Source organism: Xanthomonas sp. WHRI 8393 (assembly GCF_040203315.1).
Taxonomy (GTDB): Bacteria; Pseudomonadota; Gammaproteobacteria; order Xanthomonadales; family Xanthomonadaceae; genus Xanthomonas; species Xanthomonas arboricola.
Genome location: NZ_JBEGGL010000006.1, coordinates 1 through 194,767 on the forward strand (window position 1 = coordinate 1; position 194,767 = coordinate 194,767).

Genomic DNA, 194,767 nt, shown 5'->3' on the forward strand with positions numbered 1-194,767 from the left:
GTAGGAGCGCACCTGGGCGCGACGGGCTGTGCCGGTAAAGCCTGTCGCGCCCAGGTGCGCTCCTACCGTGGTGTCGGCGTCTGCGGTGTGTTGTCGGATTGCCTGGCCTGTCGTAGGAGCGCACCCGGGCGCGACGGGATGTGCCGGTAAAGCCAATCGCGCCCAGGTGCGCTCCTACCGTGGTGTCGGCGTCCGCGGTGTGTTCCCGGATTGCCCGGCCTGTCGTAGGAGCGCACCCGGGCACGACGGGGTGTGCCGGTAAAGCCTGTCGCGCCAGGGTGCGCCCCCACAGGGTGCGTTGGTCGGCGGGCGGTCTCAGCTGATCGTGCCGACCAGCTTCAGGCGCTTGTCTTCGGGCACTTCGCTGTAGGCCAGCACCGACAGGGACGGGACGCTGTGGCGGACCAGGCGGGCCAGGGCGGCGCGGACCTGGCCGGGCACCAGCACCACTGCCGGTTCGTTGCGCGCTTCCTGCTTGCCGACGCAGTCGGCCAGGCTCTGGTGCAGGCGCTCGGCCAGGCCGGGCTCCAGCGCCACGCCGTTGCCGTGGGTGGATTCCTGCAGCACGCGCTCCAGCTGCGGGGCCAGCGTGTAGACCGGCAGCTCGGCCGACATGCCGGCGATTTCCTGCACGATGAAGCGGCCCAGCGAGGTGCGTACCGCGGCGGTGAGGGTGGTCGGGTCCTGGCTGTGCGGGGCGTGTTCGACCAGCGCTTCGACGATCTTGCGCAGCTGGCGCACCGGGATGCGCTCGATCAGCAGGTTCTGCAGCACGCGCACCACCACCGACAGCGGCAGCGCCTTCGGGGTGAGGTCTTCGACCATCTTCGGCGCGGTCTTGGCCAGGGTCGCCAGCAGCTGCTGCACTTCCTCGTGGCCGAGCAGTTCCGGGGCGTGTTCGCGGATCAGGTGCGACAGATGGGTGGCGACCACGGTGGCCGGGTCGACCACGGTGTAGCCCATCGATTCGGCATAGGCGCGTTGGTGTGGCTGGATCCAGGTGGCGTCCAGGCCGAACGCCGGGTCCTTGCCGGGGATGCCGTCGAGCTGGCCGAGCGCGCCGCCCGGGTCCAGCGCCAGTTCGCGATCGGGATAGATTTCCGCGGTGGCCACCGGCACCCCGTGCACCAGCAAGCGGTAGGCGTTGGCCGACAGCTCCAGGTTGTCGCGGATATGCACCGGCGGCACCAGGAAGCCGATGTCCTGGGTGAGCTTGCGGCGCACGCCCTTGATGCGCGCCATCAGTTCGCCGCCCTGGTTCTTGTCCACCAGCGGAATCAGCCGGTAGCCCACTTCCAGGCCCAGCGGGTCGATCGGGCGCAGCTCGTCCCAGCTCAGCTCCGAGCTGGCCTGGGCGGCAGTGGCCGCGGCGGCGGCCTTGGGATCGGTGGCCGGGTCGCCGGTCGGCGGGATGATCAGGCTGCGCTTGTACATCTTCCAGGCGATCACGCCCAGGATCAGGCCCAGCGTCAAAAACGCGACGTTGGGCATGCCCGGCACCAGGCCGACCAGGCCCAGGATGGCCGCAGCCACCGCGAGGGCGCGGTGCTGGCCGAACACCTGGCTGATCATGGCGCCGCGCATGTCCTGCGCACGCGAGGCGCGGGTCACCAGCAAGGCGACCGAAGACGACACCAGCAGGGCCGGCAGCTGCGCCACCAAACCGTCGCCGATCGACAGCAGGGTGTAGGTGGAGGCGGCATCCACAAAGCTCATGCCGTGCTGGAACATGCCCACCGCCATGCCGCCGACCAGGTTGATGAACAGGATCAGGATGGCGGCGATGGCGTCGCCGCGGATGAACTTGTTGGCACCGTCCATCGCACCGTAGAAGTCGGCTTCCTCGCGGACTTCCTCGCGGCGGGCCTTGGCTTCCTCGCGCGTCAGCAAACCGGCGTTGAGGTCGGCGTCGATGGCCATCTGCTTGCCGGGCATGGCGTCCAGGATGAAGCGCGCGGTCACTTCCGACACGCGTCCGGCACCCTTGGTGATGACCACGAAGTTGATGATGGTCAGGATCGCGAACACCACGATACCCACGGCGTAGTTGCCGCCGATCACGAACTGGCCGAATGCCTCGATCACCTTGCCGGCCGCGGCATGGCCGTCCTGGCCGTTGATCAGGATCACGCGGCTGGAGGCGACGTTCAGCGCCAGCCGCAGCATCGTGGTCATCAGCAGCACGATCGGGAAAATGGTGAATTCCAGCGGGCGCTGCACGTAGACGACCGCCAGCAGCACCATCAGCGAGATGGCGATGTTGAAGGTGAACAGCGCATCCAGCACCGGTGCGGCCAGCGGCACCATCAGCATGGCCAGCATGGCCATCAGCGCCAGCGGCGCGCCCAGGCCGTTGCGCAGCAACTCCATGATGCGCCGGGCATTCATCGGGGCGGGTTGGGCGCTCATGCACTGGCTCCCTTGCCGAACTCATCCACGTCCAGCGACGGCAATTCCGGCATCGGGCCGCCGTTCCAGCCACGCAGCTGGTAGACGTAGGACAGCACCTGGGCCACGACCGAATAGAGTCTCACGGGAATTTCCTTGCCGATTTGCGCTTCTCTATACAAGGCGCGTGCCAAAGGCGGGGCGGTGACGATCGCCACGCGGTGCTGTTCGCAGGCTTCGCGGATGCGGAAGGCCATTTCGTCCACGCCCTTGGCCACCACGATCGGGGCGCGCATCTTGCCGCCTTCGTACTTGAGCGCCACCGCGTAGTGGGTCGGATTCATCAGCACCACGTCGGCCTTGGGCACCGCTTCCATCATCTGGCGCTGCGACATCTGCATCTGCATCTGGCGGATGCGGCCCTTGACCTCCGGGCTGCCCTCGCTTTCCTTCATCTCGCGCTTGATCTCTTCGCGCGTCATCTTCAGCTTCCGCAGCCAGTTCCACTTCTGGTAGGGCGCGTCGATGGCGGCTAGCAGCACCAGCGCGCCGGCGGTGTAGAACAGCAGGCTCTTGGTGAAGTCCAGGCCGTTGCCTACCGCCTGTTCCAGCGGCTGGTTCACCAGCGAGCGTAGGCCGTGCAGGCCCTTGGAGATGCACAGGCTGGCGGCCAGGCCGACGAACAGCAGCCGCAGCACCGACTTGATCAACTCGGCCAGGCTGTTGCTGCCCCACATGCGCTTGATCCCGTTCATCGGGTTGAGCTTGGTGAGGTCGGGCATGATCGCCTTGCCGGAAAAGCGCAGCCCGCTCATCAACAGCGGGCCGGCCAGGCCGGCGGCCAGGCAGATGCCGATCAGCGGCAGCATCACCCACAGCAGCTGCAGCAGCAGGTCGCCGAAATGGCCGAACAGCGCCATCGGGTTTTCACGCATCTTCGGGTCCGGGCTGAGCGCGGTCTTCATCCAGACGCTGGCGCCATCGCCGATGCCGCGGGCCAGGGCCATCAGCGCGAACACGCCGGCACCGAACACCGCGGCGGTGGACAACTCGCGCGATTGCGGGATGTTGCCCTGCTCGCGGGCTTCGCGCAGGCGTTTTTCGGTGGGAAGCTCTGTGCGTTCGCCGCCGTCTTCGGACTCGGACATGGAGGTGCCGGTGACTGGTCAGCCCTGTGTCATGCAAGTGGCGTTCCAGTCGGTGAGGCCGGGGGTGGGGAGTCGGGGTCGGGGGAGAGCTGGCCGAGAGGGGGCCGGCCTGAAAAAGTGGCTGATCGGTGCAGGCGGCGCTGTGGAGCCGCTGCGTTGTATGCGCCTGGCCTGCGCCCGGGGCGCGGCTGCTCATGCCACCGAGGATTCGGGCTCTTCCGGTTCGATGCGATTGCGGCCATGCCGCTTGGCGCGGTACAGCGCCTCGTCGGCACGCGCCAGCAGCGTGGCGGCGTTGTCGCCGCTCCGGAACCAGGCCACGCCGACCGAACAGGTCACCTGCAGCGGCCGGGCGGCACCCACCTCGTACGGTGCCAGGCTGAGCTTTTCGTGGATGGCGCGCAGCCGGTGCTGGCTATGCCGCGACATGCCCGGCAGCAGTAACAGCAGTTCCTCGCCGCCGTAACGGCCCACCTTGTCCGAGTCGCGCAGGCAGGCGGTCAGGCGTGCGCCGACCTTGGCCAGCACCGCATCGCCGACCAGATGCCCGTGTTCGTCGTTGACCAGTTTGAAGTGGTCCAGGTCGATCAGCACCACCGCCAGCGGATGCCCGCCGTGCGCGCAGGCCTGCAGTTCTTCGGCCATGGCTTCGAGCACACCGGAGCGGTTGAGCAGGCCGGTGAGGGCATCGTGGCTGGCCTTCAGGGCCAGCGCCGCACGCGCGCTTTCCAGATCGCGTTTTTCGTGTTCCAGCTGATAGGTGCGCTCGGCCACCAGTTCGGCCAGCATGCGTTCGCGCGCAACCAGGTGGCGGTGCCGCCAGCGCCACAGGCCGGCCAGCAGCGCGCTGCCGATCAGCACATACAACGCGATCGCCGGCGGGCTGCGCCACCACAGCGGGGCCACCGCAAACGGCAGGTCGGCGATCGGCGAGGCGGTGCGGCGGTAGCGGTCCAGCACCTGCACCTGCAGCCGGAAATGCCCGGAGGGCAGCGGCGCCTGGTCGATCGACAGGTTGTCGCTCTGGATCCATTCGTTGTGCAGGCCGAGCAGGCGGTAACGCACGGTCAGGCGACTCGGGTCGTCGTACACCTCCATCGTGGACAGCTCGATATGCAGCGGCTGGTCGCTCCAGCCCAGCAACTGGCCGCGCTGCACCGGCACGCCGCCACGGCTGACGCTGTCGATGCGCACGCTGGGCTGGCGCGCATCGAACAGCCGCGCCGGGTCCAGCAGATGGCTCACCCCGCGCGAGGTACCGATCCAGATCGACCCATCCGGATCCTCGGCGAAGGCGGCTTCGGAGATGTCGTCCCACAGCAGGCCCTGCGATTGCGACAGATGCGCCCAACGCTCGCCGTCGTAGACCTCCACGCCGCGCGCATGGCCCACCCAGACCCGGCCGAGGCTGTCGCCGCGCATCAGGTAGACGCCGACATCGCGCAGCGCCTCGTCGCTGATCGCCTGCAGATCCAGCCGCTCGCCCAGCAACATGCCGTGCCAGAGACCGGGCCGATAGAACGCCAGCCACACCTCGCCGCTGTCGCTGATGTGGAACTTGCTGATCCACGGGTCCGAGGCGCCGCCATTGACCAGCACCTCGACCCTGGACCAGCGCGCGCCCTGCAGCCGGAACAAGCCGTTGGCGGTGGACACCCACAACGTGCCGTTGGCGGTCTGCTGGATGTCGGTATAGGCGATGGTGGGCATCTCCGGGACCGCTTCCATCGTGCCGCCCTCCAGCGGATGCCGGATCACGAACAGGCCGCCCGCGCTGAGCATCCACATCCGTCCCTGCCGATCGATCAGCAGGCGGCGTGCGGTGCGCGGCAGTTTGGCGATCTGCGCGCTGCGGCCATCGGGCCAGGTGCGGCGCAGTGAACCGGCCGAATTGAGCGTCCACAGGCTGCCATCGGCGCTGCGTTGCATGCCCACGATCTGGATCCCGGAGGCCTGCAGGGCCGGGACGAACCGGCCGCCCGGATCGACCTGGCGGCCGGTGCCGTGTTCGTTGCCGACCAGCAACGCGCCCTGCGCGTCGCGGGCGATCGACCAGGTAGGCGCGGCCGGCATGCCCTGCGAGGCGTCCCAGTTCTCGATCCATTCGTAGCCGGCCCAGCGCACCAGGCCTTCGCCATCGACGGTCATCCAGACATCGCCATCGCGGTCCACCAGGATCGCATCGCTGCTGCCGGGCGGCAGCCCGTTGTCGGCGCCGAAACTGCGCCAGCGGCCGTTCTCCCAGCGCGCCAGCCCGTCGTTGCGACGTACCAGCACGCGTCCTTCGCGGTCCAGCACCAACGGCGCCTGTCGCCCGATGGTTCTGCCATCGAGCAAGGGCAGCGGCCGCACGCTGAATTTGCTGGCGCCCGGCGCGCGATAGAGCAGGTTGCCGGTGCCGCGGACCCACAGTGCGCCGTCGTGATCCCGCAATACGCTGTACCAGCGATCTTCCGGCACGCCTTGGTCCGGCCCGTACACCTGCACCTTGCGTTGCGCATCGATGGCGCACAGCCGCTTGGCGCAGCCGGCCCACAAGGTGTCGCCGTCCACCGACAGGCTCAGCACCTTGGACAGCTCGGGCACGCGCACCCGGGTGGCGGTGTCCAGCAGCGGCTCGCTATGCCAGTGGCCGTTGCCGCGTGCGCTCAATCGTTCCAGCGTGCCGCCATTGGCCAGCACCGTGCCCCAGGAGGGACTGGCCAGCAGCATGTCTTCCTGCAGGTGTTCGGCCTCGTCGGGGGCCAGTTTGCGGAAGCCGTGCTCGTCGCCGACGAACAGGGCCTGGAAGCCGGCCACCCACAGCCGCCCGTCGGCGGCTTCGGCCATCGAGGTGATCGGTTCGTTGCGCAGGCCATCCAGCATCACCTGCTGGAAGCTGCGCCCGTTGTAGCGATACAGGCCGCTTTCGGTACACACCCACAGCAGCGTGGCGCGGGTCTGCAGCAGGCAGGTGCCGGCCAGCCCGAGCAAGCCCTGGTCGTGGGCGTAGCGACGAATGCTCGCGCTCTGCGCGCCGGCCAGATCGGCCAGCGACAGCAAGGCCAGCAGCAGCACCGCCAAGAACGGTGCACGCCGGCCTGACGACCTGCATTGACGGTACTCAACCCCCACGAGCGTTGCACTCTCCCACGCATCGGCGCGTGTGGTCCGCGCCCCTCGCGCGGGTGTCTCACGCTTGCCATGGGCGGCCCCCATAGCAGGCCGCAGTAAACCGACTAGCGGCTGTTCACGCGTGTTTCTTTAATGCTTAAGCAGGCATGGCGGCGTGAGTGCGCAGCGCGCACGGCCATTGCCGGGCGCGTGTTGTTCCCTGGGCCGGACCCTGTCGCTGCAGGCGCGATCACGCCGATGGCTTGATGCCGGTCGCGCAACGGCTGCATGGCTGCCCGCACGCAGGCGTCGCAGCGGACACGTCTTTCCCGGCAAGGCGTCCGTGGGAGGCTACGTGCCCGGCCGGTCGACACATCGCAGCATTGGCACTGCCTTTCGACCTGCGTCCAGGCGCAGGCTCAGCCGCTGGCCGCGGCGTCGTAGCGCACATGGTCGTAATCGATGCGGTTGCGTCCATTGCGCTTGGCGCGATAGAGCGCGGCATCGGCGCGCGCCAGCAGCTGTTCCAGGGTTTCGCCCGGCTGGAACCAGGCCACCCCGACCGAGCAGGTCACCGGCAGCACGCCACCATCGATCGGGTAGTTGCCGCAGATCCCGCGATGCAACGCCTGCAGGCGATGGGTGGACTGGGCACTGAGCCCCGGCAGCAGCGCCAGCAATTCCTCGCCGCCGTAGCGACCGATGCGGTCGTCGCCGCGCACCAGCGTATCCAGGCGCCGGCCGACTTCGGCCAGCACCGCGTCCCCGGCCAGGTGGCCGTGCTGATCGTTGACCAGCTTGAAGTGGTCCAGGTCGATCAACACCACCGCCAGCGGCCACGCGCTGGTGTCGGCACGCGCCAGCATGCCGCGCAGCGCGTGCAGGATGCCGGCGCGATTGAGCAGCCCGGTCAGCTCATCGTGGGTGGCCTTGAGCGCGAGCTCGGCGCGTGCCGCCTCCAGCTCGCGCTTGTCCTGTTCCAGCTCGGCAGTGCGCTCGGCCACCAGTTGCTCCAGTTCGCGTTTGCGCCGCAGCAGCTTGCGCGTGCGCCAGCGCAGCAGCGCGATCACCGCGGCAATGCCCAGCAGCACGTACCCGGCCACTGCCGGCACGCCGCGCCACCACGGCGGGCGCAGCACGAAACGCAGCCGCGCGACCGGGCTGGCGCTGCGCTGGTAGGCATCCAGCGCCTGGACTTCCAGCGTGTAGGTGCCGGGCGGCAACAGCGGGTAGGTGAGGTGACTGAGCGAGGTCTGGGTCCAGCGTGCCTGGTGGCCCTCCACCCGGTAGCGGAAGCTGATGCGGTCCGGGCCGCCTTCGGCGCCGGGCGCGCTGATGTCCACATCCAGCGGCACCTGCGACCAGTCGACCTGCGCCCCCGGCGTGATCGCCTGGTTGCCACGCCGCACGCGCAGGATGTCCACGCGCAAGGGCGGTGCGGCGAACACGCGCAACGGATCGATCAGATGGGTGGCACCGCGGCTGCTGCCGAGCCAGATGCTGCCATCCCCGTCCTCGAAGAACGCATTGGCCGACATGTCGTCCCACAACAGGCCCTCGGTGCGCGTGGCCCGCGACCAATGGCCGTTTTGCAGCATGTCCAGGCCCTGGCTGCTGCCCAACCACAGCCGGCCCTCGCGGTCGTGGCGCAGGATGAACGGCATCACCCGCGCCACCAGCGGATCGTCGACCGCGCGCAGCGCCAGCACGCCATCGGCCTGCAGGCGGCCATGCCACAGCCCGGTGTCGCGCAGCGAGATCCACAGCTCGCCATCGGGAGCAAAATCGATCAGAAAGAAATCCTGGCTGGGCAGCGCGCCACGCACCTGCACACGTTGCCAGGCGCCATCTGCCTGCCGCTTGTAGAGCCCCTCGCGGGTGCTGGCCCAGAGCCGGCCCTGGGGATCGAGATCGACATCGCCCACGAACGCGGCCGGCACGCCCGGATCGCGGATGGCCTGGTATGGCGCGCCCGGCGGCATGCGATACAGGCCGCGCGGGGTGGTGATCCACAAGGTGCCGGCGGCGTCGAACAACAGCTTGTTGATCGGCAGGCCCAGCTGCAGCACATCGACGGTCCGGCCGCTGCGCGGATCGCGCCGCGCCAATGCGCCGGACGAGCGTGCCACCCAGGCGGCGCCGTCTGTCGGCGAGAGCGCCAGGGAGATCGACTGCAGCAGCGGCTGGCCGTCGTCCAGCGTCCAGGGCTGCATGCGCCCGCTGCGCGGATCCAGCACATTGGAGCCGGCATCGCCGCCGACCAGCAGCTCGCCGCTAGGCAGGCGCTGGATCATCCAGGTCGGCGCTTCCGCCAGGCCCTGGCTCTCGTCCCAGTGTTCGATGTTGCCGTAGCCCAGCCAGCGCTGCACGCCCAGGCCACGGGTACCGATCCACAGCTGGCCGCTGCGCTGCATCAGCAACGGGCCGACCATCGGGCTGATCGGCAGCCCCTGGTCGTGGCCGAAGTAGCGCCAGTGATCGCCTTCCCAGCGCACCAGGCCGCGATCGGAGCGGGTCAGCAGGCGGCCCTGTACATCTTCGGACAGGGTGGTGGCGGCCGAGAGCGTGTCGAAGCTGGTGCCTGCCGGCGCCGCATGGTTGCGGAATACACGCTCTCCCGGCGCGCGCGACAGCACCAGGCCGCCGCCGCGCAGCCACAGGGTGTTCTGGTGGTCGCGAAAGATCGCCCGCCACTGCCGCTCCGGCACTCCGTCGGCTTCGCCGAGCAACTCGGTGCGTCCGTTCTCGTCGATCCGGCAGACGTGCGGCCCGCAGCTGCTCCAGAGTGCCGTGCCATCGGCAAGTAACGCCTTGCCGGCGGGCAGGCTGGTGCCATCGGCCAGCTGCAACGGCAGCGGGTGCACCGACCAGCCGCCCGTGTGATCCGGCGACAGGCGCAGCAAGGCGTTCTCGCTGACCACCACCATGCCGCCGGCATAGGCAGCCAGCACATTGCCGCTGTCGGCGCGGATCGGTTTGCCGTCACGCAGCAGCTGCACGAACGCACCGCCGTCGCGCACGAACACGCCGTTGGCGCTGGCAACCCATAACCGTCCTGCAGCATCCAGCGCCAGGGCGCGGATATAGCGCGCATCCAGGCCACTCTCTTGGCCAACCGGGATGAAGCTCTCGCGCTCGAAGCGGTGCAGGGCCAGCTCGGTGCCCACCCAGACCACGCCCTGGCGGTCTTCGAGCAGGCTGTTGACGGTCATGCCCTGCAGGCCATCGGCCTGGGCGTAGTCGCGGAAGCTGTAGGTCTGCGCCCGCGCGTTGCCGCACGCCAGCAGCACGGCAATCCAAAGACAGCCCCAGGCCCACCAGTGGCCGCGTCGTGACGCAATCGGAGCGAACAGCGCAGACACGTTGGGCATCGGTTCCCGCCGACTTTGGCGTGGGTGAGTGATGGCGATTGGCGGTATCAATCGTCCTGTGGCGTTGACGGCTGACCAGCGAAAAACTTGAGGCAGTTCACAGTTATGGATGTGTCCGCTAGGCAGTCAAATCCCTGGCGGCGTCGAAGGCGGTATCGAACATGCGTTGCACGGGCGGTGCGAATTCGCTGGCGAAGCTGGACAGCAGGAACAGCCCCAGCAACACCGTCAGCGGCAGGCCCAGCTGCATCGGATTCAGCGCCGGCGCGGCCTTGGCCAGCGCGCCGAAGGCCAGGTTGACCGCCAGCATCGCCACCATCATCGGCAGTGCCAGCGTGAGCCCGCCGCGCAGGATCTGCAGGAACAGGGTCGGCGCCACCTCGGCGAAGGCAGCGGCGTCGGGAAGCGCGGTGCCGATCGGCAGGGCCTTGTAGCTGTCCACCAGCAATGCGATCACTGCCAGGTGTCCGTTGGCCGCGAAGAACAGCAAGCCGAACCCGAGATAGAACCACTGCGCGATCACCCCCGAGGTGACCCCGCGCAGCGGGTCGGACATCTGCGCAAACGACAGGCCGGTGGACTGCGACACCAGTTCGCCGGCCATCGCGCCGGCCTCGAAGATCAGCTTGAGCATGAAGCCCATGCTGGCGCCCACCGCCAGCTCGCGGGCGACGCTGAGCACCGCCTGCGCGGTGAAACCGTCCCAATCCGGCACCGGCGGCAGCAGCGGCGCCAGCACCATCGACAAGGTCCCGGCCAGCATCACCCGCACCCGTCCCGGCACCGCGCGGGTGCCGATCAACGGCATCGCGGTCAGCAACGCACCGGTGCGCAGCATGGTCCACATGATCGCCCCGACCATCGCAAACGCGCGCTGGCCGTCGATCACCATCTGGGTGGCAGCATCCATCCGGCCGGGTCCGCTAGCCGATCAGATGCGGTATGCGCTGGAACAGCGCAATGGTGAACTCCACCAGATGCCCCAGCAGCATGCTGCCGGTGGCAAACAAGGTGGCCGTCAACGCCACCGCCTTGGCCACGAAGGCGATGGTCGGTTCGTTCAACTGGGTGGCAGCCTGCACCACGCCGATCACGACACCGACGACCAGCACCGCCAGCAACATCGGGCCGGCAATCCACAGGACGGTGACCAGGCCACCACGCAATTCGGTCAGGGCGATTTCAGGGCTCATGGGTGTGGTGATGCAAGTGGGGTGCCAAAGGACGGGATTGGGGAATCGGGAATCGGGAAGCGGGGGATGAGGTCTGAAGCTAGTGCGATGGTGTGTGGGCTGACCGAGGTGCGGTCTGCAGAGGCTCGCCCCTCTCCAGCGGGAGAGAGGGGTTGGGTGAGGGTGCGAGGCGAAGCCATGCGTCTTGGAGCGTCGCTCAGCTGGGTGCTTCGGCCGCTATCGGCTGCACTGGCTGGCGCGCTTACTGTGTGCCCTGCGTTTGCTGCGCGACTTCGGGACCCCATGCCGAAGCGGCAGGCCGGGTCGACACGCCGGCAGGGCGGCACGCATGCAGACCTTGCGGCTACGACGCGTTGAAGCTCGCGGCCAGTGTGCCCACCACCAGCACCCAGCCATCCACCAGGATGAACAGCAGGATCTTGAACGGCGCCGAGATCAACATCGGCGACAGCATCATCATGCCCATCGACATCAGCACGCTGGCGACCACCAGATCGATGATCACGAACGGGATGAAGATCAGAAAGCCGATCTCGAACGCCGTCTTCAGCTCGCTGGTCACGAACGAGGCCACCAGCACCGGGAACGGCACCGCGTCCGGGCCGGCGTACTTGCCGTCGCCGGCCATGCCGGCGAAGGTCATCAGGTCGGTCTCGCGGATCTGCGCCAGCATGAAGGCACGCAGCGGCTGGGTGGTCAGCGTCCAGGCGGTCTGGAAATCGATCTGGTTGTTGAGGTACGGCGACAGGCCCGCACCCCACATCTTCTGCCACACCGGCATCATCACCAGCGCGGTCAGAAACATCGACAGCCCCAGCAGTACCTGGTTGGACGGGGTCTGGCCGGTGCCCAGCGCCTGGCGCAGCAGGCCCAGCACGATGGTGATGCGGGTGAAGGCGGTCAGCACCAGCAGCATCGACGGCAGCAGGGTGATCGCCGTCATCAGTAGCAAGGTCTGCAGCGGCAGGCTCACCGGCTGGTCGCCGATGCGGCCGACGCTGACATTAGGCAACGACGGCAGCTGATTGGCGCCGGCCGGAGCGGCCGCCGGCGCGGCGGCCTGGGCCATGGCCGGCAATGCGGCGGGCGTGGCAGCGGCCAACAGCGGGCAGCTCATCACCAGCAGGATCAGCACCAGGCGGAGGCTGCGCCCCCAGCGATTCCAACGACTCAACATGTCACGGGTCCTTGCGCAGCTTCTGTGCCAGCAGCTGGGCGAAATTGGGAAGTTGCTTGAAGTTGGGCAGGGTGGGGGCGGGCGCGGACGGCAGCGGTTCGGACAGGGTGTGCAAGGTGTTGATGCCGCCGGCGGTGACGCCGAGCAACAACTGCTGGCCGTTGACCTCCACCACCACCACGCGTTCCTTGGCACCCACCGCCAGGCTGGTCACCACCCGCAGACCCTCGCTGCTGCGGAAACCGCTGCCGGGCATGCGCTTGAGCAACCAGCCCAGGCCGACGATCAGCGCCAGCACCAGCAGCAATGCAAACACCGCGCCAAACAGGCTGGGCGAGGACGGCGCCTGCGCGCCGACCTGGGTGGCCTTGGCCGCGACCGGCGCGGCAGCGGCCAGCAGGCCGATCACCGCAGCCTCCGGATCCGTTCGCTGGGGCTGACCACGTCGGTCAGGCGGATGCCGAAGCGGTCGTTGATGACGACGACTTCGCCATGCGCGATCAAGGTGCCGTTGACGTACACGTCCAGCGGCTCGCCGGCGCCGCGCTCCAGTTCCACCACCGAGCCCTGGTTGAGCTGCAGCAGGTTACGGATCGGGATGCGCGCGCGGCCCACTTCCAGCGACAGCGTCACCGGCACGTCCAGGATGACGTCCAGGTTGAGGTCGGTGGCATTCTGGTCGTGCTCGGCCTGCAGGCTGTCGAAGGTGGCAGGCGCGGCGTCGAGGATGTCGGAGTTGATCATTTGCTGGAGTCCTGGGAGGGAACGGCGCGTGGGGCTTGCACGCCGGGCGGGCGTACGGCGGTGATCTTGACGGCGTTGTTGCCATTGGAAACGCCGAATTCGCCGGTGAACAACGGAATGTCTTCCACGCACAGCGGCACCTGTGCGGGCAGGTCGATCGGCAGGATGTCGCCGATCTTCAGGCCGGTGAGCTGGCGCAGGCTCATGCGCTTGCTGGCCAGCACGCTGGACAGGGTCACCTCGGCGGTATCCAGCTGCTCGCGCAGCATCACGTTCCAGGAGTCGTCGCGGTCGTTGCGGTCGCTTTGGATGCCGGCATCGAGCAGTTCGCGGATCGGCTCCAGCATCGAATACGGCAGGGTGATGTGGATCTCGCCGCCGCCGCCTTCCAGTTCGACATGGAAGCGGCACACCACCACGTACTCGCGCGGGGTGACGATGTTGGCGAAGTGCGGGTTGATCTCCGAGTTGATGTACTCGAAATCCACTTCCATCACCGGCGCCCAGGCTTCCTTGAGGTCGGCGAAGGTCTGCTTGAGCATCAGCTGCACCACGCGCATCTCGGTGGCGGTGAATTCGCGACCTTCGATACGGGTGTGGTAACGGCCGTCGCCACCGAAGAAGTTGTCCACCACGGTGAACACCAGCGTGGGTTCGAACACGATCAGGCCGGTGCCGCGCAGCGGCTTGAAGCGGATCAGGTTGAGGTTGGTGGGCACATACAGCGAATGCATGTACTCGTTGAACTTGACCAGGTCGATGCCGCGCACCGACAGGTCGGCCGAACGCCGGATCAGGTTGAACAGGCCGATGCGCCACAGCCGCGCGAAGCGCTCGTTGACCATCTCCAGGGTCGGCATGCGGCCGCGGATGATGCGGTCCTGGCTGGACAGGTCGTACTGGCGCGCCTCGCCGGGCAGCGGCTCCGGCTCGGTGTTGACCGCACCCGAATCCACGCCATGCAGCAGGGCATCGATTTCGTCCTGGGAAAGCAGATCGCTGACGCTCATGGGGCAGGCCTTACTGGGTGACGAAACTGGTGAACAGCAGTTCTTCGACGCACTTCTTGCCGGTCTCGCTGGTCATGACCTTCTGCGCTTCGGCCAGGGCGGCCTTCTGCAGCTTCTGCTTGCCGACCAGGTCGGCCACATCGGTGGCCTTGACCTGCGACAGCAGCATCAGCAGATGCGCGCGGATGGCCGGGGCGTTTTCGGTGATCAGCTTGAGGTCTTCCGGGTCGCGGGTGACCAGCTGCACTTCGACCTGCAGGTACTGCGGGCCGTCGCCGGGATCGGCCAGGTTGACCACGATTGCCGGATCCATCGGGAAGTACTGCGCCGGCTTGGGCACCTCGGCCACCTTGGGCGCGGCGTGCTTGCCGTCTTTCTCCTCGCCCTTGTGGCCGAAGAAGAACCAGGCGCCGCCGCCGGCAGCGGCCAGCACCACGACCCCGACGGCGATCAGCAGAAGTTTCTTGCCGCCCTTCTTCTTGTCGCCCTTGTCGTCTTTGTCTTCGGTCTTCTTGGGTTTTTCCGCGGCTGCCACAGTCTGCTCCAGGGGGAATGCTCACCCAGTGGATGCAATTGGCATGCCAATCCGGCGACGGTTTCCTGGCGCGCGTGCAGCTTCAACGGCAAAACCCCCGCAGGCCTTGCGCTGCGAGGGTCGTGGGGGTGCTGTCCGAGCTTGCCGGCACCCAGGTTCCAGCCGCGCCGGGGCGTGCCCGGCGCGCGTGCTCAGGCGTAGGCGTCCAGCAATCCACGCTGGCGTAACACCACCGACGGAATTCCGACGGGCGGGCTATCGTCCAGGCTGAGGCCATTGCCATCGCTGCCGCCGCCATTGCGGTTGCCGGACTGGCTCTTCTGTTGCTGGCCGACATCGGCCTGACCGAGCTGGAAGCCGTTCTGGCTGAGCATGTCGCGCAGGCGCGGCAGGCTCTGCTCCAGCGCCTGGCGCACGTCGGCATTGGCGGAGCTGAAGCTGGCATTGACCTTGTCGCCGTCCAGATGCAGCCGCACCTCGACCGGGCCCATCTCGTTCGGGGTTACCTTGATGTGGGCATGGCCGATCTTCTGGTCGGCCAGCCAGCTCAGGCGCGCGCCGATGGCGTCGTCGAAGGTGTCGCTGCCCATCTCCGGGGTCGGCGTGGGCGAGGCGCTGAACACCGGCGCCGGGTCCTGCAAGCGGCCGAGTGCGGCCGCCGTGGTGGTCGGCAGCACGAACGCCGGGGCGTCCGGCGCGGCCGGGCCGGCGCTGTCGTCGGTGCCCGGGTCCAGCGCCTTGGTCGCCATGCTCATTAGCGCAGCTGCCTGGGCGTCGCCGCTCAAGGCGGTGACGGAGGTGGGCTTGGCGCCTGTGGCGGCAGCCGGTGCCAGCGCGCCCAACGAGGGCAGGGCGGTGCCGGCGGTCGCGGGTGCGGTGGGTGCGGCCGCGTCGATCGGCAGCGCGGTTGCAGCCGGCGTGGCGCCGGCACTGGCGGTCACCCCGGCCGCCAGTGCCGCAGCCGCGGCCTCCAGCACATCGCTGCCGGGCAGTGCCTGCGCCAGCAGACCCATGCCGAAGCCGCCCAGGCCCGGCGGTGGCCAGCCGGCGTCGGTGGCGGTGGCTGCGTCGGCCGGCGCGTCTTCGCCGTTGCTCGCGGTCTTGCCGCCCTTGCCGGCCTTTGCGGTGGTGGCAGCACTACTACCGTCGGCGGCAGACGACTCCTTGGCGGTGCCGGACTTGGCAGCCTTGGCATCGCCGTCCTGCGCGCGCGGGCGTGCGGTGGCGTCGCCCGGCGCGTCGTCGCCGTGGTCGTCGTCGCTGCGCTGCCTGTCGGACTGGTTGGGCTTGGGCGCAGCCTGCTTGGCCGGCACGCGCTCGGGCGCCTGCGGCGGGGCCTGGTTCGGCGTGTTGGCCGGGTTGAGCATGCGCGCGAACTGATCCTGGCCAGCGTCCGGCTCGGACGAGGGATCGCTGTAGCTGGATTTCTTGCCGGTGCCGGCGAGTGCGCCGAGGCCGGCGGCAAAAGCGGACAAGGGGTTCATGCGGATTCTCCGTGGGTATCTTCGCTGCGGGCCAGGCGCGAACGACGCGCGCCGAGGTCGTCCATCTCACGCTGGTCGCGGCGTTCGATCACCTTGTTCTCCTGCGCGCGGTAGCTGGCGGCCAGTTGCTCCAGTACCTGTTTCTCGCGGCTGGCCAGCAGCAGCCGGGTGCGCTCGGCTTCCACCTTGTTGCGGTTGGTTTCCACGGTCTGGGCCTGTTGCAGCACGGCGCTGTCGAGCCGGTCCAGGAAGGCGCGGCGGTTGCTCAGCGCCACGGCGCTGGTGCCGGCCATGTGGCTGTTGGCGTATTCCTCGGCGTAGCGGCGCAGTTCGTCCAGGCGTGACTGGTGGGTGTCCAGGACGCGCTGGCGCTCGGCCAGGTCGCGCGCGACCTTGTCTTCCTGTTCCTGGGCGCGGCGCAGCAGGGGGTCGATCCGTTTGGATTGCATCATGGATTAATTCTCCGGTTCCACCAGCTGCTGCAGCGCGGACAGGCTGTCGCTCAGAACCGACGCCTTGTGCACATCCTGGCCAAGGAATTCGACGATCTCAGGCCAGCGCGCCAGGGCTTCGTCGGTGGCCGGGTCGCTGCCGCGCTGGTAGGCGCCGATGGCGATCAGGTCGCGGTTGGCGGTGTAGGCCGACAGCAGGCGCTTGAGCTTGCGGATGCGCAGGCGCCAGGTGTCGTCGGCGATATCCTGCACCACGCGGCTGACCGAGGATTCCAGGTCGATGGCCGGGTACAGGCCGCTGTCGGCAACCCGACGCGACAGCAGGATATGGCCGTCCAGGATGGCGCGCGCGGCGTCGGCGATGGGGTCCTGCGGGTCGTCGCCCTCGGTCAGCACGGTGTAGAAGGCGGTGATCGAGCCGCGCCCCTTGGCGCCGTTGCCGGCGCGTTCCACCAGCGCCGGCAATTTGGCGAACACCGACGGCGGGTAGCCGCGGGTGGTCGGAGGCTCGCCGACCGACAGGCCGATCTCGCGCTGCGCCTGGGCGAAACGGGTCAGCGAATCCATCAGCAACAACACGTTCAGGCCCTGGTCGCGGAACCATTCGGCGATGGCGGTGGCGCGGTAGGCGCCATGCAGGCGCGCCAACGGCGGCCGGTCGGCCGGGGCGGCCACCACCACGGCGCGACGCAGGCCTTCCTCGCCCAGCGTGGTTTCGACGAAGTCGCGCACTTCGCGGCCACGTTCGCCGATCAGCCCGACCACGATGACGTCGGCCGAGGTGAAGCGGGTCATCATGCCGAGCAGCGTCGATTTACCGACGCCGGAGCCGGCGAACAGGCCCACACGCTGGCCGCGGCCGATCGGCAGCATGGCGTTGATGGCGCGCACGCCCACGTCCAGCGAGGTGGTGATGGGCTCGCGCGCCAGCGGGTTGATCGACACGCCGGCCATGCTGACGCTGCCTTCGCCGCGGATCGGGCCCTTGCCGTCCAGCGGGGTACCGTCGCTGTCGATGACGCGGCCGAGCAGGCCTTCGCCCACTTCCACGCCGCCGCGGCGCCGCGAGGGCACCACGCGGGCGTTCGGCAGCAGGCCATGCAGTTCGGCGCTGGGCATCAGGTAGGTGCGTTCGCCGGCGAAGCCGACCACTTCGGCATCGACCCAGCCGCCGTCGACTTCGACCTTGCAGGTGGCGCCCATCGGTGCCTCGCAGCCGGTGGCTTCCAGGGTCAGGCCGACTGCCCGGCGCAGGATGCCTTCGCGGATCAGGGTGCGGCCTGCGCTCGGTTCCAGCCCGAGCCCGCTCAGGCGGGTGGCCAGGCGCAGGTTGCGCGCGTCCAGCCAGTCGGCCGGGGTGGCGCCCAGCAGGGCGCTCACAGGCCCGCTCCGGATTTGCGCATGACTGTCTCCAGCGCGGCCCGCAGGCGCGCGTCCAAGGTGCCGTCCACGCGCACGCTCTCGGCATGCACGCGCAGGTCGCCGCGGCTCAGGCTCAGGTCCGGGGCCACGCGGGTGGTGCTGCTGGGCGCCAGATGCGGCAGCAGCGCGGTGATGTCGTCCGGGTGCAGGCGCACTTCCACCTCGCGGCCGGCGCCGCCGACCGCATCGATGGCCTCCTGCACCAGCTCGGCCAGCAGCTGCGGGTCGGCCTGGTAGGCACGCCCGACCAGCGAGCCGGCGATGCGCACGGCCAGCTCGCCGAGCGCGCCGACCACTTCGTTCTCCAGCCGCGCCAGCGGGCGGGTGAAGTTGTCCAGGATGCCGTCGATCTGCGCGGTCAGGCGGCGCACTTCGGACTGGCCCTGGGCAAAGCCTTCGGCATGGCCGCGGGCGAAGCCTTCCTGCTGGGCGGCGTCCTCGATCGCCTGGATCTCTTCCAGGGTCGGCGGACGCAGCACCGGCTCGAGCACGGCCGGCTCGTCGTACTCCGGCGCCGGCGGGGCCGGCTCCAGGTGCAGGTCGGGGGCCAGCCAGCGGGTGACGATGTCGTTCATACCATCGCCTCCGCACCGGCGCCGCCGAGGCTGATGGCGCCTTCGTCAGCCAGGCGGCGGACGATGGTGAGGATTTCCTTCTGCGCCGCTTCCACGTCGGCCAGGCGCACCGGGCCGCGCGCTTCCATGTCCTCGAGCAGGATCTCGGCGGCGCGCTGGGACATGTTGCGGGTGATCTTCTCGCGCACCTTGACGTCGGCACCGCGCAGGGCCAGGCCCAGGCGCTCGCCGGAGACCTCGCGCAGCAGCGTCTGCAGGCCGCGGTCGTCCAGGTCCACCAGGTTGTCGAACACGAACATCAGGTCCTGGATCTTGCCGGCCAGGTCGGCGTCGATCTTGCCGATCTCGCCCAGCACGCCCTGGTCGGCGCCGGTGTCCAGGAAGTTGAGGATGTTGGCGGCCACCTTGATGCCACCCACATTGGACGACTTGAGGTTCTGATTGCCGGAAAACTGGCGCTCCATGATGTCGTTGAGCTCGCTCAGCGCATTGGGCGGGATGCCGTCCAGGGTGGCGATGCGCAGCAGCACGTCGGCGCGGGTGCGCTCGGGCAGCAGCTTCAGGGCCTCGGCGGCCTGGTCGCTGTCCAGATGCGCCATGACGATGGCGATGATCTGCGGGTGCTCGTTGCGCACCAGGTCGGCCACCGCGCGCGGGTCCATCCACTTCAGGGTGTCCAGGCCGGTGGTGTTGCGGCCGAGCAGGATGCGGTCGATCAGGCCACCGGCCTTGTCGGCGCCCAGCGCCTGGATCAGCACGTTGCGGATGTAGTCGTCGGCGCCCACGCCCAGCGAGGTCTTGCCGGCCAGTTCGCCGTTGAAGTCGTCCATCACCTTCTCGACCTGATCGCGCGAGATGCCGGTCATGGTGGCCATGGCGATGCCGATCTTCTGCACCTCCTTGGGGTCCATGTGCTTGAGCACTTCGGCGGCGTCGCTTTCCCCAAGCGACAGCAACAGCACGGCGGCGCGCTGTACGCCGGTCATCGGTGGTGTATCAGGCTTCACTGGCGACCCATCCCTTCACGACTTGTGCGACACGTTTTGAATCGGCTTTGACTGCTTCGCGTGCAAGACGCATGCGTTCTTCGTAGGCGTCCGGCAGCGCGATCGGGTTCTTGCGGTCCTGACCGAGCTGGGCGGTGTCCTCTTCCAGGCGCGGCATCAGGTCGTCATCGTCGACCATCCGCACGTCGGCGCTCTGCGGAGTGCCATCGTTGCCGCCCTTGGCCTGCTTTTCCTTGATTGCGGTCACGCCGGTGAGCTGGCGCAGTGTGGGGCGCACCACGCCGAACAGCAGCGCCAGCACCACAACCGCACCGACCAGCAGGCGCAGACCGTTCTGCACACGCGGGTCTTCCCACCACTTCGGACCTTCCTCGCCGGCCACCGCTTCGCGCACGAACGGGGCATTCATCACCGACACCGTGTCGCCACGGGCCGCGTCGAAGCCCACCGCCTGCTTGACCAGGCCCTCGATGCGGGTGAGCTCGGCGGCCGTCAGCGGCTGCTCGACCATCTTGCCCTTGGCACCGGGGCGCGGGACGTTGTCCAGCAGCACCGCCACCGACACCCGCTTGATGCGGCCGGCCGGCTGGCGGGTGTGTTGCAAGGTCCGGTCCAATTCGTAATTGCGGGTGGCGCTCTTGGAACTTTCGGTCGGCGCGGCCGGTGCGGCGGCCTGGCCGTTGGCAGCGGCCGGGGTGCCCGGTGCGCCGGCAGTGGCGTTTGCGGCTGGCGCCGGCGGCTGGCCGGGGCTGTTGCTGGTGGCGCCCGGGGGGCCCTGCGGGCCGGTGGCGCTGGTGCTGGTGTCGCTGACCTGTTCGCTGCGCAGCTTGGCCGGTTCGCCGTTGTAGAGCTCGCGGGCTTCCTCGACCACCGAGAAGTCCATGTCCACGCTGACTTCCGGGTTGACCCGGCCCGGGCCGGTCATCGGCTCGAGCAGCTCGCGGATACGCTGGTTGTAGGAGCTTTCCTGGCGACGCACCTGTTCGAACTGGGCGGCATGCTGGGCGGCGTCGCTGTTGGGGTCGGCGATGGAGAGCATGCGGCCGCTCTGGTCGACCACGGTGACGCGCTCGGGGGTCATGTCCGGGATGCTGGAGGCGACCAGGTTGACGATGGCATCGACCTGGTTGCGCTCCAGGCCCTGGCCGCCGCGCAGCTCCAGCACCACCGAGGCGCTGGCCACGTCACGCTGGCGGGTGAAGGCGCTGGGCTTGGGAATGGCCAGATGCACACGGGCCTCGCGCACCGGGCGCAGGGTGCCGATGGTGCGCGACAACTCGGTTTCCAGGGCGTGCTGGTAGCGGGCGTTTTCGACGAACTGGCTGACGCCGAAGCCGGGATCCTTTTCCATCAGCTCGAAGCCGCCGCCGGTTTCCTTGCCGGTCAGGCCGGAGCCGGCCAGCTTCAGGCGGGCGTCGTACAGACGGTCCTGCGGCACCGAGATGGCGCCGGTGTCCTGGTCGATCTTGAACGGGATCTGCGCGGTGCGCAGCAGGTCGGCCGCTTCGGCATTGCCCTTGTCGTCCAGGCCGGTGTACAGCGACTGGTAACCGGGCTTCTGCGACCAGAAGAACACTGCCAGACCCGCCGCCACCGCCACGGCGATCATCGCCATCATGGTCAGCTTGCGGGTGATCTGCAGGCTGCGGACACGGTCGAACCATTGCCCCGCCTTTTCGGCGTTCTGGTTCATGTTTTCTTTGGTGATCGCGAGAGCCATGTGTCGTCAACCCTTACAGCGGCATGTTCATGACGTCCTGATAAGCCTGGACGAGACGGTTGCGGACTTCCACGGTGGCACGGAAGGCCACCTGGGACTGCTGGGAGGCGACCATGACCCGTGCCAGATCGGCACTGGGGTCGCCCATTTCAAAGGCCTTGGCCAAGGCGCCGGACTTCTGCTGGGCCTCGTTGACGCCGCCGATGGCGCCGCGCAAGGTCTCGCTGAAGCTCGGTGCCTGGGTGGCCGGTGTTCCCTGCGTGCCGGCCAGCCCCTGGATCTGATTGCCGCGCGCCGCATCGCCCACCGCGCCCATCGGGCCTTGGCCCATCTGCGTCTGGTAGCTGCGGATCTGCGAGAGGATGGAGGTAACGGAGTCGCTCATGGGTGCGGTCAGCCAGGGAGGCATCCACACCAATGCAAGCGGCGTGCCGAAACTGCGCCGGGATTCCGGCGCCGGGGGCGAGGAGGGGCTTTAAGTCAGCCGCGGATGGGTCCGGCGCTGGGCAATGGCCCAGGAGTATTGGGTGCAGAGCGTCGGATCTGCGGCTTGGCTGCAGGGCCCTTGCCCGCCCACCCTCGCAGGACACGCCGCAAGTACGTCCGTGTAGGCGCTTACGCGGCATCCCTGCTGCGTAAGGTCCCGCGACGGTGGGGCGGACAAGGACCACGCGAGACGGCAGTGCATGCACCCGCGGTCTCGATCGACTAATCCGGCAACCACGCCTCACGCCAGCGATCAAGATTGCGTCCGGTGAGCATCCAGTCGCGGCGCACCACGTCACGCAAGGCCGCGCCCTTTGCCGCTGAAGCGGCCGGGTCGGCCAGATGCTCGCGGATCGCGCCGATCCAGTCGCGGTAGCGGTTTTTCACCAGGGTCACCGGCAGGTTGCCCTGGTAACAGCGCACATCGCTGGCGATCACCGGGTAGCCGCAGGCGCCGTATTCGAGCAGGCGCAGATTGCTCTTGCACTCGTTGAACAGGTTCTGTTCCACCGGCGCCAGCGCCAGGTCCAGATCCAGCGCCGCCAGTGCGGCCGGGTAATGATCGATCGGCACGCCAGGCTGGAACTGATGGATGTGCTGGCGCAGCGCAAACGGGTACATCCCCATGAACACCCATTCGACCTCGTCGGCCAGCTCGCGCACCACATCGGCGATCAGTTCCAGGTCGCCGGTGTGACTGACGCCGCCGGCCCAGCCGATGCGTGGCTTGCCACCCTGGCGTTGCTTGCGTTCGCTGCGTGCGGGCAGGTGCTCCCACCAATGCGGTGGCAGGCGGTTTTCGGCCACGCGGATGTCGCCATGCAACCCGGCGAACGCCTCGGCCAGGGCAGGGGTGGACACCACGAAGCGGTCCACCATGCCCAGCCCGCGCCGCACGGTCTTGAGGATGTCCTTGGGCATGTGCTCGCGATGCGCGTTCTTCAGCGGCAGGTTGGGCAGGTAGTCGTCCAGCTCGTAGACCTTGAACGCGCGCGACAGCGCCTGCATGCGCCGCATCGCTTCCAGTCGCGGCTCGCCGACCTGGCGTTGCAGGATCACAACGTCGGGATCCTGGCGTGCCAGCTCGCTGATCTCCAGATAGCCGTTGAACAGCACGCCTTCGACCATGCCGGCCTCGCGCAGGGCGCGCAGCGGCTGGATTACCCGGTAGTGGCCGCAGCCTTCGATATCGGCGGGGAGGGCGATCATCGTCGGCAGCGGTCGCCACGACTGCAGCGGCCGCCAACTGGCGCGCGGGTCGGCCAGCTGGAAGCCGGCGCCGGGGTCCAACGAGAAGCCCGGGTTGTAGGCCGGGTCGTTGGCCATCACCGGCAGCCAACGCGCATACATCGCTTCTTCGTCGAGTGCAGTGGCGGGTGGCGCGTCGGGCGGGTCGATCAGCAGCTGCGCGCGTGCGGCGTAGACATTGAGATAACCGGCCTGCTGCAGGCGCAGACACAGGTCGACGTCGCTCCATTGCGCCAATGCCGGTTCCTGCGCAAAGCCGCCGGCGTCCAGGAACAGCTGGCGCGGCAGCATCAGGCATTCGCCACTGAGCGCGCTGTAGTTCTGATCCAGTTGCAGGCGCTGCAGATAGCCCGATTCGTCGAACGCCGCACCTGCGAAGGCGCGCGCCGCTGGTGCCCCCAGGCCCAGCAGCAGGCCGGCGTGATGCACCGTGCCGTCGCCGCGCAGCAGCTTGCCGGCCACCGCGCCGACCTCCGGACGCAGCGCGTGGTTGAGCAGCTGCGCCAGCCAATCGGCCTTGATCGCTGCGGCACCGGCCGCCAACCACAGCAACACCTCCCCACGTGCCTGCTCGGCTGCCGCATTGCAGGCCGCTTCGCGCGAGGGCACACCGTCGAAGCGCAGCACGCGGATCTGCTGCAGGCCGAGGTTGTCGATGCCCGCCAGCCAGTCGCACAGCGCCGGCTCGGCGCTGTCGCCGCGATCCAGCAACAGCAGCTCGTAGTGCGGGTAGCCGGTGTTGGCGAGCACGCTTTCCAGGCAGCGCTGCACCTGCGCCAGGCGTCCATCCACCAGCACCAGGATGCTGACCAATGGTTGCTGTGCATGACGGTAGTCCACCGCGTGCCGGCCGGGGCCGTTGCTGCTCACCACCGCGTCCACGTACCCGCGCGCGGCAAGATGGCGGCTGATGGCGCGCTGCTCGTCTTCGTCGCCATGCCGCGTGGTGGCCGATGCCACCAGCAAGGGTTCGGCGATGTGCTGGATGCAGGCCAGGCCGTAGCGTTCGACCAGCCCAAGCTGGTAATCCAGTTCGAAGGCGTCGCTCGTTTCGGTTGCAAAGCCGCCATCGGCCACTAATGTCTGGTGCCGGAACAGCCAATGCCGCGACATCGTCGACGGTGAACTGAGCAACATGTCGAGATACAGCGCCGGCCGCATCGCCAGCCCCAGCTGACCGCCGTCCAGCGCGACCACTTCATCGGCGTAGATGGCCTGACACGTGTCCGGCAGCGCGAGCATCTCCAGCGCCAGCATCAGCAGGCCGCTGGCGGTGAACAGGCTGCCGGCCTGGACCAGCAGCACCCAGTCGATGGACTGTTGTGCGGCGATGGCTTGGTTGAGTGTCGCTGCCAGGCCTTGCGGGCCGATCAACACGCCGCGCTCGCCGTGGTTGGCAGCTTGCTCCGGCGAGCTGCTGATCACCCAAGTCTGCTGGTTCCGATAACACGCCACCGCCGCCAGGCTGGCCTGGGTTGCGGCCACCGCCGCCGCATCGCCGTCGCTGTCGACCACCATCACTGCGATCCGCGGGCCGCCCGCATGCGCCTGCAAACGTGCATCGATCAAGGCGCGCTGCACGGTGCTGGGATGACGCACCCCCAACCACGTGGCCGGCGACACGCGCTCGGCCATTCCTGCGCTCTGCATCAAGGCGTTGACCAGATCCACCGACTTGAACACCCGCGCCTTGTGCGGGCTGAGCGGGGCGACACGCACCTGGCGGTTGTCGCCGCCCTCGCGTCGCCAGCCGAGTTGGCGGATGCCCTGGCGCAGGTCCTCATGGCCCTGGTCGCCGATGCCGGGCTGATCGCGGCCGGCCTGACTGAACTGCGCACTGGACACGCGAAAATGCGTGAGCGGGCTGGACAGCAAGGCTAGGTTGCCGTGACGCAGCAGCTTGACGTAGATCGCTAGGTCGCCAACCCAGTGGATGGCCTTGCCGTTCAACATCATCAGCTCGCCACCCAGCGCCACCAGGTCGTCGCGCCGTGCAAGCACGCAACTCGGCTCGCCGATGAAGTTGATGGCGTGGTCGGCCAGGAACGACACCAGCTCCGGCCCGTCGATCAGCACGTCCTCGGCAAACGGGAAGCTGGTGGCCAGGATGTCCGGCAACGGCGCACCGTCATCGTCGATCCGCAGCCGGCGCGAGGACGCCAGCGCGGTGCCGGGGTTGCGCTCCATTGCGCCCACCAGCTGCGCGACGCAGTCCGGCTCCAGCACGTCGTCGTCGTGCAGGAATTTGACGTACTCGCCCTGCGCCAGGCCGATCCCCTTGACCGTGCTGCCGAGTTCGCCGAGGCGGGGGGTATTGCGGTGGTAGCGGATCGGAAATGGGGCGTCAGCCAGCCTCGACGCCAGCACGGCCTCGATGGCGCCATCGGCGTTGTCGTCGCAGATCACCAGCTCCAGCGCCGTGTAAGTCTGCGCCAGCACGCTGTCCAGCGCCTGCGCGAAATAGCGTGGCTTGTAGGTCGGCATGACGATGCTGACCAGGGCGTTGGACGTCATCGGCGATCGATTGTCTTGAACAGTCAAAGGTGCATCCACGGCGCAGCAGCGGGGGGAGGGAAGAGGGCCTCACAGTGCACCGGAAGACGGCGAACCTGGGCGCGCTCAGCCTAGCCGAAGATGCAACAAGCGTGCCGTGGTGCGTGAAGTGGGACGAGCCGGTTGGGGCGTGCCGCCGCACCCTGGACTGCGAGGAAGGTCGCAGCTAGGCGGCGTCCTTGCGGTACACCACCTCGATCCAGTCGGTGCGCAGGCTCCTGGGGTTCTTGGACAGCTTGGCGATGTCCCATAGCGAAAAGCCGGCTGCCTGCATCAAGTTGACCACGTCGACGAAGCTGGTGGTCTTGCCGTAGAAGTCGTACAAACCGATTTCGATCACTGCGCAGTCGGTGTGCTGCAGGATCGCTTTCGCGCCCTCCAGGACCTGACGCTCGAAGCCCTGCACATCGATCTTGAGAATATGCGCATGGGAAATCCCTAGTTCCGCGCACGCGTTGTCTAGGGTGGTCTTGCGGACTGCAATCTGCTCGTTCGACGCCTGGCGCGCATATCCAAGAGAATCGATGGAATCCGCATTGATCGGCAGCAATCCACCCAGGTGCGAGATGCCTTGCCGGTAGTACTGACTGACCTCTTCCTTCTCGCCCAGCGCCAAGCACACGGCTTTGCCGCCGAACTGCGCGGCTACTTCTTCCAGCGCGGCGAAATTCTGCGGATCCGGCTCGAACGAATAAAGCTGGCAGTCCGGATAGATCGATTTGAAATACCGGATCGACTCACCGCGATGCGCGCCAACATCCAGCACAACCGGTGCATCCGTCGTCAGCAACTGGTCGAAGAACCTGCGAGGCGAGTACGCCTGAGCATGTTCCTCGTTTCTGAGATCGGACGCGCCACAGATTGGCGAGTGCATGCCGGGCTGTGCGTTGGCTGTCTTGTCCTGGTTCATGGGGAGTTCTGCTCACCATGCTGTAGCGCACGCAGCGCTGCTTCCACCCGCACGACATCAGCCGGCGTATCCACCGCGATCGATTGGTTGCTCATCTGCACCATACGCACTTCAAAGCCAAGTTCCAGAAAACGCAGGATCTCGATGTCCTCAATGTCTTCCAACGTGGTCTTGCAAGATACCGACGCAAACGCCTGCAAGGCCTGTTTGGGAAACGCGTACGCACACACCTGCCGCCAGGCACGCCGGAACTCGCCTTGCTTGGTGACCGGGATCGCCGCGCGCGACATGTACAGCAGACGCCCATCCGGGCGAATCACCACCTTGGGCACGCTCGGGTTACGGAACTCGTCGATGTTGGCGACAGGGCAGTAACCGTTGATGACATCATTCGGTGAAGCTGCCGCAGCGTCGATCAGCAGACGCACGTCCTGCGGATTGAATAGCGGATCGTCACCTTGCACATTGATATAGGTGTCCACATTGAGCTGCTGCGCGACCTCGGCAACACGATCGGTGCCGGTCAGGCAGTCGCTGGAGGTCATCAAGGTGCGGATGCCGGCCTGCTCGCAGGTACGTTTAATCACGTCGCAATCGGTGGCGACGAGAATGCGCTCGGCTGGCGCCGCCTTGGCGCATTGCTGATAGGTGCGCACGATCATGGGCACGCCGCCCAACTCGATCAGCGGTTTTCCGGGCAGGCGCGAAGAGTCGCGCCGCGCGGGGATGATGATGGCGTAAGTCATGGAAGCCTCCTGGCAACCGATGGCGTTGAGTGGCGAGGGCGGCTCAGCCGACTCTGCCTTGCCAGAAATCAGTAGAGTTGAGCTTCAGCTGGCTGACTGCCTCGGCAGCCTCAAGTACTGCATCGGTGTCGGTGAATAGACGGTTCCACGAGTCCATCGAGAAGCCGTAGCTGTTGTCGCGAGCCACATTGAACAACGATACAAGCTTCAACGACGTCCAGCTCATATGCGGCTCCAGTGCCAGCAGACGAGACTTTGCAAAACGGTAGCTATCGACCAGCGTCTCGGCCGGGAATCCAAGCTGGCGTGCGTAGTTTTTCCACAATGACGACTCGAAGGCGTATTGGCTGAGTTCTTGAAAATGCCGATCGGGCGCAAGTTCGTTCATGGGAGAAAATTCGTCGTCCGCATGATTTGCCGGTCGCGGATCTTCTGGCATCGACCACAATGCCAGCATGTCCTGCGTCCTACCAAGCATGGCTTTCTCGGTGAAAAGGAACGGAATGTTGCGAAACCCTGCTCCCAAAGAAATTGCGATCTTTCCTTGATTGCGTTTGCCTCTAAAGTGGATATTGATGGCGTCGTGCGTTGAGCCAGTCAGCACGTTGTCGCTACGGCAACGCACCGCAAACTCGATACCTTGCTCGGCCAGATGCTCCACTCCCAGGCGTGCGGAGCGCAGCACCGCGTTGCGGTAGTGCAGGCCCAGGTTGTCCGGCTGAGGCACCAAAATCAGCTTGTCCAGCCAGGGCCTGCAGCGGTCCAGTAGTGCACTTGGTTGGTGGTCCCAGGTCACCATGCACTGGTAAGCCCAGGGGAAACGCAGGCGATTCCAGGCCAGCACCAAGGGCGTAAAGTCGAACGCGAGCCCCTGCACGAAAATGCCGGTGTCCGCCTTGGTCAGTTGGCGCGACAATTGCAGCTGGGGTAACAAACGCGAGAAATCCTGCAATTCTTGCAGCAGTGCAATGCTGCCCTGGTCGTATTCGACGGCACGCACCGTGCGGAAAGGGCCATGTGCCCTTGCAATCTGGTTCATCACCTCTGCCGCGTGATTGGAGAAGATGACGATCAGCACATCATCGGCTGATTCGTCCTCCAGCGCCGAAGGTGATTTGACCGGCAGGCCATGGACAGTCGTGCCTTGATTCTCTGGCCGTGGGCAGATGGTGTACTGCAAGTTCAATTGCCGAGCGATGGCTGGATAGAAATCGCGGAAAAACTGTCCCGCGCCCCAGCCGATCAACTTGGTGTTGCGCGGATTCAGTCCTGGATATTTGATGCTGGCTCGCTCGATCGAGCCGATTGCTAACGCCATGACAGGGCTTCCTTGTGTGCTCTACTAGTCTTACTGTGTCATTGAATTCGGAGATGCGGTTGCTTTTTTCGTCGAGCAGCTTCGCGCCGATTGCGATGGCAATTATCCAGCGCAAGGCCGCGATCGAGTCGGCGATATGGCGCTGGGCGGCTATCAGAAACCCATAAGCCGCGATACAGAGCGTGGAGTGATAGTGAGGGCTCGCCAACCACGCCCCTCGTCGTGGTCCAGCGCAACTCCTGCTTCAACTTTTGGTAATCGCGTGCGATCCGCCTGCGAGACTTGACCGTCTTCACCAAACTCTTGCACCACCTGTCTGCGGGAAGATTGGACAAGAAGTGGGAAGAAGAATTTTGCAGCCGTCAGTCATTACTTTATCTCTCCAAGCCGTGAATTTCCCTGGGCTTACTCCGCCCAGGGTGGTGGTGCGGCACCGGCGACGGGCGATGCATACAAAACGAGGTCGTAGTAGTGGCCGGGAGAGTGCTGGCGTAGGCGGAAGTGATAGCCATCGACCAATTTGTCCAGTTGTTCCACGATATCCAGTAGATCCTGGGCATAGTGATATACACAGATAGCCATACGGGGGCGCTGGGTACGGATGAGGTGAGATGCGCCTTCTAGTGCCCTGGCTTCAAACCCTTCGATGTCCAACTTCAGTAGCGTCAGCTTTTCCAACTCGTCGTCCAGGCGTGTAGTAGCCACGGAGATTCCGCCATCCGGCGATACATGGCTGGAAACAGTGCCGGTCTCCTCGAAGCGCAGCGTCGTATGTTCGTTGGAGATGGCCTTTTTTATGGCCTTGAAGTTATGCGGGGGAAGGGGGAGGGCGCTAGCGATTCCCTCCAGTTTCTGGAAGTTGATGCTATCGGGTTCGAAGGCGGTGATGCTTTCGTAGCGATAGCGGGATGCTTCTAGAAACTTGTGGACGATGGGGCCCTGAAAGGCACCGCCATCGCAGAAATGTTCACGCTGGCCCAGCTGGAACGTGCTGCTATCGGCGTATGTTGAAAAGTACTCGTTGATCGGCGTAGCCCAGCAGTCCAACAGGAGGCTGGAATCATAGGTCAGGCGGAACAGCAGGTTGCTGTAGAGCGTAAAAACGCTGAAATCGTCGTCCAGTCGATCCGCAAAGCGCAGAAATTCGTCCAGGCGCGCAAGCGTGCGCTGACGGTATACCCGGGCAGGCTCGTATACGGCGGGCAGCCCACAGTGAGCAACGGCCAGGCAGGCATCTACCCTTTCAATGCCTGCTTGCTCACATAGCTTGCGGGCCAGGCCGGATTCTCCCGGGCTGTAAGAAAAATCGATGGCCAATGCCTGGGAATGCTGGGCCGCTTGTTCGATGAACTGGTGCGAACTCCAACGCGGTACCCCATGAATGGTATCGCTGTCGCTTGGCTGGTCATCGACGGCGGCAATTACATGGCTGGAGCGCTGGACGATCTTTGGGCCATAAATGTCTCCAATGCCCGAGCGCGGTTGGAGCAAAAAGAGGGGGCGCTGCTCGAAATGCGGGATCAGCGGATCCAAGCAAGGCGCAACGCTTAGTTGCTCGATGCCCGCATTGGTGCAGAGGTCATTTGCAAACGCCCGTCCGCGCGGACTGCAAGAGAAATCGATAGCGATCGCATCAGCATACTGCCCCGCCTTGGCAAGAAACTCCTGACTGCTCCAGCGCGGCGCGCCATGAATGCGGTCCAGGCGGATGCTCTGGTCATCAATTGCGGCAACAACATGATGCAGGTCGGCAACCACCCTGGGACCGTGCACCATGCCTGCATAGGACTCGGGAGCGACGAGGAAGACAGGGCGGTTGGCAATCGCGGGTAGGCGCGCAATGACATCCTCGAGTACAGGGCGCTCCTGCTCCGCAATACGGAGAATCTGTTGGCGAAGCTGCTCATTTCTTGAGTTCATGAACGTCATCTCTCATAGGTATGAATAGGGGCGTCGTAGCGGGCGTCGAAATAGGTCTTGGCGGGCACGTCCTCGCAGTAGACACGCGGCCAGCCAAGTTCGCAGCTCCGTCCCACCTTGACGCCCCCACGCACGATGGCGCCGGTGCGCAGGATGCTGTTGCCGCCGATCTCGACGCCTGCGCCGATTTGCACACCGTTCTCTATCCAACATGACGATTTGACGCGGCATGCCGGCCCGAGGTGTGCGCCGGCGTGGATGACGGTGTTGTAGTCGATCCTGCACCCGTGCCCGACGACAGCATGGGCACCCACGAATGCGTTGAGCCCGATGGCCGTGTCAGAGCCGATGGCTGCGCTGGAGTGGATGAAGGGCTCCAGCTTGAAGCCACGTTCCATTGCCGCCTGCATCAGTTCCATGCGCTTGAAGTTGCCGAAGCGTTCGTCGAAAGCCACGAACATGGCGCTGTCGGTCGGATTCAGCACATCCAGCACGGCCAGATCGAATTCGTGTCCCGCGTCTTGCGGCACGTCGATTCTGATGACTGCCTCGTCCTGACGCGCCTGCTTCCAGGCGTGAAAGGCCAGGTCGAGGTACTCGCTGCTGCCGATGATCCACCTAGATTTCATGTTCGGTCTCCATCAGCATCGTGTACCAGCGTTCGACCAGGCGATTCATGGATTCATAGGCTCCCTGGGTAGGCAGCGGCGCGTCTGTGTGCAATGCGGACTGCACTCGTTCCATGATGTCGACGTCTTCGCCTACCACCACCTTGCTGCCGTGCATCTGTGCCAGTAGCACCTGGCTGGAAGAACCGTAAGGCTGTTTCCTGCGCGCGCTAAACCAATAGATTTCCAGGTCCGTCCGGTCCGGTGCGACGGGGATATGGTGTTCCAGCGTGAAGGAATAGCCCCCGTTGGAACTGGCGATGTGCATGTTCGGGAAGGCAAGCCAGTTAAAGTAGGCGTCCTGCTTGCCCCAGCGTTCCACTTTATCGTGCCAGCCGAAATGCTGAAGCTTAGGGATGGGTGCTTCCGGGCCGCCGAAACTGAAGCGGCGCATTTCGCGCCTCAGGGCTGTGGGCGATGTGTCCTGCAACGCATCCATGGACTCCTTGGCTTGTTCCTCGTTTACCTGGGGAGTGAAGTTGACGCTTTTGGCCAGGGTCTTGGGGTGGACAAAGCGCGGATGGTTGGCGTCCCGCAGATTCTCGTAGGCCAGCTTCCAGTTGTACCGGCCATGCCATGTGGTCACCATAACCTCGGTGTCATAGGCGTTGGAACTACTTTCCAGCAAGGCGATGAAGTCTGCCGAAAACTGCTCCTCGATTGGCATCGGGTCGGGGTCGAGGTTGACGAACAGCAGGCTTCCCACCTCACGCAAGGCGAACTCCCGCAATTTCAAACCGCGTCTTTCTTCTTCGTCGAAGCCATAGACAGCCGCGCACTCGGGGATGTTCTCAACCCGGCCATCGGCGTCGTACTTCCAGGCATGGTAAGGGCAGACCAGCGGGCGCTTTCCCACCGCTGCGGTCTGCAGCAGCGCGCTGCGGTGCAGGCAGACGTTCTCGAACGCGCGCAGGCGGCCCTGGAAGTTCTGGATTAGCACTGGAATGCCGGCGAGCCTGCGAGTGATGAAGCAGTTGTTGTCGGGCAGCAGCGTCTTCAGGCCGGCAAACAGCCAGACCTTGCGGAATATCTTGCGCTGTTCGCGGGCGAAGATGTCCGTCGACAGGTAGTAGCTGGGGTGCATTCGCGATCGCATCGGCGCGGCTTCCTCAGGAATCCTTGTGGTAGATGATCCGGGCCGGGTTGCCGAACACGCTGGCGCCGGCCGGCACGTCCTTGACCACGACCGCACCGGCGCCGACGACGGCGCTGTCGCCGATGTGGATGCCGGGCAGGATGGTGGCGTGCGGGTGCACGATGGCGTGCTCACCGATCCGTGCGCCGCCGCCGACGAAGGTCATTGCCCCGATTTGCGCATAGTCCCCGACACGGACATCGTGCCCAAGCATGGTGTTGGCTTGCACGTTGACGAAGTCGCCCAGCCATACGTCGGGGCTGAGCTGCACGCGGTGGCACAGGAAGCAGCCAGTGCCGATATGTACGCGCGGGCTCACGAACGCGCCGGTGAGAATGCTGATGAACTGCGCGCCTTGCGCCAGCAATGGCTGCGCATAGCGCTGGCGCGAATGCGGATCGCCGATCGCGCAGACGAAGCGTTCTTCATCTTGCGGCTGGTACGCGAGCGGGCAGCCGACGATGGTCAGATCGCAGCCTAGACCGTCCAGCATCTGCGGGCGCGTGTCGAGAAAGCCCACCGGACGCCACTGCGTTCCGCACGCCGGATCGCCCTGCATCTGCGCCAGGACCTCGCGCCCCCATCCGCCAGCGCCGATGATCAATACGGGATGGGTCATAGGATCGAGCCGCCGTCCATGACCAGACTGGTTCCGGTGACCCAGCGGCTGGCGTCGGCCAGCAGGTAGATCGCGGCATTGGCTACGTCCTGCGGTTCGCCCAGGCCCAGCGGATGCCGCGCCTTCTGCGCCTCAAGCTGGTCGGCGCCCCACATCGGCGTGGCCACGGCCGACGGGGAAATACCGTTGACCCTGATCCTGCGCTTTGCCTGTTCCAGCGCCAGGCACTTGATGATGCCGATGAGGCCGGCTTTCATCGCCGAATACGGCCCTACGCCGCGTGTGCCGAGGTGCGCGGCAGTGGATAGCATGAACACGATCGAGCCCTGCGGGGCGATGGCATTTGCCTGCAGCAGGCGCTGCGTCAGCATCACCGGAGCGAGAAAATTGACCGTGTACATCTCGGTCATCGCCGCCTCGCTCAGCTGCCGGATCGGGCAGTGCTTCTGCATGCCCGCGCAGTGCACCACGCCATGTACCGTCATACCCGCCGCGGCAGCCAATGCCTCGCGATCGGCGGCGCTGGTCAGGTCGCCGAGCACGCCAACGTGGCCCGTGCCCTGCAGCTGCGCCTGGGTCTGGGCGAGGCGGTCTCTGTCGCGGCCGGCGAGAACCATCTGAGCACCTCGCTGCGCGCAGGCGATAGCGATCTGCCGGCCTAGCCCCGACGACGCTCCCGTCACCAGGATCGTCTTGCCGCCGAGCGAAAACGCCGTGCGTGCTGGCGTGTTCATGCGTAGATGTCCATCGGCACAGTGAGGCCGCCGTCCACGACGAAATAGTTACGCGTGATCCAGCGGCTCGCATCGGCCAGCAGGAACGTGGTGGCGTAGGCGACGTCCTCCGGCTCGCCCATGCCAAGTGGCGTCAGTTCGAACAGCCCTTCCATGTTGCCGCCGCTGCCCTGCAGGCCATCTAGCAGTGGCGTGCGCACGTAACCCGGGGCGATACAGTTGGCGCGGATGCCGTTTTTGGCAACTTCCTGCGCCAGCGATCTCACCATGCCGAGCAGGGCGCTCTTGCTGGCCGCGTACGCGCTGCTTGCCATCGGTCCGATGTGCGAGGCAACCGAAGCGACGAACACCAGCGAGCCGTTCGCGGCAATGCGCTTCTTCGCCAGCAGGCCCCGGGTCAGCAGCATCGGTGCGAATGTGTTGCTGGAGAAGATCTCGTTCAAATGGGCTCGATTGACCAGGCGCAGCGGAACCAGCCGGGAGATCCCGGCCGCGTGCGCCATCCCGTTCAAGACGCCGACGTCGGCGACCAGGCGATCGATGTCCTCCTGCTGGTCAAGGTCTGCCGCTATTGTCACGTGCCCATCGCCCGGCAACACCTCCAAGGTCGAGGCCAGTCGCGCGCGGTCGCGCCCGCTGATCACCAGCTGGGCACCAAGCTCGGCACAGGAAATGGCGATCTGGCGGCCAATACCCGAGGAGGCGCCGGTGACGAGGATGCGTTTGCCGGCAAGCGAGAAAGGGTCGGCGGCAATACTCACGATTCGATCAGATCCGGAAAAACGGCCCCTTCGATGTCGAGCAGGCAGCTGCCCCACGACAGCCCGATGCCGAAGCCGCACAGCAGCACGCGCTTGCGGCCGGCTTCCAGTTCCTTGTTGATGCGGGCGGTCATGGTCACCGGTAACGAGGCGCCGCTGGAGTTGCCGAAGTCGCGCAGCGTGGAGGGCACCTTTTCCAACGGCAGGCCGAGCTTTTTGCGAATGGTCTCGTTGATCATGCGGTTGGCCTGGTGAAACACGAAGTAATCGATGTCTTCCTTGGCCACGCCGGTGTACTCAAGCAGTTTCTGCACGGCAGGTGGAATGCGCTGGGTAGAGAAGCTCAGCACTGCCACGCCGTCCAGGATCAGGTCCACGCCACGCTTCCAGGCACCATCCGCCTCGTCGCGATACGGCACCAAGTGCTGGATGCCGACCGGTTCGCGGTGACCACCCACCGGCAGGATGATGGCTTTGTAGCCGCTGCCATCGCTGTTGAGGTCGAAATACATCGGCGGCGCGTCGGCGCTGAATTCCAGCGCCGTGGCGGTGCCGGAATCGGAAAAGATCGGGTCTTCCAGATTGGCGCTGCGGTCGCCGACCAGCAGCAGCCCTTTTTTGACGCCGCCGGCGGCGATCATCGAGCCGAGCAGGTTGATGCCGAACGGGTAGGCCGAGCAGCCCAGGTTGACGTCGAAGGCGACCGTGGCATGCGATAGCCCCAGTCGGTCCTGCAGGATGATCGCGGTGGCCGGGATCGGGTAATCCGGCGATTGGGTCACCACGATCAATGCATCGATCTCCTCACGCTTCCACTGCAGACGCTCCAGCAGCACTTCGGTCGCATCGAAGGCCAGGTCGGAAAAGCACTGCCAATCCGAGGCCATGCGGCGTGTCTCGATGCCGATGTTGCGCACCAGGCGCTCGCGTTCGGAGCGGATCTGCGGCCGGCAGTCGGTGAGATTGGACACCACCCGCTTCGGCACGCAGGTCGCCATGCCGGCAAAGCGGACGTTGTGCAGCGTGGAGGTCGGCATGTTACGCCTCGGTCAGTTTGTAGAGATCGCCCACGGTAGTTGCGGCGGTGAGATCTTCGCCGGTAATGGTCTTGCCGTACTCCATGTCGAACATGACGATCACACCCAGCGCGGCCAGCGAATCCCACTCCGGCAATTCCAGCAGCACGGTGTCCAGCGTGACCTCCACCGGTTCCTGGAAGTCGGTGGCGGAGAGGAAGTTCTCGATAAATGTTGCCTGGGTCATGCGAGCTCGCCTGGTTGCCTGTTGAAGAGATGGGAGTCTGAAATGCAGCTGCAGCTGCAGCGTGTTGCGATCATGTTGCCTGTGCGCCGGCGATCAGATCGGCAATGGTATCCACCTGGTCGCGGGTCAGGCCAGGAAAGATCGGCAGACACAATACCTGTGCGGCCACCGAGCGCGCGACCGGCAGCCATGCCGGCGCCGAGGAGGGCAGGGCGCGATACATCGGGAAATCGCTGATCAACGGATAGAAGTACCGCCGCACCAGGATGCCGTGCTCGCGCATCACTTGGTACAGCGCATCGCGCGACAGCGGGTAGTCGTCCTGCACCAGGATCGGAAAGTACGCGTAGTTGGCGCTGGCGTGATCGGGCCGCGCCACGCAGCGCACGCCGCGAACATCGCTCAGACGCTGCCGATACTGCGCATCGATGGCGCTGCGCTGGGCGATGGCGTGATCGATGTGCTTGAGCTGCAGCAGGCCGAAGGCTGCGCTGATCTCATTCATCTTGCCGTTGATGCCCGGTGCCACCACCGTGGTCTCATCGACAAAGCCGAAATTCTTCAGATGCCCGATGCGCTGATAGGTTCTTTCGTCCGGGCAGACGATGGCGCCACCTTCGAAGGTGTTGAACACCTTGGTGGCATGGAAGCTCAACACGCTCAGGTCGCCATGACGCAGGATCGAGCCACCCTCATCGCGCACGCCGAAGGCATGCGCCGCGTCGTAGATCACCTTGAGGTTGTAGATGTCGGCGATGCGCGTGATCGCAGCGGTATCGCAGGCTGTGCCGTAGCAGTGCACCGGCATGATGGCGGTGGTCTGCGGGGTGATGGCCGCCTCGATCTTGGACGGATCCATGTTGAGCGTCACCGGGTCGATATCCACAAACACCGGGGTGATGCTTTTCCACAGCAGCGAATGCGCAGTGGCCACGAACGAGTAGGGCGTGGTGATGACTTCCCCAGTGATGCGCAGCGCCTGCAGCGCGGTGATCAACGCGGTGGTGCCGTTGGTGAGCAAGGCCAGGTGCGGCACGCCCAGATACTCGCACAACGCGCGTTCGAACGCGTGATGCATGTCACCGCCATTGCTGAGAATGCGGCTGGACCAGATCTGCTCCAGATAGGGCAGAAATTCTTCCAGCGGCGGCAGCAGCGGACTGGTGACAGGGATGGGCATCAATGCCTCGGCAGGTGCTGGTGAATGTCGGGATTCCGCCGCAGGCACGGCTGCGGACGGGGCAATCCTGCTGAAGCAAGCGCTATGCCAGCGAGCCGGGCGGGGAGGCCGGCCCGCTCAGTTCGCCAGCTCGGTCTGCTCGCGATCGATGCCGTACTTGCGCAGCTTTTCCACCAGCGTGGTGCGGCGCAGGCCCAGCAGTTGCGCCGCATGCGCCACCACGCCCTGGGTACGTTCCAGCGCCTCGTTAATCAGCGCCAGCTCGATGTTGGCCATGTGGCCGCGCAGGTCGATGCCATCGTCGGGCAGGCTGGAGCTGGTCGCCGGCTCGGCATCGGCTGACGTGGATGGCAGGGTCACCACGTTGCCCGGCAGCGCGATGTCCTCGACGGGGGCGGCAACCAGCGCCGGTTCGGGCGCAAGCTCGACCGGCACGGCCGCGGCAAAATCACCGCGGTAGCGCGCCGGCAGGTCCTGCACGCGTACCAGTCCGCCCGGATGCAGCACCGCCAGGCGCTCCACCAGGTTGGTCAGCTCGCGCACATTGCCCGGCCAGTCGTAGCTGCGCAGCGCCTGCAGTGCTTCGTCGGCGAAGCGCACTTCGCCGCGTCCGGTGCGTGCCAGTTGCCCGGCGATGGTCTGCACCAGCATGGCCAGGTCGTCGACGCGTTCGCGCAGCGCCGGCATCTCGATCGGGAACACGTTGAGGCGATAGAACAGGTCCTCGCGGAACTGGCCGTCGCTGATGCGGGTTTCCAGGTTGCGGTGGGTCGCGGCGATCACGCGCACGTTGCAACGGATGGTCTGGCCACCACCGACACGCTCGAAGCTGCGCTCCTGCAGCACGCGCAGCAGCTTGACCTGCATCGGCAGGCTCATGTCGCCGATCTCGTCCAGCAGCAGGGTGCCGCCCTCGGCCATTTCGAAGCGGCCCTTGCGGGTGCTCAGCGCGCCGGTGAAGGCGCCTTTTTCGTGACCGAACAGCTCGCTTTCCAGCAGATCCGGCGGAATCGCGCCGCAGTTGATCGCCACGAACGGCCCGTCGCGCCGTGGCGAATGCTGATGGATGGCACGTGCGACGACTTCCTTGCCGGTGCCCGATTCGCCCAGCACCAGCACCGTGGTGTCGAAGGCAGCCACCTGGTCGATCAAGCGACGCAGGCGGGTCACCGCCTCGCTGTTGCCGGTCGGGCCAGTGTCCTGCTGCACGCCGGCCTGGTGCTCGGCGTCCAGGCGCTTGAGGCTGGCACGGCGCAGCAAGGCTTCCAGCTGCGTATGCCGCAGCGGCGTGTCCAGCGTCCAGACATTGGCTTCGTGCAGGCCATGGGCCTGTGCGAACGCGCTCGGGCTGCCCTCCATCAGCAGCACCGGTGGCGGCAGCTTGGCATCGGCCAGCCAGTCGAAGAACTTGTCGGCCTGTGCAGCGTCCTGCGCCGAGCCCACCATCACCGCCATCCATTCGTCGTGGCGATGGCGGCCGGGATTGATGTCGGCGCCGTCGGTGACCCAGCGGGGATTGAAGTCCATGAACTCGAGCAGCGAGACCGTGCGCTCGGCGCGCACGGCATCGCTGTCGATCAACAGAATGCGGGACTCACTCATTCCTGGCTCCTTCCGTCAGGCCCTCCAGGATTGGCATGACTTCCTGGATATAGGACAGCTTGCTAACAAAATTGTCAGCACCCGCGCGAAGAGCATGTTCACGATGCTCTGCATCGTCAAAGTGGCTCGCGATGACAATATACGGCGGATCGTCCTGCGTCTTGATCAGACGCGTTGCCTGCAGCCCGCCCATCTCCGGCATGGCCAGGTCCATCAGCACGACATTGGGGCGCAGCGACTCAGAGCGCTCGATCGCTTCCAGTCCATTGGCGGCACTGCCCACGATATCGAGCCACTCCACTTTGCGAAAATGACGCATCGCAGCGTTGATGAAGCCCTCGTGGTCGTCGACCAGCAGCACGGTGAGTTTGCTCATAGTAGTCCTTATCCTGCCCGGGCAAGCAGCGGTTTGTTGGTGCGGCGGCGCTCGCGTGCCGGGGCGATGTCGAGTTGTTCGCGGTACTTGGCCACAGTGCGACGGGCAATATTAACGCCCTGGCGCGACAACAGCCCGGCGATGGCTTCGTCGGCCAGCGGCCGCCCGGCCGGCTCGCTTTCGATCAGTCGCCGCACCATCGCCTTGACCGCCTGGCCGGAGACGCTGGCGCCTTCCAGGCGCACCGCAAAGAAGTGCTTGAGCTCGAAGGTGCCGCGCGGGGTCTGGATGTATTTGCCGGTGGTAATGCGCGAAATCGTCGACTCGTGCATGCCGATCTCATCGGCGATTTCCTTCAGCGTCAGCGGTGCCATCGCTTCTTCGCCGCGCACCAGAAAGGCGGCCTGGCGTTCGACGATGGCGCGGGTGGCGCGCAGCAGGGTCTCGTAGCGCATCGACAGGCCGCGGGTCAGCCAGCGCGCTTCCTGCAGCATGTCACGCAGCGGCTGGGCGGCATCGCCGGCCTCGGCCAGTGCGCGCTCATGCACGGGGTTGATGCTCACCCGATGCGTGGTGGCCGGGTTCAAGGCCACCCGCCAGCTGCCATCGGCATGCCAGGCGAGCACGTCCGGAATCACGTTGGCGTTGCTTTCCTGCGACAGGTCATCGCCGGGGCGTGGCTGCAACGACAGGATCAGCCGTACCGCTTCGCGCACATCGTCCAGCTCGGCATCGTGTGCGCGCGCCAGCACCGGATAGTCGTGGCTGGCCAGCAGGTCCAGGTCGCCGGCAAGGATGCGCGCGGCCAGATGGCGCGCCGGCACGCGGCCGGGCAGGGCGCCCAGCTGGGCCTGCAGGCACTCGCGCAGGTCGCAGGCGGCCAGGCCGGCCGGGTCGCCGTGCAGCAGGCGCTGACGGACCGCTTCCACTGCCTGCACGGTCATACCAAGACGGGTGGCACCGAGCTGCTGCAGCGTCGCCAGGGCCTCGCTCAGATAGCCGGCGTCGTCGGTCTGCTCCAGCCAGAACGCGGCGGCCCCCAACGCAGCCTCGTCCAGGTCCAGCGCCAGATCGCGCAGGATGCGCACGTGCGGGTCGGTGGATTCGCCAGCTGCCACGCGCTGCATGCGGTCGTCGTCGTCGCCGTTCCAGCTGCTGCTCTGCACGTCCCACATCGTGCTTTCCGGCAGTTCGTCGAAGGCGGCGACATCGGACGCGCCATCGTCACTGGTCGCGACGGCGTCGCTGTCGGCCAGTTCTTCCAGTTCCAGCAGCGGGTTGGTTTCCAGCGCGCGACGGATTTCCAGTTCCAACTGCATGCCGTCCAATTGCAACAGACGGATCGACTGCAGCAACTGCGGGGTCAGGTGCAGTTGCTGGCCAAGCTGGGCGGAAATGGTCGTCTTCATCGAAGCGCTTCCGGAAGGCGCCGCACGTGGCAGCGATGGAACGCATCTTGCAGGACAAGGCGACGGGTTTCTAATCAGGGAATCGCGTGAGGCAATTCGTGATTTTCCTGACAGCGCGTGGGGAATTCCCTGACGTTCAATACGGACTCAAGCGTGCCCGCCGGAATCCCGTCACTGTTTTCGTCGCTGGCGGCCATTTTCGGTCGGCGCAGCGGTTTGCTCAGACCAGTTCGTTGTGATGCTTGGCGGCCAGCAACACCAGGTCGTTGGCACGCCGGCAACCGAGCGATTCCATCATGCGCGCGCGATGGGTCTCCACCGTCTTGACGCTGATGCCGAGATCGGCAGCGATTTCCTTGTTGCTCTGGCCGCGGCCGATCTCGCGCAGGATCTCGCGCTGGCGCGGCGACAAGGCGGCGATACCGACCGGTTTTTCCCGGCCCAGCATCGGCGCGATCATCTTGGACGAAATCTGCGGGCTCAGGAACACCTGGCCGGCTGCCGCTGCACGCAAGGCCAATTCCAGCTCGAGCGGCGCCGCATCCTTGACCACGAAGCCCACCGCGCCGCGATCGAGCGCATCGCGCACGTGCACCGGGTCGTCGTGCATCGACATCATCACCACATGCGTGCGCGGCGCGGCGCGCAACACATCGGTCATGGCATCCAGGCCGCTGCGGCCAGGCAGGGACAGATCCATCAACACCAGATCAGGCCGGTGCAGGGATGTCATGTCCAGGGCTTGCTGTGCGTTGCTGGCCTCACCCACGACATCGATGCCGGCGAAGGTTTGCAGCAGCCTGGACAGGCCGGCACGGACAAGGGTGTGATCGTCGACGATGATGACTCGCACGGCGCAGAAGAGACCTTTTTTCAGTAAAGGGCACCTTAGCCGACCCGGCGCCCCGCGCCAACAGGCGCTATCAGCGCTGGCGGCGGGCGTCGGCGATCTGACGGCGATGCAGACGGAACAGATGACGTTCCAGCGCCTCCTGCAAGCCTGGGGAAAGCGGCGCAAACCGCAGCCATAGCCAGTGATCGTGGCCATCGCTTGCGCTTGCCAGGACCTCGGCAGGAAGCTGTACCAGTTCAGGAAGCCAGTCGGAGGGTTGCAGGCAAACGCTGCCCAGGGTGCCCGGCGGGTGGCTGCTTGCGCAGCTCAGGCGGATTCCGCGCACCGACCAGTGCACGTTCGCCTGGATCAGTCCGGTGTCGCCCTGTTGCACCAGGCGGCCGATCAGGGCCAGCATCAGGTCGAGCTTGGCGTCCATGCGCTGCACCAGCAGGGGCAGCTCGCCACGGTCTTCGCTGCTGTCTTCGCTGCGCAGGTCTTCCACCTGGCCCAGGCTGCGCAGCAGGGTTTCTGCGGCACTGTGCGAGCCGGCGTCGCTGCCGGCACGGAAGCCGGCCGGCAGGCGCACTTCGCAGCTGAGCGTGTCGGCGAACAGCGCGGCATCGGCCGATGGCGCGAGTGTGCCGAGCGCGGACATCAGATCCGTCCGACCCGTGCGTAGGCGCGGCTGGCCGTAGAGGACGTGCGCTGCGCGCGGATCAGATCCAGCAGCTTGCGTCGACGCTCGAGCATCATCCGCATCAGGTCCTGCTGCATCACCTGCAACGTCTGCAACGCGTCGCGGTCCTGACTCAGGTCCGCCTGCTGCGCGTACTCGCGCAGGTGCAGATCGTGGGCATCCAGCATGAACGGCATCACCTCGAATTCCTCCTGCGCCATGGCCAGGCGGATGTCGGCAATTTCGGCTTGAAGGCTCTGCGCGCTATGCATGGTATGACTCACGAAGCGGCGGAAAGGCCGCGTTGGTCCAGGGGGATGGAATTCCACGCCGAATCGATTTCGCTGAGCAGATCCAGCGCTTCGGTCAACGCGGTTTCGTCGTTGTGCAGGTTGGCGGCAGTCAGCCGCTGCATCACGTAGTCGTAGAGCGCCGACAGGTTACCAGCGATCTCGCCACCGGCTTCGTGATCGAGCGATCCGTTCAAGTGGCCGACGATCGCGCAGGCTTCGCCGATGGCCTTGCCCTTGCGCGCCTGGTCGCCCTGCGCCAGGCAGGCCTGGGCCAGACGGATGCGCTGGCAGGCGCCGGCGAACAGCAGCGACACCAGCTTGTGCGGGTCGGCTTCGGTCACGCTGGTGGACACGCCGACCTTGCGGTATTGCTCGGCATACTGACGATTGGAACCGTACATGGATGACTCCTCAATGGGCTGACCTTCGTTGGTCCCGGAGCGCTGCGCTCCTGCGACGACGCTCCTGCCGGAAGGCAAGGCCGAAATCACGATAGGCCCTTCTTGTATCGGCAAGACCATTGCGGGACTTGAGGATCCTCATCACGGAAATCAGCTCGTCAGCAGGCTGCTGAGCGAACTGGTGCTGCTCTGCAGCTTGCTGATCATGGTTTCCATCGCGGTGAACTGCGCGGTGTAGCGATCGCTGAGCTTGGTCATGCGCGCGTCGAGGTCATCCAGGTCATCCTCGTAGCCCTTGATCTGCTTGTTCAAGCTGTCCGAACGCAGGGTCAGGGTGCCGTTGTTGGCGTTGACGTTGCTGTCGAGCAGCTTGGTCATGGCCGAGCCGAACTTGCTGTCCTTGCCGAGCACCTCGGCGGCGGCACCGCCGTCGGCGGCGATGGTGGTGTCGAACTTGCCGCCATCGAAGCTCATCACCCCATCCTTGTCGATGGTCAGGCCGAGCGACTTGAGTTCGGTGAGGTTGCCGCTGACCTGGCCGCGCAACTGCTGCTGCAGGCCGCGCACCAGCGAGTCGCCGGTCAACGCCGCGGCGGTCTTGGTGGTGGGGTCGTAGGCGCTGCTCTTGGCCAGCAGGGTGTTGGCGGTGTTGTAGGCGGCCGCGTACGCGGTCAGATTGGCCTTGAGGCCGCTGGTGTCGGCCGCAACGCCCAACGTGACCTTGGTGCCTTCGGCGGCCTTGGTGAGGTTGAGCACCACGCCCGGCACGATATCGGTGACGGTGTTGGAACTGGAGGTGCGTTCGAAGCCGTCCACGCGCACCAGCGCATCGGTCGCGGCCACGGACTGGGTCAGGCCGCCGCTGACGCCGGGGCCATAGGTGAGGCTGCTCAGGCTGGGGTCGCTGGCGCTGACGGTCAGCGCGCCCTTGGTACCGGTGTCGACCGCGTTGAACACCAGGTGCTGGCCGTCGTTGGCGGTCACCACGCTGGCGGTGACGCCCTTGCCACCGGCCGCCTTGTTGATGGCGGCGGCGATGTCGGTGAGCTTGTCGGTGCCGCTGATGTCCACGGTGATTTTTTTCTCGCCATACCCGATCGTCAGCGTGCCGCTGCCGACAGTGGCATCGGCGACGAACGCGCCGGAGGCGAGCTTTTGCGCGCTGGCCAGCGAGACCACTTCCACCGAATAGTTGCCCGGCGCGGCCGAGCTGGTGGTGGTGGCGGTGAAGCCGGCATCGGTCGGCACTGTCGCCTTGTAGGCGTTGGTGTCGGCGCTGCTGATGACCTTGTCCAGCGCAGACTTGAGCGTGGTCATGCTGCTCTTGATCTGGCTGATCGCCGACAGCTGCGTGGTCGCGGCGGTCCCGGCCTTGTTGATGCGCGCCTGCTCCGGGTCTTTCTGCCGGGAAACCAGGGTGGACACCACAGTTGGGATGTCCAGACCGGAGCCGGAAGTGCTGATCACCGATGCCATGTTGCATTCCTCGTCTGGGCGTCCAAGCAAGGATGGACGCATGGGATTACGAGACGGGTATCGGCCGCATCCGCCAGGACTTTAGCGGCAGCGACCCCGTTTCGCTCACGAGTGTGGGTAGTGCAAGTTCCATGCCGGCGGGATGCGTCAAAAAACCTGCGCCAGCAAACCGTGCTGCGCATTCGCCCTCAAATCTCGGGCGAAGCAATCTGCGGCCACAAAAAAAGCCCCTCCGAAGAGGGGCTCTTGACTTGGTGCGAAGCGCTGCCGATTACTGCAGCAGGCTCAGCACGTTCTGCGGAACCGACTTGGCCTGGGCCAGCATCGCGGTACCGGCCTGCTGCAGGATCTGCGTGCGGGTCAGCTCGGCGGTTTCCTTGGCGTAGTCGGTGTCGCGGATACGGCTACGCGAGGCCGACAGGTTTTCCGAGGTTGCGCTCAGGTTGGCGATGGTGGAGGTGAAGCGGTTCTGCACCGCACCCATGTCGGCGCGCGAGGAGTTGACCGCGGTCAGCGCCTTGTCGACGATTTCCAGGGCCTTCTGTGCGCCGGAGAACGTGGAGATGTCCAGGGTGCTCAGGGTCGAGGCGGTGGAGCCGGAAGCGGCCGAGGCGGTGGTGATGCCGGCGCCGACGGTGATGCCTGCGGCGCTGGAAGTACCGGCGGTCAGCGAGGTGAAGTCCTGGCCAGCCTTCAGCGATTCGATCTGCACCGTACCGTCGGTCTTGATCGAGGCGTACATGCCGGTCTGGTCGAGCTTGTCGTTGATCGCCGCAGCCACCTTCTTGTTGACGTCGGCAGCGCTCTCGCCGACGCCGATCTTGACGTCCGCGATGGTGACGCTCTTGGCTGCACCGCTGGCGTCCTTGAACGACAGGCTCATGCCGCTGATCGAGCCCGATGCGGTGGAGGTGCCGGTCACGCCAGCGCCGGAAACGGCGGCAGCGAAGTTGGCCTTGCCCAGCGAATCGACGTTGGCGTCGACGATGCTGTTGATGCCGATGGTCTGGCCGGCGTCGGCGCCGACCTGGAACAGCGCGCCGGAGAAGTCGCCGTTCAGCAGCTTGGTGCCGTTGAAGTTGGTCTGGTTGGCGACGCGGTCGATTTCGGCGGTGAGCTGCTTGACTTCGGAGTTCAGCGCGTCACGGTCGGTCGGCGAGTTGGTGGCGTTGGACGACTGCACCGACAGCTCGCGGATACGCTGCAGGTTGCTGCCGATTTCGACCATCGCGCCTTCGGCGGTCTGGGCCAGCGAGATACCGTCGTTGGCGTTGCGCGAGGCAACGTCCAGGCCGCGGATCTGCGTGGTGAAGCGCTCGGAGATCGCCAGACCTGCGGCGTCGTCCTTGGCGCTGTTGATGCGCAGACCCGAGGACAGACGCTGGATGCTCGTCGACATGCTCGCGCTGCTGGTGTTGAGGTTCCGCTGAGCGTTCAGCGACATTACGTTGGTGTTGATTACCTGTGCCATTTTGATTTCTCCTAAGCGATTTTTCCGGCAAGGGGGACTTGCCCGGAGCCTCCGCAGGGGGGCCATCAAGTTGGCCGTTGCCGCTGCTGAGATGAATAACGGCGTTGCGTCGGGAACCTTTAGCGAAATCCAGTGTTTTTTTACTGTCTTTCTGCTGCGGGACGAAATACGGAAGCGTTGTGTATCAAGGGGTTTGGTTTATTCGGCAGCACCCCGTAGATCTTTAGCGTTGGTATAACTTTCGACGAATAAACTCCGTCGGCCTGCGCAAGTGCTCGCGCGCAGGAGTGCAGAAAACGCGGGTTTTCTGCTGCAAATCAGCGGATCAGGTTGAACAACGACGACGACTGCATCTGCTGAAAAATCGTTTGAGCGGCCTGCAACGAGGCCCTCTCCAGTTCGTACTGACCAAGCGCCGAGGCGTAGTCCAGATCGCGGATCGACGACAGCGTGGTCTTGAGGGTGACCTCATTGGACTCGAGCAATGAGTTGGCGTTGTCGATCGCCGACAGCTGCGCGCCGCCGGAGGCGCGCGCATCGATCATCTTCGACGAGGCCTGTGCGATATCTCGCATCGACGACTGCAGCGTGTTGATCATCGCCGCCTTCTGCGGCTGGGTCAGCGTGTCGGAGTTGAGCGCGCCGACCAGGTCGTCGATGGTGGAGAACACGTCCTTGGTGGTGGAGGCGCCGATCTGGAAACTGTCGCCCACCGCCGGTGCGCCGCTGATGCGCATGCGCACGCCGGCCGCGTTGATGTCCTCGCCATCCTTGTAGGTGCCGGTACCGACCACCGTATTGGTGCTGTCGCGCACCTCGTAGGTGTCGGCGGCGGTGAACTGCACGCTGTAGCTGCCGCCGTTCCAGCTGCCGGTGCTGGAGTCGCGGCTGAAGTCCAGCAGCAATCCGGTGCCGGTGTTGGCAGTGTTGGGGTGCGCATCCACGGTGCCGTCGCCGGTGCGGATACGCATGAAGATTTCGCTGCCGGGCAGGGTGTCGCTGACGAAGGTGTCCGGCGCCACTTCGACCTGTTTCTGGGTCTGGTCGCCGTTGTAGGTGACGCCGCCGCTGCTCTTGATGAACGGTGCGCTGCCATCGGCGGTGCCGCCGAACAGATAGCGCCCGGTGCCGTCGGTGCTGTTGGCCAGGCTGACCATGCTGTCGCGCAGGGCGGTCAGTTCCGAGGCGATCGCCTTGCGGTCGTCGGGGCTGAGCGAGGAGTTGTTGGCCTGCACCGCCAATTCGGTGACGCGCGCCATTTTGTCGCCGGCCTGCGACAGGGCGTTTTCCTGCAGGCCAAGGCGGTTCTGCACGTTGTTGGCGTTCTCGCCAAAGCGGGTGATCGCGGCCAGTGCGCGATCCAGGCCGACCGCAGTGCCGGCGGCGACCGGATCGTCCTTGGCGGTGACCAGACGCTGCCCGCTGGCGAGCTGGGACTGGATCTGGTTCAGCCGGGACTGCTTGGCCGTCATCGACGACACCGACTGGCTGTACATCATGCTGGTGGAGATACGGTCGGTCATCAGCGTACGGCACCCAGGATGGCTTGGAAGATGGTGTCGGCGGTGGAGATCATCTGTGCGGCGGCCTGGTAGGCCTGCTGCAGCTTCAGCATGTTGGCGGCTTCCTCATCGAGGTTGACGCCGGAAATCGAGTCGCGGCTGGCCTGCGCCTGGTCGTTGATGACCTTCTGCGCGTCCGAGGCATAACTGGCCGCACGCGCGGCCGAGCCGACCGAGGTGGTCAGACCCGACAGCGCGCCGTTGAGCGTGACGGTGCCGCCGCTGAGCGCCTTGGCATCGTCGAGATTGGCCAGCAACTTGGCGTTGCCGTTGTCGCTGGAGCCGGCACCGGTGGGGCCGACGCCGAAGGTGTCGCCGGCCTTGGGCGCGCCGTCCAGCGCAAAGCTCCAGCCGTTGGCGCTGATGGTCTGACCGGCGGTGTAGGCGAACGGGCCGGTACCGTCGATGGTGTACTGGTTGGCGTCGATGAACTCCACCGACGCCGGGGTCAGCAGCGCCGGGTTCTGCGCATTGGTGACCTTGACGTCGCTGATCTTGCCGGTGCCCAGGTTGGCGACCGTGGCGGTGGCCTTGACCGGGGTGGCCGCGGCAATCCGCGAAGGGTCGGTGATGGCCACCGACAGGGTGCCGGCCAGCCCGGCGGTGGGCTGCAGCAGGAACTTGTCGCCGTTGGCCGGCGTGCCGCCGACCACCAGGCTGACGCCGTTGAGCACCAGCGGATTGGCCGGGGTGCCGTTGCCGCTGAGCGGCACCGCCGAGCCGGTGCTGGCATTGGTGGCCTTCCACGTAGTGCCGTCGAAGCTGAGCGTGACGTTCTGCCCATCCACCGCCGCCATGTTGCTGAAGCTGGCGCTCAGCGACGCGCTGCCGGTGTTGCCGGGGTTGGCGGCGGTGGTGGGCGAGCCGATGTTGAAGAAGTTGCCGCCCATCGCGCCGTACAGGTCCATGCCTTGCGCGTGACCGGCGTTGAAGGTGCTGGCCATGCCCACGGCCAGGCGACCGAGTTCGGCCTGGGTCGGTTCCAGCACGCTGGTGCGGAATTCCAGCAGCCCGCCGATCTGCCCGCCCAGCGAGCTGGCGCTGAGGCTGACATTCTGGCCCTGGGTCTGCATTGCCACCTGCAGTTTGCTCGGCTGATACGGGTCGGCGACGGTGGTCAGCTTGGACGAGGTGGTTCCCACCACCAGGGCCTGGCCGCCGGAGGTGAAAACGTTCATGAAGCCGCCGTCCTGCATCACCGCGGTGCCGCCGGTGTAGCCGACCAGCTTGGACACCAGCGCGTCGCGCTGGTCGAGCATGTCCGGCGAGGCGCTGTCGATGCTGTTGCCGATGGTGCCGTTGATCTTGGCGATCTGCTGGGTCAGGCGATTGACCTCGTCCACCGCGGAGGTCAGGCCGCTGTTGACCTCGTTGCTCAGGCTGTCCATCTGCCCGTTGAGCTGCTTGAAGCGCGTGGCCAGCGAGTTGCCGCTGTCGAGCATGCTCTGCCGCTCGGCGGTGGACGAGGCATTGGACGAGACCGCACTGGTGGAGTCGAAGAAGTTCGACCACAGCCCGGCCACGTTGGTGGCGGTGTTGGAGTACAGGCTGTCGACGCGGTTGGACAGCGAGGACAGCTGCTGCAGCCGCGACAGCTCGCCGCCGCTGTCGAGCAGGCGCGAGGTGGCCAGCTGGTCGGCCACCCGGCTCACGTCGGTGATCTTGGCGCCATTGCCCACGAACGCGTAGCCCATGTCGGTGGGCGTGCGCGTTGCAAATTCCACACGTTGGCGGCTGTAGCCTTCGGTATTGATGTTGGCGACATTATGGCTAACGGTCGACAACGCCCGTTGGAAGGCGATCAGCGCACTGGTCCCGGTGGACATGATGGACATGGGCGTTTACCTCAACGACGGATGGTGCCGAGCCCAGCAGGCTCGGCGGTGCTGGCATAGCGGTTGGACAGGTCGGCCGCCGCGTTGCCGATCGCGGCCACCGCACGGTCGATGGTCGGACCGTTGGCGATCGCCGCGATCTTGGCTGCGTAGCCCGGATCGGTGGCGTATCCGGCCTGTTGCAAGCCGCGTGCAAAACCCTTGATATCGGTGCCGGCCTGCAGCGCGGGCTGGTAACGACTGTTGTTCTTCAGCAGCCGCACGTAGTCGGCAAAACTCTCCTCGGCCGAGCCATAGGCGCGGAAATCGGCGGTTTCGGTGGTCTTGACGCCATTGACGTATTCGTGGGTGCCGGTGGTGACCTTGTCGCCGCTCCAGCCGGTGGCCTTGATGCCGAACAGGTTGTTGGAGTCGCCGCCATTGCCGATGCCGCGCCGGCCCCAGCCGGTCTCCAGCGCGGCCTGCGCCACCAGCGCACGCGGATCCACGCCCAGTTCGCGTGCGGCCTTCTGCGCATGCGTCCAGATCTTGGCGACGAAGCCTTCCGGGGTACGCTCGCCCAGGCTGGCGGCGGCGCTGCTCGCCGCGCTCGCATTGACCGCGGCGTTGGCATCGGCGGCATCGCTGGCCGCCACATCGCTCCAGCGATCGTTGGCCGAGGGCCAGCTCAGCGCGGCCGCATCGTCGCTGCCGGCATCGCTGCTGCCGGTGCGCCCGGCGATCAGATCCAGCACTTGGCTCATGCCGATGCCGCCCAGGCCGCCTGCGCCGATGCCTGCAGCGGTGCCGGTGCTTGCGCCGATGCCGGTCGCCGCGCCATCGCGGCTCGGCAACGGCAACGAGGCGTCGCGCTTGCCGGCCACCAGCGAATAGGCCTTGGCGGCATCGGCGGTGCTCAGCGAGGTATTCAACGCCGGGCCGCCGGTGTCGCCGCTCAGCTGCTTGGAGATCATCGCCGACAGGCCCAGCCCCTTGCCGTCGGTCAGCGCCTTGGCCATCTGCTGGTCGTACATCTCGCGGAACATCTGGTTTTCGCCCGGAAACATCGGGTCGCCAGAGCTCGCATCGCGCATGCTCTTGACCAGCATCTGCGCGAACTGTCCTTCGAGCTGACGTGAGACCTTGTCGATCTTGGCGGGATCGGCCTTGGTGCTCGGGTTGAGATCAATGGGCGAGGCTGCGATACGCATGTCAGATCACCTCCAGCTCCGCCGTGAGCGCACCGGCTTGCTTGAGCGCTTCCAGGATGGCCACCAGGTCGCCGGGAGCGGCGCCCACTTCGTTGACCGCACGCACGATCTGATCGAGCGTGGTGCCGCCTTCGAACTTGAACATGCGGCTGCCTTCGGAGGTGGCCGTGATCGTCGACTGCGGGGTCACCGCGGTGCGGCCGCCACTGAAGGCGCCCGGCTGGCTGACGTTGGTGTTCTCGCTGATGGTCACGGTGAGCGAGCCATGCGCGATCGCCGCCGGCATCACCCGCACCAGCTGGCCGATCACCACCGTGCCGGTGCGTGCGTTGACCACCACCTTGGCCGGGGCATCGCCCGGAGACAGTTCGACATTTTCCAGCCGCGACAGCAGGCCGATACGCGCGCCGGGATCGGTCGGCGAGCGCACTGCCACGGTCACGCCGTCCACCGCACGCGCGGTGCCGGCGCCGAAGCTGCTGTCGATCGCCGCGACCATGCGCGAGACGGTGGTGAAGTCGTTCTGGTGCAGGTTGAGGGTGATCTCGCCGCTGCCGGCAAACACGTCCGGCAATGCGCGTTCGACGGTGGCGCCGTTGGGAATGCGGCCGACGCTGGGAATGTTGACCGACACCCGCGAGCCGTCCTTGCCCTGCGCGCCGAAGCCACCGACCACCAGGTTGCCCTGCGCCATCGCATAGACCTGGCCGTCGGCGCCTTTCAGCGGTGCCATCAGCAGCGAGCCGCCACGCAGCGACACCGCGTTGGCGATCGAGGACACGGTGATGTCGATCGGCTGGCCGGGCTTGGCGAACGGCGGCAGTTCGGCATGGATGGCCACGGCCGCGACGTTTTTCAGCTGCGGATTGACGTTCGCCGGAACATTGACGCCCAGCTCGCCGAGCAGGTTCTTCAGGCTCTGCACGGTGAAGGGCGCCTGGCTGGTGCGGTCGCCGCTGCCGTCCAGGCCGACCACCAGGCCGTAACCGACCAGCGCGTTGCCGCGCACGCCGCCGACCTGGGCAAGATCCTTGATGCGCTCGGCCGAGGCCGGCGCGGCGATCGCGCAGACCGCCACAGCGGCAGCCAGCAGACGGAAGGGCAGGGAAGACAGGTTCATGGTCGCAGGCTCAGTAGGGCGACAGACGGGAATTGAAGAAGCGGCTCAGCCAGCCCATCGCATTGGACTGCGCGATCGCGCCGCGGCCGCCGTAGGCGATGCGGGCGTCGGCCACCTTGCTCGAGGGCACGGTGTTGTCCGGGGCGATGTCGGCGGCGCGCACGATGCCTTGTACCTGCACCAGTTCGTCGCCCTGGGTCAGGCGCAGGTTCTTCTGCCCCTGGATCACCAGATTGCCGTTGGGCAGGCGCTGCATCACGGTGACCGTGACGCTGCCCTGCATGCGGTTGCTTTGCGCGGTGTTGCCCTTGCCGTCGAAGCTGCGATCGCCGCTCAACGAGTTCTGCAGCACGTTCAAGCCACCGACGGTGAGTGGCGCCCCCAGCAGCGTCGGCGCGGCCATGGTGGTCGCGTCCTTCTTGCTGATGCTGGTATTGGCGGTGGACGAGGCGGTGGTGCTTTCCACCAGGTTCACCGTCAGCAGATCGCCGACATCGCGGGCGCGGCGGTCGCCGTACAGATTCAGGCTCGGGCCGGCGGCGTAGATCGCCCCGGCGGTGGGCTGCGCCACCGGCGCGACCACCGGCACGATCGGCGCCAGTTCGGCGAACGGCCGCACATCGCCGGCCGCCACGCAGCCGCCCAGCAGCGCGCTGCAGGCAATGGCGAGGCACAGGGAGGAGAGAGAAGGCAGGCGGGACATGGCGTGGATTCCTGAGAGGGCAGCGACCGGCGGGCCGATCAGACGTTGTTGTTCAAGTAACCGAGCATCGAGTCGGTGGTGGAGATCGCCTTGGCATTCATTTCGTAGGCGCGCTGCGTCTCGATCATGCTCACCAGTTCTTCCACCGTGTTGACGTTGCTGCCTTCCAGCGCGCCCTGCACGGTGTTGCCCAGGCCGTTGAGGCCGGGGGTGCCGTTCTGCGCGGGGCCGGAGGCGGTGGTTTCGACGAACAGGTTCTCGCCCTTGGACTGCAGGCCCGAGGGGTTGATGAAGTCGGTCAGCGTCAACGCGCCGATTTCCTGCGCGGCGGCCTGGCCGGCCAGCGTCACGCTGATGGTGCCGTCGTTGCCGATGGTCAGCGACTGCGCGCCTTCGGGGATCTGGATGCCCGGCTGCAGCGGGTAGCCGCTGTTGGTGACCAGCTCGCCCTGCGCATTGATCTGGAAGGTGCCGTCGCGGGTATAGGCCGAGGTGCCGTCAGGCATCTGCACTTCGAAAAAGCCGCGGCCGTTGACCATCACGTCGAGCGCGCGGCCGGTCTGCTGCTGGCTGCCCTGGTCGAAGCCCTTGAAGGTGGAGACCACCCGCACGCCGGTACCCAGCTGCAGGCCGGTCGGCAGCTGCGTCTGCGCGGAGGTGGAACCGCCCGGCGCACGCACCTGTTGGTACAACAGGTCTTCGAACGCCGCACGATCGCGCTTGAAGCCGGTGGTATTGGTATTGGCCAGGTTGTTGGAAATGACCGACATGCGCGTCTGCTGCGCATCCAGTCCGGTTTTGGCGACCCACAAAGCCTGATTCATGACCCGATTCCTCGTTAGACCCGGGGATGTGTTCCGGGTACGGGTGGGTATATGCACGTGCCGTGCCAAACCCGCGTCGGATTTTTGCCGGCTGTGCACTGGATCACGCGCAGCGGGCGCGACGTCCTGCGCTGGACGGGCTGGCGGCGGGCAGGTAGCGGCTAAGCGGAAGCGGTGGAACTCTGCGCAGCAGATCAGGCGCGGTAGATCGGTCGCCGGTCAGCGATGTGTTCGGCGAGGTGTGAACCCTTGGCGCTGCGTGCGGAAGGGTTCTTGGGAGCGCGCGGTGTCCTCACCGCCCGCGGGACACGCCGCAAGTACGTCCATGTAGGCTCGGTGGCGGCATCCATGCCGCCCCACGGTCCCGCAATCGGCGAGGCCACCGCACCAGAGAGTGAATCGGTGGTCGTGTGAAAAGCTGCTTGTTGCTCGGGTTGAATCGGGAAGCCGATCGGAAGCGATGCGACCCGAGCAACACACCGCATGCTCTGCTCGCAATCCTGCGTGCCGACTATCTCGACAGGTCCTTGCCCGCCCACCGTCGCGGGACCTTACGCGGCATGGATGCCGCGTAAGAGCCTACACGGACGTACTTGCGGCGTGTCCTGCGATGGTGGGCGGGCAAGGGCCCTGCAGCCAAGTCACAAACCAGCCGCTCTGCAGCGAATGCCCAGATCAACAGCATTGCCAACTGCACACACCTGGCCGACAAACCATCGGTAGTCAGCGTCAAGCGCGTACAAACCACCTGCGAGACCGCAGGAGTCAGAGTCGAACGACATGTCACTTCGCTCGCGAGCCACGTCCCCCGGGTGGCCGCCATCCAGGTGCTCGACAGCGCGGCAAGCCAACCAGCGGTGCGTCAATGGGCGCCAGTGGCGCTTAGCCGCTGACCCGCAGCAGCGAATTGGCCGACTGCGCGTTGTCGTCGCCGTTCTTAATGATCTTGACCTGCATTTCGAACTGCCGCTGCAGCTGGATCATCTCCACCAGCGCGCCGGCGGCGTCCACGTTGCTGCCCTCCAGCATGCCGCTGTTGATGGTCTTGCCGGTGGCCACCGCAAACGCCTGCGCCGGGTCGGTGCTGGTGTTACGCATCAGCCCATCCGGGCGCCGCGTCAAACGGTCGGCGGGGGCATCGACCACCTTCATCTTGCCGACGATGGCCATGGTCTGCGGGCCTTCGCCCTGCGGAATGATCGAGATGCTGCCGTCGCTGCCGATCTCCATCGCCTGGTGCGGCGGGATCGTCATCGGGTTGCCGCCCTCATCCAGCACCGCATGGCCATTGGCGGTTACCAGCTGGCCATTGGCGGTGAGTGCCAGCTCGCCGTTGCGGGTGTAGGCCTCGCTGCCGTCGGGCGACTGCACCGCCAGCCAGCGGTCCTGCTGCAGCGACACGTCCAGCGGGTTGCCGGTGACCTTCTGGTGGCCCTGGCTGCGGTCGAAACCCTGGTCTACATGCAGCGCATCGATCCGCGACGGATAGCCCTTGCCCTGGATCTTGAACGCCTCGGTATTGGCCAACGCAGCCTTGAACCCCACCGTATCGACGTTGGCGAGATTGTGCGACACGGTGCCCTGCGCCTGCAGGGAGGCGCGGGCGCCGGTCATCGCAACGTAGAGAGCTTTGTCCATGAGGCACCGGGATTGGGGAGTCGGGATTCGGGATTCGTAAACGCGGGCTATTGCGACCTGGCAGAAGAGGGGGTAGGGCCGGTATCCGCTTGACGGAGTACCGGCTCTTGCCAATCCCTAATCCCCAATCACTCATCCCAGCCGTTAACGAATATTGATGATCGTCTGCGTGACCTGATCCTGGGTCGAGATCATCTGCGAGTTGGCCTGGAAGTTGCGCTGGGCCACGATCATGTTCACCAACTGCTCGGTCAGGTCCACCGTGGAGGATTCCAGCGAGCCGGATTCGATCTGGCCCAGGTCCGAGGTGTCCGGCGCGCCGGTGCGGGCGGCACCGGAGGTGTAGCTTTCGGCCCACATGTTGTTTCCCTGCGACTGCAGGCCCTGCGGGTTGACGAAGGTGCTCAGCGCGACCTGGCCCAGCGGCTTGTCGGCGCCGTTGGAGTAGCGCGCGAACACCACGCCGCTGGTATCGATGCTGATCTCGTTGAGCTTGCCGCTGGCATAACCGTCCTGGCGGGTGTCACGCAGCGCGAAGGCTTCGCCGTACTGGGTCGAGCCGCTGACGTTGAGCTGCATGTTCAGCACGCCGGCGCCGGTGCTCGGGGTGAACGGGTCCATCGTGATGATGCCGTTGGCCGGGGTGGTCAACGCGCCGGTATCGGAGAACTGCAGCGTGGTGGGCGCGCCGACCGCGGCACCGTCCACGTAGTTGTGCACCTGCCACTCGTTCGGGTTGGCGGTCTTGACGAAATAGGAGGTCTGCACATGGCTGACGCCCAGCGAATCGTAGACGTTGATGCCGCCGGTGGAGTGGCTGTAGGTCTTGTCGTCGGCCGGGCTGAACGGGGTCACCGACGGGGCGGTGGCATTGCCGGGCAGGGTGAAGGCCAGGTTGACCGTGGAGGTCGACTTGGGCGGGCTGTCGGTGGTCAGCAGCTGCAGGTCCGACAGGCGGCCGACGTCGAAGCCGTTGCCGCTCGGGTTGGGGGCGAAGACCTGCAGGCGCGCGCCCTGCGGATTGATCACGTAGCCGTTGGCATCGGTCTGGAAGTTGCCGGCGCGGGTGTACATCTTGGCGCCGTTGGAGGTCACGGTGAAGAAGCCTTCGCCGGAGACCGCCAGGTCCAGGCTGCGCCCGGTCGGGTCGATATTGCCCTGCGAGAACTGCTGCGCCACATTGCTGACGCGCACGCCAGAACCCACCGCGTTGCGCGACAGGCCGTAGCTGGTGCTCTGGAACATGTCGGCAAACTCGGCACGCGATTCCTTGAAACCGGTCGTGTTGACGTTGGCGATGTTGTTGGAGGTGACGTTCAGATCGGCATTGGCTGCGTTGATGCCGGACAACGAGGTATTGAAAGCCATGGATGAGGTCCTTTAAGTGTCGGTTGCCGGCTCAGCTGACGCGGAGCACGTTGGCGAGCGGGGAAGTGCCTAGCCCGGTCAGGTTGAGATACAGGCCGTCCGAGCCGATCGTGACGCTGTCCACCGGCGCGTCGACATAGGTGGACAACTTGCTTTTGGAACCGGCGGTGTCGGTCTGGGTGGCGGTCACACCGTACTTGCCGGCGGCCATGCGGTTGCCGTTGGCATCGGTGCCGTCCCAGGCAAACGACACTTCACCGGCGGCGCTGGCCGGCACGCTGAGCTGTTTGACGAAGGCGCCGTTGGCATCGGTGATTTCGAAATTGACGGTGCCGGCCGAGGTCGCGGCGACCACGCCCTTGGCCGAATTGGTGGCATCGATGGCGAGCTGTGCGGAGGGCACCAGCACGTTGTGCCCGACCAGCGAGGCGCCCTTGAGCACCTGATCGCTGCTCTGCGCCGCCGAGAAGCTGCTGACCTTGGTATTGAGGTCGCCGATGCCCTGCACGGTGGAGAACTGCGCCAGCTGGCCCAGAAACGCGCTGTTTTCCATCGGCTTGAGCGGGTCCTGGTGCTGCAGCTGCTCGGTCATCAACTTGAGGAAGTCGGCCTGGCCGAGCGATTCCTCCTTCTTCTTGGTCGCCGTGGCGCTGCTGGAGGTCAGCCCGAGGCTGGTGTAGAGGTCACTACCGATCGTGCTCATGTGAAAGGGTCCGTAAGGGAAGGGTCAGCTAGGAGGGTCAGCGACCCATGGTCAGGGTGGCGAGCGCCAGTTCCTTGGCGGTGTTGAGCATTTCCACGCCGGCCTGGTAGTTGCGCGAGGCCGAGATCATGTTGACCATCTGCGAGACCGGGTCCACGTCCGGCGAGAACACGTAGCCATCGGCATCGGCCAGCGGATGGCCGGGCTCGTAGCGACGGATCGGCGGCGCGTTGGTGGTGGTGATCTCCTTGACGTTCACCGAGGTCAGGCTGGGGTCCTGGCGACTTTGCTGGGCCTGGAAGATCGGCTCGATCGGCTTGTAGGTCGCCTCGGCCGAGCCAGCGACGGAGTCGGCATTGGCCAGGTTGGAGGCGATGGTGCTCAGGCGGACCGACTGCGCGTGCAGCGCCGAGCCGGCCACATCGAAGATGGGTAGATTGCTCATGACTTATTGGCCGGTGATCGCGGTGAGCATCGAGCGCACCTTGGATTCGAGGAAGCTCAGCGAGGCGCGGTATTCCAGCGCGGCGCGGCCGTAGGCAGCACGTTCGGCATCGGGATCGACGGTATTGCCGTCCAGGCTGGGCTGGTCGGATTCGCGGGTGATCTGGAACGGGTTGAGCCCGGCACTGCTGCCGATCTCGTAATGCTTGGCGTCGGTGGTCTGCAGCAGGGTGCCGTCGCGCACGCCTTCGGCCGATTTGAGCGCCGCCTCGAAATTCAGATCCTTTGCCTTGTAGCCAGGGGTATCCACATTGCTCAGATTGCTGGCAATGAGCTTCATGCGCTGCTCGCGTAGCGGCAGAGCATCGCCGTGGATGCCTAGAAAGGACGAGATGGAATTGGACACGGTGCTCTCCCGCGAAGTGTTACCAGGGAGAAAGCAATGTTTGTGCCAATCGAGGTGGTGCGGGCCGCGGAATGCGGAGAACAATCGGAGCTGCCGACGAACGGCGGCTTGGCCGTCCGGGAGAAGCGGTGAACATGCGTCCGTCGCGGAGCTGGTTCACGCAGGCGCGCCAGGCCGGAAGGTTCGGCGTTAACCGAGGCGCGGTCCGGCAACGTCCGGCGTCAGCGGATATCACTTTAAAAGCGGGTTGACGCACACCGCCCCGACTTCAATGCTGCCGGGCTCTTGGAAGCCCGGCGCAGCGCCTTGTCGCTGCCATCGGCTCCGACCCGGCAGCCGCCTGGCCTGCTCAGGCCGCTTCGGCGACCACTTTCAGGCGCGCCAGCACGTAGTCGGCCAATTCGTGGGCGCTGTACTTGGCCACGAAGGCATTGGCGCCCACCTGTTCGACCATGGCGTTGTTGAACACGCCCGACAGCGAGGTGTGCAGCAGCACGTACAGGCCTTGCAGGCCCGGCGTGCGCCGGATTTCCGTCGTCAGCGTGTAGCCGTCCATGGCCGGCATTTCGATGTCGGAGATGACCATCGCATAGCGGTCGGCCGGATTCTCGCCTGATGCAGCCACCTGCAAGAGGTGGTCCAGCGCCTGGCGGCCGTCGGACAACAAGGTCGCCGAGACGCCGAGCTGGTCGAGCACGCTGCGGATCTGCTGGCGCGCCACGCGCGAGTCGTCCACCACCAATACCTGGAACTGCCGGTCGTAGGCGACCAGCTGCAGCGAGGGATCCAGCTGCACGTCCTTGCTGACCTTGGCGATGTCGGCGAGCACGCTTTCCACGTCGATGACCTGGATCAACTCGCCCTGGAAGCGCGTCACCGCCGTCAAATAAGTGGCTTCGGCGCCCAGTTCCGGCGGCGGGTGGATATCTTCCACCGCAATATTGACGATGCGCTCCACGCCGCTGACCAGAAAGCCCTGGACCGAGCGGTTGAATTCGGCCACCACCAGATAGCCGGGGCCGTTTTCCGAGTGCGCGTCGCGCTCTGGATGGCCGATCGCCAGGCCCAGGTCCAGTACCGGCACCGAGCGCCCGCGCACGTCGGCTACGCCGGCGAACTCGGTCGGCAGGCCGGGCACCTGGAACAGCTCCGGGCGGCGCAGCACCTCCTGCACCTTGAACACGTTGACGCCAAAAAGCTGGCGCCCGCCCAGCCGGAACAGCAGCAGGGCCAGTCGGTTGTGGCCAGCCAGACGCGTGCGCTGGTCGATGCGGTTGAGCAGATCGTGGGTCATGGGGCAGATATCGACAGCGCCCTCGGAAAACTTGAGCGGTTTTAGCCTGGCGTGGGGGCGCTGTCGGGATTGGGGAGTCGGGATTCGGGATTGGCTCAAGCGCCGGGATCTGGTGATTTGGGATTGGGGATTGGCTCAAAGGCGTGAATGAGCGCGTTGGTCAGGCCGTTGCTGCTTCTGCAGCCCTGAAGACTTCGGAGACAGTTGGTCGGATAGACGCGCTGGCTCAAAGGGCCTTGGCACCGGCCAAATGAATCACCCGCCAAGCCGCTTTTACAAATCCCCAATCCCAACTCCCCAATCCCGGCAAAAAACAGGCACGCCTCTTGCACTGTCTGTTCCGTCTCCCTCCGGATCTGGTCCCATGCGCCTGCTCCTGCTTGTCATCTTGTTGGCTGCCGCTCCGGCCTGGGCCCAGAGCTATCAGTCTGTCGATTCCATCCGCGCTGCGGCGCTGGCCACCGTTGGCCCGGATGCCGAGGCCGAGGCCACGCTCGATCCGGGCTTGCGCATGCCGGCCTGCCCGATCGCGCTGCAGGCGCAGCCGACCGGCACCAATACGGTGGAAGTGGCCTGCCCGCAGCCGGCCGGCTGGCGCCTGTTCGTGCCGCTGAAGGTGCGCCGCAACCAGGATGTGCTGGTGCTGCGCCGCGGCATCAGTGCTGGAGAAACCATCTCGCTGGCCGATATCAGTATCGAGAAGCGTGACGCCGCCCGCATCGTCGGTGCGGTGCTGGCCGATCCGGTGGCGGCGGTGGGCAAGACTGCCCGGCGCATCCTGCCGGCCGGCTCGCTGCTGTCGGCCAACGATCTGGTCACCCAGCGGCTGGTCCGGCGCGGCGATACCGTGCCGCTGGTGGCGCGCAATGGCGGGCTGGAGGTGCGCATGAGCGGTCGCGCGCTGTCCGATGCCGGCGAAAACGAGCGGGTTTCGGTGGAAAATTCCTCTTCGCGCCGGGTGGTGCAGGGGATCGTCGAAGCGAGCGGGACCGTTGTGGTGTCCAGATAGAAAATCGCTATAAAGTTTTTTTTTGGCATGCCGTTATCCCCTACGACCTGTAGAGGAGTTCCCGACATGAGCCAGAAAATCGAAGGCAATCTACCGACCGCTGCAACCCTTCGCACCGCGGCCACGAGCAGCAAGATCGCCTCGGCCGGTGAAGATCGCGCGTCCCCGATCGCCGCATTGCCGCCGACCGACAGCGTCAAGCTGACCGGTGAGGCGACCAACCTGCAGAACCTGCAGCGCACGCTGTCGCAGTCCTCGGCGATCGACACCGGTCGCGTCCAGGCAGTGAAGGATGCGTTGCAGAACGGCAGCTACTCCATCAACCCGGATGCCATCGCCAGCCGCATGATGGATCTGAATCAGCAACTGGCGGGCTAATCCCCGACCCAAAGGATGAACGTGAACGAGTTCCTGCAACGTCTCAGCGACGCGCTGGCCGGCGAACGCCAGGCATTACTCGAGAACGACATCGATGGGTTGATGCGCCATACGCAGGACAAGCTGTCGGCACTGCGCGCGCTGGAAGCGGCAATGCCCCAGGGCGAAGAAGAGCGGCTGCGCGAACTGGCCGAAGCCAATCGCGCCAACGGCGCGCTGCTGGCACGCCGGCGCCGCGAAGTGAACTGGGCACTGCGTCATCTGGGCCGCACCGAGAGTGCGCCGTCCTACGACGCCAAGGGCCAATCGAGCGTGCTGCGCGGCGGTCGTTCGCTGGCAGTGGCCTGAAGTACCGTAGCGTGCCCGAGCGCACGCGCAGGCTGGAGCAGGTGTCTGTAGCGCAGCTTTGAGCTGCCCGGCGTGCAAGAGCGTGGCCCCGCGCAATACGAGGCCTGGGCGGTTCGGCGTATATTGAAGCGTCCTCTACGCCGCCCTGTCCCGTGACTGCCAAGTTTTTTCTCAATCAAACCCTGTTACCGTCCTCGACCATGCTGCGCGCCTTCGGCGACCAGATGCTCGAGGGCGTGCTGCTGTTCCGCGCCGACGGACAGCTGATCCTGGCCAACGCCATCGCCCGCCAGAGCCTGTGCAAGGAAGATCCTGACGACGACCGCAATCTCGGCGAACGGATCTCGCAGGTGCTGCCGTCGGATGCGCTCAATCAGGCGCGCAGCAAGGGCAGCTGGACCGGCAGCCTGCCGGTGGCCGATCGCGTGGTCATCGCGCATCTGTACTACAACGAAGAGCAGAGCGTCGGGCACTTCCTGGCGCTGTTCCACAACATCGAAGGCCAGCAGGACTACGAGCGCGAGCTGCAGCAGCGCCACGCCGAACTTCGCCAGGCCTATCTGCGTTTGAACGGCGCGCAGGACAAGCTGCTGCAGTCGGAAAAGATGGCCTCCATCGGCCAGCTGGCCGCCGGCGTGGCGCATGAAATCAACAATCCGATCGGTTACGTGCACTCCAATCTCGGCAGCCTGCAGGAATACCTGCGCAGCCTGTTCACGCTGATCGAAGCCTATGAGCGCGCACTGCAGGCGCCGGATCCGAAGGCGCTGATTCCGGAGATCGACGAGATCCGCAACCGCGCCGACATCGACTTCATCAGCCGCGACCTGCCGCAGTTGATGGCCGAATCGCGCGAGGGCATCGAGCGGGTCACCCGCATCGTGCGCGACCTCAAGGACTTCTCGTACTCGGACCGGTCCGAGTCGTGGAAGATGGTCGACCTGCATGCCGGTCTCGAATCCACGATCAACATCATCTGGAACGAGCTCAAGTACAAGGTCACGCTGGAGCGCAATTACGCCGAGCTGCCGTTGGTGGAGTGCCTGCCGTCCGAGCTCAACCAGGTCTACATGAACATGCTGCTCAACGCCGGCCAGGCGATCGTCGAGCGCGGCACGATCACCGTCACCACCGGCCGTGACGAGACCGAGAATGTCTGGATCCAGTTCCAGGACAGCGGCGCGGGCATCGCCCCGGACCTGCTGCAACGCATCTTCGACCCGTTCTTCACCACCAAGCCGGTCGGCAGCGGCACCGGCCTGGGCCTGTCGATCTCCTACGGCATCATCAACAAGCACCACGGCCGCATCGACGTCGAAAGCGTCCCGGGGCAGGGCGCCAGTTTCCGGATCGTGCTACCGGTGCGGCAGCCGCGGTAGCGCTTCGCGCTGGGATTGGGGAGTCGGGTTTAGGGATTGGCAAGAGCGGTTTTGCCGCGCTCTTGCCGTCTGCCTTGCTCAGCGAATCTCCGATTGCGGCTCAGGAATATCGCTGTTGGCTTTTACCAATCCCCAATCCCGAATCCCTATTCCCTGCCGTTACGCAGCTCATCATGCGTGCGAAATGCCTGACGAATATGCTCGCGCAGCTCGTCGTCGTTCCAGGGCTTGGTCAGGAAGCGGTAGATTGCGCCGCGGTTGATCGCTTCGGTGACCGTGGCCAGGTCGGTGTAGCCGGACAGCACCAGGCGCACGGTGTCGGGGTAGAGCATCTTGACCCGGCCCAGGAACTCGGTGCCGCTCATGTCGCTCATGCGCTGGTCCGACAGGATCACCTGCACGTCGTTGGTGGCGAGCAGGTCGAAGGCGTCGCGCACGTTGCCGGCGGCCAGGATGCGGTAGCCATCGCGGCGGAACAGGCGCACCAGCGAGCGCAGCACGTTTTCTTCGTCGTCCAGCAGCAGCAGCGTGCGGTCGGGGCGGCTTTCGGCGAACGATTCCGGGCGCAGGTAGCGGCGGCGTAGCGCCATGCCGGCCGACTCGGCCGACATCGGTTCGCCGAACAGGTAGCCCTGGAAGATGTCGCAATCGTTGCGCCGCAGAAAGCCCAGTTGCGCCTGCGATTCCACGCCGTTGGCGATCACCGTCATGCCGAGTTGGTGGCCCATCGCGATGATCGCGCGCGCAATCGCCGCCTCGCGGCTGCCGGCCGGCGCGCTCTTGATGAAGCTGCGATCGATCTTCAGCCGGTCCACCGGATAGCGCACCAGCGCGCTCAGGCTGGAATCGCCGGTACCGAAGTTGTCCAGGCTCAGGCTGATGCCTTCGTTGCGCAGGTTGGCCATCGTCTCGTGGACGAAGTTGACGTTGTTGGTCAACGCGCTTTCGTTGATTTCCAGCGTGACGAACTGCGCCGGCACGCCGGCGGTCTGCAGCATCGCCATCACTTCGTTGAAGAAGCCCGGGCGCAACAGCTGCAGCGTGGAGACATTGACCGCGATGCTGAAATCGTCGAAGCCCTGGTCGCGCCACAGCCGCGCCTGGCGCACCGCGTTCTGCAGCACCCATTCGCCGATCTGCACGATCACCCCCAGGCGCTCGGCGGTGCGCATGAAGCGCTCCGGCACCAGCATGCCCAGCGTGGGCGACTGCCAGCGCAGCAGCGCTTCCATGCCGACGATGCGGCCGTCGCGTGCGCTCACCAGCGGCTGGTAGCGCAGCCGCAGTTCGCCATGCGGGATCGCATCGACGATCTGCCGCGCAATGATGCTTTCGCTATGCGCATTGGTGGTCGAGTTGCGCGTGTACAGCCGCACCGTATTGCCGCCTTCGCGTGCGGCCTGGTAGCTGGCTTCTTCGGCGTAGTCGAGCAGGATCGACAGCGAGGTCGAGTGTTCCGGGCACAGGCTAATGCCGACCTTGCCGGTCATGAACAAGGTGTACGGCAGCACCGACAGCGGCAGTTCCAGCTGCTGGCGGATCTCTTCGGCAAAATCCTCCGGCAGCGGGGTGTCTTCGCGACGCACCGCCACCACCACTATTTCATCGCTGCCATGACGCCACAACTTGCCGCGCGTGCCGAGAAAGTCCTGCAGCCGGCGCGCCACCAGCGTCAGCGCCTGATCGCCGACTTCGGCACTCATGTTCTCGTTGATCGAGGCGAAGTGATCGATATCGATGTGGAACACCATCAACGGCGGGCCGCCGGATGCGGCAGCGTCCACCAGATGCAGCAGTTCGGGGTTGCCCGCGCCCAGGCGGGTGGGTTTGACGATTTCCAGTCCGGGCGGGATTACGGGGCTCCACATGACTTAACGTCCACCATCGTCGTGGACGGACTCGCCGACCGGGTGATAGGGCAGGCGCAACGTCACGCGCGTGCCTGCTCCGGGTGCTGATTCTATCGCGAGCGCACCGCCGACGGTTTGCGCACGCTCACGCATCACGATCAGCCCGAGCCCACGCGGGCCTTCCGGTTCGAAGCCATCGCCGTCGTCGCTGACTTCCAGGCGGAAGCTCTCGCTGTCGATCGAGTACAGCCGCATGTGCACTTCGCCGGCGCAGGCGTGGCGCAGCGCGTTGGTCAGGCTTTCCTGCGCAATCCGGAAGCACGCCTGCTCGATCTCGTTGCCCGGGCGCACGTCCAGTGCCTGGATATCCAGCTCCAGCCGCACCGGCGATGCACGAAACAGCATCGAGGCCTGCCAGCGCAGGGCCGCTTCCAGGCCCAGCGCATCCAACTGCGGTGGACGCAACAGCATCGACAGGTTACGCAGCTTGGTCACGGTGCTGTCGGCCAGCGACACCACTTCCAGCAGGTCTTCGCGGCGCGCGTCAGGATCCGGCTCGTCCAGCGCCGCATGCGCTGACAGCTTCATCGCGGTGATCGCCTGGCCGATGTCGTCGTGCAGATCGCGCGAGATCGCGCGGCGTTCGTCCTCCTGCAGCGAAAACAGGCGCTTGGCCATCGCCTGCAACTCGGCATTGCTCTCGGCCAGCGCATCGCGCATGCGCTCGGGTTCGCTCAGGTCGCGTACCACTAGCAATTTGCAGCTGCGTCCGCCATAGCGGATATCGCCGGCCGACAGGCCGGCATAGAACGTGCTGCCATCGCGACGACGCATCGCCCGTGCGCTGGACACCGGCTCGTTGCGATCGCTGCCCGCGCGCAGGTACTCGCGCACCACCGGCAGGTCGCTGTCGCCGACCAGCGTCTGCAGCGGCTCGCCCAGGATGGTTTCGCCCTGGAAACCGAACTGCACAGAACCGGCGGCATTGGCATACATCACGTGCTCGTCGGCCAGGATCAGCACGCCATCGGGCAGCACCCTGACCAGCTCGCGGAACTGCTCCTCGCGCTCGCGCAGCAAGCGGCGCGACTGCTCGCGCTCGCTGACGTCCTGCAGCGTGCCATGGATATGCCGGGCGCCGTTCGGGTTGGTCACGCTTTCGGCGCGCAGATGCACGGTGCGCGGCTGCGAATCGCCGCCGGTCAGCGGCAGCAGCACGTCGATCTGCACGTCGCCGCCAGTGCACATGTCCTCGATCATGCGTTCGATCCGCGCCTGGGTGGCGGTGTCCGAGGCGGTCAACAGTTCTTCCAGCCGATGCTCGCGCCGATGCATCGGCACGCTGCGGCCGAGCAGGCGGTACACCGCCGGCGAGTAGCGCCCCAATCCGGTTGCGCGATCCAGCTGCCAGGAACCCAGCCGCGCGATGCTCTGCGCTTCTTCCAGCCGCTGCAGCGCCTCGTCGCGCAGATGCTGTGCCTGGCGTTCCTCGCTGCGGTCCACGGTGACCACCAGACGGGCAGGGCCGCTGGCCAGATGCAGCTGGTTGCTGCGGATCTCGACATGGCGCGGGCCGCTGCGGGTCAGCAGATCCTCGTGCAGGGTGCAGGTGGCGTCGCCCTTGGCGCGGATCTGGGCGATGATCTCCTCCAGGCGGGCGCCGTCGGCATTGGGCCAGATCGCCTGCAGCGTCTGCTGCAGAAATTCGTCGCGTTCCCAGCCGAAGAATTCCAGCGCTGCCGGGTTGGCATCCAGGATGCGCAGCGTGGCCAGGTCGTAGATCAGCGCAGGGCTGGGCAGGGCCAGGAACTTGGCCTGCAGCACCGCCTCCGATTGCGCAAGTTGCGCGTGCTCTTCCACGATCAGCGCCACGAAACGGCGCAGCACCAAGTGGATCACCACGCTCGACACCAGCAGGAAGCTGGCGTCCGACCAGCGTTCCGGCATGGCGGCGCCGGCCAGGTGCAGCAGCCGGTTGCCCAGCAGCAGCCAGATCACGCCGACCAGCAGATACAGCCCGGTCAGGGTCCACAGACCTTGTTGCAGGCGCTCGGCGAGGCGAAGACGGGACACGGGAGCGGACGAAAACGCGGGCGCGGCGACAGGATGAGGCATGGGTCCGCGGACGACCTTTGGTGCTGGCGATGCAACCATCTTAGCCGCAACTCGTCCCGGTTCGGTCGAGCCCGAAACACACGCCTCAACTAATCGGAGAAACGGCCGTTATCCATTGCGACTCCGAAGGCCGGGGTCGATTCTTCGGAGTGTTCCAGAGTGGACTCAGGCGTCATTGCAAGCATGCTGCAGCACCCGCTGACCTCGGCGGTGGTGTTGTTGGATGCGCATGGTCAGCCTCTGGCGGCCAACCGCGTTGCGCAATCGTTGGGATTGCCGGCCACCCTTGGCGCCTATGCCGAAGTCCTGGAGAGCAGTCGGGCCCAGGTGGCCAACAGCGGCGGCATGACCGCCTGCGTGCTGCCGGGTACCGGTGGCGGGCGTCTGGAGGGCTGGCTGCGCGCGGTCAGCGACGAACACGGCCAGGTCATGGCCTTCACCCTGAGCATTCCCGAGCCGATGGGCGCCGACGGTACCAGCCGCTGGGAAATTGGCCTGGACAGCGCCGATCACGGACTGTGGGACTGGGACATTCCAGCCGATGTGGTCTACCGCTCCGAGCGCTGGACCCGCATGCTCGGATATTCCGAACAGCCGCTGCCGAACAATCTCACCGCGTTGTCCGGGCTGATCCATCCCGACGACCACGCGCTGGTCAGTGCGGCCGTGCAGGCGCACCTGGACGGCCGTACTGATACCTATACCGCCGAATTCCGCCTGCGTCAGCACGACGGCCAATGGCGCTGGATCCTGGATCGCGGCCGCGTGGTGTCGCGAACCGCCGACGGCCGCCCGTTGCGCATGGTCGGCACGCATACCGATGTGCACCACCACAAGTTGCTCGAGCAGCAGCTGCGCGAGCAGCAGGCCCAGCTCGAAGAGGCCCAGCGCATCGCCAGCATGGGCAGCTGGAGCTGGGACACGCTCAAGGACACGCTGTGGGTGTCGCCGGATTTCCTGCAACAGCTCGGCATGACCCAGCAGCGCCTGCAGGGTATTCGCGACATCCTGCGCCTGCTGGGCCGGCCGTCGGTCGCGCATCTGCGCAGTGCCTGGCGCAAGATCAAGCACGAAGGCCTGCCGGTGCATTTCGAGCTGGAGATCAACGGGCTTGCCGGCGTCAATCCGCATCACCTGCGGGTCTGGGCACAGCCGGTGTTCGACGGCAATGGCGGCATGGTGCGTCTGCTCGGCCAACTGCAGAACGTCACCGAGCAGCGCCAGACCGATGCATTGATTCGCTGGCGCACCGAGCTGCTCAACCGCGTGTCTGCGCTGGGCAAGATCGGCGGCTGCGAGATCGAGGTCGACACCCGGCGCATGCAGTGGACCGAGGAGTGTTACCGCATCCACGGCCTGCGCAAGGAAAACATCACCCTGGAGCAGGCGCTGTCGCTGTACACGCAGGATTCGCGCGACGCCTTCGAGGCGGCGCTGCTGCGTATCTCCGACGGCGGCCTGCCCGAACAGCTGGAGCTGTGTTTCTACCGCAACTCCGGCCAGCGGATCTGGGTACAGGTGCTGATCGAGCTGGATCGTCGCGAAGGCCTGCCGCCGCGGTTCGTCGCCTTGTTCCGCGACGTCACCCGCGAACGCGAAGCCAACGAGCGCATCGAGCTGCTGGCCCACTACGATCGCCTGACCGGTCTGCCGAACCGCTTCCTGCTGCGCGAGCAGGCAGAGAACGCGATCCGCGAAGCGCACGAGCGCGGCCAGGTACTGGCGATGCTGCTGATCGATCTGGATGGCTTCAAGAGCATCAACGATTCGTTCGGTCACGCCACCGGCGACAATCTGCTCAAGCTGGCCTCCGCACGCCTGCACCAGCATCTGCGCAACAGCGACCTGTTCGGCCGCTTCAGCGACGACGAATTCATCGTGCTGCTGCGTGATCTCTCCGAACCGGAAGACGCCGGCCATGTTGCGCGCAAGCTGATCAGCGCGCTGGGCGAACCGCTGCGCAAGGATCACGTCACCCTCAAGCTCGGTGCCAGCATCGGTATCGCGCTGCAAGGAGAAGGCCTCTCGGATTTCGACAGCCTGCTGCGCGCCGCCGATGCGGCGATGTATGCAGCCAAGGAATCCGGCCGCAACACCTTCCATTACTACAGCCAGGACGTGCTGATGCGTGCCCAGCGCCGCCTGGAGCTGGAACACGCGCTGCAAGGTGCGCTGGAACGCGAAGAGTTCACCCTGGTCTATCAGCCGCTGGTCAATACGGTGGGCGAATCCTCGCCGGCGATCGAAGCGCTGATGCGCTGGAATCGCCCCGGCCATGGCCAGTGCAGCCCGGTCGAGTTCATTCCGATTGCCGAGGAGTGTGGCGAGATCGTGCGCCTGGGCGAATGGGTAATCGGCGAGGCCTGCCGTCAGGCCGTGGTCTGGGACCGGGCCGGGCTCAATTTCAGCCGCATCGCGGTCAACGTCTCTGCGGTGCAGTTGCGCGAGCGCGGCTTTGCCGAGCGCGTACTGGAAATCTGCCGCGACAACGGCTGGTCGCCATCGCGTCTGGAACTGGAATTGACCGAATCGGCCTTGATCCGCGATTCCGACTCGCTGCGCCGCTGCTTCGAGCTGTTCGAACAGAATGGTGTGCTGTTGGCGGTGGACGACTTCGGTACCGGTTTCTCCAACCTGCATTACCTCAACCGCTTCCCGGTGCAGCGTCTGAAGATCGACCGCAGCTTCGTGCAAGGCATGCTCGACGACGCCAACACCGCCGAAGTGACCCAGGCCATCGTGCATCTGGGCCACGCGCTGGGCATGCAGGTGGTGGCCGAAGGCGTGGAAACGGTTCAGGAAGACGCATTGCTGCGCCAGCAGGGCTGCGACGAAATCCAGGGCTACTTCTACTCGCGGCCGCTGTCGCCGCGCGACATGGCGCAGTGGCTGCGTGAAGCCGAAGCCGGCATGCGCCTCGGCGCACGTCTGGTCCTTGCCAACTGACGCAAGCTGTCGCAGCGCCAGGCGTCGCCCGCCGCCCTATTGAAATGCGCCGCTCGAAAGCTCAGCGAGTCGAGGGCGCGATGCCCTCGCCACTTGCGGGACACGCCGTGAATCCATCCCTGGAGGCTCCTCGGGTTCCAGCAACCGGCAGGGGCACCGCTCCAGAGAGTTGGTCGGTGGCCAGACAAAAACACACATATTGCAAGGCCTTGAGACTTTGAGAAGTCCATAGCCTGCCTGTCGAAAGCCTGCCTGTTATTCGGCTTGCGTGAGGAAGATTTTCGAACGCAAGGTGATCCGAACAATGCACCTCATGCTCTGCTTGCAACCACACACACCTACCATCTCGACTGGTCCTTGCCCGCCTACCGTCGCGGGACCTTACGCGGCACGGATGCCGCGTAAGAGCCTACAAGGACGTACTTGCGGCGTGTCCCGCGATGGTGGGCGGACAAGGGTCCTGCAGCCACCTGCAAGCTGGGTGCTCTACACCTGATCCATCACCCGCCAGACGACCGAAAAGGTACACGCCGCGATTCTGAGCAGAAGTAGCGTCGTGCCGGCGCAGCCCGCTCATCATCGCGGGACCTTGAGCGGCATGGATGCCGCAGTAAGAGCATCGAGGGACGGATTCACGGCGTGTCCCGCAACGGTGGGCAGGCAAGGGCCCTGCTGCCAAGCTACAGAGCTAGGCGCTCTACATCCGACATGGTGTCGTGGGAGTCATCGAGCAGACGGGCAGGGGAGACCTCACCCTGTTGCTGCAATCGCACGGCATTGCCTGTTCGGCGCCACGCCGGGTGGCATGGCCTGATGCACAAGCGCCAAGGGTCGGGCAGTGGATACAGCCAGCGGGGCGCCTGCCGAGGCACGCCCCGCTGTCGCACAGAAACGTCAGCGTCCGGATACGTCGACAGCGGCGCCATCCAGCCCCAGGTCCCAGGCCACGGTCGCGAACAGCAGTTCTTCTTCGCTGCAGCTGCGGCGCGGGTGCTGCATTGCCTGCACTTCCGCACGGGCGGCACGCTCCAGCCGTTCCAGCGCGGCCGGCATGCGCACGCTGCGCAGCGCGGGCCGGGCAGCGTCGCTTTGTGCGATGCGCTGGGCATGTGCAGCCGCCAGCGCGGCTGATTCCAGCACGGCCGTGGGTGTATCGGTGGGCGGGGCAAGGAGCGTCATCAGCGGAATACCAGGTTGTCGCGGAACGACAAATCCCCGGAAGGCCGGGGAATGTCGGAAATCAGACAGTGCGTGGCATCGGTCTTAGAACAGCTCGACCGTACCGGCGCCCATGCCTTGCTGCGCCACCGGCTTGTGCGGCGGGCGTTCCCATTCCACACGCATGTCGCGCAGGCGGTTGGACACCTTGGCCAGCGCGGCGACCAGATCGCTGTCGTACACGCCGCCATTGCGATGCAGCAGTTCCTGCAGCGCCACCGCTTCGCGGTTGATCGCGGTGAGGCGATCGAGGTGGGTGTGGATACCGCTCAGCGTCTGCGTGGCGATGTCCTCGAACTGCAGAGCACGCACCGCTTCGGCCACGCTACCGTCGATGGAGCGCGCGCATTCGGAGATTTCGCGCATGCCGTCGCCCAGCGAGGCGTTGATCTGCGCGACGTTCTCCAGCATCGCCGCCGATTCGTGACGGGCTTCGCGGGAGCGATCCATGTGACGCGAGGCCAGCTGCGAGACCGTTTCCCGCACCTTGGCGATCGATTCCTTGGAGCTGTGCGCCAGCTTGCGGATCTGTTCGTTGAAGGTGGTGGAACGCTCGGACAGGTTGCGCACCTCGTCGGCGACCACCGCGAAGCCGCGACCGGCTTCACCGGCACGGGCTGCTTCGATGGCGGCGTTCAATGCCAGCAGGTTGGTCTGGTCGGCGATCGACTTGACGTCTTCCAGCAACGCGAAGATGCCATCCAGGTGCTGGGCCATCTCGTCGATGTGATGCACGGTGTTGGTGCTTTGGCCGCTCACCTGTTCCAGCGCTTCCACCAGTTGCTCCATGCGGGAGCTGGCGTGCTGGGCGAAGCGGGCGACGTCGACACCGGCGCTGCCGTCGTCACCGGCACGGTCGACGATGCGGGCCAATGCCTGGCTTTGCTGGCGCGACTTGCGGTTCATCGCTTCGAAGCTGCCACCAAGACCGGACACGGCCTGGCGGATCAATTCGCGGGCACGCTCGACTTCCGAGCGCGATCCGTCGACTTCGTTGCTGACGAACGTACGCAGTTCGTTGAGCAGTTGGTCCTGCTCGCGCAGGATGCGGGTCTGGTCCGGATGACGCCGGAACTGGGAGTAGGTCACCCAGGCAGCGAAACCGAGCCAGCTGAGCGTCATGGTCGCCAGGATCGCCCAGCGCACCGAAGCGGGCCAGTCGAATCCGACAGCGAAGGGAAACAGCAAGGTCAGGGCCAAAGGGGCGGCCAGACGGATAAGTGGACGTGAATACATGGGCGTTCTCGGCAGAGTCACGGTTGCTGTATCGGCCGTACCCCCTTTGTCTTTAGCGACGATCGCCACATCGTATCGCCCGTTCAAGCTTTGTTGACACGCGCCAGCGACCGCCAGCGCGTGTAGCACACCGGGATCGTCAGTGGTTTAGCGCAGCGCGCGGTCCACCGCTTCAATCATTGCGCGCTTGGCAAACAGGAAATCCCACAGGCTGCCACCCATCTGCCGCCACAACACGGCCGAGCGGACCGCGGCCAGCAGCAGCGCGCGGATTTCCGCAACCACGCCGGCCTGCCCCAGGTAATGCGGATTGCCCTGCACCATGACCTTGGGGCGTAGGTGGCTGATGGTCTGCGCATACAGCCCGCCAAGCGAACTCAGCACATCCGGGTGGCCGCTGTCGCCCAGGCTGTGTGCCTGCCGCGCCGCTGCCTCGATGCCATTGGAGACCGTGGCGACGGTGGCGGTGTCGCGCACGAAGCGGCGCTCCAACTGCAGCACTGCCAGCGCCAGCCGCGGCAGGACCTCGTCCTGGCCCTGGTTGTGGAAATAGTTGTGCAACAGCCGCAGCCCTGGCGCCAGGTCCGCTGGCGAGCCGTACACGGCCTCCGGCGAGGACGCATCCACCCGGAACACGCTGTCCATGGCGGTACGCACCGTCGCAGCCTCCGAATGCCCGGTTTCGGCGATCCGCCGCACCTGTTGCAGGGCCTGGGCGACGCCGGCAAGCGCCAGCACGCGGTGATCCATGGAAGAACTCATCAAGCCACTACCTCAGGTGAAAAAGAAGATCCCGCCAGTTGGCGTTCCAGCGGCGCATCGGTGGCGGCAATGACTGCGCCACCCAGGCATTCCTCGCCGTCGTACAACACCAGCGACTGCCCGGGCGTCACCGCCCGCTGCGGCCGCTCGAAACGCACCTGCATGCTGCCATCGTCCTGCACCTCGACCGTGCACGGCTCGTCGGGCTGCCGGTAACGTGTCTGTGCGGTGCAGACGAAGCTGCGCGCCGGCGGCGCCCCGGTGACCCAATGGGCCTGCTCGGACTGCAGCCAGCGCGATTGCAGCAGCGGGCTGTCGCGATCCTGGTCCACATACAGCACGTTGCTCGCCACATCCTTGCCGACCACGTACCACGGCGCGGCGGCACGCCCTCGCACGCCACCGATGTTCAGGCCTTCGCGCTGACCCAGGGTGAAATAGAACACCCCCGGATGCTCGGCGATGCGCTGCCCCTGCGGGTCGCGGATCTCGCCGCTGCGCGCGGGCAGGTAACGGCCCAGAAACTCGCGGAAATCGCGCTCGCCGATGAAGCAGATGCCGGTGGAATCCTTCTTGGCATGAGTCGGCAGACCGGCGTCCTGGGCGACCCGGCGCAGCGTGCTTTTTTCCATATCGCCGATCGGAAACAGCGTCGCGGCCAGTTGCGTCTGTCCCAGCTGATGCAGGAAATAGCTCTGGTCCTTGCTACGGTCGGCGCCGCGCAGCAGGCGCCAGCGTCCGCCGCTGTGCGCCACCCGCGCATAGTGGCCGGTGGCGATGCGCTCGGCGCCCAGCGCCTGGGCCGCATCCAGAAAATGCTTGAACTTGACCTCGCGGTTGCACAGCACGTCCGGGTTCGGCGTGCGCCCGGCCGCGTATTCGGCCAGGAAGTGCTCGAACACGCCGCTCCAGTATTCACCGGAAAAATCGCGGAAGTGGAACGGGATGCCCAGCACTCCGCACACCGCCACCGCATCGCGGCGGTCGTCCTCGGCGCGGCAATCGCCGCTGCCGTCGTCGGCCCAGTTCTGCATGAACAGCCCGGCGATCGACTCACCCTGCTGGGCCAGCCGCCAGGCCGCCACCGACGAATCCACACCGCCGGAGACACCGACAACGATCCGTGGCGTACTCATGCGACGTGCCGCACCAAGGCCAAGGGATGGCGCTGGCCGGCCAGATAATCGGCCACCACTTCCCACACCAACGGGCTGCGCAGGCGCTCGGTCGCGCTGCGCAATTCGTCCGGCGTCATCCACAACGCACGCACCACGCCGGTATCCAGGTTGCGCTCGGGATGGTGGGTCACGGCCTCGGCGACAAACGCAAACCGCAGGAAGCATTGGCCAGTCGGGGCGACCCATTGGTAGGTGCCGATGAAGTGGGTCAGGCGGACATCCCAGCCGGTCTCTTCCAGCGTCTCGCGCACCGCCGCATCGAGCAGGCTCTCGTCCGGTTCCAGATGTCCGGCAGGCTGGTTCAACAGCAGCTTGCCGCCAATGGTCTCTTCCACCTGCAGGAAGCGCCCGTCGCGCACCACCACGGTGGCTACGGTGACATCCGGATGCCAGCGTTGGTCGGAAGCGCTCATCGCTGCGGGTCCTGCGTGATCGGGGCCGCGCTCGCGCTAGCGGCGAACCGTACGGTCTGAAGCCGGGTCAAGCGGCGCTGCAACCCGGCAAGGTGCACAGAGCTGGACAAGTCGGCAGTGAACGACGGCGCCAGCAACTGCGCGGTCAGGGAATCGGTCATCAAGGGCCAGCCATGGAATCGGAGACAAATTGTGCGGGGCGCGGCGTAAATCGTCCAATGCGTGCGGCGATGAACCGTATAATGCCCGGATGCCTCGTAAGACCTCACACGAACACGATCACGGCCTCACCGTCGAAGCCAGCAAGCCTGAAGTGGCGCCACCGCCGCGCTATCAGGTACTTTTGCTGAACGACGACTACACCCCGATGGACTTCGTGGTGACGGTGTTGCAGCAGTTTTTCAACCTCGATCTGGAACGGGCCACGCAGGTCATGCTGCATGTCCATACCCGTGGACGCGGCGTCTGCGGGGTCTACAGCCGCGAAGTCGCCGAGTCCAAGGTGGCGCAGGTCAACGAATTCTCGCGCATGAACCAGCACCCCCTGCTGTGCACGATGGAACAGACCTGAGGCGTCAATCCGATCATTCCAGCAGCGCAACACTGTGGCTGCAATCACATGCTAACGCCGTCTGAACATGCCTATCCGATAGGGTTGTGGTAAATCCCAACAAAAGCCGCATATTGTTGGCAACAGCCGTTCGGAGTTACCAATGTTCAGCAAAGACCTAGAGCAAACCATCGGCCAGTGCTACAAGCGAGCACGCGAGGCGCGTCATGAGTTCATGACCGTCGAGCACCTGCTGCTCTCGCTGCTGGACAACCCGTCCGCCCAGGCCGTCCTCAAGGCCTGCGGTGCCGACCAGGTGCGTTTGCACAACGATCTGGAGCAGGCGATCGAGGCCTCGGTCTCGCGCCTGGCCGAAGACGATGGCCGCGACACCCAGCCCACCCTGGGCTTCCAGCGCGTGCTGCAGCGTGCGGTCTATCACGTGCAATCCTCGGGCAAGAAGGAAGTCACCGGCGCCAACGTGCTGGTCGCGATCTTCGGCGAGAAGGATTCGCACGCGGTGTACTTCCTGAACCAGCAGGACATCACCCGTCTGGATATCGTCAATTACCTCTCGCATGGCATCGCCAAGCTGGGCGAAGACGGCGAGCAGCCGTCCGCTTCCGATGGCGAGCCCAAGAGCGAGGGCGGGGAGGGCGAGGCCAAGGGCGATGCGCTGGCCGAGTTCGCCACCAATCTCAACGAGCAGGCCCGCAACGGCAAGATCGACCCGTTGGTCGGCCGTGGCGACGAAATCGAGCGCACCATCCAGGTGCTGTGCCGCCGCCGCAAGAACAACCCGCTCTACGTGGGCGAGGCCGGCGTAGGCAAGACCGCGATTGCCGAAGGTCTGGCCAAGCGCATCGTCGACAACGACGTGCCGGAGGTGCTGGCCGATGCGGTGATCTTCTCGCTGGATCTGGGCGCGCTGGTGGCCGGCACCAAATACCGCGGCGACTTCGAAAAGCGCCTCAAGGGTGTGCTGGCAGCGCTGAAGAAGGTGCCCAACGCGGTACTGTTCATCGACGAGATCCACACCATCATCGGTGCGGGTTCGGCGTCGGGCGGCACCATGGATGCGTCCAATCTGATCAAGCCGGCGCTGTCGTCTGGCGAGCTGCGCTGCATCGGCTCGACCACGTTCCAGGAATACCGTGGCATCTTCGAAAAGGACCGTGCACTGGCGCGTCGCTTCCAGAAGATCGACATCGTCGAGCCGACCGTGGGCGAGACCTTCGAGATCCTGCAGGGTCTCAAGCCCAAGTACGAAGCGCACCACGGCGTGACCTATGCCGATGACGCACTGCAGGCGGCTGTGGACCTGTCGGTCAAGCACATCGGTGACCGCCTGCTGCCGGACAAGGCGATCGATGTGATCGACGAGGCCGGTGCGCGTCAGCGTCTGCTGCCGGAAGGCAAGCGCAAGGAACTGATCGATATCGAGGAGATCGAGACCATCGTCGCCAAGATGGCGCGGATTCCGGCCAAGCAGGTCAGCGCGACCGACAAGGACGTGCTGCAGCATCTGGAGCGCAACCTGAAGATGGTGATCTTCGGGCAGAACCCGGCAATCGAGACGCTGGCCGGCTCGATCAAGCTGGCGCGCTCGGGCCTGGCCAATCCGGAAAAGCCGATCGGCAACTTCCTGTTTGCCGGCCCTACCGGCGTCGGCAAGACCGAGGTCACCAAGCAGCTCGCGCTGCAGCTGGGGATCGAACTGGTGCGCTTCGACATGTCCGAGTACATGGAAGCGCATTCGATCAGCCGCCTGATCGGTGCGCCTCCGGGTTATGTGGGCTTCGATCAAGGCGGTCTGTTGACCGAGAAAATCGTCAAGACGCCGCACTGCGTGCTGCTGCTGGACGAGGTGGAGAAGGCGCATCCGGACATCTTCAACATCCTGTTGCAGGTCATGGATCGCGGCATCCTGACCGACACCAACGGGCGCGAGGCGAACTTCAAGAACGTGATCCTGGTGATGACGACCAATGCCGGCGCCACCCAGGCGTCGCGGCGGTCGATCGGCTTCACCAAGCAGGATCACTCCACCGATGCGATGGAGTCGATCCGCCGCGGCTTCACGCCCGAGTTCCGCAACCGCCTGGATGCGATCGTGCAGTTCCAGCCGCTGGGCTTCGATCACATCCTGCGGGTGGTGGACAAGTTCATCATCGAGCTGGAAATGCTGTTGCAGGAAAAACACGTCTCGCTGTCGGCCACCCCGACTGCGCGCGACTGGCTGGCCCAGCACGGCTTCGATCCATTGATGGGCGCGCGCCCGATGTCGCGCGTGATCCAGGAGAAGATCAAGCGTCCGCTGGCCGACGAACTGTTGTTCGGCAAGCTGGTGGAAGGCGGTCGGGTCAGCATCGACGTCAAGGATGGCGAGCTGGTGGTGGAAGCACACCCGGAGCCGGAGCGTCTGCTGCCGGCAACGGTCGACTGATCGCCTCGCGGTCCTGAAACGAAAAAACCGCTCGAAAGAGCGGTTTTTTTTATGCCCTCAGAACGTGTGGCCCGAGTGGAGGGGGCGTAGAAGCCGAGCGGCGGTCGCGGCTCGCGAGGAGCCGCGATAGCGCGCTTCCAAACCTTGGTCAATGCGGCAACCGAGGCGCAAGCGCCGGAGGCAAGGTGCAAGCGAAGGACAGAAGCAAGCCGACACTACCCGATCACCTGTGCCATCCAGATACGCAAATCTCGGCCACGACAAAAAGCGGCCATTGGCCGCCTCGCGTCTCACACCAGAACCGCTTACTTCATGCGGTAGGTAATACGACCCTTGGTCAGGTCGTAGGGAGTCATCTCAACTTTGACCCGGTCGCCGGTCAGGATGCGGATGTAGTTCTTGCGCATGCGGCCGGAGATGTGGGCGATGATTTCATGCCCATTTTCCAGCTTGACCCGGAACGTGGTGTTGGGGAGCGTCTCGCTGACGCTGCCTTCGAATTCAATGGAGTCGTCTTTCGACATGTAATCCTGTGCAATCACGGCTGGCCCGGGAGGGCCGTAAGGGACAGCATTTTACGCCCCATCTCCCCGCGGTGCAAATTTTATGTTAAGCGGACTTCAGCGAGCGCACTGGCAGGCCGCTCGCCGTAGCGCTCGGACCAGCTACCTGGCAGCGCTGCCTGGCCGACCTGCAGGCGCACCTGCTGCAGGAACTCTGCACGTGGCAGGCGTTGCGCACCCAGGCGCATCAGGTGCGGATTCTCCACCTGCGCATCGAGCAACGGCCACCCGCGGGAGTGCAGGTGCGCGGCCAGCGCCGCCAGCGCCACCTTGGAGCCGCCGCTGTCGGCACTGAACATGCTCTCGCCGAAGAACATCCGGCCGATCGCCACGCCGTAGATGCCGCCGACCAGGCGCGTGCCATCGAATACTTCCAGCGAATGCGCGTGGCCCAGCCGATGCAGTTCGATGTAGGCCTGCTGCATCGGCGTGGTGATCCAGGTGCCATCCTGGCCGGCACGCGGAATCGACGCGCAGGCATCGATCACCTGCGCGAAGGCGGTATCGGCGCGCACGATCCAGTGGCTGCTGCGCAGCTGGCGACGGAAGCGCGAGGACAGGCGCACGCCATCGGTACGAAACACCGTGCGCGGGTCCGGGCTCCACCACAGGATCGGCTGGCCTTCCGAGAACCACGGAAACACGCCACTGGCATAGGCGTTGAGCAGGCGCTGCGGCGACAGGTCGCCACCGATGGCGAGCAGGCCGTCCGGCTCGCGCAACGCGGACTCGGCCGGCGGAAACGGGGCGGCCGGATCGGCCGCCAGCAGGTAGGGAAGGGCGCGGGACATGCGCGCAGTGTAGAGCGTGGCGTACATGCTGCACCCAGGGCGACGACCATCGCCGGCACGCGACGAACCGCGTGTGTGGTCGACGCACTTTGCGGCATGCGTCCGCGAGCACCGCGGTGCCGGGCGCGTAGTTCGCACTCGCCAGACGAGTGTTCTCGGCATGGATTTGGCCGCCTTGCTCCGACGTCCGCAAGACGCCCGGCCGGCGATCAGCGGCGGCTACGCCCTACGTCGCCGCCGCGCGGCTCAGTCGCGAAACGGGCTGTGCTCGGACAGCTCGCGTGCATGCCGGGCCACCGCCTGGCGCTCGTCGGCGCACCATTGCGCCAGTGGCTCGCGGAAGCCGGGGTCGGCGATCCAGTGGCGGCTGCGGACCAGGGTCGGCAGAAAGCCGCGCGCGATCTTGTGCTCGCCTTGCGCGCCGGGCTCGAAGCGGGCCAGGCCCTCGCGCAGGCAGTATTCGATGCCCTGGTAGTAGCAGGTTTCGAAATGCAGCCCCGGAAGGGCTTCACCGCCCCAGTAACGCCCGTACAGCGTGTCGCGCCCGCGCAGGCAGAGCGCGCCGGCGATCGGTTTCCCGTCCAGCTCGGCCAGAAACATCACCAGCTGGCGCGGCAGGTGCCGGGCCAGGTGATGCAGGAATTCCGGCGTCAGCGCGGGCGAATTGCCGTATTCGTTGAAGGTCTTGAGATAGAAACCGTACATCGCTTCCAGGTCGGCGTCGCTGGCTTCATCGCCATGCACCACGCGCAACTGCACGCCGGCCCGCTGCACCTTGGCGCGCTCCTGGCGGATGTTCTTGCGCCGCTTGTGATCCATCGCCGCCAGGAAGCTTTCGAAATCGCTCCAGCCGCTGGCGTTGTGCCAGTGGTACTGCAGATCGTTGCGCTCCAGCCAGTCGGCGGCGAAGGCGGCGTCTTCGTCGGCCGGGTGGAAGTTGACGTGCGCCGACGACAGCCCGCTGCGCTCCACCAGCGTACGCATCGCCGCGAGCAACTGCGGGCGCCAGCGCGCTGCGCCCAGCAGGCGCGGTCCGGTCACCGGCGAGTAGGGCACCCCGCACAGCCACTTGGGGAAGTATTCCTGACCGTAGCGCGCATAGGCATGCGCCCAGGCGTGGTCGAACACGAACTCGCCATGCGAGTTGTTCTTCAGGTATCCCGGTGCGGCGGCGACCAGCGTGTCGCCGTCCCATAGCGTCAGGTGCAGCGGGTTCCAGCCCCAGTCCGGTCGCAGGCAGCCCTCCTGCTCCAGGCCTTCCAGGAACGCGTAAGAAATGAATGGGTGCGCGCCGTCATGCAGCGCGTCCCAGGCACCGGCCGGAAGCTCGTCCAGCCGGCGGCACCAGCGGGCCGTGACGCTCATGCGCACGGTCCGCTGGTTTCGGCGCTGCCCGCGCGGCGCGGCCGGCGGTCAGCAGCCACCTCAGGCGCTCTTGTCGAGGTAGCGCTCGGCATCCAGCGCGGCCATGCAGCCGAAGCCGGCCGAGGTGATCGCCTGGCGGTAGTGCTGGTCGGCGACGTCGCCGGCGGCGAACACACCGGCCACCGAGGTCTCGGTCGCCGCGCCGTTGAGGCCGGAGCGGATTTCCAGGTAGCCGTTGTTCATCGCCAGCTGGCCGTCGAACAATTGCGTGTTGGGGTGATGGCCGATGGCAACGAAGAAGCCGTGCGCGACGATCTCGCGGGTGCTGCCGTCGAGGGTGGACTTGACCCGCACGCCGGTGACGCCGGCATCGTTGCCCAGCACTTCATCGATGGCGTGGTGCCAGACGGTTTCGATCTTGCCTGCGGCGACCTTGGCGAACAGCTTGTCCTGCATGATCTTTTCGGCGCGCAGCGTGTCGCGGCGGTGCACCAGGTAGACCTTGCGGGCGATGTTGGACAGATACAGCGCTTCTTCGACTGCGGTATTGCCGCCGCCGACCACCACCACGTCCTGGTCCTTGTAGAAGAAGCCGTCGCAGGTGGCGCAGGCGGACACGCCGCGGCCCTTGAAGGCTTCCTCGCTGGGGATGCCCAGGTACTTGGCGGTGGCGCCGGTGGAGATGATCAGTGCGTCGCAGGTGTATTCGGCACCGTCGCCGGTCAGCCGGAACGGGCGCTGCGACAGGTCGGCGGTGTGGATGTGGTCAAAGATCACCTCGGTCTCGAAGCGCTCGGCATGCGCCTGCATGCGGCTCATCAGGTCCGGGCCCATCAGGCCGTGGGGGTCGCCCGGCCAGTTGTCGACTTCGGTGGTGGTCATCAGCTGGCCGCCTTGCTGCAGGCCGGTGATCACCACTGGCTTGAGGTTGGCGCGGGCGGCGTAGACCGCGGCGGTCCAGCCGGCCGGGCCGGAGCCCAGGATCAGCAGGCGGGAATGCTTGGCGGGACTGGCAGAAGAGGCGCCCATGTATACTCGCGATCTAGGAATTGGCAGGGCAGGCGGGTGAATTCGCGCCCCTGTGGCGGCATAGAGTGGCGGTCCCCACCCGGTGAATCAAGGCGGCGCGATGGAACTGCTTGAACCGCAGATGGCATGGTCCACCCAGTACGCGTAATCGACGCCGCCCCGTGCGGCGTTTTTTGTTGACCATCGCATGCCCGGGCAGGCGACGTGCATGCAACAGCTGAAACCGTGGCCTCAGTCGTTTATTATCAACCACTAACAGCATTTTTCTAAGGTCTGGCTACAGGTGGCAAAGCAGGTTCCCGAACGCAGCAAGCCCGCTGAGGGCAAGACGTCCTCGCGCAAGACAGCGGTGGCGGACAATCCGCGTCGGCAAAAGCTCTGGCGCGATCTGGCATTGATCGCGGTGGCGCCGCTGCTGCTGTATCTGCTGGCCAGCCTGTTCACCTATTCGAGCGCCGATCCCGGCTGGTCGCAGACCGGCAGCGTGGTCGCGCCAGTGCACAACATGGGCGGCCGCGTCGGCGCCTGGACGGCCGACGTGCTGCTGCAGTTGTTCGGTTATGTGGCCTTCCTGCTGCCGGTGGTGCTGGGCGCGGTGGCCTGGATCGCCTTGTTCGGCATGGACAAGGAAGGGCAGGCCGAAGCCGATCTGGGGCCGGCATTGCGGCTGGTCGGCATGGTGGGCTTTCTGATCGCCTCGACCGGCTTCCTGCATCTGCGCCTGTTCAACGGCGACGTGGCCGCCGCCGGCGGGATCCTGGGGCGGTTGGTCAGCAATTCGCTGAGCGCCGGGTTCGGAGCCTTGGGCGCGAACCTGTTCGTGCTGGTGCTGCTGCTGGTGTCGATCACCCTGGCCACCGGCCTGTCGTGGTTTGCGGTGATGGAGCGCATCGGCACCTGGGTGCTGGCGCTGGGGCCGCTGATGCAGCGCAAGACCCATCAGGCCACCGAGTGGCAGCAGACCCGCGTGATGCGCGAAGAGCGCGAGGAAGTGCGCAAGGTCGATGCGGTCAAGCAGGCCAAGCGCGAGCCGGTCAAGATCGAGCCGCCGCCGGCACCGGTGGTGGAAAAGAGCGAGCGCGCCAAGCGCGATACCCAGATCCCGATGTTCCAGGGCGTGAGCACCGACGGCTCCGATCTGCCGCCGCTGGCCCTGCTGGACGACCCCAAGCCACAGGCCAAGGGGTATTCGGAAGAGACGCTGGAGACGCTGTCGCGGCAGATCGAGTTCAAGCTCAAGGATTTCCGCATCGAGGCGCAGGTAGTCGGGGCCTATCCGGGTCCGGTGATCACCCGCTTCGAGATCGAGCCGGCACCGGGCATCAAGGTCAGCCAGATCAGCTCGCTGGACAAGGATATCGCGCGCGGGCTGTCGGTCAAGTCAGTGCGCGTGGTCGACGTGATCCCGGGCAAGTCGGTGATCGGCCTGGAGATCCCCAACGTCAGCCGCGAGATGATCTTCCTGTCCGAGCTGCTGCGCTCCAAGGAATACGACAAGTCGGCCAGCCCGCTGACCCTGGCCTTGGGCAAGGACATTGCCGGGCGCCCGACGGTGGCCGACCTGGCGCGCATGCCGCACTTGTTGGTGGCCGGTACCACCGGCTCGGGCAAGTCGGTGGCGGTCAATGCGATGGTGCTGAGCCTGCTGTTCAAGGCCTCGCACAAGGAACTGCGCATGCTGATGATCGACCCGAAGATGCTCGAATTGAGCGTCTATCAGGGCATCCCGCATCTGCTTGCGCCGGTGGTCACCGACATGAAGGAGGCCGCCAACGGTCTGCGTTGGTGCGTGGCCGAGATGGAGCGCCGCTACAAGCTGATGAGCGCGGTGGGCGTGCGCAACCTGGCCGGCTTCAACAAGAAGATCAAGGACGCCATCGACGCCGGCCAGCCGATGATGGACCCGTTGTTCAAGCCCAACCCCGAGCTGGGTGAGGCGCCGCGGCCGCTGGAGACGCTGCCGTTCATCGTGATCTTCATCGACGAATTCGCCGACATGATGATGATCGTCGGCAAGAAGGTCGAAGAGTTGATCGCGCGCCTGGCGCAGAAGGCGCGTGCGGCCGGTATCCATCTGATCCTGGCCACGCAGCGGCCGTCGGTGGACGTGATCACCGGCCTGATCAAAGCCAATATCCCGACCCGCGTGGCGTTCCAGGTCAGCTCCAAGATCGACTCGCGCACCATCCTGGATCAGTCCGGCGCCGAAGCGCTGCTGGGCAATGGCGACATGCTGTATCTGCCGCCCGGCACCGCGCTGCCGGACCGCGTGCATGGTGCCTTCGTCAGCGACGAGGAAGTGCATCGGGTGGTCGAGCATCTCAAGGCTAGCGGGCCTGTGTCCTACGTCGAGGGCGTGCTGGACGAGGTTCAGACCATGGGCGATGGCACCGTGGTCGGTGCGACCGGTTTGCCGGAAAGCAGCGGCGGTGGCGGCGACGAGTCCGACCCTTTGTACGACGAGGCCTTGCGCATCGTCACCGAAACCCGGCGTGCCTCGATCTCCGGCGTGCAGCGGCGCTTGAAGATCGGCTACAACCGCGCCGCACGCCTGATCGAAGCGATGGAAGCGGCCGGCGTGGTCAGCCCGCCCGAGCACAATGGCGATCGCACCGTGCTAGCACCGCCGCCGCCCAAGTAATCGGCGGCCAGCAACGCGGGGGCGTATCGGCTTGACGGTGGCGCCGCGTTCCGGGCTTGTTCGGATTGCGTATGCGTAGACGCGTGGATGCGGCAATGTTGGAGGCCGGTGCCTGACGCTGCGGCGCACACCGGCTACCCTGATGCCCGAGGGCCGCTCCGGCCCGCCGCGATCTAGACCCATGCTGCGTCGTTCCGTGTTGCTGCTCCTGCTGCTGATCTCACTGCCATTGCTGGCCCAGGCCGAGCAACAGGCTGCGCCTGCTGCCGCTGCGGCGCGCATGCAGGCCGACACCAACTACAGCTTCGTGCGCTATCGCGCCGACTACGAAGTGCGTGCCGATGCCAGCAGCGTGGAAACCGACGAGTACGAGATCCTGCTCAAGACCAAGTCGGCGGTGGAACAGTTCAGCCAGGTGCGGCTGAGCTATAGCGAGAAGATGGAAACCCTGGAGGTGCTGCAGGCCTACACCGTCACCGCCGAAGGGCTGCGCCAGGACGTGGCGCCCGACAAGATCTACACCCAGGAAAGCTATTCCAGCGCAGCGGCGGCGATGTATGCCGACCGCAAGGTCAAGGTGGTGGTGTTCCCGAATCTGGCCCCGGGCGCGCGCATCGTCTATCGCGTGCGGCGTGCGCAGAACACCCCGTACTTCCCCGGCTACTTCAGTCTGTGGGAGACCTTCAGCGTGTTCGCGCAATACGACGATGCGGTGGTCACGCTGGTGGCGCCGAAGGCATTGCCGATGCATTTGTCGGTGCGCGGCTTGCAGGGCGGGACCAGGCCGGTGGTGCGTGGCGATCAGGCGCGCTGGGAGTGGCGCTATCAGCGCACCACGCCGATGAAGAACCAGAACTGGAGCGCGGCGACCTGGGAGTTCAGCCCCACCTTGATGGCCAGCACCTTCGACAGCTGGGCGCAGATGGGCCTGGCCTATCACGTCAAGGGCGGCCGCGCCGCCGCGGTGACGCCGGCGATCCAGTCGCTGGCCGACGAGGTGACCCGCGGCATCGACGCGCCGCGGGCGCAGGCCGCTGCGCTGTACGCGTGGGTGGCGCGCAATATCCGTTATGTGGCGGTGTACCTGGGCAACGGCGGGCTGGAGCCCAACAGCGCCGACAGCATCCTGGCCAACCACTATGGCGACTGCAAGGACCACACCGTGATCCTGGAAGCCTTGCTGGCGGCCAAGGGCATCGCCAGCACCCCCGTGCTGATCGGCGCCGAAGGCGGGCCGACGCTGCCGCCGATCCCGGTGCTCGGCCGCTTCAATCACGCCATCACCTACATCCCGGCGTTCGATCTGTATGTCGATTCGACCAATCCGTACGCGCGCTTCGGCCAGTTGCCGGCCGGTGACCTTGGGGCGCCGGTGGTGCATACGCTGGACGGCAAGGTCACGCATACCCCGCCCAACGACCGCAAGGTCAACCGCTACGTCGCGCGTACCGAGTACCGCTTTACCCCGCAGGGCGGGCTGCACGGCCTGACCACGCTCGACAGCGGACAGACCGGCGAGGTGGGGCTGCGTGCGATGTTCGTGCAGCTCAATGCGCAGAACCGCAATCGCATCGAGGAGTCGATCATTGCGCAGTCCGGCTTCGACGGCACCGGCGATCTGTTGATCCAGGGCGACCCGCTGGATCTGGATGCGCCGTTCAACTATCGCTACTCCTTCCAGGCCGAGGATGCGGTGGATTTTTCGGTGGTCGGCGGCATGACCTTGCCCGATATGCCCGGTGCCGAATCCACCCGAGGCATCTATACGACCACCTCGGCCGACGACAACCTGACCCCGTTCTACTGCAACGACAGCGTGCGCGAAGAAACCTATGTGGTGAGCTTCCCGGCGACGGTGCCGATCATCGCGATTCCGCGCAGCAGTCGCTTTCGCAACGCTGCTGGCGAGTACGCGGTCGAGTGGACGCGCCAGGGCCAGACGGTGACGGCGGTGCATCGCTTGCAACGCGCGGCAGTACGTGGGCCGCAGGCGCTGTGTCAGCCGCAGGATTACCGCGCGTTTCGCGAGCTCTACCAGCAGGTGCGGCGCGGCTTTCGCGGGCAGATCGTGTACGGCGATCTGTCCAGGGTACAGACGGCGCAGTGAGATGAATCCACTGGCGGCGGCCGCGATCTGAACGCCTTGTGCGATAGCGCTCGCCCATTCATCCAGGAAGTATCAGAATTCCCGCATTCCCTTTCTGGAACACCGCGATGCATCGCCAGCTCCGTTATGCCGTTCTCGCCACCGCCTTGTTCGCCGGCACCGCGTTTGCCGGTGCGCGTCAGGAGCTGGACACGTTCACACGCGGCCTGAAAGGCCTGGACGGGCAGTTCAACCAGCAGGTCTCCGATGCCAACGGCCGGGTCAAGGAACGCGCGAGCGGGCGGGTGGCATTGTCGGCGCCGCGCCAGTTCCGTTGGGAATACGCCAAGCCCTACAAGCAGCTGATCGTGGCCGATGGCAAGAAGGTGTGGGTGTTCGACCCGGACCTGGGGCAGGTGACCGTGCGTGCGCAGGGCAGCGAAGAACAGAACAGTCCACTGGTTGCATTGATCGACCCGGCGCGCCTGGACAAGCAATACGACGTCAGCGAAGAAGCGGCGCCACGTGATGGCCTGCAATGGCTGTCGCTGACGCCCAAGGTCGACACCGAAGCCAGTTTCCAGATGGCCTCGCTGGGGTTCGGCAAGGATGGCCTGGCCAGGATGGAAGTGGTGGACGCGGTCGGCCAGCGCACTGCGATCAGCTTCAGCGGCTGGAAGCGCAATCCGGCATTCGCGGCCGACACCTTCCGCTACACGCCGGGCAAGGGTGTGGACGTGGTCGGCGACGCGCAGTAAGCCGTTGCTTGCAGCAGTCGTGCAGCCAACGGCCGTGTTCGCAGAAGGTCGTTGGCTGACGCGATACAATGCCGCGTGGCACGAACCAAGCTCCCCATCACTCCCGAAGCCGATCTGCTCAGCGTAGACGGCGAGCACCTGCGCCCGCTGGCCGAGCGCATGCGTCCGCGCACCCTCGACGAGATGGTCGGGCAGAAGCGACTGCTCGCGCCCGACAGCGCATTGCGACGCGCGGTGGAATCCGGCCGCGTGCATTCGATGATCCTGTGGGGTCCGCCCGGTTGCGGCAAGACCACCCTGGCGCTGCTGCTGGCGCATTACGCCGACGCCGAGTTCAAGGCGATCTCGGCAGTGCTGTCGGGTTTGCCCGAGGTGCGCCAGGTGCTGGCCGAGGCTGCGCAGTGCTTCGCCGGCGGGCGCCGCACGGTGTTGTTCGTCGATGAGGTGCACCGTTTCAACAAGGCGCAGCAGGATGCGTTCCTGCCGCATATCGAGCGTGGCACGATCCTGTTCGTCGGTGCGACGACCGAAAATCCCTCGTTCGAACTGAATTCGGCATTGTTGTCGCGCTGCCGCGTGCACGTGCTGGAAGGCGTTTCGCCGCAGGACATCGTCGAGGCCTTGCAACGTGCGCTGCACGATCCGGAGCGCGGGCTGGGGCAGGAGAGCATCCAGGTCAGCGATGCCTCGCTGCTGGAAATTGCCAGCGCGGCCGACGGCGACGTGCGCCGTGCATTGACCCTGCTGGAGATCGCCGCGGAGCTGGCAGGCGGCGAGGGTGGCCAGATCACCCCGCAGACGCTGCTGCAGGTGCTGGCCGACCGCACGCGTCGCTTCGACAAGAACGGCGAGCAGTTCTACGACCAGATTTCGGCGCTGCACAAATCGGTGCGCAGCTCCAACCCCGATGCCGCGCTGTACTGGCTCACGCGCATGCTCGACGGCGGCTGCGACCCGGCCTATCTGGCACGGCGGCTGACCCGCATGGCGATCGAGGACATCGGCCTGGCCGATCCGCGCGCGCAGAGCATGGCGCTGGAAGCCTGGGACATCTACGAACGTCTGGGCAGCCCGGAGGGCGAGCTGGCGTTCGCGCAACTGGTGCTGTATCTGGCCAGCACCGCCAAGTCCAATGCCGGCTATGCCGCCTTCAACCAGGCCAAGGCCGAGGTGCGCGCCACCGGCACGCAGGAGGTGCCGCTGCATCTGCGCAACGCGCCGACCAAGCTGATGAAGACGCTGGGCTACGGGCAGGACTATCAATACGACCACGACGCCGAAGGCGGGATCGCGCTGGACCAGACCGGCTTTCCGGATGCGATGGGCGAGCGGGTCTATTACAACCCGGTGCCGCGCGGGCTGGAGATCAAGCTCAAGGAAAAGCTCGACCGCCTGCGCGCCGCGCGCGAACAGGCGCGGGCTGACAAGGGCGGCAAGCCCACGGCATAATCGGCCGCACAGGAGATGGCATTCCTCCTTGAACCGCACGCACCCTGCGCGCTGATGATGCCTGCCCACCCCCGCCGGGGCGGCAGGTCTGTGCCCCGGCATCTTTTCTCGCTCAGAAAACGGATGATGCCGACATGCACGACACCTTGTTGAACCCCACTTCGGCCGCCTGCGGAGTGCGCGCATGAACACGCCGGTGTGGTGGCAGCAATTGCTGCTGGCGATGACCGGCGGTGCGCTGGGCTCCGGCCTGCGCTTTGCCATCGGTGCCTCGTTGCTGCAGCGCTTCGGTAACGGATTTCCGTGGGGCACGCTGACCGTGAATCTGCTCGGCTCGTTCGTCGCCGGCGTGCTGCTGGTCTGGCTGGATGCGCGCGGGCCGGCAAGCTGGCCGTTGCGGGCCTTGTTGATCGTCGGCGTGATCGGCGGGCTGACCACGTTCTCGTCGTTGATGATGGAATGCCTGGTATTCGCACGCACGGATCGGTCCGCGATGATCGGCGTGTATCTGGCCATCACGCTGGTGGCCGGGCTGGCGCTGGTGTTTGCCGGTGCGCGTGCCGGTCAGTGGCTGGTGGCGCGTTAGGCGCAGCTCTGCCGTGTAATCTCGGCAGTGAAGCCAAGGCCGGGATGCGGCGACGTTGCGAGCGTAGATACACGCCGACGATTGAATGGCTGGCATGTGTTGGCGCCGCCGGGCAACGGTCAACGTGCCATCAGGGGCCATGCTCGGACGCGACGCCTGGCCGCGTGCCTGTCGGGCGCGCCGACGGATGCTTGGTGTCGCTGGCATTCGCTGGCGACCGTTTGCACTGGCGCATAAAAAAGGCGTGCTCGCGCACGCCCTGATTGACTGACAGCCTGGTCGGCGTTGCGGGATCGGCCCGACGGCCGATCCCGCAATGCATGACTTACAGCGCTTCGATGATGCCCGCCGCGCCCATGCCGGTGCCGATGCACATGGTGACCATGCCGTACTTCTGCTGACGACGGCGCAGGCCGTGTACCAGGGTGGCGGCACGGATCGCACCGGTTGCGCCCAGCGGGTGGCCCAGGGCGATGGCGCCGCCGAGCGGGTTGACCTTGGACGGATCCAGCTCGCTGTCGCGGATCACCGCCAACGCCTGTGCGGCGAAGGCTTCGTTGAGCTCGATCCAGTCGATCTGGTCCTTGGTCAGGCCGGCCTGCTTGAGCGCCTTGGGAATCGCCGCGATCGGGCCGATCCCCATCACCTCCGGACGCACGCCGGCCACCGAGAAGCTGACAAAGCGCGCCAGCGGGGTCAGCCCGTAATCCTTGATCGCCTGCTCGGAGGCCAGCAGCACTGCACCGGCGCCGTCGCTCATCTGCGAGGAGTTGCCGGCGGTGACGCTGCCGCCGAACTGGCCGTTGCGGAACACCGGACGCAGCTTGGCCAGGCCTTCGAGCGAGCTGTCGGGGCGCGGGCCTTCATCGGTGTCGACCAGCCGCTTGCGCAGCGCGATGACGTTGCCGGCCAGGTCGGGCTGGTGCGAGAGGATTTCGTAGGGAGTGATCTCGTCGCGGAATTCGCCGGCGGCAATGGCGGCAATCGCCTTCTGGTGCGAAGCGAGCGCGAATGCATCCTGATCCTCGCGCGAGACCTTCCATTCCTCGGCCACTTTCTCGGCGGTGATGCCCATGCCGTAGGCGATCGCGACGTGGTCGTCGGCAAAGACGTTCGGCGACATGGCGACCTTGTTGCCCATCATCGGCACCATCGACATCGACTCGGTACCGCCGGCCAGCATCAGGTCGGCATTGCCCAGACGGATCTGGTCGGCGGCCATCGCCACGGCCTGGATGCCGGACGAACAGAAACGATTGATGGTCTGGCCGGCCACGCTGTTGGGCAGGCCGGCGAGCAGCACGCCGATGCGCGCCACGTTCATGCCTTGCTCGCCCTCGGGCATCGCGCAGCCGATGATGGCATCGTCGATCCGCGACAGATCGATGCCCGGCGCCTGCGCCACCACCGCACGCAGCACGTGCGCCAGCATGTCGTCGGGACGGGTATTGCGGAACACGCCCTTGGGCGCCTTGCCGACCGGCGTACGGGTGGCGGCGACGATGTAGGCTTCTTGAATCTGCTTGCTCATGGCTATCTCCGATAGCCGGGATTGGGGAGTCGGGATTGGGGATTCGCAACTGCGGATCCTGATTCCTGAATGGTCCTGCCCGGCGGATGAATTTGGTGGAAGCGAGAATGTTGGAGGGCAGGGGAGCCGCTGTTACGAATCCCCAATCCCGAATCCCGAATCTCAGTTCCTCAACGGCTTACCCGTCTTGAGCATGTGCCCAATCCGCGCCTGGGTCTTTTCCTGTTGGGCCAGTTCGACGAAGTGCTTGCGCTCCAGCTTGAGCAGCCATTCCTCGTCGACCAGTGCGCCGCGATCGACTTCACCGCCACACATCACCGTGGCGATGCGGGTGGCGATTTCATAGTCGTAGTCGCTGATGAAGCGGCCCTCCAGCATGTTGACCAGCAGCATCTTGAAGGTGGCGATGCCGACGTCGCCGGCGACCTGGATGCGGCGTGCCGGCAGCGGGGCGCGGTAGCCGCCTTCAGCCAATGCGCGCGCTTCGGCCTTGGCGATGTGCAGCGCCTCGAAGCTGTTGAACACCACCTTGTCGGTGGCGCGCAGCAGGCCCAGCTCCTTGGCATTGACCGCCGAATTGGAGACCTTGGCCATCGCGATGGTTTCGAAGGTCTTCTTCAGCTCGGCGAACACATCGCCGCCCGGACCTGCGGCCTGCGAGGCGCGCACGGCGATTTCCTTCAGGCCACCGCCGGCCGGCAGCAGGCCGACGCCAGCTTCGACCAGGCCGATGTAGCTTTCCAGCGAGGCCACGGTCTTGGCGCTGTGCATCTGGAACTCGCAGCCGCCGCCCAGCGCCAGCCCGCGCACGGCCGAAATCACCGGCACCTGCGCGTACTTGATGCGCTGGCTGGTGGCCTGGAAGTTGGCGACCAGCGCTTCGAATGCATCGACCTTGCCGGCCTGCAGCAGACCCAGCGCGCCGGCCAGATCGGCGCCGGCGGAGAAGGGCTCCTTCTGCTGCCAGATCACCAGCCCGGCGAAGTCCTTCTCGGCGCGGCCGACGACCTCCTGCAGGCCATTGAGCACGTGATCGGAGACGGTGTTCATCTTGGTCTTGAAGCTGACCACGGCGATGTCGTCGCCGTCATGCCACATGCGTACGCCGTCGTTTTCGAACACCGTCTCGCCCGGCGAGAACTGCTCGCCCAGCAGCGGATCGGGGAAGCGCTGGCGCTTGTATACCGGCAGTGCCGAGCGCGGCAGCTTGGCATCGCGCGCCGGGCTGTACGAGCCTTCGGCCGCATGCACGCCGTCGCGGCCGTCGAACACCCAGTTCGGCAGTGGCGCGCTGCTCATGCTCTTGCCGTTGGAGATGTCTTCGGCAATCCACTGCGCTACCTGCTTCCAGCCGGCGGCCTGCCAGGTCTCGAACGGGCCGAGCGACCAGCCGTAGCCCCAGCGGATCGCCAGATCCACGTCGCGCGCGGTCTCGGCGATATCGGCCAGATGGTAGGCGCTGTAGTGGAACAGGTCGCGAAAGGTAGCCCACAGGAACTGTGCCTGCGGGTGCTGGCTCTCGCGCAGTTTGGCGAACTTCTCAGCCGGGTTCTTGATCTTGAGGATCTCGACCACTTCCGGTGCCGCGCTGCGATCGGCGGTTCTGTAATCCTGCTTCTCCAGGTCCAGCACCACGATGTCCTTGCCGACCTTGCGGAAGATGCCGGCACCGACCTTCTGGCCGAGCGCGCCCTTGCCGATCAGCACCTCCAGCCACTTGGGCGACTTGAAGTACTGGTGCCACGGATCGTCGGGCAGGGTGTCGCCCATGGTCTTGATCACGTGCGCCATGGTGTCCAGGCCGACCACGTCCGAGGTGCGGTAGGTCGCCGACTTCGGGCGCCCGACCAGCGGGCCGGTCAGCGCATCGACTTCATCGAAGCCCAGCCCGAACTCGGCGGTGTGGTGGATGGTGGACAGGATCGAGAACACGCCGATGCGGTTGCCGATGAAGTTCGGGGTGTCCTTCGCGTACACCACGCCCTTGCCCAGCGTGGTGACCAGGAAGCTTTCCAGTCCTTCCAGTACGGCCTTGTCGGTGCCCTTGGCGGGAATCAGTTCGGCCAGGTGCATGTAGCGCGGCGGATTGAAGAAATGCACGCCGCAGAAGCGGTGGCGCAACTGCTCGGGCAGCACGTCGGAGAGCTTGTTGATGCCCAGGCCCGAGGTATTGGAGGCCAGCACGGCGTGATCGGCCACGAACGGGGCGATTTTCTTGTACAGGTCCTGCTTCCAGTCCATGCGCTCGGCGATCGCTTCGATGATCAGGTCGCAATCGCGCAGCTGCTCCAGGCCGCTTTCATAGTTGGCCGGCGTGATCGCCTCGGCCAGGGCCTTGCTGGCGAGCGGGGCAGGGCTGAGCTTGCCGAGGTTGGCGATGGCCTTGAGCACGATGCCGTCGGCAGGACCTTCCTTGGCAGGCAGGTCGAACAGCACGGTGTCGACACCGGCATTGGTGAGGTGCGCGGCGATCTGCGCGCCCATGACGCCGGCACCGAGCACGGCAGCACGACGGACTAGCAACGGATTGGACATAGCGATGAGCCTTTGGTGTGAGCGACTACGGTGTGGAATGGGTACGGAAACCGGGTTCCGCAAAACGAATCAGTTCGCGCGCGGCGCGCGCGCGGTGGTCGGCCTCGCTGACCCCGGCCGGGCGCTTGATCAGTCCGAAATCGGCCATCGCATAGGTGAGCGCACCGGCCAGGAAATCCAGGCGCCAGTACAGCTCTTCCTTGCTCAGGCCCGGCACGCAGGCAGCGATGGCCTTGCCGAACTCTCGCAGCACATGCCCGTAGTGATCGGACAGGAACTTGCGCAGGTTGTCGTTCTTTTCGGCGTAGGCGCGCGCAATTACCCGCACGAACGCGCCGCCGCTCTGGCGGTCCTGCGCCATTGCCAGCGCCGGCTCGACGAAGGCCGCCAGCACCGCGGTGAGCTCGCCCGGCTGTGACTTCCTGGCCGCCTCCAGTTGCTGCAGGCGCGCGGCGGTCATCTCGTCCATGCGGCGACGGAACACCTCGTTGACCAGGTTTTCCTTGGAACCGAAGTGGTAATTGACCGCCGCGATATTGACGTCGGCCTGGGTGGTCAGCTGGCGCAGCGAGGTTCCGGCGAAGCCATGCTGGGCGAACAGCTCCTCGGCCGCGCCGAGGATGCGGTCCTTGGTGGAGAAGTGGGCGGGCTTGGGCATGCGCGGGGCGGAACTCAATCAAACGATTGTTTGAGTCTACGGGCTGGACGCTGCAATGGTCATGCGGCAACGCAGCACGATTCAGGGGGCGGTGTGCAAATGCAGCGACGAAGGGATAGAATTGACCATCGCAAAGAAGCCTAAGCCCGCGTTTTGACGCGGGTTTTTTTCATGATAACCTCGGGCCTTCAGTGGCCCGCCCAACGGAGATCCTCCCATGGCGCTGGAGCGCACCCTGTCCATCATCAAGCCCGACGCCGTTGCCAAGAACGTCATCGGCGAAATCTACAGCCGTTTCGAGAAGGCCGGCCTGAAGATCGTGGCGTCCAAGTACAAGCAGCTGTCGCGTCGCGAAGCCGAAGGCTTCTATGCCGTGCACCGCGAGCGTCCGTTCTTCAACGCGCTGGTCGAGTTCATGATCTCCGGCCCGGTGATGATCCAGGCGCTGGAAGGCGAGAACGCCGTTGCCGCACACCGTGACCTGCTGGGCGCGACCAATCCCAAGGACGCTGCGCCGGGCACCATCCGCGCCGACTTCGCCGACTCGATCGATGCCAATGCCGCCCACGGCTCGGATTCGGTCGAGAACGCTGCCAACGAAGTCGCGTATTTCTTTGCCGCCACCGAAGTGGTCTCGCGCTGAGGCCGAGAGAGTCGAATCGTGAATGAGGTCGTGATCCCCTCCGTGCTGCAGGACGTTCCCGTCCGTACCCCGGAACTGCGCAAGCAGAACCTGCTCGACCTCGACCGCGAGGGACTGGAGCGCTTCTTCGCCGACACGCTCGGCGAAGCGCGCTACCGTGCCCATCAGGTGATGAAGTGGATCCACCATCGCTACGTCACCGATTTCGATCAGATGACGGACCTCGGCAAGGCGCTGCGTGCGAAGTTGCACCAGCACGCCGAGGTCCTCGTTCCGAATGTCGTGTTTGACAAGCCGTCCACCGACGGGACCCACAAGTGGCTGCTGGCCATGGGCACCGACGGCAAGAACGCGATCGAAACCGTCTACATCCCCGACAAGGGCCGCGGCACGCTGTGTGTGTCGTCCCAGGTCGGCTGCGGTCTGAACTGCACCTTCTGTTCGACTGCCACCCAGGGCTTCAACCGCAACCTCACCACCGCCGAGATCGTTGGGCAGGTGTGGGTGGCGGCGCGCCATCTGGGCAACGTGCCGCACCAGCAGCGCCGCCTCACCAATGTGGTGATGATGGGCATGGGCGAGCCGCTGATGAATTTCGACAACGTCGTGCGCGCGATGAGCGTGATGCGCGACGACCTGGGCTACGGCCTGGCCAGCAAGCGGGTGACGCTGTCGACCTCCGGCCTGGTGCCGATGATCGACCGGCTCTCGACCGAAAGCGATGTCTCGCTGGCGGTCTCGCTGCATGCGGCCAACGACACGCTGCGCGAAAGCCTGGTGCCGTTGAACAAGAAATACCCGATCGCCGAGCTGATGGAATCCTGCGCGCGCTATCTGCGCGGCAACAAGAAGCGCGATTCGGTCACCTTCGAATACACCTTGATGAAAGGCATCAACGACCAGCCCGAGCATGCGCGCCAGCTGGCCAGGTTGATGCGTCAGTTCGACAATGCGGTGCAGTCCAAGGACGCCGGCAAGGTCAACCTGATTCCGTTCAATCCATTCCCGGGCACGCGTTACGAGCGCTCGGGCGAGACCGAGATCCGCGCGTTTCAGAAGATCCTGCTCGACGCACAAGTGCTGACGATGGTGCGGCGTACCCGTGGCGACGATATCGACGCCGCCTGCGGGCAGCTCAAGGGGCAGGTTATGGACCGCACCCGTCGTCAGGCGGATTTCCTGCGCACCCTGGAAGGGCAGGCCGGTCGAGATGCGGCAGCGTGATCTAGCAGCCATGGCGGCTGTGGCGATCGCACTGTGCGCGGTCGGCTGCGGTGGTCGCAATGCCAAGGCCGGCTCGGTCCAGACGGTCGAGGAGGTCGCGCAGGTGCATTCGTTCCGCGACAGCACCGCGACAAAGAATCGTCTGGCGGTGCAGGAGAAGCTGGGCCTGGCCAATAACCGCCTGCAGACAGGCGACTACGTCGCTGCCGAAGAGCAGGTCCGTGCAGCCTTGAAGAAAGATCCCCAGTCGGTGGATGCCATTGGTCTGCTGGCGCTGATTCAAGGCGCCAAGGGCGATGTTGCCGGCTCCGGTGCGTCATACCGCCGGGCCGCGGAGCTTGCGCCGCAGCGCGGCGATGTCCTGAACAATTACGGCGCGTGGTTGTGCGCGAACGGCTCGCCGGCCGAATCGCTGATCTGGTTCGATCGCGCCCTGACCGACAGAAACTACGCATCGCCAGCCTCCGCGTTGGGCAATGCAGGTGGCTGCGCACTCAAGGCCGGGCAGCCGCAGCGGGCGGTCGGCGACTTGCGCAAGGCGCTGGAACTGGATCCGCGGAATCCATACGCACTCGAGTCGATGGCGCGCTCCGAGGTGACCAATCGCAATTATTTCGAAGCGCGTGCGTTTATTGAACGACGGCTTGCGGCTGCACCGGCAACCGCTTCCGTGTTACAACTCGCCATTCAGATTGAGCAAGGGCTAGGCGACAAGGTAGCTGCCAGCCGTTATCAACAGCGGTTGGTCAAGGAATTTCCTGACGCAGCGACCGCTAACCCCGGGGCCAATGCATTGTGATCAGTGATTCCAATCCGAACCCTTTCGAGCAGGAAAAGGGCTGCGGACAGCATTTGCGCGATGCGCGCGAAGCGGCAAGTCTGAGCGTGGACGAAGTCGCCGGCAAGCTGCGCATGCCGGCGCATGTGGTGCGCTCGCTGGAGCAGGAAGACTGGCAACGCCTGGGTGCGCCGGTCTTCGTGCGCGGTCAGTTGCGCAGCTATGCGCGCTTGCTGCATGTGGACCTGGAGCCGCTGCTGCAGCAGGCGGCGATTGCGCCGATCGAGCCGGTCAAGCTGGTCAGCCACACGCATACGCCGCGGGCACGGCGCATCCTGGAAAGCACGGCGCGCAAGGCGATGTATGTGGTGATCACCGGTGTGTTCGCGGTGCCGGTGTGGTACGCAACCCGTTCGCATCTGGATGGCAAGGCGCCCAGCACGGTGTCGCTGGACAGCATGCCGGAAGCGCCCGGGACCGGCACCCCGGCCAACGCTGTCACGCAGCCGGCCAGTGCGCCGCGCGAGCAGCCGGCGCCTTACATTGCGTCGATGACGCCGGTGCCACGGGCCGCGCCCGAGGTCGAGACCCCTGCAGTGTCGGCCGCCAGTGGCGGCAGTTTGTCGTTGAGTTTCAGCGGCGACAGCTGGGTGCAGATTCTGGCACCGGATGGCAGCGCGGTCGAAAAGGCACTGGTGCGTGCCGGCGAGCGTCGCAGTTATTCGCCAGGGCAGGTGGGTCGCATCGTGCTGGGTAATGCGTCGGCGGTAGAGGTTCAGCAAGGCGGCAGTATCGTCGATGTGAAACCGTTCCAGCGCGCTAACGTGGCCCGTTTTGCGGTATCCTCCGACGGCTCCGTGGTACCTGCTTCCGAGTGAAGCGGACTGCGGTTTTTCATTTTTCCCTATTGATGTTCCGCGCCTCCGGGATGACGGAGCGAGAGTACGCATGGCGATCGACGATCTGCTGGACGAACACGAACAAGGCGAACGCGTTCGTTCCTGGTTGAGAAAGAATGGCGCAGGGCTGGTAGGCGGCATCGTGGTGGGCCTGGCCCTGATCCTGGGCTGGCAGTGGTGGCAGAAGCACACCGCCACCCAATCGGTGGAAGCCAATACCCGTTACGAAGCGGTGGTCAAGTCCATCCAGGGCAAGGACCTGGACAAGGCGGCCAAGGACATCGTGGCGCTCGATGACGGCAAGGGCGGTGTCTACGCCGAACTGGCTGCATTGCGTCTGGCAAAGGCCCAGGTGGATGCCGGCAAGCATGCCGAAGCGATCAAGACCCTGCGCGACGTGCCCGCCGAAGGCGAGCTCAAGCAGATCGTGCAGCAGCGCCTGGCGCGTGTGTTGACCGAAAGCGGCAAGCCGGACGAAGCGATCAAGCTGCTGGCCGATGCACAGGACCACACCAGTCTGGAGATCCGCGCCGATGCGCTGGTCGTGCAGGGCAAGCCTGACGAAGCGCGTGCGCTCTACGCCAAGGCCCTGACCACGGTGGACGTGGCCTCGCCGCAGCGCCGTTTGCTGGAAACCAAGCTGATGGATGTGGGCGGCAAGGTGCCCGATCCGGCGGAGCCGATTTGATGAAGCAGGTTGATATGTACAAGCGCATTGCATTGATCGCCCTGATGGGCGTGTCGCTGGCTGGTTGCAGCACCGTCAAGGGCTGGTTTGCCGGTAAGGACGCTGCTGCCAAGAAGGCGCAGGAACCTGCCGAGCTGGTCAAGTTCGAGCCGTCGGTCAAGGTCGACAAGATCTGGTCCACCGGCGTGGGCAAGGGCGAAGGCCATATCGGCGTGCGCCAGCGTCCGGCGGTGGCCGATGGCAAGGTGTACGCCGCGGCGATTACCGGCGGCGTGCAGGCGCTGGACCTGCAGACCGGCAAGCGCGTGTGGGAATACAAGCCCAAGAAGGAAGAGCGTAACGATCGCAAGTTCAAGCAGCGCCTGTCCGGTGGCCCCGGCGTCGGCGAAGGCCTGGTGGTGATCGGCACCCTGTCTGGCGACGTGATTGCCTTGAACCAGGCTGATGGCACCGAAAAATGGCGTGCCAAGGTGCCGAACGAAGTCATCGCCGCACCGGCGATTGCACAGAACCTGGTGTTGGTGCGCAGCAACGATGGTCGCGTCAGCGCCTTCGACGCGGCCACCGGCGAGCGTCGCTGGTTCCATGCCGAAGAAGGCCCGACCCTGTCGGTGCGCGGCAATGCGCCGATCGTGACCGGCCCGGGCGTGCTGTTCGTCGGCAACGACAGCGGCACCTTGAGCGCCCTGGCGCTGCAGGACGGCCGCCCGTTGTGGGAACAGGCGATCGGCGTGCCGGAAGGCCGCACCGAGCTGGAGCGCATGGCCGATGTGGACGGCGCCCCGGTGCTCGATGGCACCACGCTGTATGCGACCAGCTTCAAGAACGAAACCCTCGCACTGGAAGGCCCGAGCGGCCGTCCGCTGTGGACGCGCGATCACGGCGGCGCCGGTGGCGTTGGCGTGTCGTCGGCAGTGGTGGTGGTCTCCGACAACGCCGGCTCGGTGTGGGGCCTGGACAAGAGCAGCGGGGCGGCGATGTGGTCGCAGGCCGCGCTGGCGCGTCGCTCCCTGACCGGTGTGGCCATCCAGGGCGATTACGCCGTGGTCGGCGATTACAAGGGCTATCTGCACTGGCTGAAACTCAGCGACGGTGCACTGGCCGCGCGCGCTCGCGCTGGACGCGACACGCTGCTGGCGCAGCCGATCGTCGTGGACGGCATTCTGTTGGTACAAAACACCGATGGCGATATCACCGCCTTCCGGTTGGCACAATAAGGACTTCGCGATGCTGCCCCTGGTCGCCCTGGTCGGACGGCCCAATGTCGGCAAGTCCACCATCTTCAATGCGCTGACGCGCACCCGTGACGCGCTGGTCCACGACCAGCCCGGCGTCACCCGCGACCGTAACTACGGGGTCTGTCGTCTCGACGAGGAACGCCCGTTCATCGTCGTCGATACCGGCGGTATTGCCGGTGACGAGGAAGGCCTAGCCGGCGCCACCGCGCGGCAGGCCCGCGCCGCTGCCGGCGAGGCCGATCTTGTGCTGTTCGTGGTCGACGGCCGCGAAGGCGCCTCCTCGCTGGACGACGAGATCCTGGCCTGGCTGCGCAAGCTGGCGCGGCCGACCGTGCTGGTCATCAACAAGATCGACGGCACCGATGAGGAAACCGTGCGCTCGGAATTCGCGCGCTACGGGTTCTCCGATGTGGTGGCGTTGTCTGCCGCACATCGGCAGGGCATCGACGAACTGCTTGAGGAAGTCGGCGCACGTCTGCCCGAGGAAGGTGCCGGCGAGCTGCTGGATACCGACCCGGCGCGTGTGCGCATCGCCTTCGTCGGCCGCCCGAACGTGGGCAAGTCGACGCTGGTCAATCGCCTGCTCGGCGAAGAACGCATGATTGCCTCCGAAGTGCCGGGTACCACGCGCGATTCGATCGCCGTGGACATGGACCGTGACGGGCGCCAGTACCGCTTGATCGATACGGCCGGCCTGCGTCGCCGCGGCAAGGTCGAGGAGGCGGTGGAGAAGTTCAGCGCGTTCAAGACGCTGCAGGCGATCGAGCAATGCCAGGTTGCGGTGCTGATGCTCGATGCCGGCGAAGGCGTCACCGACCAGGACGCGACCATTCTGGGCGCCATCCTGGACGCTGGCCGCGCCCTGGTGGTGGCGATCAACAAGTGGGACGGGCAGAGCGACTACCAGCGTGCGCAGGCCGAAGACCTGCTGGCGCGCAAGCTGGGCTTTGTCAGCTGGGCCGAGGCGGTGCGGATTTCCGCGCTGCACGGCTCGGGCATGCGCGAGCTGTTCCAGGCGATTCACCGTGCACATGCGTCGGCCACGCACGAATTCAGCACCAGCGAAGTCAACCAGGCGCTGGAAATCGCCTACGAGACCAATCCGCCGCCGAGCATCCGTGGCCACGTCTCCAAGCTGCGTTACGTGCATCCGGGTGGCGCAAATCCGCCCACCTTCATCGTGCACGGCACGCGCCTGAAGGTGCTGCCGGAGTCGTACAAGCGCTATCTGGAAAACTTCTTCCGCAAGCGCTTCAAGCTGGTTGGTACGCCGGTGCGTTTCATCTTCCGCGAAGGTGCCAATCCGTACGAGGGCAAGAAGAACACGCTCACCGAACGGCAGGTGGCGCGCAAAAGACGGTTGATGAAGCACGTCAAGGGCAAGTAAGCAGGGAACGGCCCGTGCCTGGCCAATGATCGTCAGATGGAGTGGCCGCAGCGCCTGCAACTGCCGTGGTCCAGTGCCGCGAGCTACGCCAGGAAGGTGCAGTGATTCCTTCTGGCATCTGCACTGGCAGTGCCTGGCGTTCTGAGTCGTCGTGGTGCACTGGTATCCTGCGTGCCATGACCGACTATCCCTCCCGCATTCCCTATGCACAGGCGCTGCAGATCCTGCAGGCCGTCGCTGCCAACAGCCGTCCGCCCGACGAGAACATCGCCACCTCGCGTGCCGACGGGCGGATCAGCGCTGCCGATCTGATCGCACCGATCGCGTTGCCGCCCTTTGCCAACAGCGCAATGGACGGCTTCGCGTTGCGGCATGCCGATGTCGCTGGCGGCGATGCGTCGTTGCAACTGGTCGGCGAACAGTTCGCTGGCGAGCGTTGGACCGGCACGCTGAGCGCCGGCCAATGCCTGCGCATCACCACCGGGGCGCCGCTGCCCGATGGTGCCGATACGGTGATCCCGAAAGAAGATGCGCAGGAACGCGATGGCGTGGTGCGTTTCAATAGCATGCCTGCGCCGGGTGCGGCGGTGCGTCTGGCCGGCAGTGACGTGCGCGCGGGCGATCTGGTGGTGCAGAGCGGCCAGGTGTTGACGCCTGCGCGGATCGGACTGGCGGCTGCGCTCGGCCTGTCGCGGCTCGCGGTGGCGCCGCGGCCGACCATTGCGGTGCTGGCCACCGGCGATGAGCTGGTGGAGCCGGGCATGCCATTGGGGCCGGGACAGATCTACAACAGCAACCGCGACATGCTGATGGCGCAGCTGCGGGCACTGGGCTACGCGCCGACCGCATGGCCGACCCTGCCGGACGATCCGCAACGCATCCGCACCATGCTGGAGGACGCGGCTGCGGCGTTTGATGTGGTGATCACCTGCGGCGGCGTCTCGGCTGGCGAAAAGGATTACCTGCCGCGCCTGATCCAGGAGCTGGGGCGGATCCATTTCTGGCGTGTGCGTATGCGGCCGGGTATGCCGGCGGTGCTGGGCCAGATCGGCCGCTGCCTGGTACTGGGTCTGCCGGGCAATCCGGTCTCGGTGCTGGCGACGCTGATCGCCTACGGCGTGCCGCTGCTGGATGGCCTGCAGGGACGTAGCGAGCCGCGCCCGCTATGGCATGCGGCCCTGGCCAGTCCGTGGGAAAAACGCCACGAGCGCCTGGAGTTCCTGCGCGGGCGGCTGGAGTGCGGCGAAGACGGGCGTCTGACGGCATTGCCGCATCGTGGTGATGCATCGCACCTGCTGCGTGGCGCGGCCGACAGCAATGCCTTGATCGTGTTGCCCGAGCAGGCACGGCGTTTCGAGGCGGGCGAGAGCGTGCGGGTGATTCCTTACGCGCTTTGAGCGTTTGGTACAGCACGCGCGACAAACAGCAGGGCCGCGCTCGCCGCCAGGCGGGCGCTATCGGATGCAGGCCGGTCCTTCGCGGCTTCGGCACTGAACGCCGACGGTGCGTGACGTGATGGCAGCCACGGAGGGCGCACGCAGTGGCGCACTGCCCCGTCCACGTCACGCGCAGGAACGTGGCGGCCTGATGCGAAGCGACAACCAGCGCCGATCGGTCGCGCTCAGCCGACGGCGCTGCCGCAGAAGGCGGCGTAATCGGCATATCCGGTGAATGCGGCACCGGGAGCACACACCGGGCAATGCGGGTCGGGCGGCAGCCGGATTTCGCGAAAGCGCATTGCCAATGCATCGAAGCTGAGCAGGCGCCCGGTGAGGGTCTCGCCGATGCCCAGCAGCAACTTGATCGCCTCGGTGGCCTGCAGCAATCCGATCACTCCGGGCAGCACGCCCAGCACGCCGGCCTCGGCACAGCTGGGGGCGAATTCGGGCGGCGGCGGCTCGGGAAACAGGCAGCGATAGCACGGTGCATGGCCGCGCTTGCGGCCGGCATCGAACACGCTCAATTGCCCTTCGAACTGCTGTACCGCGCCGTAGACCAGCGGTTTGCCGAGTTTGACGCAGGCATCGTTGAGCAGATAGCGCGCAGGAAAATTGTCGGCGCCGTCGACCACGACATCCACGTCCTTCAGCAGGGCTTCGACATTGTCGGCAGTCACGCGTGCCTGCAGCGCCTCGACCTGCACGCGTGGATTGAGCGCAGCAATGCGCTGCGCGGCCGAGCTGACCTTGGCGACGCCGACGCTGTCTTCCACATGCAGGATTTGGCGCTGCAGATTGCTGCGGTCCACCACATCGTCATCGGCGATCCGCAGGTGGCCGACGCCGGCGGCAGCCAGATAGAACGCCGCCGGCGAGCCGAGCCCACCTGCACCGACCAGCAACACGCGCGACTGCGCCAGGCGCTGCTGGCCTTCCAGACCGACCTGCGGCAGGCGCAGATGGCGCGAGTAGCGCTCGAGAAAATCCTGCTCGTCCGGCGGCAGGGTAGGGCGCACCAAGGGAAGGCCGGCGCCGGTCCATGCGGCGGTGCCACCGAGCACCGAAGACACCTGCGTATAGCCGTGCGCGCGCAAGATCTCCGCCGTGTGTGCCGAGCGCTTGCCGCTCTGGCAGATCAGCACGATCTCGCGCGTCTGCTCCGACAGATGCTGTGCGGGTGCGGTTTCCAGATCGTGTTGCGCAATCGCCAACGCGCCTTCGGCCTGGCCGCCGGCACGCTCGTGCAACTGCCGGATGTCGATCAGCAAGGCGCCTTGCAGGGCGCGCAGGCGGGCGTCTGCAGGGGAGATATCGTGGCTGCTCATGGCTCCATTGTCGCGCAAACGCAGGCCGTGCGATGCACAGGACTGCCATGTTGGCATCAGGCTCACCAGCACGGCGGTAGCGTGGGCACACAAGGAGACCCTCAATGACCCCCGATATCGACGCGCAATTGAAACAACTTGCCGATGCACTGCCTGATATTCGTCGCCAGCATCCGGACGATTTCTGGGATGTATTCCACGCACGTGCAGAGAAGATCACCGCTGCCGCAGAGTCGCAGGAGCAGGCGGCGCAAATCGTCAAGCGCATCGACGACATCCTGTCGGCGCATCAGTTGGGCCCTGCGGATCCAGGCGCCTGACCCGGCGGGCCTTGCTACGTGCAGTCTTGCAAGTGCGCATTCGCAGTCCTGAATGCTGGATATTCCAAGGCAGCCGGACGGCTCGAGCCATGTTCCGTGGGAACGGGAGCCGGTTGCTCAGTGTGCCAGCACCGTCCTAAGTCGCCCAACACGGATGCCATGCCACCTTCACTCCATGTGAAGCGCACTGCGGTGCAGCACGGTTTCCTCTCCAGCTTTCGACGCCGGTACGACGATTAGGTCACGCAACCAGGTCCAGCATGCAGGCACACCTTCTGGCTGGAGATCCATATGAAAGTACGTCACCCGATGTTTGCGGCGCTGACCCTGTGTCTAGGCATCACCGCCGCTGCGCATGCGCAGAATGCAACGCAGGCCGGCATGCCCGCCACTGCCCAGCAACAGGCGGGCACTAATTCCCCGAGCGCGAAGGAGCGTGAGGCGCTAGGCACCCTGAGCGCCATCAACACCAGTGAAATCGGTGCGGCCAATCTCGCGCTGCAGAAGCAGGTGCAAGGTGGCGTGCGCGACTATGCGATGCAGATGGTCAAGGAGCATACCGACAACAATCAGAAGCTAGCCAAGTGGTCGCCGGACCTGTCTGCTGCCGCTGCCAAGGCGCAGATGAGCAAGGGCAAGACCGAACTGGCGATGTTGCAGAAGCTCGATACCAAGGCCTTCGAGGCTGCGTACGTCACGGCAATGGTCAAGGACCACACCGATGCGCTGGCGGCGCTGGACAAGCAACTGATTCCTGCGGCCAAGACGGCACAGGTGCTGGCGCATCTGCAGACCACGCGCAGCCATGTCGCCGAGCATCTGGCGGCTGCCAAGACGCTGCAGGCCAGCAGCAAGGGTGCTGGGCGCTGAGGCATGTCTGGCTTACCGGCAACACCGGGTGCCGCTGTTGAAGACCCCATGAAGCGGATGCGTCGCCTGATCATCCGGGCCGAGCCGCACCAGATCCTGGATGCGTGGTGCGATGCCAATGTGCAGCGACGCATCCTGCGTGGAGTGGCGGAGCTGGTCGCTGGCGATGGGCATGCATCACGCTGGGCGCTGCAGGCCACCTGGTGTCGGCGCGGCGTTGTCGGGCTGCAGCGTGGTGAGGCGCGCCTGGGTGAATCGGTGCGTTACCAGGTTGATGGCGGTCGCGGCCTGCAGCTGGGCGTGTTGCTGCATGTGCGGACTGCGCCTGGATGCGAGGGCAGTTGTGTCACGTTGAGTCTGCAGGGTGCAGATGAGCGAGAGCGCGCTCGGCCATCGGTCGAGCGCATGCAGCGTGTCCGGCATCTGTGGATGGGCAAGGCGTTACGGCGCCTGCGTGACGGTATGGACGTGTGAGATCGCGTCCGCTCGTCCGCACCTTGTCGATGGACTTCGAATGCCTGGCCCCCCGATTGCAGTTGCTACGGGCGGCCAGGTTTTGAGGGTTCAGTCGGATGGGGTACTTGCGTCGACCACCCCGGGGATCGGTTCGGCATTGCCGAAGTGCGGCCGCAATGCATCCACTCCGTGCTGCGGCCTGGCCAGCGGGGTCAGGTCCTGGCGATTGGCGCGACGTTGCGCCGTAGAGAACGTGGCCAGCTTGTCGCGCTGATCGATCAGCGGTTGCTGCACCTCGCCATCGCGATTGAACGACCAGGCCAGCATCGGCTCGCCCAGCGGCAATGCATCGCCCGCGGCGGTGCCGTTGCGCGAGTGCCAGGTGTGCCAGGTCTTGCCATAGCTGTTGAGCTTGCTGCGCATCAGTTCTTTCTCCGCAACCAGCGGCAGGTTGGGCGCGGATAGCTGGCCCGACAGGATTTCGCCATTGTGCGGATGCCAGAAGTTGCGCTCGTGCTCTGGCAACTGCGCGAACAGTTGTTCGGAAATGATGTACTCGATACCGGTGAGGTTGGCCTGATCGGTATTGCCGTCGTAGAGCGCGCATTGCGCCAGGTCTTCATTGACCTGATGGCAGTAGTGATGCGCTTCCATCTGTACATGCGGTGCGTCTTTCATCGGATGGAAGCCCACCAGGTAGATGTCGAGCTTGCCGACCGGCCCGGTCGGTTGCAGGACCCTGGCGCCGGCTTCCAGCACATTGGTCTTGGCGCTTTCAGGCGCGCCCGGTGGGGTAACCGAAGGCGGGCTGCGCGAGCAGCCGGCGCACAGCAGGGCAATCCAGAGCGCGGACTGTCGCATGCGATCTCCAACAACGAGTAGTGGGGCCAGCCTACGGAGGCTGATGGTTTGCGAGGCGTGAGCGCGTGCGCAGATATCCAACGGAGCTTCACCTCGCTTGAGCATCTGCTTAATGCCACGGCGGCGATGCTGCGCAGCTACGCATGCCTGGTCGCTCACCCATGTCCGCCACCACCCGCAAGATCGCGACATTCAACGTCAATGGCATCACTAGCCGGCTGCCGCATCTGCTGGAATGGTTGCAGCGCGAGCAACCGGACATCGTCGGTCTGCAGGAATTGAAAGCCACGCAGGACGCCTTTCCGGAACAGGCGATCCGCGATGCCGGCTATGGCGTCATCTGGCAAGGCGAGAAGTCGTGGAACGGTGTGGCATTGCTGGCGCACGGCGCCGATCCGGTCGAAATCCGTCGTGGGCTGCCGTGGGACCGCGGCGATACGCAGAGCCGTTATCTGGAAGCTGCAATTCACGGGGTGGTGGTGGCCTGCCTGTATCTGCCCAACGGCAATCCGCAGCCCGGGCCGAAGTTCGACTACAAGCTGGCGTGGTTTCAACGCCTGATCCGGCATGCCAGGACGCTGGTGGACCTGCCGCACCCGGTAGCACTGATCGGCGATTTCAACGTGGTGCCGACCGATGCCGACATCTACGACCCCAAGGGCTGGCGCAAGGATGCGTTGCTGCAGCCGGAGAGTCGTCAGGCGTACCAGACCCTGCTCGAGCAGGGCTGGACCGACAGCCTGCTCGCAGTGCACGGCGAAACGCCGATCTACACCTTCTGGGACTATTTTCGCCAGCATTTTGCGCGCGATCGCGGCTTGCGCATCGACCACCTGCTGCTCAACCGCACCCTGGCGCCCGGGCTGCAGGACGCCGGCGTGGACAAGTGGGTACGTGCGCTGGAAAAGGCCAGCGATCATGCACCGACCTGGATCAGCGTGCGTGTGCCCGAAGCGGTAGCCGAGCCAGCAACCCAGGCCGAGGCTGTGTCCAGGCCACGAAAGCGGGCCGTGGCGAAGGCAAGCCCGGCACGCACGTCCACGACGAAGAAAACGCCCAAGACCGCGGCGAAAAAGGCCGCAACGCGGTCTGCCGCCAGCAAGTCAACCGGACCCGCCAAGCCGCGCAAGCTGGCGAAGAAAAGCGCCAACTAACGCGGCAGCGCTAGCCGATACTGCCCGCGTGACGCTCCATCCGACGCTGCTTGATCCGGTGCAGCACATGCCCGGTGAGGGCGGTCAGCAGGATCAACACGTTGCTGACGATAAACACCGCATTGCCGACCAGGTAGCTGTAGAGGATGAACAGCACCGAGGCGCTGATTTGGCCGATGAACAGCCAGCGCGACACGCCCTGTGCCGCATCCGAGCGCCATTGCTTGTAGATCTGGCGGAACAAGGTGGCAATCAGGACTGCACTGGCGAGCCAGCCCACAAGGTCAACGAGTTGCATGCGGCATGAATACCGTGGGGGAACTGGGTGTCACTTTGCGATCTGCCGTGTAGGCGCTGCGTTCTAGCGGCTTCAAGCGACGTGCGCACTGGCCGAGACGAGGGCATGCATGCAGCAGGATGCGGTGATGCAACGATCGCCACGCCTGTACCGGCCGCGTCGGGGGCCGGTATCCTAGCCAGGTCATCCACCGGTCGACCGTGCCTTGCTCATGATCAACTACGCCGACGCACTTGCGATTGTCCATCAGCAGATCGCCGTGCTTGCCGGCGAGTGGGTGGACAGCGCCGATGCCGAGGGACGGGTGCTTGCGCAGGCGTTGTCGAGCCCGGCCGAGTTGCCGGCGTTCGACAACAGCGCGATGGATGGATTTGCGTTGGTCACCTCTGGCCGTGGCGCGATCGCCGGCAGCGAACATACGATCGGTGGCAGCGTTGCCGCAGGCGAAGATGTAGGTGGCATCACGGCGGGCAGCGCGTGGGAAATCATGACCGGCGCCGGTTTGCCCGCGGGCGCCGATGCCGTGGTGCCGATCGAGCAGGTGGACGTGCTGGCGCACGATGACGCGCGGCCCGGTCGCATCCGGCTGCGCGCCGATATCCGCGCCGGTCAGCATATTCGTCGACGTGGGGAAGATGTGGCCTTGCACGACCGCGTGATCGAGGCCGGTACCGTGCTGCGCGCCGCACACCTGATGCTGCTGGCCGGACTGGGCTGTGCGCGGGTGCAGGTGGTGCGGCGTCCGCGTGTGGCCTTGATTGCGACCGGCCGCGAGTTGATCGGCGATCCGGCGCAGCCGTTGCGGCCTGGCCAGATTCGCGATGGCACCAGCAGCTATCTGCTCAGCCAGCTGCGGGCAGCCGGTGCCGAACTGGTCTGGCATGGACAGGTGGGCGATGACGATGCCGGTTTCGATCTGGCGCTTGCGCAGGCGCGCGATGCGGGCGCCGAGGTGATTCTGAGCACTGGTGCGGTGTCGCGCGGTCGCTACGATTTCGTGCCCGATGCCTTGGCACGGCATGGCGCGGCGGTGCTGTTCCACAAGGTTGCGGTGCGGCCGGGCAAGCCGGTGCTGCTGGCGCGCTTCGCAGACGGTGCGCTGTATGTCGGTTTGCCGGGCAATCCGATGGCCAGCGCTGCCGGGCTGCGCTTTTTCGTGGAGCCGGCGCTGCGCGGTTTGCTTGGCATGCCGGCCGAGCGCGGCGTGCAGGTTGCGCTGGAAACTCCGATGCAGGCACGACCGCTGTGGCGGCAACACCTGCGCGCACGGTTGACCTGCAGCGCTGCCGGAGTGCTCTGCGTGCAGATCCTGCCGCAGCAGGAGTCGTTCCGCGTGGCGCCGTTGTTGCAGGCCAATGCGTGGGCGGTACTGGAGCCGCAGGACGAAGGCGCCGCGCCCGGTACGACAGCGCAGGTGTTCGGGCTGGGCCATCTGCAGCCGGCTGCACCGGCGATCGCGCCATGAGCCAGCACCTGCACGTCATGCGATGCCGTGCCGGCGAGCAGGCGGCATGAACGCGAGGCCTGCATGGACGGGCGTGGTGCTGGCCGGCGGCCGTTCCTCACGGATGGGGCAGGACAAGGCGCTGCTGCAGTGGCGCGAACGTCCATTGCTGGAGCACATGCAGGCGTTGCTGCGCGACGCCGGCGCGCACAATGTGGTGATCAGTGGCGATCGCCCGGACTACGCCGGGATTGCCGACGCGCAGCCGGACCTGGGGCCGCTTGGTGGCCTGGCCAGCGTGATCGATCAGCTAGCCGATGCAACGACACTGGTGGTGGTGCCGGTCGACATGCCGCTGCTGTCCCGGTCATTGCTGGAGCGGCTGTTGGCGCCACCGCATCGGCGCTGCGTTACCTTTGAAGACCAGATGCTGCCGATGCGGCTATACGTAGATGACGTTGTGCGTGAGGCGCTCACTGCGCAGATGGCAGGAACTGGTTCGTCACGCTCGCTGCGCGCCCTGCAGGCTGCGCTGCAATGCCATCGCATCGCTGTCACCGCCAGCGAACGCGCCGCGTTCGTCAATTGCAATACGCCCGAGCAGTGGAGTCAGCTCATTCATGAAAATCCAGATTGAAGCTCAGCAGCTGCGCTTCCGCATCGACGAAGCCGAACTGGCCGACTTGCTTGCCGGGCGCACAATCGAGAATCTAAGCCGCTTGCCGAGCGGGCAGGGCGCGCGACTGCTGCGCCACAGCGTCAGCCTGAGCGATGGTGACGCGGCCTGCAATTGCACTGCCGAGCATTGGCAGTTGTCGGTGCCGCGCGATGCGCTGGAACAGCATGCACGGCAATTGCCCAGCCGCGAGGGATTGCGCTTCAGCTTCGATGCCGGTGCTGGCCATGCCGAACCGACGGCGTTGCAGGTGACCTTCGATATCGATGTGCGCGACAGTGCGCGCAAGCGCTTTCCGAAGGCCTGAAGTGCCGTAGACGCATACGCGCAGCGCTCATGCGTTGATTTCAAGACCCGCAGCAATGCCTGGCACCCGATCGCAGGCCAGGCCACGCGCCTTTAGCGCCGCTTCGATGGCCGCAGCATCGGCATCGCTGTAGCCGGCGCCACTGCGCAACGCGACCACATGCAGGCCTTCTGCGGCCAGTTGCAGCACCAGATGCTGTTGTGCGTCGGCCTGCCGCGGCAAGGCGCGGCGTGCGGCATCGCGTCTTGCCAGTTCCAGTACCGCGTCGGGGATGTCGTCGCCGATCAGCAGGACGTCGGCCAGATTCATCGCACGCAGTGCCTTGATGGTGAGCAGACCGGGATCGCCCGGGCCGGTGCCGACCAGCTGCACGCTGCCGCGCACCGGCACCGCACCGGCATCGTCCAGTGCCGCGATGAAGGCGCTTTCGGCTGCGTCGTCGTTGCCGGCCTGCAGCAGCAGCGGCACGTCGCCATCGATGACGCGGTCGAACCAGCGCCGGCGCCGGTTCATGTCGGGGAACTGGCTGCGGATGCGCTCGCGGTGACGCGCGAACATGCCGGCGAAGCGGCCGACCGAAACATCCAGTTCGCGTTCCAGCCGTTCGCGCAGGCGGCGCGCCAGCATCGGTGCGGCACCGGCGGAGGAAATGGCGATGACCAGCGGGTCGCGATCCACGATGGCGGGCACCTGATAGGTCGACAACTCGGCATCGTCCACCACATTGACCAGGCGCTGACGCGCGCCGGCAGCAGCGGCGACGCGTTGATTCAACTCGCCATCGTCGGTGGCGGCGACCACCAGCCACACGTCGTCGATCCAGGCGGGATCGAACTCGCCGTCCAGTTGTTCGAAACGGCCAGCCTGCATCAGTTCCGCCAGTTCGGGCGAGAGCGCATGCGCATACAGGCGGATCTGCGCACCGGCCTTGAGCAGCGCCAGCACCTTGCGCGTGGCGACCTCGCCACCACCGATGACCAGCACGGCGCGTGCCTGCAGGTTTGCGAACAGCGGGAACAACGGCATCAGACGTACTCCGAAAGGATGGCTCGCACCGACGGCATGTTGCATGGCACCATCAGGCCACGTCCACGCCTCGCTGCCGCCAATGCGTGTCTTGCTGGTCAACGATACCGAAAAGCCGATCGGCGAACTGCGTCAGGCACTGACGCGCGCCGGTTATACGGTGCTCGACGATGTAGCCTCCGTCGGTGCATTGCTGCACGCGGTACAGAGCCAGCAGCCGGATGTGGTGGTGATCGATGTCGACTCGCCCTCGCGCGATACCCTGGAGCAACTGTCGATGCTGCATGCACATGCGCCGCGGCCGGTGGTGATGTTTTCCGGCGATGGCGACGATGCGTTGATTCATGCGGCGGTCGGTGCCGGCGTCACCGCCTATGTGGTCGATGGCCTGGCGCCGGCGCGGCTGGCGCCGATCGTGCAGGTGGCGCTTGCGCGGTTTGCGCAGGAGAGCAGCATGCGCAAGCGCCTGGACGATGTGCAGCAGGCGCTGCAGGACCGCAAGCTGATTGATCGCGCCAAGGGCCTGCTGATGGAAAAACGCGGCCTGAGCGAGGCCGATGCCTACGCGGCGCTGCGCCAGCAGGCGATGAAGCAGGGCGTCAAACTGGCCGAAGTGGCGCGACGCATCGTGGCCATGGCCGAGTTGCTGGGATGAACACATGAGCCAAGCCGACCTCCCCGTATTGCGCGTGGCCTACATGCCGCTGATCGATTGCGCGCCCCTGGTCGCGGCGCAGCGGCTGGGCCTGGATCGCGTCCATGGGCTGCAACTGGACTTGCAACGGCAGGCCTCCTGGGCAGGCGTGCGCGACCGTCTGCTGGCCGGCGAGGTCGATGCGGCACATGCGCTGGCCAGCCTGGTGTATGCGATCGACCTGGGCATTGCCGGGCCGCAATGCCCGATGGCACTATTGATGACGCTCAATCACAACGGCCAGGCGATCACGCTGGCGCCTGCGCTTGCGCAGGCCCTGGAAGAGGGGCAGAGCTTGCCGCAGGCGCTGGCCAGCCTGGGCCGCCGCGCCGTGTTTGCGCAGACCTTCCCGACCGGCACGCATGCGCTGTGGCTCTATTACTGGCTGGCGGCACGTGGCGTTGACCCGATGCGCGACGTGGAGGTGCTCAGCATCCCGCCACCGCAGATGCCGGACGCGCTGGCCAGTGGCTTGGTCGACGGCTATTGCTCCGGCGAGCCATGGGCTGCGGTTGCGCAGGCGCAGGGCAGCGGTCGCCGGGTAATCCGCAGTGGCGAGCTGTGGGCTGGCCATCCGGAAAAGGTGCTGGCCTGCCGACGCGAATTCGCCGCGCTGCAACCCGAGTTGAGCGAACGCCTGACGGCCTGCGTACTGGATGCCTGTCGCTGGCTGGATGCGGACCCGGCAAATCGGGCGCAGTGTGCGCAATGGCTGGCCGAGCCGCAGCATATCGGGGTGTTGGCCGCGCATCTGGCCGCTTGCCTGGATGCCGATGCCGAAGCCGAGGCACATGCGAAGGATGTAACAGCGCTGGCCTTCCATGGCGATGGCGCGGTCAACATGCCGTGGCTGTCGGACGGTGAGTGGTTCCTGACCCAGTTCCAGCGCTGGGGCTGGCATGACATCCAGGAAGACGACATCGCGCGGCTGCGCGACATCCATCGACTGGACAACTATCGGCGCGCTGCCGCGCGCGTGGGCGTGGTTTCCCCCGAGGACGACCACCGCAGCAATCGGTTGTTCGATACGCCCTGAGCCCGGATGCCGAGCGCATCCGGCGGTAAGTCAGGCTGGGGTGGGTTGGATGAGAATGGATGCATTGGATCTTGCGGACAGAAGCCGAGGCGACGGCAACGGCGCGAGGCATGTGGTCTGCGGCTTGGTTGCAGGGTCCTTGCCCGCCCACCCTCGCAGGACACGCCGCAAGTACGTCCCTGTAGGCCCTTACGCGGCATCCATGCAGCGTAAGGTCCCGCGAGGGTGGGCGGGCAAGGACTTGTCGAGATGCTCGGTGTGCAGAGTTTTCAATAAAACAGCCTGCAAACTTCCTGGTGCGGTGTCCTCGCCGATTGCGGGACCGTGTGGCGGCATGGATGCTGCCACCGAGCCTGCACGGACGGATTCACGCCAGGTCCCGCGGGCGGCGAGGGCACCGCGCGCTCGACTGACACGGCTTTTGACCTGGATATTTGATCGGTATGCACGCGTCCTAGATGAGGCTTCCGAGCACAGCCGTGTATTAGCTCTGTTGGGCGCTGTTAGTCATGCCAAGCGACAGAGCCTGCGATACAGGGTGCACGCTGTTGGTGCAAGGCTGCACGAAAGACGGGACTGGTGAGCTGCGCTGGCGTGTCGGTAGGCTGTCGTGAAATCGGACGCAATGCATCCAAAACGCTATTTTTCAATGACTTGTATCGTCGTGATGCTCAGGTGAGCAAGTTGGCACGTTGATTGCGTAGTGACTCCGTGCAGGTGCAACGGCGTACCTGCCACAACACGAACACGATGCAGCGGATCAACGGCGATCCGCACGCATCCAGGACAACGGCGTCCTTCCGGTTTTACCGGAGGGGCGCCGTTTTTTTTGGCCATCGCATTCGAAGAGGTCTCTATGCAGCGCTCGTTCTGGCGATCCGGGCACACGCCCACCTTGTTCGCATCCTTCCTGTATTTCGACCTGAGCTTCATGGTGTGGTATCTGCTCGGTCCGCTGCAGGTACCGATTGCGCAGTCGCTGGGGCTCGATACGCAGCAGCGTGCCTTGATGGTGGCGGTGCCGATCCTGTGCGGCGCGGTGCTGCGGCTGGTGCTGGGCATGCTGGCCGACCGTATCGGTGCCAAGCGCGCGGGCGTTGTCGCACAAGTTGCGGTGATCGCTTCGTTGTTTGGTGCCTGGCAGTTCGGCGTGCACAGCATGGGGCAAGTGTTGTTGCTGGGCGTGTTGCTCGGCATTGCCGGCGCTTCGTTCGCGGTTGCGCTGCCGCTGGCCTCGCGCTGGTACCCGCCCGAGCATCAGGGCACCGCGATGGGGATTGCCGGGGCGGGCAACTCCGGCACCGTGCTGGCGGCGTTGTTCGCACCGATGCTGGCGTTGGCGTTCGGTTACCAGAACGTGTTCGGACTGGCATGCATTCCGCTGCTGCTGACGCTGGTCGTATTCGTCCTGATTGCGAAAGAAGCGCCCGTACCGGTCGCGCGCAAGCGCTGGTCCGACTATGGCCGCGTGTTGGTGGCCAACCGCGACGCGTGGCGCTTCATGTTTTTCTATTCGGTGACCTTTGGCGGTTTTTCCGGGTTTGCCAGTGCATTGCCGGGCTACTTCCACGACCAGTTCGGCTTCGATGCGCGCACTGCAGGGTGGGCGACGGCTGCCTGCGTATTGGCGGGTTCGGTGATGCGTCCGTTGGGCGGCGTGATTGCGGACCGCATTGGCGGCACGCGCGCCTTGCTCACCGTCTATCTGCTGGTGGCTGCGCTGGTGGGCATCGCAGGCTTCGGCGCGGGCGGGGCAATGGTGACGCTGGCCTTGTTCGTACTGACCCTGCTGTGTCTGGGTGCCGGCAATGGCGCGGTGTTTCAGCTGGTGCCGCAGCGGTTTGCGCAGGACATCGGCGTGATGACCGGCTTGATCGGCATGGCCGGCGGCATCGGCGGGTTTGCGCTGGCTGCGGGCCTGGGCGTGCTCAAGCAGCACACCGGCAGTTATGCGATGGGCATGTGGTTGTTCGCTGCGTTCGCACTCGGTGGTTGGGCGTTGCTGGCCGGGGTCAAGACACAGTGGCGTAGCGAATGGTCCAGTGCCGGCGCGGCGCGGGTCTGACATGTCGACAGGAATCCAGGCAATGAAGCAACCCAGACTCGTCGTCATCGGCAATGGCATGGCCGGCATCCGCACCGTGGAGGAGCTGCTCAAGCTGATGCCGGGCATGTACCAGATCACCGTGTTCGGGGCCGAGCCGCATCCCAACTACAACCGCATCCTGCTGTCGCCGGTGTTGGCCGGCGAGCAGGAGTTCGACGACATCGTGCTCAATCCGTTGCAGTGGTATCAGGACAACGGCATCCGCTTGCATCTGAACAAGGAAGTCACCCGCATCGATCGGGTACGTCGCCGCGTGATCGCCGCCGATGGCACCGAGGCGGAATACGACCGCTTGTTGATCGCCACTGGTTCGGTGCCGTTCGTGTTGCCGATTCCCGGTAACGAATTGAAGGGCGTGATCGGCTACCGCGATATCCAGGACACCCGCACGATGATCGAGACCGCGCGCAGCAAGCGGCACGCGGTGGTGATCGGTGGCGGTCTGCTTGGGCTGGAAGCGGCCAATGGCCTGAAGCTGCGCGGGATGGACGTGACCGTGGTGCATCTGGCCGGGTGGTTGCTGGAGCGCCAGCTCGATCCGGTAGCCGGCAATCTGCTGCAGCAGGCCCTGCGCGCGCGCGGGCTGGAGTTCAGGCTGAGCACGGCGACCAGTGCAGTGCTGGGCAACGCGCAGGGCGAGGTAATTGGCGTGAAGTTCGCCGATGGCAGCGAGATCCCGGCCGATCTGGTGGTGATGGCAGCGGGCATCCGCCCGAATACGCGGCTGGCCGAAGAAGCCGGCATCCACTGCGCGCGCGGCATCGTGGTCAACGACAGTCTGCAAAGCTTCGACCCACGCGTGTACGCAGTGGGCGAATGCGCAAACCATCGTGGCATTGCCTACGGACTGGTGGCGCCGCTGTTCGAGCAGGCCAAGGTGTGCGCGAATCACCTGGCGCAGTTCGGTATCGGCATCTATCGCGGTTCGGTGGCGTCGACCAAGCTCAAGGTCACCGGGATCGATCTGTTCTCCGCCGGCGATTTCATGGGCGGCGATGGCTGCGAGGAGATCGTGCTGTCCGACCCGGCCGGCGGGGTCTACAAGAAGCTAGTGATCCGCGACGACGTGCTGGTCGGCGCCTGCCTGTACGGCGACACCAGCGATGGCGGCTGGTACTTCAAGCTGCTCAAGGACGGCACGCCGATCCGGGCGCAGCGCGATCAACTGATCTTCGGCGAAAGCGCGCTGGGCGATGCCGGTACCGGCGGACAGGATCGCGCCAGTGCGATGGCCGACAGCGACGAGGTCTGCGGCTGCAACGGCGTGTGCAAGGGCACCATCGTCAAAGCCATCAGCGAGCAGGGGTTGTTCACCGTCGACGAGGTGAAGAAGCACACCAAGGCCGCCAGTTCCTGCGGGTCATGTACCGGCCTGGTCGAGCAGATCCTGATGAACTGCCTGGGCTCCAACTTCCAGGAAACACCGAAAACCAAGGCGGTCTGCGCCTGCACCGATCTGAGCCATGGCGATGTGCGGCGCGCCATTGCCGAACACAAGCTGCTGACCCATGCGCAGGCCTATGCCTTCATGGAATGGCGCACGCCCAACGGCTGCGCCACCTGCCGGCCGGCGATCAACTACTACATGTTGTCGAGCTGGCCGCATGAGGCCATCGACGATCCGCAATCGCGTTTCATCAACGAGCGTGCGCACGCCAACATCCAGAAGGACGGTACCTTCTCGGTGATTCCGCAGATGAAGGGCGGGGTGACCAATGCCGGCGAGCTGCGCCGCATTGCCGATGTCGCCGACAAATACGCGGTGCCGATGGTCAAGGTGACCGGCGGCCAGCGCATCGACCTACTCGGGGTCAAGAAGGAAGATCTGGTCGATGTCTGGCGCGATCTGGGCATGCAGTCCGGGCATGCGTACGGCAAGTCGATTCGCACGGTGAAGACCTGCGTGGGCAGCGAGTTCTGCCGCTTCGGAACCCAGAACAGCACGCAAATGGGCATCGATCTGGAAACCATGCTGGCCAATATGTGGAGCCCGCACAAGGTCAAGCTGGCGGTGTCCGGCTGCCCGCGCAATTGCGCCGAATCCGGCATCAAGGACGTGGGCATCATTGCGGTGGATTCGGGGTGGGAGCTGCATGTGGGCGGTAATGGCGGCATCAAGACCGAGGTCGCCCGCTTCCTGGTCAAGGTGAGCACCGCCGAGGAAGTGCGCGAATACACCGGTGCGTTTCTGCAGCTGTATCGCGAGCAGGCGTATTACCTGGATCGCACCGTGCACTACATCGCACGGGTGGGGCTGGATTACATCCGCGCACAAGTGGTGGATGACGCGGCCAACCGGCGTGCCTTGTACGAACGCCTGCTGTACTCGCTGGAAGGCCTGGTCGACCCGTGGAAGGCGCGTATCGCCGGCGAACGGAAGCAGGAGTACCAACCCTTGCGCATCGCCGCGCCGGCCGCAACGGTGGAGGAATGAGCATGCAGCAGGCCGCGTGGATTCGCGTGTGTGCGCTGCAGGAGCTGCCTGCATTGGGTGCGCGCGTACTCGAGATCGAGGGCATTGCACCGATCGCCTTGTTCCGCACCGCCAGCGATCAGGTGTTTGCGTTGCGCGACCGTTGCCCGCACAAGGGCGGGCCGTTGTCGCAGGGTATCGTGGCCGGCGACACGGTGACCTGCCCGTTGCATGGCTGGGCGATCGCCTTGCAGAGCGGCCAGGCCTGCGCACCGGATGTGGGCTGCGCGCCGCGTTACCCGGTCAAGGTCGAAGCCGATGCGGTATGGATCGTGTTGCAGCCGGTATCGCTGCCGGATGCAGTCGCCGAGCCGGCCGCATGAGCGACGGCCAGCAGCTACCTTTGATCGATGCGGCGGTACAGCCGCAGACGTCTGCGCCGATGCATCGCATCACCCGGTCGACCTGCTGCTACTGCGGGGTGGGCTGCGGGGTGCTGATCCACAGCGAGCACGACACGCATGGCGAACGCATCGTCGGCATCGAAGGCGACCCGCTGCATCCGGCCAATCATGGCCGGTTGTGCAGCAAGGGCCTGGCCTTACCGCAGACCGCCGCCGGTACGCAGGGGCGCGTGCTCGCGCCGGAGCTGCGTCGTCATCGGCAGGCACCGCGGGCGGCGGTGAGCTGGGATCAGGCGCTCGATCACGTCACCGGCAAGCTGGCGGCGATCGTCGAGGAGCACGGCGCGGACGCGGTGGCGTTCTATCTCTCGGGGCAGCTGCTGACCGAGGACTATTACGTCTTCAACAAGCTCGCCAAGGGCCTGCTGGGCACCAACAACATCGACACCAACTCGCGCCTGTGCATGTCCAGCGCGGTCACCGCCTACAAGCTGGCGCTGGGCGCCGATGGCCCGCCCACCTGTTACGAGGATCTGGAGCTGGCACAGACGGTACTGTTTGCCGGCAGCAACATGGCGTATGCGCATCCGGTGCTGTTTCGCCGGCTGGAAGAGGCGCGGGCGAAAAATCCCGCCATTCGCTGGGTCGTGATCGATCCGCGTCGCACCGACACCGCGGCCATGGCCGACCTGCACCTGGCGATCGAACCCGGGACAGACGTCGCCCTGTTCAACGGCATGCTGCATCACCTGATCTGGGAGGGTCTGGTGGATGCGCGTTTCGTTGCGGCGCATACCGAGGATTTCGACGCCCTCAAGCACATGCTGCGCGAGTACACCCCGCGCATGAGCGCCGAGATCTGCGGTATCTCGCACGAGGACCTGGTGCAGGCGGCAGAGTGGTTCGGGCGTAGCCCGGCGGCGCTGTCGCTGTACTGCATGGGCCTGAACCAGTCCGCGCAGGGCACCGACAAGAATCTGGCCCTGATCAATCTGCATCTGGCGACGGGGCAGATCGGCAAGCCGGGCGCAGGGCCGTTTTCGCTGACCGGCCAGCCCAATGCGATGGGTGGGCGCGAGGTCGGCGGCATGGCGACGATGCTGGCGGCGCATCGCGAGATCGGCAATGCCGACGATCGTGCGGAACTGGAACGTCTGTGGCAGTTGCCCGCCGGCCGTCTGAGTGCCACGGCCGGCACACCGGCCGTGCAGTTGTTCGAGCGTCTGCGTGCGGGCACGTTGAAAGCGGTGTGGATCGTCTGCACCAACCCCGTGCATTCGATGCCGGAGGTGGAGGGCATTCGCGCCGCACTGGAACAGGCCGAACTGGTGATCGTGCAGGATGCGTTTTCCGGCACCGACACCGTGCCGTATGCCGACGTGCTGTTGCCGGCCGCCAGTTGGGGCGAGAAGGACGGCACCGTGACCAATTCCGAGCGCCGTATCACCCGCGTGCGCAAGGCGGTGGACGCGCCGGGCCAGGCGCGCGCGGACTGGTGGATCGCCCGCGAAGTAGCACGCCGGCTAGAAGCGCGTCTGGCACCTGCCAGCGGCGCAGGGCTGTTCGGGTTCGACAGCACCGTGCAGATCTTCGACGAGCATCGCGCGTTGACGGTGGGGCGCGATCTGGACATCGGCGGGCTGGATTACCCGCTGCTGGATGACGGGCCGCAGCAGTGGCCGTTCCCTGCCGGCGCCGCACACGGGCAGGTGCGACGCTATACCGATGGCGTGTTCGCCACCGGCAACGGGCGCGCGCGCTTCCACGCCACGCCGTATCGCAAGGTGGCCGAGCCGACTTCGGCCCGCTTTCCGATGCGCTTGCTGACCGGCCGCCTGCGCGATCAATGGCATGGCATGTCGCGCAGCGGACGCGTGCCGGCAGCGTTTGCGCATAGCCCCGAACCCGCGTTGCGCATGCATCCGGACGACGCAGCACGACGCGGCCTGGTCGCCGGCGAGCTGGTGCAGATCGCCAGCAAGCGCGCTGCGCTGGTGCTGCCGCTGGAACTGTCCGACGAACTGCGCTCGGGCAGCGTGTTCGCCGCAATGCATTGGAGCGGGCAGCACCTGTCCAGCGGCGGCATCAACGAAGTGAGCAGCCCCGCGGTGGATGCGCGCTCGCAGCAGCCCGAGCTCAAGCATGCGGCGGTGCGGGTGGAGAAGGCGGTGTTCGGCTGGCATCTGCTCGCTGCCCGGCGCGGCGATGCGTTGGCCTTGCAACAGGCACTGCAGCCGCTGTTGCGCGACTGCGGCTATGCATCGCTGCGGCTGCATGCCGAGCCGCTGGCCGAGGCCGGCGGGCACTGGGCGGTCCTGCACGCGGCCTGCGAACGCGCGCCGGATGCGCATTGGCTCGATCGCCTGATCGCCGCATTGCAGTTGCCGGCCGGCGCAGACGTGCTGGAGTACCGCGACCCGCACCGCGGGCTGCTGCGTCGTGTGGGCTGGCGCATGCAGGACGGCCACAGCCATATCGACGGCCTGCTGCTCAGCGCGGCGCAGCCCAGCGAGGCCAATCAGGCGTTGTTGCGTAGCGCATTGGCAGGCCGGCCCTGGCGCGGCCCGCGGCTGGCGGTGTTTGCGCAGACGCAGGGCGCACCCAGCGACCCGATCGTCTGCAGCTGCATGCAGGTGTCGAGTGCTGCGATCCATGCCGCCATCGACGACGGCGCTGACCTGCACCAGCTCAAACAACGCCTGGGCTGCGGCACGGTCTGCGGCTCCTGTGTTCCGCAACTCACCCGGCTGTGCCGGCAACCCCGACACGCCTGAGTGCCTGTCCCGACCTCCACATATTGCGAGACCTGCTCATGTCAGTCATTCCGTCCTGCGCGCGTGATGTGGTGTTGTTGTCCGCCGGCCCCGGCGATCTGGATCTGCTCACCATCAAGGCGGTCAAGGCGCTGGCTGCCGCGCAGGTGGTGTTGCTGGACGATCTGGCCAACCCGCAGATCGTCGAACTCGCACCGCAGGCGCGGGTGGTCCGGGTCGGCAAGCGCGGTGGCTGCCGCTCGACGCCGCAGGACTTCATCTGCCGGCTGATGCGGCGCTACGCCGTGCAGGGCTTGCGCGTGGTGCGCGTCAAAGGCGGCGAGGCGCTGCTGTTCGGGCGCGCGGGCGAGGAGATCAGCTTCCTGCGCCGCGCCGGTGTGGGCGTGCAGATCATCAACGGCGTCAGTGCCGCATTCGCCGCCGCATCCGCACTGGAAGTGTCGCTGACCCATCGCAGCCATTGCCACGGCATCACCTTCGTCACCGCGCATACGCACGATCACGGCGAGCCGAATTGGGGCGCACTGGCCGCCAGCGGCACCACGCTGGGCATCTACATGGGCCTGCGGCGTGCCGATGCCTTGGCTACCGCGTTGCTGGCGCATCTGCCGGCCAGCACGCCGGCGGCCATCGTGCAGGCCGCCACCCGGCCCGAGCAGCAACGCCGGCTGACCACCCTGGGCGAGCTGGGACTTACCGCCGCCGGCATGCTGCCGGGCTTGCCGACCTTGCTGCTGGTGGGCGCTGCCTTGTCCGAGGCGGCAGCGCAGTGCGACGACCGCTTCGGCATGGCGCTGGAGCAGGCAGCGGGATGAGCGCGATCTGCTGAGCGCCGCGTGCGGCGATCCGCGCACCATCGTCGGCGCGTCTCAACGGGCAACGCGGTGTGCGAAGCACGCCCGCGCGGGTGTCGCTACGTGATGCGCACGCGCTACAGGCGAGAGGTCACACCGAGCAAGGCCGGCCTGCGGTGAGCAGTGCGCAGCATGTAGCCGCATCGCTTGCCGCTCCCGGTTCCGGTTTTCTGGCGCATTGGACAGCAGTGGACAGGGCAGGACAGTGATCGATCAGACCCATGCTGCATGCCCGGTGGAGCGGCGACGGCTGCACAGTCAGTTCGCCGTTATGGCCGCATTGGTAGCGCTACCGATGGATAAAACGCGGACCCTCTTGCGGCGCGTGGCAGGAGTGCAAGATTTGCACAGCGAGCGCAGCTGTTTTTTCCTGCATTGTGGCGCTTGGCGCCGTCTCGCATGGCTGCACGGCTTGGCACGATAGTTGCGTTACCCCTCCTACCAGTGGCGTGATCGACGCATCGAGAGGAGGCACAGTGGAAGACGGACAAAGCAGTACTCGTAGCCGGCGCGGTTTTGCCGCATTGGATCCTGAAAAGCGCCGCGTGTTGGCGAGCAGCGGCGGCAAGGCAGCACATGCCAGCGGGAACGCACACGAATTTACCAGCGATGAGGCACGCGAAGCTGGCCGCAAGGGCGGCCAGGCCGTGAGCCGCGATCGCGATCATATGTCGCGGATCGGCAGCAAGGGTGGGCGTTCCAAGCAAGCCAAACCTCAGGAAGAGGCCGTCTAGGCGAGCGTGCGGCGCGCATCCGGCGCGCCGTTCTCGCTGCAGCGGACCGCAGGCCCTGCACGTCACGTGCAGGGCCTGCGGCGTTTTTGCGGACACCTCCGCCGCGTCAGCAGATCGGCCTGAACAATCGATTGCAGTTGTGTGTGTTCTTTGAAGCATTTGCGTCTTGCCTTGCTCGGCCAAGCTGTGACGCAGAGGTTGATGTGCAATGCATCGTCAGGCCCTGGGAAGTTTTTTCACTCGTCCTCGCGCGCACGCGATCGATTGCAGGGAAATATCTGCCCATTCCCCGGCGCGCTCACCCAGGCGACTGCAGGATTTGCATCCATTGCAGAATTTTCGTGATCGGCGGCCCGGGCTGGCTCCCTGAGGGTTGATGGAAGGCTCGGGATGCCACTGCATGGCAGCGCGTCTGCGTTGGCCCTTGCGACCGACAAGCATTGCAGCCGTGTCAGCGCACACGCAGCGTCAAGCCAACGACCGCTTCGTCACGACATTGCGCCTGCCGAAGGTGACGCGCCCGTTGTCGCGGGACTTGTCGACGCGCACACTCGCAAAGTCGGCCCTAACCGGACTCGACCTTACGGGCGGTTGCCATCATCGGGTTCGTCGTCGAATGGACCGCCATGCTCGGAGCGCTTACGCTGGCCGTCTTTCATTGGACGGCACCGGTAATGACACAGCGCATGGCGTATCCGATCGGCACACCACGGCAGCCCTGGGGCGAGGCAGAGCGCGCTGCATGGCGCGCACGCCAGCTGCGTCAGCGCAGTCATGCTGACGATGTGGTGCAAGTGATCGATGCACTGGATGCCAGTTATGAGCGCGTGCATTACGGAACGATCCCGGCGGCATCCGAGCAATACCCGTTGATCGCGCTGCGCAGCGTGGCGTGGGACGCCGCTTTGCCCTGCGCGCTGGTGACCGGTGGCGTGCATGGCTATGAAACTAGCGGCGTGCAGGGCGCGCTGCAGTTTCTGCAGCAACGCGCGGCGGCCTATGCAGGCAAGCTCAATCTGCTGGTGGTGCCTTGCGTCAATCCATGGGGCTACGAGCGGATCCAGCGCTGGAATGCCGATGCTATCGACCCCAATCGCGCGTTTCGCCAGGACAGCCCGGCCGCCGAGTCGGCGGCATTGATGCAGCTGGTCGCCCCAGTGGCCGGCCAGATGCTGGTGCATATCGATCTGCACGAAACCACCGACAGCGACGAGAGCGAATTTCGTCCGGCCCTGGCTGCGCGTGATGGCGTCGACTTCGTGCCCGGCAGCATTCCGGATGGGTTTTACCTGGTGGGCGATAGCGAAGATCCGCAACCGCAGTTTCAGCAGGCCATCGTTGCCGCTGTCGCCGAGGTCACCCATATCGCACCTGCCGATGCGAACGGCCAGATCATCGGCGCAGCGGTGGTCGCTCCTGGCGTCATCAACTACCCGGTGCGGCGTCTGGGCCTGTGCGCGGGCGTCACCGACGCGCGCTATCGCACCACCACCGAGGTGTATCCGGACAGCCCGCGCGCAACGCCCGCGCAGTGCAACGCCGCGCAGGTGGCGGCCATCTGCGCGGCGCTGGACTACGCGCTCGCCCAGCGCTGACAGCATGGACTGGCGCCAGATCGACGCTGGCGTCGCGGCGATGCCAGCCATCTGCAGCACGGCCCACGCATGCATGCCCTGAGCCACCGCACGGCTAGACTATGCAGTTCTTCAAGCGCATGGACGACCCCGAATGACTCACGATGCGATAGACGGTGCACGCAGACGCCTGCTGGGCGGCGCGATGGGAATGGCCATCAGCGGCGGCGTGCTTGCCAGGCAACCCAAGACGGAGAACACGATGGCGCAGGACACGCAGTGGCAGGATGGCAGCTGGCTCAATCGGCCACGGACCGTCGCAATCAGTGGCGGCACCTTGGACGTGGTTACCGACAAGGCCACCGACTTCTGGCGCAAGACGCATTACGGATTCACGCGCGATAGCGGGCATTTTTTCGGTATCACCGCCGCAGCGCGTTTCACTGCGCAGTTGCGGGTGCGCGCGCAGTACGAGTCGCTCTACGATCAGGCCGGCATCATGGTGCGTGTGGACGAGCAGCATTGGGTCAAGGCGGGTATTGAACTGAGCGATGGCCGCGCGATGCTCAGTAGCGTGTTGACCAACCCGGTCTCGGACTGGGCGACCGGCCCTTACGAGGCCGACCCCAAGGACTTCTGGATACGCGCCACCGTTGCCGACGGCGTTCTGCGCCTGCAGGTGTCGGCCGATGGCCGGACCTGGCCGCTGGTGCGGCTTTGCCCGTTTCCTGTTGCCGATACGTACCAGGTCGGGCCGATGTGCTGCACGCCGGAGCGTGCCGGGCTGAAGGTGCGTTTTTCCGACTGGACGCTAGGTCCGCCGCTGGGCAAGGACTTGCACGATCTGAGTTGATGGCCGTGTGGCAACGCAGCTTGCGCGCTGCGTTGCCACGCACATCACTGCAGGAGGCGAGGGCGGCGTAGTGTGGGTCGATCAAGGACGATGCACGCGCCGACTGCACGCGGGCAGCTCGGATCACGGCAAGCGCTGTTCTGCCACCGCGCTTGCCACATATGCCGCCACCAGCTCCGCCTCCATCGGCCGGGCCAGCAGATAGCCCTGCGCTTCATCGCATCCCCAACTGCGCAGCAGCGCGATTTCGTCGGCGTGTTCGATGCCTTCTGCCACGGTGCGATATCCCAGTGCACTGGCCAGGCGTACCACCGCCTCGGCGCGCAGCTGCATGCCGGCCTTGGGGGCGATGCCGGTCACCAGCGAGCGATCGAGCTTGAGCACGTTGACCGGCAGCTCGGTGAGGTAACCGAAGTTGCTGTAGCCGGTGCCGAAGTCGTCGATGGCGACATTGACTCCGGCGTCACGCAGGGCGCGCAGCCGTGGCACGGCCTCCACATTGCTGCGCAGCCAGCGGCCCTCGGTGATCTCCAGCTCGATGCGCTGGGTGGGGATGGCCAGCTCCCTGCAGCGATGGATGACGTCTGCGGCGAGATTGCGGTTGCCAAAATCGCGCGAAGACAGATTGATCGACATGGAGAAGTCCAGCCCCTGCGCACGCCAGCTGGCCAACTGCACCAATGCGTTTTCGATCACCCAGTTGGTGACGGTGCACATCAAGGCGGTCTTTTCGAACAAGGGGATGAATTCGTCCGGACCGATCGGGCCAAGGCTGGCATGCCGCCAGCGCAACAGTGCCTCGAAGCCGGTCACCGACAAGTCTTCAAGGTTGATCCGTGGCTGGAACACCAGCCGGAAATCGCCTGCTTCCAGCGCCTTTTCGGCATCCAGTGCCAACCGGTACGAACGCTGGATCGCGTCGTCGTGCGAGGCGCTATACCAGCATACGATGGCGTGATTGCTGATCGCATCGCCCAGTGCCACCAGCCCCTTGCGCATGACGTCGTTGGTGTCCGGTTGTTGCGGTGCAAAGCGCACGACGCCAGCGTGAAAGGTCAACGACATCGGGATGCCGGCCGCGTCCATCGGCGCATGCAGCATGTCGCGCAGATCGAGCAATAGGTCTTCCATCTCGTCGGGCGCGGAATTCAACAGAAAAAACGCAAAGCGCATCGGTGCCACGTGATAGACGGTGGCTTTGCCGCGCAGCGCGCGCGTCAGTACATAGCTGGCGTGGCGCACCAGTTCTTCCAGCGGCTGCATGCCCAGTGCCTGACGTGCTTCATTGGCTGCCTGGGTGTCGTAGACCTCGATGAAGGCAGCGATGGTCGGTACGCAGTGGCTACCGAAGGCGAGGGCATCCAGGTCCGACTGCAACTGGCGTGCATTGAGCAGGCCGCTGTGCGGTTCGCGCCGCCCGGCGCCGAACTGCAGTTCCAGTTGCGCCGCGGCCACATTGGCGAACATCAGCAGCTGTTGGTGTTCCTGGCTGGCCAGGCGACGCTCGCGCGTATCGATCACGCACAAGGTGCCGGAGACGCCGGTCTGCGGTGCACCGACCGGGACGCAGGCAATAAAGCGCGCCGGCAAGCCCGGGAAGGCGGCGTCGCCCAGTTGGATCGGGGCAAGGGCGGCAGGTTCGATCAGTTCCGTGACGCCATTGGGCGCCGCAGACGCATGCCGGCACAATTCAATGGCCTGCTCGACATGGGCGGCACTGATGCCGCGCGCCGCCAGCACGCGCACGCGGCCGCCCTCGACGATGGTCAGTGCGGCCGCAGGCGCAACCAGGGCATGGCACAGCAGACGCGCGATCTGATCGAGCGGCTCCATGCCACCCAGGTCGATCGGCACGCCCGACCAGTCGAACTGCTGTTGCTGCCGTTTGGTGTCCAAAGCGAGCGTCATGTCGTCAGTTTCCGTGTTGAAGATCACACACTGCCTGGCTACTACAAACAAACCGAGGTCGTTGACAGGTGACGATCATCGGGCACTAAAACCTTTTCGAATAAGCCGGCCTCTTCAATAAACTCCATCGCAGGATATCGAGCGCGACAATAAACTGGACGGGCGGAGTGGCTGCACACAAATACCGCAATCAATGAACGGCGTCGACAGTTGGTGGTGGTCTTAATGGTAAAAGCGGGCTAATTAAATCAAATGACGGCACTGCATCGATCAGGTTTTCACTCCTGCACCGCAACATTCAACACAAAAGTTGTAGTCGAAATGGTTCGGCTCGCCAATATCCGGGTGGCCGCATCAGATCGCTTTAAATCATTCGGACTCATCCGGCCATATTCCGCTTTACCACTGAATTATGCCATGTTTTTATTTGAATTCTGCCGCACATGATCTGTGGCGCCTGCCGCATGAGGTAGCGCGATAACGCTGACGGGCACGAGTAAACCAGTCGACAGTTTGGGCGTGTGTCATGGATAGTTTCCTGGTTAGTGATATTCGGCACAGTTTCAGGCATGGCGCTTTCCCTATTAATCTCCCAATATTATTCGCAGGGAATGGTATTAAACGTCCTCATCCGTAGGCGATACCGGTTGGTACGGCACAAGCTGTTTTAAACCGACTCGACAGTAAATCAACTTTCTGCTGTTGGAGAGCGCGTGTGTGTGTGCGTGAGTCTCTGCACGGCGATACAGGGGGAATAAAATGAATCGTGCATTTGCGCTGGTCTGGAACGCGGCGATTGGTAATTGGGTGGTGACGCACGAGCTGGTACGTCGGCGGCGCAAGCCCGGGGCAACCCGCCGCAGCGTGTCGAGCCTAGTCGTGCTGGCGGTGGGAGCCGCCGCACCGATGCTGGCCTGGGGGGCGTGCACACCTGCACTTCCAGCAGCGGGCGCCACTGTCACCTGCACGGGGTTGCCAATCACCAGCAACAGCTTCGCAAGCAGCGCAAACAACCTGACCATCAACGTTGCGGCAGGCACGCAGATGACCGCCGGGCTGCTGGGCGGCACCGCCATTGCGCTCACCGGCACCAATGCCACGCTCAACAACAGCGGTACGATCGACCCCTCGGCGCTCGGCCTGTTGTCGGTGTTGAGCACCGGCGTCAGCATGGGCAATGCCAGCTCCACCGCGGTGACCGCCAATAATCTCGCCACCGGCGCGATTTACGGCACCGGCGGCCTACTGGGGGCGAACCTGCTCAATCTCGATGGCATGGCGCTTGGCATCACCTCGGCCAGCAATGGCGTCGTGCAGATCAACAATGCCGGGCTGATCGATAGCCGTGCATTGTTGAACCTGTCGGTGCTGAGTGCGGATACGCCGGTGATTGCAGTCAGCGGCGGCGGTACCGTCAATGCGGTCAACACCGGCACCATCAACGGGCGCGTCGGCTTCCAGAGTTCGGCCACCGGCAACAGCTTCGTCAACGCCGGCACCATCAACGGCAGCGTGTCGATGGGGGCGGGCAGCACCAACAGCTTCACGGCGGTGACTGGCGGCAGCGTCAACAGCGGCGGCGGGCTGGCGCTGGAACTGCTTGGGCCGGGGGGCTTGCTGAGCTTCGCGCAGACCGGTGTGGTGGATGGCGGCGCAGGCGGCACCAATACGCTGATCCTGCAGAATTCGGCCACCGGCACTGGCAGCGGCAGCACCGGCGTCGGGACGCTCAGCACCGCGCAATACATCAATTTCGGCAGCCTGCGCGTCAATAGCGGCACCTGGTCGGTCGGGGGCGGAAGCAACTTCGGCAGCAGCGCGCTCAATGGCGGCGTGCTGCAGTTCGCCAATCCTGCGCAGCTAGGCACTGCCATCACCGCCAATGGCGGTGCGCTGGAGGCGACAGCCGCCGGCCTGAGCCTGTCGCCTGCCGGCGGCATCGCCTTGGGAGCAGGTGGCTTGACCCTGCAGGGCGCCAATGCCCTGACCATTGCCAGCCCCATCGTCGGTACCGGTGCGCTGACCAAGACCGGGACCGGTGCGTTGGGCCTGACCGGCAGCAATACCTTCAGCGGAGGCGTCAACCTGCTCGGCGGCTCAGTGACGGTGGGAACCAATGGCGCACTGGGAACAGGCGCCGTCAACGTGTCAGCCGGCAGCGTGCTTTCCAGTGCGGCGGTCGACTTGCCGAATGCGTTCGTGCTCAACGATTTCATCGGCATCGGCGGCGGCAACACCTTGCGGATTGGCGGCGGCATCAGCGGCGCCGGCGCGTTGAACAAGATCGGCACCGGCACGCTCACCCTGGGCGGCAGCAATACCTATGCAGGCGGCACGACGCTGGGCGCGGGGACGCTGCGGATCGAAACCAATACCGCGCTCGGAGCGGGCACGGTGACAGCCGCCGGTGGGCAGCTGGATACCAGCGCTCCACTGACCCTGGCCAACAATGTTGCCTTGACCAATACGCTGGGCCTGGGCGCCAGCGGCAACGCGCTGACCCTGACCGGCACGCTTGCCGGCGCGGGTGGTGTCAACAAGACCGGCACTGGCACGCTCGCGCTTAACGGCGCCAACACCTTCGCTGGCGGAACCACGCTGGCATCGGGCACCTTGCAACTGGGCAGTGCCTCGGCACTGGGAACCGGCGGCTTGAACGTCACCGGCGCGTCCAACCTCAGCAGCAGTGCGCCACTGACGGTGGCCAACGGCATCAGCCTTGGCGGACCCTTGAACTGGACCGGCGCGCAGGCGCTGACATTGAGCGGTGCCATCAACGGTGGCGGCAGCCTGATCAAGAGCGGTGCGGGCGACCTCACCCTAACCGCTAACAACGCCTACACCGGTGGCACCAGCTTGAGTACCGGGCGCCTGGTGGTGGGCTCGAACGCGGCCCTGGGCACCGGCACCCTGACCGCAAGCGGCGGCGAGCTGGATGCCACCGCTGCGGCAACCCTGGGCAACACGATTGCACTCACCGGTAGCTTGGGCGTGGGCAGCAGCGGCAATGCCTTGAACCTGACCGGCGCCATTGGCGGCACCGGTGCGTTGACCAAGCTCGGCACCGGCAGCTTGACCCTGGGCGGCCTGAACACCTATGCCGGCGGCACCAACCTCACTGCCGGCACCTTGCAGGTGGCCAGCGGCACCGCGCTGGGCACGGGTGCGTTGAACGTCACCGGCAATGCGGCCCTGCAAAACACGGCGGCCACCTCGTTGAGCAACGCGATCGCGTTGACTCCAGGTGCGCTGACACTGAGTGGGGCGCAAGCATTGACACTGAGTGGCGCGATCAGCGGCACCGGGAGCCTGATCAAGTCCGGCAGTGGCGACCTCACGCTGAGCGGCAACAATCTGTACAGCGGCGGCACCACGCTCAGCGCCGGCACACTGACGGTGGGCAGTGACACCGCGCTCGGTGTTGGCGCGCTCAGCGCAGCAGCCGGTACCACCCTGGACAATGCAACCGTCAGCACGCTGGCCAATGCCATTGCCTTGGCCGGCCTGGTCAATGTGGGTGGCAGCAACGCGCTCACGCTTACCGGCGCCATCACCGGCGTGGGCAGCCTGGACAAGCTGGGCCCCGCCAGCCTGACCCTGGCCGGTAACAATAGCTACACCGGCGGCACGCGCCTGAGTGCAGGCAGCCTGATCCTGGGCAGCGACACCGCCTTGGGTCTTGGCACCCTGACCGTCGGCGGCGGACTGCTCGACAGCACCGCCGCACGCGTGCTCGCCAACAACGTGGCGCTGGAAGCGGACCTGCAGCTCGGCGGCAGCCAGGATCTCACCCTCACCGGTGCGGTCAGTGGCGTGGGTGGCGTGGTCAAGGACGGCAATGCTGCATTGACGCTGGCTGGACCCAACAGTTTTGCCGGTGGCGTGGATCTCAATGCAGGCGCGCTGCTGATCGGCGACGGCGCAGCACTGGGCATCGGGGCGCTGACCGCTGCCGATGGCACGCAGCTGCAGGCCACTGCCGCGACCACGATCGGCAACGCTGTGGTGCTCAACGGTGCGCTTTCGCTCACCGGCAACAACGATCTGGGCGTCACCGGCATCGTCAGTGGCGCAGGCAGCCTGCTTAAGCAGGGCGCCGGTGCGTTGACCCTCACTGGCAACAATGTCTATACCGGCGGCACCTTGCTCGACACCGGCATCCTGTCGGTCGGCAGCGACAGCGCACTCGGCACCGGCGCGCTCACCGCTGCCGATGGCACGCAGCTCACTGCCAGCACGGCGGTGAGCTTGCAGAACGCGGTCAATGTCGCCGGCCAACTCGCCATCGATGGCCAGAACCTCACCCTCGATGGCGTGGTCGACGGCGCCGGTCGCCTGATCAAGAACGGCACGCAAACGCTCACGCTCAATGGCAACAACACCTGGGCGGGCGGACTGCAACTGCAGGGCGGCGCAGTGGTGGTCGGTAGCGACACGGCACTGGGCTTGGGCACACTGAGCGCCGCCGCGGGCACCACACTGGATGCCAGCAGCGCGGTGACGCTGGGCAATGCACTTGCATTGAATGGCGCACTCACCTTGCCTGGCACGCAGGACATCACGCTCAATGGCGTCGTCAGCGGCAGCGGCAGTCTCGACAAGCAAGGCGCTGCCACGCTGACCTTGGCCAATGCCAATACCTTCAGCGGCGGCGTTGCGCTGGATGCGGGGCGTGTGGTGCTCGGCAACGACGCTGCGCTGGGCGTGGGTGCGCTGCTGGTCGGCGGCCCTGCCGAACTGGATGCCGCTGCCGCGCTGACACTGGGCAATGCGGTGCAGTTAAACGATCAGCTCACGCTGGTCGGCAGCAACGATCTCGGCTTGAACGGTGCCATCACCGGCAGCGGCAGCCTGATCAAGAATGGCGCCACCACGTTGTCGCTCAACGCGGGCAACAGCTATAGCGGTGGCACGACGTTGACGGCCGGCACCATTGCGGTCGGCGCCAACGACGCACTCGGCACCGGCAGCCTGTCGGTGGTCGGCAATGCAGCGCTGAGCAATGCGATTGCGGTGGCGCTGGGCAACGACATCGCGCTTGGCGCAGCGCTCACCGTGGATAACGGTGCGGACATGCTGGTCAGCGGCAGCATCAGCGGTACAGGCGACTTGATCAAGACCGGTGCCGGCACCCTGACCTTGAATGGCAGCAACAGCTACACCGGCCCGCTGGCGATCCAGGCCGGCACGCTGGTTGCGAGCACCGCTGCGTCGCTTGGCAACGCCAGCAATGTCGATGTCGCTGCAGGGGCGGTGCTGAATCTCAGCAACGGCGGCCTGATCAGCGCGCTCAGCGGCGCCGGCAATGTCAACACCGATGCCGGCGGCACGCTGCAGTTGGGCGGTGGCGATTTTGGCGGCAGCCTTGGCGGTGGCGGCAATCTGGACAAGGTCGGCGCCGGCACGGTGCGCCTGCTCGGCAACAGCGCGATCGGCGGTGCCACCCAGGTCAGTGGCGGCACCCTGGATGTGATCGGCACCCTGGGCACCAGCGCAGTGAACGTGGCGCTAGGCGGCACGCTGACCGGCACCGGCACCACCGGCAACGTGGGAAGCAATGTGACCATCGCCGACGGTGGCCGGCTTGCATTGACCAGTGGCTCCTCGCTCAGCGTGGGTGGCCTGACCCTGGCACCGGGTGCGTTTTTGGATGTCGCATTGGCAGCGCCGAGCAGTACGCGGCTGCTCGCGGTCAATGGCGACCTTACCCTGGACGGCACGCTCAACATCACCGACATCGGTGGGTTCGGCACGGGTGTGTACCGGCTGATCGACTACACCGGCCTGCTCACCAACAACGGTCTGGCGATCGGCCTGTTTCCGGGCAGCGTGGATCTCAGCCAGCTCGCACTGCAGACCGCCATCGGCCAGCAACTCAACCTGGTGGTGACGGCACCGGGCAGCATCGTGCAGTTCTGGGATGGTGTCCAAACCACCGCCAACGGCACCGTCGACGGCGGTGCAGGGACCTGGGGGGCGGCGACCAACTGGACCAATCAGGACGGCAGCGCCAACAGCACCTGGCAAGGCGATTTTGCGGTCTTTGCCGGCAACGCAGCCGCCGTCGGCGTGGTGGGCACGCAGAGCATCGGCGGCCTGCAGTTCGTCACCGATGGCTATCAGCTGACCGATGCCGGCGCGGGTGGACTGGCTGTCACTGCGCCGTTGACCGCGATCCGTGTGGATCCGGGTGCAACCGCCAGCATCGATGTCGCCATTTCCGGCAGCGGTGGCGTGGAAAAGCTCGACACCGGCACGCTGGTGCTCGATGCGGCCAACAGCTATACCGGCGGCACCGCCCTCAGCGGCGGCACCCTGGTGCTGGGCGACGCGCAGGCGTTGGGCACCGGCACCCTGACCGCAGCAACCGGCACCAACCTCGATAGCAACCAGGCATTGGCGGTCGGCAATGCAGTGGTACTCGATGGCGCGCTCAACCTGGTCGGCAGCAACGACCTGCGCCTGTCCGGCCCGATCAGCGGCGCGGGCAGTCTGATCAAGAACGGCGCGTCCACGCTTACGCTCGACGGCGCCAACAGCTACGTCGGCGGCAGCGTGTTGAACGCAGGCACCCTGGCGGTTGGCAGCAACACCGCGCTCGGTGTCGGCAGCCTGTCGGTGCTGGGCAATGCCACCTTGAGCAACGCGATTGCGCTGGCACTGGGCAATGCGGTCAATCTCGGTGCCGATCTGACCATTGCCAGCGCGGACAATCTGGCCCTGACCGGGGTGCTGAGTGGCGCGGGTGCCTTGACCAAGACGGGCCTGGGCACCTTGACCTTGTCCGGCGGCAACACGTTCACCGGCCCGGTGTCGGTGCAGGCCGGCGTGCTCGCCACCGCCGCCCCCGGCGCGTTGGGCAACACCAGCGTCGTGGATGTGGCCGCAGGTGCCGGGCTCTCGCTCGGCAGCAATGCGGCCCTGGGTGCAGTGACCGGGCAGGGCAATGTCGCGGTGCTGGGCGGCACCACGCTGCAGCTTGGCGCCAACAACGTCGGCAGTACGTTTGCCGGCAGCCTGAGCGATGCAGGCAATCTGGACAAGGTCGGCACCGGCACCTTGCAGCTCACCGGCACCAGCGCGCTCGGCGGCACCACCCAGGTCACCGCCGGCACGCTGGACGTGGATGGCACGCTGGCCAGTGCAGGTGGCCTGACCGTGGGCAGCGGTGCCAGCTTGAGCGGCAGCGGCGTGGTCGATGCGGCGGTCACGGTGAATGACGGCGGCCGCCTGGTGGTGACCAGTGGCGCAGTGTTGACCACCGGCAGCCTGAGCCTGGCTCCCACTGCCACGCTGGACGCGTTCCTGGGCATCCCCAGCCAGACCGGCGTGTTGGCGGTCAATGGCGATCTCACCCTGGACGGCACGCTCAACATCACCGACATCGGCGGCTTCGGCACCGGTGTGTATCGCCTGATCGACTACAGCGGTGGCTTGACCGACAACGGCCTGGGCATCGGCACGCTGCCAGGTACGATCGATCCCACCCAGCTGACGTTGCAGACCGCGCTGGCCCAGCAGATCAACGTGGTGCTGCTGGCGCCCGGCAGCAACGTGCAGTTCTGGGATGGTGCGCAGACCATTGCCAATGGCAGCATCGATGGCGGCGCAGGCGTCTGGGCCGCAGGCCCCACCAACTGGACCTCGATCGATGGGCTGAGCAACAGCGACTGGCAGAACAGTTTTGCCGTGTTCGCCGGCACCGCCGGCAATGTAGGCGTGCAGGGCACGCAAGGCATTACCGGCATGCAGTTCGTCAGCGATGGGTATGTGCTGAGCGATGCCGGCGGCGGTGCATTGAGCGCCAATGCGGCCACCACCATCATCCGGGTCGACCCTGGCGTCACCGGCACTATCGATGTGGGCATCGGCGGCACCGGCACGCTGCAGAAACTCGACACCGGCACGCTGGTGCTGAGCGCCGCCAACACCTACACCGGCGGCACCGCGCTCGGCGGCGGCACGCTGGTGCTGGGCGATGCGCAGGCATTGGGCACCGGCACGCTGACCGCTGCAGCCGGCACCAGCCTCGATACTGATCAGGCATTGGCCGTGGGCAATGCGGTGGTGCTCGACGGTGCGGTGACGCTGCTAGGCAGCAACGATCTCGCCCTGACTGGCGCCATCAGCGGTGCCGGCAGCGTGATCAAGACCGGTGCATCCACGCTCACGCTCAGTGGCAACAACAGCTATGCCGGCGGGACCGCGCTGAGCGATGGCACCTTGTCGATCGGCAGCAACAACGCGCTGGGCACCGGCAGCCTGTCGGTGGTCGGCGATGCGGTGCTGACCAACCCTGTTGCCGCAACCGTGGGCAATGCGGTCGTCCTCGGCGCTGCGCTGAGCGTCGACAATCCGGCAGACCTCACGCTTGCCGGCGATATCAGCGGCAGTGGCGCCTTGATCAAGACCAACACCGGCACGCTGACACTGGATGGCAGCAGCAGCTACACCGGCGGCACGACGGTCAACGCCGGCACGCTGGTTGGCGACAGCGCCAGCCTGCAGGGAGCCATCGTCGACAATGCGACGCTGGCGTTCAACCAGGTGGCCGATGGCGTGTTCACCGGCTCGATCACCGGCACCGGCAGCGTGATCAAGGATGGCGCCGGCGCACTAGTGCTCAACGGTGCGAACGGGTACACCGGCGGCACCACGATCACGGCCGGTACCTTGATCGGCGACACCAGCAGCCTGCAGGGCGATATCGCCAACAACGCGGCACTGGTGTTCAACCAGAACACCGGCGGCGTGTATGCCGGCACGCTCAGCGGCGCCGGCTCCCTGCAGAAGGCCGGCACCGGCGCGCTGCAATTGCTCGGGCCCAACACCTATACCGGCGGCACCGTGATCAGCGCCGGCAGCCTGATCGGCAACACCACCAGCCTGCAAGGCAATATCGTCGACAACGCCACGCTGGTGTTCGATCAGGCCAGCGATGGTGTGTTCGCCGGCGCGGTCAGCGGCACCGGCAGTGTGGTCAAGCAGGGGACGGGTGCGTTGACGCTTGCCGAAGCCGGCAACTACAGCGGCGGTACCGTACTTGCCAGCGGTAGCTTGGTGCTGGGTGATGCACAGGCGCTGGGCACCGGAACGTTGACCGCCGCGACCGGCACCACGTTGGATACCGATCAGGCACTGACAGTGACCAACGCAGTCGAGCTGGCAGGTGCAGTCGCGTTTGCGGGCAGCAACGATCTCACCTTGACCGGTGCTGTGACCGGCACCGGTGGGTTGATCAAGAATGGGGTTTCCACGCTGACACTGGATGGCAGCAGCAGCTACACCGGTGGCACGACGGTCAACGCCGGCACGCTGGTCGGCGACAGCGCCAGCCTGCAGGGAGCCATCGTCGACAATGCGACGCTGGTGTTCAACCAGGTGGCCGATGGCGTGTTCACCGGCTCGATCACCGGCACCGGCAACGTGATCAAGGATGGCGCCGGCGCACTATTGCTCAACGGTGCGAACGGGTACACCGGCGGCACCACGATCACGGCCGGTACCTTGATCGGCGATACCAGCAGCCTGCAGGGCGATATCGCCAACAACGCGGCACTGGTGTTCAACCAGAACACCGGCGGCGTGTATGCCGGCACGCTCAGCGGCACCGGCTCGCTGCAGAAGGCCGGCACCGGCGCGCTGCAACTGCTCGGGCCCAACACCTATACCGGCGGCACCGTGATCAGCGCCGGCAGCCTGATCGGCAATACCACCAGCCTGCAAGGCAATATCGTCGACAACGCCACGCTGGTGTTCGATCAGGCCAGCGATGGTGTGTTCGCCGGCGCGGTCAGCGGCACCGGCAGTGTGGTCAAGCAGGGGGCGGGGGCGTTGACGCTGGTTGCGCCCAATACCTACAGCGGTGGCACCACCATTGCCAGCGGCAGCCTGATCGGTACCACCACCAGCCTGCAGGGCAATATCGTCGACAACGCGACACTGGTGTTCGACCAGGCAGGCGATGGCACGTTTGCCGGCAACATCACCGGCAGCGGTACGTTGATCAAGAACGGCGCGGGCGCGTTGACGCTGGATGGTGTCAACGCCTATCTCGGTGGCACCACGATCAATGCGGGCACATTGATTGGTGATACCGACAGCCTGCAGGGCAATATCGCCAATGCCGGCGCACTGGTGTTCCAGCAGACCGCCAATGGCACCTACGCAGGGATCCTGTCGGGTACCGGCAGTCTGCTCAAGGATGGTGTGGGCACCTTGCTGGTCACCGCAAACAGCAGTGGCTTCACCGGCCCGACCACCATCGTCGCGGGCACCCTGAGCGTGGGTAACCCGGCCAATCCGGGCGCCGCGTTGGGCGGGCCGGTCACGGTGGGCCCGGGCGGCACGCTCACCGGCAGCGGCAGCATCGGCGGCCTGACCTCCGGTGGCACCGTGGCGATCGGCGGCAGCACCGGCACGATCAGCGTCGGCGGCAATGTCGCGCTTGCAAATGGCTCCACCCTGCAGGTCACGCCCGGTGCGGGCGGCACGGTGACACCGATCAGCGTGGGCGGGGCGGCCACGCTGGCACCTGGCAGCACCCTGCAACTGGTACGTGCGACGGACCTGCCGTTGTTCACCGAGATCCCGGTCATCAGCGCCGCTGGCGGGCTGACCGGGCAATTCACCAACGTCGTTTCCGACTACGCCTTCGTCACGCCGAATGTCAGCGCCAGTGCCACGGCGTTGTCGGTATCGTTTGGTCGCAACACCGTGGCCATGGTCGATGCGGTCACCGCGCCCAACCAGCAGGCCGCCGCAGCTGCGGTGGATGGCTTGCCGACCACCAGCCCGGTCTACCAAGCGGTAGTGCGTCTGCCCGACGACCCGCAAGCGATCAGCACGGCGTTTGCCTCGCTGTCGGGCGAAAGCCATGCCAGCACGGCGACCGCTTTGCTGGATAGCCACTTCCTGCTGAGTGGCGTCGGCAATCATCTGCGTGGCGACAGTCAGGACGCGCAGGTAGGCGACACCACGGTCTGGATCACCGGCCGTAGCCTGCCCAATCGTGTCGATGGGGATGCCAACACCGCTTCGGTGCGGCGCGAGGACAACGGCGTCATGGCCGGTGCAGAACGGCGCATCGGCGAGCGCAGCGTGGTCGGTGTCGCGGTCGGTAATCAGGACATCGAAACCCGCTCGCGCGAATCCTTGGATCGTTCCGACATCGATGGCACCCATGCCGGCATCTACGCCCAGGCCGACTGGTCTGCGTTCGCTGTGCAGGCTGCGGTCGACTATGCGGACTACAGCGTGGACAGCAGCCGCCGGGTGATGTTGCCCGGCGTGCTCGAAGAGCGGCTGACCAGCAACTACGATGCGAAGGCCGTCACCGTGTCGCTGGAAGCGGCCTGGAACCTGCGCACCGGCAATGCGGTGTACAGCCCCTTCGTTGCGGCGGACTACACGCACCTGAAGACCGACGGCTTCGACGAGCGCGGCGGCATTGCCGGGCTGTCGGTGGACAGTGCCAAGGACGAGTACACCACCAGCACGGTGGGCGTACGCGGGCGTTGGCAGCTGGGTGCGGCGGCCGGGGTGTACGCCTCGGTGGGTTGGCGGCATGCGTTCGGCGACCGTGCCGTGGAGCGGTCGGCCGGCTTTGTCGGCAGCGGTTCGCAGTTCTCGGTGCAGAGCGTCACGCTGGCCAAGAACGCGGTGGTCGGCGAACTGGGCGTCAGCCTGATCACCTCGCCCAACAGCCGCATGGCGTTGTCGTTGCAGGGACTCAACGGTGATGGCCAGACCGCATACGGCGGCCAGGTCACCTGGGGCTGGAGCTTCTGATTCACCGCAGACCAAAACGCCCCGGCATTGCCGGGGCTTTTTTTTGCCTGATGCACAGTGCTGCATGGCATCGGTGGTTGCAGTGACCAAGTGCGGTCGGGTGCCGGTCGCGATCAGAACTGCCAGCGCAAGCCGACATTGGCATTGATGCTGTTGGCATCGGAACGACCGCGCTCGGCGCCCACGTTGCCATAGATGGAGAAGGCATCGTTGAGCTGGTAACGCACGCCCACCGACGCACGCGCCGACTGCTTGGACACCGGCTCGCCGGCCACGTTGAAGCGCGCTTCCGGCAGACCGGTGAACCAGGCGGTGAAGTCCGAGTTCGGATTGCCGAGCAGCGAACGGTAGGCGATCAAGCCATCGAAGCCCCACTTGCCGCGCACCAGATGACCGCGCACACCCACCTCGCCATAGCCGGCACGCAACGTGTCGCTGTTGGCGCTCAACCCCAGCCCGGTGGCCGAGGCTTCGCTGAAGGCATCCTGGGTCTGGCTGACCACGCCTGCGGCAATGAACGGCGACAGCCCTGCCTGCGGCATCAGGCCGACTTCGGCACGCAGCGACCAGTTGGTATCGTGGCGGCGATCCTGCAGGCGCTCGCCGATGCTGCCGGCCTGCACCGTGCGTTCGGTGTCCACATTGCTCATGCCGTAGGAACCGATCCCGGACACATACGCCTGGCCGATCGGCTGATACAGATACGCGGTCATCGCGTAACGGTCCGAGCGCAGGCGGCTGGCCGACGCATCGATGTGCGCACGGTCCTGCCCCGAACTCAGCGCCGCACCCACGATGGTGCCGGCGCTGCCCATCGGCAGATCCACGCCGACGGTGGTGGCCTGCTGGGTGTAATCGGCCGAGTCGAAACCCTTGCCGCCCAGTTCGCCGTCCAGATAGCTGCCCTGCATCCAGGTGGTCAGCGTGGTGGTGTCGGCCAGGTAGGGCAGGCGATCGGCCGCCACGCGTGCATCGTTGAGTGCCGACTGGAAGCCCAGCGTGCGCTCGATGCCGTGTACCTGGCCGGCCAGGGTCGGCAGCGATGCGGCAACCTGCGCATCGTTGGCGGCCAGCAGCGCGCCGGTGGCGCTGATCAGGCCACCCAGATTATCCGTATCGCCGGAGGCCACACGCGTATCCAGCACCTTGACCAGCGTATCGGCCTGCGTGGCACCGTTGACCACCGACTGCGGCGCACCGGCCGCCTGCGCGCTGGCAGCGGAGGCATTGCGGGTCAACGTGGCGGTGACGGTGGTGGGGTCGTAGGCGAGCGAAGCAGTCCAGAAGAAGTTGTTGGCGTACTGCACGCGGTCGAAGGTGCCCTGCAGCGCGCCGGCCTTGACGATCTTCTCGCTGCTGCCGACGTTGTAGCCAGCCGCTTCCGGCAGCAACAGCAGGTTGCCCTTCAGGCTGGCCTGGCCGGTGACGGTCAAGCCCTTGCCCAATTCGATGGCGGTGGTGCCGGTGTTGTTGGCCAGGCTGTAGCCGCCGTTGATGACACCGCCGCGCGATTCGAACGTGGCCGAGTTGAGCACAATGACATCCGAACGCAGGCTGCCCGACAGTGCGAGCACGCCGTCGCTGACGCTGGTGCCGCCGGTGTAGGTGTTGTTGCCGCTGAGCGTGAGCCTGCCGGCGCCGTTCTTGGTCAGGCCGCCGGCGCCGGAGATGTCATTGCTGAAGGTGCTGTCGTAGCCGGAGGTCACATTCGCCGCCCAGTTGCTGGCGAACTGGCCCGGGCCCTTGATCGCCTTGGCCGCATTGACCAGGCCGAAGCCGTACAGCGCATCCACGCCGGGGTCGCCCAGGTCAGTGGCGGTGGTCAGCAGGGTCTGCTGCAGGTTGGAAGCGCTCATCCACGGATACACGCCCAGCACCTGCGCCGCGATGCCGCTTACAGCGGCCGTGGAGAACGAGGTGCCGGCGATCTGGCCCTGCAGCTCGGTGCCGGCCAGCGCGGGTGCGAAGTAGCTGCCCGGCGCCACCAGGCACCACTGTGCGGCGGCGCCGCAATGGTTGGAATAGCTGGTCAGGCCGGCGGCATTGCCGGCGCTGTCGATGTTGACCGCGCCCACGGCCAGCCAGTTGTTGCGCAGACTGGCTTCCTGCACCGGCGTCGCCGCCGGGTAGGAGGCTTCTGCCGCGCCTTCGTTGCCGGTGGCGGCCACGATCAGCGCATCGGCCTGCACCAGCGGGGTCAGCGCATACTTCCAGGCCAGTGCGGCATTGGCACTGCTGGCTGCATCTGCATACGAGGCGCCGATCGACAGATTGGCGATGCGCACGCCGGCTGCCGCCAGGTCCACCGCCGCGCGGCGGGTCTGCTGGGTACCGCAGGAGTTTTCGGCGCAGGTGCGCGCATAGAACAGGTCCGCATCCGGCGCGACACCGCCGGCGAAGCCGTCCTGGGCGGTGCCCAGCACCAATGCCGAGACGACGGTGCCGTGGCCGCGCAACGCGTTCGATGCGGATTCCGGGGTGCCGGGGGTGTCGGTGTAATCGTTGGAGGTATCGACCTTGCCGCTGATCGGCGCGTAGCTGCCATAGAGGTTGTCGTCCAGCACCGCCAGCTTGACGCCCTGACCCTTGGCGCCGGCCTGTTGTGCCAGATCCGCATTGGTCGGCACCAGCAGGTTGCTGGCCAGGCCCTGGTAGCGGGCGGGGGCAGGTGCCGGCGTCGGCGCGGTGTTCGGCAGCGGGTCGGCCGCGGTGGTGTCCGGCGTCGTTGGAGTCGTTGGAGTCGTGGGCGTGGTGGGCGCTGGGGGAGTGGACGGCGTCGGGGCGACCACCGTGGTCTGCGGTGGGTCACTGCGGACATTGCCGCCACCGCCACCGCCGCCACAGGCAGTCAGGACAAGGCAGGAGGCGATCGTGGTTGCGAGTAGCGAGCGATTCATGGGTTGGTCGATTCCGGTAATTAGCGCGCCGCAACTGCAAAAATTCTAAAATTTGGCGCAGACGATTCCAGCACCGGGAAAAGCCGGTGTGGCGTTGGATTTCACGCGTTATTCACTTTATCCGCCGCGAATCTGTCCCCTCAGATAAGCGCTCCGGATAACACGGTGATGCGCCGATGCATCGAACCATGTGCTTGCGAGATTGTTTAACGGCGCTACCGGTAAACTCTAAAACATGAACGGACAGTTGCTATTCAGAGAAAAACATCCCGCATAGGGTTTTGCGATTTAGTCCATAGCCAAAACAGATTAAAAAGCGCCTTATCAGGCTCGACTGCAAGGAAATGTCAGAGCGAACGCGACAATAAGTCGTCACGAATCTCCGGGGGCGGCAATCCTAAATGCGATGACTATCGCAGGTAATCAGGAAATGCGTCGAAGATGTCGGTAAATTGCCCACACGGTGTAGCGGATTCGACTGTAAGTTAGCAGCTCTAACGGACTCGTCTGTATCAGGCCTGATCGGATGAGTTTTATCGCAGTGACATCGAAGTTATATTAAATTTTCTGCTGCAGAACGAATATATCCACCGCATTTATATTGACCAAAAGCGAGCGAACCCTGCCATTGTGCCCAATTCCCCGCTTTTCCTGCATGAAATGCGCAAAGGGACATGCTCGAAGAAACGCTGGATATTCAGTGCGCCGAGTGAAACATCGAGACAGGCACATCCTCGCTTCAGGCCATCAAGCTGAATGCTGGGAGAATATTCAAGCCGATCTTTTGGGGAAAGAACCCAACGTTCGGCGTTCCCCTAGAGCCGATTATTCTGATGCTGTTCTTATTGGCGCCGCTGCGTGTGCCGCGCAAGGTGCGACATCGGTGTCATCGCGGCATGGCCGAGCCTGTTCAGGCCGCAGCGGTTCTGTCGGGAGTGCGCCGCTGGCGCTGCGCTAGCGTCTGCATAAATTGTTCAAGTTGCCGCGCCGCCAAATTTGGGCATCACAGCTATGCTCGAGCCCGATGAGTACCCACTGCACCGAAAGAATGTCCACGGAAGGCACCGACCAGGGCCTGCCGTACCGCGTGGTCGCTCTACAGCTCGGGCATCGGCGCATCGTGTTGGAGACCTTGCAGGTCTGTGGGCATCCCGTACCGCTGCCGGCCGCGCCCACCTTCGGCTCGCTGCAGACCGCGCTGGAGATCGGCACCAGGCTGGCCGAGCAATACATCGGCCAGTTGATCGTCAAGCAGGCCGGTGGGCGGCCGGGGCTGGCGGCTGGCCCGGCGCCGCTTTAGCGGGGCCCGATCGGTTTCGACGTGCTGCCGTGGGAAGCCGCATTCGCGCCGGCAGCACGCGCTGCGGTTGTCGAACCCCGCCGCAGGCTCATTGGGCCCTGGCTTTGGCCAGTGCCGCCTTGGCGCGTGTGCCGGCGGCCGCACCGACGCGCTTGTCCAGCACCTTGGCCAGTTCGTGCAGCTGCGCCTCGGTCACGCCGATGTTCAAGCCGATCTTCAAATGCGACTGCAGTTGCGCCTCCACGCCTTCCAGGGCGGCGAGCACGCTGATCGTGGCCAGTTCACGGCTCACCCAATCCAGGTTGTCGCGGGCAAAGATGTCGCCGAACAGATGCGTCTTGAGGTACTGATCGATTGCCGGCGCAAACGCAAACAACGGCCCGGTCACCGGCGCACCGGCCAGACGGGTCTGGTTGGCGGTGCCCAGCGCCAGCAGCGCATCGCCGCTCGGTACCGGGCCGGGCTCGTGTCCCGGCGCATCGGCGATGCCGCGCTGCTTGCGTGCATCGACGACCTGCATCAGCGCGGCCAGTGCATTGAGGCTGCGCGGAAACCCGGCATATGCATACAGTTGGACCAGTACCTCCTTGCAGTCGCTGATGCTCAAGCCAGCATCGAGGCCCGCCTCCAATGCGGTGTTCAAGCGGTCGATATCGCCGGTGGCCGCAAACGCGGCAATTGGCGCAATGGCCTGCTGGCTGGGCGACAAGGTGGCGTGTGTCGTCATGGACGTGATCTCCGAAGGATGTGCTGCCGCGGGGGAGGGGGCAACAGAGAGCAGGGCAACTGCGCCCAACAACAGCGCAGCCATGGAGGGGAGCGCGCGGCGCAGCGCGCTCGCGCATGGCATCGCATCTCTCCACCGATCTAGGGGCAAGGCAACGCGAATCCAAGCATCCACTGCCGGACCGTGCGATGCAGATGGCGCCCCAGCTGCGCGCACACCATGTCGAATCGAACGCACCACGCTTGCGTTTTTCATCGCCGTCTCCTTGCCATACGTACCGACAAGCAGCATGAGGCAGATGCAACGCCGCTCCATCCATCCAGCTTGCATGGTCCTATGAATGGCGCTCATCACTGCGAACGCGCATTGGAATTCAAGCCATCCTGGATGCGTACTGCTGACGAAACCGCCGGGGCAGGGAATCAGTGCTAGTCCTGGCCATGCAGCTCGTGCAATCGCATCGGTACGGTCCTATTCTGTGTCCCTGTTTGAAGCGGCGCTGGCCGGGCATGCTGGTCGTGTCGGTCATGGTCAACGCGGTTGCCAGCAACATCATTGCGAATGCTTTCATCTGTCTGCTCCTCCAGTGGATGGAGCCCAGCGTAGAGAGCGGCCTGGAGCACGCACATCTTTCTATGACCTGTGGTCATGGCAGCGGTCCAGCGGTCGCTCGGCAGGATGAGTGGTTTCGGTTTTGCTTGAGCAGCGCAGCCTTGGAAGGGGCTGGATGTCTCCATGCCCGCCACGCCAGAGCGCCTACATTCCACTATTCTGTCGTCGGCTTTTGCAGCGACAAATCCAGCAGGTTGAGAAGCCACATCAGCTGCCTGTGTCAAAGAGCGGGTGATTGCCTGCTCGGTTTGAGTTACAACCGTTCTTCTACCGGTAGTTGATTGATGAAAAATTCACGCGGCGATGGTGATGGGATTGGCCGCACCTTCCATGGCTGTCCAAGTGCGCAGTTTTGCGGCTGCTGCAGCACGACATTTGAGAGGCAACATGACAAGTAGCGGCAGGGAGCTCCTGAAATGGATTGCGCTTGTTTTTATGACCTTCGATCATGTAGTCAAGGCACTGCTGGATGGCTATGTACCGGTTTTATCTGAACTCGGACGCATAGCCTTCCCAGTTTTCGCTTTGATCATGGCCTTCAATCTCGCGCAACCTGGAACCGACTACGCGAAGTCGGTAAAGCGGCTGGCTGGCTGGGGGCTCATTGCACAGCCGTTCCACGTATGGGCATTTGGTTTCCTGCTGCCGGTCAACATCCTTTTCACCTTCGCACTTGCGACTTGTCTCGTCTGGTCAATACAAGATCGCCGCTGGCTGCTGGCCTCGTTTCTTGGACTGCTTGCGCCGCTGGCCGTCGACTATCAATGGATCGGAGTTTGGCTTGTAGGGGCGGCATGGAGCTGGTTTCGCACTGGCGGAACGCTGCAGTCACTTGTCGGCCTGGCTTCTACAAAACCGACTTTAGCCAAATTGCCGTGGAGGTTGTGGATCTGCATGGGACTGTTGTGTTGGAACAACGGCAATGGTTGGGCCTTGTTGGCACTTCCGCTGATGCAGCTCGGCAGGCTGCAATTACCGCTACCCCGGCTACGTTGGGCGTTTTATGGTTATTACGTTGCGCACTTGGCCGTGATCGGCCTCATCTGGACAGTAAGTTAGCCGCGCCCCGCGCTGTGGATGCTGTTTTGGACCGATAGTCTTGGGCCACGAGGTCTGAACCCGGGGCATGACGGATTCCGCGTCAGAGCAGCCATCGCGCAGAGAAGACCCAGCATCACCGCGCTCATCACGTGGCAGCTGGCAGCATCGGGGCACGTTTCACCAACGCGCCCGATGAGTCCGCCATGAATTCAACTGCCATGCCCGCCCGATCCTGGGCCATCCATCCGTTCCATGCAGCCGTGCTCGGCGGTGTGTGGCCGCTGTTTCTCGGTGCCTTGCTGAGCGACTACGCGTACTGGAGCAGTCATCAGATCCAGTGGGCCAACTTTGCTGCGTGGCTGCTGATCGGCGCGATGGTATTGACCACCATCGCCTTGCTGTGCGCGATCGTCGGCTTCGTTCGCGGAAGCCGCAACCTGATCTATGTAATTGCGCTCGGTGCCGCATGGATTGTCGGCTTCTTCGACGCCCTGCATCATGCACGCGATGCCTGGGCCATCATGCCGGCGGCACTGGTGTTTTCTGCGATTGCGACCGCATTCGCGCTCGTTGCAACCTGGTCGGGGCTATCCAGCCTCCACGTGGGAGGTGCCCGATGAAGCGTCATGCCGTTACCGTCCTGTCGGTTTCCATTCTCGCCGCCGCACTCGCTTCCTGCGGCAAGGCGCCCGAGCTCAAACAACACGGCGCCAGTCCCGAGCTGCCTGCGCCGGATCGCGGCCTGCTGCCCGACATGACCATCGCCGAGCCGGCAGCCTGGGGCGAGCGCAAGCCCACCGTGCCCGCGGGTTACCGCATCACTGCAATCGCCACCGGTCTGGGCATCCCACGCCAGACGCTGGTGTTGCCCAATGGCGACATCCTGGTCGCCGAAGGCCGCGGCGGCAATGCACCCAACCTCAAGCCCAAGGACGTGATTGCCGGTGCGATCAAGGCCAAGGGCAACACCTCGGTCAAGAGCGGCAACCGGCTGACGCTGTTGCGCGATGCCGATGGCGACGGCACCTATGAACTGAAGACCGTGTTTGCCGACAAGCTCAATGCGCCGTATGGCCTGGCGCTGATCGGCAACGCGCTGTACGTGGCAAATCAGGACGCGCTGGTGCGTTTTGATTATCAGCAAGGGCAGACCAAGGCCAGCGCTGCGCCCAGCAAGGTCACCGACTTGCCGTCAGCCCTCAACCATCACTGGACCAAGGCCCTGACCGCCAGTGCCGATGGACGCTATCTGTATGTTGCGATCGGCTCCAACAGCAACATCACCGAGCGCGGCATGATTGCCGAAGTCGACCGCGCCCAGGTCTGGCAGGTGGATCCGGCAACCGGCGCCCACAAGAGCTATGCCACCGGGCTGCGCAATCCCACGGCATTGGCGATCCAGCCCGGCAGTGGCGCACTGTGGGCGGTAGTCAACGAGCGCGACGAGATCGGCCCGAATCTGGTGCCCGACTACCTCACCTCGGTACGTGAAGGCGGCTTCTACGGCTGGCCCTACAGCTACTGGGGCAAGAACGTGGACACGCGGGTCATGCCGCAGGATCCGCAGAAGGTCGCCTCGGCTATCGTGCCCGACTACGCGCTGGGCTCGCATGTGGCCGCACTCGGTGTCGCGTTTTCGGCGGCCACGATGGGAATGCAGTTTGCCGACGGTATGTTCGTCGGTGAGCACGGCAGCTGGAATCGCGACCCGCCGGTGGGCTACAAGGTGGTGTTCGTGCCGTTCCGCGACGGCCGCCCTGCAGGCGACCCGATCGACTTCGTCTCCGGTTTCCATGGCGACGATGGCCTGACACGCGGCCGCCCAGTCGGTGTCACGCTCGATCCACGTGGTGCATTGATCGTCGCGGACGACCTGGCCAATACGATCTGGCGAGTGACGCCGGATGCGGCGCCTGTCGCGCCGCAAGCGGCTGCACAGTAAGCCTGCCTGTCTACCCGGTTCTGCAAAGAACCGGGCAGTATTTGATGTGTTACCTGCGCCGGGGTGCGGGGCAGGGCTACCTGTAGGGCTTATCGGGAACAACCTAACTTTTCAGAGGCGCCGGTCTTCAAGGCACGAGCCTCTGTTGGCCGTCTATCAGCATCGCGATTGATTGGCCTCGAATGCAACTGTTAGGGATGTGCGTCGATGAATACCAAGCGCGGCACCGTCTTGGCGGACCAGCACAAGGGATAGGCATCGCCGTCCCGTTGACATACAGTGCCGGCCCCCGCGTCGACCTGGACGACGCAGGCATCAGTGCGATGGACCTCTGGTGAGCCAACCGGCTAGACGCAATCACCAAGGCAAGAACAGACGGAACACGCTCTGCCGATCACCCGAGGCTTGTTGTTGATGTTGTTCAGATGTTCGGTGGTTGTTGTCGTGACGCTCTTCGCTTCACCTCTTATCGCAGCGGAGCTGGTCGGCCGGGCAACCGTGACCGATGGCGACACCATCACTGTCGCGCAGAAACGTATCCGCCTGTGGGGCATCGATGCACCGGAAAGCGCGCAGCAATGCACCAGCAACGCTGGCAGCGCCTGGCCTTGCGGCCGACGTTCCGCTGCCGCACTGGATGGCTACCTGCTCGACAAGACGGTTCGCTGCCAACCCAAGGACACCGATCGCTATGGACGGATCGTGGCCGAGTGCTATGTGCAGGGGCAGTCGGTCAACCGCTGGATGGTGCAATCCGGTTGGGCGGTGGCCTACCGCGAGTACGCCACCGCGTTCGTTGCCGACGAGCGCAACGCGCAGCAACAACGGCGCAACCTCTGGGCCGGCAGCTTTCAGATGCCTGCTGATTACCGACGCGGCAAGCGCACGCAATCGACACAGCGGGCTCAGGCCGCAGTGCAGACGCAAACGCCTGCGCACTGCACCATCAAGGGCAATATTTCCAGCAAGGGCAGCAAGATCTTCCATATGCCCGGGCAACGCGATTACACGCGGACCAGCATCTCACCTGCCAAGGGCGAGCGTTTTTTCTGCACAAGCCAGGAAGCGATCAATGCAGGCTGGCGACGCGCGGCGCGCTGATGGCTGGCAAGGTGTGCGATCCAGCGTCGAGCAGCTGATCGCGACGCTTGTCGATCCTGCTGGGTGTTTTGGTCAACCAACCCAGCGCGGCGCAATCACCACACCTGAAACATGCACATGCGCCGCAAGCTGTGAGCTGCATGCTGACCGTCACGCCAAGAGCGGCTGACAAAACATAGCCAACGTTCGTCGGTGCTATGGACGAGGGACTCTGAACCCCAAGCGTAGGAGTGATGCCGATTCCGAGCACCGGGCGCGCCCGCCTGACGGCCGCGCAGTAGTTCTGTTGGCCGCTCTAATGCCCGACAAAAGCCTCGATATTCTGCACCAGGCTGCGGCGTGTGTAGGGCTTGCTTAAAAACGTCGTCCGGCTGGGTAACCCATTGGGGGAATGCCCCAGACCCGATGTCAGGATCGCCGGCAGATTGTTGCCATCCGCGCGCAGATACGAAATCAGGCCGTATCCATCCAATAGCCCCGGCATCTGCAGATCGGTAAAAACCAGCGCGATCGCCGGGTGCTTATCGATATGCTCCAGCGCGCCCTGCGCATCGGTTGCGGTGACGACCGCATAACCGCTCTCGGTCAGCAGCAGTGTGGCCAACTCGAGCGTGTCAGCATCGTCCTCGACGACAAGAATCAGTTTTTCGTTTGTAGAGCCCATAAAGCAGGTTTTCTGAGGATGCATGCATCACACTACGTTTCCCACGCGAAAAACACGTGATCGATTTGAGAACCATGAACAGCACGCAGGACTTTCCCGACCATCGCTACCGACAGGTCGTCGAGCTGTCACTGGATTCCATCAAGGAAATTGCCTTGGACGGACGCGTCAGGTTCGTCAACGCGCATGGTCTGGCGCGTGTGGCGTTTGTCGATGCCGCCTCTGTGGTGGGTCTGCCCTGGGTGTCGTTATGGCCGAAGCGATTCAGGCCGCGCGTGCGGCAGGCGCTCGCCGCTGCCGAGCGCGGCGAGTCGCAGCAGTTCGAGACCGAATGTACGAATGCAGACGGGCAGCTCCAGAGCTGGTTGGTGTCGACAAGCCCGCTGCGTAACGCGGATGGCAAGATCGAGGGGGTGCTGGCGGTCAATCGCGACATCACCGAACGCCGGCAGTCGCAACTGGCACTACGCACGCTCAACCAGACGCTGCAGGCCCGCACCGAGTCTGCAATCCATCACGTTGAGCCTGCTGCAGCGGCGACGCACGACCAAGTACGTGCAGAGGCGCAGTCTCCAAGCATTGAGGTCGAGCTGGATATTGCACGTGCCGCGCAGCGCCTGGCCGAGCGCGTGGCCGAGCGAGCGCAGGAGGGTGAGGCTGTGGGGCAACTGTTGGCCGGTGTCGTTCACGACCTGAACAACGTGCTGCAAACTGCGGGCGCTGCCATCGATGTGGTTCAGTCGCGCGGCGCCCTTGGCGAAGCGGATCAGAAGATTTTGCGCATGGCAGAGACCGCTCTGCAGCAGGGCTCGGTCATGGCGCAACGCCTGCTGGGCTTCGCGCGCAAGCATCCTTATGCTCCCGAACGCGTCGAGCTCAATGCGCTAGTCGCGCGCCTGCTGCCCCTGCTTCAACAGGCGGCAGGCGCTGCGGTATTGGTCGAGTGGGAGACCACGACTTGCGACAGTGCCGTACTGGCGGATCCACACACGCTGGAACGGGCCTTGTTGAACCTGGTGATCAATGCGCGCGATGTCTGCGCGGTGCCTGGCAGGGTCTGCATCACGGTGGCGACGCGGACGCTAGCAGATGTGGATGCTGCCGGTCGTCGCGCCGGCGATTATGTCACCCTCTCTGTCCAGGACAATGGCAGCGGCATTGCACCGGAGATCCGCGATCAGCTGTTCGACGCCTACTTCACCACCAAACCGGCAGGCAAGGGCACCGGGCTGGGCTTGGCACAAGTGGATGGGGCGGTCAGGCAGGCCGACGGCTATATCGAAGTGCAGTCGATGCCAGGGCAGGGCGCCTGTTTCACGCTTGGCTTCCCGGCGGCGGAGCCGACTGGTTGCTGACATCAGAGATGCCGGCGACGCCTAGATACTCTCGAGAATACCTAGCGGCGTCACGGTGCATCTGCCCATCCATTGTCTGGCATAGTGGTGCGCGGCAAGTTGCGTGTCGAATCGCATCTCGCGCCTGTGCCCATACAAGGTGATCCCATCGTCGAACGACACCAGAATCTCCGGGAAGAAGACGCCGTCCAACGGAACCGTATGTGCAGTCAATCGATAACGACCAATCTGCCGGAACATCGTGGAGTCCATCATGACCTCGGTAGCGGTAATGGCCGGCGTGAAGCGATTGCATGAAGTCGAGGAGCAATTGCACCTTGATCGCTATGTTTTCGATTTGCAAGCAGCGCGGATAATGATCTGCAGGTAGCCTGGAATCGGAAGAGCACAATCGCGGTGGTTTATGCACAGCCCGCTTATGCAAATAAATGCGGGCTTCAATGTCGCGATTGCTTGTCGCGCCGAAACGATCGGGCAACGGCAGTCACGGGGTTATCTGCGATGTTTCCACGGGCGATCGTCTCCAGCATCGGCCATCACCACGTCTGCTTGTTGCTGGACACATCTGACGATGTACACGATGGCTAGACCTGACTCTCCAGTACCGGCTCGCCAGCCAGGACGGCCATTTCCAGGCGGGCCAGATGATCGCTGAATCCGCCGCTCGCGCGGGCGATGCGGCGAGCGCTGGTATTGACGACCGGCTTGACCAGGCGGGCAATCTGCATGCCTGCGCGCTCTAGCGCCGAAACCAGCGCCACGTCTTCGCTGCACTTGAGCGCAGAAAAACCACCGGCGGCCACGTACGCAGCCACACTCATGCCGAGATTGGCGCCATGCACATGCGGATGCCCATCGCGGCGGATTTCCTTGGCCAGGAAGGCCTGCCGTGTTTCGGGACGGAAATCGTGCCAGTCGGTCACCTCCACCACGCCGCAGAACACATCCGCCGCGCAATCGAGCTGTGCCGAAAGCCAGTCCGGCGGCACGCAGGTGTCGGCATCGGTAAACGCAAGCCAGCGTGCCCCGCGCGCAATCGCGGCCGATGCCGCCGCTGCACGCGCAATGCCGACACCACCTGCGGTAGTGACGGTTCTTACGCCGTGCGCGCGTGCAATTGCGCCGGTGCCGTCGCTGCAGCGGTCGAGCGCGACATGGATTTCCACGCGCTCTCCCGCCAAATGCGGGTGCGCGGCTGCCACCAGAATGGACTGCAGGCACTTGCCGATCAGATCCGCTTCGTTATGCGCCGGAATGGTGACCGCGATCATCGCAGCTGCTCCTGTTGCGCAATCGACGGCCCGGACATCCAGGCCTGCAACACGAAGTCCGCATCCTGGTAGCAGCACAGCGTGTCCATCGCCAATACCTGGTTCAGCGCGCTGTGGACCTGCTCGGCGCTGCGCAACGCGCCATCGAAGTCGTGCCGCCAGTGACATGCCACAAGGCAGCCGTTGGCGGTGAGCGAGCGGGCGAACAACGCCACGGTTTTTTCGAAAGCCGCGGCGTCCAGGTAATAACCCACCTCACTGAAGACGATCAGGTCGAACAGCCCCTCCGGCCAATCCGACGGATGCGCCGCCTGCTGCAGCGTGACCGCAGGCAGTGCCTGCAGCCGCACGCTCGCCAGCTCGACCGCCTGCTGCGACAGATCCGTCGCCAGCAGCGTGTCACAGCGCTGCGCCAGCTGCGCGGTTAGCTCGCCATTGGAACAGCCAAATTCCCAGCCACGCGCGAACCTCGGATAGGGCAGGGCACCGAGCAGGATGTCGCGCTTGCGCTGCTCGTACCAGCGCGAGCGATAACCGAACGGGTCTGCATCGGCGTACATCTGCTCAAAGTGCTCAACGCTCAGCGCGGTCATCGGATGAAGACCTCGAACGGCCGCGCAAAGCGCTCCAGCACCGGCGGCGGCAGAATCGGCTCTGCAACGGGTGGCGTGCAGTGGCCCAACTGGGTGGCAAAGCACGCAATGGCGCGCTGCTTGGCACTCAGCACCGCAGGCGATAGATCGAAGCGCACGGCAGTGCCATCGGCAAATACCCCGTCTTCCGGACGCGACCAATGCCACGCCCAGACCGGATATTGCAGACGCCGCGCCGACTGCGCCTTGCACGCGACATGGGTCGCGCGCGACGCCGCCTCATGATCCGGATGGCCATCGCGCTCCCAGGTCACCAGCACCGTGTCCTGCGCAGTGATCAGATCACCGAGGGCCTGTGCCATGCGCGCTTCGCATGCCGCCAGCGCGCCATCGCCCAGTGCGAGATGGGTCAATGCGCCAGGCACTACACCCAACTGCTGCACGGCGGCATCCAGTTCCAGGCGCCGCGCCGGGCCCAGCACCTGTGGCTGCCAGCCGGGTTCGTCGGGGTAGGCCTGCTCCCCATCGGTCAGCGCGACGATCAACACCGGTACGCCTGCGGCACGCGCGGCGGCAATCAACCCGCCACATCCAAGCACCTCGTCGTCCGGGTGCGGTGCCACCACCACCAGGCGCTGGCTACCTTGCATCAGTTGCGACAGCGTGACGCGTGGCAGCTCGCTCAGGTACGGCGCGTAGCGCCATGCTGTTTCCGGCGTGCCTGTGCCCTCGATGGGCTGCCCGGCTAGATCTTCCAAGGCAATGTCTCCTGTTGGCATAACTCGCCCAGGGCCTGCAGGTCGCGTTCTGCGTGATGCTGCCGAATAAACACCGACAGGTCGGCGCAACGCTGCGCATGTGCGCGGTTGCCGCACAGCGGGCCTGGCCCCAACGCACGCGCGACCCGATCCAGCGTGTCGCGCGCCACCGCTTCGACCACACTGCGTACCTGCAGGACGCCACGCAGATGTGCCTGTTCCGGCTGCGCGTCGATGCGCGTTGCCAGCTGACGCAACAACGCAGCTGCAGATGCCAGGCCTGTATCGATGGCGCCCAGATGCGCGGCGGCATGCGGATCCTTGCTCACACGCGCAGAGGCACGCAGCACATCGGCAACCGCAACGGTGGCGCCGAACCAGCACGCGGCGATGCCGGCACCGCCGTGCCAGAATCCAGGTCGGGTCAGGTACGCATCACCTGCGCCAATCTGCCGCGCTGGCGTATCGGAGAAGCGAACATTGGCCGTCTCGATGCCTTGCATGCCGACTGCCTGCCACGCACTGTTGTCGATCTGAATGCCGGGCTGATCCAGCGCCACGGCAAACAGGCAACTGGCGCCTGCATGGCGCGTCGTTACCAGCGCATGCGTCACTTGCGCCGCACCCGAACACCACGCCTTGGTGCCGTTGAGCACTTGTCCGGAAAAACGCATATCCGAGCCGGGCGGCTCGGCCGCCCACACCGCCCAACGCTGGGTCGGCGTGATGAGGTCCACCCCCAGATCGGCACAGATGGCTTGCGCGTCGTAATGCGCTTCCAGGAACTTGGCCGCGCACAGGTCGTCTGCCGCGATATCGGCAAGCGTCTGCCAGCGCCCCAGGGTGAGACCACGCCCGGGAAGTGGCAGCGTCGGATGTATGTGTAGCCACTTGTCCGCAATCGACTGCTTGAGTCCGTCGGTGCGGGCTGAGTCCGTGTGCGATGCAAAGGCAAGGGTGTGCGATGAAATACGTGCGCTCATCGGGCCACGCTAAGCAGCGCACGGTGCAAGGGGTGTGACGCGTGACAACGGTTCTCGACGTGAGAAGCGAACAGAAGCGCAAGGAAACCACTGCAACTTGCTGCGCAAATCGATATTCAGAAGGCAGCCGCGGCCCTGCCGCAGCCCGACGACGCGAGCGCATTCTCGGATCTGGATGGCGCTGCGCCCACCGCCGATTGGACGGTGCATGCCGGCGCGTCGATCCTGGTGCGGCCCGACGGCCGCATCGCCTTTTGCAGCCATGCCGATGCGCCGGAACGTCTGCACGTGGATTGCAGGCATGTCTTCGGCCAGGCGACAGAGGACGCTGCACGTTGCGCCTGCCGTGATCGGTTTCTCCCACCGCACGATGGCGCTGCGCAGGCCGGCACACCGGGAACGCTGCTCCCGCTTTGCTAGGATGCGCGCACATGCTATCCAGGAGGCCAAGCGCATGACGCCCACAGTGTTTCCCGAGCCCGAGCTGTTCCTGCCGCAGCGTGGCGAGCCCGCGTTGCGGTGGGGAGTGCTGGGGCCTGGAGCGATCGCCTCGGCGTTCGTGAGCGCGCTGCGCCGCCATACCGGGCAACGACCATTTGCAGTGGCCTCGCGCACGCGTGCGCGTGCCGAGGCCTTTGCGAGCACCTGGGCGATGCAGCGCGCCTATGACAGCTACGAGGCGCTGGTCGAAGACCACGATGTCGACATCGTCTATATCGCCACCCCGCACAGCGAACATCTGCAGCAGGGCTTGCTGGCGCTGCGCGCGGGCAAACATGTGTTGATCGAAAAGCCCATGACCACCTGCGCCGACGATGCGCGCGTGCTGGTGCAGGAGGCGCGGCAGCGCGGTCTGTTCCTGATGGAAGCCATGTGGAGCCGCTACCTGCCGCATACCTCGGTGCTGCGGAAACTGCTGGCCGATGGCGCGTTGGGCGAGCTTCGCCATGTGTTCGCCGATCTGAGCCAACGCGGCCCTGACGATGCGACGCACCGCCAGCGCAATCCTGCGCTCGGCGGCGGCGCGCTGCTGGACCTGGGCGTGTATGCGGTGCAGTTCTCTTCGATGATCCTGGGCGCACCGACCGCGATCACGACCACCGGCGCGCTGACCGACACCGGCGTGGATGCCTTCTCGACCATGGTGCTGTCGCATGGCGGCACCGCGCAATCCACGCTGATCAGTTCCATCGTGGCCCGCAGCAGTTCCACCGCCTATGTCACCGGCAGCCAGGGACGCATCGACCTTGCCGGCGAATTCCACAATCCGACCACGCTGAGCCTGGTCGGCAACGACCACGCCGGCATGCCCGCAGTGTGGATGGATCCGACCGGGATCAGCGGCTACGCGGGCCTGTCGTGGCAAGCGACAGCCGCGGCGCGTTACATCGGGGAAGGGCGCAAGGAATCTCCACTCCATCCGCTGGATGAAGTGATCCAGATCATGACCACCCTGGATACCGCGCGGGCACAGCTGGGATAGCGGGTAGGGCGTCTGCATCAGCCAAGGCGCGTTTGCAGAGAGCGCAGCGCACGATCACGCACGACGTTCAAGAACCGCATCGCCAAGTGCAGCACGTATTGCAGCTGATGCAAGCCCGCCCGCCTGCCGACCAGCGCAGGCGAGCGACGATCAACGCGTAGCTCGCCGGAATGCGGTCTTTCACGAACAGGATGGGATCGACGCTCTTCAAGCGCCGGCCCGACGCGCAGGGCCGGCCGCCGTAAAAACAAAACCCCGCGTATGCGGGGCCTTGTCACTATCTATATGCTCGATGCGCGATAGACGCGCTTTGGCACTGCCAGGCGCGTTTCGTTAGCCGCTCTTAGGGCAGGTCGCATTTGATTTTCGCGTCCACATAATAGGGCTTTGGGACGTCCGGGTTCTTGCTGGTCCTCTCGAACACCACCTCGAACGAATCCAGATCCACGCTACCGTTGCGCGACTTGCAGGCGTCCTGCAATTTCTGCTTTACCGCCGCGATACCCGCGTCGCGATTGGCGCCATCGGCGCTATTGGTCAGATTGGCGATCTCGGCAGATGCAGGCGAACTCAGACCCAGCAGGCAACCGACAGCCATAAGCGTGTGCAGCTTCTTCATACAGTCTCCTTTGCGATGTCTTTGATCTTCCGGGGGCATGGACGACAACGGCGATCGATATTCGGCGCAACAGGGCGCCGCGCGGTCCAGCCCGGCGCAGCATAGGCCGGGCGGGTTAAGGCATCGTGCAGGCGTTCGCACATCCGGTGACGGATCGCTTTGTCGTGTAGGTCAGTTGCAGATGCGCTCAGCCCTCAAAAGCAAACGGCCCGGACTAGCCGGGCCGTTGTTTGCGCTGCGACAGATCAGAACTCCTGCCAGTCGCTTGCATCATGCGATGCGCCTGCGGCCACCGCCCGTTTCGCTACAGGTGCCTGGCGTAGCGGGCTTTTGACAGCGGCAGGCCGGCCCGCAATCTCGCTGAGCTTTGCCGCAACCGGCGCTGCCGGCCGCGTGGTGCGCGTGCTGCCCTCGCTGATCTTGAACACCGCTACCGCCTGCGTCAGCTGCACGGCCTGTTCTTCCATCGAGCGTGCGGCGGCAGTGGCTTCTTCCACCAGCGCTGCGTTTTGCTGCGTGGTTTCGTCCATCTGTGTCACGGTGGTGTTGACCTGTTCGATACCGGCCGACTGTTCCTGCGATGCCGCAGAAATCTCGCCCATGATGTCGGTCACGCGCTGCACGCTGGCCACGATTTCGGCCATCGTGGAGCCTGCCGTGTGCACCAGCGTCGAGCCTTCGGCGACCCGCTCGACCGAATCGTCGATCAGGCTCTTGATCTCCTTCGCCGCAGCGGTGGAGCGCTGGGCCAGGGTGCGGACTTCCGATGCCACCACCGCAAAGCCGCGGCCCTGTTCGCCGGCACGTGCCGCTTCCACCGCCGCATTCAAGGCCAGGATGTTGGTCTGGAACGAGATCCCGTCGATGACGGAGATGATGTCGGCAATCTTCTTGGACGAGGCCTCGATACCGGCCATGGTGCCCACCACCTTGCTCACGATCTCGCCGCCCTGCGATGCCACGCCTGCCGCACCGATTGCCAGTTGATTGGCCTGACGGGCGTGTTCGGCATTCTGGCGCACGGTGGAGGTCAGCTCTTCCATCGACGCGGCGGTTTCTTCCAGGTTGGCGGCCTGCTGTTCGGTACGCTGCGACAGGTCCTGATTGCCGGCAGCGATTTCGCTGGCGGCAGAATTGATCGACACGGCCGAGTGCTGGATACGGCCGACAATCTCGGCCAACTGCGCGGCAGTGGCGTTGGCATCATCACGCATCTGCGCGAACACGCCCTTGAAGTCGCCGGTCATCCGCGCGGTGAGGTCGCCTGCGGCGATGGACTGCAGCAGCGACGACAGCGATTGCAGGTTGCCGTCGGCAGTGGCCATCAACTGGTTGAGGCTATCGACCATCACATGGAAGTCGTACTGGAAACGCTCGGCATCGCCGCGTGCGCTGAAGTCGCCGTTGGCTGCGGATTGCGCCAGCTGCTTGATCTCGCGGTTCATCGCAGACAGATTGGCCTTTACCTCGTCCATGGTCTGCGTCAGCACCGCCTTCTCGCCGGGCAGGCGGTCCATGCTCTCGCTGAGGTCGCCGATGGCGTAGCGCCCCATGATGCGTGCCAGGTTGGTCTGCACCGCCAGATGCGACGCCACCAGCGTATTGGTGTCCTTGGCCATGCGGCCGTAGTCGCCAGGAAACGCCGCAGCATCGATGCGGAAACTGGTCTGGCCATCATCGTGGCGCCTGGCCATGTCGCTCTGCGCGTCGAGCAAGGATTGCAACTGCTTCTGCATGCCACGCATGGCACGCAACAGGCGGCCGGTTTCATCTTTGGCGTCGCTTTCCACGTCGTTGTCCAGCTGGCCGTTGGCAATCGCCTCTGCGGCGTTGGTGGCGCGTGCAAGCGGCTGGGTCAGGCTGCGGGTGATGAGCCAGGCGAGCAGGCTGCTGATCACCACCACGGCAATGCCACCGAAGATGATCAGCAGCTTGCCGCGATTCATCGACGCCACCGCATCGGCATAGGCTTGCTGGCTCTGGCCTTCCTGACGGGTCACCAGTTCGCGGATCTTGTCCTGCCACGCCATCGTCGCCGGGCGTGCCTTTTCGCTGAGCAAGGCTTGCGCAGGCGCGTTGTCGTTTTGAGCGGCAAGCGCCATGACCTGGTCGTTGATCTTGCCCGAGATGGCGCGTCGCGCGTCCATCTCGGCGCGAATCTTGCGACCTTCCTCGGAGCTGGGCAGCGTATCGAGCTTGGCCCGCAGGTCGTTGTAGCGCTGGCGCTGCGCCTTGATGGTGGCCAGCGCTTCGTTGTTGAGTTCGTCGCTGGTGGCCATGGCATAGGTGCCCAGCGCGATCAGGATCGATGAGTTGGCATCCAGCATGCCGTTGCCGATCTGGATCTTGGCCATGCGGTCAAGCACGATGAAATCGAATTGCTGTCGTGCTTTGGCCATGGTGACCAGGCCGGTTGCCACCAGCAGGCTCGACAACAGAATCAGGATGCCGAAGGCGACGCCGAGACGGCGCCCGACGTTATAGCGTTGCAAATAGGCGGTCATGCGGGTCGTCCTGATGTCCAGTGGGTGGCACCGGCGGCAGGTCGCGTGATGTTCGCGTGAATGCCTCGGCAACGTGATAACGACGCAAAAATCGGAAACTTGAACCAATCATCCCGGCTCGTATTTAGGGTGCGTTTTTATTCACGCCGGTCAGGAAAAAACCGACTGGCAGCGCGACGACGTCAGCACGATACTGAAGACGTTGCTCGCATCCGCGCTGCTCTTGATGTCTGGTCTGTGCCGATTGACAGGCAGCCGCTGCATGAATGACCCATCTGATCATTCCGTCGTCGGCGGCGCGCGATGCAGCGTCCAGCGCAAGCGTTGCTGGCGGGATGCGCATCGATCTGCCGCTGCGTCGCCTGGCCGGCATCTTGTGTCTGCACGCAGTGTCGGCAAAGGCGAACTCGCAAGGACGTCGGCAACGTTGCCGGCACGTCGGAAGACACGTGCCAGTGCGGTTGCAACGGTTGGCACCATCGTCGCTGGTGTCAGGCATGCGCGCTGGCCGGTGTCTCGACACGTTGGTCAGTCGGCGCTTCCGCTCCGGATGTCATGTGGTGCCATCACCGGCTCACTCCGCCACCACGTCCCAAGCGCGATCATGGTCGGCATGAACAGCAGTCAGATCACCGCGCGAACGATCACGGTCACCCCGGCGAGCACCGCATCAGCCGGCAGCGAGGTGGTAGTGCAGTTGTCGGCCAGCCCGGACCCGCGCTGGCAGGCGTGTTTCCATTTCGTCGTGCAAGGCCGCGATGGCTTCTTCCTGCAGGACAGGCCGGTGTTCGACAACGCAAGCTTTCACGGGATCTTGCAGGCCGGGCAAGCCGAGGCCTTCCGCCAGGAACTGCCGGATCTGCTGGTATCGGCCAGCGCGCTCGCACGCGCGCAGGTGAACAAGGACGCAGCGCGATAAGCGTGCCGCTCCAGCAGTAGGACGTGTCCAGAGAATCGTGTCCGGTGGCGGGCACTGGTGACCAGCCCGAAAAAGCGATGGGACGGCAAGGCTGCTTGTCTGCACGACCGCCGGGCATCCATATGCCGTGAACAACATCGCTACTGCACAGCTCGAACGCTGCTGCACGTGGCACCCAGCACTAAAGATCGAGCGCCATATCCCAGCGCTCCAGTCCGGGCGCATAGCCATCCACCGTCACTTGCTGCACCACAAAGCCGAAGCGGGCATAGAACTGCCGGGTGTGTTGACTGGTATCCAAGATGACATGCCGGACATCCGGCATCTGGCGCAATGCTTCAAGCCGGGCCAGGAGCAACTGCGTCCCCACGCCGCAGCGGTGCAGGCGCGGGTGGACCATGCCCCAGCACAAGCTCGCCGTTGTGCCATCGGCGCCGATCGCGTAGCCGGCGCAGCCAGCGACAGCGTTGCCGCGCTCTAGTAGTTGGTAGTGCCACGCCGCGGCGTGATGGCTCAGGAAGCCGGCAAAGTCGGCACGTTCACCGGCGCTGAAGAACACCGGCACATTCGCATCGAAGAGCGCCATGCAGGCGTCGAAGTCCCGAGATTGATACGGCCGAATCGTGTCCATCTGCAAAGTCTGCCTCAGACGCGCAGTTGCCATGCAGCGGCATGACATCCTGCCCCGTGATCGCCACGCCTGCCGCGCCACCTGCGCTCAGGCCCGAGCCGTCGCCTCGCGCACAAAGTCTTCGTAGGTGCGCAGCGGACGCCCCAGCATGGCCTGCAGTTTTTCTACCGCGCCGTCGGCCGCCCGCATGCCGTGGGTCTGGATGCCGGCCATCATCAGGCGCATGTCATAGGCCAGCCAGGAGGGGCCGTAGGCTGCCATCTGCGCTTCGAAGGCAGCCACGTCATCGCCCGCATAGGCGATCTCGCGCCCAAGCGCCGCACTCCAGACCTTCGCGGCGGAGGGGCCTGTCACTGCATGCGGGCCGACCAGTTCGAGCGTGACACGCTCAAGTGCGGCGGGTGCGCGGTCGCGGCGCAGCAACTCGGCAACCGCGATGTCGGCGATGTCGCGCGCATCGATCATGGCCACACCTGCCGAGCCGATCGGCATCGGGTAGACAGCGTACTGTTGAATCGTCTGCTGGATCATCGCTTCGTTCTGCATGAAATACGCCGGGCGCAGAATCGTGGCAGCAATGTCGAGGCTTTCGATCATGCGCTCGACCGTGTGCTTGCCGGTGAAGTGCGGCACGTTGGTGAACCTGTCGGCATGGATCACCGACAGGTACACGATGCGCTCGATCCCTGCTTCCTTGGCAAGATTCAAGGCGATCAGCGCCTGCGTCACTTCGTCGGGAGTGACCGCATTCAACAGGAACAGTGTGCGCGCCGACGACAACGCGGCGCGCATCGACGCGACGTCGGTGAGGTCTGCGACCACCTCGGTGACACCGGCCGGGAAAGTGCGCTTGCCGGGTTGGCGAACCAGTGCCTTGACCTTGGCGCCTGCGTCGGCCAGGCCCTGGGTGATCAGAGAACCGATGGTGCCGGTGGCACCGGTAACGAGAATGCTCACGTGAATCTCCTGCTATGGATGGAAAGAGGCGTCATTGCGACATGTCCGCTGCGCTTGGCGTTGCGGTGACGAGACGATAGGCCGTTGCATCGCCAATACGAAGACGCCAAGATGTAGACGCCTGGTTTCAAATCTGGAACACCATGGATCTCAATGCATTGATCGATTTCGCGCTGGTCGCAGCGAACCAGGGCCTCGGAAAGGCAAGCCGTGCCAGCGGCAGATCCAAGGCGACCCTGTCGCGTCGCATCGCCGAGCTGGAGGAGCAACTGGGAGTGCGACTGGTCGAGCGCAGCGCACGTGGCCTCAGGCTCACCGATGCCGGGCAGCTGCTGATGGAGCGCACCGAAGTGCCGTTGAGCGAGGTGGCCGAGGCCATGGCAGCCGCACGCGAGGGGCTCTCGAGCCCGCGCGGACGCTTGCGGGTAGCATCGCCGGTGCTGTTCTCGCAACTGGCGATGGGGCGCATCGGCGCAGAGTTCTGCGCTGCCTATCCGGAGATCACGCTGGAGGTGGTGGCCGAGGACCGCACGGTCGATCTGGTGGAAGAGCAGTTCGATGTGGCGATCCGGATCAACCCCAGCCCGGACAGCAGCCTGGTCGGGCGCTGCTTCGCCAGGGATCGGCTGGTGGTCGTGGCCGCCCCCGGCATCGCCATGCCGACCGGCGGCGCGGTCACACCCATTCCCGCTGTGGTGATGTCGAGCTTCCAGCCGACCACATGGACGCTCGATGACGGGCGTCTGGTCCTGGAACCCATTCCACGACTGCGGTTTTCCTCGTTCCTGATGGTCCGCGACGCGGCGATGGCAGGCGGTGGCATCGCGCTCATTCCGCAGTCGATCGCCTGGAACCAGCTCGCGCGTGGCGAACTGGTGCAGTGGGGCACCATCGCTGGCGCGGAGCCGGCGCTGTGGGTGTTGCACACGTCCAGGCGCCTGGCTGCCCCGAAGGTGCGCGCCTTCGTGGACTTCATGTGCGAGAGGTATCCGGACGCCTTGCTTGTGCTCAAGGGGTAGGGCGCTGCCTCCAGCTTGCGCGCGCCACCATGTGTGGCAGCCAGCGTGGACGCGTTATCGCCTGGAAAGATCCACCACCGAGGTGTAGACAACGCTGCGAAAGTGATGATCGATAAACCGATCAACACATGGATGGCAGGCGCGGTTGCGCGTGCTCGAATATGCTCGTTCGGGGACGCGCGGCCTCGTCATGACGTCGGTAGAACCGCCTTGCGCTCAGGGATGCATGCCGCAATGAGGCAAGCCCTCCCTTGCACAGCTGACCACTGCAGATGCCCAGCCAGCCGCGCGCCGAGCACCCGGTCCCTCACACGCGCAAGAGCCGCCTGGCCAGGCGGCGGCCGGGCGCGGCGTCGGCGTGGTCGCCGCCAGCGCCCAGGATCGGGCGGCGCAGATGGGGCGGCGGCAGGCAGATCAGCACGCACGGCGTCTTTGCCAGTGCCGACTGCAGCGAGGAACGCCAGACGCCACGGCGGACGAGGGCGTCGTGTTCGACCACCAGCACATCGGCGCAGGCGCGTTTAAGCAGGCCGGCGATCTCGCGCCGCGGATTGCCGACGGCCACGTGGATGCGCACGCGCAGGTCCTCGTCGGGCAGCTGCTGGACCAGGTCGCCGAGCCAGCTGGCAGCCGCGTCTTCGCTCAGCGGCTTGTCGTTGAACAGGCTGTCCACCAGCAGGCCTTCGCTGACTTCCGGCACGACGTGCAGCAGATGCAGGTCGGCGCCGCGGCGACGCGCCAGGGCGGCGGCATCGCGCAGCGATTCCAGGCTGGTTTCGCGGCCGGTGATCCAGCAGGCCACGTGACCGCCGACAGCGCCATCGCGCGGGATCGCGTCAGCATAGGGCAGGGTGAGCATGGGCGTGGCCACGCGTTGCAGCACCCGCGCGCGCAACGACACATGCAGCGGGCGCGGCAGGCCGGTGCGCTCGGACGGCGGCATGATCAGCAGCGCGTCGTCGCGGCTGCGGCAGAACGAGACGATGCCGGCGGCGGCGGGGCCGCCGGCAAGTGCACGCTCGCAGCCCGGGTAGTTTGAAGCCTCGGCAAAGAACGCATCCAGCGACTGCTGGGCCTGCGCACGCTTGCCCTTGGCGTGCACGTGCAGGATGGTCAGGCGTGCGCGCAGGCGGTCCACCAGTTGCGCCACGGTCGGGATGGCGGCATGGCAGGTCTCGGAAAAATTGGTGGCAAAGATCAGGTGGGTGGGGGTGGTCTGCATGGCTGGCTCCGTGGTCAGTAGATGAAACCGTCGATGGCGCGCACTTCGCGCAGCGGTACGCGCTGACCCAGCATTTCGCGCAGGGTGAGTTCGATGCCGCGCGACAGTGCGGTCATCGGGGTGTCGTGCACGGTGTTCTCGAACGGGTCTTCGATGGCGCTGCTGGCGCTGTCGATGGCGATCAGGGTGAAGCTGATCAGCACCGAGGCGATCGGCATGGCCAGGCCCATGCCGGCGATCAGGCCCAGCGGCACCAGCCAGCAATACATGTTCACCAGCGTGCGCGGCAGCGAGGAGAACTGCCGCGGCAGCGGGGTGTTCTTGATGCGTTCGCAGGCGCCCTGGATATTGGCCAGCGTGGTGAGGTTGGCGTCCAGCGACGACCAGCGCAGGCTGTCGAGCATGCCCCAGTCGCGCGCCTGCTGCAGTTGCTGGCCCAGCCGCAGGGTCAGCGCGTTGGGGATGTTGGCGTAGCCGCGCAGGTCGTCGGCGCGTGCCTGGCCGAGCAGCCCGGCCAGCTCGGGGAACGGGTTCTGCCGGCGCAGGTGACAGCGCAAGGCGTGCACGAAGGCGACCTGGTGCACCACGATATCGTCGCGCAGTGCAGCCTGGCGCGGGTCGGCCGGGTCCACATCCAGCGCGGTCAGGGCCTGGCGTGCGATGGCGCGCGAGGTGTTCACCAGCGCGCCCCAGAGTTGGCGCGCTTCCCACCAGCGGCCATAGGCCGCATTGGCGCGGAACGCCAGGAAGATGGTGAGCGCCGAGCCGAGCTGGGCCAGCGGCAAGGCTTCGATCGACAGCCACTGCCAGCCGAAGAAGGTGTAGAGCACGGCCACGGCGCAGTCGAACGCCAGCAACACCAGCAGGCGCTTGTAGGTCTTGGGCCAGATGCGTCGCAACGGAAACGTATCGCGGGTGATCATGGGAGAGGCAACATCGACGTGGGGTGGATGCATTACACCCAGCCTCCACGGTCGTGTCTGCCATCCTTGCGCCAGCGTTGGACAGTGCGCGCACCGTCCGAACGATGCGGCCGGCCTATCTTTCGATAGGTGAAATCCGCAGCCCTGGCCACGATGCTGTGGCATCAACCACCGCAATAGAGGAGCGGCATTGCAGCGCAGGTGCATGGGTAGGCAATGGACAGACTGAGACTGCCATTCAAGTGGCGCGGACAGGTGGTCAAGCTCAATCGCGGCCCGACGCTGTGGGCGTCGCTGGCGATGCTGGCCTCGCTGGTGTGGGCGGAGTGGTACTCGCACCTGGGCGTATCGCTGGGGCTGCTGTACATCCTGCCGGTGGTGCTGGCGGCCACGGTGCTATCGCGGCGCGACATCGTCATTGCGGCGATCGCCTGCGCGGTACTGCGCGGCCTGTTCGTCACCGAAGAAACCCCGGTCGAACAGGCACTGCGCTTTTTCATGGCGACGATTGCCTATGCCGGCTGCGGGTTGCTCGTGGCTGAAATCAGCCGCACGCGCCGGGTGATCCTGGCCCATTACGTGCAGCTGCGCGCCGAACAGCGGCTGCGCCGGCGGCTGGAGCGGCAATTGCGGTTGCTTGCCGAGAGCAGCCCGGCGGCGTTGCTGACCGTGGCCGGCGACGGCCGCATCGTGGCGGCCAACCGCGCCGCGCACGAGATCCTGGACATGGCCGAGGAGGGCGGGCTGGAAGGCCGCGCGGTGCGCGAGTTCCTGCCGCTGCTGGACGACGCGCTGAGCATGAGCGCCAACCTGGATGGCATGCGCACCTCCGCCAGCACCTGGGGCTGCCGCAGCGACGGCACCCGCTTCCCGGCCACCACCTGGTTCTCGGTCTACGAAGACAGCGCCGAGCGCCACCTGGCCGCGATCCTGGTCGACACCAGCGAGGAAGTGCGCGCGCGCGAATCGGCGCACTTCGACGATGTGCTGAAGAACAATCGCCTGCTGGCCGGCGCGGTGTCGCACGAGATCCGCAACCTGTGTTCGGCGGCGGGCGTGGTCACTTCCAACCTGGCGCGGCATCCTGCGATTGGCGCTGATCCGGATCTGGCCGCGTTGCGAAGCCTGGTGGCGGCACTGATGGAGCTGGCGTCCTTCAACCTGCGGCGGCAGCTGCCCGACGACGCGCATGAAACGCGGCTGCAGACGCTGTGCAGCGAGCTGGATGTGATCATCCGTTCGGACTGGGAGGATGTCGAGGGCCAACTGGTGATCCAGATCGCGGCCGACTTCCCCTCGGTGCACGGCGACCGCCACGCGCTGTTGCAGGTGTTGCTCAATCTGGCGCGCAATTCGCTGCGCGCGGTGCAGGCGCTGCCACCGCAACGCCGCCAGTTGATCGTCAGTGCGCGCCTGGAGCAGGAGCGCGCGGTGCTGAGCGTGCGCGACACCGGGCCCGGCATTGCCGAGCCGGGCCGCCTGTTCCAGCCGTTCCGCAGCGACAGCGACGGCTCCGGGCTGGGGCTGTACATCTCGCGTGCGCTGATGGCCAACCAGGGCGGTCTGCTGCGTTACGCGCCCGGCGGCGAAGGCGCCTGTTTCGAGCTGCATCTGCCGCTGGCGCACGCAGCATATGCGGAGGCGCCGGATGGATGAGTCGCGGCGCGCACCGGTGCGCCTCTATCTGCTGGACGACCACACGCTGTTCCGCGAGGGCCTGCTGCGCCTGCTCGGTGCCGACGCCCGTTTCGAGGTGGTCGGGCAGTCCGGCGCATTGGCGCAGGCCATCGTACAGATCGCCTCGCTGATGCCGGACGTGGTCATCCTCGACTACGACATGGGCGAGTACAACGCGCTGGACTACATGCGGCGCCAGGCCGAGCAGGCGCGCCGTCCGGCCACGCTGGTCGTCACCGCCGGCCTGCCCGAGCGCGACGCACTGGCCTTGATCCGGCTCGGCGTGTCCGGTATCTGCCGCAAGGATGTCTCCACCGATGAACTGATCGACAGCATCCATGCGGTGGCGATGGGCCGGGTGCTGATCGACCAGCGTTATCTGCAATCGCTGGTCGCCCAGGGCACCCAGGAAAGCCGGCCTAGTTTTACCGACCGTGAGCGCGAAGTGCTGCGTGGCCTGCTGCGCGGGCAGTCCAACAAGTTGATCGCACGCCAGCTCGGCAGTTCGGAAAGCGCGATCAAGGCCACCTTCCAGCAGCTGTTCAACAAGCTCGACGTGCGCTCGCGCAGCCAGTTGGTGATGGTGATCCTGCAGGATTATCGCGACCTGGTGTGAGGCGTCTTGTTCCTTTGAAAGACATCGGGCGAGCGATGCAGATGCAGATGCTTATCCGCTGAACCCGATGCAGTTGCAACGGCACGCTGGCATGTAGGGCGTGCGACAAGGCCGCATGTGTGACGCTGATCTGCCGCCTTGCAGGCATGCCGATCGGGATGCGCTGGGTGGTGTTCCCGGACAAGCGCCGAGCCTCACGTCATCACACGATGTCGGACTCATCTGCACGAGGCATGGACAAAGCGCCGGTCATCATGCGCGCCTGATGGAGAGAGGTGTTACATGGCGAAGCCGACGCTGTTCTTCCTGCACGCCCTTGGGTCCAGCAGCAACGAGTGGTCTGGGGTGATCCAGCGACTGGAGGCGCGCTTCGATTGTGTGGCGCTCGATATTCCCGGCTTTGGAGACGCGGCGCCGCTGCAGCATATCGACACCGCCGCACTGGTTACCTGGTTTGTCGACGAGGTGATCCGGCGGCAACCGACCTGCTGGTTTGCGGTCGGACACAGCATGGGCGGAAAGATTGCCACCCTGGCAGCGGCGCAGGCGCGTGATGGCGTGGCCGGGCTTGCCGGCCTGGCCGGCGTGATCCTGGTCGCGGCGTCGCCGCCAGCGCCCGAGCCGATGGAGGAGTCACGCCGGCAGACCATGCTGGCTTGGTTCGAAAAGGGCCATCCCACCCGGCAAGAGGCCGAGCAGTTCATCGACGACAACTGTGCGGCGAGGTTGCCTGCGCCTGTGAGGGACGCGGCTGTAAACGATGTGCTGCGAACCAATGCAAAAGCATGGATTGCCTGGCTTACGCATGCCAGTCGTGAGGACTGCAGCGCGCAGGCCGGCTGCATGCACGTGCCGGCGTTGATCCTCGCCGGCAGTGAGGATGGCGACCTCGGCGAAGCCGCGCAAAGCACGTTGAACGCGCCGCATTATCACGCTGCGCGGCTCGCCGTCGTGGCCGATGCCGCGCACCTGATCCCCTACGAACAACCGCAACACCTGGCGCAGCTGATCGCAGCGCATGTGGAGCGCAGCATGGACACGTGCCTGCCCGATGACTTCGTCAGGCTGCTCAATGCAGACCGGGTTGCCCCGCGCATGCGCAAGCTGCTGCTCAGCCGGCACGCTGGCCCACCCGCAGATGCGCAAGGCGTGCTGAGCCAGCATCAACTGGAGATACTCGGCGCAGTCGTTGCGCGTGTATTGGATGGGGCCAGCGATGCGCGCGCGATTGCACGGCGGATCGACGTCCAGCTTGCCGAAGGCGCAGGAGATGGTTGGCGCCATGCCGCGTTGCCACCCGATCGGCTGGCGATGCCGCTGGGGCTCGACACGCTCGACGCGCTGAGCAACGGCTTCGCTGGCCTGCCTGCGGAAACCCAGGACCATTGGCTGCGCGAGGTGTTGCGCGCGACGGCTGGCGATTCCTCGGCACATGGGCTGGATGCAGCGCAGCTGGCGCACTGGTTCGAGGATGTGCGCGCCGGAGCCGTGCGGACCTGGGTCAGCCTTCCCGCCACGATGGCCGCATTGGGATACGACGGCTTTGCGGTTGGCGGTGTCGGTATCGACAGCCTGGGCTATCAGCACACCGCAGCCGACCGGCAGGAAGCCTGGCAGCTTCCTGCCGAAGGCCTGCGATGAACCCGGGCATCCACGACGCTGCAGTCGATGTGGTGGTGGTAGGCAGCGGTGCAGGCGGCGGCCCGCTGGCCGCACGGCTTGCACAGGCAGGTCTGTCGGTGGTGGTGCTGGAGGCGGGTGCGGCCTTCAGCCCTGCCTCCCATCTGCCCGATGAGCTGACCACCGGCATCTACTGGATGGAGGAGCGCCTGAGCGGCGGGCAGACGCCCACCGCATTCGGCGCCAACAATTCCGGTTCTGGCCTGGGTGGTTCGACCCTGCACTGGGGCGCCTTCTGCCCGCGTCCGGACAAGCGCGATCTGAGCCTGTCGACGCACACCGGGCAGCGCAGCATGGACTGGCCGATCGCGCATGAAGAGCTGCTGTCCTATATCCGACGCGTCGAGGAGTTCATCGGCGTCTCCGGGCCGGCGCACTATCCGTGGGATCCCGAGCGCAACTACGCCTATGCGCCGCCGCAGCGCAATGCGTCGGCCAACGCGATGGAGCGCGGTTGCCGCACGCTCGGCATCACCGCCACCGACGCGCCTGCCGCGTTGGTGACCAGGGCGCATGCGCAGCCGCACCACGGCATGCGCGCGGCCTGCAACAACTGCGGCGCCTGTCATCAAGGTTGCAGCAATGGCGCCAAGGTGAGCGTCGATACCACCTGGCTACCGCTGGCGCGCGCGCACGGTGCCCAGTTGCGACCCGGCTGCCGGGTCATCGATTTCGAGCGCGATGCGCGTGGCATGGTCAGCGCGGTGGTCTACCAGCAGGACGGACGCGAACTGCGCCAGCGTTGCACAAGCCTGTTCCTGTGCGCAGGCGGCGTGGAAACACCGCGCTTGCTGCTCAACCTGGGGCTGGCCAACTCCAGCGGTCAGGTCGGGCGCAATTTCATGGCGCATGTGGCCACTCAGGTGTGGGGAGAGTTCGATGCGGACATGCGCATGAACCGTGGCTACCCCTCGTCGCTGATCACCGAGGACATGCTGCGCCCGACCAATGCCGATTTCATTGGCGGCTATCTGGTGCAGAGCCTGGGCGTGCAGCCGATCACCCTGGCCAACACCCTGGCACGTGGCGCAGGCCTGTGGGGGAGGGAGCTCGTCTCGACCATGGCGCGCTACAACCGCCTGGCCGGCATCGGAATCAATGGCGAATGCCTGCCGCAAGATGCCAACCGGCTAAGCCTGTCCGACGAGTGCGATGCTTTCGGCCAGCGCAAGGCGCGTATCGACTTCAGCTACGGGCCCAACGAACGCGCGATCGATGCCCACGCACGCGCATCGCTGCACGCAATCTGGGAGGCGGCAGGTGCACAACGCATCTTCGCCGCCGCCCGCTCCGCGCACACATTGGGTACCTGCCGGATGGGCACCGATCCGGAGCAGGCCGTGGTCGACCCGGACGGCCGCGCATTCGACATCGCCAACCTCTACATCTGCGACAACTCGATTTTTCCAAGTGCGCTGGCAGCCAATCCCGCGCTGACACAGATGGCACTTGGCCTGCGCACGGCGGAGCGTTTTCTCGCCCGCTAGTTGCGTGCCAACCACCACCTCTCTCTACCACCAGGAGTTCAGCATGGATCTCGGAATCAACAATCGGATCGCCCTCATCAGTGGCGGCGACTCGGGAATGGGCAAGGAGACTGCGCGGCAGCTGCTCGAAGCTGGCGTGCGCGTAGCGATCACCGATCTTCCGGACGGCACGCTCGACCAGGCAGTGGCCGAGCTATCGGGCCTGGGGCAGATCATCGCCATCGAGGGCGACGTCACGCGCGAGCAGGACGTCGCCGCCATCTGGACGCAGGTGCGAGAACAACTGGGCGACCCCGACATCTACATCAACGCAGCGGGCGTCACCGGCGCAACCGGCGACTTCCTGGAGGTCAGCGACGCCGGCTGGCTCGAAACGCTGGACATCAACTTGATGGGCGCAGTGCGCATGTGCCGCCAGGCCATCCCCGCGATGCGCCGCAATCAATGGGGCCGGATCGTGCTGTTCGCCTCCGAGGATGCCGTGCAGCCTTACGTGGACGAGCTGGCCTACTGCGCATCGAAGGCAGGAATCATGAGCCTGGCCAAGGGCCTGTCCAAGGCCTACGGACCGGACAACGTGCTGGTCAATACGGTGTCGCCCGCCTTCATCGCAACCCCGATGACCGACAAGATGATGCAAAAGCGCGCCAGCGAAAACGGAACCACGTTCGAGCAGGCGATTGAATCGTTCCTGGACGAAGAGCGTCCCGGCATGGTGCTCAAGCGACGTGGCCGCCCGGAAGAAGTGGCCTCGGCGGTTGCCTTCCTGTGCTCCGAGCGCGCCAGCTTCATCAACGGCGCCGGGATCCGGGTGGATTCGGGATCGGTCTTTACCATCGCGGGTTGAGGCGGGCGTCGTTCCGAGATGCGGTGAGCTACATAAGCTGCCGCGTCCCTTCTCTGCGCGCGTTACCAGGTGCCGGTAAGTGGGCGCATGTGTAATCGGCTGTAGGAATACTGCAGCCACGTTGCCCGGGAAACCAGCTCGTTTCAGCGGAGTGGGGCGCCCACGTTTACGGCGACGCGTAGCCTGCATGCTGGGCTACCACAGGCGGCGCGCGGCCGCTCAAAGCTGCTCGATACCCCTCTCACGCCGTATCGCAGGCATTGTCTTCGGCAGGGTAGGAGACGCTACTTTCTGCTTCTCGCTGCTGCATCGCTGTTACCGGCCGCCGCCAACGCTTTCGGCGCGAACTGATACCCCATCGAGCGCCAGGACGATGCGATGCCCAGGTCATAGCCATAGACCAGCGTGACGTGGATGGCCGACACGGCGGCCGCCTTCTTGTCGTTGGCGAGGATGACCTTGGCAATGTGCTCCGCCAACGCTTTGTCGTCGATGCGCCGTTCGGACAGGTTGACCTGCACAACCACAGATTCGACATTCGGCGTGCCAAACACGGTGTTGTGCACGACGCGCGCGGACTGCACGCCCGGCTCGGCACTGACGGCTTCATGTGCCGCCAGCAAGTCCTTGAAATAGTCGCTCTGCGCAAGTTGCCCGGTAAACGCCGGAACTGCTGCGGCTGCGATCATCAACACAGCGACTACCACCAAGTGCACACGCCACACCGGCATCGGCCTGACCGCGGCGAGCGGTGTCTGCGCGGTGACCACCGTGCTTCCCACTGCAAGGTCGTGCAACGACCGGCGGCCGTGGCGATTGAACAGATACAGATAAAGGATCGAGAGCGTCCCGCCGAAGATCAGCAGCGTCAATACATACTGCAGCGGCGAGAGCAACACATCGCGATCGAACTGTGCGCCGTTGAGGAAGAACGGGACACCCAATATCGAGTAACGCAGCAGCGACTGCGGAAGTGCCAACAGGGCATCGTCCCTGCCAGCAACGCGCACGCCCAGCAGGCGCTTGCCCAGGGTCTGCCCCTTGCAAAGCACGCTGTTCATGACACCGAAGTAAGTCAGTGCAACGAAGAATCCGACCAAACGCCCATAACCGCCCATCCACACGAACACATCCAGCAACGCCCAGCCAGCCAACGCGCCGGCCATGCCAAGCACCAGGCAATCGACCAAGAACGCAGCAGACCGCCGCCAAAAACCCGCCGCGCCAGGCGCAGTATCAACTTCCATGTAGTTCCCCGAAAGGTGTTCTCCCGGGCGAGATGATGCCATGTTGCAGTCAAGGAGACCACGAGTCGGCAGCTTTACCTGGTGATCTCCGGAAATTGGGTGGCAGATAAAATCTCCGTTTCTGGCCGACAACGGGCGTGGCTGAGGAGGACAGCTTGGAGAAAATTTAGCTATCGATTAGGAAGCGTTATCAGGGGTAGGGCGGCCATGGGATGCGTCGGACCAGATAGTCGCGACATGGATCCATGTAGTGGTCAACCGTTGGAATACCCCCATTTTGTGAGTGCATTTGCCACCTCCGCTGCAGGTAAGAATTCTTGCTCCAGTCGTCCTTTGAATAGGCCTCGCAGATGACAATAGAGTGCTTGCTCTTCTTGGTTAAGGCCGTCTGGCGGTTCCGGCAATGCGGGAGTGTCCTCACAGACGGCCGAGTTGGACCCGTGTGCCTCAAACACGGCGTGATTCATGAGAATCGCTTCGACCTTGGGTTGAAGGCGGCGAGCCTGGGCCAACATCTGTAGTCCCCATGTGTCCAAGTCGCCCCAGTAGCCAATGTCCCTCTCTCGCAACCAGGGCGCGCTAAGCCAAGCCAAGTTGAGCCCGGCGCCCAACACGGCGATGGTGTCTGGCATGGGTGGCAGTAGATGCAAGCAACGGTCGTTTTCCACGACCAAGATCCGGCCGGCGGGCAAGGGAACCTCCACCAACTCGCGAGCACGCACACGCTGACGTGCGAACGGCAGCAAGCCTTGTGATAAGGGTGCCACCAGCAACCAATGCTCGCCTTCGTCGGCGGCGTCCAAGAATCGCACAATTCCCTGTTTGGACGCCTGACCCTCGAAACGCACATCCAACAGCGCCGTCACCAAAGCGCCGTGGCGCTCCATGAATTTGCTGTCGATGCCTGCGACCGCGATGCTGCGCATAGGGCGTCCCGCGGCCATGCCCGGCTCTAGACCAAGGGCCAGCGCCGTGGCCTGCACCACCTCCTCGCGGGATCGAGTGCGCCAAAGACCTCGCTGGCGGACCAACAGTCGATGGAATATAGGTGGGATGGCTTCGAGCAATTGGCTTAGTTCGGCTTGCTCGCCTTGTATGGCGATGTCATTCGACGCGTCTGCCCATTCTGCAGCTGAGGCCAAGGACCAATGCGTGGGCACCATCACCGGTTCGGCTCCGCTGCGAAAGCGCACAGGTTCGGCGACAACTTCACCTACAGTGACCGCCCGCCAGTCTTCCATATGCGCGCGCACACGCGAGGTCTCGTGGGTGAATTCCGTCGCGGTGGGGCGCCCAATCGGGACGAGCATTGGCCATGCATCGGGTTGCAGCAGCTGCCGCTCCCGCTTGCCGGCGTCCTGCCAGTGCCGAGCGAGAAGTCGTGCTGCTTCACTCGGCGATTTCAACGGTCATCTCCGTGCGTTTCCGGCGTTCACGGGCATGGTGTTCCAGCTCCTCCCACGTGAGTGACGTCACGGTCGCCTGAGTGCCGCGTCGATGCACCACGATGGCTGAGCGGGTGTGATCGCGTAACAGGCGCAGCTCTTTGTTTGGGGTCACGAAAAGCGGATGTAGGCCAAATTCGGCGAGCGCCCGGATGATGCGTCCAGCGACGGCGTGAGAACTCTTTGAGAAAGCCTCGTCAAGCACCACTGTGCCAAAGAGTGGATGCTGCCGGTTCGGTGGGCACAAGGCATAACTCAACGATGCGGTCAGCACATAGCTGGCGATGATCTCTTTCTCACCGCCGCTTCCTCCTTGAGAGCTAGTGCGCTTTTCAATGATTCGGCCATCATCACGCGCGATGACCCACACGGCGAATTGGAGTCGATACCGTGGATCCAATAGGGCGAGAGACCCTTGCAGTTTGCGTCGGTCTGCGGCTTCCTGAAGCAGTTTGACTACGTGCGTGAGAGCTTGATAGTGACTCTCACCGCCATCGTCTTTCAGTTGCGCCGAGCGCAAGTGCGTCTGAGCCAGGCGCAGGGCGCGCAAGCTCTCGTGTTCGACCCGTTGAGGCTCAAGATGTAGGTAGCGCCCGGGCTGGAAATCGACGCGTTTGAGCGTGGCATTCAAGTCGGCGATGCGCTCTTCAATGCCAGAGACCTCGTTGGCGATGTCGCTCAACAGTTGTGTCACACCTTGATCTGAGGACTGGTTGAGATATTGCTGGAAACGATGGATCTTTTCAGGAAGGGCTTCCTCATCAAGGATCCGAAGGCGCTCGCGATAGGTTGGCACATCGTGTAATTCAGTCGCCGCTTCGGTGAGCGCACCAGTGTCGACCAACTTTGCCTTGCCCATGTCCCGAATCAATTGTTGTTCAATGCCTCTAAGGCGATTGGCAAAAGAGTCCCGTTCGCTTTCAATGCGTTCGCGTGCTGTGCGTTCGACATCGGCCAAGAGCGCGGGATCAGTGAAAGAGGGCAGGTCAATGTTTTGATCGACCCAGCTCCGCTCGTCGTCCATCAAACCCTCACCAATGCGCAACCGATTTTTCTGGAGTGCTCTGTGTGCCCGATCGATGGTGTCTTGGACTTTCGAGATTGCCACTTCCAAGTTCGTCTGTGCCTGGCGCACGTCGCGCGTGGCCTCTTGGGCAGCGCGCCAGCGCTTCTCAGCCACTTGAGCGTCGGATTCTGGGTTGGTCAGCGTAGCAAGCTGGGTTTCTAACTGAACCAGTGCGTTTTCTGCGCTGACTACATTGATGGTCTCGAACGACGTCTCTTCCAGGCTCTTAAGGAGCCCCAAGACACGCTCGGTGGCCTCTGCCAAAGCTTCGGCGAGCTTGAGTGCTTCTTGGCTTGCTTGATGACGATCAATGGCCGCTGCTAAATCACGCGTCAACTGAGCGACGAGATCGCGGTTGTCGAATCCCGTCATCCAATCGGCATGCAACGGCCTTTGGTCATGTTTATCAAAAAAGCCGGCGCGACCCGACATCAGTCCCTCGGCGGTCATTGCATGAGGGGTGCGATTGAGCGTATCAACATCAGGCACGCAGTGTCGGTCGATATCGCCCAAGAGATGTTTGAGTGCTTCACGGTGCGCGTGCGGCTTGAAGTTCAGCTTGCGGGTGAAGCCGTCATCGAAGAACCGAGCCTGCCCGTCAGGGATGCTGGCCTTGCGAAGGCGCACATGCAATCCGGTATCGCGTCCATTGACCCACTTCAGCGCCTCGTCCAAATTCTCAGGTGCGATGAGAATGCGCAAGCGTTCGCTACCGATAGCCCGTTCAATGGCACCTCGCCAAGCGTGTTGGGGTGATTGGACTTCGATCAATTCGGCGACAAACGGCAACGCCTCTGCGTCCAATCGCAGATGCTGAGCCAGCCTATCGCGAAAGGTAGATTGCGCATCGGGGATATTGGACTTGGGACGGCGTTTAGCGGCTGCAAGCTCTTGGCCGACGCGCTCGCGATCGGCCAACTGGCTCGCGTGTTGGGCTCCCATATCCCAGGCCGCGCGCTTTTGTTCTTGGTGGCGCTGTTGTTCTTCCGCGCGTCGCGGGCCAACGCTGGCGCGATTTGCTGCGACGTCAGCGGCGGTCAGAGCAGACGGTAAGCCCAGAGCACGTGCCATTATTTGGTAAGCGTTCGCATCGCGTCGCCGTTGATCGCGAGTAGTGCGCTGAAGGTCGATGTGCTTGGATAAGTTCTCAATATCCTGTCCACCTTCCAGCAGGTAGGTGGCGTGACACGCCTCTTCTGCTGCCTCTGCTGCCGAGAGCTGCCCTTTAAGTTCGTCACTTTCACTCTGGCGTTTAAGCAGCTCTGCCTCCGCGCGCTCACGCTGGACATGCCATAGCCCCATCACGCGTTCGGCAAACCAGATGGGGAGCAAGCTGATCAGGCGCTTTCGCTCGTCGAGCTTGACTGAAATGTCGACGTGCTGACCCCAACTCTTGTCGATGGGCACGAGGCTTTCGCGTTGGCGTCGAGCCGTCTCCAGCTCCTGTCGTATGCCGGCGAGGGTCGCGAATTCATCGACCACCGACTTAGCGGTCTCAAACGCGGAACGATCATCGAGTACAAGTTCCCGGAACACCTTGTCGATGCTGTCGATCTGCTTCAAGCCCGCGGCACGGTTGAGCAGGGCGAAGGCGTTTTCGGTGACTTCGAAATGGTTACGCAATCGTGCCAAAAATGTTTGTTTGCTCTCGTAGAGTTTGAAACCAGCGTGGACGCGCTCCAGTTCTTTCAGGGCGCGCGCGCCATTTTCTCGGTGCGCTTCGAGCCAGTCATCAAGCGAGGTGGAATCACCCAGACAGAAGATCCAACGGCGCTTGAGGTCGGTCGTCGCCGAGCTACTGCCGTCAAACCAAAATACCCCTCCGATGCGTACCACTGCATCCCCATCGCTAAAACGCGCGGAAACGGCCGTCACCACGGAGCCGGGGCGGCTAATGTGATCGGTGGTGTCACCGCCGATGCCGGCGCCCGAGACACCACGCACATAAGACACTAAGTCTCGATCGCTGTCATGCCCGCCGGTTGAGGCTAGGTTGTAGCGCGGAACGGCGACCAGGAGGGTAATCAGCGCATCGACCAAGGTTGTCTTGCCACTGCCCGTGGGGCCGATGATGGCGGTGCCGGCTACGTCTATGGGTACGCTGTGACGGCCGCCGAAGGCGCCCCAGTCGTAGATGTCTAGGTGCGTAAGCACCAAGCTTCCGAGGGACGGCGCGGCTAGCGTGCTCATGGATCTATCTCAGTTACAGAGCAGACGGATTCAGCCTGTCCGTCGGCGACTGCGCGTAGGGCGTGAATCAACTGCGTCAGGTTCTCGGGATTGGCCAAGTGCACAATGATTGGTCGGATGGTCACGCGCTCATGCTGGTCCACATCCGACACGAGGCCATGGCCCTTTAGCTGTTCGAGCAAGGTCAAGAGGCGTTTGCGCTCTTGTGCGTCGCTGCCCAAGTCGCCCAGATATGCTTGGAGGTGGGGAACCAGGTCTTCGAGCGCCATGCGCGCGCCTGCGGCACCAATGCCCGCTTCGATTTCATGCGCCACGAACTGTTGGCGCAAAATTGCTACAAGCAACGATTGCTCAAGGGTCAGGCGTTGCCTGCGGACCAAGGGATGGGCCCATTCTTCCTCTCCCTCCTCGGGCGCGACCACAAGCAGGAACGCCAAGCCGCGAATCTCGTCCACGCGCAGGCGCAAATCCATCCAGCGCAGGATGTCGGACACTTCCGCGCGCTGTAGAAGTGCGGTCCGATAAAGGTTGGGCTTGCTGACCGCTTCCAGCAGTCCATACTTCATCAGTTCAAGCAAAGTAGCGCGCACCGAAGAAGATGCAGTGTCCAAGGCGACGTCAGTCGTTTCTGGGAGTTGCGCGGATTCGGCCGTGTCGATGTCAGAGACCGTCACGTCTAGCGGTTCGTTCTCTTCATTCACGTCAGGGTTCCCAGTCGAATGCCGCGAATGCAGCAGGATCCAGCTCAATTTTCGGCACTGTGAACCTTAAATTCTTCTCGTCGCGTGTGGTGAGATTGAGGTGCTCAAAGTCGTCTCCGACTGGAGCGCCGACTTCACGCGCCATGCCGACCCACAAGGCCAACGATTCCAAGTCATGAGTCAACGGGATGCGCTCGGCCAACGCAGCCAAACTGAGGTGGCGATCGCTGGTCTGAAGGATGGCGACCGTATCGCGGACCAAGGCGTCACGGTCCAATCCGTCTAACGATGACCAAAAGTCATCGGCGATGGCTTCGATGTTGCCTGACTGCCGCTTCAAATCCAGTTCCCGCAGGGCCTCGTGATCGGCAGATTTAAAGCGCAAGCGATCCACCAAGGGCAAACCGCCACAAGGGGCAGCCACCGGAGGGAACGGAGAAGGGCCACGTCGGACTGCAGCTTGCCAATCGATCCGCTGCGCTTGCGCCAAGGCTTCGCTGAGCAGTTGCCCCACGCGGTGGTGTTCTGCTGCCAAATTCGTGCGTAAAAAGCTGCGCACATCGCGCTCGCTGCGCGATCGGGCGCGAATCACAGCGCCCGCTTCCTTGACCAAGCGGGTGACCAGCCAGCGCATGTCAGCCTGCTGCAAGGCGCTTAGCGCTGACAAAGCTTGAGGGTGCCGCAAGATGGCCTGGAGCCGGTGCTTCATGGCTTCCAACTCAACTTCTTGCTGAAGCTGCTGATGGAATGCTTGAAAAACGCGCCCCTCGGGGGTTTCCAGCAGCTCGTCGTGCCCGTTCAATAGCGCGTCGACAATGGCGCCACGATGCTGGCGTTCCGACACGATCGCATGGCGTAAGCGAAGATCGGCGTTGCGCCAGGAATCTTCCACACGTCGAAAATCTGCCCGAAGGCTGGTGGCAAGCGCATACAGTTCTCGCGCACCTTCGGCCGCTTCGTGCGCGTCTGCCGTCTCAACACGTCCATCTTCCGCTTCCTCTAATTCCCTCTGAAGACCCGCAATCTGGGCACGCAAGTGCTCAACGCGGCTCTTTGGATCGGGATTTAGCCGCGCTTCGAGCCGTTCAATTTCGCGCTGCACGATCGCCAAGCGTGAAGCCGTCGAGGTCATGACGCGATTTTCCAGTCCATCGACGAAGCGCAGCGCCAATTCCAGTGCATCAGTCGCATAGACGCGGCCTTCGCGTTCCACGATCAGTGCGCAGCGAATCCAAGTCCTCAGCTCCTTGCGGGCCAGTGCCTCGACATCGCCTTCGATCTCAAATTCGGATCGTCCGGCATGTTCCCGCAAAAGAGTGGCCAACGCTTGCTGGGCGTCGTCGTCGTCCACCCCGTCTTGGCCGGCTTCGAAAAGTGCTTGGAGGCACCCCAGCACCAACGGCGCCCGACGCCCAGCCAGCAACTGCCAAGCGGGGTGCTGGTGCCGCGCCAAAATATAGCTTTGCGTCCGATCGACGCTGCTGCGATGCATCCTCCCCTCCTTACTCAGGTCGTCCCTGCCTTCCGTGTGGTAGTTGTCCCATGTTTCTGACCGCAAGAAAAGTCGTCAAAGCGAAGATCGGCTGCCGCGACTCACTCCTTTGGATACATTGTGCTGATCCTCGGATGGAAAAGGGGCAACGGTGAGACAGAACGCCATGGGCTGCCGGTCCAGTTCAAGCTTGCTGTGGCACTGAGGTGCGATGCCTTCTTGATACACCTGCAGTCGGAGGGAGGCTGATTAGCCTGTGTTATCGTGGGTTGGGTCCGCTGCATCGGCCGAAAATTGTCCAATCTGGGATCGGACTGAGTTTGGCCTACCGTGATCGCGGCGTTGTCCCCGACGTATCATGCGACGGGCACAGGGCCAATACCGAGGAAGGAACCATGGAGAGCATGCCGATTTGGGGATGGACGGTCGTGATCGCAGCCGTCGTCGTCGGCCTGATCATGTGGCAGGCCTGGGCGAAGGCACGGGATCTGCAGGCAAGGATTGACGCGCTGTCCGGGGAAGCTGCGCGCTTGCCCGACGCTATCGAGCGAAGCGGGCGGGCTGAGAAGCAGGTCGGCGAACTGACGGAATCGATCAGGGCGGCGACGGCGAGGGAAGCCGCGCTCGGCGCACAGCTTGAAGAAGCCAGGTTATCCGTGGAGAAGCTGACCGGCACAGTTGTCGAGCGCGACCGGATACTGACCGAGGTGCGCGAGACCCTCGAAGCCTTGCAGCGGACCACGGCAACGACGACGGCCAATCTCGCTGCAAAATTGGCCGAAGCCGACCAACTTCGCCTTGAGCGTAACGGTGCGCGGGAGAGCCTTGAGCAGTCGCGCCAGGCCCTGGAGGAGTTGCAACGGTCGGCAGCGGTTATCGACGCTAATCTCACCAGCCAAACCACAGAAACCAACGAGCTTCGCCGTGAACGGAGCGACCTTCGTCAAAGCCTCGACGACGCCAACGTCGCCCTACGAGATCTGAGAGCCGAGCACGCAACCGCTGTGGCCGTTCGAGATGCGGCGCTCGAAGCGGTTGAGCAAACCAAAGCGTTTCTCGCCACGGCCGAAACCCAGATGCGCACCGCTTTTACCGAAGCGGCGAGCCGCGTCTTTGATGAGAAGTCTGTCGTTCTCGACCAGCGGATCAAAGCAAGTGCGGACGCATCGAAGGAGGGGCTCGAAACGACCCTCAAGCCATTTGCAGAGAAGGTCGCCACTTTCCAGGCAAAGGTGGAACAACTCGGGTCGGAACAGGCCAGGGAGCATGCCACCCTCGTCGGAACCATCGGCGAGTTGAAAGGCCTGAACCAGAACATGGCGACCGCGACCGAGGCCCTAACCCGTGCACTCAAAGGCAACTCGAAAACCCGGGGTGACTGGGGTGAACTCATCCTCGATACGGTGCTTAAAGCGTCGGGGCTAGTAGAGGGGAGCAACTACATCTCGCAGGGACACGGTGTGGATGAGGACAGTGGCCAGCGCGTGCGACCGGACGTGGTGGTGACCTTGCCAGACAAGCGGAAGATTGTGGTCGATTCCAAAGTCAACCTCATTGCCTGGAGCGATGTGCAAAATGCCGATTCCTTTGAGGATCAGCAGGAAGCCTTGGTACGCCATACGGCCGCACTCCGAGCCCATGTGCGTGATCTCGCGGACAAGAACTACCCCCGCGCCATGGGCCCCGAGACTCTGGACCTGACAGTCCTTTTTGTACCCATCGAGGGTGCGTTGTCGTCAGCGTTGTCGATCAGTCCAGACTTGCAGACCGAAGCCTTCAACAAGCGCGTGGTGTTTGCATCCCCGAACACCCTGATGGCGATGCTCCGTGTCGTTGAGCGGCTGTGGACACGCGACAAGCTACAGCAGCAGATCAGCACCATCGGCGAAGAGGCGGCAAAGCTGCTGGACTCGCTTACCGGGTTTATCGAAGACTTTGAGTCTATAGATGAACGCCTGAAGAAGGCAGGAGATGCTTACAACAAAGCGAAGAATCGACTTAATGATTCCCCCCAGTCCGTGGTTGCTCGCGCCCGCCGGTTGGTCGGAGCGGGAGCTAAGGGGAAGAAGGCGCTGCACGAATCGCTGAAACCGCTCCCTGGTGAGGATGAGTCGCCACTTTCACTCGAGGGCGACACTAACGCGTTATTGGCCACAGCTCCCTAGCACCCGTGGATATCGAACAATCAAAAGTACACGTCCGAGGATGCCGTCAGTGATGCCGTTAAGCGGGTAACCGGCAAATCACCCAAGGCATACGGGCTATCGAATCCTGCACCCGCTGCGCTGCATGACGCGCGGGGTGGACGGGCGCGCCGTGCAAATAGCGCCACCTAACCGATGATGAGCTCGCGGTTGAGGTTGCCGGCGACCAAAGACCAGATGCCTGGGCTCTTGAAAAACGGGTGCCAAGCCGGCGGCGCGATGAACGACACTTCCCGGCCGTTGGTCCAGATGGGGACGACCGTGCCAGCAAGGTCTGCTTCGGCCGCGCACGCCTGCAAGGCATCGATGAAACCGGCCCGCTCACGCTGGCTGCGGCGACCGAAGGCGGCGTCGAGCGGGACAATGATCATGTCCTGGCCTTGCTCGCGCAGGTAGGCAATCTTGAAGTGAGACATCTGGATTCCTTCAGCGTGGTGTGAGAGCGATAGCCGCGCTGGGCGCGGCGGCGAGCGGCAAGGTCAGGGACGGCATGTACGAGCCGCTCTGCGCTTGGCCGAAATCAAAGTCGTATAGCGTCACACGACCCATCAAAGCCCGCCGCTGGCCTGCGAGAAAGGAAAAGCCGTTGGGCGCGGCCATGAACAAGTGGACAGTGCGCGCAACTCCCGGCACGCGGGTCTCACTGACTGCCTGCGCGAGCTGGTGGGCAAGCAGGGCGGCATGCGCCCCGTTGCGCACCGAGGCAGGACCCGCGCCAGAAGGCAGCATGCAGTTGAGAATGCGCCCGGCCGAAGGAAGATTAGAGTCAACGTAGGTCCGGACGTCCGCGCGGATGTCGTGGGTCAGCCCCACAGCAACGGCGATGTCCGGCGCTTGCTGACCAAGCTCGACCAGCACAGGGTTGAACCGCGGCCATTCCGCATCCGGTGTCTGCGTGTCCAGCCGCCACACCTCGCGCGATGATGTCCGCTGCTCGAGTTCAATGTCCCGCCCGGACTTGACATCTAGCACGGCGCCAGCCGCGAAGGCGAGGGTGGTGTGGGCGTCGAGCGCGAGGCGCAGGTGCTCATGACTGCGCGCGGCCTCTGTAAGGAAGGTTTGCAGCCGGGGATATAGAGATGCTGACCAGTCGGCGTCGTCCTGGATGAACCGATCGTGGAACGCAGGGACGAGGTTGAGGACTTCGCTGCAGCGGTCTTCGAGCTGGCGAGAAGCAGCGCTGACTGGGCGCCAACTTGAGGAAGCGCTAGATCGCGCACAAGGCAATGTTTCCGAGCTCCGCCAAGACCTCACGATCCAACAGGCACGCGCCGATGCACATGAGGCACAACTGGCCAAATTGAACGATCTGCCGGCAGCACTCGAAGCAGCCTGGCAGCAACATGTTGGACGGAGTCAGCCCAAGCATCCAGAACCTGTGCGGTCTAAGCGAAGTCGCGGCAAAGCGGCTCCCTGATGCCAAGCAAGGCATGGTGTCGTGCTGACTGCGCGGAGAGCACCCAGCTTTACTTAGGATCGTGTCCCGCGGGAGAGAAAAAGTCCGTACAAATCAGTGAGGGGCACGATCCGAGCAAAAAGGACACGAATTTAAAAAACTGACACCAGCAGTGATAGGCCGCTAGGGCGCACAGGAGCGCCAACACGCCATTTCGCATAATGTATATTATGTCATCATGCTATTTCGTGTCTGGGCTTTGGTTGCTGCCGTAACCACGCAGCAATGTCCGCGGATCCAGCAAATCTAAGTCCCTTCTGACCCCCATATCCACTGGCAAGCGCAGTCCGCACCTGGCTTAGGCTAGCTGGCGGTGACGACGGGTTCATCTGTTGGCGATAGTCTTGCCCGACAAAGCCAGTCTTGTTTGAACTACGGTCACAGCACGCCTGCGCCGCTTCACAGGGCCTGGTGGCTCGATCAACCTGAAAAAAGCTCCTTCTTGCTTCATAGGCCAAGTGCGGTCGCTCAAATCCGATAAGGAAGTCATGATCTGAGAGCACCGGCGGCAGAAGCCCGCCGCGCGGACCTCGATCAACCGGGACCGAGATGGACGGTCTTCTTGCCGTACAAGCGTTCGGCCGGAATTCCCCTCCCCTCGCAAGCTTCGAGCATGCGTCCTGTTTCGACCATCTGCGCGGAATGCTCGTCGTACTCGATCCCCATGAAGTACTTGTACCAGGGCTCCAGCCCCAGCGCGTAGAGAAAAATCCGTGACGGCTGAAGCATGTCGGCGATACGTGCGGCTTGTTCGTAGCCAGAACCGTTGAGGCGACGCGACTCCTTGATCTTGCGGCTGACCAGTTTGGTGTGCAAGGCGCCGTACAGCCAAGTGTACGGGGCGCCGACACATTCCATGCCAATCGCCATGATATCCAGCGCGCCAAGTTGATCGGCGATGTGTCGGTACATGCGCGGCTCCAGGTTGGACGAATCGGCCGCCAACAGTATTCGCTTTCCGCCAAGCTCGACGAACCACGCGGCTTTGGTGCGCACGTTGAGGTCACCGTGCTCGCCCAGGAACGGGATGCTGACGATGCGTCCGCCCCGAACCGATAGTTCCTCCATGTCATCCATCTCGACTGCGTCGAAGCCAAATTGACGCAGCAGCAGGCGTAGCGAGGGATCGGCCAAGGTGCCGCCATTATTTCGCGGGACCAGCACCTTGCCGGTCTTGTGGCGCAGCTGCAGCAGCGTCTCCAAGTTGGCGTGGTCCTGATGATGGTGGGTGATGCAGATATAGTCGATGTGCGGCGGCAACTCACTAAAGCTGATGACGTCGTCGGCGAAGGATTCGCCACGTGAGGCGATCACCGGGTCGATCAAGATCGACACCTCGGCGGTTTCGATCAGAAAGCCGGCGTGGCCGAGATACTGCACACGTACGCCCTCTGCAACTGCCTGATGTTTCCGCTGTGGGGCTTGCGCGGTAAACAGCTCGCGATAATCGAGCCCGCCGCGCGTTGGACGATCGGCGAACAGTGCATCGACCTCCGCCGGGCCTAACGCTTCGGTACGTGCGCGGAACAGCTTATCGATCAGTGGATCGTTGTAGTCGGCTGCGAGCTGCAGATTGTCGCCGGCCGGCAACCTCGGCGTGCTCATTACGAACGGGCGATCGCCCTTGGCGTCGAGACGACCGAACAACAGATTCTGGAGTTGCGGTTTGTAATACCGGCTACGGTACAACAGGCCCTCGATCAACCGATAGGAGGGGCGGTGTTCCAGATCCATGGTCAGTTCAACGTAGCCCTTCAGCGATTCGGGTACACGCTCGTAGAGCGGCTCGACCGACTCGCCGCTGGTGTGTTCGCGCAACATCTCGTCCAGCTGACGCACGGCGTCAGACAGTTCGACTAAGTCGGCATGATCATTGTCGATTGTATCCACCATTGCGCGGATAGCGGGGAGCTGATCCTCGCTGCAGTCCAGGTACTCGGAGCCGGCCATCCCCGGCTGCTTGACTGCCATCATGTGCAGCTTATGGTTCTTGACGAACGAGTTCATGATTCTGCGATGGGTGTGGACCATGTGCCGCGCGCCAGTCACTGGCGGCAGCAGGTAGGGCCAGGCATACCAGCCGTTGATCAGCGGTTCGAAATAAACGTCCTCGCGCAGGTACAGCGAGTCGGATGAATCAGACATGGGCATTGCCTTCCTGGTGTTCTGACTGATGTTCGAGCTTGTTTTCCTGCCGGTGCTCCTGCGTGCGGTGCGGGTTGTGCGATGCTGGATCGGGCGAGAGTCGTTCAGCGCCTGCGATCTGCTCACCGCGCAGCGTGCGTCCGACGAGCGCGATCAGTTCGTGCATGTGCCTGTGAATGAAGAAATGACCGCCGGGCATGCGATGCAGAGTTGCCGGTCGCAACAGCTTCTGTTGCCAGGCGCGCGTGCGCTCGATCTCGAAACTATCCTCTTTGCCGTGCACCAGCGTCGTTGCGACATCCAACGGGACCGGGTGCTCGAACCGGTAGCTCTGGCCTTGAGCAAAGTCTGCGCGCAAGCCAGGCATTACCACCTTCAATAGCTCACGGTCGGCCAACACCTCTTCAGACGTGCCCTGCAGCTCGCGCAGCACCTGCACGAACGCTTCGTCGGGTATCCGAAGATAGTCACGTTCTTGGATGCGCGTCCATGGCGCGGGACTGCCGGTCAGGATCAGGTGCCGTGGCATGGGCAGGCCACGTTGCTGCAAACGGCACGCCAGTTCGAATGCGATCACCGCGCCGTTGCTGTGGCCGTAGAAGCTAAAGCTACGCTGCGCCAGCATCGGTTCGATTACCGGCATCAGCCCGTCTATCAGCGCCGCGATCGTCTGGCATGGAGGCTCGAGGATTCGCGCCCCCTTGCCTGGCGCCTGCAAGGCGAAGAGCTCGTAAGCATGGTCCAGAAGGGCTGGCCATTCGCGGAACAGATAAGGGTTGCCGCCGGCATACGGGAAGCAAAACAGCCGTTCCCCTGCGCTGGGTGCTGAGCACCGCACCAGCCAGGATCCGGGAGCGCGATTGGCTGCCGCGTTCATGCGGCCGCCTCGTGCGGACGGGCCATGCCGACCAGAACCTGCCGGTTGCCGGCGAAGGTGCCGCGACCATGCGAATAAAGCATATTGTCGAGCAGGAGCAGATCGTTGCGTTGCCATTCGAACGCGATCTCGTGCCGCTGGTAGACCCCTCGCACTTGGTCCAGGGTCGCCGGGTCGATCGGCTCGCCGTCGCCGTAGTAGGTATTGCGTGGAAGCTCGCTCTCGTCCATGACGCTCAGCAGGCTAGCGCGCAGTTCCGGTTCCAAGTTGGTGACGTGGAACAGATGCGCCTGATTGAACCAGACCTGTTCTCCACTGTGCGGATGTGTCGCAGTGGCCTGATTGATCTGCCGTGTACGCAACCGTTCTTCATCGAGCCATTCCCATTGCAGACCGTTGGCTGCACAGAAGGTCTCGACCTCGGTGCGGCTACTGGTCTGGAACACCTCGCCCCACGGGATGTCGATGTCCGAGTAGTTGCGTACATACATCACCCCATCGCGCTCGAAACGCACGCGCACGTCATCGGGAATATCAGCCAGCACCTTGCGGCTATCGCAGATTGGCGTTGCGCCGCCGTGGCTGGCCGGCATCGTGCAGAGAAAACCGATCCGCATCGCCCAGCGGTTCGAGTACGAGTTCTCGTTATGCTGGGGAATCACTTGATCAGGATGATATTCGGTCGCCGTATAGACACTGCCGCGTAGCTCGGTGCGCGGGGTGGACCGGTATGAGTATTGGATCAACTCTTCGCCGAACAGCGTCGTCAACACAGTACCGAACTGCTGGCTACCCAGAAAACGGAGCCCGCGGATCAGCAGCGCGCCATTCGCCTGGAGCAGGCGTTCGATCTGGCTGTGATTGTGCTCGGCCCAGTCGGTCACCCGCACCGTGCCGGTATCGACTTCCAGCAACAACCGGGTGCCCTGGATTGACTTCAGATCCTCGCATCCCACCTGACTCAGGTCTTGCATGTCTCTTTCCCCTAGCGGCCAGTTCCAAGTATCCAGTCCAGTGCGATACGCCAGCCGGAATTGTCGACGACGTCATTGCAGACAGCCAAAGCGCGGATAGACGTGAGCACGTGCTCATGCAGGCGCCGGCTGCGGCTGCAGCGCATCGAGCAGTGCAGCGGCCAGGGCGTCGACGTGGGCCTCCTGCAGCATGCTCAGATGTTCACCGGGCACCACGGCGTGTCGTGGCGGACGAAGGAAATGGCTGCAATCCTGCCGCGCCAGCTCGTCACGCGGCAACGCGATCGCACGCCCCCGCTCGGCACGAAGGTGCCAAGCCACGCCGCCAAATCGGGTGCTTGGACGATAGTCCAGCATGATCTGTCGCTGGGCCTGATAAACCTGCGCGAGTTGCACAACCACCGCGTGCGCAAGCTCCGGCACTGCCCCCTGCTGCTCCTGCAGCCACTCTCGACGCAATTCCAGCACGCTGTCGAGGAGTATCAGCTGCACCTCGATGCCCTCGCGTTCCAGCGTGCATGCCAGTTCGAACGCCAGCGCCGCGCCGAACGAATGGCCGACCAAGACGATGGGAGCACCGCCAATGGCTGCTTGTGCGCGTAGCGCCGGCAGGCAGACCTCCAGCATCGAGATCAAATCCTCGTGCGGCCGGTGCGCACCATCCAGTCCGCGCGGTTCGAACACCTGCATCTGGACCTGTTGACCGAGCGCGCGTGCCAGTGCCAGGTAAGACGCCGCCCCCAGGCCAGCGGCCGGCAACATAAACAGCGGGCGGCCGCCATCGCCGCCGAACGACACCCATGCAGTCCCCTGCTCGCTTTGGGTGGGATGGTCCTCGCGCAAGCGCTCGGCCAGCTCGCGTGGCGTGGGATGCTGGAACACATCGCGTACCGACAGCGTATGACCGAAACGCGCTTCCAGCATCGCAATCAGGCGGATCGCCAGCAGCGAGTGGCCGCCAAGCTCGAAGAAATTCGACGTGGCGCCGACCGGTACCGTTTCGCCCAGCAAGGCCGCCCATAGTGCCACCAGCGTGGCCTCGTCCTGGTCGGCCGGCGGTTCAACATCGGCTGCCAGGGCGAAGTTCGGTGCCGGCAGTGCGCGCAGGTCGATCTTGCGGTTGCTAGTTAACGGAATGCTGTCCACCGGCACGATCGCTGCCGGCACCATGTACTCAGGCAACTGTTGGCGCAGCATCGCCTTCAGGCCCAACACAAGCCTCATATCGGCGCTCTCCTCGCCATCGCGGACGACATAGGCGACCAATCGCCGTGTTACTCCGTCGCCACACGCGGTGACGACAGCAGCTCGGACGCCATCGGCCTGGCGCAAACGGGCTTCGATTTCCCCCGGCTCGATGCGGAAGCCGCGGATCTTGATCTGGCTGTCGATTCGGCCAAGGAACTCCAACTCGCCCGTCGCCAGCAGCCGCACCAGGTCACCGGTTCGGTACATGCGCGTATGCAGCGCATCCGGGTCGTTGACAAAACGCTCTGTGGTCAGGTCCTCACGCCCCAGATAACCGCGTGCCAGTCCGGCGCCTCCCACCCAGAGCTCGCCGGCAACGCCGATCGGCTGGCGGCGCCCGTGCGCGTCGACCACTGCGCACGCGACGTTAGGCAGCGGCCGACCGATTGTGATCCGTTCGCCTGGGCGCACCTGCGCCGAGGTCGCGCAAACCGTGGTCTCCGAGGGGCCATAGGCGTTATGCAGCGGCACATACTGCGACCAGGCCCAGGCGTCGTGCGGATCACACGCCTCGCCAGCGACGATCAGACAACGTAGATCCGCGTGCGCGGCCGGCGACATCTGCGCGAGCAGCGCGGGCGGCAGGGTCGCATGCGTGATGCCGCCGTCCGCAAGCAGGCGCTGCAATGCGCGTACCGAGAGCCGCTCATCCTCATCGCAGACATACAGCGAGGCGCCGTGTGCCAACGCCATCAGCCATTCCCACGCGGCGGCATCGAACGAGATGGAGGCAAACGCCAGTACCCGGCTGTGGGGGGCAAGAGCGTAAAGCTCGTTCTGCGCATGGGCCAGGTTGACCATGCCGCGATGTTCGACCAACACGCCTTTGGGGGTACCGGTGGAGCCGGAGGTGAACACGACATAGGCCAATGCATCGGCAGCGAGCTCGCGTTCCGGGTTCTGCGTAGATCGTCCGCCCAGCAGCGCGTCTCGTAAAGGCTCATCCAGCGGCAGCAGGCAGCGCTCGCCCAGGCACGGCAGCGCTTCGACCAGGTCCATGCGCGTGACCACGAATTCGGCGGCGGTATCCTCAAGCATTGCCTCGATCCGCTCTTCCGGATACGCGGGATCCAGCGGCAGGTAGGCGGCGCCGGCCTTGAGGATGCCGAGGATGCCCACCAGCAGATGGGGGCCGCGATCCAGGCACAGGCCGATCACCGCCTCCGGTTGCACGCCCTGCTCCAGCAGGTAGTGCGCGACTTGGTTGGCGCGACGATTGAGCTCGCCGTAGCTCAGTGACTCCTCGGCACCAAGTACGGCGACGGCATCCGGATCACGACGCACGTGTTGCTCGAACAATGCATGCGCCGTGCTATGCGGATATTCGCGCCGCGATGGTCGGGTCAATGCCTGCAGAGCCTCCATCCCCGGACCGTCCAGCAACGGCAGCGAAGCCACCGTGGCATCTGGGTTGCGTGACAGCGCATCGAGCAACACGCACAAACTGTCCGCCAGCCGTTGCATCGTTTCCGGCGTAAACAGGCTACTGGCGAAGAGCCAGCTGAACTCGATGCCGCGGTCGCTTTCGCTCGCGTGCAATTCAATGTCGTAACGGGCAACGTCCTCGCTTGCGCGCGCATCGGACACGTTCAGACCCGGCATCGCGAACTGCGGCGAGGCCAGGTTGTGCAGGGTCAGGCTGATCTGGAACAGGGGCGAATGGCCGAGACTACGTGCCGGATTGAGACGGTCCACCAGGGTCTCGAACGGCAGATCCTGGTGTGCAAATGCCGCCAGCGTGGTTTCACGGGTGCGCGCCAGCAGCGTATGGAAATCCGGGTCGCCCGACAGATCGTTGCGCAGTACCAACGTGTTGATGAAGAAGCCCACCAGCGCCTCGGTGTCGGCATGAGTGCGACCGGCGACCGGCGAGCCGATCACGATGTCGTCCTCGCCGCTGTAGCGGCTCAGCAGAGTGCAGAAGGCGGCCTGGATCACCATGAACAGGCTGGCGTTGTGGCGGCGCGCAAGCGCGTGCAGGCGCGCCAGGCAATCGGCGTCCACGCGGGTACGTAGGCGGGTTCCGGCGAACTCGGGTTGTGCAGGACGCGGTAGATCCAGCGGCAGGCCGTGCACAGCGGGCAATTCGGCCAGCTGGCGCTTCCAGTAGTCCCACTGTCGGTCAAGGCGCGTGCCGTCGAGGATGCGTCGCTGCCACGCCGCGAAATCGGCGTATTGCAGAACAGGCGTTGGCAGCATCGACGGTCTGCGTTCTAGCGCAGCCGTGTAGATCTCGGCCAATTCGCGCACCAGCACGCCGACCGACCAGCCGTCGCAGGCGATGTGATGCAAGGTAAGCGACAGCACGTGGCGGTCGTCGGCTTCGCGGCATAGCAGTGCACGCAGCATGAGGTCGCGTCCCAGATCGAACGGACGGGTGGCTTGTTCGCGCAGTAGCGCGCCTACCCGTTCGCCACGCGCCGCCTCGTCCAGTCCGCGCAGGTCGATCCGCTCCAGCACATGTGGAGGCACCGGCAACGGTTGCTGCACCGGCTCACCATCGTGCTCGGCGTAGACGGTGCGCAGGACCTCATGGCGTTCGACCAGACTGCGTACTGCGTGCGCCATTGCCTCGGCGTCGAGCACGCCCTGCAGGCGGACGGCGGTCGGGACATTGAATTGGCGACTGTCGCCGCCGAGGCGATCAACGAACCACAGCCGCCGTTGTGCAAACGACAGCGGCAAGGGGCGCTCACGGCCGACCGGTTCGATCCGCCCATCGCCGGCTGTGGCGGCCTGTTCCAGCCGCTTCGCCAGCGCCCGGATAGTGCCGTCCTCGAACACTGCGCGGATCGGCAATTCCAGGCCCAGCACGGCGGCAACCTGGGCTGCCATTCGGGTCGCCAACAGCGAATGGCCACCGAGGTCGAAAAAATTGCTTTCCACGCCGACCCGTTCGATTCCAAGCAATTCGCGCCAGATGTCAGCCAGCGCATGCTCGGCGGGCGTGGCGGGTTCGACATGCGCGGTTGCGTCTTGAATGGCCGGTTCCGGCAATGCGCGGCGATCGACCTTGCCATGGCGGGTCAGCGGCAAGGCCGCCAACGTTGCCCATGCCGACGGCACCATGTAGGCCGGAAGGCGGCGGCGCAATTGTTCACGCCAAGGCCCGACCGCATCGCCCTCTCCCGCCGCATCGGTCGTCGGCACGACCCAGGCCGCCAACTGCCGCGATTCGTCGGCACCGACCACCGCGGCCACCGCGTCGGCCACGCCGTCGCAGGCGCGTAGCGCGGCCTCCACCTCCCCCAGCTCGATCCGGAAGCCGCGCAGCTTGACCTGATGGTCATCGCGACCCAGGAACAGCAGGCTGCCATCGGCATGCCACATTGCGCGGTCGCCACTGCGATACACCCGACCGCCGCCGCTCTGCACGAAGCGTTGCAAGGTCAGTTCAGGCTGGCCCAGATAGCCGCGTGCAAGACCCTTGCCGCCAATGCAGAGCTCGCCCGGCACGCCCATCGGCACGCGCTGGCCATGCCGATCCAGGACCTGCACCAAGACATTCGGCAGCGGTCGTCCGAGCGTAAGACGTTCGCCGACCGCGACGTCGGTCCCGGTGGCGGCGACGGTTGCCTCGCTCGGGCCGTAAGAGTTGACCACGCGGCAGCGCTGCGCCCAGCGCCAGGCCAGGCGTTCGTCGCAGGCCTCGCCGGCGACTACCAGCACCTCGGGCACGTGTTCCAGAGCCGGATCGAGCTGGGCCAGCAGTGCTGGCGGGATGGCGGCATGGGTGATCCGGTTACGGACCAGCAGGTCGGCCAGCAGCGCTGGCGCGTGCCGGTGCTCTTCATCGCAGATGTGCAGCTCGGCACCAGAGGTCAGCGCCATCATCCACTCCCACACCGCGCCATCGAAGCCGATGGATGCAAACGCGAGCACCCTCGACCCGGGACCAGCGCCGTACAACTCGGCCTGCGCCAGCGCCAGGTTGACCATGCCGGCATGCGTGAGCTGCACGCCCTTGGGTCGGCCAGTCGAGCCGGAGGTGTAGACAACATATGCCAGACGCTCGTCGCCTTCGCGGTCGTCGACTGGCTCCGGCAACGACACCGGGGACGCGGCGGCGCGCAAGGCGCGCAGGTCCCAACAACGGCACATGCTGTGCCATGGCGGCGGCGCCCCCGCACCGACCAAATGCACGACGCCGGCGTCTTCGAGCATCGCTGCGGCGCGTTCGGGCGCCTGAGTCGGGTCGATCGGCAGATAGGCTGCGCCGGTCTTGAGGATGGCCAGGACGCCCACCGGCATCGTTGCATCGCGCGGCGTGCTCAAGGCGACCACCTGACCGGGCCCGATTCCCGCCGCACGCAGGTGCAGGGCCGCGGCCTCAGCCCAGCGGTCCAGCTCCGCATAGCTCAGCGAGCAGACTGCATCGACTACCGCGGTCGCGTTGGGTGTCCGTCGCGCAGCCGCTTCGAACAGCGTCTGCGCCTGCAGATTGGGGCGCGCCGACACGGGACCGCACTCCAGCTCGCGTAGCCGCGCCAGCTCGGCGGTGCCACATACCGGCAGACGATGCACCGGCTGCGTTGGGTTGGCGACGATCGCATCCAGCAGGACTTCCAGGCCATCGGCCAGGCGCTCGACGGTAGCGCGCTCGAACACACTTTCGGCCCAGCTCCAGGTGAGGTTTAGACCATCGCCGGTTTCGGCGGCCACCAGCGCCAGTTCGCCGTCAATGCCGGCCGCGCCAAGTTCCCACGGTTCGATCTCCAAGTTATGCAGGTTCAGTGCGGCGCGTTCGTGGTTCTGCAGCGCGAAGGCGATCTGGAAGAGCGGACCATGACTGGTCGCGCGTTCCGGTGCCAACGCTTCCACCAGCGCCTCGAATGGCGTCGCCTGATGCGCGAACGCGTCGAGTACCATTTCGCGATTGCGCTGCAGCAGTTCGCTGAAGCTCGGTTCGCCCGACAGATTGCTCCGCAGCACCAGCGTGTTGACGAAAAAGCCGATCAACGGCTCGACTTCGGCCTGCAGACGGCCGGCAATCGGTGTGCCAATGACGATGTCTTCGGTGTCGCTCCAGCGACCCAGCAACAATGCGAATGCGGCTTGCAGAGCCATGAATAGCGTGGCATCGCCGTCGCGCGCGATCCGCTGCAACCGCTCGACGCGGTCGCGGTTCAGTTGTCGCTGCAGGCGGCCAGCGGCGAATGCGCGTTGCGCCGGGCGCGGACGATCCAGCGGCAGCCCGTGCACCGGCGGCAGGCCATCGAGCTGACCGCGCCAATACGCCAGCTCGCGGGCAAGCGTCTCCTGATCGAAGGTCTCACGCTGCCATCGGGCGAAGTCGCCGTATTGGACCGGCAAGGGCGGCAGCGTGTTGTCGTCGCCTACGCGAAACGCTTCGTACAGGGTCACGAACTCACGCAGCAAGATGCCCTTCGACCAACCATCGGAGGCGATGTGGTGGGTATTGACCACGAGCACGTGATCGTCCTGGTCCAGATGCGCCCACAGCGCACGCAGCATTGGCGCCGCGGACAGATCGAACGGCGCGGTCGCCGCCTCGCGTATTGCTTCCTGCAACCGTGCTTGGCGGATGTCGCCATCGAGTTGACGCAGGTCGACCCGGCGCAACGGCGCTGGCATCGGCGCACGCACGATCTGATACGCCTGCTCGGCATTGCCGGCAAAACTGGTGCGCAGCACGTGATGGCGCTCGATCAGCGCATCCAATGCGCGTTGCAGTGCCGTTGCGTCCAGCTCGCCACGAAGCCGCACTGCAATAGGCAGGTTGTAGTGCGCGCTGCCGCCTTCCAGGCGATCGAGGAACCATAGCCGCTGCTGCGAGAACGACAGCGGATACTCGCTTTGATCAACGACCGGGCACACAGGCGGCAGCGCCGCTGCGGCTTTGTGGTCGACGTAGGCTGCCAGTTCGCGCACGGTCGGATGCTCGAACACCGCACGCACCGGCACCCGCCGTCGCAGGCGTGCAGCGATGAGTCCGGCCATGCGCGTGGCCAGCAACGAATGGCCACCCAAGTGGAAGAAGTTCGCTCGGGCATCGATGGGGCCGCTTGCAAGCAGTTCGTCCCACAATGCTGCGATAGCCTGTTCTGTGGCGCCGGCCAACGGGACCTCGCTCGCCGATGCCTGCGGCGGCGGCAGTGCGCGACGGTCGATCTTACCGTTGGCGGTCAGGGGCATGCGTTGCAGCAGTACGAATTCGGAGGGCTGCATGTAATCCGGCAGCCAGCCACGCAGGCTTGCGCGTAGGGCCTCGCTCCACGTCAGCGGATCGGTTGGCGGCGATTCCGCAACGACATGGGCCAGAAGACGCGCACCGTCGCCCTCCCCCACCACGCTCACCACGACCTCCCTGACACCGTCCGCGCGCAGCAGGCGTGCCTCGATTTCGCCCAGTTCGATGCGGAAGCCACGCAGCTTGACCTGGTAATCGGTGCGGCCCAGGCATTCGATGCTGCCGTCGTCCAGAACGCGGCCCAGGTCGCCAGTACGATAATGACGCAGCGTGCGGCCGGGAGCGATGTCGACGTCGACGAACCGAGCTGCGGTCATTTCCGCCTGGCCGAGGTAGGCGGCGGCGAGGTTGGCGCCGGCTACGCAGATCTCACCCGGCAGGCCGTGCGGCACTTCGCGCAGGCGCTCGTCGAGGATTCGGATCGAGGTTGCGTCAATCGGCCTGCCGATCGGCACGAACGCGCGTTCTGGAATACCGTCGACAACCTGGAAGCTGACGTCGGACATCGTCTCGGTCGAGCCGTACAGATTGCACAGCACTGTATCGGGCAAGGTTTGGCGCAGGCGTGCGGCAACGTCGGATTTCAACGGTTCGCCGCTGACGAACCAGTAGCGCAGTCCCTTCAGCCGTGCGGAGGCGCCCCCCAACTCGGTTAGCGCGCGCGCTAGCGATGGCGCTGTCACGATCCGGGAGACGCCCTGCGCCGCAAGCAGATCGGCGAAGGCCTCCAGATCGATGACGGTATCGGCCGGCACTACCAGTACCGGCATCCCGGCGGCCAGGGGCACGAACAATTCCCACACCGCGCGCACGAAGGCAGTACTGGTGATCAGGCAGGCAATCTCATCGTCGGCAACAGGGAAGCGCCGGTGCATCCAGCCGATCCGGTTGGCCAGCGCGCCGTGGGTACCGAGCACCGCCTTGGGCTGTCCGGTCGAGCCTGAAGTGAACAGAATGTGCGATGCATCGTCGGCGGCCATCGTCGGCCACGGACGCGCCGGTCGGGCGTCCCGCGGAGAATCGACGATTACGATCGGCATGGCGACGGCGAGGCGCGTGCGCAGATCGCTCCGCACCAGCAGGGCGCGGACCCGCGCCTCCCCAAGCATATAACCGAGGCGTTCATCGGGCAGCTCCACCGCTAACGGCACGTAGACAGCACCGATCCGCAATGTCGCCAGTACCGCAACGGCATAGTCGATTCCGCGCGGCGCGAATATCGCAAGTGCATCGCCGCGGCCCAGGTCGTGCGCATCGAGTTCCTGCGCCAGCGCCTCGACCCGCTGTTCGAGCTCGCCGCGCGAGATTCGCGCGTGCTCGTCGATCAAGGCAAGCGCGTCCGGCGCCTGCATCGCCAGCACACGGATCTGCGCATGAGCAGCGCCATCGAATGTCCGTTCCGGCTCCGCGCTCGACGCCTCCGGCGGTGTTGCGGGCGCCGGATTTGACTGCAGCGGCAGGTCGGAAATCCTCTCCGACGGATCGACGACTGCCGCCTCCAGCAGGCTTAGGAAGGCGCGGTTGAAACGGGCGATGGTCGCCTCTTCGAACAGCGAGGTGCGGTACGACCATTTCAGGACCAGGCGCTCTCCGACCACACGCGTGTACAGGGTCAGATCGGCCTTGGACAGGTCTTCTGCATCATCGCCTTGCAACGGCGACACTTCCAGATCTTCCGGCGACTCCGGTGACGGCGCGCTGGCCTCGAAACCGTTGATCAGAATTTGCACCAACGGCTGATGGCTCAGGCTGCGCTCGGGTCTGAGCTCGTCGACAAGCATGTCGAAGGGAATATTCTGGTGGCTGTGTGCATCGAGCAGCACCTGCCGGTTGCGGCGTAGCAGTTCGATGAATTCCGGATCGCCAGACAGATCCGAACGCAGGACCACGGTGTTGATGAACAGTCCGACCAGTCCCTCGAGTTCGTGGCGTTCACGCCCGGCCATCGGCATGCCAACAACGATGTCGCTCTCGCGACCGATCCGGCGCAATAGCACGGTAAAAACACTGTGCAGCAGTGCGAACAAGGTGGCATCGTGCTGCCTGCAAAACGCGCGCAGGGCCGCGGTCCACGGCGCGTCCAAGACCTCGAACAAGGCGCGACCGGCAAAGGATTGGCGCGCCGGGCGTGGCCGGTCCAGCGGCAGGCCGTGCAGGACCGGCAGCCCGGCCAACTGCTTGGTCCAGTACGCCAGTCCACCGGCTTGGGCCTGCTGCGCCAGTTCGAGGCGTTGCCACGCGGCATAGTCGGCGTACTGAATCGGCAACGGTGGCAGCGCAGCCGGTTCGCCACGCCGATGTGCGGTGTAGCTGGCGAGGCATTCGCGTACCAGCACCTCGTTGGACCAGCCGTCGGAAGCGATGTGGTGCAGGGTCAGCAACAAGGCGTGGTCCTCGCTGCCCAGGCGGACCAACGTGCAGCGCAACGAAGGATCGCGCTCCAGGTCGAAGCCGCGCCGCGCCTGCCCACGTGCCAGCGAGGCCAGCTCGCGTTCGCGCTCCGCGGCGGCTAGCGCCGTCAGATCGACACGCTCGATGCGCAGCGGACGTGCAGCGTGTACGACCTGTACGGCGCCATCGTCGACGGCATGGTAGGTCGTGCGCAGTATTTCGTGGCGCTCGACCACGCTGTCCAGCGCCGTCTGCAGCGCGACCGGATCGAGCGCACCACGCAAGCGCAGCTGCATCGGCATGTTGTACTGGGCGCTGTCGCCTTCCAGACGATCGATGAACCACAACCGCTGCTGTGCGTAGGACAGCGGCAGCGGCTGCGAGCGGTCGGCCCCGGGGATCGTCTCGGCGGCTGTCTCCGGAATCGCCTCCAGCGCCGCCGCGAGGGCCTGCAGGGTCGGGTGTTCGAACAACATGCGCACAGGCACCCGCCGTCGCAGCAGCTTGCTGGCTTCGCCGACCACGCGCATCGCCATTAGCGAATGACCGCCCAGCTCGAAGAAATGGGCGCCGCGACCGATCGGTGCGAGTCCGAGGACACGCTCCCAGATCGCCGCCAGCTCTCGTTCTATGGGGGTCTCCGGCGCTGCCGAGTCGTCCCGGGAGCGTTCCGGCGCCGGCAGGCGTTTGCGGTCGAGCTTGCCGTTGGCTGTCAGCGGCAGGCTCTCCAGGGGTACGTAGACCGACGGCTGCATGTACGTCGGCAAGCGCGACGTGGCCACCGCGCGAAGCGCCTCCTCCCAGCCCTCGCC

General features: G+C 65.1%; 149 protein-coding genes, 1 pseudogene and 1 riboswitch. Of the genes and pseudogenes, 53 read left to right on the forward strand and 97 right to left on the reverse strand.

The genetic code is table 11. The annotated features are described in order from the left end of the window. Nucleotides 1–315: 315 nt before the first annotated feature. The 53 genes and pseudogenes from flhA to ABQ137_RS17865 form a co-directional block, all read right to left on the reverse strand. Entirely contained in the window at nt 316–2,388 is a 2,073-nt protein-coding gene (flhA, locus tag ABQ137_RS17610) for a flagellar biosynthesis protein FlhA (protein ID WP_349783324.1), read from the reverse strand. Nucleotides 2,389–2,405: 17 nt separating this feature from the next. After that, the gene (gene flhB / locus ABQ137_RS17615; protein ID WP_039511031.1) at nt 2,406–3,536 is read right to left on the reverse strand and encodes a flagellar biosynthesis protein FlhB; all 1,131 of its coding nucleotides are present in this window, start codon (nt 3,534–3,536) and stop codon (nt 2,406–2,408) included. A 192-nt stretch (nt 3,537–3,728) separates the two neighbouring features. Next, nucleotides 3,729–6,650: a ligand-binding sensor domain-containing diguanylate cyclase gene (locus ABQ137_RS17620; RefSeq protein WP_349783267.1), complete on the reverse strand. Its 2,922-nt coding sequence runs from the start codon at nt 6,648–6,650 to the stop codon at nt 3,729–3,731. A gap of 398 nt (nt 6,651–7,048) precedes the next feature. Further along, nucleotides 7,049–10,000: a diguanylate cyclase gene (locus tag ABQ137_RS17625; RefSeq protein ID WP_349783268.1), complete on the reverse strand. Its 2,952-nt coding sequence runs from the start codon at nt 9,998–10,000 to the stop codon at nt 7,049–7,051. A gap of 118 nt (nt 10,001–10,118) precedes the next feature. Continuing rightward, entirely contained in the window at nt 10,119–10,910 is a 792-nt protein-coding gene (fliR, locus tag ABQ137_RS17630) for a flagellar biosynthetic protein FliR (protein WP_024937668.1), read from the reverse strand. Between the two features lie 13 nt (nt 10,911–10,923). Next, nucleotides 10,924–11,193 (reverse strand): flagellar biosynthetic protein FliQ, encoded by a 270-nt coding sequence (locus ABQ137_RS17635; RefSeq protein WP_005917968.1) that lies wholly within the window; start codon nt 11,191–11,193, stop codon nt 10,924–10,926. 343 nt (nt 11,194–11,536) lie between these two features. Continuing rightward, on the reverse strand, nt 11,537–12,370 hold the full coding sequence (fliP, locus tag ABQ137_RS17640; RefSeq protein WP_104609406.1) for a flagellar type III secretion system pore protein FliP: 834 nt from the start codon (nt 12,368–12,370) through the stop codon (nt 11,537–11,539). Between the two features lies 1 nt (nt 12,371). Next, nucleotides 12,372–12,779: a flagellar biosynthetic protein FliO gene (fliO, locus tag ABQ137_RS17645; RefSeq protein WP_184380316.1), complete on the reverse strand. Its 408-nt coding sequence runs from the start codon at nt 12,777–12,779 to the stop codon at nt 12,372–12,374. After that, nucleotides 12,776–13,114, reverse strand: coding sequence for a flagellar motor switch protein FliN (gene fliN / locus ABQ137_RS17650; RefSeq protein ID WP_016904992.1), 339 nt, complete (start codon nt 13,112–13,114; stop codon nt 12,776–12,778). The genes fliO and fliN overlap by 4 nt, the downstream gene beginning before the upstream one ends. After that, nucleotides 13,111–14,124, reverse strand: a complete 1,014-nt coding sequence (fliM, locus tag ABQ137_RS17655) for a flagellar motor switch protein FliM (protein ID WP_016904991.1) — start codon at nt 14,122–14,124, stop codon at nt 13,111–13,113. The genes fliN and fliM overlap by 4 nt, the downstream gene beginning before the upstream one ends. Nucleotides 14,125–14,134: 10 nt before the next feature. Beyond that, nucleotides 14,135–14,659: a flagellar basal body-associated FliL family protein gene (locus ABQ137_RS17660; RefSeq protein WP_016904990.1), complete on the reverse strand. Its 525-nt coding sequence runs from the start codon at nt 14,657–14,659 to the stop codon at nt 14,135–14,137. A gap of 191 nt (nt 14,660–14,850) precedes the next feature. Beyond that, a complete protein-coding gene (locus ABQ137_RS17665; protein ID WP_349783269.1) occupies nt 14,851–16,143 on the reverse strand; it encodes a flagellar hook-length control protein FliK in 1,293 nt (430 codons plus the stop codon). Further along, nucleotides 16,140–16,595, reverse strand: a complete 456-nt coding sequence (gene fliJ / locus ABQ137_RS17670) for a flagellar export protein FliJ (protein ID WP_054591189.1) — start codon at nt 16,593–16,595, stop codon at nt 16,140–16,142. Before fliJ ends, ABQ137_RS17665 begins: the two co-directional genes overlap by 4 nt. A 3-nt stretch (nt 16,596–16,598) precedes the next feature. Then, nucleotides 16,599–17,975, reverse strand: a complete 1,377-nt coding sequence (fliI, locus tag ABQ137_RS17675; RefSeq protein WP_046342558.1) for a flagellar protein export ATPase FliI — start codon at nt 17,973–17,975, stop codon at nt 16,599–16,601. Beyond that, a complete protein-coding gene (locus ABQ137_RS17680) occupies nt 17,972–18,592 on the reverse strand; it encodes a FliH/SctL family protein (RefSeq protein ID WP_024939589.1) in 621 nt (206 codons plus the stop codon). Before ABQ137_RS17680 ends, fliI begins: the two co-directional genes overlap by 4 nt. Further along, nucleotides 18,589–19,578 (reverse strand): flagellar motor switch protein FliG, encoded by a 990-nt coding sequence (gene fliG, locus ABQ137_RS17685; RefSeq protein ID WP_024939590.1) that lies wholly within the window; start codon nt 19,576–19,578, stop codon nt 18,589–18,591. The genes ABQ137_RS17680 and fliG overlap by 4 nt, the downstream gene beginning before the upstream one ends. Before the next feature lie 10 nt (nt 19,579–19,588). After that, the gene (fliF, locus tag ABQ137_RS17690) at nt 19,589–21,319 is read right to left on the reverse strand and encodes a flagellar basal-body MS-ring/collar protein FliF (protein WP_016904679.1); all 1,731 of its coding nucleotides are present in this window, start codon (nt 21,317–21,319) and stop codon (nt 19,589–19,591) included. A gap of 13 nt (nt 21,320–21,332) precedes the next feature. Next, the gene (gene fliE, locus ABQ137_RS17695; RefSeq protein ID WP_006449786.1) at nt 21,333–21,704 is read right to left on the reverse strand and encodes a flagellar hook-basal body complex protein FliE; all 372 of its coding nucleotides are present in this window, start codon (nt 21,702–21,704) and stop codon (nt 21,333–21,335) included. 323 nt (nt 21,705–22,027) lie between these two features. Next, nucleotides 22,028–25,537 carry a glycosyltransferase gene (locus ABQ137_RS17700; protein ID WP_349783325.1) on the reverse strand — a complete coding sequence of 1,170 codons (3,510 nt, stop codon included), beginning with the start codon at nt 25,535–25,537 and terminating at the stop codon, nt 22,028–22,030. Nucleotides 25,538–25,772: 235 nt separating this feature from the next. Next, a complete protein-coding gene (locus tag ABQ137_RS17705; RefSeq protein WP_349783270.1) occupies nt 25,773–26,516 on the reverse strand; it encodes an FkbM family methyltransferase in 744 nt (247 codons plus the stop codon). Continuing rightward, on the reverse strand, nt 26,513–27,262 hold the full coding sequence (locus ABQ137_RS17710) for a 3-deoxy-manno-octulosonate cytidylyltransferase (RefSeq protein ID WP_349783271.1): 750 nt from the start codon (nt 27,260–27,262) through the stop codon (nt 26,513–26,515). Before ABQ137_RS17710 ends, ABQ137_RS17705 begins: the two co-directional genes overlap by 4 nt. 43 nt (nt 27,263–27,305) lie before the next feature. Then, nucleotides 27,306–28,580 (reverse strand): hypothetical protein, encoded by a 1,275-nt coding sequence (locus ABQ137_RS17715; RefSeq protein WP_349783272.1) that lies wholly within the window; start codon nt 28,578–28,580, stop codon nt 27,306–27,308. 127 nt (nt 28,581–28,707) lie between these two features. Further along, a pseudogene (locus ABQ137_RS20715) lies at nt 28,708–28,927 on the reverse strand (IS701 family transposase); the annotation flags it as partial. 58 nt (nt 28,928–28,985) lie between these two features. Next, entirely contained in the window at nt 28,986–30,509 is a 1,524-nt protein-coding gene (locus tag ABQ137_RS17720) for an FkbM family methyltransferase (protein ID WP_349783273.1), read from the reverse strand. Beyond that, complete coding sequence (locus ABQ137_RS17725) at nt 30,506–31,129, reverse strand: LbetaH domain-containing protein (protein WP_349783274.1); 624 nt, start codon at nt 31,127–31,129, stop codon at nt 30,506–30,508. Before ABQ137_RS17725 ends, ABQ137_RS17720 begins: the two co-directional genes overlap by 4 nt. Beyond that, nucleotides 31,119–32,264 (reverse strand): aromatic ring-hydroxylating oxygenase subunit alpha, encoded by a 1,146-nt coding sequence (locus ABQ137_RS17730; RefSeq protein ID WP_349783275.1) that lies wholly within the window; start codon nt 32,262–32,264, stop codon nt 31,119–31,121. The genes ABQ137_RS17725 and ABQ137_RS17730 overlap by 11 nt, the downstream gene beginning before the upstream one ends. A gap of 13 nt (nt 32,265–32,277) precedes the next feature. Beyond that, complete coding sequence (locus ABQ137_RS17735) at nt 32,278–32,922, reverse strand: NeuD/PglB/VioB family sugar acetyltransferase (protein WP_349783276.1); 645 nt, start codon at nt 32,920–32,922, stop codon at nt 32,278–32,280. After that, nucleotides 32,919–33,656, reverse strand: coding sequence for an SDR family NAD(P)-dependent oxidoreductase (locus tag ABQ137_RS17740; RefSeq protein WP_104645692.1), 738 nt, complete (start codon nt 33,654–33,656; stop codon nt 32,919–32,921). The genes ABQ137_RS17735 and ABQ137_RS17740 overlap by 4 nt, the downstream gene beginning before the upstream one ends. Then, nucleotides 33,653–34,417 (reverse strand): SDR family NAD(P)-dependent oxidoreductase, encoded by a 765-nt coding sequence (locus tag ABQ137_RS17745; RefSeq protein ID WP_349783277.1) that lies wholly within the window; start codon nt 34,415–34,417, stop codon nt 33,653–33,655. Before ABQ137_RS17745 ends, ABQ137_RS17740 begins: the two co-directional genes overlap by 4 nt. Further along, on the reverse strand, nt 34,414–35,454 hold the full coding sequence (locus tag ABQ137_RS17750) for a ketoacyl-ACP synthase III (RefSeq protein WP_349783278.1): 1,041 nt from the start codon (nt 35,452–35,454) through the stop codon (nt 34,414–34,416). Before ABQ137_RS17750 ends, ABQ137_RS17745 begins: the two co-directional genes overlap by 4 nt. Before the next feature lies 1 nt (nt 35,455). After that, complete coding sequence (locus ABQ137_RS17755) at nt 35,456–35,680, reverse strand: acyl carrier protein (protein ID WP_024939600.1); 225 nt, start codon at nt 35,678–35,680, stop codon at nt 35,456–35,458. A gap of 70 nt (nt 35,681–35,750) precedes the next feature. Next, nucleotides 35,751–36,860, reverse strand: coding sequence for a DegT/DnrJ/EryC1/StrS family aminotransferase (locus ABQ137_RS17760; protein ID WP_104542840.1), 1,110 nt, complete (start codon nt 36,858–36,860; stop codon nt 35,751–35,753). A 117-nt stretch (nt 36,861–36,977) separates the two neighbouring features. After that, complete coding sequence (locus ABQ137_RS17765; protein WP_024939602.1) at nt 36,978–38,462, reverse strand: sigma-54 dependent transcriptional regulator; 1,485 nt, start codon at nt 38,460–38,462, stop codon at nt 36,978–36,980. Then, entirely contained in the window at nt 38,455–38,838 is a 384-nt protein-coding gene (locus ABQ137_RS17770; protein WP_016904817.1) for a response regulator, read from the reverse strand. The genes ABQ137_RS17765 and ABQ137_RS17770 overlap by 8 nt, the downstream gene beginning before the upstream one ends. Before the next feature lie 8 nt (nt 38,839–38,846). Further along, nucleotides 38,847–40,247 (reverse strand): RNA polymerase factor sigma-54, encoded by a 1,401-nt coding sequence (gene rpoN, locus ABQ137_RS17775; RefSeq protein ID WP_054591182.1) that lies wholly within the window; start codon nt 40,245–40,247, stop codon nt 38,847–38,849. 220 nt (nt 40,248–40,467) lie between these two features. Continuing rightward, nucleotides 40,468–41,100, reverse strand: coding sequence for a response regulator transcription factor (locus ABQ137_RS17780; protein WP_003482986.1), 633 nt, complete (start codon nt 41,098–41,100; stop codon nt 40,468–40,470). Between the two features lie 70 nt (nt 41,101–41,170). Continuing rightward, a complete protein-coding gene (locus tag ABQ137_RS17785; protein ID WP_039407720.1) occupies nt 41,171–41,737 on the reverse strand; it encodes a PilZ domain-containing protein in 567 nt (188 codons plus the stop codon). Then, complete coding sequence (locus tag ABQ137_RS17790; protein ID WP_039407718.1) at nt 41,737–42,030, reverse strand: hypothetical protein; 294 nt, start codon at nt 42,028–42,030, stop codon at nt 41,737–41,739. The genes ABQ137_RS17785 and ABQ137_RS17790 overlap by 1 nt, the downstream gene beginning before the upstream one ends. A gap of 8 nt (nt 42,031–42,038) precedes the next feature. Then, entirely contained in the window at nt 42,039–42,452 is a 414-nt protein-coding gene (fliS, locus tag ABQ137_RS17795; protein WP_024939606.1) for a flagellar export chaperone FliS, read from the reverse strand. A gap of 150 nt (nt 42,453–42,602) precedes the next feature. Further along, nucleotides 42,603–43,928 (reverse strand): flagellar filament capping protein FliD, encoded by a 1,326-nt coding sequence (gene fliD / locus ABQ137_RS17800; RefSeq protein WP_104553481.1) that lies wholly within the window; start codon nt 43,926–43,928, stop codon nt 42,603–42,605. 271 nt (nt 43,929–44,199) lie between these two features. Then, on the reverse strand, nt 44,200–45,399 hold the full coding sequence (locus ABQ137_RS17805; protein ID WP_024939608.1) for a flagellin: 1,200 nt from the start codon (nt 45,397–45,399) through the stop codon (nt 44,200–44,202). Between the two features lie 317 nt (nt 45,400–45,716). After that, nucleotides 45,717–46,922, reverse strand: coding sequence for a flagellar hook-associated protein FlgL (gene flgL, locus ABQ137_RS17810; protein ID WP_349783279.1), 1,206 nt, complete (start codon nt 46,920–46,922; stop codon nt 45,717–45,719). Continuing rightward, nucleotides 46,922–48,796 carry a flagellar hook-associated protein FlgK gene (gene flgK / locus ABQ137_RS17815; protein WP_349783280.1) on the reverse strand — a complete coding sequence of 625 codons (1,875 nt, stop codon included), beginning with the start codon at nt 48,794–48,796 and terminating at the stop codon, nt 46,922–46,924. The genes flgL and flgK overlap by 1 nt, the downstream gene beginning before the upstream one ends. 11 nt (nt 48,797–48,807) lie before the next feature. After that, nucleotides 48,808–49,986, reverse strand: a complete 1,179-nt coding sequence (gene flgJ, locus ABQ137_RS17820) for a flagellar assembly peptidoglycan hydrolase FlgJ (RefSeq protein ID WP_184614467.1) — start codon at nt 49,984–49,986, stop codon at nt 48,808–48,810. A 1-nt stretch (nt 49,987) separates the two neighbouring features. Then, a complete protein-coding gene (locus ABQ137_RS17825) occupies nt 49,988–51,106 on the reverse strand; it encodes a flagellar basal body P-ring protein FlgI (RefSeq protein ID WP_039521506.1) in 1,119 nt (372 codons plus the stop codon). A gap of 10 nt (nt 51,107–51,116) precedes the next feature. After that, nucleotides 51,117–51,809, reverse strand: a complete 693-nt coding sequence (gene flgH, locus ABQ137_RS17830; protein ID WP_016901722.1) for a flagellar basal body L-ring protein FlgH — start codon at nt 51,807–51,809, stop codon at nt 51,117–51,119. Nucleotides 51,810–51,847: 38 nt separating this feature from the next. Continuing rightward, nucleotides 51,848–52,633, reverse strand: a complete 786-nt coding sequence (gene flgG, locus ABQ137_RS17835; RefSeq protein ID WP_016901723.1) for a flagellar basal-body rod protein FlgG — start codon at nt 52,631–52,633, stop codon at nt 51,848–51,850. Between the two features lie 882 nt (nt 52,634–53,515). Next, entirely contained in the window at nt 53,516–54,271 is a 756-nt protein-coding gene (flgF, locus tag ABQ137_RS17840) for a flagellar basal-body rod protein FlgF (RefSeq protein WP_005921307.1), read from the reverse strand. Between the two features lie 144 nt (nt 54,272–54,415). Then, nucleotides 54,416–55,639: a flagellar hook protein FlgE gene (gene flgE / locus ABQ137_RS17845; protein WP_016901724.1), complete on the reverse strand. Its 1,224-nt coding sequence runs from the start codon at nt 55,637–55,639 to the stop codon at nt 54,416–54,418. 31 nt (nt 55,640–55,670) lie between these two features. After that, on the reverse strand, nt 55,671–56,342 hold the full coding sequence (locus ABQ137_RS17850; protein ID WP_016901725.1) for a flagellar hook assembly protein FlgD: 672 nt from the start codon (nt 56,340–56,342) through the stop codon (nt 55,671–55,673). Nucleotides 56,343–56,379: 37 nt separating this feature from the next. Continuing rightward, nucleotides 56,380–56,787 carry a flagellar basal body rod protein FlgC gene (gene flgC, locus ABQ137_RS17855; protein WP_005914451.1) on the reverse strand — a complete coding sequence of 136 codons (408 nt, stop codon included), beginning with the start codon at nt 56,785–56,787 and terminating at the stop codon, nt 56,380–56,382. 3 nt (nt 56,788–56,790) lie between these two features. Further along, entirely contained in the window at nt 56,791–57,192 is a 402-nt protein-coding gene (flgB, locus tag ABQ137_RS17860) for a flagellar basal body rod protein FlgB (protein ID WP_024939612.1), read from the reverse strand. 349 nt (nt 57,193–57,541) lie between these two features. Continuing rightward, complete coding sequence (locus ABQ137_RS17865) at nt 57,542–58,486, reverse strand: chemotaxis protein CheV (RefSeq protein ID WP_016901727.1); 945 nt, start codon at nt 58,484–58,486, stop codon at nt 57,542–57,544. 364 nt (nt 58,487–58,850) lie between these two features. Between ABQ137_RS17865 and flgA the strand changes: the two genes are divergently transcribed. The 4 genes from flgA to ABQ137_RS17885 all read left to right on the forward strand — a co-directional run bounded on the left by flgA (nt 58,851) and on the right by ABQ137_RS17885 (nt 61,600). Then, nucleotides 58,851–59,495, forward strand: a complete 645-nt coding sequence (flgA, locus tag ABQ137_RS17870) for a flagellar basal body P-ring formation chaperone FlgA (protein ID WP_024939613.1) — start codon at nt 58,851–58,853, stop codon at nt 59,493–59,495. A gap of 66 nt (nt 59,496–59,561) precedes the next feature. Continuing rightward, nucleotides 59,562–59,873 (forward strand): flagellar biosynthesis anti-sigma factor FlgM, encoded by a 312-nt coding sequence (gene flgM, locus ABQ137_RS17875; RefSeq protein ID WP_016901729.1) that lies wholly within the window; start codon nt 59,562–59,564, stop codon nt 59,871–59,873. 15 nt (nt 59,874–59,888) lie between these two features. Beyond that, a complete protein-coding gene (locus tag ABQ137_RS17880) occupies nt 59,889–60,221 on the forward strand; it encodes a hypothetical protein (protein WP_024939614.1) in 333 nt (110 codons plus the stop codon). A gap of 152 nt (nt 60,222–60,373) precedes the next feature. After that, on the forward strand, nt 60,374–61,600 hold the full coding sequence (locus tag ABQ137_RS17885) for an ATP-binding protein (protein WP_046342694.1): 1,227 nt from the start codon (nt 60,374–60,376) through the stop codon (nt 61,598–61,600). A gap of 146 nt (nt 61,601–61,746) precedes the next feature. Here the strand turns inward: ABQ137_RS17885 and ABQ137_RS17890 are convergent, their stop codons facing one another. Further along, nucleotides 61,747–63,468, reverse strand: coding sequence for an EAL domain-containing protein (locus tag ABQ137_RS17890; protein WP_349783281.1), 1,722 nt, complete (start codon nt 63,466–63,468; stop codon nt 61,747–61,749). Between the two features lie 3 nt (nt 63,469–63,471). After that, entirely contained in the window at nt 63,472–65,604 is a 2,133-nt protein-coding gene (locus tag ABQ137_RS17895) for a sensor histidine kinase (RefSeq protein WP_081008513.1), read from the reverse strand. A gap of 120 nt (nt 65,605–65,724) precedes the next feature. Between ABQ137_RS17895 and ABQ137_RS17900 the strand changes: the two genes are divergently transcribed. Then, nucleotides 65,725–68,511 (forward strand): sensor domain-containing protein, encoded by a 2,787-nt coding sequence (locus tag ABQ137_RS17900; RefSeq protein WP_179465880.1) that lies wholly within the window; start codon nt 65,725–65,727, stop codon nt 68,509–68,511. 894 nt (nt 68,512–69,405) lie between these two features. Here the strand turns inward: ABQ137_RS17900 and ABQ137_RS17905 are convergent. From ABQ137_RS17905 to ABQ137_RS17925, 5 genes are all read right to left on the reverse strand, one after another. Beyond that, nucleotides 69,406–69,690 (reverse strand): hypothetical protein, encoded by a 285-nt coding sequence (locus ABQ137_RS17905; protein ID WP_104553478.1) that lies wholly within the window; start codon nt 69,688–69,690, stop codon nt 69,406–69,408. An 84-nt stretch (nt 69,691–69,774) separates the two neighbouring features. Further along, on the reverse strand, nt 69,775–71,052 hold the full coding sequence (locus tag ABQ137_RS17910; RefSeq protein WP_184517403.1) for a methyl-accepting chemotaxis protein: 1,278 nt from the start codon (nt 71,050–71,052) through the stop codon (nt 69,775–69,777). Between the two features lie 60 nt (nt 71,053–71,112). After that, the gene (gene hflD, locus ABQ137_RS17915) at nt 71,113–71,727 is read right to left on the reverse strand and encodes a high frequency lysogenization protein HflD (RefSeq protein ID WP_024940108.1); all 615 of its coding nucleotides are present in this window, start codon (nt 71,725–71,727) and stop codon (nt 71,113–71,115) included. Then, on the reverse strand, nt 71,727–72,863 hold the full coding sequence (gene mnmA, locus ABQ137_RS17920; protein WP_349783282.1) for a tRNA 2-thiouridine(34) synthase MnmA: 1,137 nt from the start codon (nt 72,861–72,863) through the stop codon (nt 71,727–71,729). The genes hflD and mnmA overlap by 1 nt, the downstream gene beginning before the upstream one ends. Further along, nucleotides 72,860–73,318 carry an NUDIX hydrolase gene (locus ABQ137_RS17925; RefSeq protein WP_104559687.1) on the reverse strand — a complete coding sequence of 153 codons (459 nt, stop codon included), beginning with the start codon at nt 73,316–73,318 and terminating at the stop codon, nt 72,860–72,862. The genes mnmA and ABQ137_RS17925 overlap by 4 nt, the downstream gene beginning before the upstream one ends. 250 nt (nt 73,319–73,568) lie before the next feature. Here ABQ137_RS17925 and clpS point away from each other — a divergent pair, with 250 nt between their 5' ends. Both clpS and clpA read left to right on the forward strand, forming a co-directional pair. Continuing rightward, nucleotides 73,569–73,889, forward strand: a complete 321-nt coding sequence (gene clpS, locus ABQ137_RS17930) for an ATP-dependent Clp protease adapter ClpS (RefSeq protein ID WP_016901748.1) — start codon at nt 73,569–73,571, stop codon at nt 73,887–73,889. Between the two features lie 142 nt (nt 73,890–74,031). Next, on the forward strand, nt 74,032–76,314 hold the full coding sequence (gene clpA, locus ABQ137_RS17935) for an ATP-dependent Clp protease ATP-binding subunit ClpA (protein ID WP_039527343.1): 2,283 nt from the start codon (nt 74,032–74,034) through the stop codon (nt 76,312–76,314). A gap of 305 nt (nt 76,315–76,619) precedes the next feature. On the opposite strand, the gene infA is transcribed toward clpA, so the two are convergent. From infA to trxB, 4 genes are all read right to left on the reverse strand, one after another. Beyond that, nucleotides 76,620–76,838 carry a translation initiation factor IF-1 gene (gene infA, locus ABQ137_RS17940; protein ID WP_002813418.1) on the reverse strand — a complete coding sequence of 73 codons (219 nt, stop codon included), beginning with the start codon at nt 76,836–76,838 and terminating at the stop codon, nt 76,620–76,622. An 80-nt stretch (nt 76,839–76,918) separates the two neighbouring features. Then, nucleotides 76,919–77,668 (reverse strand): leucyl/phenylalanyl-tRNA--protein transferase, encoded by a 750-nt coding sequence (gene aat, locus ABQ137_RS17945; protein ID WP_349783283.1) that lies wholly within the window; start codon nt 77,666–77,668, stop codon nt 76,919–76,921. A 246-nt stretch (nt 77,669–77,914) separates the two neighbouring features. Next, nucleotides 77,915–79,033 carry a GNAT family N-acetyltransferase gene (locus tag ABQ137_RS17950; protein WP_349783284.1) on the reverse strand — a complete coding sequence of 373 codons (1,119 nt, stop codon included), beginning with the start codon at nt 79,031–79,033 and terminating at the stop codon, nt 77,915–77,917. A gap of 60 nt (nt 79,034–79,093) precedes the next feature. Next, nucleotides 79,094–80,062 (reverse strand): thioredoxin-disulfide reductase, encoded by a 969-nt coding sequence (gene trxB, locus ABQ137_RS17955; protein WP_349783285.1) that lies wholly within the window; start codon nt 80,060–80,062, stop codon nt 79,094–79,096. A 283-nt stretch (nt 80,063–80,345) separates the two neighbouring features. On the opposite strand from trxB, the gene ABQ137_RS17960 reads away from it, so the two are divergent. The 5 genes from ABQ137_RS17960 (at nt 80,346) to crcB (ending at nt 87,582) form a co-directional block, all read left to right on the forward strand. Next, nucleotides 80,346–82,703, forward strand: a complete 2,358-nt coding sequence (locus ABQ137_RS17960; RefSeq protein ID WP_126968862.1) for a DNA translocase FtsK — start codon at nt 80,346–80,348, stop codon at nt 82,701–82,703. 181 nt (nt 82,704–82,884) lie between these two features. Then, a complete protein-coding gene (locus ABQ137_RS17965) occupies nt 82,885–84,810 on the forward strand; it encodes a DUF3857 domain-containing transglutaminase family protein (RefSeq protein ID WP_349783286.1) in 1,926 nt (641 codons plus the stop codon). Nucleotides 84,811–84,917: 107 nt separating this feature from the next. Then, nucleotides 84,918–85,547, forward strand: coding sequence for an outer membrane lipoprotein periplasmic chaperone LolA (lolA, locus tag ABQ137_RS17970; RefSeq protein WP_349783287.1), 630 nt, complete (start codon nt 84,918–84,920; stop codon nt 85,545–85,547). A gap of 159 nt (nt 85,548–85,706) precedes the next feature. Next, nucleotides 85,707–86,996 (forward strand): replication-associated recombination protein A, encoded by a 1,290-nt coding sequence (locus tag ABQ137_RS17975; RefSeq protein WP_349783326.1) that lies wholly within the window; start codon nt 85,707–85,709, stop codon nt 86,994–86,996. A gap of 2 nt (nt 86,997–86,998) precedes the next feature. After that, nucleotides 86,999–87,067, forward strand: a riboswitch (Fluoride riboswitch). Nucleotides 87,068–87,180: 113 nt separating this feature from the next. After that, nucleotides 87,181–87,582, forward strand: a complete 402-nt coding sequence (gene crcB / locus ABQ137_RS17980) for a fluoride efflux transporter CrcB (RefSeq protein WP_184578037.1) — start codon at nt 87,181–87,183, stop codon at nt 87,580–87,582. Nucleotides 87,583–87,907: 325 nt separating this feature from the next. On the opposite strand, the gene ABQ137_RS17985 is transcribed toward crcB, so the two are convergent. The 3 genes from ABQ137_RS17985 to ABQ137_RS17995 form a co-directional block, all read right to left on the reverse strand. After that, entirely contained in the window at nt 87,908–89,113 is a 1,206-nt protein-coding gene (locus tag ABQ137_RS17985) for an acetyl-CoA C-acyltransferase (RefSeq protein ID WP_024940117.1), read from the reverse strand. Between the two features lie 162 nt (nt 89,114–89,275). Next, the gene (locus ABQ137_RS17990; protein ID WP_349783288.1) at nt 89,276–91,648 is read right to left on the reverse strand and encodes a 3-hydroxyacyl-CoA dehydrogenase/enoyl-CoA hydratase family protein; all 2,373 of its coding nucleotides are present in this window, start codon (nt 91,646–91,648) and stop codon (nt 89,276–89,278) included. 25 nt (nt 91,649–91,673) lie between these two features. Next, a complete protein-coding gene (locus ABQ137_RS17995) occupies nt 91,674–92,306 on the reverse strand; it encodes a TetR/AcrR family transcriptional regulator (RefSeq protein WP_024940119.1) in 633 nt (210 codons plus the stop codon). A gap of 217 nt (nt 92,307–92,523) precedes the next feature. Between ABQ137_RS17995 and ndk the strand changes: the two genes are divergently transcribed. The 8 genes from ndk to ABQ137_RS18035 all read left to right on the forward strand — a co-directional run bounded on the left by ndk (nt 92,524) and on the right by ABQ137_RS18035 (nt 100,560). Continuing rightward, on the forward strand, nt 92,524–92,949 hold the full coding sequence (ndk, locus tag ABQ137_RS18000; protein ID WP_024940120.1) for a nucleoside-diphosphate kinase: 426 nt from the start codon (nt 92,524–92,526) through the stop codon (nt 92,947–92,949). Between the two features lie 18 nt (nt 92,950–92,967). After that, on the forward strand, nt 92,968–94,173 hold the full coding sequence (gene rlmN, locus ABQ137_RS18005) for a dual-specificity RNA methyltransferase RlmN (protein WP_039527310.1): 1,206 nt from the start codon (nt 92,968–92,970) through the stop codon (nt 94,171–94,173). A gap of 10 nt (nt 94,174–94,183) precedes the next feature. Then, the gene (pilW, locus tag ABQ137_RS18010) at nt 94,184–94,972 is read left to right on the forward strand and encodes a type IV pilus biogenesis/stability protein PilW (RefSeq protein WP_065031392.1); all 789 of its coding nucleotides are present in this window, start codon (nt 94,184–94,186) and stop codon (nt 94,970–94,972) included. Beyond that, complete coding sequence (locus ABQ137_RS18015; RefSeq protein WP_349783289.1) at nt 94,969–95,829, forward strand: helix-turn-helix domain-containing protein; 861 nt, start codon at nt 94,969–94,971, stop codon at nt 95,827–95,829. The genes pilW and ABQ137_RS18015 overlap by 4 nt, the downstream gene beginning before the upstream one ends. A 70-nt stretch (nt 95,830–95,899) precedes the next feature. Further along, nucleotides 95,900–96,538, forward strand: coding sequence for a YfgM family protein (locus ABQ137_RS18020; protein ID WP_054590942.1), 639 nt, complete (start codon nt 95,900–95,902; stop codon nt 96,536–96,538). Next, nucleotides 96,538–97,755, forward strand: coding sequence for an outer membrane protein assembly factor BamB (gene bamB, locus ABQ137_RS18025; protein ID WP_039521550.1), 1,218 nt, complete (start codon nt 96,538–96,540; stop codon nt 97,753–97,755). The genes ABQ137_RS18020 and bamB overlap by 1 nt, the downstream gene beginning before the upstream one ends. 10 nt (nt 97,756–97,765) lie before the next feature. Next, complete coding sequence (der, locus tag ABQ137_RS18030; RefSeq protein ID WP_024940126.1) at nt 97,766–99,163, forward strand: ribosome biogenesis GTPase Der; 1,398 nt, start codon at nt 97,766–97,768, stop codon at nt 99,161–99,163. Nucleotides 99,164–99,339: 176 nt separating this feature from the next. Further along, nucleotides 99,340–100,560 (forward strand): molybdopterin molybdotransferase MoeA, encoded by a 1,221-nt coding sequence (locus tag ABQ137_RS18035; RefSeq protein WP_349783290.1) that lies wholly within the window; start codon nt 99,340–99,342, stop codon nt 100,558–100,560. A gap of 224 nt (nt 100,561–100,784) precedes the next feature. On the opposite strand, the gene moeB is transcribed toward ABQ137_RS18035, so the two are convergent. Then, the gene (gene moeB / locus ABQ137_RS18040; protein WP_349783291.1) at nt 100,785–101,927 is read right to left on the reverse strand and encodes a molybdopterin-synthase adenylyltransferase MoeB; all 1,143 of its coding nucleotides are present in this window, start codon (nt 101,925–101,927) and stop codon (nt 100,785–100,787) included. A gap of 104 nt (nt 101,928–102,031) precedes the next feature. Between moeB and ABQ137_RS18045 the strand changes: the two genes are divergently transcribed. The 3 genes from ABQ137_RS18045 (at nt 102,032) to ABQ137_RS18055 (ending at nt 103,591) form a co-directional block, all read left to right on the forward strand. Then, entirely contained in the window at nt 102,032–102,247 is a 216-nt protein-coding gene (locus ABQ137_RS18045; RefSeq protein WP_154831983.1) for a hypothetical protein, read from the forward strand. Between the two features lie 291 nt (nt 102,248–102,538). Beyond that, nucleotides 102,539–103,117 (forward strand): DUF4142 domain-containing protein, encoded by a 579-nt coding sequence (locus tag ABQ137_RS18050; protein WP_349783292.1) that lies wholly within the window; start codon nt 102,539–102,541, stop codon nt 103,115–103,117. A gap of 48 nt (nt 103,118–103,165) precedes the next feature. After that, entirely contained in the window at nt 103,166–103,591 is a 426-nt protein-coding gene (locus ABQ137_RS18055) for a hypothetical protein (protein ID WP_080689567.1), read from the forward strand. A gap of 90 nt (nt 103,592–103,681) precedes the next feature. Here ABQ137_RS18055 and ABQ137_RS18060 read toward each other — a convergent pair whose 3' ends face one another. Continuing rightward, complete coding sequence (locus ABQ137_RS18060) at nt 103,682–104,434, reverse strand: OBAP family protein (protein ID WP_349783293.1); 753 nt, start codon at nt 104,432–104,434, stop codon at nt 103,682–103,684. A 161-nt stretch (nt 104,435–104,595) separates the two neighbouring features. Between ABQ137_RS18060 and xth the strand changes: the two genes are divergently transcribed. Continuing rightward, complete coding sequence (gene xth, locus ABQ137_RS18065) at nt 104,596–105,588, forward strand: exodeoxyribonuclease III (protein ID WP_349783294.1); 993 nt, start codon at nt 104,596–104,598, stop codon at nt 105,586–105,588. Between the two features lie 10 nt (nt 105,589–105,598). Here xth and ABQ137_RS18070 read toward each other — a convergent pair whose 3' ends face one another. After that, a complete protein-coding gene (locus ABQ137_RS18070) occupies nt 105,599–105,886 on the reverse strand; it encodes a hypothetical protein (RefSeq protein ID WP_349783295.1) in 288 nt (95 codons plus the stop codon). Nucleotides 105,887–106,097: 211 nt separating this feature from the next. On the opposite strand from ABQ137_RS18070, the gene ABQ137_RS18075 reads away from it, so the two are divergent. From ABQ137_RS18075 to ABQ137_RS18085, 3 genes are read left to right on the forward strand one after another with little or no spacing between them, the layout of a single operon-like run. Then, the gene (locus tag ABQ137_RS18075) at nt 106,098–107,351 is read left to right on the forward strand and encodes a molybdopterin molybdotransferase MoeA (protein ID WP_349783296.1); all 1,254 of its coding nucleotides are present in this window, start codon (nt 106,098–106,100) and stop codon (nt 107,349–107,351) included. Between the two features lie 46 nt (nt 107,352–107,397). Then, a complete protein-coding gene (locus ABQ137_RS18080) occupies nt 107,398–107,967 on the forward strand; it encodes a molybdenum cofactor guanylyltransferase (protein WP_349783297.1) in 570 nt (189 codons plus the stop codon). After that, nucleotides 107,951–108,313: a hypothetical protein gene (locus tag ABQ137_RS18085; RefSeq protein WP_184455915.1), complete on the forward strand. Its 363-nt coding sequence runs from the start codon at nt 107,951–107,953 to the stop codon at nt 108,311–108,313. The genes ABQ137_RS18080 and ABQ137_RS18085 overlap by 17 nt, the downstream gene beginning before the upstream one ends. Before the next feature lie 27 nt (nt 108,314–108,340). On the opposite strand, the gene ABQ137_RS18090 is transcribed toward ABQ137_RS18085, so the two are convergent. After that, entirely contained in the window at nt 108,341–109,339 is a 999-nt protein-coding gene (locus tag ABQ137_RS18090; protein ID WP_349783298.1) for an NAD(P)-dependent oxidoreductase, read from the reverse strand. A gap of 82 nt (nt 109,340–109,421) precedes the next feature. On the opposite strand from ABQ137_RS18090, the gene ABQ137_RS18095 reads away from it, so the two are divergent. The 10 genes from ABQ137_RS18095 to ABQ137_RS18140 all read left to right on the forward strand — a co-directional run bounded on the left by ABQ137_RS18095 (nt 109,422) and on the right by ABQ137_RS18140 (nt 122,782). After that, nucleotides 109,422–109,994: an ANTAR domain-containing response regulator gene (locus tag ABQ137_RS18095; RefSeq protein WP_024940396.1), complete on the forward strand. Its 573-nt coding sequence runs from the start codon at nt 109,422–109,424 to the stop codon at nt 109,992–109,994. 4 nt (nt 109,995–109,998) lie between these two features. Beyond that, nucleotides 109,999–111,069, forward strand: coding sequence for a CmpA/NrtA family ABC transporter substrate-binding protein (locus ABQ137_RS18100; RefSeq protein ID WP_349783299.1), 1,071 nt, complete (start codon nt 109,999–110,001; stop codon nt 111,067–111,069). 895 nt (nt 111,070–111,964) lie between these two features. Further along, nucleotides 111,965–113,134 (forward strand): nitrate/nitrite transporter, encoded by a 1,170-nt coding sequence (locus tag ABQ137_RS18105; protein WP_024940394.1) that lies wholly within the window; start codon nt 111,965–111,967, stop codon nt 113,132–113,134. A 58-nt stretch (nt 113,135–113,192) separates the two neighbouring features. Continuing rightward, nucleotides 113,193–115,610, forward strand: a complete 2,418-nt coding sequence (gene nirB, locus ABQ137_RS18110; protein WP_228911806.1) for a nitrite reductase large subunit NirB — start codon at nt 113,193–113,195, stop codon at nt 115,608–115,610. Continuing rightward, nucleotides 115,607–115,972, forward strand: a complete 366-nt coding sequence (gene nirD, locus ABQ137_RS18115) for a nitrite reductase small subunit NirD (RefSeq protein ID WP_024940392.1) — start codon at nt 115,607–115,609, stop codon at nt 115,970–115,972. Before nirB ends, nirD begins: the two co-directional genes overlap by 4 nt. Nucleotides 115,973–116,031: 59 nt before the next feature. After that, entirely contained in the window at nt 116,032–118,767 is a 2,736-nt protein-coding gene (locus ABQ137_RS18120) for a nitrate reductase (protein ID WP_503021236.1), read from the forward strand. Nucleotides 118,768–118,835: 68 nt separating this feature from the next. Then, nucleotides 118,836–119,582, forward strand: a complete 747-nt coding sequence (gene cobA, locus ABQ137_RS18125) for a uroporphyrinogen-III C-methyltransferase (RefSeq protein ID WP_349783327.1) — start codon at nt 118,836–118,838, stop codon at nt 119,580–119,582. A gap of 515 nt (nt 119,583–120,097) precedes the next feature. Further along, nucleotides 120,098–120,355: a KGG domain-containing protein gene (locus ABQ137_RS18130; protein WP_024940389.1), complete on the forward strand. Its 258-nt coding sequence runs from the start codon at nt 120,098–120,100 to the stop codon at nt 120,353–120,355. Nucleotides 120,356–121,029: 674 nt separating this feature from the next. Further along, nucleotides 121,030–121,950 carry a M14 family metallopeptidase gene (locus tag ABQ137_RS18135; RefSeq protein WP_102252116.1) on the forward strand — a complete coding sequence of 307 codons (921 nt, stop codon included), beginning with the start codon at nt 121,030–121,032 and terminating at the stop codon, nt 121,948–121,950. A gap of 133 nt (nt 121,951–122,083) precedes the next feature. Beyond that, the gene (locus ABQ137_RS18140) at nt 122,084–122,782 is read left to right on the forward strand and encodes a DUF1349 domain-containing protein (RefSeq protein WP_024940387.1); all 699 of its coding nucleotides are present in this window, start codon (nt 122,084–122,086) and stop codon (nt 122,780–122,782) included. 123 nt (nt 122,783–122,905) lie between these two features. Here ABQ137_RS18140 and ABQ137_RS18145 read toward each other — a convergent pair whose 3' ends face one another. After that, nucleotides 122,906–124,717: an EAL domain-containing protein gene (locus ABQ137_RS18145; RefSeq protein ID WP_349783301.1), complete on the reverse strand. Its 1,812-nt coding sequence runs from the start codon at nt 124,715–124,717 to the stop codon at nt 122,906–122,908. Between the two features lie 732 nt (nt 124,718–125,449). Between ABQ137_RS18145 and ABQ137_RS18150 the strand changes: the two genes are divergently transcribed. Further along, nucleotides 125,450–136,480: an autotransporter-associated beta strand repeat-containing protein gene (locus ABQ137_RS18150; protein WP_349783302.1), complete on the forward strand. Its 11,031-nt coding sequence runs from the start codon at nt 125,450–125,452 to the stop codon at nt 136,478–136,480. A gap of 113 nt (nt 136,481–136,593) precedes the next feature. On the opposite strand, the gene ABQ137_RS18155 is transcribed toward ABQ137_RS18150, so the two are convergent. Next, nucleotides 136,594–139,377 carry a S8 family serine peptidase gene (locus ABQ137_RS18155; protein ID WP_349783303.1) on the reverse strand — a complete coding sequence of 928 codons (2,784 nt, stop codon included), beginning with the start codon at nt 139,375–139,377 and terminating at the stop codon, nt 136,594–136,596. 1,024 nt (nt 139,378–140,401) lie between these two features. Between ABQ137_RS18155 and ABQ137_RS18160 the strand changes: the two genes are divergently transcribed. Next, nucleotides 140,402–140,677: a hypothetical protein gene (locus ABQ137_RS18160; RefSeq protein WP_349783304.1), complete on the forward strand. Its 276-nt coding sequence runs from the start codon at nt 140,402–140,404 to the stop codon at nt 140,675–140,677. Between the two features lie 88 nt (nt 140,678–140,765). On the opposite strand, the gene ABQ137_RS18165 is transcribed toward ABQ137_RS18160, so the two are convergent. After that, nucleotides 140,766–141,404, reverse strand: coding sequence for a carboxymuconolactone decarboxylase family protein (locus tag ABQ137_RS18165; protein ID WP_080689558.1), 639 nt, complete (start codon nt 141,402–141,404; stop codon nt 140,766–140,768). Between the two features lie 999 nt (nt 141,405–142,403). Here ABQ137_RS18165 and ABQ137_RS18170 point away from each other — a divergent pair. From ABQ137_RS18170 to ABQ137_RS18185, 4 genes are all read left to right on the forward strand, one after another. Beyond that, nucleotides 142,404–143,075, forward strand: coding sequence for a TraX family protein (locus tag ABQ137_RS18170; protein WP_065031373.1), 672 nt, complete (start codon nt 142,404–142,406; stop codon nt 143,073–143,075). A 185-nt stretch (nt 143,076–143,260) separates the two neighbouring features. Beyond that, nucleotides 143,261–143,677 (forward strand): hypothetical protein, encoded by a 417-nt coding sequence (locus ABQ137_RS18175; protein WP_349783328.1) that lies wholly within the window; start codon nt 143,261–143,263, stop codon nt 143,675–143,677. After that, the gene (locus ABQ137_RS18180; RefSeq protein ID WP_349783305.1) at nt 143,674–144,999 is read left to right on the forward strand and encodes a PQQ-dependent sugar dehydrogenase; all 1,326 of its coding nucleotides are present in this window, start codon (nt 143,674–143,676) and stop codon (nt 144,997–144,999) included. Before ABQ137_RS18175 ends, ABQ137_RS18180 begins: the two co-directional genes overlap by 4 nt. Before the next feature lie 414 nt (nt 145,000–145,413). Continuing rightward, the gene (locus ABQ137_RS18185) at nt 145,414–146,100 is read left to right on the forward strand and encodes a thermonuclease family protein (protein ID WP_349777922.1); all 687 of its coding nucleotides are present in this window, start codon (nt 145,414–145,416) and stop codon (nt 146,098–146,100) included. A gap of 295 nt (nt 146,101–146,395) precedes the next feature. Here ABQ137_RS18185 and ABQ137_RS18190 read toward each other — a convergent pair whose 3' ends face one another. Beyond that, on the reverse strand, nt 146,396–146,764 hold the full coding sequence (locus ABQ137_RS18190) for a response regulator (RefSeq protein ID WP_024940662.1): 369 nt from the start codon (nt 146,762–146,764) through the stop codon (nt 146,396–146,398). A gap of 74 nt (nt 146,765–146,838) precedes the next feature. On the opposite strand from ABQ137_RS18190, the gene ABQ137_RS18195 reads away from it, so the two are divergent. Next, nucleotides 146,839–148,119, forward strand: coding sequence for a two-component system sensor histidine kinase NtrB (locus tag ABQ137_RS18195; RefSeq protein WP_054592697.1), 1,281 nt, complete (start codon nt 146,839–146,841; stop codon nt 148,117–148,119). Between the two features lie 21 nt (nt 148,120–148,140). Here the strand turns inward: ABQ137_RS18195 and ABQ137_RS18200 are convergent, their stop codons facing one another. The 5 genes from ABQ137_RS18200 to ABQ137_RS18220 form a co-directional block, all read right to left on the reverse strand. Further along, nucleotides 148,141–148,374, reverse strand: coding sequence for a hypothetical protein (locus ABQ137_RS18200; RefSeq protein ID WP_235175478.1), 234 nt, complete (start codon nt 148,372–148,374; stop codon nt 148,141–148,143). Nucleotides 148,375–148,703: 329 nt separating this feature from the next. Beyond that, nucleotides 148,704–149,390: a glycosyltransferase family 2 protein gene (locus ABQ137_RS18205; protein ID WP_349783306.1), complete on the reverse strand. Its 687-nt coding sequence runs from the start codon at nt 149,388–149,390 to the stop codon at nt 148,704–148,706. Continuing rightward, nucleotides 149,387–149,983, reverse strand: coding sequence for a class I SAM-dependent DNA methyltransferase (locus ABQ137_RS18210; protein WP_054592699.1), 597 nt, complete (start codon nt 149,981–149,983; stop codon nt 149,387–149,389). The genes ABQ137_RS18205 and ABQ137_RS18210 overlap by 4 nt, the downstream gene beginning before the upstream one ends. Further along, nucleotides 149,980–150,741, reverse strand: coding sequence for a PIG-L deacetylase family protein (locus ABQ137_RS18215; protein WP_081008623.1), 762 nt, complete (start codon nt 150,739–150,741; stop codon nt 149,980–149,982). Before ABQ137_RS18215 ends, ABQ137_RS18210 begins: the two co-directional genes overlap by 4 nt. Then, the gene (locus ABQ137_RS18220) at nt 150,729–151,724 is read right to left on the reverse strand and encodes an acyl-CoA dehydrogenase family protein (RefSeq protein WP_349783307.1); all 996 of its coding nucleotides are present in this window, start codon (nt 151,722–151,724) and stop codon (nt 150,729–150,731) included. The genes ABQ137_RS18215 and ABQ137_RS18220 overlap by 13 nt, the downstream gene beginning before the upstream one ends. A gap of 454 nt (nt 151,725–152,178) precedes the next feature. On the opposite strand from ABQ137_RS18220, the gene ABQ137_RS18225 reads away from it, so the two are divergent. Beyond that, the gene (locus ABQ137_RS18225) at nt 152,179–153,207 is read left to right on the forward strand and encodes a Gfo/Idh/MocA family protein (RefSeq protein ID WP_349783308.1); all 1,029 of its coding nucleotides are present in this window, start codon (nt 152,179–152,181) and stop codon (nt 153,205–153,207) included. A gap of 343 nt (nt 153,208–153,550) precedes the next feature. Here ABQ137_RS18225 and ABQ137_RS18230 read toward each other — a convergent pair whose 3' ends face one another. Continuing rightward, nucleotides 153,551–153,826, reverse strand: a complete 276-nt coding sequence (locus ABQ137_RS18230; RefSeq protein ID WP_349783309.1) for a hypothetical protein — start codon at nt 153,824–153,826, stop codon at nt 153,551–153,553. A 245-nt stretch (nt 153,827–154,071) separates the two neighbouring features. Further along, a complete protein-coding gene (locus ABQ137_RS18235) occupies nt 154,072–156,330 on the reverse strand; it encodes a methyl-accepting chemotaxis protein (RefSeq protein ID WP_349783310.1) in 2,259 nt (752 codons plus the stop codon). A gap of 613 nt (nt 156,331–156,943) precedes the next feature. On the opposite strand from ABQ137_RS18235, the gene ABQ137_RS18240 reads away from it, so the two are divergent. Next, nucleotides 156,944–157,249: a hypothetical protein gene (locus ABQ137_RS18240; RefSeq protein ID WP_349783311.1), complete on the forward strand. Its 306-nt coding sequence runs from the start codon at nt 156,944–156,946 to the stop codon at nt 157,247–157,249. Nucleotides 157,250–157,430: 181 nt separating this feature from the next. Here ABQ137_RS18240 and ABQ137_RS18245 read toward each other — a convergent pair whose 3' ends face one another. Next, the gene (locus ABQ137_RS18245) at nt 157,431–157,913 is read right to left on the reverse strand and encodes a GNAT family N-acetyltransferase (protein ID WP_349783312.1); all 483 of its coding nucleotides are present in this window, start codon (nt 157,911–157,913) and stop codon (nt 157,431–157,433) included. A gap of 54 nt (nt 157,914–157,967) precedes the next feature. Then, nucleotides 157,968–158,837 (reverse strand): NmrA family NAD(P)-binding protein, encoded by an 870-nt coding sequence (locus ABQ137_RS18250; protein WP_349783313.1) that lies wholly within the window; start codon nt 158,835–158,837, stop codon nt 157,968–157,970. A 143-nt stretch (nt 158,838–158,980) separates the two neighbouring features. Between ABQ137_RS18250 and ABQ137_RS18255 the strand changes: the two genes are divergently transcribed. Then, nucleotides 158,981–159,856 (forward strand): LysR family transcriptional regulator, encoded by an 876-nt coding sequence (locus ABQ137_RS18255; RefSeq protein ID WP_349783314.1) that lies wholly within the window; start codon nt 158,981–158,983, stop codon nt 159,854–159,856. A 307-nt stretch (nt 159,857–160,163) separates the two neighbouring features. Here the strand turns inward: ABQ137_RS18255 and ABQ137_RS18260 are convergent, their stop codons facing one another. Together ABQ137_RS18260 and ABQ137_RS18265 are read right to left on the reverse strand one after the other, a co-directional pair. Next, nucleotides 160,164–161,078: a universal stress protein gene (locus ABQ137_RS18260; protein ID WP_104608354.1), complete on the reverse strand. Its 915-nt coding sequence runs from the start codon at nt 161,076–161,078 to the stop codon at nt 160,164–160,166. A gap of 14 nt (nt 161,079–161,092) precedes the next feature. Continuing rightward, nucleotides 161,093–162,001, reverse strand: a complete 909-nt coding sequence (locus ABQ137_RS18265; protein WP_024939959.1) for a bestrophin family protein — start codon at nt 161,999–162,001, stop codon at nt 161,093–161,095. Nucleotides 162,002–162,217: 216 nt separating this feature from the next. Between ABQ137_RS18265 and ABQ137_RS18270 the strand changes: the two genes are divergently transcribed. From ABQ137_RS18270 to ABQ137_RS18290, 5 genes are all read left to right on the forward strand, one after another. Next, entirely contained in the window at nt 162,218–163,657 is a 1,440-nt protein-coding gene (locus ABQ137_RS18270; protein WP_349783315.1) for an ATP-binding protein, read from the forward strand. Further along, nucleotides 163,650–164,294: a LuxR C-terminal-related transcriptional regulator gene (locus tag ABQ137_RS18275; RefSeq protein WP_065031359.1), complete on the forward strand. Its 645-nt coding sequence runs from the start codon at nt 163,650–163,652 to the stop codon at nt 164,292–164,294. Before ABQ137_RS18270 ends, ABQ137_RS18275 begins: the two co-directional genes overlap by 8 nt. A gap of 282 nt (nt 164,295–164,576) precedes the next feature. Continuing rightward, nucleotides 164,577–165,935 (forward strand): alpha/beta hydrolase, encoded by a 1,359-nt coding sequence (locus tag ABQ137_RS18280; RefSeq protein ID WP_349783329.1) that lies wholly within the window; start codon nt 164,577–164,579, stop codon nt 165,933–165,935. Beyond that, complete coding sequence (locus ABQ137_RS18285) at nt 165,932–167,461, forward strand: GMC family oxidoreductase (protein WP_349783316.1); 1,530 nt, start codon at nt 165,932–165,934, stop codon at nt 167,459–167,461. The genes ABQ137_RS18280 and ABQ137_RS18285 overlap by 4 nt, the downstream gene beginning before the upstream one ends. A 43-nt stretch (nt 167,462–167,504) precedes the next feature. After that, nucleotides 167,505–168,308 (forward strand): SDR family NAD(P)-dependent oxidoreductase, encoded by an 804-nt coding sequence (locus tag ABQ137_RS18290; protein WP_245105613.1) that lies wholly within the window; start codon nt 167,505–167,507, stop codon nt 168,306–168,308. A gap of 284 nt (nt 168,309–168,592) precedes the next feature. Here the strand turns inward: ABQ137_RS18290 and ABQ137_RS18295 are convergent, their stop codons facing one another. The 5 genes from ABQ137_RS18295 to ABQ137_RS18315 all read right to left on the reverse strand — a co-directional run bounded on the left by ABQ137_RS18295 (nt 168,593) and on the right by ABQ137_RS18315 (nt 176,449). Beyond that, nucleotides 168,593–169,555, reverse strand: coding sequence for an RDD family protein (locus tag ABQ137_RS18295; protein ID WP_349783317.1), 963 nt, complete (start codon nt 169,553–169,555; stop codon nt 168,593–168,595). Nucleotides 169,556–169,809: 254 nt separating this feature from the next. Then, nucleotides 169,810–170,961, reverse strand: a complete 1,152-nt coding sequence (locus ABQ137_RS18300) for a Wadjet anti-phage system protein JetD domain-containing protein (RefSeq protein ID WP_104600501.1) — start codon at nt 170,959–170,961, stop codon at nt 169,810–169,812. After that, on the reverse strand, nt 170,945–174,256 hold the full coding sequence (locus ABQ137_RS18305; protein WP_349783318.1) for an ATP-binding protein: 3,312 nt from the start codon (nt 174,254–174,256) through the stop codon (nt 170,945–170,947). Before ABQ137_RS18305 ends, ABQ137_RS18300 begins: the two co-directional genes overlap by 17 nt. After that, entirely contained in the window at nt 174,253–174,957 is a 705-nt protein-coding gene (locus ABQ137_RS18310; RefSeq protein WP_349783319.1) for a DUF4194 domain-containing protein, read from the reverse strand. Before ABQ137_RS18310 ends, ABQ137_RS18305 begins: the two co-directional genes overlap by 4 nt. A 1-nt stretch (nt 174,958) precedes the next feature. Continuing rightward, nucleotides 174,959–176,449 carry a DUF3375 domain-containing protein gene (locus tag ABQ137_RS18315; protein ID WP_241235853.1) on the reverse strand — a complete coding sequence of 497 codons (1,491 nt, stop codon included), beginning with the start codon at nt 176,447–176,449 and terminating at the stop codon, nt 174,959–174,961. 395 nt (nt 176,450–176,844) lie between these two features. On the opposite strand from ABQ137_RS18315, the gene ABQ137_RS18320 reads away from it, so the two are divergent. Then, a complete protein-coding gene (locus ABQ137_RS18320) occupies nt 176,845–178,614 on the forward strand; it encodes a DNA recombination protein RmuC (RefSeq protein WP_349783320.1) in 1,770 nt (589 codons plus the stop codon). Between the two features lie 167 nt (nt 178,615–178,781). Here ABQ137_RS18320 and ABQ137_RS18325 read toward each other — a convergent pair whose 3' ends face one another. The 6 genes from ABQ137_RS18325 to ABQ137_RS18350 form a co-directional block, all read right to left on the reverse strand. Beyond that, nucleotides 178,782–179,069, reverse strand: a complete 288-nt coding sequence (locus ABQ137_RS18325) for a hypothetical protein (protein ID WP_349783321.1) — start codon at nt 179,067–179,069, stop codon at nt 178,782–178,784. Between the two features lie 10 nt (nt 179,070–179,079). Then, entirely contained in the window at nt 179,080–179,907 is an 828-nt protein-coding gene (locus ABQ137_RS18330; protein ID WP_349783322.1) for an SAVED domain-containing protein, read from the reverse strand. Between the two features lie 736 nt (nt 179,908–180,643). Continuing rightward, nucleotides 180,644–182,254, reverse strand: a complete 1,611-nt coding sequence (locus tag ABQ137_RS18335) for an MBL fold metallo-hydrolase (RefSeq protein WP_184517587.1) — start codon at nt 182,252–182,254, stop codon at nt 180,644–180,646. After that, a complete protein-coding gene (locus tag ABQ137_RS18340) occupies nt 182,247–183,131 on the reverse strand; it encodes a thioesterase II family protein (RefSeq protein WP_184517590.1) in 885 nt (294 codons plus the stop codon). Before ABQ137_RS18340 ends, ABQ137_RS18335 begins: the two co-directional genes overlap by 8 nt. Continuing rightward, entirely contained in the window at nt 183,128–184,105 is a 978-nt protein-coding gene (locus ABQ137_RS18345) for a TauD/TfdA family dioxygenase (RefSeq protein ID WP_184517606.1), read from the reverse strand. Before ABQ137_RS18345 ends, ABQ137_RS18340 begins: the two co-directional genes overlap by 4 nt. A 114-nt stretch (nt 184,106–184,219) precedes the next feature. Further along, nucleotides 184,220–194,737, reverse strand: coding sequence for a non-ribosomal peptide synthetase (locus ABQ137_RS18350; protein ID WP_349783323.1), 10,518 nt, complete (start codon nt 194,735–194,737; stop codon nt 184,220–184,222). Nucleotides 194,738–194,767: the final 30 nt, after the last annotated feature.

Excerpts from the sequence above, each read along its gene's own strand:
- ABQ137_RS17905 (WP_104553478.1), bottom strand. The coding sequence starts at position 69,690 with ATGACGCTCCTTGCCCCGCCCACCGATACACCCACGGCCGTGCTGGAA.
- flhA (WP_349783324.1), bottom strand. The coding sequence starts at position 2,388 with ATGAATGCCCGGCGCATCATGGAGTTGCTGCGCAACGGCCTGGGCGCG.
- ABQ137_RS18170 (WP_065031373.1), top strand. The coding sequence starts at position 142,404 with ATGACAAGTAGCGGCAGGGAGCTCCTGAAATGGATTGCGCTTGTTTTT.
- trxB (WP_349783285.1), bottom strand. The coding sequence starts at position 80,062 with ATGGGCGCCTCTTCTGCCAGTCCCGCCAAGCATTCCCGCCTGCTGATC.
- fliG (WP_024939590.1), bottom strand. The coding sequence starts at position 19,578 with ATGACCGGCGTACAGCGCGCCGCCGTGCTGTTGCTGTCGCTTGGGGAA.
- fliR (WP_024937668.1), bottom strand. The coding sequence starts at position 10,910 with ATGGATGCTGCCACCCAGATGGTGATCGACGGCCAGCGCGCGTTTGCG.
- pilW (WP_065031392.1), top strand. The coding sequence starts at position 94,184 with ATGGCGGCTGTGGCGATCGCACTGTGCGCGGTCGGCTGCGGTGGTCGC.
- ABQ137_RS18060 (WP_349783293.1), bottom strand. The coding sequence starts at position 104,434 with ATGCGACAGTCCGCGCTCTGGATTGCCCTGCTGTGCGCCGGCTGCTCG.
- hflD (WP_024940108.1), bottom strand. The coding sequence starts at position 71,727 with ATGAGTTCTTCCATGGATCACCGCGTGCTGGCGCTTGCCGGCGTCGCC.
- ABQ137_RS18020 (WP_054590942.1), top strand. The coding sequence starts at position 95,900 with ATGGCGATCGACGATCTGCTGGACGAACACGAACAAGGCGAACGCGTT.
- ABQ137_RS18120 (WP_503021236.1), top strand. The coding sequence starts at position 116,032 with ATGCATCGCATCACCCGGTCGACCTGCTGCTACTGCGGGGTGGGCTGC.
- ABQ137_RS18220 (WP_349783307.1), bottom strand. The coding sequence starts at position 151,724 with ATGAGCGCACGTATTTCATCGCACACCCTTGCCTTTGCATCGCACACG.
- ABQ137_RS18070 (WP_349783295.1), bottom strand. The coding sequence starts at position 105,886 with ATGCAACTCGTTGACCTTGTGGGCTGGCTCGCCAGTGCAGTCCTGATT.
- der (WP_024940126.1), top strand. The coding sequence starts at position 97,766 with ATGCTGCCCCTGGTCGCCCTGGTCGGACGGCCCAATGTCGGCAAGTCC.
- xth (WP_349783294.1), top strand. The coding sequence starts at position 104,596 with ATGTCCGCCACCACCCGCAAGATCGCGACATTCAACGTCAATGGCATC.
- flgK (WP_349783280.1), bottom strand. The coding sequence starts at position 48,796 with ATGTCCATCATGTCCACCGGGACCAGTGCGCTGATCGCCTTCCAACGG.
- ABQ137_RS18290 (WP_245105613.1), top strand. The coding sequence starts at position 167,505 with ATGGATCTCGGAATCAACAATCGGATCGCCCTCATCAGTGGCGGCGAC.
- ABQ137_RS18255 (WP_349783314.1), top strand. The coding sequence starts at position 158,981 with ATGGATCTCAATGCATTGATCGATTTCGCGCTGGTCGCAGCGAACCAG.
- ABQ137_RS18265 (WP_024939959.1), bottom strand. The coding sequence starts at position 162,001 with ATGATCACCCGCGATACGTTTCCGTTGCGACGCATCTGGCCCAAGACC.
- ndk (WP_024940120.1), top strand. The coding sequence starts at position 92,524 with ATGGCGCTGGAGCGCACCCTGTCCATCATCAAGCCCGACGCCGTTGCC.
- ABQ137_RS17765 (WP_024939602.1), bottom strand. The coding sequence starts at position 38,462 with ATGAGTGAGTCCCGCATTCTGTTGATCGACAGCGATGCCGTGCGCGCC.
- flgF (WP_005921307.1), bottom strand. The coding sequence starts at position 54,271 with ATGGACAAAGCTCTCTACGTTGCGATGACCGGCGCCCGCGCCTCCCTG.
- ABQ137_RS17895 (WP_081008513.1), bottom strand. The coding sequence starts at position 65,604 with ATGGTTGCATCGCCAGCACCAAAGGTCGTCCGCGGACCCATGCCTCAT.
- ABQ137_RS17750 (WP_349783278.1), bottom strand. The coding sequence starts at position 35,454 with ATGCCGACCTCCACGCTGCACAACGTCCGCTTTGCCGGCATGGCGACC.
- fliM (WP_016904991.1), bottom strand. The coding sequence starts at position 14,124 with ATGAGCGTCAGCGATCTGCTTTCCCAGGACGAAATCGATGCCCTGCTG.
- flgE (WP_016901724.1), bottom strand. The coding sequence starts at position 55,639 with ATGGCTTTCAATACCTCGTTGTCCGGCATCAACGCAGCCAATGCCGAT.
- ABQ137_RS18340 (WP_184517590.1), bottom strand. The coding sequence starts at position 183,131 with ATGAACGCGGCAGCCAATCGCGCTCCCGGATCCTGGCTGGTGCGGTGC.
- ABQ137_RS17720 (WP_349783273.1), bottom strand. The coding sequence starts at position 30,509 with ATGACGTTCATGAACTCAAGAAATGAGCAGCTTCGCCAACAGATTCTC.
- ABQ137_RS18180 (WP_349783305.1), top strand. The coding sequence starts at position 143,674 with ATGAAGCGTCATGCCGTTACCGTCCTGTCGGTTTCCATTCTCGCCGCC.
- ABQ137_RS17805 (WP_024939608.1), bottom strand. The coding sequence starts at position 45,399 with ATGGCACAGGTAATCAACACCAACGTAATGTCGCTGAACGCTCAGCGG.
- nirB (WP_228911806.1), top strand. The coding sequence starts at position 113,193 with ATGGCCGGCATCCGCACCGTGGAGGAGCTGCTCAAGCTGATGCCGGGC.
- ABQ137_RS18235 (WP_349783310.1), bottom strand. The coding sequence starts at position 156,330 with ATGACCGCCTATTTGCAACGCTATAACGTCGGGCGCCGTCTCGGCGTC.
- ABQ137_RS18320 (WP_349783320.1), top strand. The coding sequence starts at position 176,845 with ATGGAGAGCATGCCGATTTGGGGATGGACGGTCGTGATCGCAGCCGTC.
- ABQ137_RS18150 (WP_349783302.1), top strand. The coding sequence starts at position 125,450 with ATGAATCGTGCATTTGCGCTGGTCTGGAACGCGGCGATTGGTAATTGG.
- ABQ137_RS18135 (WP_102252116.1), top strand. The coding sequence starts at position 121,030 with ATGACACAGCGCATGGCGTATCCGATCGGCACACCACGGCAGCCCTGG.
- ABQ137_RS18140 (WP_024940387.1), top strand. The coding sequence starts at position 122,084 with ATGACTCACGATGCGATAGACGGTGCACGCAGACGCCTGCTGGGCGGC.
- ABQ137_RS17890 (WP_349783281.1), bottom strand. The coding sequence starts at position 63,468 with ATGTGGAGCCCCGTAATCCCGCCCGGACTGGAAATCGTCAAACCCACC.
- ABQ137_RS18225 (WP_349783308.1), top strand. The coding sequence starts at position 152,179 with ATGACGCCCACAGTGTTTCCCGAGCCCGAGCTGTTCCTGCCGCAGCGT.
- ABQ137_RS18205 (WP_349783306.1), bottom strand. The coding sequence starts at position 149,390 with ATGATCGCGGTCACCATTCCGGCGCATAACGAAGCGGATCTGATCGGC.
- ABQ137_RS18345 (WP_184517606.1), bottom strand. The coding sequence starts at position 184,105 with ATGCAAGACCTGAGTCAGGTGGGATGCGAGGATCTGAAGTCAATCCAG.
- flgG (WP_016901723.1), bottom strand. The coding sequence starts at position 52,633 with ATGAATCAGGCTTTGTGGGTCGCCAAAACCGGACTGGATGCGCAGCAG.
- crcB (WP_184578037.1), top strand. The coding sequence starts at position 87,181 with ATGAACACGCCGGTGTGGTGGCAGCAATTGCTGCTGGCGATGACCGGC.
- ABQ137_RS17755 (WP_024939600.1), bottom strand. The coding sequence starts at position 35,680 with ATGACCCAGGCAACATTTATCGAGAACTTCCTCTCCGCCACCGACTTC.
- lolA (WP_349783287.1), top strand. The coding sequence starts at position 84,918 with ATGCATCGCCAGCTCCGTTATGCCGTTCTCGCCACCGCCTTGTTCGCC.
- ABQ137_RS18305 (WP_349783318.1), bottom strand. The coding sequence starts at position 174,256 with ATGAGCACGCTAGCCGCGCCGTCCCTCGGAAGCTTGGTGCTTACGCAC.
- clpA (WP_039527343.1), top strand. The coding sequence starts at position 74,032 with ATGTTCAGCAAAGACCTAGAGCAAACCATCGGCCAGTGCTACAAGCGA.
- ABQ137_RS18165 (WP_080689558.1), bottom strand. The coding sequence starts at position 141,404 with ATGACGACACACGCCACCTTGTCGCCCAGCCAGCAGGCCATTGCGCCA.
- ABQ137_RS17625 (WP_349783268.1), bottom strand. The coding sequence starts at position 10,000 with ATGCCCAACGTGTCTGCGCTGTTCGCTCCGATTGCGTCACGACGCGGC.
- flhB (WP_039511031.1), bottom strand. The coding sequence starts at position 3,536 with ATGTCCGAGTCCGAAGACGGCGGCGAACGCACAGAGCTTCCCACCGAA.
- moeB (WP_349783291.1), bottom strand. The coding sequence starts at position 101,927 with ATGAGCAGCCACGATATCTCCCCTGCAGACGCCCGCCTGCGCGCCCTG.
- nirD (WP_024940392.1), top strand. The coding sequence starts at position 115,607 with ATGAGCATGCAGCAGGCCGCGTGGATTCGCGTGTGTGCGCTGCAGGAG.
- ABQ137_RS17990 (WP_349783288.1), bottom strand. The coding sequence starts at position 91,648 with ATGTCCAATCCGTTGCTAGTCCGTCGTGCTGCCGTGCTCGGTGCCGGC.
- ABQ137_RS17700 (WP_349783325.1), bottom strand. The coding sequence starts at position 25,537 with ATGCCGACCTACAAGCCACGCTATTTCGCGCAGGCGCTGGACAGCGTG.
- ABQ137_RS17850 (WP_016901725.1), bottom strand. The coding sequence starts at position 56,342 with ATGAGCACGATCGGTAGTGACCTCTACACCAGCCTCGGGCTGACCTCC.
- ABQ137_RS17710 (WP_349783271.1), bottom strand. The coding sequence starts at position 27,262 with ATGACTTACGCCATCATCATCCCCGCGCGGCGCGACTCTTCGCGCCTG.
- ABQ137_RS18035 (WP_349783290.1), top strand. The coding sequence starts at position 99,340 with ATGACCGACTATCCCTCCCGCATTCCCTATGCACAGGCGCTGCAGATC.
- fliS (WP_024939606.1), bottom strand. The coding sequence starts at position 42,452 with ATGTACGGTTCCAATCGTCAGTATGCCGAGCAATACCGCAAGGTCGGC.
- ABQ137_RS18280 (WP_349783329.1), top strand. The coding sequence starts at position 164,577 with ATGGCGAAGCCGACGCTGTTCTTCCTGCACGCCCTTGGGTCCAGCAGC.
- ABQ137_RS18270 (WP_349783315.1), top strand. The coding sequence starts at position 162,218 with ATGGACAGACTGAGACTGCCATTCAAGTGGCGCGGACAGGTGGTCAAG.
- infA (WP_002813418.1), bottom strand. The coding sequence starts at position 76,838 with ATGTCGAAAGACGACTCCATTGAATTCGAAGGCAGCGTCAGCGAGACG.
- ABQ137_RS18315 (WP_241235853.1), bottom strand. The coding sequence starts at position 176,449 with ATGCATCGCAGCAGCGTCGATCGGACGCAAAGCTATATTTTGGCGCGG.
- ABQ137_RS18190 (WP_024940662.1), bottom strand. The coding sequence starts at position 146,764 with ATGGGCTCTACAAACGAAAAACTGATTCTTGTCGTCGAGGACGATGCT.
- ABQ137_RS18100 (WP_349783299.1), top strand. The coding sequence starts at position 109,999 with ATGAGCCAAGCCGACCTCCCCGTATTGCGCGTGGCCTACATGCCGCTG.
- ABQ137_RS18090 (WP_349783298.1), bottom strand. The coding sequence starts at position 109,339 with ATGCCGTTGTTCCCGCTGTTCGCAAACCTGCAGGCACGCGCCGTGCTG.
- ABQ137_RS17680 (WP_024939589.1), bottom strand. The coding sequence starts at position 18,592 with ATGAACGACATCGTCACCCGCTGGCTGGCCCCCGACCTGCACCTGGAG.
- ABQ137_RS18095 (WP_024940396.1), top strand. The coding sequence starts at position 109,422 with ATGCGTGTCTTGCTGGTCAACGATACCGAAAAGCCGATCGGCGAACTG.
- ABQ137_RS18160 (WP_349783304.1), top strand. The coding sequence starts at position 140,402 with ATGAGTACCCACTGCACCGAAAGAATGTCCACGGAAGGCACCGACCAG.
- ABQ137_RS18245 (WP_349783312.1), bottom strand. The coding sequence starts at position 157,913 with ATGGCAACTGCGCGTCTGAGGCAGACTTTGCAGATGGACACGATTCGG.
- ABQ137_RS18275 (WP_065031359.1), top strand. The coding sequence starts at position 163,650 with ATGGATGAGTCGCGGCGCGCACCGGTGCGCCTCTATCTGCTGGACGAC.
- clpS (WP_016901748.1), top strand. The coding sequence starts at position 73,569 with ATGCCTCGTAAGACCTCACACGAACACGATCACGGCCTCACCGTCGAA.
- ABQ137_RS17635 (WP_005917968.1), bottom strand. The coding sequence starts at position 11,193 with ATGAGCCCTGAAATCGCCCTGACCGAATTGCGTGGTGGCCTGGTCACC.
- flgA (WP_024939613.1), top strand. The coding sequence starts at position 58,851 with ATGCGCCTGCTCCTGCTTGTCATCTTGTTGGCTGCCGCTCCGGCCTGG.
- ABQ137_RS17715 (WP_349783272.1), bottom strand. The coding sequence starts at position 28,580 with ATGGCGTTAGCAATCGGCTCGATCGAGCGAGCCAGCATCAAATATCCA.
- ABQ137_RS17740 (WP_104645692.1), bottom strand. The coding sequence starts at position 33,656 with ATGAACACGCCAGCACGCACGGCGTTTTCGCTCGGCGGCAAGACGATC.
- flgH (WP_016901722.1), bottom strand. The coding sequence starts at position 51,809 with ATGTCCCGCCTGCCTTCTCTCTCCTCCCTGTGCCTCGCCATTGCCTGC.
- ABQ137_RS18230 (WP_349783309.1), bottom strand. The coding sequence starts at position 153,826 with ATGAAGAAGCTGCACACGCTTATGGCTGTCGGTTGCCTGCTGGGTCTG.
- flgL (WP_349783279.1), bottom strand. The coding sequence starts at position 46,922 with ATGACCGACCGTATCTCCACCAGCATGATGTACAGCCAGTCGGTGTCG.
- aat (WP_349783283.1), bottom strand. The coding sequence starts at position 77,668 with ATGTCCCGCGCCCTTCCCTACCTGCTGGCGGCCGATCCGGCCGCCCCG.
- ABQ137_RS17985 (WP_024940117.1), bottom strand. The coding sequence starts at position 89,113 with ATGAGCAAGCAGATTCAAGAAGCCTACATCGTCGCCGCCACCCGTACG.
- ABQ137_RS18195 (WP_054592697.1), top strand. The coding sequence starts at position 146,839 with ATGAACAGCACGCAGGACTTTCCCGACCATCGCTACCGACAGGTCGTC.
- fliP (WP_104609406.1), bottom strand. The coding sequence starts at position 12,370 with ATGTTGAGTCGTTGGAATCGCTGGGGGCGCAGCCTCCGCCTGGTGCTG.
- ABQ137_RS18335 (WP_184517587.1), bottom strand. The coding sequence starts at position 182,254 with ATGTCTGATTCATCCGACTCGCTGTACCTGCGCGAGGACGTTTATTTC.
- ABQ137_RS17995 (WP_024940119.1), bottom strand. The coding sequence starts at position 92,306 with ATGCCCAAGCCCGCCCACTTCTCCACCAAGGACCGCATCCTCGGCGCG.
- ABQ137_RS17925 (WP_104559687.1), bottom strand. The coding sequence starts at position 73,318 with ATGAGCGCTTCCGACCAACGCTGGCATCCGGATGTCACCGTAGCCACC.
- fliF (WP_016904679.1), bottom strand. The coding sequence starts at position 21,319 with ATGGCTCTCGCGATCACCAAAGAAAACATGAACCAGAACGCCGAAAAG.
- ABQ137_RS18285 (WP_349783316.1), top strand. The coding sequence starts at position 165,932 with ATGAACCCGGGCATCCACGACGCTGCAGTCGATGTGGTGGTGGTAGGC.
- ABQ137_RS17725 (WP_349783274.1), bottom strand. The coding sequence starts at position 31,129 with ATGAAATCTAGGTGGATCATCGGCAGCAGCGAGTACCTCGACCTGGCC.
- ABQ137_RS17965 (WP_349783286.1), top strand. The coding sequence starts at position 82,885 with ATGCTGCGTCGTTCCGTGTTGCTGCTCCTGCTGCTGATCTCACTGCCA.
- ABQ137_RS18050 (WP_349783292.1), top strand. The coding sequence starts at position 102,539 with ATGAAAGTACGTCACCCGATGTTTGCGGCGCTGACCCTGTGTCTAGGC.
- flgJ (WP_184614467.1), bottom strand. The coding sequence starts at position 49,986 with ATGCGTATCGCAGCCTCGCCCATTGATCTCAACCCGAGCACCAAGGCC.
- ABQ137_RS17785 (WP_039407720.1), bottom strand. The coding sequence starts at position 41,737 with ATGTCCGCGCTCGGCACACTCGCGCCATCGGCCGATGCCGCGCTGTTC.
- fliE (WP_006449786.1), bottom strand. The coding sequence starts at position 21,704 with ATGAGCGACTCCGTTACCTCCATCCTCTCGCAGATCCGCAGCTACCAG.
- ABQ137_RS18175 (WP_349783328.1), top strand. The coding sequence starts at position 143,261 with ATGAATTCAACTGCCATGCCCGCCCGATCCTGGGCCATCCATCCGTTC.
- ABQ137_RS17865 (WP_016901727.1), bottom strand. The coding sequence starts at position 58,486 with ATGACCCACGATCTGCTCAACCGCATCGACCAGCGCACGCGTCTGGCT.
- ABQ137_RS18045 (WP_154831983.1), top strand. The coding sequence starts at position 102,032 with ATGACCCCCGATATCGACGCGCAATTGAAACAACTTGCCGATGCACTG.
- rpoN (WP_054591182.1), bottom strand. The coding sequence starts at position 40,247 with ATGAAGACGACCATTTCCGCCCAGCTTGGCCAGCAACTGCACCTGACC.
- flgM (WP_016901729.1), top strand. The coding sequence starts at position 59,562 with ATGAGCCAGAAAATCGAAGGCAATCTACCGACCGCTGCAACCCTTCGC.
- ABQ137_RS17770 (WP_016904817.1), bottom strand. The coding sequence starts at position 38,838 with ATGAGCAAACTCACCGTGCTGCTGGTCGACGACCACGAGGGCTTCATC.
- ABQ137_RS17950 (WP_349783284.1), bottom strand. The coding sequence starts at position 79,033 with ATGAGCGTCACGGCCCGCTGGTGCCGCCGGCTGGACGAGCTTCCGGCC.
- ABQ137_RS18075 (WP_349783296.1), top strand. The coding sequence starts at position 106,098 with ATGATCAACTACGCCGACGCACTTGCGATTGTCCATCAGCAGATCGCC.
- ABQ137_RS18295 (WP_349783317.1), bottom strand. The coding sequence starts at position 169,555 with ATGGAAGTTGATACTGCGCCTGGCGCGGCGGGTTTTTGGCGGCGGTCT.
- fliD (WP_104553481.1), bottom strand. The coding sequence starts at position 43,928 with ATGGCATCGGTGATCAGCACTTCCGGCTCCGGTCTGGACATCCCAACT.
- ABQ137_RS17730 (WP_349783275.1), bottom strand. The coding sequence starts at position 32,264 with ATGCGATCGCGAATGCACCCCAGCTACTACCTGTCGACGGACATCTTC.
- ABQ137_RS18200 (WP_235175478.1), bottom strand. The coding sequence starts at position 148,374 with ATGATGGACTCCACGATGTTCCGGCAGATTGGTCGTTATCGATTGACT.
- ABQ137_RS18155 (WP_349783303.1), bottom strand. The coding sequence starts at position 139,377 with ATGAATCGCTCGCTACTCGCAACCACGATCGCCTCCTGCCTTGTCCTG.
- ABQ137_RS17760 (WP_104542840.1), bottom strand. The coding sequence starts at position 36,860 with ATGCCCATCCCTGTCACCAGTCCGCTGCTGCCGCCGCTGGAAGAATTT.
- ABQ137_RS18085 (WP_184455915.1), top strand. The coding sequence starts at position 107,951 with ATGAAAATCCAGATTGAAGCTCAGCAGCTGCGCTTCCGCATCGACGAA.
- mnmA (WP_349783282.1), bottom strand. The coding sequence starts at position 72,863 with ATGAGTACGCCACGGATCGTTGTCGGTGTCTCCGGCGGTGTGGATTCG.
- ABQ137_RS18325 (WP_349783321.1), bottom strand. The coding sequence starts at position 179,069 with ATGTCTCACTTCAAGATTGCCTACCTGCGCGAGCAAGGCCAGGACATG.
- ABQ137_RS17825 (WP_039521506.1), bottom strand. The coding sequence starts at position 51,106 with ATGAACCTGTCTTCCCTGCCCTTCCGTCTGCTGGCTGCCGCTGTGGCG.
- ABQ137_RS17880 (WP_024939614.1), top strand. The coding sequence starts at position 59,889 with ATGAACGTGAACGAGTTCCTGCAACGTCTCAGCGACGCGCTGGCCGGC.
- ABQ137_RS17975 (WP_349783326.1), top strand. The coding sequence starts at position 85,707 with ATGCGTCCGCGCACCCTCGACGAGATGGTCGGGCAGAAGCGACTGCTC.
- bamB (WP_039521550.1), top strand. The coding sequence starts at position 96,538 with ATGAAGCAGGTTGATATGTACAAGCGCATTGCATTGATCGCCCTGATG.
- ABQ137_RS17735 (WP_349783276.1), bottom strand. The coding sequence starts at position 32,922 with ATGACCCATCCCGTATTGATCATCGGCGCTGGCGGATGGGGGCGCGAG.
- fliJ (WP_054591189.1), bottom strand. The coding sequence starts at position 16,595 with ATGATGCAATCCAAACGGATCGACCCCCTGCTGCGCCGCGCCCAGGAA.
- ABQ137_RS18210 (WP_054592699.1), bottom strand. The coding sequence starts at position 149,983 with ATGACCGCGCTGAGCGTTGAGCACTTTGAGCAGATGTACGCCGATGCA.
- ABQ137_RS18260 (WP_104608354.1), bottom strand. The coding sequence starts at position 161,078 with ATGCAGACCACCCCCACCCACCTGATCTTTGCCACCAATTTTTCCGAG.
- ABQ137_RS17665 (WP_349783269.1), bottom strand. The coding sequence starts at position 16,143 with ATGAACCCCTTGTCCGCTTTTGCCGCCGGCCTCGGCGCACTCGCCGGC.
- ABQ137_RS18240 (WP_349783311.1), top strand. The coding sequence starts at position 156,944 with ATGAACAGCAGTCAGATCACCGCGCGAACGATCACGGTCACCCCGGCG.
- ABQ137_RS18185 (WP_349777922.1), top strand. The coding sequence starts at position 145,414 with ATGTTGTTCAGATGTTCGGTGGTTGTTGTCGTGACGCTCTTCGCTTCA.
- ABQ137_RS18080 (WP_349783297.1), top strand. The coding sequence starts at position 107,398 with ATGAACGCGAGGCCTGCATGGACGGGCGTGGTGCTGGCCGGCGGCCGT.
- fliN (WP_016904992.1), bottom strand. The coding sequence starts at position 13,114 with ATGATCAACTCCGACATCCTCGACGCCGCGCCTGCCACCTTCGACAGC.
- ABQ137_RS17790 (WP_039407718.1), bottom strand. The coding sequence starts at position 42,030 with ATGCATAGCGCGCAGAGCCTTCAAGCCGAAATTGCCGACATCCGCCTG.
- flgC (WP_005914451.1), bottom strand. The coding sequence starts at position 56,787 with ATGAGCAATCTACCCATCTTCGATGTGGCCGGCTCGGCGCTGCACGCG.
- ABQ137_RS17705 (WP_349783270.1), bottom strand. The coding sequence starts at position 26,516 with ATGAACCAGGACAAGACAGCCAACGCACAGCCCGGCATGCACTCGCCA.
- ABQ137_RS18055 (WP_080689567.1), top strand. The coding sequence starts at position 103,166 with ATGAAGCGGATGCGTCGCCTGATCATCCGGGCCGAGCCGCACCAGATC.